The following is a 194014-nucleotide window of genomic DNA, read 5'->3' as shown; positions in this document are numbered from 1 at the left end:
CAATTCCATTAGGATATTTCGGTGGATTGGGAGCAGCTTCAAAAAATGGAATCTTATTTAAAGGTGCTTCATTTTTAGATGCAATGACCAAGATAAATACTTTGGTAATGGACAAAACAGGAACCGTTACCAAAGGTGTTTTTAAAATCAAAGAAGTAAAAGCAATTGGTTGGAATGAAACCGAATTTATGCAATACTTAATGGCGATGGAAGAACAATCCACGCATCCAATTGCTAAAGCCATTTTAGAGTACAAAGCTGAAGGTGAAGATTTTGAAGCACAAGACGTTTCTGAAGTTGCAGGTAAAGGTTTAAAAGGCATTGTAAATGGTAAAACAGTTTTAGTAGGTAATAAAGCCTTAATGACTGCGAATAATATTAATGTTCCAACGGAAACGGAATCTATTGTAGAATCGATAGTGTTGGTAGCAATCGATAATCAATTTGCAGGTTTTGTAGTAATAGCAGATGAATTAAAGGAAGATGCAAAAGAAACAATTACTAATTTACATAAAGTAGGCATTAAAAATATTATGATGCTTTCCGGTGATAAAGATTCCATTACGCAACAAGTCGCTAAAGAGTTGAACATCGAAAATGCTAAAGGTGGTTTGCTACCAGAAGATAAATTAAACGAAGTTGAAATTTTAAAGAAAAATCCTGAAAACAAAGTAGCTTTTATAGGTGATGGTATTAATGACGCACCAGTTTTAGCAGCAAGTAACGTTGGTATTGCAATGGGTGGTTTAGGGAGCGATGTAGCTATTGAAACAGCAGATGTTATCATTCAAACAGACCAACCTTCAAAAGTAGTAAGAGCCATTAAAATAAGTCGTTCTACACGTAAAATTGTTTGGCAGAATATCATTTTAGCATTTGGTGTTAAAGTTATTGTCTTAATTTTAGGAGCAGGTGGTTTAGCTACAATGTGGGAAGCAGTTTTTGCAGATGTAGGAGTAGCATTATTAGCAATTTTAAATGCAGTTAGATTACAACGAATGAGTTGGGATTAAGCAGATTAATCAATTAAACTTCTGTTAAACAAAATCAATAGTTGTTAAAATTTCGTAACTTCGCAATCAATATGAAGCAGATTTTCCATAAAATAATGTCTTTAGCAATGACTTTTGTAGTGTTATTCTCTACAATGTCATTTACTGTGAATATGCATTATTGTGGAGATACTTTAGTAGAATCTGCTATCTTTCAAAAAGCCAAAGGTTGCGGAATGGAAATGGAAAAGCCTTCAACCGAAGAATGTTCTATTACCAAGAAAAATTGTTGTGATGATAAACAATTAGCAATTGAAGGTCAAGACGAATTACAATTGCAAGTTGACAAAATCACGTTTGAGCAACAAGTATTCATCGCTTCATTTGTTTATACTTACATTAACCTTTTTGAAGGTTTAGACAGTAATGTATCTACCTACGAAGAATACAAACCACCACTCGTCATAAGGCAACTCTACAAGATTGACGAGACATACTTAATTTGATTTTTAAACAATAGACTCTTTTATCCTATGACTGCAATGTCGTAAGGATAATTTACTGTATTCGGTGTTTTTACAACACTATTGTCTAATTGTTTAAAATCAATCATATGCTAAATAAAAGCATCAAATTTTTAATAGAAAACAAACTCGTTGCAGTTTTACTACTTGTCCTTTTTATTGGATGGGGAACTGTTAATGCACCTTTTAATTGGGATACAGGATTTTTGCCAAGTAACCCTGTAGCAGTAGATGCTATTCCCGATATAGGTGAAAATCAACAAATCGTATTTACCAAGTGGGATGGTCGTTCCCCACAAGATATAGAAGACCAAATAACCTATCCATTAACCACATCATTATTGGGTATTCCTGGAGTGAAAACCATTCGTAGTTCCTCTATGTTTGGGTTTTCAAGCATCTATATCATTTTTGAAGAGGATATAGAATTTTACTGGAGCAGAAGTCGTATTCTCGAAAAACTTAATTCCTTACCAAGTGGTTTATTGCCCGAAGGTGTTAATCCTGCTTTGGGTCCAGATGCTACAGGATTAGGACAAATATTTTGGTACACGCTTGAAGGTCGTGACAAAAACGGAAATGTAACTGGTGGTTGGGATTTGCAAGAGTTACGCAGTATTCAGGATTACTATGTAAAGTATGCGTTGTCCTCTGCAAGTGGTGTTTCAGAGGTTGCTTCTATTGGTGGCTATGTTCAGGAGTATCAAGTAGACGTAAATCCAGAACTAATGCGTCAGTATAATATTGGATTGCATCACGTTGTAAAAGCGGTTAAGGAAAGTAATAAGGATATTGGTGCACAGACTTTGGAAATTAACCAAGCCGAATATTTAGTTCGTGGTTTGGGGTATGTAAAATCCATTGCAGATATTGAAAATGCTGTAGTTGATTCTGAAAATTTCACTTCAATAAAAATTAAAGACATTGGAAAAGTTTCATTAGGTCCAGCAACAAGACGAGGTTTATTGGATAAAGAAGGTGCTGAAGTTGTTGGTGCTGTTGTGGTGGCTCGTTATGGAGCAAACCCAATGGAAGTCATTAATAACGTAAAGGAAAAAATTAATGAATTAAGTGCAGGATTACCTTCAAAAGTTTTGGCAGATGGAAGAACATCACAAGTTACCATAGTGCCTTTTTATGACAGAACAGAATTGATACAAGAAACTTTAGGTACACTCAATGAAGCCTTAACTCTTGAAATATTGATTACCATTTTGGTTATAATCATTATGGTGTTTAATCTTCGAGCTTCTGTCTTGATTTCAGGATTATTACCAGTTGCAGTCTTAATGGTATTTATTGCGATGAAACTCTTTGGCGTCGATGCTAATATTGTCGCATTATCTGGTATTGCAATTGCTATCGGAACAATGGTCGATGTTGGTGTTATACTATCAGAAAATATCATTCGGCATTTAGATGAAGATGATGGAACACAATCCATTAATACAGTAGTTTACAACGCAACAGCCGAAGTTTCTGGTGCAATCGTAACCGCAGTAATGACTACAATTATAAGTTTCATTCCTGTATTTACAATGATTGGCGCTGAAGGTAAATTGTTCAGACCATTAGCATTCACAAAAACCTTTGCATTAACAGCTTCAATAATTGTAGCATTGTTTTTAATTCCACCTTTTGCAGCGTTTTTATTCAGAAAGAAAAGCATAAAAACGCATTTTAAATATGCTTTAAATGGCGTTTTAATAGTATTAGGGATAATAGCAATAATCTATGGTTATTGGTTAGGATTAATATTGATAGCTTTTGGTATCACAGCATTGTTAAGTACTCAAAATAAAATAACAGAAAAACAATCCAACTTAATTAATATCATAATATGTACAACTGCAATAGTATTTCTGTTAGCCGAATATTGGAGACCGTTAGGCGTTGATAAAAGTATCTTCTGGAATCTCATTTTTGTGAGTGTTATTTGCTTTGGTTTATTAGGTATTTTCTCATTATTTATCAAATATTACACACGTATTTTAAGGTGGTGTTTAGATAATAAGTTATTGTTTTTATCTGCACCAACTGTTATTGTAATTGCAGGTTTTTTCATTATGAAAAATACAGGTAAAGAGTTTATGCCATCATTAAATGAAGGCTCATTTCTACTAATGCCAACCTCGATGCCTCATTCTGGCGTAGAAGAAAACAAACGTGTTTTACAGCAATTAGATATGGCAGTAGCCAGTATTCCAGAGATTGAAACCGTAGTTGGTAAGGCAGGAAGAACAGAATCAGCTTTAGACCCAGCACCACTTTCAATGTATGAAAATATCATTCAGTACAAACCAGAATATATGCTGAATGAAAACGGACAACGCCAACGCTATAAAGTGAATGATGATGGCTTTTTTGAATTGAAGGATGGTCGTTTCATTGCAAATCCTAATAATTCCGAAAACGTCATTTTTAGCACTATAAAAAGGTCTCAATTAATTGAAGATGATGATGGCGAGTACTATCGTAATTGGCGACCAGAAATACAGTCACCAGACGATATTTGGAATGAAATCGTAAGAGTTACAAAGTTACCAGGTGTTACATCTGCACCAAAACTACAACCTATTGAAACCCGATTAGTAATGCTTCAAACAGGAATGCGAGCACCAATGGGAATTAAAGTTAAAGGTCAAGACTTAAAGCAAATAGAAGCGTTTGGAGTGCAATTAGAAAACATTATCAAGGAAGCTGAAGGTGTTAAAAAAGAAGCTGTTTTTGCAGACCGTATTGTTGGTAAACCCTATTTGTTAATTGATATTGATAGAGAGAAAATTGCACGTTATGGCATTTCTATACAAGATGTTCAAGATGTATTAAAAGTAGCAGTTGGTGGTATGGTATTAACTCAAACGGTTGAGGGTCGAGAGCGATATGGTGTTCGAGTGCGATACCCAAGAGAATTACGAGCAAACCCAACCGACTTAAAACAGATTTATGTGCCAGTAGAAAAAGGAAGTCCTGTGCCATTAAGCGAATTGGCAACTATAAGATACGAACAAGGTCCACAAGTCATTAAAAGTGAAGATACTTTTTTAGTAGGCTATGTCTTGTTTGATAAAATGGATGGTTTTGCAGAAGTCAATGTCGTAGAAAATGCACAAGCACTAATCCAAGAAAAGATAGATTCTGGTGAATTGATAGTTCCAAAAGGAATCAACTATGCATTCACAGGAACGTATGAAAATCAGTTACGCGCAGAAAAAACCTTGTCGGTTGTTGTACCGTTAGCATTAGCCATCATTTTTTTAATTCTGTATTTCCAATTCCGTTCTGTAGGGACATCACTAATGGTATTCACAGGTATCGCAGTAGCGTTTGCAGGTGGTTTTATAATGATTTGGCTCTATGGTCAAGGTTGGTTTTTAAACTTCAATTTCTTTGGTGAAAACCTACGCGATTTATTCCAAATGCACCCAATCAATTTAAGTGTTGCAGTTTGGGTTGGGTTTATTGCACTCTTCGGTATAGCAACCGATGATGGTGTAGTAATGGCAACTTATTTAACCCAAACATTCGATAGAAACACACCAGATAATAAAAAGGAAATTAGAGCATCAGTTGTTGAAGCAGGTGAAAAACGAATCAGACCGTGTTTAATGACTACAGCTACTACAATTTTGGCATTATTACCAGTATTAACCTCTACAGGACGAGGAAGCGATATAATGATACCTATGGCAATACCAAGTTTTGGTGGAATGCTTATAGCCTTAATAACCTTATTTGTAGTTCCAGTATTATATAGCTGGAAAGCCGAATTTCAACTTAAAAGAACTGTAAAATGAAAAAGATAAAATCACACATAAAAACAGTCTTTATTCTTTGTTCGTTATTCTTTGTTCTCATTGGAAATGCACAACAATTAGAAACACTTATAGATGAAGCCTTAACAAACAATCCAGAAATTCAAAAGTTTGAGTTACAATACAAAAGAGCTTCTGAAAAAGTAAACGAAGTCAATACCATTCCTAATACCGAATTTGGTGTTGGTTACTTTGTAAGTGAACCGGAAACCAGAACAGGTGCACAACGCTTTAAAGTATCTGCTAAACAAATGTTACCGTGGTTCGGAACCATTACATCGAGAGAAAATTATGTGAGTTCATTGGCAGATGCTAAATACGAGGACATTGTTATCGCAAAGCGAAAACTAATTGCTTCGGTATCACAATCCTATTATAATCTATACGCCAATAAAGCAAAGCAAGAGGTCTTAACAGAAAACATCAAACTATTAGAAACTTATGAGACGTTGGCATTAACTTCTGTTGAGGTTGGTAAAGCATCCGCAGTAGATGTGTTGCGTTTGCAAATGCGTCAAAACGAAATGCAACAACTAAAAGACGTATTGCAACAACAATTTTTAGCAGAACAAACTAACTTCAATAATCTATTGAATAGAGATAATGATGTTACCGTGAATGTGGTAGATAGTTTAATGATACCTTCTGAAGACTTTGATATTACTTCTGAAAATTTAGCATTACATCCTGAATTACTGAAATATGATAAACTCTATCAATCCATAGAGCAATCAGAATTATTAAATCAAAAAGAAAGCAGTCCAATGATTGGTTTTGGATTAGATTATATCAATGTTTCCGAAAGACCAAATATGGATTTCAGCGATAACGGAAAGGATATTGTAATGCCAATGGTTTCGGTATCTATCCCAATTTTCAATAAAAAATATAAATCGCAAACCAAACAAAATGATTTGCAACAGCAAGAAATAACAGCTCAAAAACAGGAACGTTTAAATTCTTTGGAAACGCTTTTAGATAAAGCGATTAACGAACGCATTTCTGCAAGAATAAGTTATGCTACCCAAACCAAAAACCTAAAGCAAGCTAAAGATGCAGAAGACATTTTAATCAAAAGCTACGAAACAGGAACGATTGATTTTAATGATGTTTTGGATATTCAAGAGTTGCAGCTAAAGTTTCAAATGAACCAAATAGAATCTGTGAAGACCTACTATGTGCAAAGTACAATCATTAATTATTTAACACAGCAATAATGAAACACACATATCACATACACGGAATGACTTGCAACGGTTGTCGCAGTCACGTTGAAGAAACGCTCTCTAAAATAGAAGGTGTTTCAAAAGCAACAGTCGATTTAGATAAGGCAGAAGCTACCATCGAAATGGAATCGCATATTCCCATAGAAACTTTTCAAGAAGCCTTAAAAAAGGATGGTGACAGATACAGTATTCATAAACAAGGTGAACAACATCAGCATTCAAATGATAAAAAGAAAGAGCAACCCAAAGGAAAAGGCACAGGCACATTTTATTGTCCTATGCATTGCGAAGGCGATAAAACTTATGATGAACCAGGCGATTGTCCTGTTTGCGGAATGGATTTGGTGGAAGAACAAAATCTATCAGCAACTTCAAAGGAACAATGGACGTGTCCTATGCATCCAGAAATTGTCAAAGACGAAGCAGGTTCGTGTCCTATTTGTGGGATGGATTTAGTGCCAATGGAAGCAGATAGTTCAGCAGAAGAAAAAACGTATAAGAAGCTATTAAAGAAATTTTGGATAGCATCTGTATTCACATTACCTATTTTCTTAATTGCTATGAGCGAAATGCTTAATAACAATCCATTGTATAATATAATGGAACAGAAAAATTGGAATTGGATTCAATTTGCACTATCCATTCCAGTTGTTTTTTATGCTACTTGGATGTTCTTTGAGCGTGCTTATAAAAGCATAAAAACGTGGAATCTCAATATGTTTACACTTATTGGAATCGGTGCAGGTGTGGCTTGGTTATTTAGTGTATTTGGGATGTTGTTTCCAGATGTATTTCCTGAACAATTTAAAACTGAATCAGGTGCAGTTCACGTCTATTTTGAAGCAGCAACAGTTATTCTAACGTTAGTGCTTTTAGGTCAGTTGTTAGAAGCTCGTGCGCATAGTAAAACCAATTCGGCAGTAAAAGAGTTACTAAAGTTAGCACCTAATAAAGCCATAAAAATAGTAGATGGTGAAGAAATTGAAGTCAGTATTGACGAGATAGAACTTAATGATATTCTAAAAGTGAAACCAGGAGATAAAATTCCTGTAGATGGTGTGATAACTGAAGGCGAAACAACTATTGATGAATCTATGATTACAGGCGAACCTATTCCTGTAAACAAATCTCAAGAAGATAAAGTAAGTAGCGGAACCATTAATGGGAATCAATCCTTTTTAATGAAAGCAGAAAAGGTAGGAAGTGACACTTTATTATCACAAATCATTCATATGGTTAATGATGCCAGTAGAAGTCGTGCACCTATTCAAAATTTAGCAGATAAAGTTTCAGGCTATTTTGTGCCAGTTGTAGTTCTTATTTCTATTATCACATTTATTGTATGGTCTATTTGGGGACCAGAACCAGTTTATGTGTATGCGTTTGTCAATGCAATTGCAGTACTAATCATTGCTTGTCCTTGTGCTTTAGGTTTAGCAACACCAATGTCTGTAATGGTTGGTGTGGGTAAAGGTGCTCAAAATGGTGTATTGATTAAAAATGCTGAAGCTCTTGAAAAAATGGATAAGGTAAATACGCTTATCGTTGACAAGACAGGAACAATTACCGAAGGAAAACCAACAGTTGAAACCGTTGGTGCTTTTAATGATGCTTTAAGCGAAAAAGAAGTGTTACAGTACATCGTGTCATTAAATACCAATAGCGAACATCCTTTAGCAGAAGCGACAGTTAAATATGGCAAAGAACACAACGCAGAAATTTTAAAGTCCGAAGATTTTAGTGCTGTTACAGGAAAAGGTGTTGAAGCTAAAATTGATGGAAAAAATGTAGCATTAGGTAATCCTAAAATGATGGAATATGCCAAAGCAGATATTACCTCTAAAATGAAAGACGAAGCTAAATCTTACCAAAAACAAGGCAAAACAGTTTCTTATTTGTCAATAGATGAAACCGTAGTTGGATATGTAGTTATAGGCGATAAGATAAAAGAAACAAGTGCTAAAGCCATTAAATCACTTCAAGATAAAGGGATAGATGTAATAATGCTAACAGGTGATAATCACGATACAGCACAAGCAGTAGCATCAGAACTAAATCTTGCAGATTTTAAAGCCAGTATGCTACCAGAAGACAAACTCAAAGAAGTAGAGAAACTACAAAAAAATGGAAAAGTAGTTGCTATGGCAGGTGATGGAATTAATGATGCACCAGCATTGGCAAAAAGTGATGTAGGTATTGCAATGGGAACAGGAACAGATGTAGCGATAGAAAGTGCTATGATAACTTTAGTAAAAGGCGATTTACACGGTATTGTAAAAGCAAAAAATTTGAGTAATGCTGTAATGAAGAACATTAAGCAAAACCTATTTTTTGCACTTATCTACAACACTTTAGGTGTACCTATTGCAGCAGGTGTGTTGTTTCCATTCTTCGGAATACTACTCTCGCCAATGATAGCAGCTTTAGCAATGAGTTTTAGCTCTGTTTCGGTAATAGGTAACGCATTACGATTAAGAACAAAAAACATTTAATTATATGCAGAAAACAGTTTTCAAAATATCAAAAATGGATTGTCCTTCTGAAGAAAATCTAATCAAAATGAAACTTTCTGATATAGATGGTATCAAACAACTTGATTTTAATTTAGAAGAAAGAATCTTAACACTATATCATAATTCAAATGTAAATGAAATTGGTAATGCCTTAAAAGAATTAAAATTAAATGAAAGTTTAATCAGTTCAGAAGATACCGACACAATTATTACTGAATCTACAAGGAGTCAATCCAAACTGTTGTGGACAGTTCTAATCATCAATTTTGCATTTTTTATTATTGAAATGAGTACAGGACTTATTTCAAAATCAATGGGATTAGTTGCTGATAGTTTAGATATGTTGGCAGATTCATTTGTTTATGGATTGAGTTTAATAGCGGTTGGTGGTACAGTTTTAAAAAAGAAACGTATTGCAAAATATGCAGGCTATTTTCAGATAACACTTGCAATTATCGGAATCGTTGAGGTAATACGTCGGTTTTTAGGCTATGAATCGCTACCTGTATTTTCAACAATGATTATCGTTTCAGTATTTGCTTTGATTGCAAATGGCATTTGCTTGTACCTCTTACAAAAATCTAAAAGTCAAGAAGCACATATGCGTGCCAGTATGATTTTTACCTCTAATGATATTATAATAAATCTTGGCGTAATTACAGCAGGCGTTTTAGTCAATTGGCTGCATTCTGGTATTCCAGATTTAATTATAGGAATCATTGTATTTGGATTGGTGATACAAGGTGCATTCAGGATATTAAAATTAAGTAAGTAAAAAGTTTAACTATAAAATCAAAAAATATGGAAAATTCAAAAGAACACTCAAACAAAGGAAATTACAAAACCTTCTTTATAATGTTGGCTTGCTCATTTGTAGCAATGTACATCACAATGTACTTAAACACCTATTCCATAGACCACGTATGGTTTAGTTTAACACGATTCTATATGACGTGTTTAGGAATTTCAACAATGGCAGTAATAATGTGGTTTTTTATGCGAAAAATGTATAATGATAAAAAGAAGAATATCGCCATACTTGCAGGTAGTTTTATTCTGTTTGTAGGTGCATTAGGGTTGGTAAGAACACAAGCACCAATTATTGGTGATGTCCTTTGGATGAAAGCAATGATACCGCATCATTCTATCGCTATTTTAACAAGTGAAAGAGCAGATATTCAAGACCCAGAAGTTAAGAAATTAGCAGAAGACATTATAAAAGCACAACGTAAAGAAATAGAAGAAATGAAAGCAATGATAAAACGATTAGAGAATGAAAAATAATAAAATAGTCATATATATTGGCATACTCGTAGTAGGTGTGTTATTGGGTTGGTTGCTTTTTGGTGGCTCATCAAATGAAGAAATAGACCATAATCACGATGCGGTTGCAGCAACCAATCAAATGTGGACGTGTTCTATGCATCCACAGATTATGCAACCAGAGCCAGGCGACTGCCCCATTTGTGGTATGGATTTAATTCCTGCGGAAAGCGGAAGTGATGGCTTAATGGCAGACCAATTTAAACTAACAGAAAATGCGATGGCATTAGCCAATATTCAAACAACTGTTGTAGGCAAGGGAAATGTTGAAGGCAACACCATAAAGTTATCTGGTAAAATTGCTGAAAACGAAGAAGCCAATGCAGTACAGGTAAGTTATTTCGCTGGAAGAATTGAACGTTTGAATGTGAGTTTTACAGGTGAAGAAGTTCGTAAAGGTCAATTATTGGCAACCATTTATTCGCCAGAACTCTATGCAGCACAACAAGAATTAATTACAGCAGCATCTTTAAAAGAATCACAACCTGCTTTATACAAAGCAGTCCGTAATAAATTGAAATTATGGAAGCTCTCTGAAAATCAAATCAATCAGATTGAAGAAACAGGAAAAGTGAAAGAAAACTTTCCTGTTTATGCAACCTTTTCGGGTACTGTTACTGAAAAATTAGTAGAGCAAGGCGATTACATTAAACAAGGTCAACCCTTATTAAAAATTGCCAATCTCAACACAGTTTGGGGAAATTTTGATGTGTATGAAAATCAGATTGACCGCTTTAAAAAAGGACAGGAAGTGATGATAACAACCAATGCTTATCCTAATAAAGAGTTTAAAGGTAAAGTAGATTTCATTGACCCAGTTTTAAACACGAAAACAAGAACTGTAACCTTACGTGTTGTTTTAAGCAATAAGGACGATGTATTTAAACCAGGAATGTTTGTAACCGCAAATATTGAAGGCAGTACAGCTAAAAATGATGAAGTATTATCAATTCCTGCATCTTCTGTATTATGGACAGGTGAACGTTCTGTGGTGTACCTTAAAACAAATCCAGACCAACCTATTTTTGAAATGCGTGAAATTAAATTAGGCAATCAAATTGGTAATGAATATGAAGTTGTAGAAGGATTATTTGTTGGAAATGAAATAGTGACTAACGGTACATTTACGGTTGATGCAGCAGCACAATTACAAGGGAAAAAGTCTATGATGAATAAAGATGGTGGTAAAGTAATGACTGGACACGAAGGTCATTTAGGTATGGATAACAATGCATCTAACAAAGAAAGTGACCACACTAATATGAATGAGCGTTTGGAAGTATCAGCGAAATTTCAAGAGCAGTTAAAAGCTGTTTTCAATGCGTATATCAATTTAAAAGATGCTTTAGTAAAAGAAGATTCAAAAAGTACTTCAACAAGCACAAAAACTTTATTAAATGAATTGAACAAAGTAGATATGAAATTGTTGTCAGATAATAAGGCGCATAACCATTGGATGTCATTAGAAGGCGAAATAAAATCTTCTGCAACTTCAATTTCTGAAACGTCCGATATAGAATCACAAAGAGACCATTTTAAACATTTATCATCACATCTAATCAATGCTGTACAACTATTTGGTGTCAATGAAAAGGTTTATGTGGAATTTTGTCCAATGGCAGATAACAATAATGGTGCATATTGGTTGAGCAAAGAAGAAAAAGTAATCAACCCATATTTTGGTGAAGCAATGCTAACCTGTGGAGAAGTAAAACAAGTAATAGAATAATAACAATTAAATTTTTAAACAATGAAAAAAGTAATTTTAAGTGTAGCTGTAATAGCAGCATTAGGTTTAACAAGTTGTAAAAACGAAACCAAAAAAGAAACAGAAACCACAACTACTGAAATGTCTAAAGATATGGCAATGACAGACCTGTCTTTTGGTGTAAGAGGAAATTGCGGAATGTGTAAAAACACTATCGAAAAAGCAGCTAACGGTGTTGAAGGTGTAGCAAGTGCTAATTGGGATGTCGATAAGAAGAAGATTGATGTGTCTTTTGATGATACAAAAACCGATGCAATGGCAATCCATAAAGCAATCGCAGCTTCAGGATATGATACCGAAAAAGTAGCAGGTGATGAAGAAGCATATGATGGTTTACCAGGTTGTTGTAAATACGACCACGAAATGATGATGAATCAATCTGGTGAAGAAAAAAGTGATGACCATTCAAATCACGACCATTAAACAAAAATGAAAGAGTCTTTTTCGGAAGGCTCTTTTTTTATTCCCCACAACCCAAAACCCAGTTTTTTCGTACCTCAAAATCCTCTGTCTTTTGTGTTGTTCCGCGCGCCAATGCATAATTGGTTTTATGTCATAATACTTGTAGCCAACGCTATAATGGCACATTGCTTGTTTTATTTAAACGTCGTTATTTTATAAAATTGGTACAATAAAAAAGCAAAGAGCCATTGCCAACGCTCAAACAATTATTACGCCACAAAACCAATCCCAAGCTATGTTACATAATAGAAGTTATAGGAGCAAAAATCCTTTCAATGGTTGCCTACGGCGTTTTATTATATTTTCGTCGCTATAACTGCTATTATGTAAAATATCCGCTATTCCAACGCTCACATCCGAACTTCTAACTACATTTTCAACAAACATTAAACAGTCGAACATTCAAAAGGGTAACGTTAATTTATTATAATATTCGTTATCTCATTCAACTGCACAAAACCATCGTTAAGTCCAAGTATTCCTTACCTCAAGTCTTTGTTTGTTTCATTTCGTTAACAAATATTAATGTCCACTTTTCCCCACCACCCAAGAAATAGGATATAAAAAAATAGGTTTAGAATATGTAGTAATACGCCATAGCACATTACTTTTTATCGTGCCTCAAAAAAGCAATAAGCTATTGTCTAAAAGTCCTGTATAAGTAGCTTGTTTAAATGCTGTTTTATCAAACAACTATTTAAAACGCTACATATACAAACGCTTCATCCAACGCTCAAATACGAACTGAAACCTATTTTTTTAAGTGTTAATTCCCCAGAAAAGTTAAAAGTAAATTGAATCAAGTTTAAACCGATTTGAAATATTAAAATAAAAAAAAATGGCAAATATATGTGGCTACCTCTGCCAACCGCACAAGGCTATAAAGGTCAAGCCCTACGGGTTTTGAATAAAACTTTTTTTCAATACCCTTTTTCTTTTGATTTAGACATTCAACTCAAAAAACTTTTATCCAAAAACCTTGACAGCCTTACCCACGCGACAACAACTATGGCTATCTTTTTTCTTTTCAAAAAAAATAATGGCGCGAAGCGTAGCGAAGCAATTTTAAATTGGATAGCTATGTCAACTTTTGAACTAAAAACACACCAAGTCGGAAAGACTTACTCGAACCCTCATTTTTTCATTCTAAACAAAGGTCTAAACAGCGGAAAACCACTCTTAAAATCCTGTGCTAACTGTTTCGTTGTCACTACTACAACAGAAGAGGTAAAACACACACTTTTTCACTTATCTATGATGTTGCAAATAGGCGGTTTTTACGCTTACTATTTAAAAGGTAGTGTTATTCCGTTTATTTCAATAGATGATTGTAGGAACACTTTGAAAAACAGCTACAGCTCATTGTTTTATGATGCAATTCAGTTGCAAAAACATATTAATATTGTGTCAGCAATTAATAAAAAGGAAAAGGAGCTTCATAAAATTATTTCAAAAATGGCAGATTTGAAAGTATCATATATCCAAAGTTTATTTTCTAAAATGCAAAAAGAAGCAATCTAAAGCAACAAAATCCATATCAAAAGAATAGCATAAAACTTGCCATATATTTCAGCGGAAGGTACAACTTCGTGTTAAGTCCGTACCAAGTCCGAAGAAAATTATGTTTCATTTAAATTATTTATGTTATGGGTAAAATTGCTCAAGGTATTTTAGGAGGTCTTTCAGGTAAGGTTGGTAACGTTATCGGTGGAAGCTGGAAAGGAATTGATTACATTAGAATTAAGCCTTCAAGTGTAGCCAATCCAAGAACTGTTGGTCAAGTAAACCAAAGAACCAAGTTTACTGCCACTTTAGAATTTTTACAGGCTGTAAAGCCTTTTATTAAGTTAGGATATAAAGGGTTAGCTGTTAAGAAAACAGAATTTAATGCTGCAATGTCGTATGTATTGAATAATGCTATTACAGGTACTGAACCTAACTTTGTTGTTGACTATCCGAACGCTTTAGTAAGTCGAGGAGGTTTATCTGGTGTGCTAAACCCAACGACTGATTTAGCAACTGCTGGAGAAGTAACGTTTGGTTGGGATGATAACTCTGCTGAAGGTAACGCAAATGCTACTGACAAGGCGATGTTATTGGTTTACAATCCTTCAAAAAAGGAATCCATTTCTTTACTTGATGGAGCAGACAGAACAGTAGGTTCTCAAATTATTCCAATCCCAACAACTTATGCAGGAGATACAGTAGAGCTATTTATGGCTTTTATTTCTGCTGATGGTAGTCAAGTATCAAACAGTATTTATTTAGGCTCTGGTACAGCTAATTAATGCTTGGTGTTTTTATTTGGAAACCGCTCTAATCGAGCGGTTTTTTTTATGCTATATTTGTTGCTCTATTTATTAATAGTTGTTACTAATCTTCTCTTATTATCCATTTTTTGTATGCTATTTGTTGCCCAAATACAATAGCACCAATGAATACAAGGGTAGTTAAATATTGTATCGGTAAATAGTAAGTGTACATCTAAATTTTAATAATTAACCATACATTTTGTATATTGTCATATGCAAAACTGTATTTTAAGATGTTTGGTTATTAACAAGCAAAGCCTTATTACTATTGGTTTTTTGTTTGCTTCTTTTGTGCTTAAGTCTCAAAACTTACCACCTATACAATATTTTTCACCTAAGCAATACAACGCATCAAATCAAAATTGGGATATATCTCAATCTTCAGATAAATATATTTATGTAGCTAATTCCAAAGGATTATTAGAGTTTAATGGTGCTAATTGGAATTTATACAATTCACCTAACGAAACTGTAATTAGATCTGTACATGTTTTAGGAGACAAAATATATACAGGTTGTTATATGGAGTTTGGGTATTGGCAAAAAACACAAATAGGAGATTTGCAATACACCTCTTTATCTTCAAAAATTAAAAAGAAACTATTAGAAGATGAACAGTTTTGGAATATTGAAAGTTTAGGTAATTGGCTTTTGTTTCAATCCTTAGACAGGATTTATATTTATAATACATTAGATAAAACTTTCAATATTATAGATTCTGAAGAGTCTATATTAAAAATGTTTAAAGTTAAAAATGCTATTTATTTTCAGGATAAAACAAAAGGATTATTTGCTTTTGAGAATAGTAAACCTAAATTAATTTCTAATGCTCCAGAAATTATAAATGATATTGTAGTAGGTTTTTTTCCTATTGAAGAACATTTTATAGTAATCACCCAGAATAAAGGTATTTATCAATTAAAAGGTAATCAAATAACAAAATTTTCTGATGTTTTAGATTCATTTTCTGTTTACAGTAGTTTAATGCTTAATGACAATAGTATTATTGTAGGTACAATATCTAACGGAATTATTCAATTAAATACAAATGGAGAAATAGTAAATACAATTAAACAAGAAAACGGATTGGGTAATAACACAATTTTGTCTGTATTTGAAGATGTAGACAAAAATTTGTGGTTAGGAATGGACAATGGTGTAAGTTGTATAAATATTGATTCTCCTTTCTTAATTTTTAATGATAATAAAGGAGGTTTAGGTACTGTTTATACTTCTGTAGTATATAGAAATAGACTATATCTAGGAACAAATCAAGGATTATTTTACAAAGATGAAAAAAGTCATGATTTAACATTTGTAGAAAATACAAAAGGTCAAGTTTGGTGTTTAAAAGTAATTGATAATCAATTGTTTTGCGGACATAACAGAGGTACTTTTATAATTGAAGATAATATAGCAAAACGCATTGCAGATATTGATGGTACTTGGGATATTTTAACTGTAAAAGACAATCCAAACCTACTATTACAAGGTAATTATAATGGATTAAATGTTCTTGAAAATCAAAACGGAAAATGGGTTTTTAGAAACAAAATTAATGGATTTAATAACTCGTCAAGGTTTTTGGTTTTTATCAATAATAATCAAGTTTTGGTAAACCATGAGTATAAAGGCGTATTTAAAATTGATATCAAAAAGGACTTTAGTTCAATATCAAAAGTTCAAAAATTAAATTTTTTAGGTAATGGTTTGTTTTCTTCAGTAGCAAAACATAATAATAAGATTTACTATGCATCAAAAAAAGGTGTTTTTGTATCAGATCAAGAAAATTTTAATCTAAAAAAGGATACCATTCTTTCAAATCTATTTAAAAAGCAAGGTTATGCATCAGGTAAACTTGTTTCAGATTCAAAAACAAACACGTTATGGATCTTTACACAAAAAGGTATAAATTATATTAAACCTGGTAAATTAAGTAATGAGCCTGATATTACATTTATTCCTTTATCTAATACATTAAGAGACAATATTTCGGGTTACGAAAGTGTTTCTAGCATATCTGCTAGCAAATTTATTTTAGGAACCTCAAGAGGTTATAAAATACTTGATATATCAAAATTTGAAGCTAGAGCTTACACTGTTCATATAAATGAAATTAAACTGAATCCTCTTTCAGGTCAAACAAAACTTATAAACATATCAGAAAACGGTCTATTTAAGAACAAACAAAACAATTTAGAGTTTAGTTACAGTATAGCAGAATATGATAAGTATTTAGAAGCTGAATATGCTACCAAACTTGAAGGGTTTTACGAAAATTGGAGTGATTGGAGTAATCAATCAAATGTGTCTTATAAAAATTTACCACCAGGAGATTACATATTTAAAGTAAAAGCAAGAGTAGGAGATAAAAATGTAGAAGACGCTGTTGTATATAGTTTTACTATTGAAAAACCATGGTATTTATCTTCTTCTATGATTGTTGTGTACTTTATTTTAGGAATTATTATAGTCCTGTTAGTCAACTATTTTTACAAATTATATTATAAAAAACAAAAAGCAAAACTACTTCTAAAGACACAGCGAGAGCTAGAATTAAAAGATTTAGAAAATAAGCAACATTTAATGAAACTCAATAACGAAAAGCTTAAAAATGAAATTGAAAGTAAAAATAGAGAGTTAGCTGTATCTACAATGAGTCTAATAAAAAAGAACGAATTTTTAAATACTATAAAAAAAGAATTATCAGAAAAAGTTGAAGACTCAAATCTAAAACCTGTTATTAAAATAATTGATAAAAACATAAATAACAAGGATGATTGGAAACTTTTTGAAGAAGCTTTTAATAATGCAGACAAAGATTTCTTAAAAAAGATAAAATCTATACATCCAAAACTTACCTCTAACGATTTAAGACTTTGCGCATATTTACGTCTTAATTTATCATCAAAAGAAATAGCACCTCTATTAAACATCTCTCCAAGAAGTGTAGAGGTTAAACGATATCGTTTGCGTAAAAAGATGGATTTACCTCATAAAACTAATTTAACCGACTATATATTAGAGTTGTAAAAACACTACAAGTGTTAAAATAACCTATACAAAACCACTACAAAGGTAATTTTTTATTAAACAGTTTTCTTTTCTTAAAAAAAACATAATACATCATAACATCAATAAATCACTGTGTTTTTACGTGTTTTATGATGTTTTTTTTGCGATGTATGTTTTTTGTAGCGCTAAATATTAAGAATTTGTTAATTAAAGCGATTAATTTTGAGAAAAGCTCAAACTAAATAAAAATGAAAAAAATATTTTTATCGGTTTTACTCTCAATTTTTGCTATAAGTATCTATGCCCAAGAGTATACCATTTCAGGAGTTGTAACCAGCCAACAAGATGGATTACCACTTCCCACAGTTAGTGTTATTATAAAAAACACAACAAAAGGTACAGTTACCGATTTTGATGGTAACTATACAATTAGTAATGTCCAAAAAGGAGAGACATTAGTGTTTTCTTACATAGGATTTGAAACTAAAGAAGTTGTTGTTAATAATTCTAATGCTATTAATGTAGCACTAAAAGAAAATGTTGAGTCACTATCAGAGGTTGTTGTAATTGGATACGGATCTCTTAAAAAACGTGAAGTAACAGGAGCAGTATCAACAGTAGGTTCTGAAGTCTTAGAAGAAATTAAACCTATTAAAGTAGAACAAGCACTACAAGGTACAGTTTCTGGTGTTAACGTAACCCAACAAGGTGGAGCACCAGGTGCAGGTTTGGATATTAGAATTAGAGGTATTTCTACAAACGGAGCAAACGGTCCTTTAGTTATTATTGATGGTTACCAAGGAAATTTGGATATTTTAAACCCAAATGATATTGAAACTATTACAGTTTTAAAAGATGCTCAGGCTGCTATCTACGGTACAATTGGAGCAAATGGAGTTGTTTTAATTACAACTAAACAAGGTAGAAAAAACTCAGCTCCAAAAGTTTCTATTAATTCTTATACTGGTTTTCAAGAAACCACAAGAAAGTTACCATTACTTAATGCTACAGAATACGCTTTACTTTTAAATGAAAGTTATGCTGCAGGCGGACAGGCTATACCTTTTCCTAATGTTGTAGGTTTAGGTACAGGTACAGATTGGCAAGAAGAAGTATTTAATGAATCAGTACCAATTATTAATCATGATTTTAATGTTTCTGGAGGTTCAGAAAAAATAACATATTCATTTAGTGGTTCTCATTTATATCAACAAGGTATTATAGGACCTAAAAAAACAGATTTTAGACGTAATACAGCAAGATTGTCTTTAGGAGCAGATCTTTCAGATAAAATTAAAGTTAATGCTAATGTTATTTATACTTACTTAGATAGAGATGCAATCAATGACAGCGGTTTAGGGTCTGTATTATTCAACGCAATTAATGCACCTGCTACTTTATCTCCATATCAAACAAATGGTGATTTTTCTCTAGTACCAAATACACCAGGTTTAGGTATCGAGATTATAAATCCATTGGCTCAAATAGATAACACATTTAATGATTATGATTTAAAAAAATTAAACGGTACAGTATCTTTAGATTATGACATTCATAAAAAAGTAAAGTTAACTAGTAGAATTGGTTTTAATACAAGTAACAGCGAAGGTAAGTCTTTTGCTAAAGAGATTGATTATGGAGGTAAAGTCTTTGATGTACAAAGAAGTAGCGTGTCGCAAAATGCAATCAATGATAATAACTACTCACTAGATATTTTTGGAACCTATAACGATGTCTTTGCAGATAACCATAAAGTAACATTAACATTAGGGACTACTATCTTTAAAGAATTTGGTAATGGTCTTTTCGCAACTGGTTTTGATATACCTAACAACGATTGGGCATTTGCTGATATAGCGTTAGCTGAAGGAACAAGCGATGAAGGTGTTAGAGACGTTGGTTCTTATGCTTATGATGAAAGAAGACTATCTTACTTTGGTAGGCTACAATATGACTATAAGGGTAAATATTTATTCTCAGCAATGCTTAGAAGAGACTCATCAACAAAGTTTGGACCAAATAACAGAACAGCATATTTTCCTTCTGTAACTGCAGGTTGGGTAATTTCTGATGAAGGGTTTATGGATAATACAAACTTTATAGACTTTTTAAAGCTAAGAGCTAGTTATGGTGTGTTAGGAAACGACCAAATAGGAAACAACGGTTACACAAGTCTATTAGAAGGAGAAGCAACTTATATTTTTGATGGATCTTTAGTAAATGGTCAAGCAATAGGTGTTTTGTCTAATCCAGATTTACAATGGGAAGAAGCTAAAAAACTAGATATTGGATTAGATTTAAAATTTTTAGGAGAAAAACTAAATGTTACAGCAGACTATTTTATAAACAAAAGAGATAACCTGTTAATTCAAAATATAGCAACTTCAGGTATAACAGGTATAGCAGCTCCAGGTGCTGGATCACCAACGGTTAATGCAGGTGAAGTAGAAAACAGAGGTTTTGAATTAGCATTAGGATATAGTGATAAGTTATCAGACAATTTTAAATTTAATGTAAATTACAATTTAACAACATTAAAGAATACTGTATTAGAAGTTAATAATAGTACAGGATATCTTGAAGGTGGAGCTTTTGGTGTTGGTCAACCAGCACCATCAAGAATGGAAGTAGGTTTACCAATTGGATATTTTTATGGTTTTCAAACAAATGGAATTTTCCAAAACCAAGCAGAAGTAAACGCGCATCCATCTCAATCTGCTTTAGGTGCAGAAGCAGCTCCAGGAGATATTAGATTTGTTGATGTAAATGGTGATGGAGTAATTGATTTTGATGATAGGACAAACTTAGGAGACCCAATACCAGACGTAACAATGGGACTAAATTTAAGTTTAGATTATAAAAACTTCGATTTTAAAATGTACACGTTTGCTTCTATAGGAAACGATATGGTAAGAAACTACGAAAGAACTTTATCTGATGTTAATAGACTTAATTATGTGTTAGATAGATGGACAGGAGAAGGAACAAGTAATACAGTACCAAGAGTAACTACAGCAGCAACTAGTAACAATGTGTTTTCAGATTATTTTGTAGAAGATGCATCTTTTGTTAGAATTCAAAACATTCAATTAGGTTACAGTTTACCAAGCAAAGTATTAGACAAATTAGGTATGACTAAAATAAGACTTTACACAGCTGTAAATAATCTTTACACATTTACTAAATATAAAGGATATGACCCAGGAGCTTCAAACGGAGCACCAATTGGCGGAGGTATAGATTACGGTTTTTATCCTATACCTAGAACTTACATTCTTGGTTTAAATCTTAACTTTTAAAAAAAAGAATTATGAAAAATTATAAAAATATACTTTACGCTTTTACTGTATTAGTAGGCTTCGCTGCTTGTTCAGATGACTTTGTAGAGCGTGAGCCAGTTTACTCAATTGGATCAGAAAATTATTTTAATTCAGAAACAGATTATTATAATGCTTTAGTAGGCGCATACGATTTATTACAATCTACCTACGTAAATGTCATGTTAGGAGAAATAGCTTCTAATAATACACTTTGTGGCGGAGAAAGCGCTACAGATGTTATTGGTTTTCAGCAAATAGATGACATGACACATACACCTGTTAATAGTAACTTAAAAAATATTTGGGATTGGATGTTTGCAGGTGTTAATAGAGCAAATTACATTTTAGAATTTCAAGATAAAACAGACTTTGAAGGAAAAGAGGTTATTATTGCCGAAACACGTTTTTTAAGAGCTTATTATTATTTTGAATTAGTAAAATGGTTTGGTCCAGTGCCTTTAAAAGAAACAAGATTTGAACTAGGAGACGAAACTTCAATACCAAGATCTCCAGTGTCAGATGTATATGGTTTAATAGAATCAGATTTACAATATGCAATAAATAATTTAGAGTACACAGCACCACAAATAGGACGTGTAACTAAAGGTGCAGCACAAGCATTATTAGGTAAAGCTTATTTGTATCAAGATAAATTTTCAGATGCAGCTAATGTGTTAGATAATTTAATTCAATTTGGTCCTTACGATTTGGTTGACGATTACAATACAATTTTTGAAAATGCAGGAGAAAATGGTGTAGAATCTGTTTTTGAAGTTCAATATACAGATGCAGAAGGAGCAGGATTTGGATGTCTTCAATGTAGTGAAGGTAACGTAGCTGTTGGTTTTAACGGAATCCGTAACTACGATGGTCCAGTGTTTGATTCTGGTTTTAGCTTTAATGTGCCTACACAAGATGTAGTTGACGAGTTTGAAGCAGGAGACTTAAGAAAAGATGTGGCTATTTTAGATATCGAAGCTTGGGCAAATACTACTGGCGCAACTTACGGTACAGGATATGAACACACAGGTTATTTTAATAGAAAATATATTGCTAGACAAGGAGATGCAAATCTTGGTGATCAAAATCTTACTAACCCAAATAATTATAGAGCTATTCGTTTTGCAGATGTGCTTTTAATGGCTGCAGAAGCTTTTAATAGAAGCGGAATTGACGATACAAAAGCACAATTATATTTAAACAGAGTCAGAGAACGTGCTTTTGGGGATACATCTCACAATGTAACAGTAACAGGTACAGCTCTAACAGATGCAATTTATCATGAAAGACGTGTAGAATTAGTAGGAGAAGGACATCATTTCTTTGATCTAGTTCGTACAGGAAGAGGAAACCAAATTCCAGGTTTCACTTCTAATAAAAATGAATTATTTCCAATACCAATTGAAGAAATTCAATTTTCAAATGGTAATTGGCAACAAAACCCAGGTTATTAATTAAAAAATTAGAAAAATGAAAAATTTTAAGTACATCCTTACATCTTTTTTGGCTGTTTTGTTAGTGTTTACATGTGCTAATGAAGATGATGATACAAACTATGTAAATCAAATAGAAGCACCAAAAAATGTTTCGGCATTAATAACCGTAACACAAGATAATACAGGCTTGGTAACAATTACACCATTAGGTGAAGGTGTAGTAAGTTTTAAAGTAAACTATGGTGACGGTTCTGAGTTGTCAGAAGATTTAAATCCAGGCGAAAGTACACAGCATACATATGAAGAAGGCGTGTATAACGCTATTATTGTCGCTACAGGATTAAACGGAAAAACAACATCCGTAACACAAGAAGTAGTTGTGTCTTTTCAAGCACCACAAAATTTAGTAGTTACTATAGAAAATGATGCAACAATATCTAAGCAAGTAAACATTAATGCAAACGCAGATTTTGCATTATCTTACGAGGTTAATTTTGGTGATGGTAGTGATCCTATTATGACTAATTTTGAAGAGCCTTACAGTTATCAGTACACAGATGCAGGTATTTATACTATTATAGTAACAGCTTTTAGTGCAGCTATTGAAACTACTGTTTACACGGAAGAATTTGAAGTAACAGCTATACTTCAACCCTTAAATGCAGCTCCTTCGCAACCAGCAAGAGCAGATGCAGATGTCATTTCAATTTATTCTGGATATTACACAGACATTTCTGGTACAGATTATTATCCTAATTGGGGACAAGCAACAACTTTTAACGAGTTAGATATCAATGGAGATGCAACTATTCAATATAGTAACTTAAACTATCAAGGTATACAATATGGAGAAACTGTAGATGCTTCAGCAATGGAATATTTACATATAGATGTATGGACAACAGATGCACCAAATATTCAAGTATTTCCTATAAGTATCGCTACAGGAGAGCAACAAGTAACTTTAGACTTAGTAGCAGACCAATGGAATAGTTTTGATATTCCTATATCAGATTTTACTTCTCAAGGCTTATCAATGAACGATATTCATCAGTTTAAATTTGTAGGGTCTGGTACTGTATTTATAGACAATTTATATTATTATCGTGCACCAACAGTTCAAAACACATTAGAAGGAACTTGGAAAATGGTAGAAGAAGCAGGCGTATTAGGTGTAGGACCAGCAGTAGGAGATACAAGCTGGTGGAATTGTGATGCTACTTGTGTTACAGATCGTGCATGTTATTATGATGATACTTATGTATTTAATCCAGACGGAACATTTAATAATGTTTTAGGTGCTCAAACTTGGGTTGAAGGCTGGCAAGGTGGAAGCGATGCTTGTGGTACTCCAGTAGCACCATATGATGGGTCAGCTTCTGCAACTTACACATACGATAGTGCAGCAGGAACTGTAACGTTAAATGGTACAGGTGCCTATATAGGTTTAGCTAAAGCAAATAATGCTGGTGAATTACCAAACGTAGCAGTACCAAGTTCAATAACTTATAATGTAACGTTTTTAGACGCTAATACAATTAGTGTTTATGTAGAATCTGGCGCTGGTGTATTCTGGCAATATAAATTAGAAAGAGTTGGAGCAACTTCATCACCAATTGAAGGAACTTGGAAGATGGCAGAAGAAGCTGGCGCATTAGGAGTTGGACCAGCAGTAGGAGATACAAGTTGGTGGAATTGTGATGATGCTTGTGTAACAGAAAGAGCATGTTATTACGACGATACATATGTGTTTAATTCTGACGGAAGTTTTAGTAATGTATTAGGAACAGACACTTGGGTTGAAGGTTGGCAAGGTGGTAGCGATGCTTGTGGTACACCAGTAGCTCCTTATGATGGTTCTGCGTCTGCAACTTACACTTATGATAGCGCAGCAGGAACCGTGACTGTTAACGGTACAGGTGCTTACATCGGTTTAGCTAAAGCAAATAATGCAGGAGAATTGCCAAATGTTGCTGTGCCAACTTCAATTACTTACAATGTAACATTTGTTGATGCAAATACAATGACTGTTTATGTAGAAGCTGGTGCTGGAGTTTTCTGGCAATATAAGCTTGTTAAAATTTAAAAATTACTATGATGAAAAATCTAAAAATAAATCTATTATTCATTCTAGCGTTATCACTTTTCACCTTTAGTTGTCAAGAAGATGATGCGGAATTTGGAGAAATAACTGCACCAACTAATTTACAAATTAGTGCCGAAATTATTGGCGTAGATGCAAATAACCCTAACGGTGATGGAAGTGGTATGGTAATATTAACTGCAACAGCAGATAATGCTATTACCTATAATTTTGAATTTGGAGACGGACAAAATGGTGTTTTCCCATCAGGAGTAGCAAATCATCGATTTAGTTTAGTAGGTTTAAATTCTTATAACGTTGTTGTAAGTGCAATAGGAAGAGGAGGAAACGCAACAACAGGAACCATAACTATTGATGTGTTTAGCTCTTTTGACGATTTAGAAGCTAAACAATTACTATCAGGAGGAGCTGGTAGTTCTAAAATATGGTATTGGGCAGCAGCAGAAACAGCTCATTTAGGTGTTGGACCTGCTAATGGCTCAATCGGTGAAGGATATTGGTATCCGCAATGGTATGCAGCACAACCTTTTGAAAAAGCTGGTTCTGGCGAAAGTAGTTGTATTTATGAAGATCAATTAGTTTTTTCTTTAGATACAAACGAGCAATTAACATATCAACTTAATAACAACGGACAAACTTACTTTAATGGTGCTTATGAGTCTGTTGTTGGAGGAAGTGCAGGTTATGACTTTTGTTATGACTTTGATACATCAGGAACAAGTATAGTTTCACTTGCGCCAACTTCTGTAGATTGGAGTACTGTACCAGACCCAGATTTTACATCTAGAGGAACAGTAATGAACTTTTCTAACGACAATTTTATGGGGTACTATGTAGGGGCATCTAGTTATGAAATTATCGAGTTAACATCGTCTTTATTAAAAGTTAGATGTATAGATTCTCAAAATCCAGATTTAGCATGGTATCATACCTTTACAACGCAAGAACCAACACAAGGATTTACTTCAGATTATAATACACTTGCTTGGCAAGACGAATTTGATGTAGATGGTGCTCCAGACCCAACAAAATGGACTTATGATTTAGGAACAGGTGTAGACGGATGGGGAAATCAAGAAGCTCAATCTTACACAAACAACTCTGAAAATGTTGAGGTTTCTAACGGAAACTTAATAATAACAGCAATTAATACAGGTTCTGGTTACACATCTGCAAGAATTAAATCAGAAAATCTGTATGAGTTTACTTACGGAAGAGTGGAAGTAAGAGCAAAATTACCAACTGGTGGCGGAACTTGGCCTGCAATTTGGATGCTTGGTGCTAATTATGATACCAATGCTTGGCCAGCTTGTGGAGAAATAGATATTATGGAACATGTAGGGAATGATCAAAATACAATTCACGGATCTTTGCATTATCCAGAAGCTTTTGCAGGTAATGCAGACACAGGATCTACTACAGTAGACACAGCTAGTACAGAGTTTCATAATTATACAGTAGAATGGTCTCCGACAGCAATAAAATTTGTTGTAGATGATGTAGTGTATCATACCTATGCTAATACAGGATCTTCGCCATTTAATAGTGATTTCTTCTTAATTTTAAATGTAGCTATGGGCGGAACTTTTGGAGGCGATATTGATCCAGCCTTTACACAAAGCTCTATGGAAATTGATTATGTAAGAGTATACGAATAGAAAATGAATTATAATATATTAAACGCACTATTGATTTGTGTTATTTTCTTTACATCTTGTAAAAACAACGAGAGTAACCTGTCAGTAAACGATATAAAAACCTCTAAAACGCTTTCTATTGAAGATAAGGTTGAAGCTTTGCTTTCTAAAATGACTTTAGAAGAAAAAATTGGCCAAATGAATCAATATAATGGGTTTTGGGATGTAACAGGACCAGCGCCTTCAGATGGAGAAGCCGAAATAAAATATGAGCATCTTCGTAAAGGTTATGTAGGTTCAATGATTAACGTAAAAGGCGTTAAAGATGTCAGAGCTGTTCAAAAAATAGCAGTTGAAGAATCTAGATTAGGTATTCCTTTAATTATAGGTTTTGATGTTATTCATGGGTTTAAAACTACAAGTCCAATCCCTTTAGCAGAAGCAGCAAGCTGGGATTTAGAAGCTATAAAAAGCTCTGCTGAAGTTGCCGCTAAAGAAGCTGCAGCATCAGGTATTAATTGGACGTTTGCTCCAATGGTAGATATATCTAGAGATGCACGTTGGGGACGTGTTATGGAAGGCGCAGGAGAAGATCCGTTTTTAGGTTCAAAAATCGGGGTAGCTAGAGTACAAGGTTTCCAAGGAGAAGATTTATCATCACCATTAACCATAGCAGCTTGCGCTAAACATTTTGCAGGTTATGGATTTGCAGAGTCTGGTAAAGACTATAATACTGTAGATGTAGGTACTTCAACTTTAAATAATATTATTTTACCTCCTTTTAAGGCAGCTTCAGATGCAGGAGTTAGAACATTTATGAATTCTTTTAACGAGTTAAACGGAATTCCAGCAACAGGAAACAAAATGTTACAAAGAGACATCTTAAAAGAAAAATGGAATTTTGATGGTTTTGTAGTTTCAGATTGGGGATCAATAGCAGAAATGATTGCACATGGGTACGCTAAAGACGGAAAAGAAGCTGCAAAATATGCTGCAAACGCTGGCTCAGATATGGATATGGAATCGTATTTATACGTAGAACATTTAGCTGCTTTAGTTAAAGAAGGTGAGGTAGATGAAGCCTTAATTGACGATGCAGTAAGACGTATTCTAAAAGTTAAATTTGAATTAGGATTATTTGATGATCCTTATAAATATTGTAATGAAGATAGAGAAAAAGAAATTATAGGTAGCGAAGCTATTAATAACACCGTTTTAGATGTTGCAAAAAAATCTATAGTTCTTTTAAAAAATCAAAATCAGTTATTACCGTTAAAAAAAGAAGGTCAAAAAATAGCTGTTATTGGTGCTTTAGCAGACGATAAAACAAGTCCTTTAGGAAACTGGAGATTAGCTGCAGAAGAAGGTTCTGCTATCTCACTTTTAGAAGGTTTAAAAAACTATACAGGTAATATAATTACATACGCTAAAGGCGCAGATGTAATTATAGAAAACACATCATTTGCCAAAGAAGTAAAAATTAATGAAGATGATACTTCTGGTTTTGCAGAAGCTTTAGCTTTAGCAAAATCTTCGGATGTTGTAATTATGGTTTTAGGAGAACACGGTATGCAATCTGGTGAAGGTAGAAGTAGAGCAAACCTTAGTCTTCCAGGCGTTCAACAGCAACTTTTAGAAGCTGTTTACAAAGTAAATAAAAACATAGTTTTAGTATTACATAACGGTAGACCATTAGCAATAGATTGGGCAGATCAAAATATACCTTCAATTTTAGAAGTATGGCAATTAGGTAGTCAAAGTGGTAATGCAATAGCGCAAGTCCTATTTGGTGATTATAATCCAAGTGGTAAATTACCAATGACGTTTCCTAAAAACGTCAATCAAGTCCCTATTTATTATAATTATAAAAGTACAGGAAGACCAAACATGCCAGCACCAGATGAGGTATTTTGGTCGCATTATTCAGATCAAACCAACCAACCGCTTTATCCATTTGGTTTTGGTTTAAGTTATACGACGTTTAAATATGATAATTTAAAAGTAGAAAATACTTTTAGTGAAAATAAAACGGTTAAAGTTTCTGTTGAAATCACCAATACAGGTAATTACAAAGGAAAAGAAGTAACTCAATTGTATATAAGAGACTTATTTGCAAGTGTAACAAGACCTATAAGAGAGTTAAAAGGTTTTGAAATGATCGAATTAGAACCAAATCAAACAAAAACTGTAACTTTTACTTTAACAGAAAATGAACTTGGGTTCTATGATAATTTAGGTGAATTTATTGTTGAAAAAGGAGATTTCAAAGTATTTGTTGGAGGAGATTCTTCAGCAAAATTATCATCAGAATTTAAAATTTAAATGAAACATTTATTAATTATAATTAGTCTAGTAACAATATTTTCTTGTGAAAAAAAGGAGCAAGAAAATATTGTTTTTTTTGAAGACTTTAATACTGAAAATCTTAACGAAACTCATTGGAATTACGAGTTAGGTAATGGTTGTCCAAACCTTTGTGGTTGGGGAAATAATGAAAGACAATATTACACGAAAGAAAATGTATCTATAAAAGATGGTAATTTAGTAATTACAGCTACAAAAGATTCAACTAAATATTATTCTGGAAGAATAACGACTAAAGATAAAGTAGAATTTACATACGGTACTGTAGAGGTAAAAGCAAAATTACCTCTTGGACATGGTTTATGGCCAGCAATCTGGATGCTAGGATCAGATATTGAAGAAGTTGGTTGGCCTGCTTGTGGCGAAATTGACATAATGGAGTATGTTGGTAAAACACCTCATCAGATCCATACAACCTTACATACACCATCTAGTTTTGGTCAATCTATAAATACTAATGTAGAAACTTTAGAGAATATTGAAGAAGGTTTTCATGTCTATAAAACAAATTGGAGCAAAGATGCTATTCAATTTTATATAGACAATCAGTTGGTGTATACTTTTTCACCTGAAGAAAAAAATGAAAAGAATTATCCTTTTAATAAACCATTTTTTGTTATTCTAAATATGGCTATTGGAGGTAGTTTTGGTGGACCAGATGTGGATGATTCAATTTTCCCTCAACAATTTATTATAGACTATATAAAGATTTATCAATAATTAAAATTTACCTGAATAACTAACTATAATAAAAAAGGTGCAAATATTTTTTTGCACCTTTTTTATTTAAAATTCCTTTACTGTTTATTCAACTCTAAGTAAACCAGTTTCATCTTCAATTTTTATTTGCTTTCCTTTTGTACTAATTAATCCTTGTTTTTTAAATTGAGATAAGATTCTAATAGCACTTTCTGTAGCAGTACCAACAATACTGGCATAATCTTCTCTAGATAAGGTTAAAACCAAAAAACCATTTTCATCACTCCCAAATTTTTGATGAATGTAAACAAGCGTATTAGCAAGACGTTGCTTTACCGTTTTTTGTGCCATGTCTACAAGCTGATCATCAGAGTTTTTTAAATCTTTGGCCATATTTTTTAATACGTCCATAGAAAAATTAGGGTTTTTCTGTAAATCTTGGATAATTTCACTTTTAGGAACAAAGCAAACTTGCATATCATTTACAGCAGTTGCAGTAAGGTTAGATGGTTCTCCACTAACTAAAGAGCGTTGACCAATCATTCCGCCTTTTAGCGCAAGTTTTACAACTTGATCTTTACCATTTTCACTTAACTTAGTTAATTTACAAACTCCATCTCTTATACAGTAAATACCATTTAAAGAATCACCTTCTTCAAAAATGTTATCTCCTTTTTTAACGATTTGAGTTGTTTTACATGCAGAAACACGCATTAACTCTTCTTTTGTTAAGGCCTTTAAACTATTAAATTGCCTAACAATACATTGTTCACATTTGCTCATACCTAAAAGACTAATGTTCCAAAATTATACATAATATGACAAATATCATAAAATATCTTCAGCTTAATTGTAACCTTTGTTACAGGTATAAAAGAGCAAATTATGGATGCAAAAGTATGTTATCATTGTGGTGATACATGTGCAGATACCAAAATAACAAAAGATGAAAAAGTGTTTTGTTGTAATGGTTGTAAAACGGTTTACGAAATCCTTTCGGAAAGCGATTTGACATGTTATTATGACCTTCAAGCTTCGCCAGGAGCTGTTCCTAAAGAGATAGAAGGTAAGTACGATTTTCTTTCTCAAGAAAAAATTATTGAAAAATTAGTAGAGTTTGATGATGGTAAAACACAAATTGTTACGCTTTACATTCCGCATATACATTGTAGTTCTTGTATTTGGATTTTAGAAAATTTAAACAAATTAAATCCTGCTATTTCTCAATCTCAAGTCAATTTTGGAAAAAAAACTGTACGAGCAACGTATAATACAGAAACGTTTAGCTTAAAAGAATTAGTATTACTTCTTAGCTCTGTAGGTTACGAGCCATACATTAGTTTAGACGATTATAAAACAGGAAAAGAAAACGTTAATCGAAGCTTAATATACAAGCTTGGTGTTGCTGGTTTTGCATTTGGCAATGTCATGTTTTTGTCTTTTCCGGAGTATTTTGAGGTAGATGAGTATTGGCTAGAAAAATACAAACATCTCTTTAGATGGTTAATGTTTGCGTATTCGTTACCTGTAGTGTTTTATGCTGCACAAGATTATTTTATTTCGGCGTATAAAGCTATTAAAACCAGAATTTTAAACATTGACATACCAATTGCTTTAGGTGCAATAGTATTGTTTTTAAGAAGTACAATAGAAATTATTTTCAACTACGGATCAGGATTTTTTGACAGCTTAACAGGGTTGATATTTTTCTTGTTACTTGGTAAATTCTTTCAGCAAAAAACCTATTCATTTTTATCTTTTGAGCGCGATTATAAATCGTACTTCCCAATTGCAGTTACAAAAATTATTAATAATGAAGAAGTGCCAGTTCAAGTCTATGATATAGAAAAAGGAGACCGATTATTAATAAGAAATCAAGAGTTAATTCCCGTAGACGGAATTTTAATTAACGGAAGCGCAAAAATTGATTACAGTTTTGTAACTGGCGAATCTGAACCAGTTAAAAAAGCGTCTGGAGATAAATTATTTGCTGGAGGAAAGCAGACTTCGGGCGTTATAGAAATGGAGGCCATAAAGTCCGTAGAGCAAAGTTATTTAACACAATTATGGAGTAACGATGTGTTTAATAAAAATAAAGAAGATGGTTTTACAACGCTAACAAACGCTATAAGTAAGCGTTTTACAATCATTATTTTAAGTATAGCTTTTATAGCAACTGCATATTGGCTTTATGTAGACTCTTCTAAAGCGATGAATGTGTTTACTGCTGTTTTAATCATTGCTTGTCCTTGTGCTATAGCGTTATCGGCTCCATTTACCTTCGGAAACTTGTTGCGTATTTTTGGTAAGAAAAAGTTCTATTTAAAAAACGCTTCTGTAATAGAACAATTATCGCACATAAACACGATAATTTTTGATAAAACAGGAACCATTACTTCAAACAAAAAAAGTGAAGCAAAATATGAAGGTTTGCCACTTACCACAGAAGAAGAAACTTTATTAAAAAATACCTTAAGAGGATCTAATCATCCTTTAAGTAGAAGTCTTTATGATATTTTAGACGAACATAATATTATTACTTTAGATACTTATAAAGAACATTTAGGACAAGGTATAGAAGCATCCCATGCTTCAAAAAATATAAAAATAGGCTCTGCAAAATTTGTTGGTTATCAAGCAGAAACAGAGGTTTTAAATACAGCTGTTCACGTAAGCTCTAATAGTATTTATAAAGGAAAATTCACCTTCTATAATAGCTATCGTAAAGGGTTGTCCAAGTTATTTAATAAGCTAAAAAAGAATTACGATTTAGCCATTCTTTCAGGAGATAATGAAGGAGAAATGGAAAACCTTAAAAAACTATTGCCATCAAAAACCAAGCTGCTTTTTAATCAAAAACCAGACGATAAGTTAGAATACATAAAATACCATCAAACTGAAGGCGCAAAAGTACTTATGGTTGGTGACGGACTGAATGATGCAGGAGCATTAGCACAAAGTGATGTTGGTGTAGTGATTTCAGAAAATATAAATGTGTTTTCTCCAGCTTGCGATGCCATATTAGATGCTTCTAAGTTTAATCATTTATATAGTTATATCAAGGCTTCAAAAAGTGCATTAAAAATTATAAAATGGAGCTTTTTGCTGTCATTCTTTTACAATGTTATAGGATTATATTTTGCTGTTACAGGACAATTAGCGCCAGTAATTGCAGCAATATTGATGCCTTTAAGTTCTATAAGTATTGTGATTTTCACAACAATAGCTACAAACTGGATTGGACGAAAACTAAAATAATTTTAAACATGATAAATATCATCTTTTAAACAAGACTTCTAAAGTAATTTTGAAACATAACTTCTAATTAGGTATGAGTGTTATATATATATTATTAACGGTAAGCATTATTGTAGCTGTAATTTTCTTTGTAGCCTTTATTATGGCTGTAAGGAACGGGCAATTTGACGATGGTTATACACCATCTGTAAGAATGCTTTTTGAAGACGAACTTATAAAATCAAACAAAACAATAACTAAAAACAACAAAGACTAATCACAATTATTATGGAAATGCAACAATTTTATTACGATAACAAGATTGTTAAAAAGTTTCTCTATGCAACAATGCTCTGGGGAGTAGTTGGTATGCTAGTGGGACTAATTTTAGCTTTCATGTTTTTATTCCCAAATATGACAGATGGGATTTCATGGTTAAGTTTTGGTCGTTTAAGACCATTACATACCAATGCTGTTATCTTCGCATTTGTGGGTAACGCAATTTTTGCAGGTGTTTATTACTCTACGCAAAGATTATTAAAAGCCAGAATGTTTAGCGATTTACTAAGCAACATAAACTTTTGGGGATGGCAGTTAATTATTGTCGGTGCTGCAATTACTTTGCCTTTAGGGTTTTCAACATCAAAAGAATATGCCGAGTTAGAATGGCCTTTTGATATTGCAATAGCGCTTATATGGGTTGCATTTGGAGTTAACTTAATTGGTACTATGTTAAAACGTCGTCAACGTCACTTATACGTTGCAATTTGGTTTTACATAGCAACGTTTGTTACTGTTGCAGTATTACATATATTTAATAGTTTAGAATTACCTGTTAGTGCATTTAAGAGTTATTCAGTTTATGCAGGTGTACAAGATGCATTGGTACAATGGTGGTATGGTCATAATGCGGTAGCATTTTTCTTAACAACACCATTTTTAGGTTTAATGTACTACTTTGTACCAAAAGCAGCCAATAGACCTGTGTATTCTTATAGATTATCAATTATACATTTCTGGTCTTTAATATTTATTTATATATGGGCTGGTCCACACCATTTATTATATACCGCTTTACCAGAATGGGCTCAAAGTTTAGGAACAACATTCTCTGTAATGTTATTAATGCCTTCTTGGGGAGGAATGATTAATGGATTATTAACACTTCGTGGTGCTTGGGATAAAGTTCGTGTAGATCCAGTGCTTAAATTTATGGTAGTTGCAATTACGGGTTACGGTATGGCTACATTTGAAGGACCAATGCTTTCTCTTAAAAATGTAAATGCAATTGCTCACTTTACAGATTGGATTATTGCTCACGTTCACGTTGGTGCTTTAGCATGGAATGGTTTCTTAACCTTTGGTATGATTTATTATTTAGTACCAAAGTTATTTAAAACTAAATTACATTCGGTAGGATTAGCCAATTTACATTTCTGGATTGGTACCTTAGGTATTATAATGTATGCGTTACCAATGTATGTTGCTGGATTTACTCAAGCTAGTATGTGGAAACAATTTAATCCAGATGGTACGTTAGTGTATGGTAACTTCTTAGAAACTGTTTCGGAAATTATCCCAATGTACTGGATGCGTGCAATAGGAGGTACATTATACCTTACAGGAATGTTAATCTTAGTATACAACATTGTTGTTACTATTGCTAAAGGTAGTAAAGTAGAAGACGAACTTGCTGAAGCAGCAGCATTGCAACGTGTATCTAAAAAACGTGTAGCTGGAGAAGGTTGGCATACTTGGTTAGAACGTAAACCAATTAGATTAACTATTTATGCTACTATCGCAATTCTAATTGGTGGTATTATTCAAATTGTACCGACAATAATGGTAAAATCTAATGTTCCAACTATTAGTAGTGTAGAGCCTTATACACCGTTAGAATTAGAAGGTAGAGACATTTATATACGTGAAGGTTGTGTAGGTTGCCACTCTCAAATGGTACGCCCATTTAGAAGTGAAGTTGAGCGTTACGGAGAGTACAGTAAAGCAGGAGAATTTGTTTACGATCACCCATTTCTTTGGGGAAGTAAGCGTACAGGTCCAGATTTACATAGATTAGGTGGAAAGTATAATGATAACTGGCACTTCAACCATATGTATGATCCACAAAGTACATCATCAGGATCAATCATGCCAGCCTATAAATGGTTAATTGATAATGAGCTTGATAAATCTCAAACCGAAGCTAAAATGCGTGCAATGGTATCTTTAGGTGTACCTTACACGGACGAAGATATTGCAAATGCTCAAGCTCAAATGACTGAACAAGGTACTCAAATAGAGAAAAACCTTTACAGCGATCCAGATTTTGCTTCTGCTTACGAAGCAAGTAAGAAAAATGCTGGTGCAGACTTTGTAGAAATGAAAAACAGAGAGATTGTTGCTTTAATAGCATACTTACAACGTTTGGGTACAGATATTAAAGTAGAACAAACAGAAGAAACAACAGCTCAAAACTAATACGTCATGTTGAAATTTGTAAAAAATCATTTAGAGACAATAGCAGGTGTAGAGATATACCCAATATTATCACTTCTTATATTCTTTGGATTTTTTGTAGTTCTTTTTTGGTGGGTAATCACCGCCAAAAAAGACTACATCTCTAAAGTAAGTAATATACCATTAGAATTAGACAACCAAAACGAATCAGAATCATGAGAAATTTATTCCCATCATATGTAAGAGTTCCTGTAATATTCTTCACAATATTCGGATTAATCGAGTATTTCGTGGATTCAGGAGACGAGCCAGCTTTTTTAAAGTATCCTGTTATCATGCTGTTCTTACTTTTAATTTTATTAGTACTTATAGCAATAGAAGGAATAGTAGGTTCTATAGAAAACGTGCTTTTCCAAAGTTTAGATGAAGCTGGTAAAGAACGTTACTTAGCTAGTAAAACAAAAACGCCTCAATTTAAAGCCTTAAATAACATTTACGATAAATTAAAAGGTAAACAAAAACCAATTGAGGAAGAACATGAAATTATCCTAGACCACAATTACGATGGTATTAAAGAGTTAGATAATAACTTACCACCATGGTGGGTATGGTCATTCTATATTTCAATTGTATTTGCAGCAGTTTACTTAGTAAGATTTCATGTTATTGGAACAGCAGATTTTGCAGCAGAAGAATTAGAAAAAGAATATGCACAAGCTAAAATTGAAATAGAAGAGTATAAGAAAACAGCTAAAAATTTAGTCGATGTTAATACGGTAACGTTATTAACAGATGCTGCCGATTTAAAAGCTGGTCAATCAATCTTTAATGCTAACTGTGTAGCTTGTCACATGGCAGATGGTGGAGGAGGAATTGGTCCAAACCTAACAGATAACTACTGGATTTTAGGAGGTGGAATTAAAAATGTATTCCACACCATTTCAGAAGGTGGACGATCTGGAAAAGGAATGATTTCTTGGAAAAACGATTTAAAACCAATAGAAATGGCGCAAGTAGCTAGTTATGTATTGTCTTTAGAAGGTACAACACCAGCAAATCCAAAAGAACCAGAAGGAGATATTTGGAAACCAGAAGGCGTTGATAATGTAGAAGTGCCAGAAGAAGTTATAGAAACAGAAGTTATTGAAGTAGAAACATCTACTCCAGCAGAAAATAACGATTAATAATAAGTTAAAATGGAAGCTCCAAACAACGAGAGTTTTAGAGACTCGATTGCAACAATAAACGAAGAAGGAAAACGCGCATGGATTTTTCCTAAAAAACCAAGCGGTAAGTTTTATGATTACAGAAAGTACGTAAGTTACTTTTTGCTAGCCTTCTTATTTGCAGCACCGTTTATAAAAATAAATGGTAATCAGTTTTTAATGTTCAATGTTTTGGAGCGTCGTTTTAATATTTTCGGCTTTCCGTTTTGGCCTCAAGATTTTCACCTGTTTGTAATCTCAATGATTATAGGTGTAATTTTTATTACTCTATTTACTGTAGCTTTTGGTCGTATTTTTTGTGGTTGGATTTGTCCGCAAACCATTTTTATGGAAATGGTTTTTAGACGTATAGAATATTGGATTGATGGTGATAGAGGAAAACAATTAAGACTTAAAAAATCTGGATGGACTAGCGAAAAAATAAGAAAAAGAGTTCTTAAACACACTATTTTTGTAATTATTTCATTTTTAATTGCTAATATCTTTTTAGCTTATTTAATTGGTAGTGATAAGCTTTTAGGATATATCAAAGAAGGTCCGCTTGAGCATTTAGGTACATTAATTCCGTTACTAATATTTACAGGTATTTTCTACTTTGTTTTCTCTTGGTTTAGAGAGCAAGTATGTATCATTGCTTGTCCTTACGGTCGTTTACAAGGTGTGCTTTTAGACACTAAATCTATTGTTGTAGCCTATGACCATAAACGTGGAGAAGGTGAAAATGGACGCAAAAAATGGCGTAAGGATGAAGACAGAGAAGCTTTAGGACATGGAGATTGTATTGATTGTTTTCAATGTGTACATGTTTGTCCTACAGGTATTGATATTAGAAACGGTACACAATTAGAATGTGTTAACTGTACAGCTTGTATTGACGAGTGTGATACAATAATGGAAAAAGTTGGCTTACCAACAGGACTTATTAGGTATGCAAGCGAAGCTAATATTGAAGACAAAGAGCCATTTAAGCTTACAGCAAGGCTTAAAGGTTACATTGTAGTATTAACAGTTTTAATAGGTGTTTTAATTGCGATGCTTCAATTAAGAAACGAACTTGAAGCACGCGTATTAAGGTTACCAGGACAATTATACGAGCATAAAGAAAACAATATTATAAGTAACGTATTTACCTATAAATTGGTAAATAAAACAACAGAGCCAGTTGAAGACGTTAGCTTTAAATTAAAAGGTTATAAAGGTACTGTAAAACTAGTATCTACAGAAAATACAGTAACAGTGCCTAAACAAGGTCTAGAAGAAGGAACTTTATTTATAGAGCTTGACCAAAGTTTATTAAAAGGTGATAAGACCGAATTAACTATTGAAATTTATAGCAAAGACAAATTAATAGAAACAACTAAGGTTAACTTTTTAGGTCCTAGAAGTTTCTAAAATATAAACATTGAAAGAATAAATAAATAATGGCAAGTACACCTTGCATTAAGGATTGAGGTATTGTTGGAGCGCCTTGTAAAGCGCGACTACCGAAAGCCTGACCTGAAGCTTGCGTAAGGTAATGCCATAAAAATATTAGAGATATGAAACTTAATTGGGGAACCGGAATTGTAATTGCATTTATTGGCTTTATTAGCTTTATAATGTACTTTGTTATCAATATGAATACTGACAAGAAGTTAGATCATGATTTAGTTACAGAAGATTACTATAAACAAGAATTAAAATATCAAAACGATATAGATAAAGAAAAAAATGCCAAAACACTGTCTGCTAACTTGAAGTGGCAAAAAACAGAAAAAGGCATGCTAATCAGTTTTCCTGAAAATTTAGAGCCAAGTAATATTTCAGGTAAAGTGTTCCTATATAGACCATCTAATAAACAATTGGACTTTGAAACCACAATTTCTCTGTCTAACCACAATTTGCTCATACCTGACAAACGTTTGTTAGATGGTCGTTGGAACATTAAAATAGATTGGAATTACAAAGGTAACAACTACCTTTATAAAGAAGAAATTTTATATTAAAATGCTACTTACGGCTATCATATTTGGTTTATTAGGAAGCTTTCACTGCGTAGGAATGTGCGGTCCTATTGCCTTTATGTTGCCTGTTGATAGGAGTAATTCTTTTAAAAAAATATCTCAAATTACAGCTTATCACATTGGTCGTTTACTAGCTTATAGTATTATTGGTTTAATCTTCGGTTTAATTGGTAAAAGTTTATATATTTTTGGTTTACAGCAACGACTTTCTATCATTATTGGCGTTTTAATGATAGTTGTTGTTGTGTTTCCGTATAAAAAAATAGGACAAAACTTTGTAGTAAAACCTATTTACAAAGCGGTAGCTTTTGTAAAAAAACAAATGGGTGAAGCTTTAAAAAAGAAAACCGCAGATACTTTTTTAACCATTGGTTTTTTAAACGGGTTTTTACCTTGCGGATTAGTTTATATGGCAGTTTTTGGAGCAATAGCAACTGGTACATCTTGGCAAGGTAGTTTATATATGTTCTTTTTTGGATTAGGCACAATACCCTTAATGACTAGCGCTATTTATTTAGGTAAATTTTTAAATGTACAAGCCAAACAACGCATCCAAAAGGCAATACCTGTTTTTGTTGTGATTATTGGTGCGCTATTTATTTTAAGAGGTTTAGGTCTTGGTATTCCTTATATTTCTCCAGCTCCTGTTGTAGAAATGGTAGAAGGCGCTATTAATTGTCACTAATTTCTTCTTATCTTTATTTTTTGAATTTCATGCTGAATTGAAATCTCAAAACCAATCTATTTTATATGAAAAACATTCTGTTACTTACCGATTTTTCTGAAACTTCAAAAAACGCTATTCATTATGCTTTACAGTTATTTGAAAATAAAGAAACAACTTTTCATTTAGTTTACGTGCATAAAGCGTCTGCATTTACGTCTGCAGATCTAATGACAAGTAGCACAGATAATTTGTATGCAAGTATCGTAAAGTCGCCACAAGAAGATTTAGAAGACCTTGTAAACAGTTTAAAAACGTCATATAAAAACGATAAGCATACTATAAACTCTCATGTAGATTACGATGTGTTTACAGATGCAATCAATCAGTTAATACAGCTTCAAAATATAGACCTAATCGTTATGGGAACTAACGGTGTGACAGGTGCAGATGAGGTTGTTTTTGGTAGTCATACACTTAATGTAATTAGAAAAGTTGAATGTCCAACGCTAGTCATTCCAAAGGATTTTAAATTTGAAACACCTAACGAAGTTTTAATTCCTTTAGACGAAAAAGATCATTTAAATAAATCACGATTAAGCTTAATTTCTAGTCTTTTATATAATAAAGAAACTAAATTTCATGTTCTTAGAGTTATAGAAACTGAAAATGATAGCTTTAAAGAGGCAGATGTTGAGGTTTTAAATTCAAACTTTTCTGAAGAAAACTATAGCTATTTCAATATTACTAATGTGCCATTACACTATATTGTAGATACTTATGTGCAAACAAACACTATAGATTTTGAAGTATTTATTATACAGCAAACTACTTTTTTTGAAAGATTATTTAAAGGATCACCAATTACAAAACATAGTAAAGTAGCAAAAGTACCTTTGTTTATTCTTCACGATTAAAACCAAAGACTTACAAAACTAGAGATACCGATAATTAAGATTAGGATTAAAACAAAATTTCTAAATTGATCTTGAGATATTTTATTAAGTATTTTTTTACCAATATAAGTTCCAATAACGCTAATTACAAGTAAAATAGGGATGAGGTATAATATGTCTTTTTGTATGTAACCATTATTGTAATACACAACACTTCTGCTTAAATCTACTCCTAAATCTATAATTGCAGAAGTAGCAATAAATTTTTCTTTATTCATTTTAAACGCAGAAAGTGTTATGCCTCTTATTGCTCCGCCTGTACCTAATAAACCTGCGCTAAAACCAGATAAAACACCTCCTAAAATGGCGTTTTTGTTGGATGCTTTAATTATTAATTCTTTAAAAATTAAAAAGATAAGACTAAGTACAATTAAAAATCCGCCTAAAAAATAGGTAAGTATTTTGGTGTTAAAAAACTGACTTACGTAAGCACCGATAATTACAAAAATTACTGCAGGTATACCTAAGTATAGGATAACTTGTTTGTCAATTCCTTTTTTAAAGAATGCTATTTTAACTACATTACTAGATAAATGAAACAAGGCTGTAAGACCCAAAACAGTTTGAAAATCTAAAAAGAAGTTAGCAATTGGTACAAAAAATACTGACGAGCCAAAACCACCAACAGTGCCTAAAATTTCGGCAAGTAAGACTAAGAGTAAAAAGACACCAAAATATTTAGATAACATACTATTTTGGTGTTGGTATTATAGCTTCTTCTTCTAAAACTAAGATAAGTAGTTTTATATAATCTTCTATACTATCATTTATGTTTTTAGGATCTACAATATCTATATAACCTTTCCAGATTAATGTACGTTCTTTACTAGGACATAAACAATATATGCTAGTTTCGGCATTATAAACATTGTAATTTTCATAATATGAAGGATTATAAAACTGGTCTTGATATTTTAAAAAGTCGTCTTTAAAGTTGTGTTTGTATGTATGTGTTTTATAATACTCTTCAGAATATTTAATCTTATTTTTTACACCAACTATTCTAGAAAAAATTACTGTATCGTAATTAAGTTTGATTAACGAGTCTTCAATTTTATTTATTTCTGTTTCAGTATGCTTTTTATTTAAATAATCGGTAGTTAAAATGTTTTGACTTTTGTCTACTTTGAGATCTTTTAATTGTAGTTGTGTTTGAAAATGAGATTCAAATAAATGTCTAGCTTCATCATCTTTAGTCATACCAATAACTAGTATTTTTTTTGGATTATAGGTTTCAAAATCTGGGTTTTTCCAATAATCTTTTAGCTGCGTCGTGTTTTCGCAACTTAACAGAAGTATTAAAATTATATTTAAAAAAAGTAGTCTCATTATTTTATTTGATAAGATTTTTCATTTTATCTGTTTTCATTAAATCTTTAATTAAGCTAAAAATTTCAAATTTCACAGCTTTATAATCATGAAAAAACTCACTTATTTTAGAGGTAAATTCTCTGTGTTCTTTTTTGTATTTATATTCTTCTTCAAGCTCATCAATACCGTTTACGATAATTTCAAGTTCTTGTTCGTGTTTAATTAAGTTATTAATTAGTTTTTCATTACCACGTTTGGTTCTGTATAATGCTGTTGTTGCAGTTTGAGCACGCTCTAAATCGTTATTGCTTATAATTTTTTGGGTATAATTTGTAATTAATTCTTCTAAAAATAATTGTTCATCTTTAATAAAATTAAGATCTGATAGCCAATTTTTTGACATTTCGTGCATGCGCTCTGCGCTAAACCATTCTACTAGTTTTCCTTTATTAGTTTTCATTTTATATTGTTTAAGGGTTAATAATTATTTTTTTAAGATACTTTTATATGCTTTAAATAAAAATGATAATTATCATGTATTTAAGAGGTTATAAATCGATTTCTAAGCTTTCATAAAGAGATGGAATATGTGTATTCCAACCCATTTGATCTTTGATTTTTAACCTTAAATTATCGATAGAAGCTGCTTCACCATGAATTAAAAATATTTTTTTTGGTGTGTTTTCAATAGCGCTTAGCCAGTTTAATATTTCAGATTGATCTGCATGTGCTGATAGACTGTCTATACTGTATACTTTTGCATTGACTTTATGGTATTTTCCGAAAAATTTCACTTCATGAGCACCATCTTTTATAAGTCTTCCTCTGGTACCTTCGGCTTGATAACCAGCTAATAATATACTTGTTGTATTGATGTCTATGAGTTGTTTTAAATAGGTAAGTACGCGACCGCCAGTAACCATACCGCTACCAGCAATGATAATTTTAGATCTAGGATCGTCAATGGTTTTCCAGGTATCTGCATATGATGTAATAATATTGATATGTCTACACATAGCATGATAGTCTTGTTCTGATAGTTTATGCCACTTAGGGAAAAGTTTAAAAACTTCTAAAACATTATTGCCCATTGGACTATCTACAAAAATAGGGATATTAGGTATTTTGTTTTTTTGATATAATTTAAACAGAATATACATAAGTGTTTGTAATCTTTCTACCGCAAAACTAGGGATGATTAGATTACCTTTTTTATGGATTACTTCTGTAATGATAGTGGTTAATAGGATTTCTATATTTTCTTTACTGTGTAATTTGTTTCCGTAGGTGCTTTCTAAAAATATATAATCTGCTTCTTTTGGTCTTTTGGGTTCTTTAAGAAGATAATCATTTGTACGACCAATGTCTCCAGAAAAGACAAAACGTCTACCTTCAATATCAATTTCTATAAAAGTAGCACCTATAATATGTCCGTTGTAATTAAATTTAAACGAAATATGATTATTTATTTTAATCCATTTGGCTTCTGTTTGGACTTCAAATTTAGAAATGGTGTTTTCTACGTCTTTTATAGTATAAAAAGGTAAAGCAGGATGATGTTTAGTAAATTGTTCTTTGTTGGCTTTTTTAGCTTCTTCTTCATGTATTTTAGCACTGTCTTTTAAAATAATTTCGGCTATAGCTAAGGTCGGTGCAGTACCAATAATTGTACCTGTAAAACCTTGTTTGATTAGTCTTGGTAAATAGCCAACATGATCTAAATGTCCATGTGTAAGTAATACTGTATCTATGGATTTGACATTAATGGGTAAATCATTCCAGTTGGTTTGGCGTAATTCTTTTAATCCCTGAAAAACGCCGCAATCTATCATTATAGAAGTATCATAAGCTTCGATTAAAAACTTTGATCCAGTGACGGTTTTTGCTCCTCCTAAAAACGTTATTTTGGCTGTATTGGACATTTGTTAAGAATTACATAATAAGTTAAATTCGTTTAAAATTCTTTTTTTTCGGGTAGTAGAAACACCTAAATGGTCTAAATAGAAATAATCATTTAGTAAGTCTTTACTAAGTACTATATCTCTATTTAATAAAAATTGTTTTTCTCTTTTTGTTAGTAAAGTAGAAACTGTTATTGGATATAACTTATACTTATCTATACGTTGTTTAAGACTATTATTGTGAGGGTAATCCCAACTAAGTAATTTTAAACCTACACAATTACCAAAAATTTTAGCGTCTTCTGTAAACCTAGTATTAGTAACGACCCAACCTTCTGATAAAGTAGAAGTTTTATTTTGATTATCATTCCATTTATCTTGAACATCTTTGTATCTAGAGAATATATATAACGGAATTTTGACATTACAATTTAATCCTTGCTCACCATGAAATTTGCATTCTACTAATAGGGTTTTGTTATTTTTTGAGGCAAGAATATCTATTTCATGAGAGACGCAAATACCAGAAACTACATCGCCAACACTAGTGTTATATTGCTCTGCATTGAAAATTGCAGCAACAAAGCGCTCAAAAGGAAAGCCTGTTGGACCAAGTTCGTAGATTGCTTTTTTTAATTTGTATTTGGAGGCAATATGACTTTGTTTAGATTTTAAAAGCGCAAATGCACGATTATATATTTCTTTTGTACTTATACCTTGATAGATTTCATCTCTAACTTTATCTGCAATTTGGTTAGTTAAATTAGTATCTGCTCCACTTTTTTTTAATGAATGTTTAAGTTTATCTATTGAAAAACTTACTTTTTTACCAGACGATTTTGTGACATCAAAACTCTTGTTTTTCATTGTTTAAGATGTTTTTTTATTTGGAATAACTAAAAATGGTATTTGAGGATTAAAACCAATTTTATTAATCACAGGCTCATTTAGAATTTTTTCAAAAATGCTATGTTTGTAATTGACCATTACTAATAAATCGATATCTAAATCTTTTATAAAAGTATTTATTACTTCTGTTTTTTTGTCAAAGTTTGGTACACTATGATAATGTGTTTTAAAGCCTTGTAAGCTTGACTTAAGTACCGATAAATTATAATCTTGTATACTAGATAATGGTTTATTAGTTTCTATATGCATTATTCTTAAAACAGCGTTATTGTTGTAAGCTAGATCATTTAATATAGTTAACTCTTCTGTAGTGTAAAAACGGTTTAAATCTGTCGAAAAAGCAATTTGTTTTATAGGGTTATAGTCATAATCTTCTGGCAAAATCATAACTGGGCAAGATAAATGAGTTTTTACAACATTAACACTATTAGTACCAAACAAACTATTTAACATACTGTTTATCCCTTTAGTACTCATTATGACTAAGTCAACAGAGATTTTTTTTGTAATTTCTTCTATTGCATTTGTTAAAGGCTGAAATTTTATAATAGTTTTAAACTCATGATTAGCATTATGATCACTATTTTCAATTTGTTCTTTAAATTGATTTAGTTGATCGTTACCCAATTTCATTATGTTTTCTATATAAACTTCATTTAATGTAGAAAGTATTTCTGGATTTAAAACTTCTGTATGTAAAAGATGAAATGTGCATAAATCATATTTATAAAGTTTTACAGCGTATACTAATCCAGCCCAAGAGTTATCTGAAAAATCTACAGGAATTAAAATATGTTTCATAGTCTTAAGTTTTTGATTTACTTAAAGTTAGTTTAAATTTTCATAATAAAATATGATAACTGTTAGGAAATAAAAAAGCCAGCTAAAAAGCTGGCTTTTTAAAATTATTTTAAATTTACTTACTTGATTTTAAAAGTTATAACAGGCAAAGACGCGTGGTTAGCAATATCTTCTGAAATACTTCCAGATAAGAAATGTGTAAACCCTGTACGACCATGTGTAGCTATAGCAATAGCATCTGCGCCAGATACATTAGCAAAGTTTAAAACACCTTTTTCTACGGTGTAATCTGCTACATATTTTACGTTATCTAATTGACTTAAGTCGCCATCTGCTTTAGTTAAAAAGTCTGCTACTGTCTGTTCTATTTCTTGAGAACTGTTAAAATTGTCACCTGGTGTATTTACATATAGCAAGTGTAGTTTAGAACCTAAAGTTTTAAATAGCTTAGTAGCATTTAAATAAGGTGTAACACTTTTTTCTGTAAAATCTGAAGCAAATACTACATTATCAAAACTTAAAGTAGTCGGTTTGTTTTTTATTACAAGTACAGGGATATCTGCATGTCTAACTACTTTTTCTGTGTTGGATCCAACAAATATTTCTTTTAAGCCACTACTACCATGAGATCCCATAACAATCATATCTGCATTTTGCTCTTTAGCAACATCATTTACTTCGCTAAATACTTTAAAATGTTTAACTATTGGTGTTACGTTAATACCTTCTAAAAAGTCTTGCTCTAAAAATTCATTAAACTTTTTTTCTGCTAGTTTTATAAAGAAAACAGTTTCGTCTTGTAAAGCTGTTTCTCCTTTAGTTAATATAGTTTCAGAGATTTCTAACATGTGCAATGCTAAGATTTCTGCATTATATTTTTTTGCTAGTATTGATGCAGCTTCTAAAGCATAATTAGAATGTTCTGAGAAATCTACTGGTACAATTATTTTTTTCATTTTTTTGTTGATTTTAAGAGTTATATAAAGTTATTAATTTTTTAAGGTTTTAAAGTTTTTTTTTATGATTTAAGCTTTAATTAACATGCTTAAATTGTCATAGAAAAAAGTTGTGTTTCTGGTTTATTTCTTTGTAGTAACAAATCAAAAGCCATACATATGTTTCTTATAAATGGTTTGCCTTTTTCTGTAACAAAAATTTGATTTAGTTTTATGTTTACTAATCCATCTTGTTGCATTTCTTGTAATTTGATTAGTATTTCTGGTATTTCTTCAAAATACAAACCATTTGACATCCAACTTGTTTTAAAATGACACATTAAATTTAAAATATGTTGTCTTATTATTAGGTCTTCTGTAGTTAAAATATGACCTCTAAATACAGGTATTATATTATCGTTTATAAGTTGATAATAATCTTCAATATTTTTAACATTTTGTGCAAAAGCATACCAGCTATCACTTATAGAAGATACACCTAAACCAATCATAACTTTAGTTTTTGATGCTGTGTAGCCCATAAAGTTACGATGCATGGTTTCGTTTTTACTAGCTTTATACAAACTGTCTGTTTTTAGTGCAAAATGATCCATACCTATATCGTAATAACCTGCATCTGCTAGTAGTTTTTTACCTAATTGATATTGGTTTTGTTTACTATCTGCTTTTGGCAAATCACTGTCTTTAAAACCACGTTGTCCATTCCCTTTTATCCATGGGACATGGGCATAGCTGTAAAAAGCAATTCGGTCTGGTAGTAACGCTTTTGTTTTTTTTATAGTTGCTTCTACATGTGCTTCTGTTTGAAAAGGTAAACCAAAAATTATATCATGTCCAATAGAGGTGTAACCAATTTCTCTAGCTTGTTCTGTAACACGTTTTACGTTTTCAAAAGGTTGAATGCGGTGTATTGCCTTTTGTACTATTGGGTTGTAATCTTGTACACCAAAACTAACACGTCTAAACCCTAAATTATATAAGGTTTGTAAATGTTCTTTTGTGGTATTATTTGGATGACCTTCAAAGCTAAATTCATATTCATTAGCGAGTTCTGCTTTAGCTTTAAGACCATTAATTAAAAGGGTTAAATTTTCTGTCGAAAAGAATGTTGGTGTCCCGCCACCTAAGTGAAGCTCTTTGATAATTGGTTTATCATCAAACAACTCGCAATATAAATTCCATTCTTTTAAAACAGCTTCAATATAAGGAGTTTCAACTTCATGACGTTTAGTTATACGTTTGTTACAACCACAAAAAGTACATAAACTTTCGCAAAAAGGGAGATGGATATAAAGACTTATACCTTCTTCTTGATTACTTTCATTAAAAGCTTTTATAAGGTTTTCTTTCCATTTATTAGAAGAAAACGTTTCTGTATTCCAATATGGTACCGTTGGATAACTTGTATATCTAGGTCCGGCTACATTGTATTTATTAACTAAAGAAAAGCACATAACTAATTTTTTATAATTCAAAATTAGTGTGCAAAAACTATTTAAAACATGACATTGGTCATAACACTATAAATTAAATAAGTGTCTTAACCTTTTGATAAGGTATTTGTTTAAAAGAAGAAATTACTAAATCTGCTTGACTATAATCTTGATTTTTTGAGTGTAAACTGTCATATCCAATACAATAACTACCTGCAGATTTTGCTGCTTTTATACCGTTTGTAGAGTCTTCTATAACAATACAGTGTTCTTGTTTAAAACCGGCTAATTGAGCTGCTTTTTCAAAAATTTCTGGATGTGGCTTAGATGCTTTTAATGTAGCGCCACTAATTTTTGCTTTAAAATACTGGTCTAATTCAAATCTTGTAAACACCTTGTTAATTGTACTATTTGAAGCTGAAGAAGCTAAAACTAAAGTTAAACCATTATTAAAATAATCAACAATAATATCAAGTACACCATCTAATAGCTGTAAACTTTCGTCTGTTTCAAATAAACCATTAAAGTGACTACGCTTGCACAATTCTAAATCTTTAGGATTAGCTTTTAAATTAAAATGATTAACAAGTTTGGTACAAACATTTCTTGTAGATTGACCAGTAAAACTTTCGTATAAATTTTTAGTTACATCAATTTTATAATCTTCAAACATTTTGTGATAGGCTTTATTGTGTAAAGGTTCTGTATCTACAATTACACCATCCATATCAAATAACACAGCTTTTAACATAAACAAGATTAAATTTTAGCAAACTTAAACTTAATATTATTTAAAATACATAACTTTACGTAGAAAAATTATTCTAAAATGATAGAAGAGCTTAAGCAGCATTATGGCTATTTATTTGAAGATGAATTGCTTCAAGAAATAAACAATGTTGGTACTTATAGAGATATTCCAGAAGGACTTAAATTGATAGAAATAGGAGACTACATAAAAACTATGCCACTATTAATTAGCGGAGCCATTAAGATTTTAAGAGAAGATAAAGAAGGAGATGAGCTTATTCTTTACTTTATAGAACAAGGTGATACTTGTGCAATGACATTGTCCTGTTGTTTAGGAGATTCTAAAAGTGAAATAAGAGCAATAGCCGAAACAGATGCAAGGTTAATAATGGTGCCAGTTCAAAAAATGGAAGAGTGGCTAGGCAAGTATAAATCATGGCGTAATTTTGTGTTGCAAAGCTACCAAAACAGAATGACCGAGCTTTTAGAAGCTATAGATACTATTGCTTTTTTAAAAATGGACGAAAGACTATTTAAGTACCTTAAAGATAAAGCAATGGTAAATCATAACGATGTGATACATGTTACACATCAAGAAATAGCTTCAGACTTGCATACATCAAGGGTTGTAATATCAAGACTACTTAAAGCTTTAGAAATAAATGGTCGCATAGAGCTACACAGAAATAATATTAAAGTACTAGACTTATAACCCTGTAACAAATGTTACAAAAAAACAAGCTAATCATTATTAGTTTTGAGTACTAACTCTTAACTATGGAAATACAATATATACTTGGATACATAGGCGCATTACTAATAGGTCTTGTTTTAGGCTTAATTGGTGGTGGCGGATCAATACTTACAGTTCCTATACTAGTTTATCTTTTAGGGATTAATCCAATTACAGCTACAGCTTATTCTTTATTTGTGGTTGGTAGTTCTGCTCTAGTTGGAGCTTTAAAAAACATTCAAAAAAAATTAGTAGACTTTAAAACAGCAATTGTTTTTGCAGTTCCTGCATTTACAGCAGTATTTTTAACACGTAAGTATTTAGTACCAGCAATACCAGAACAATTTTATAAAATAAACAATTTTATAATCACAAAAGATATTGCAATAATGTTACTATTTGCAGTATTAATGCTTTTAGCTTCAATATCTATGTTAAAAAGTAAAAAAGAAGTTATAGAAGAAGATGTAAGCCTTAATTTTGTAGTTTTCTTTTTTCAAGCGGCATTTATAGGTGTTCTAACAGGATTAGTTGGTGCTGGTGGCGGATTTTTAATCATACCAACATTAATGTTTTTTGCTAGAATGTCTATAAAAAATGCTGTAGCAACATCACTATTAATTATAGCTATTAACTCGTTAATAGGATTTATTGGAGATGTTCAAAATATAGAAATAGATTGGTTGTTTTTATTAAGTTTTACATCCATCTCTATTATTGGTATATTTATCGGCACGTATCTTTCAAAATTTATTGAAGGCGCAAAACTTAAAAAAGGATTTGGATGGTTTGTACTCGTCATGGGGATATATATAATCTTCAAAGAGTTAACTAAATGATAATTGTAACTTTTGTTACATCTATATAATTACAAATCAATTAATTTTATAACCCATTAATAATCAATTTTTAAAATTGAATTAGAACATAAAATAACATGAAAGTAGAACAAATTTATACTGGTTGTTTAGCTCACGCAGCGTATTACATAGAAAACAATGGTGAAGTAGCAATAATAGATCCGCTTCGCGAAGTTCAGCCATATATTAATAGAGCAAAATTAGACGATGCAAAAATCAAGTATGTTTTTGAAACGCATTTTCACGCAGATTTTGTTTCTGGTCATTTAGATTTAAAAGAAAAAACAGGAGCAAGTATTGTATTTGGACCAACAGCAAAACCAAATTACGAAGCAATAGTAGCAGAAGACGGACAAATCTTTGAAGTTGGTAACTACAAGATAAAAGTTATTCATACACCAGGTCATACAATGGAAAGTACCACATATCTTTTAATAGATGAAAACGGTAAAGAACACGGTATTGTTACTGGCGATACGTTATTTATTGGTGATGTAGGTCGTCCAGATTTGGCGCAAAAAGTGGCAGAAGATTTAACTCAAGAAAAATTAGCAGGTTATCTATATGATTCTTTACGTAACAAAATTATGCCATTAAGTGACGATTTAATAGTGTATCCAAATCACGGTGCAGGATCGGCATGTGGTAAAAACATGAGTAAAGAAACTACAGATACTTTAGGAAATCAAAAAAAGGTCAACTATGCTTTAAGAGCAGATATGACCAAAGAAGAATTTATAGAAGAAGTTCTTGACGGATTATCAGAGCCACCAGGATATTTTCCTCAAAATGTAATGATGAATATTACAGGTTACGAAAGTTTTGATAACGTTATCACTAAATCTAATAAACCGTTATCACCAGAAGCTTTTGAAGCTGCAGCAAATGAAACAGAAGCTATTATTTTAGATGTACGTCATCAATCAGAATTTGTAAAAGGACATATACCACGTTCAATTTTTATTGGTATAGATGGTGGATTTGCTCCTTGGGTTGGTGCTTTAATTGTAGACGTAAGTCAGCCAATACTCTTAGTAGCTCCAGAAGGAAGAGAAGAAGAAGTGGTAACACGTTTATCTCGCGTTGGTTTTGATAATGTAATAGGTTATTTAGATGGTAGTTTTCAATCCTGGAAAAATTCTGGTAAAGAGTATGATACTATAACTTCAATTTCAGCAGAAGAATTCGCTAACCGTTTTGAAGATAATAAAGACGTTGTATTTGATGTAAGAAAAAATGGAGAGTTTACTGCCGAACATGTTGACGGAGCAAAAAGTACACCATTGGATTACATAAATAATTACTTACAAGAATTTCCTGATAATAAAACATTTTATGTGCATTGTGCAGGAGGATATAGATCTGTAATAGCAGCTTCTATTTTAAAAAGTAGAGGCATCCACAACTTAATAGATGTTGGTGGTGGTTACGGTGCTATCAAAAAAACAGATATACCAGTAACAGACTATGTTTGTCCATCAACATTAAAGTAGTTTTAAGTTTTTTAGTTAGTTAAAAGTGTGTGTTACAAATCTGTAACACACACTTTTTTTTGTAACAAAGGTTACCAACAATAGTAACAAATTGACGTAATTTTATAGAAATTTTTATAGATGAAATACATACTCATTATGTCAATATTCTCATTTTTATTCGGAAATAATTCAGTACAAGATAAACCAATAAAAGTATTATCTCCAAAAGAATTTAAAGCCGAAATCCAAGATAAAGACGTGCAATTAATAGATGTACGTACACCTGCTGAATTTGAAGTAGGACACATTGAAGGCGCTAAAAATATAGACTTTTTTTCGGGGAAATTTAATGTAGAATTTGACAAATTAGACAAAGAAAAACCAGTTTACATTTATTGTAAAAGCGGAAATAGAAGCAGACAAACCGCTAACAAATTAGCAGAAAGAGGTTTTAAAGAAATCTACGATTTGCAAGGCGGAATTTTAAATTATAAATAAAATAAATATGAAAACATCAATAATAGTTCAAAACCTAAAATGTGGTGGTTGTGCAAATACCATTTCGACTAAATTATCAGAAATTGAAACAATTTCAAATATTCAAGTCGATGTAGAAGAAAGTAAAGTCACTTTTAATGTCTCAAACTCAGAAGATGCAATAGAGGTTAAACAAAAGCTAAAAAGTTTAGGTTATCCATCAATAGAAGACGAAAACGGATTAGTATCTAAAGCTAAATCTTTCGTCAGTTGCGCAACTGGTAAATTATCAAAATAAACATGAAACAGTTACTTATAATTTCAGTTTTAGCAATCACTTTTTTTAGCTGTAAAGATTCAGAAAAGAAACATCACTCTGCATTAGATTTACAATTACAAGCTAACAATCATCCTGGTAAAAAGCTAATGGAAAAACATTGCTACGTTTGTCATAGTCCAACTGCTAGTCATGATGACAGAATTGCGCCACCAATGGTTGCAATTAAAAAACATTACATAGATGAAGATACATCAAAAGAAAAATTTGTCGCAGAAATAAATGCTTTTATAAAAAACCCAACTAAAGAAAATGCAAAACTCTATGGTGCTGTAAAACGCTTTGGAGTTATGCCAAAACAATCTTTCCCAGAAGAAGATATTAAGCAAATTGCAGAATATATGTTTGATTTTGATATTGAGCAACCAGAATGGTTTGAAGATCATTTTAAAGAAGAACAAGGTAAGCATAAAGGTAAAGGCATGGGTAACGAAAAAGGTAAAGGAAAGGGTAAAGGAAAGAGTAAAGTAATGCACAAACAACAAGCAGAAGTTAACTATCAAAATTTGCCTTACGGCGAACGTGGTTTAAAATATGCATTAACCACAAAAGCAGTTTTAGGAAAAAACTTGATGGGAACCATCCAAAAAAAAGGAACTTTAGAAGCGTTAGCATTTTGTAATGAGCAAGCTTATCCGTTAACAGATAGTATGAGTGTTGTACACAATGCTAACATTAAAAGAGTTTCTGATAAACCAAGAAATCCTAATAATAAAGCAAACGCAATAGAGCTTGATTATATCAATATCTTTAAAAAACAGTTGGCAAATCAAGAAGAGATTAGTCCAATTGTAAAAGAAGATACAGATCAAGTACACGTGTATTATCCAATCGTTACAAATAGTATGTGTTTACAATGTCATGGTAAACCTAACGAAAATATTAAGCCTGAAATAATAAAAAAGTTAACTTTGTTATATCCAGAAGACCAAGCTACAGGTTATACAACGGACCAAGTTAGAGGTATTTGGAGTATTAGTTTTGATAATTAAAACATTTAGGTATGAGTAAGTTTTCAGATATTATCAATCAAGATAAACCTGTTTTGATAGATTTTTTTGCAGAATGGTGCGGACCATGTAAAATGATGAGTCCTATTTTAAAAGAAGTAAAAGACAATTTAAAAGAGCGTATTTCTATAATAAAAATTGATGTAGATAAAAATCAAGCATTAGCCGCAAAATATCAGGTTAGAGGCGTACCTACACTTATGATTTTTAAAAACGGAAAACAAGTTTGGCGCCAATCTGGTGTGCTTCAAAAAAATGAAATTATTAACATTATCACTAATTTAGATTGATGGATTTATCTGAAAAATATTGGGATACGCGTTATAAAATTGATGATATAGGTTGGGACTTAGGACAAGTTTCACCACCATTAAAAGCTTATTTTGATCAGTTAGAAGATAAAAACTTAAAGATTTTAATACCTGGCGGCGGTAATAGTTATGAAGCTGAATATTTACACAATCAAGGTTTTACAAATGTTTTTGTGGTAGATGTATCTAAAACTGCTTTAGAAAATTTTTCAAAAAGAGTGCCTAACTTCCCAAAAAAACACTTAATACAAAAAAACTTTTTCGATATAGATACAACTTTTGATCTTATTGTAGAACAAACTTTTTTCTGTGCAATAAATCCTAATTTAAGAGCAGCCTATGCAGCAAAAGCTTATGACTTGCTAAACCCAAAAGGTAAAGTTGTAGGATTATTATTTGATGCACCATTAAATACGGATAAACCACCATTTGGAGGTTGTAAAGAAGAGTACATTAATTACTTCAAACCGTATTTTAAAATTACCATTATGGAAAATGCTCACAACTCAATAAAACCAAGAGCTGGTAGAGAATTATTTTTTAGAATAGATAAAATAGAAAAAGAAACTACAGTTTTTTAGTTTTTGATAAAAAACTACGCTTAATATTGTTAAAACGCTATTATTTTGTTTGTTGTGTAACAAAAGTTACAATTTTTGTCTTAAAACACTATTATTTTTATCAAGATTGAAAACTAACAAACTCACTTAATAAAAATAATAATGAAATCTCACTATCAAATTCTAGTAATTGGTGGCGGAACAGGAGGAATCATGACTGCAGCCAATTTACTATCCAAAAATAAATCGTTAGATATAGGTATAATCGAGCCAGCAGATTGGCATTATTATCAACCAGCTTGGACATTAGTTGGAGCAGGTACATATGATTTTGATAAAACAAAACGTCATATGTCATCTGTTATGCCAAATGGGGTAGATTGGATAAAAGATTACGCTACAATTTTTAAACCAGAAGAAAATACTGTTGAAACTAAAGAAAATGGAGCTATAACATATGATTTTTTAATTGTATCTCCTGGTTTAGTTATGGATACCTCTTTAATAGAAGGTCTAACAGAATCTTTGGGTAAAGGTGTAGTTTGTAGTAATTATACAGATCCAAAACATACTTGGGATGTAATTAAGAATTTTAAAGGAGGTAATGCGGTGTTCACACAGCCAACAACCCCAATTAAATGCGGTGGAGCACCTCAAAAAATCGCTTATTTAGCAGCAGATTATTTCAAGAAAAACGGATTGAAAAATAAAACTAATGTTGTATTTGCAACACCTGGTTCTGTTATTTTTGGTGTAAAAGAAATTAGAGAAAACTTAATGCAAGTGATTAGTAGATATGGTATTCATTTTAAACCATTTTATGCGCCAATTAAAATTGATGGCGAAAATCAAATTGTTACCTTTAAAGGTGTTGGAACTGGCGAAAATAAATGTGTGATAAATGAAGATAATGAACTAAGAGAAATCATGTCCGGAGAGTCTATTATAGAAATGCCTTTTGATATGCTTCACCTTGCGCCACCACAAACAGCACCAAAATTTGTTAAAGAGTCTCCTTTAGTTAATGAAGCTGGTTGGTTAGATGTAGATAAACACACTTTGCAACATAATACATACGCTAATATTTTTGGTTTAGGTGATGTTGCTGCGTTACCTACAGCAAAAACAGGAGCTGCGATACGTAAGCAAGTACCTGTAGTTACAGATAATATTTTACAATTAATAGCACATAGCAAAAAAGGAAATAAATCATACAACGGTTATTCATCTTGCCCATTAGTAACAGGATATGGCAAAATGATTTTAGCCGAGTTTGATTACGATAATAACTTTATTCCAGACCCAAAACTTAAACAAATGCTTGTTTTTAATAGCGAAAAAGAGCATTGGCGACTTTGGATGTTAAAAAAATATGGATTACCGTATTTATATTGGAACAAAATGATGAAGGGAAAAGAAGTGTAAATATCATCATCTTAATTAATAGCGTAAAGCATCTGATAATTTCAGATGCTTTTTTAGTTTTAATGACAAATGTCATATTTCATTATGTAAATCGGTTATACCTTTACATTGTAATAATTAAAGACTAAACTAATCAATTATGGTATCTCAAAATATATCTCTTTATAGCTGGAGTAACGGTGTAATAATGATTGTTATTTTTGGTATTGTTTGTTTAACACTTATAGGTTTTGCTATAAAGTTTATGAGTGGAGAAAGTAAAAAGGATGATACTAAAGAGTAGCTTTTTTATTTAAATTTGGTTAAAGAGTGCAAGTAATTGCACTCTTTTTTTATAAAGTTCTGTTAAAAAACCAGCTTTTGTAACAAATGTTTCAAATAGAATTAATCTATTGTTTTATTTTTATATAATAGAATTTAAATATTGAAATATAATATATTATGGAAACAAACACAGAAGCAAACCAAATTAATCCAATGCCAAGAATAGGCGACCAAGCACCAGATTTTGAAGCAGTAACTACTAAAGGAAAAATTAAATTTTCTGATTTTGCAAAAGATAAATGGGTAGTAATGTTTTCTCATCCAGCAGATTTTACACCGGTTTGTACAACAGAAATGAGCGGATTTGCAATAAGAAAACCAGAATTTGATGCACTTAACACAGAGCTTATTGGTTTAAGTATAGATAGTATACACGCACATTTAGGTTGGGTACAAAACGTAAGAGAAAATACAGGTGTATATTTTGATTTTCCTATTATCGCAGATATTGATATGAAAGTATCTAAGCTTTACGGAATGTTACAACCTAACGAAAGTGAAACAGCAGCTGTACGTGCGGTTTTCTTTATAGATCCAAGTAAAAAAATACGTCTTGTAATGTATTACCCATTAAATGTTGGTCGTAATATGGACGAAATTTTAAGAGCTTTAGAAGCACTTCAAACGTCGGATAAATACAAAGTAGCGATGCCTTTAGATTGGAAAAAAGGTGATAAAGTAATTGTTGGACCACCAAAAACTTTAGACGAGTTAAATGAAAGAATCAACGACGACTCTCTTGAAAAAGTAGACTGGTATTTAGCAAAGAAAAACCTATAAAAAACTCTTAAAATATCGGTCTTTTCATCAAGTTAAGACCGATTTTTTTTATCTTAATTTCAACTAAAGCAAAACTAAACAAAATGAATATTACTCAATTTGAAGACAAGCCATTAGCGCATTATTCTTATGCAATAATTAGCGATAATAAAATGGCTATTGTAGATCCTTCCAGAGACCCAAAGCCTTACTATAAATTAGCTGAAAAAGAAAAAGCTAAAATCGTTGCGGTTTTCGAGACGCATCCGCATGCAGATTTTGTAAGTAGTCATTTTCAAATACATAAAGAAACTGGCGCAACTATTTTTGTAAGTAAATTAGTTGGTGCTAATTATCCGCACAAAACTTTTGATAATGGCGATGTTTTTAACTTAGGAAGCGTTCAGTTTTCTGCAATAAACACACCTGGTCACTCACCAGATAGTATCACAATTATTGCAAAAAATAACGCAGATTATGCCATGTTTTCTGGTGATACGTTATTTATTGGTGATGTTGGTCGTCCAGATTTACGCGAAAAAGCTGGAAATATGAAAGCTAAACGCGAAGAATTAGCCAAAAGCATGTACCAAACCATGCAAACAAAATTTAACGATTTACCAGACAATACCATTGTTTATCCCGCACATGGCGCAGGATCGCTTTGCGGTAAAAATATGAGTAAAGATGCATCAAGTACTTTAGGTCGAGAACGTGAAGAAAATTGGGCATTTAAAAATTTATCTGAAGTTGATTTTGTCAATCACATTTTAAAAGATCAACCATTTATTCCTTCATATTTTGGATATAACGTAGATATAAATAAAGTGGGCGCAAAAGATTATGAAAAGGCAATTTCAGAAGCAAACTTTCAATTTAAAGCAGATAGTTTTGAAGACAACGCCTTAATTATTGATGTTAGAAATGAAGCCGATTTCAAAAAAAATCATCTAAAAGGTAGCATAAATATTATGGCAAAAACCGAAAATGATAAGTTTGAAACTTGGTTGGGATCTATCGTCAAACCAAAAGAAGCATTTTATGTGGTTTTAAATTCAGTTGAAGATAAAGATGAAATACTACATCGTATAGCCAAAATTGGTTATGAAAATCAGTTAAAAGGAATACTTACTTTAGATGATTCATCTTTTGAAAGTACAGAAAAAATAGATTTATCAGACTTCAAAAATAATCCAAATCAATACACAATTATTGACATAAGAAATAAAAGTGAAGTAGAAGAAGGTAAGTTTTTTGATAACGCTATATCAATTCCTTTAAACGAATTAAGAGATTCTGAAAATCAAATACCAACAGACAAACCAATAGTTGTACATTGTGCTGGTGGATACCGTAGCGCAGCAGGAAGCAGTATTATTTCTAACTTAAAAAATGACGCTAAGGTTTATGATTTAAGTGATGCTGTTTCGGAGTTTAAATAGCATGTAGATATATTTAAAAGTATTAAAAACCAGTTGAAATTTATGTGTTTTAACTGGTTTTTTATTTATAAATGTTAAAGTTTAAAATATGTAATATTTGTTACTTATAGCCAACAATCTGTATCGTATTTTTGTTATAAACTTACAATTATGGATGTAGAAATCTTAGCCCGAATTCAATTTGCCTTCACTGTTGCTTTTCATTACATCTATCCGCCATTAAGCATTGGTATTGGATTAATCATGGTTATTTTTGAAGGTTTATATCTTAAAACCGGTAAAAAAGAGTACGAAATTTTAACTCGTTTTTGGTTAAAGATTTTCGCCATAACCTTTGGTATTGGTGTAGCAACCGGAATCATAATGGAGTTTGAATTTGGTACCAACTGGTCTGTATATTCCAAATATGTTGGTGATATTTTTGGAAGTGCTTTAGCTGCAGAAGGATTATTTGCTTTTGGACTAGAAAGTACCTTTTTAGGCATCTTAATTTTTGGATGGAATCGTGTATCGCCTAAAGTTCACTTTATATCAACAATAGGCGTGTTTTTAGGATCAATGTTTTCGGCAGTTTGGATTGTTGTAGCCAACAGTTGGCAGCAAACACCAGCAGGTTATCATATTGTAGGCGAAGGATTAAATGCTAGAGCAGAAGTAACCGATTTTTGGGCAATGGTTTTTAATCCATCTAGTGTAGATCGTATAATTCACGTTTGGCAAGGCGCATTTTTAGCAGGCGCATTTATGATTTTAAGTGTGCATGCGTATTATTTATTAAAAGGCAGATATGTTGAAATTTCTAAAAAAGCCTTTAAAATAGCATTATCTGTAGCTACAATAATTTCGTTAACACAATTAGTGTCAGGTCATAGTTCAGCAGATGGTGTTGCAGTAAATCAACCTGCAAAATTAGCAGCTATGGAAGGTCATTACGAGCAATCTGCTGCAGCCGATTTATATTTGTTTGGTTGGGTTGATCAAGCTTCAAAAACTGTTACAGGTATTGGTATTCCTGGCGGATTATCATTTTTAGTGCATCAAGATTTTAACGAACCTATTGCAGGTTTAAATGCGTTTCCTGAAGATGAAATTCCAACTCAAGTTAATGCTGTTTTTCAATTTTATCATATTATGATTTCTATAGGTATGTTTTTTATAGGATTAACATTATATGCTAGTTATTTATGGTGGCGTGGTAAATTGTTTGATAAAAAGTGGCTACTTAAAATATTTGCATTTTCGGTATTACTACCTCAAATAGCCAATCAAGCCGGTTGGTTTGCTGCCGAAATGGGACGACAACCTTGGGTTGTTTATGGTCATTTAAAAACAAGCCAAGCATTTTCTCAAGAGGTATCTGCAAATCAAATTTTATTCTCGTTAATTTTATTTTTTGTAGTGTACGCCATTTTATTTTTATTGTTTTTATACTCTTTAAATAAGAAGATAAAGCATGGACCATATGAAGAATCTGAAAATCCAGACGAATTTTTAAAATACACTTAATAGAAGATTATGGAAACATTTTTAGGTATAGATTATCCAACATTATGGTATTTAGTAGTAGGACTTTTATTTTCTGGTTATGCTATTTTAGAAGGTTTTGATTACGGTGCTGGCGCATGGCATTTGTTTTTAAGAAAAGATATAAGTAGGCGTATTGCCATAAATGCAATTGGTCCACTTTGGGATGCCAACCAAGTATGGTTAATTATTGGTGGCGGCGCATTGTTTGCAGGTTTTCCTGTAATGTATGCAACAATGTTATCGGCAATGTATATTCCGTTTATGTTGTTTTTAATGCTATTGGTATTACGTTCTGCTGCTATAAAATTTAGAAGTGCTGAAGAAATGAAATGGTGGCGAAAAACATGGGACATCATTTACTTTACATCAAACACATTAATTGCTTTTTTACTTGGCGTTGTTTTAGGAAACGTATTGCAAGGTTTTGAATTACACGAAAACTTTGTTTATAAAGGCGGCATTTTCTTTTCGTTTTTAAACCCATATTCATTAATGGTTGGGTTTACAACTTTATCCATTTTTATGACGCAAGGTGCTATTTTTCTTCTTCTAAAAACAGAAGGAAAACTACATGATAGATTATCTTTTTTGCTTAAAAGAGGAATGGTGTTCTTCATTGTCAGTTTTGTAGTTACATCTTTTTACACGTTAACGTATCTTCACGGTGTAACCGATAAATTTAAAGAACAACCTATATTTTTCGCATTACCAATTTTAGCATTTTTAGCAGTAGCCAATGTGCCAAGATTAGTATCTAAAAAGAAATACTTTTATGCATTAGTATTTTCGTCATTAATCATGGCATTTTTATTAATGTTAGTAGCTTTTCAATTGTATCCAGTGTTGTTGCCTTCAACTATAAATCCAGAATATAGTGTAACTATTTACAATGCAGCATCATCACAAAAATCATTAGGCATTATGCTTACTATTGTACTAATAGGTGCGCCACTTTTAGCATTTTATTTCTTGTTTTTATACAAAACTTTTAATGGAAAAGTCGAGCTAGACGATACTAGTTATTAACCCTAAGATTATGTAACATAGGTTACTGTGTAATTAGTTTTAAAATGCAACCTTTACATAGAGATTAAAAAGTAAAATACTTCAACTTTTCAATCTAAAAACTAATTCTTAATCTTAGTAAAATGTCAAAAATAGTCATTTTAGGAGCCGGAATTTCTGGTCATGTTGCAGCATCACATTTAAGACGAAAGCTGTCAAAAGATCACGAAGTTGTCGTAGTCTCTCCTAATAGTAATTACCAATGGATTCCGTCCAATATTTGGGTCGGAATTGGTAGAATGAAATCCAAAAAAATCTTATTCCCATTAGCGCCATTATACAAAAAGAAAGGCATTGGGTATAAGCAAGCCAAAGCGGTAACCTTTCATCCAGAAGGAGATAAAACAGAGCAGAAACCTTATGTTTTAGCCGAATATGTTACAGGTGAAAAGAAAGGAACTCGAGAAAAAGTTACTTACGATTACTTGATAAATGCAACAGGACCAAAGCTAAATTTTGAAGCAACAGAAGGCTTGATTCCAGGTGAAAATAAAACCTATTCCGTTTGTACTTATACGCATGCAGATCATGCTTGGCATGGTTTAAATGAAGTGATTCAGCAAATGAAAAACGGAAAAAAAGCCAAAATTTTAATAGGTACTGGTCACGCCAAATCGACGTGTCAAGGTGCTGCATTTGAATATATTTTGAATGTAGAACAAGAGTTACGTAGACATAAAGTACGTGATATGGCTGAAATTACTTGGATATCTAATGAATATCTATTAGGAGATTTTGGTATGGACGGTATGTTAATGAGTTACGGAAGCATGACGATGAAGTCTAATGAGATGATAGAAATGATTTTTGAAGATCGAGATATAAAATGGATTACAGGAGCAGGCGTAAATAAAATTGAAGATGGCATAGCGCACTACGAAAATTTAGATGGCGAATACAAAACCGAAACTTATGATTTTGCAATGTTAATTCCAGCATTTTCAGGTCACGGTTTTAAAGCTTACGATAAAAATGATAACGACATTACAGACAAGCTATTTAAAGGCTTTATGATTGTAGATGCTGATTATACACCAAAACCTTATGAGCAATGGAGTGTGCAAGATTGGCCAGAAACGTATCAAAACCCAAGCTATAAAAATATTTTTGCACCAGGTATTGCTTTTGCTCCGCCACATACAATTTCTAAACCAAGAAAAAGTAAAAATGGAACTGATATATTTCCTGCTCCACCAAGAACAGGTATGCCATCAGGTATTACAGCAAAATTAGTAGCAGATAACATTATTGATAGTATTAAATCCGGTAAAGAATCTTTACATCATAAAGGGTCAATGGGAAATATGGGAGCAGCATGTATAGCTTCTGCTGGTTATGGTATGACTCAAGGAAGTGGTGTAAGTATTACCACATACCCAATTGTACCAGATTATAATAAATATCCAAAAACACAAGGTAGAAAACTAGGGAAAACCTTTGGAGATATAGGTTTAGCAGGACATTGGTTAAAATTAGCCTTACACTACGCCTTTATTTACAAAGCAAAAATGCGACCATTTTGGTGGTTGATTCCTGAATAAAAAAATTAAGATTATGACACAAAGAATATCAAAATATCAGCGTTTTAAAATGATGAATCCTATTATACAATTTTTTAAATTCATCTATTTAAGTATTAAAATAATGATTGTTGTTGCTGGCGGACATGGCGGCACAAGAAAAGTAAACTGACGTGGTTGTCAGTGATTTTGGTTGGTTTTTAATTGAAAAAGGGCATTTTTAAAATGCCCTTTTTCTATATGATTTAACAATCAAAATTGCGTCAGTTCACGTGATTTTTAGTGTTTGCTTAGTGTAGTCGAAGCAGAACTAAAAAATTGTATCAAGAACTTTTAATAAATAAACTGAAGAGTTTTTATTAAAATTGATACTGCACAAAAGCAGAAAAGTTACGTCCTGGTTCTGTAATAGGTGTTCTTCCAAAATCAGCTTGATTAGTAAAACTAAAGTTTAAGTGGTTATTATAGGCTTCATCAAAAATATTTAATGCTGCAACACCTAATGTTAAATTTTTAAGTGGTTTTACACCTAATTTTACATCTAAAGTTTCATAACCAGCTGTTGTAGTTTCTCCAAAACTTTCTGCAATATTCTCTTGTTTGCTTGTGACGTTATATTGCACTTTTGCCCAATATTTTTCACGATCTAAGCCTAAAGAAAACGTGCTATTTAATGGCGGTGTAAGTGGTAAAGATTCACTTAAATCATTGTTTTTTGCATACACGTAAGCCAATTCAGTTTTAAAATAAAAATCATTTAAAAAGTTAACTTTCGCCATAGCTTCAAAACCAGTTTTATAAGCGTTATCTAAATTTCTAAATACTTTTACTTCTTGTGGCATTGCAGTTGGCATATACTTGCGTGTAATTGTTGGATCTACAACCGCTACGATATAATTTTCGAATTTAGAATAGTAAAAACTAGCCGCGTAATTAAAGTTGTTTTTATTGTTTTTTCCTTTAAAACCAATTTCAAATTGATTGTTAACTTCTGGTTTTAAATTTGGGTTTCCTAAATATTCATAAGGATCTTGACCAACAGTAAAATGATTAATATAACGCTCTATCATATTAGCACTTCGTACACCACGACCATAAGCAGCTTCTAACGTAAAATTATCTGTAACTAATCGCTTGATAGAGACTGTTCCGCTTACGTTGTTATCTGTTTTTTCTTCTAAATCGTAACGCGCAGCAAAGTCGTCTTCTGGATCTTGGATATCACTTTTTATTAAGTCATAACGCATACCAGCAGTCAGTACTGTTGTTGGGTTAATTGCCCATTTTGCTTCTGTAAATACACCATAATCGTTAATGTAAGAATCTTGCCAAACCTTGTCGTTAAACACCATTGGCATAGCAAGTGGCATACCCATCATGTTTAACTTTATGGTTCTGGTTCTTCCACCATCTCTAGCAATAGACAAAGCGTCCAAACCACTAAAAATTGTCAGTTTTTTTGCTGGTTGCCAGTTTAATTCTAATTTTCCGCCAATGGTTGTAGATTCAACAGAAGATTCTGCCGCCATGCGTACAAAAGAAGGTCTGTCAAAATTTGTCATTAAATGATCTACGTAGCTGTAATACGCTTTCGCGGAAAAGCTTTTAACAGTTTCACCTAAATCAGAAATTTTATAATCTAAAGACAGGATACTACTATCATCATATTCGGTATCCATCATTAGCGCAGCATGTTGTACATCACGACCAAAAGATTGACGCCAATGCGCTTGTAAACGTTGATTGTCTGTAAAATTATAACCTAACTTTATACCATAATCGGTGCTTCTAAAAGACGATGGAATTTCAACACCATTGCCATCTTCATAGCTTCCAAAATCTCTATAACCAACATTACCTACAATGTCATATTTGTTTTCAATATATTGTAATTGAAGCATGTTTACCATCGAGTTTCCGTTGGTTTCATATCCAGCTGATGCTTTACCATGAAAGCCTTTATCTAAATAATTTGGTTTTTGAGTGACTAAGTTTACAATACCGCCAAATGTTGCGCCATAACGTACGGTGTACGGACCTTTAATAATTTCAATTTTTGAAATTTCTTCAGGAATCACATGTGTTGTTATTGGATCCATACGGTTTGGGCAAGCGTGCATTGCTTTAGTTCCGCCATCATATTGCACGTTTAATTGCTCGTATTGGCTAGCTCTAAAACTTGGGTCTATTGCGTAATTACCTCTTTTAATAACAGAAAAACCGTTAATATCATTAAATAAATCGGCTACGTTTTTAGGTTGAACAATAGTTTCATCATAATTATTAGTAACAATAGTATGTATCGGGTCTGTTTTTAAATTTCCGGTTATAATAACTTCGTTTAAAGTTGTTACTTTTTGTGTAGTTGTATCTTTTACTTTAGGGTTTGTTTGAGCAATAGATACGGTTGTGATTAGCGCACATAATAATGCACTATAAAATGTTTTCATCGTATATTTTTATTTGAAAATTTGTAATAAGTCTGTGGTTTTAATACTGAAAAACAGTATTAAAGCTAAAATAATGGTATGTAGACTTAAACTTGAGGTGGATGAAAACAAGACGATTTATAACTAAAGTTATAAAGGTTAAGGTAGGTAAAGTTTTCCCTTTTTAAACTATAAAAGTTTGTTTGTAATTTATAATCTGTAATGTCTTGTTTAAATAGAAGTAACTCTTCAAAATTTATAATTTTAACAGGCTCATTTTCGTCACCAGTCGTTTGAGCTACTTTTTTTAAATGACACTTTCCGTTACATTGTAATTCTGGTTTGTCTTTATTCTCGCAAAGCTCTTCAATAAAACCAATAGGATCTAATTCGTAGTATATAAAAGTAAAAGACACTCTTAGCATATTAAATATAATAAGAGCGTTTAAACTAACCGCAAAAATGAAAATCCATTTTTTCATATCGCAAAGATAAATTGTAGATATTAATTTAAATGTGACAAAAGTCACATTAGGCTATCATTTTATCTAGGTAACATATGTTACTGACATGGGTGTTTTCTAAACGTACATTTGTATCAGTAAAAATTGAAAAATGAAACACATAATTAACTTATCAATCCTATCAGTATTTATATGGTCTGCCTCAATACAAGCACAAGAGGTAAAACCAATAAGTAAAAGTGAAGTTTTGACTCAAGTTTCAGAAAACAATACATCTATAAAAATTTCTGAAGAAGAATTTAACCAAGCTAAAGCAGATTATAGACAGACCAATGCTATTTTTTTGCCAAATATTACAGCTAGTCACACAGGTATTTCTACAACAAATCCTTTAATGGCTTTTGGTTCAAAATTAAATCAAGAAATTTTAACAAGCAATGATTTTAATCCAGCATTGTTAAACGATCCAGAAACAACACAAAACTTTGCAACTAAGCTAGAAGTACAACAACCATTAATTAATGTAGATGGAATATTTCAGCGTAAAGCAGCCAAATCTAAAATGGAAGCTATGTCATTAAAAACACAGCGTACAGAAGATTACATTGCTTTTGAAGTAGATAAAGCCTACATGCAATTACAATTAGCATACAAAGCTGTTGATGTTTTAGAAAAAGCATTAGAAGCCGCAAATGCAAATAAAAAATTAGCAGATAATAGTTACGAGCAAGGTTATTTACAACGTGCCGATGTACTTAATGTAGAAGTGCGTGTTACAGAAGTAAAAAACCAATTACAACAAGCCAAAAGCAACGTGCAAAATGCGTCTAATTATTTATCGTTTTTAATGAATGACGACACATTTATAACCTACAAACCTAGCGATACACTAACACCTTATGTGCGTACCATGGAATTGAAAACGTTTACTGAAAACCGTAGCGATATCAAAGCAATGCAGTTGGCAAGTAAAGCTTATGAAGCTATGAGTAAAGCAGATAAAATGGCGTTTTTACCACGTTTAAACGCTTTTGGAAGTTACGAAATGTATGATGATAAAATCTTTCAAGCAGATGCCAACGGATACATTGTTGGTGCGCAATTAAGTTGGGATATTTTTCAAGGATCAAAGCGTTTTGGAAAAGCTCAAAAAAGTAGAGCTGAGTTTGAAAAATCGAAGCTTGAATACAATCAATATGTATCAAAAAGTAAGTTAGAATTAAATAAAGCTAAAAGAATGCTTATTGATGCCGAAAATAAATTAAACCTATCAAAATTAGCTTTAGACCAATCTGAAGAATCACTTCGTATTCGTACCAATCGTTTTAAAGAAGGTTTAGAAAAAACATCAGATTTATTGATGGCAGAAACCCAATATGCACAAAAACAATTAGAATATTACCAAACCATTTTTGAATACAATTACGCTTTAGCGTACGTCAATTTTTTAACTAAAGAATAACCTCTCGACTGCGCTCGAGGAGACAAATTTTGTCAGGTCGAGCGCAGTCGAGACCTAAATATAAAACTCAATTAAAATGAAAAAACTATATACCATCTTATCTCTTTCAACCGCAATACTAATAGCAAGTTGTGGTAACGAAGACAAAAAAGTAGTTGCAGATAACTTACCAGCTATTCCTGTAAAAGTAGCACAGGTTAGCGACAATAATGACAGTCCATTTTTAGCGGTAAGCGGAAAAATCCAAGCCGAAAACAGTGCTAATTTAAGTACCAGAATGATGGGTTATGTCAATAACGTACCTGTAAATGTTGGCGATAAAGTAAGCAAAGGACAATTGTTAGTAGCAATTAATAATGCCGATTTGCAAGCGCAAAAAGCACAAATAAACGCAAATATCACAAAAGCTACAGCAGCATTTAATAACGCTAAAAAAGATTACGAGCGTTTTAAGTCGCTATTTGCTCAAAACAGTGCCTCTCAAAAAGAAATGGATGATATGACAGCCAATTACGAGATGGCAAAAGCAGGTCTTGAAGCTGCAAAACAAATGAAAAACGAAATTAACGCACAATTTGCTTACACTAATATTACTGCACCTTTTAGCGGAGTTATTACAAGCAAAAATGTAAAGAAAGGCGATATGGCAAATCCAGGTCAGCCTTTAATTTCAATAGAAGCACCAGGTGATTTTGAAGTGGTTGCAATGGTACCAGAAACCGAAATTTCAGACATAAAAAAAGATACAAAAGTAAGTGTAAATGTAAAATCTATTAACCAAACTATTTCTGGAAAAGTAACCGAAGTCAGTACATCTGCAGCACAAACCGGCGGACAATATTTAGTGAAGATAACCTTAGATAAAACCGATGCAAAAATTCTATCAGGAATGTTCACAACGGTACAATTTCCTGTAGAAAGAAAAGCAGAAACTTCAATGGTTTTAATACCAAAAGAAGCTATTGTAAACAACGGTCAGTTAAGCGGCGTTTATACAGTAAGCCAAAGTAATACAGCTATTTTGCGTTGGTTGCGTTTAGGTAGAACGTTTGGAAATGAAGTAGAAGTATTATCTGGTTTAAACGCCAATGAAAGTTATATTGTTTCAGCTGAAGGAAAGTTGTATAACGGAGCGAAAATTAGTGTGCAGTAATTCAGTTTGCAGTAGGCAGTAAATAGTACTGAATTTTAAATTAATAACAACATTGAATTAACAGTTCAAAGTCGCGTTAGGGATAGAAGCGGCATTCTTTTTACGTCAGTTCGAGTGAATTTGTGTCACATTGAGCGCAGTCGAAATGAAACAAATTTGTATCGAGAACAAGTAAAAAGATATAGCGAATAGCCCGTTAAAACGCCCAAAAAATAAGAAATCAAAATGAAAGAAGGTTTAGCAGGAAAAATTGCCAAAGTCTTTATGACATCGAAGCTTACAGTGCTTTTAATGATTGTTTTTATGGTCATTGGTGTGTACAGCTCGTTTTTAATTCCTCGTGAAGAAGAGCCACAAATTGATGTGCCTATGGCAGATATTTTTGTGGGTTATCCTGGTGCAAGTCCAACCGAGGTTGAATCTAGAGTTATTAAGCCTTTAGAGCAATTAATTTCGAATATAAAAGGTGTGGAATATGTGTATTCTACATCTATGAAAGAACAAGGAATGGTCATCGTTCAGTTTTATGTGGGCGAAGATATCGAGCGTTCTTTTGTGAAACTTTACAACGAAATCAATAAGCATATGGATGAAATGCCTGAAGGCGTAACGTTTCCATTAGTGAAAACACGTGCTATTGATGATGTACCGATGTTGGGTTTAACGTTGTGGAGTGAGACTTATGACGATTTCCAATTAGGGCAAATGGCTCAAGAATTAGAAGCCGAAATTAAGAAAGTAAATGATGTTGCAATTACACACAAAATAGGTGGAAGAGAACGTCAAATACGTGTCGTTTTAGATAAAGATAAATTAGCAAGTGCTGGCTTAGATTTTTTATCGGTTTCTGAAATGATTAAAGCCAACAATGCGCAACTAAATAGCGGCACTTTTGATATAAATGATACCGAATTTGTTGTAAACACAGGCAAGTTTTTAGAATCGATGACTGATGTTGAAAATCTAGTTGTTGGTGTTCAGCAAAATCAGCCCATCTATTTAAAGCAAGTGGCGAAAATTGTTGATGGTCCTGAAGTGCCTCAAAATTACGTTAGTCTTGGTTTTGGTCAAGCTAGCGAAAAAGCAAGTGATTACAAATCAGAATATCCAGCAGTAACTATTTCGGTAGCAAAACGTAAAGGAGCAGACGCAATGAAAATTGCAGATGTCATCATTGATAAAGTAGAGCATTTACGCAAAACCTTGATTCCTGATGATGTACACGTAGAAATCACCAGAAACTATGGTGAAACGGCGTCTCACAAAGTATCAGAATTACTATTACACCTTATAGGTTCTATCATCGCAGTAACATTTGTTGTGATGTTGGCTATGGGTTGGCGTGGTGGATTGGTCGTGTTTTTATCGGTGCCAATTACATTCGCATTAACGTTGTTAAGCTACTACATGCTGGATTATACCCTTAACCGAATTACCTTATTTGCTTTAGTATTTGTAACAGGTATTGTGGTAGACGATTCCATTATCATTGCCGAAAATATGCATAGGCATTTTAAAATGAAACGCCTGCCATTTAAACAAGCGGCATTATATGCTATTAATGAAGTTGGTAACCCAACTATTTTGGCAACATTCACTGTAATTGCATCGGTATTACCTATGGCGTTTGTGTCTGGATTAATGGGACCATATATGGCGCCAATGCCAATAGGTGCGTCTATTGCGATGATATTATCATTATTTGTAGCCTTAACAATTACACCATATTTAGGTTATATTTTCTTGCGTGAAAAAGATAAAAATACTTCGACAAGCTCAGCAACCGAAGAAGAAAAACCTAAAAAACCATTAGAAGACACATTAATTTATAAGTTCTACGAAAAATTTGAACGTCCTTTAATTGAAAGTTCTTCAAAACGTTGGTTGTTTTTAGGATTGACTTTCATCTTGTTGATGGGTACGATGGTGATGTTTTTTACAAATTCGGTAGTTGTAAAAATGTTACCGTTTGATAACAAAAATGAATTTCAGGTAGTAATTGATATGCCAGAAGGGACAACCTTAGAGCGAACTGCGGTTGTAGCTCAAGAAATTTCGCAATACTTATCAACGCGACCAGAAGTGGTTAATTATCAAAATTATATTGGTACTTCTGCGCCAATTACTTTTAACGGTTTAGTACGTCACTACGATTTACGCGGTGGAAGCAATATGGCAGATATACAAGTGAATTTGATTGATAAAGGCGAACGTAGTGCTCAATCTCACGATATTGCAAAATTATTACGTCCTGAAATTCAAAAGATAGCTTCAAAATATAATGCGAATGTTAAGGTTGTTGAAGTACCACCAGGACCACCAGTATTATCAACTTTAGTGGCTGAAATTTACGGTCCTGATTATGATAAGCAAATGGAGATTGCTAACGAAGTTCAAAATATTTTGAATAATACAGAAGACGTTGTTGACGTCGATTGGATGGTAGAAGCTGATCAAAAAGAATTTCAATTCACTATAGACAAAGAAAAAGCAATGCTTTACGGTGTAGCACCAAAACAGATTGCGTACACGATGAATATGGCATTATCCAACAGACCGTTAACCGTTTTGTATGATGAAGATGCTGTAAATCAAATCGGTTTAGTTTTGGCTTTAGATGAAAAGGAAAAGTCAACTATTCAAGACATTTCACAACTAAAAGTGAAATCGCAACAAGGTAATCTAGTTCCGATTGTAGACTTGGTTGATATTACTGAAACTACAAGTGCTAAAAGCATTTACCGTAAAAACCAAAAGCGTGTGGTGTATGTGTTAGCAGATATGGCTGGTAAATTAGAAAGTCCTGCGTATGTTATTTTAGGAATGGAAGAGAAGCTAAAAGCGATTAATTTACCACAAGGCTATGAGATTAATGAAATGTATTTTGGACAGCCAGAATTTGAAGATGATTACACCGTAAAATGGGATGGCGAATGGCAAATTACCTTGGAAGTATTTAGGGATTTAGGAATAGCTTTTTTAGGTGCAATTGCTTTAATCTACATCTTAATTGTAGGTTGGTTCCAAAACTTTAAAGCACCAATAGTAATGATGGTTGCCATACCATTATCGATGATTGGAATTATTCTAGGTCATTGGTTGATGGGCGCATTTTTCACCGCAACATCATTTATTGGTATGATTGCGTTAGCGGGAATTATGGTACGTAATTCGGTATTACTCATCGATTTTATCAATCTGAGGTTAGAAGAAGGCGTGCCACTAAAACAAGCTGCAATAGAAGCAGGAGCAGTGCGTACAACACCAATTTTATTAACAGCAGGAACAGTAGTCATAGGTGCATTTGTTATCCTATTTGACCCAATCTTTCAAGGATTAGCTATTTCGTTAATGGGTGGAACTATCGTTTCGACTGTATTAACCTTATTGGTTGTGCCTTTAGTGTATTATATGATAGAACGTAAAAACCATAAATAAAAAGCTGATCGAGCACAATTAAGTGTCATGAGAGTTTAAAAAAAAATCTTAGTTGTGCTCATTTGGCCAGTAAAGTTGAGAGATATGAAATTAGTATTAGTAACCGCAGTAGAAGAGTTTCATAAAGATGTAATTAAACTTTTTAAAAAAGCAGGTATTGAAAATTTTAGCGAATCTGATATAGATGGTTATAAAAACAACCATGCTTTAATTATGTCTACCAATTGGTTTGGAGCAGAAAATGCAAGTAATGAGTCTACAATGTTTTTCTCATTTACAGAAGACATGTTTATTGATATCCTTTTTGATTTAATAAAGGAATTCAATAGCAATTTAGAAACCAACAATCCTGTTAAAGCGATTGTTGTACCCATAGAAAGAGCAATTTAAATTCAAATAAATAATAGTTATGTTAAACAGGTATATAAGAGCAATAGCAGGAATTTTTGTTATAATAAGCGTATTATTAGGTATGTACGTTAATCAAAATTGGTTGTGGTTTACAGTGTTTGTAGGCGCTAATTTATTTCAGTCTGCAATCACTAAATGGTGTTTGATGGAAGATATTTTAACTAAAGTGTTTAAAATCAAAAACTAAAAAAATCTCTAACAGTTAAAAGAGATTTTAATTTCCATAAATTAAATTATAGCATGTATTTTTGCACAAAATTGATTTATGGAATTTTTTTTACAACCATGGTCTTGGTTGCTCTCAGGTTTTTTAATAGCACTAATTATGTTTTTTCTTTTAATAATGGGAAAAACTTTTGGTATGTCTTCTAATTTACGCACTTTCTGTGCCATTTGTGGTGGCGGTAAGTTTAGTCAATTATTCAATTTTAATTGGAGAGAACAAAGCTGGAACCTATTAGTTGTTTTAGGAGCAATTTTAGGAGGATTTGTAGCTAAGAATTTTATGACTGATGGTACGATGCCGCAAATTAGTAACGCTACAAAAGAAGGTTTAACACAAATAGGCTTTTCTGAAGATAACGATTATCTACCCAAAGAATTGTTTTCTGCAGAAGCCTTACAAGAGCCAAAAACAATTATTATTTTAATTGTTGGCGGATTGCTTATAGGTTTTGGTACACGTTATGCAGGCGGATGTACTTCAGGTCATGCTATAACAGGTTTAAGTAACCTTCAAAGACCTTCATTATTAGCTGTAATAGGATTCTTTATTGGAGGATTAATTATGGTACATTTATTATTTCCTTTAATTTTTTAGTACAATGAAAAAAGTATTCATCTATTTAGTAGTCGGTTTCTTTTTTGGAATAATTATGTACAAATCTGAAGCAGCATCGTGGTTTAGAATATATGAAATGTTTCGATTTGAATCTTTTCATATGTATGGTATTATTGGTACAGCATTATTTTTTGGAATTATCTTTATCCAACTTATAAAAAGAAAAAAAATCAAGTCTATTGATGGTAGTCCAATAGTTATTCCTGATAAAGAAAAATCAATATATCGTTATCTGTTAGGCGGTATTATATTTGGATTAGGTTGGGCTTTAGTAGGAGCATGTCCTGGGCCAATGTTTACATTAGTAGGAGCTGGTTTTTTACCAATATTAATAGTTATTGGATCTGCAGTTATAGGAACGTTTATTTATGGAGTTTTAAAAGATAAACTTCCTCATTAACAATAATTTAATTAATAAGTTCTTAAAATTTTGTAACTTTTTTGATAAATGTGCGTCATATAAGTATCAATCAAAAAAGTATTATCATGCAAGAGAATAAACAATTAATAGTATTAACACATTTAAGTCAGTTAATTACTTTAGTAATAGGTTTTGGTAGTTTGTTGCTACCTTTAATTATTTGGTTAACTCAAAGAGATAGAGTTTATGAGTTAGACCAACATGGTAAAAATATAGTTAATTTTCAACTAAGTTTATTAGTGTATTTTATTATATGTATTCCCTTAATTTTACTATTAGGTCTAGGTATCTTAGGTTTTATAGTTTTAGGTTTGATATCTATTATTTTTCCTGTGATAAATGCGATCAAAGCTAGTCACGGAGAAACTCCAAAATATCCTTTATCTTTTAATTTTATTAGTTAGTTAGTTTTAGATAAAGTTAAAAACGCAACCATAACCAAGGTTGCGTTTTTTGTTTAGAAAAAAAACGACTGCTTACAGAAAAAACAAAGCTTGATTAGCTAATTAAATATTAAGTTTGCTAATTATAAGCTATGCAATTAATATTTAGATACATAATATTTGTTTTTATTATTGGTTTTGGAAGCGTTGCTCATGCTCAAAATCCAGTAATACAACATATGTCTAAAGTCTCAAATCTTCCAGATGTTGAGTTTTATGATATAGCAGAAGATAGCCAAAACTACATTTGGCTTGCTGCAAACAAAGGTTTATACCGTTACAACGGAAAAAGTTACAAACACTTTAGTCATCCTCAACAAAGAGGAAATTCTCTTTTTCAATTAAAATTTGATGCTAAAAATCAACTTTGGTGCAACAATATTTATGGGCAATTATTTTATGTTGAAAACGATAGTTTAAAACTATTTTATGACGCTAGTAAGTTGGTAAATGGACAATTAGCAAATTTTGAAATATTAGAAAACAGCATACGTTTATTCACTGTTATTGGCATTTTTGATATTGATAAAAGCACCAAACAAGTTACCGAAGTATTTAAAGGTATGTGTATTACCAATGCTAAAGATGGTAACAATAACTACACATTTATAATTAATCTTGAAGGCGATTTAGAGCGTCATCGATTATACAAATTCGATAATAATACAATAACAAAAATACTTGAAATCACAAGTAGAAATCGTATACAATCACCAAGAATTTTCGCCTTTAAAAACACTGTTTTTTTTACACACAAAAATTCTGATGGAAACATCATTTATAAAATAGATAAAATAAAAAACACATCAAAAAAAGTAGTAACGCCTGCTAGATTAAAAAATGAAACCATTTATAATGTTTTGAATATTGAAAATAACTATTGGTTTTTAACCAGTTCTGGCGTGTTTGTTTATGGTTTTGAAAATGAAATTTTCACGTTTAAAGAACAACTTTTTAAAACAGAATCTATTACCGATGTTCAAGTAGATTTTAATAAAAACTACTGGTTTACAACTTTAGATAATGGTGTGTTTGTATCACCTAACTTAAATATTCGTCGTGTTGAATTATCAAATTTAGACTCTAAAATCACAGCTTCTGTTGCGTTACAAAACAATCAATTTGTCTTAGGAACCAATGATGGTAAATTACTGTTTTACAATCATAATCAGTTAATAAAAACACTGCAATTACCAGGAAAAAAAATCATTGGTAAACTATTTTATGATGCTAAAAGCGAACAATTAATAGTAAGTATTAATGCTTCAGAATCGTTTGTAGTTAATCTTAAAAATGACAAAATTTTAGATGTAAATAACCGATTTTCAGTTGCTAAAACCTTTTCTAAAATAGATGATAATACCTTGTTTTATGGTAATTATCGCCAAGGTATTGTGTATAAAAATCCGTTTAATCATCCTGAACAACAAATCCTAAAGGAAAGTCGTGTAAAAGCTTCGGAGGTTTCTAATAATCATTTATTTGTATCGTACATAGACGGACTTTACAAATACAATACGAAAACATTTAATGCAGAAGAAATCTTTTTCAATTCTAAAAGTTTACTGGTTAATACATTAACAAAAACTAACGGGACAGTTTGGGTTGCAACCCAACATAACGGATTATTAAAATACGAAAACAATACGCTAAAACCTTCAGGAATTAACCTTCCTGAAAATCTTCAAATTAATGCCATTAATGCTGATGGTTTAGTGCTTTGGATTTCAACCGATGTTGGATTATTTCAATATCATACAAAAACACATCAGCTTAAATCGTTAAGTGCGCAAGATGGTTTAAATACAGCGATTAATGATTTTTTAATACTTCAAAATCAAATTATTGTAAGCTTGCCTAAAGCATTTTATGTGCTACCAAAATCAGACGCATTGTTTAAAGCTTTTAAAACAGCCAAGGTTAGGATAGAAGCTGTAAAGATTAACGACCGCGATACATTAGTTGCAACTAACTACAAACTGCCGCATCATTTAAATAAAATTGATATTTCGTTTAACTCAAACGGATTTCAATCTAACCAACACGTAAGCTACCAATACCGCGTTAAACAAATAGACACTAGTTGGCAAAACATACCGCTAAACACACATTTTGTTACTTTTAATAGTTTGTCTAGTGGCACCTATACTTTTGAATTAAAAGCCCAAAATTTAAGTGCACAACAAGCTGTTTTTGCAACACCAATAACCTTTGTAATTGCTAAACCATTCTGGGAAACCTATTGGTTTTATGGTTTAGTTGTAACAGCAATAATAGGTTTAGTTTGGCTCTATTTTAGATGGCGATTACAGCAAAAAGAAGCACAGCGTATTGCTGAAGTTGATAAAATTTTAATCGATAAAAAAATAACGAATTTAAGGTTGGAAAATCTGCGTTCGCAAATGAATCCGCATTTCATTTTCAATGCCTTAAATTCTATTCAAGATTATATCATTTCAAACGAAAAGGAATTGGCAAGCTCGTATTTAGTAAAGTTTAGCCGATTAATCCGCATGTATTTAGATTACAGTCAGCAAAACGAAATTACTTTAGAAGAAGAATTAAACGCTTTAAAACTGTATTTAGAATTAGAAAAAGTGCGTTTTGAAGATGAATTGGAATACAAGATTTCGGTTGATAATCAATTGAAAACAAAACAGATAAAAGTACCGTCGTTATTCATTCAACCGTATGTTGAAAATGCTTTAAAACACGGATTGTTACACAAATTAAACGACCGAAAATTACATATTGAAGCGAAAATTATTCAGCAAAATAAATTAGAAATTACCGTTGAAGATAACGGAATTGGTCGCGTACAATCGGAAAAATTAAAACGACCAAACCAACAGCACAAACCTTTTGCAACTAAAGCTAATGAAGAACGTGTGCACCTATATAAGAACAAATTAAAACGTGATATAACCATAACTACCAACGATTTGTATTACGAAAAAGACGTTGCTGCAGGTACAAAAGTGGTTATCACGATGCCAATACATTAAGATATGAAAGCGATAATTATAGACGACGAAAAACGCGCTAGACATTTACTATCCAACTTGCTAACCGAACATTGCGCAAGTATTACTAGCATTGAAGAAGCGCAAGATTTAGCATCTGGTGTAGATTTGATTAAAACCAGTAAACCAGACGTTGTTTTTTTAGATATTGAAATGCCAAATCAGTCTGGATTAGATATTTTAGAATATTTCCCAAACCAGATAGATTTTAAAATCATTTTCGTAACAGCATACAACCAATATGCAATTGAAGCTTTCAAATTATCGGCTGTAGATTATCTATTAAAACCAGTAGATACAAATGAGTTAAAAGAAGCAGTAACAAAAGCTGAAGAAGCCATAAAAGCCAACAATTTAAACGACCAGTTAAACAAGTTACGCGACTCGTTAAAGCAACTATCCATGGACAAAATTGCTTTAGAAATTCCTAAAGGCATCATGTTCGCATCGCATAATGATATCGTCTATTTTGAAGCCGATGGTATGTACACTAACGTACAACTTATGGATGGTAAACAAAAAACCATTTGTAAACCTTTAAAGCATTTTGTTGAGCAATTAGAACGCAACGCAATGTTTTTTAAATGTCATCGTTCCTATTTAATCAACTTAAAATATGTTGATGAATTGGTTAAAGATGATGGCGATTATTTATTAATGAACAATCAAAAACGCATCCCAATTTCAAAATCTAAACGCGATCAGTTTCTTGAAGTGATTAAGGAAACCTTTATGTGATTGATTTGAAGGTTTTAAAATTCCTTCAGAAAAAAAATCATCATTTTCAGAAAAAACCAAATTAAGAATAGTGCATAAGTGCTTTATTTTGAAGTCCACTAAACACAATTCTTATGAAAAAAATAGTTCTATTATTCGTTTTGGCATTATGCTACAACGTTTCGCATGCGCAATTTGGAAAAATGCTTAAAAAGAAAGCCAAAGCAGCAGTAGAGAAGAAGTTAGATAAAAAAGAAAGTAGCAATTCGTCTTCAAAATCTGAAAACGCTTCAGGAATGGTTGGCAGTTCTTCAACCGAAAATTCATCTAAGACAGAATATACCGATGAAGAATTTAAAGCAGAATTAGCCAAAAAATATCCAAACGACCAGGCAAAGCAAGATTTATACTATCAAAAATATCTTGAGAAAAAGCAACAAGAAGCAGATGCTAATAAGCCTAAATCTGCAAATTCAGTAAGTGATGAGTTTTTATACATGTCTTACCCATTTGCAATGACAAAAGGCATGAGCGCAGTTGGTGTAGATCGTGTAAAAATAAGACGCCAAATGACAGATATGGGTGATAATGTAGATTTATTGCCTGCACAAGATCCAGATTATGCATGGTTACGCTTTTTAACAACACCAGAACTAGTAGCCATGTCACCAGAAGGTTATATTGGTTACGAGTTGGTTTCAGGAATGTTTACAACCAAAGTAGGTGCAGATAGATCACAAACTTTAGAGCTTGGTACAGGAATGCCAATTTTAGTAAGAGGTATGCTAATTGCAGACGATGTATTTGTAATTTACGCAGCTTCGCACCAAGGTGGACATGCATTTAACGTACCATCATATATGCACGAAAAAGATATTACTATTTTAAACGTAATAGGTAAAGGCGATCAACAATTTCATTTAGAGTGGTTAGAAAAAGCGAAGCCAATTGTAAAGGAGTTTGAAGCAACGTTAAAAGCAAATTATGATGCTGCTGCAAAATCAACCATGGATGCTATAAAAATGCCAAAAGCAGGTAGCATGAATAGTAATGCGTCATTAGTGAGTTTTGCTAAAGAAAATGTATCTAAAACCATTGCCAAAGATGGTGCAAAACTTCTAAAGTTAAATATAGAATCTAACGACTGGAGTATTGTAAAAAACAAATACACAGGTCGTATTTTATACCGTTGGATTAAAGGTGCATTCACAGAAAAAAACAAAAATAACGACTGCTATTTACAAGGTTTTTTAATCAAGCAACAATACAATGGTAGTGGTTATGGTAGCTCACAATTTGGTGGTATTATTCACGGACAAATGCCATACGGACAAAAAATGAATTGCGAATAATTAATATACACTAATAACCATAGTTTTTAAAGTCTGCTTATTTAAGCAGGCTTTTTTTATAATATTTAGTGTAAGAATAATCTTCATAAATCATTCAGAAAGAAATTAGACCTATTCAGAAAAAAGCACATTGAAAACCTTTAAAAGTGAAGTTATTTTGTTGTTGAATATTAATCTCAACTACAATGAAAAAAACTTTACTCTTATTAACCTTTTTAGTGTTTGGTTTTACGCAAGCACAAACCATAATTTATGTAGATGTTGATGCAACAGGTGCAAATAACGGAAGCAGTTGGGCAAATGCCTACACAAGTCTTCATAGTGCTTTAGGAATCCAAACCATAACAGGTGCTCAAATTTGGATAGCAGAAGGAACTTACATGCCTGTTAATAAAAACACACCAATGCTAAACCAGTACGGAGTTAGTATTTATGGTGGTTTTGTGGGTACTGAAACGTCTCTTTCGCAACGTAGCACAGATCCTTGGGCACATCCTGTTTATTTAACAGGAGATTTAGCGCTAGATGATGCTAATGAATTACCTAGTGCAACATCTGCAAATAAAACAGATAATGCACCAATTATTCTTAAAGTAGAGCCTAATTCAGCAAGTAAAACTCAAGAAATTACTCTAGACCGATTGCATTTTGTTAATGCTTATGGTGGTAGTGCATTGTATAGCCATCCATCATCTTCAAATGAAGTGCAAAGAAAAATTACAGTGCAAAATTGTAGATTTTCAAGAAATTATGCTTCAACAAGACCAGCAATTGATATTTGGTCTAATGAAACTGTAAATGATTATCCTTTTGAATTATTTAATAGTATACTAGATGAAAATGTATCTAATTCAGGATATGCATTTGAATATCGTATCACAAATTATATAAATCTTGAGCATGATATTTTTATTGCTAATAATATGTTTATAGGTAACAAAGTAGAAAGTGCTAATGCTTCAGGTAGTGTTGCACGTTTTATAAGCGCAACAGGTGGTTCAACAAGACTAACGGTGTTTTTTCAAAATAACACGTTAGCTTTAAATGAAGAAGGTAGCAATGTAACATCTGATGTAGCTAGCCCAATACGTTTTGAGACACTTGGTTCAGCAGAAACGATAGGAAGATGGAGTAATAATTTGTATTACAGTAACTATGGTACATCAGACTACATAGGAACCCAAGATACAAGTTCTTCAACTATAGCACTTGGTTATGCCAATGCATCAGAGTTTACACCTGTAATAGGTTCGGCTAATTTACTATCTAATTACACTTTATCAGAGAGTCCTTTTGTTGATATTTTCTCTGGAAATTTTATACCTGTTTCAGCTTATAGAGATAATGGAGAAAGTTCTATCCCAGGATATTATAGCAATGTTAATCCTACGACCGATTGTTTTATGAATCCTAGAAAAAATGCAGATTCATCGATAGGTTTAGGAGCCATTCAATATACAGATACAGCTATGCTAACAGGTCCAGGAAACATAGCGCCTTTATCATTACCAGAACCACCAACAGTTATATACGTTGACGCAAGTGCTACTGGAGCTAATGATGGTACAAGTTGGACTAATGCTTATACTTCTTTAGATGACGCTAATATACCTACTTTAGGTAGTGGATCTAAAATATTTGTAAAATCAGGGACTTATAAATTAACATCTGGTGAAATTAGTATTAATTCAGAAATAGAGATTTATGGTGGTTTTAACGGAACAGAAACTTCTGAAACAGATAGAGATTTATCTATTGTAAATACAAGTAATGCAACTATAATTTCTGGTGATATATTAGATGATGATATTTCTGGTGATTTTACGCAAAACAAATCAGATAATTCATCAAGTTTATTCAATTTAGCAGCTAATAATGTAATTATTGATGGTTTTGTTTTAAGTAACTTTTATACAACATCGGGTAGCCCAATTGTAAAAGTAGCCACTAACGTTTCAAATTTTGAATTATCTAATACGCTAATTAATAATAATTATAGCAACAGTATTTTATTTGATTGGAGAACTTTTTCAGGTACTGTATCAATCAATAATGTTGCCATTACAGATAACCAAACTAATAATGGTCTTATACTACTACAACATAACGATACCAACTCAAGTACTTTAGAATCCAATTGGTCTAATGTGTTGGTTGCTAATAATACTTATAACGCAGATTGGGGAGCAATTTGGTTTAGAAGAGGAACTTTAAATAATGATGGCAGACTATTTAAAAGTTCGTTAACCAATGTGTCTATTATAGATAATGTTAATAACCACGCATCTACCCAACAAGTTATTAATGTTAGTAGTGGAAGTGGTTGGGGAGTTTTTGAATTTAGAAACAGTCTTTTCTGGCAAAACAAATATAATGGAGGTCAATTAAGTACAGTAGATATTGAAAACAGTAAAACTGCTGAAGGAGATATCCAAACAGTTAGGGTATATAATACTATTGCTATGGTTGGTAGCGGTGTAACTTCTGGAACTTTTGATAATTCAAATATCACACTTTTAGACCCAACGACTGATAACTTAAATTTAGATGCCGAATACAAACCAACATCAGCTTCAAACTATATTGTAGATCAAGGAGATAACACATACTACGATATAGCTTTATTTGGTGATTTAGATTTATCAGGTAACACAAGAGTTTTTAACACTACGATAGATTTAGGAGCTTACGAGTACAATTCTACATTAAGTGTTGATGATATTTCTTTAGATGGAAACACAGTAAAGTTATATCCAAATCCAGCAACAGACGTTGTAAATATTAAGACTAATCAAACTATTGAAAACGTTTCTGTATTTAATGTAAATGGTCAAAAAGTACTTGAAATAGATAATCAATCTCAAATTAATATTTCTAATTTACCAACAGGAATGTACTTTTTAAACATAAATACTAACCAATCAAACCAAACAATAAAAATCTTAAAACAGTAATTTTTAAAATGAAAAAATTAAACAAACTTGTAATATTATTTTGTTTTGCTTTAACTGTCTTAAATTGTTCTTCAGACGACGATAACAATACAGAAGAACCTCAAAACACAAATGTTATTACTTTAAATAATGAAACTTATGTTGTTAGTTCTGTTATCGTAGAGCCTGCATCAGGCAATAGTACTTTTGTAAGTTTTATCAATAAAAATGAAACGGAGTTTTTAGATGCTATAAATAATGGGACTCAACTTGATAATGTTAATGTATTTAATATACGCATTAGTCAAAGTCCATTAGTAGAACAAACATATAGTTTTTCTGATATGTCTAATTTTCAATTTGAAGAAAACGCTCAAATTATTGATGGAGAACTAGAAGATGGTGATATATTATTAGATAGAAATAATTCTAATACTAATTTAAACGCATCGACAGGTAGTTTAACATTAGAAGTATACACTACAGATCAAATTGAAATTAGTTTTCAGTTTACAAGAAATGATGGTGTAATAGTTAACGGAACTTATAAGGGAGATTATCTTTACTATGATTAACATTTAACCTTCAAGTTAAATATAAAACGCAACCTTTATAGGTTGCGTTTTTTTATTTTATAAAATTTTATTGTTTAATAAACTCTAATACTGATAAATCATTAATTATTAGGTTACCATTTTCTGTAAAGGAGTAATTAGAAATAATTGTATGGCTATCAAAAATTAAAGTAATCTTGTTGTTAGAAACAGACCAATCAAAACTAATTGCTGTAGATACAATACCTTCTGCTGTTGTATGCTTATCTGCTGTGTAGCCAAAATCGTTCTCTTCAAAATGTATACTATGCTCATAAGTGTTATCGTAATCACTTCTTAACCATTTGCCAATCAAAATATTATTGTCGGTAGTTGTATTATCATCATCATTACTGCATGACCATAAAGTAAAACATAATAAAACTAATAATAGTCTATTAAAATACATCATTTGTTCTTGGATTAATTGCTTAGTAAAACACTTTGATAATTAGGGAAGCCTTTTACTGTTTCAAAAGTAAAAAATATCAAACGATTTTAAATAAAAAAAGCCACAACATTTAAGTTGCGGCTTTTTTTTAATTTATGTAGTTAGGTTTAGCTATTTAGCATTACCGGCATTACTAACATGGTTACAAATTCGCCTTCTTCAAGATCGTCTACTGGTGTTAAAATACCAGCTCTGTTAGGCATACTTAATTCTAATTGAACGTCTGCAGAACTTAAATTGTTTAGCATTTCTGTTAAGAAACGTGAATTAAAACCAATTTGCATATCATCTCCTTGGTAATCACATGTTAAACGTTCTTCTGCTTTGTTAGAATAATCTATATCTTCTGCAGAAATATTAAGTTCGGCACCAGCAATTTTAAGTCTTATTTGGTGTGTTGTTTTATTAGAGAAAATACTAACACGACGTACCGAGTTTAAAAACTGTGTACGATCTATAGTTAATTTGTTAGGATTTTCTTTTGGTATAACTGCTTCGTAGTTTGGATATTTACCATCAATTAAACGACAGATTAATACGGTATTTTCAAAAGTGAATTTAGCATTAGAGTCGTTGTACTCAATAGTTACTTCATCTTCATTAGCTCCTAAAATTCCTTTTAATAAGTTTAAAGGTTTTTTAGGCATAATAAACTCGGCTACTTGAGAAGCTTTAACATCTTCTCTTGAATATTTTACAAGTTTATGAGCATCTGTAGCTACAAAGGTTAATCCTTCTGTAGAGAATTGAAAAAATACACCACTCATTACCGGACGTAAATCGTCATTACCAGCAGCAAAAATAGTTTTGTTTATTGCAGTAGCTAATACATGAGCCGGCATTGCAGTAGAGCTAGGGTCTTCTAGGCTAACTGCTTTAGGGAATTCGTTTCCGTCTGCGTAAGCTAATGCATATTTACCATGATTAGAGCTAATTTCAACAGTGTTGTTTTCTTCTACAACAAACGTTAAAGGTTGCTCAGGGAAAGTTTTTAAAGTATCTAATAATAAACGTGCAGGGATAGCAACGCTTCCTTCGTTATCACTTTCTACGTCTAATACAGCAGACATGGTTGTTTCTAAATCACTTGCAGAAACGGTTAGTTTTGATTGCTGTAATTCAAATAAAAAATTATCTAAAATTGGAAGTGTATTGGAGTTGTTTATTACACCACCTAAAACCTGTAATTGCTTTAGTAAATAGGTACTTGATACAATAAATTTCATCTATTTATATATTCGTTAAAATCGGTTAATTGTTGTATTACAAATATATTGTTAATGTGTTTAATTAGGAAACAAACTTATTAACACTTATTTGGCGTATTTTTTCTTACGGAAGTAGTTAAAACTAAAACCAAAAATACCTAACAACACCAATGGTAATAAGATGTTTAAGAGTTGCCATTTGGTTTTTTCTTCTGTGATTTTTTCTGAATTTAAAAACGCAACAGCAATTTCTTTTGATCGAATGTTTATAAGTCCGTTATCGTCAAGCAGATAATTAGCAGCGTTTACTAAAAATTCTTTATTACCAAAAAACTGATTTAATTTAGAATCATATCCTAATTCTTTAGGTCCATTTCTATCAATTTCATTTTTAATCACATCACCATCAGAAATTACAATCATTTTAGTTGGCACACTTTCGTTTTTTACATCTTTTAAATCGAAAGGTTTTACACGGTTATTATATACCGAAGTAAATTTACCTTCTAATAATACGGCTAGATTTTGAGAGCCTTTATTAAATGATGCAGGATCTTGTTGATTATTAACTTCATCTAGACTAATCTCACGCGGTGTACCTTCTAATTTTGAAAGTGGTGCGCTTTGTAGTAAAACCGTCTTTTTAACGGTCTTTAAATTGTTTTTTAAGGTGTCTATTGGACTAGCAAAATCAAACTTTATGTAGTTTAAGTTGTTTACCACTGGATGTGTACTAATACCTTGTGCTAGTGGTGAATACGTCCAAGGGAAACGTTCTGCTCTGGTATTGCTGCCTTCACCAGATAATAATACGATAGGTGCAGAGTACATAGAGCTAACTAATACAGGATTAATCCTAACGCCGTATTTAAAGAAAAAGTCGGTTAAATTTAAGTCTCTAGCTAAAGCTACATTTTTACCAAAGTCGTTATACAAACTGTCTTTATCCATAGCAACTTGGTCTATTAGCCAAAGACTTTTTCCGCCATTCATAGTATATTGATCCAATACAAATTTTTCTTCTTCTGTAAAGGCTTCGGTTGGTTTTGCAGCAATAATTAAATCGAAATCTTGTAAACTCTTTAATGTTTTTTCTGGATTATTGCTAACGCTATCTAAAGTAAAAGGCGCTATAAAATAATAATCACGAAGTGTTTTGACATAATCTGCAATGTTTAGATTATCCATTTCGTTATTACCTTTTAAAACTGCAATTTTACGACGTTTAGGATTGACTAATTTACTAATACCATCTGCAAAAGCATATTCTAAATGCTGTACAGAATTGGTAACTAATTGCTGTTGTGTTTCGCCAATTTTATTTTTTACTAACGGAATTTTTACTGTAACCTCATCATAACTAGCTAATGCCCAGGGAAAAATAACTTCTTGACTTTGTTTACCGTTTTCTTGAACATTTAACTGCATTGGTGTTAAACCACGTGCATTAAGTTGTTTGATGGCTTGATCACGTGTGTCTTCGTCTTCGGTAGGATTTATAAACTTAAATGAAATATTGTCGTTGTAAGCTCTAAACTCTTCTAACAATTGTTTGGTTTCACTTTGCAAACGTCTAAATTCTGATGGAAAATCTTCACCTTCTAAAAAGACATCAATTACGATAGGAGTTTCGGCTTTTTTTATAATATCCAAAGTAGCTTCATTTAGCGTATAACGCTGATCTGTAGTTAAATCGAAACGCTTGTAAACCTTAGTGCTAATAAGGTTTATAGCAACAATAGCTACAATAACTATGATGATATGTTTAAGTGACTTATTCAAATTTTTTCTCAAGTTGATAGTTTCTTATAGATTGTAAAGTATCGTTTTTAAAGACAAATTCTAAACACTCTTGATCTTTAGTAAACGCACCAGGTTTAAAACCTAAATTATAGTTCCATTTGTCTTTAGAGTTTGCTTTAATGGCATCGTCCCAACCATACCATTCTGCTTTTCCTAATTTAGATTTAATTTCGGCTTTGGTTTCTCCTATAAAAGTAGTATCGTTTAAAATATCGCTCATCATCTCAAAGCGTTGTGCAGGATAGTCTTCCCAATCCTCAGCATTAAAATATTTTTCATGATGATAACTACTAAATATATTTACCATAGGATATAACAAGTAAAAATAGGCAAAAGGTGTAATAACAATAGCTATTAAAAAGCTTAGCCACTTTTTATTTCCGATGGTTTTTACAAATAGCCAAACCAAAACAAAAGTTACAATAAACGATATAACTAAAGGAACGGTAATTATCATGCTTTTTGACGATTTATTATTTGTGTTGTAAAAAAGACAAACAATGCAGTAATACTTAAAAAGTATATGATATCTCTAGTGTCTAAAACACCACGACTCATGCTTTTAAAATGTGCAGACATGCCTAAATTATCTATAAAATTACTTGAAGTAAAATCTGCAATACCTTCAAAACCTATATAAAAGAAAAAGCATAAAAATACAGCAATAATAAAAGCTACAATTTGATTGTCTGAAAGGGTAGAGGCAAACACACCAATAGCAGTATATGCAGCAACTAAAAATAACAATCCAAAATAAGACCCTAAAGTGCTACCAACATCTAAATTACCTTCTGGATTACCTAATTGATAAACTGTATATACATAAAGTAGAGTTGGTATTAGTGCTATGATAATTAATAAAAAGGCACCAAAATATTTACCTAAAACAAGCTGTAATGTGCTAATAGGTTTGGTTAATAATAACTCTAAAGTACCTTGTTTATTCTCGTCACTAAAGCTACGCATGGTTACCGCAGGAATTAAGAAAATTAATATCCAAGGTGATAACAAGAAAAACGAAGATAGATCTGCAAAACCATTATCTAAGATGTTAAATTCGCCTTTAAACAACCATAAAAACAGTCCGTTAAGTAATAGGAAAATTGCTATAACTAAATAGCCTATTGGTGAGGCAAAAAACGAGTTAATTTCTTTTTTTAGAATGGCTAGCATTTATTGATGTTAAGTGTTTAAAGATTTAATTATACAATACTTTAATGTGTAAAGTTAAAAGTTTTATTATTAAAACTCTATTTATCAACCAAAGAAAACAGTTAGTGTAATAAAGCAATCTTATCTACACTCCATGCTTCAGGTTTTGCGTTAAACAAAGGTTTTGTTTTTGCCCAAACACCTTTAAATAATTCAGAATTTCGATAATGTTCTAAATCTTCTTCTGTATTCCAATAACTATACGTAAAAAAGATATTGCTATTGTGTTTATCTTGATATAATTCTAGTAGTTGACAACCTTCAAAAGCTCTGATTTTATGTTTTACTGTTTCAAAATTAGCTTTAAAAACGTCTATATTTTCTTCAGCAAAACTCAATTTTACAATTCTAACAAACATTTTTTGCGATTATTTTTTAAAGTTAATAGTTACAGTATCTCTTAATCCTAGTCCCATTAATGTGCTTGCGCCACCAACAGTATTTGTGTTGCTTTTGTAAATTGCAATTTCTAAAAAGTTTGAGCTATTAAAGACAACAAGACCGCGTCCTTCATCGTGACGCTGAGCTTCGGGGATTTCAAAATTTACTATATCACTATATTTGTTATGTATAGTTTTAAATTTATGGCTTCTAGCAGAAATTTCAAAAGCTCTACCTTTTTGTAGTTGTTCAAAAAACGATTTTCTAATATTAGTAACTACATTTCCGTAATTGTCTATATAGATTATGCTGCCTATTATCTGTGTTTTTTCGTCATTAACATAAGGCACTAAATTTTTTATTGGTTTAATGCTATTAATAGCTTTACCTATAACTTCTAGAGTTCCTCCTCGTGCAATATGGCACGCTACTTTTACAAACACATCTAAAACCGGAAAACTAGTTTCTATTTTATCATGTATATTTATTTCAACAATTTTTTTAGGGACAATAACATTTGCAATCATGCTCATAATCCCGTTATTAGCACAAATAAAAAAATGATCATCAAGCTCTACAGCAATATGTTTGTTTTCTGGGTTTAATTCAGAGTCAATTCCTATAACATGAATGGTCCCTTTAGGAAAACTACTGTACGCATTTTGAATAATGTAAGCAGCTTCAGAGATATTAAAAGGAGATACAGAATGAGAGATATCAACAATTCTAACATCTGGTAACTCACTATAAATAGCGCCTTTAATTGCGCCAGCAAAGTGATCTTTCTCTCCAAAATCGGTTGTTAAAGTGATGATAGCCATTAATTTTGTTGATATTTTTTTAATATACAACACGCAAAAATTGCGTAAGTTTGTTTAGTAGCATTTATGCCAACAAAACTAATAAAATTGTACAGATTAATTTAAAATTTAAACGCTTTTGAACGAAATAATTATTGAACTTGAAGAGATTTCTCCAAAAGAATTTTTTGGAACTGGAAACGAACACATTACTACATTAAAAAAATATTTCCCAAAACTTAAAATTGTAGCTAGAGGAAATAAAATTAAAGCTTACGGTGATGAAGATCTACTAGAAGAGTTTGATAGGCGTTTAAATATGTTATTTGAGCATTTTGGTAAGTACAATAAGTTAGATGAAAATATTATAGAACGCGTCTTGACTAGCCAAAGTAAAGAAGACTATACAACATCAGAACATAGCGGAGAAACCATAGTACACGGTGCAAATGGTAAAATTATCAAAGCGCAAACAGCTAACCAACGTCGTATGGTAGAGTTAATGCGTAAAAATGATATGGTTTTTGCTATTGGTCCTGCAGGAACAGGTAAAACATATACTGGTGTTGCTTTAGCGGTGCAAGCTTTAAAAAATAAAGAAGTTAAGCGTATCATTTTAACAAGACCAGCGGTAGAAGCAGGAGAAAATCTAGGTTTTTTACCAGGCGATTTAAAAGAGAAATTAGATCCGTATATGCAACCGTTATACGACGCTTTACGCGATATGATTCCTGCCGAAAAACTAGCCAATTATATAGAAACAGGCATAATTCAAATAGCACCACTAGCCTTTATGCGTGGTCGTACATTGGATCATGCATTTGTTATTTTAGACGAAGGTCAAAATACAACACACGCACAAATGAAAATGTTTTTAACCCGTATGGGTAAAAACGCTAAGTTTTTATTAACTGGTGATCCTGGACAAATAGATTTACCACGACGCACTATTTCTGGATTAAAAGAAGCATTGTTAATTCTTAAAAATGTAGAAGGCGTTGGTATGGTGTTTTTAGATGATAAAGATGTAATTAGACATAAACTTGTAAAAAAGATTATTGCAGCTTACAAAAATATTGAAAATAGAGAGTAGGCATTAGTTAGCAGTTATCTGTTGGCAGTTTGTGATAATTATTAAAAAGAAATCAAAAAAATAAAATAACTTTGCGCTTTTCTATTGAAATTTCAGTGTTTATCAGTTATAAATAGACGTTTATAATTTGTGACAATTAATGAATTCGTGTCAAAATAATACAATCCATAAACCCATAATCGTAATTCGTAAATCAAAATGAGTAACACCATTATAAAATCTAACTTTAATTTTCCTGGTCAAAAAAGTGTCTACAAAGGAAAAGTAAGAGAAGTTTACAATATTAACGACGACAAATTAGTCATGATTGCAACAGATAGGCTAAGTGCTTTTGACGTTGTTATGCCAAAAGGTATCCCGTACAAAGGACAAATCTTAAATCAAATTGCGACAAGTATGATGAAAGCAACCGAAGATTTAGTCCCAAATTGGTTAACCGCAACACCAGATCCAAATGTTGCTGTTGGTCATTTATGCGAACCTTTTAAAGTAGAAATGGTAATACGTGGTTATTTATCGGGTCACGCTGCACGCGAATATAAAGCTGGTAAACGCACACTTTGCGGTGTTGCTATGCCAGAAGGAATGAAAGAAAACGATAAATTTCCAGAACCTATCATTACACCTGCTACAAAAGCAGAAATGGGTGATCATGATGAAGACATCTCACGAGAAGATATTTTAAAACGAGGTATTGTTAGCGAAGCAGATTACACGATTTTAGAAGATTACACACGCAAATTATTTGCTAGAGGAACTGAAATTGCTGCAAAACGCGGATTAATTTTGGTAGATACTAAATACGAATTTGGTAAAACTAAAGACGGTAAGATAGTCTTGATAGACGAGATACATACGCCAGACTCTTCTCGTTATTTTTATGCCGATGGTTACCAAGAGCGTCAAGATAATAACGAAGCCCAAAAACAACTGTCTAAAGAGTTTGTACGCCAATGGTTAATTGCTAATAATTTTCAAGGGTTAGAAGGACAAACCGTACCAGAAATGAGTGACGATTACATACAAACTGTATCAGACCGTTACATAGAGTTATACGAGAACATTATGGGCGAAACTTTTGTAAAAGCAGACGTCTCTAACATAGAAAGTAGGATAGAAGCTAATGTGTTAGATTATTTAAACGCTTAGATTTTTAAATAAAATATATCAATAAAAAAAAGCTCACGTTTTGTGAGCTTTTTTTTGGAGTTTCGTTTAATTGTGTTGTATAATCTGTTTTACTTAATTATACATTGTTAGTAAGCAAGATTACTTTTTTATAAATTTAACAGCATTTTTGTTGTCAAGTTTTAAAAAATATATTCCGTTGGAAAAGTCTTTAATGTCAATTTGTTCATTTTCTTTTATAATTCCGTTTTTTACTTTAGCTCCATTAATATTATAAATAGAAAATGAAGTTTCTTCTTTATTTTTCTCATGTCCCAAAATTTGAATATAATTAGAAGAAGGGTTTGGGTAAACTGCTATTTTAGTGTCATTAATTTTGGTATCATTAAGAGATAAAGCAGGATCAATTATATATAAAACGATATCTTTAGGAAGGCTACCAGAATAAGTTTGAATTTGAGTTTTATTTGTCCCGTCTAAATTAAATCGATCTAGTAAATCACCATTAGTAGATAATAAATACATATGATTGTTTTTTGTATCTAGTTCAATATCAATATATAATAAAGAAGCACCAGCTGTATATGTTGATAAAACAGTTTTTGAATTTCCTAATAAGTCTGTTGTGAAAATTTCGGCTGCAGTATTGTCTCTACTGATATGATAAATTTTGTTGTTTTCTACATCTAAAGCAAAATCTGTTGGGTATTGTGTGCCTCCAGTATAATTATAAACAACTGTACTATTATTACCATTAAGGTCATATCTAATAATATTATCACCATTAGTATCTAAAATGTAAATATAATTATTAATAAGATCTAGTTCTATACCGTTTAATAGGTTTGTGGCAGAAGGTGTGTATGTTATTAGTGAATTTTTGTTTGTTCCGTCAAGATTGGTTGTAAAAACTTCTCCATTAACAACGTGGTATATTTTTTGGTTAATCAAATCTAATTCAATGTCTCTTGGTACAGTAGTATAAGAATAAATTAATGTATTATTAGTACCATTTAAATTATACTGTCTCAAGTTTTTACCATTTTGGTCTAATACAAACATATGGCTATTGTCTACATCAAGTTCTATATCATGTGCTAAAGATGTAGAACTAGGTGAATAAGAAGTTAATAGATTTTTAGAAGTGCCGTCTAATTTTGTAGTAAATACACCTTCACCAGAGTCTACATGGTATATTAAATCGATTAAATCAGATTGCGCAGTAACTGCATTTGAAATTAGAAAAATTGTTGTAACTAAAAGGTAGATTTGTTTCATATATTAATATTTAGGGATTACTGTTTAAAGGTTATAATATTTTATATCTATACTATTAATAAAGTATATAATCTCTATGATTCTTTTAATGTAATTTAGATATTATTAGCAAGATTGACTATTTAAAAATAAAATCGTTTAATGCTGCAATAATAGGTTTAAATGTGATTTTATACAAGTGTTTTTTTATAAATGTTATTTATATAATGTTTTCTTATAGTTTACATAATCCAATTGTTTTTTTATAAGCAGTTTACTTTAATTAAGTTTATGTGTTTAATAATAATATGATATATATTTAGTAATGTCACATTTATTTTTTAACAATAAACAAACCTGCTTTACCATCAGTAAACTTGTATTATCAAGAGTATTTAGTTAAAACGTTAGCAACTTTTATTAAATCACTTTCATTAATTTCTGTCTCAGGAGCTAAAGGAAATGTTTGTTTACCAGGTCTGCTTATAAATGCTGCACGCCAACCAGCCCATAAAGCACCAGCTACGTCCCAACCATGAGCTGCTATTAGCATACTATCTTCAGGTTTAATATTCATCTTTTTAGAAGCCCAATGATAAGTTTTAGTAAAAGGTTTAAACTTACCAACAGATTCTATACTTAACAAATCATCAAAATAATGAGTTAAACCAGCATTTTCAATTTTAATTTTAAGGCTATTGTTATCTGAGTTAGTTAAAGCTACTAACTTAAAACCATCTTCTTTTAATAATGTTAAGCCATCTTCTACATCTTTGTAAGGTGGTAGGTTTTGTAATGCGTTTGTAACAATGTTATTAGCTTTTTCTAAAGATATTTTTATACCATTATTTGCAGCAATCATTTGTAAAGATGCAGCGCCAATTTGTCCAAAGCATTTGTATTGATTACTAGATGAAACTACTAAAGAGTAGTGTAAAAGCGTTGTAAACCATAAAGACAATAAATAATCCTGATGGTTTAAAACGGTTTTAATTTTTTGTTTTAAAGGACTTAAGTCTAATAGTGTTTCGTTAACATCAAAAAATAAAACTTTTGGTTTGTTAGGTTTAACATTCATTTTAATAGGTTTAATCAACTTATTAGTCTATTTTTTTAATTTTTTAAATCTAAGAATTGTTACATCGTCTAGCATTAAGTTAAGTTTTCCGTTTCCGTCAAAACGATATCGATTAACTTTTTCCATCATATTTAAAAAAATCTTTTCTCCTTGACCGCAATACATCATAGTGCTTGGTCCAGGCTCACTAAAATATATAGCGTTATCTTTAATTGTGTAGTTTGCAGAATACCCATTACAGCTATTGTTGCCTTGTACTTTATGTTTGTCTTTATTAAATGTTATTGTCGGTTTTTTATTTGGATATAAACGTTGAAAAGCGATTTTTGTTCCAGAGATATACTCTAATTCCCAACTGGTTTTATATAATTCTGCATTTTTAGTTGTTGCGCAAGAGGTAATTATTAAAACTATGATAGAGGTTAATATTGTATATGTTTTTTTCATTATTAGTTATTTTATTAATGTGTTATTGATTATAAATTTCAAATTAAATAAAACAACTACTATACCAATTAAAATAACTATTAAAGTTATGTTATAAAAAACATAAAGAGATTTTGTGTTAAAAAAATAACCCTTCTAAAATCTTTTCAGAAGGGTTAAAATTATTAATTAATATCTGATTTTATTTTTTTGACCATGCAAACTTTTTAAAAGCATCATCTACTGGTGTATTTGCAATATGATTTGTATAGTTGCTTATTGTTTTTTGAGATAAACCTAATATGATATCTAAAACATGTTTTTCTTCATATCCTGCTGCATAAAAAGCATCTAAATCTTCTTGAGATACATTACCACGGTTTCTAACAATTGATAATGTCAATGTACGTAAAGCTTCTAATTTAGAATCTTCTAAAGGTGTTTCGTTTCTTAGAGCTTCTGTAATTTTTTCGTCTACTTTCATCATATTGGCTATACCAGTATGTGCAGGTACACAATAATGGCAAGCATGTTCTACATTAATGGTTTGCCATACTACTGTTAATTCTTCTTCATTAAATGAAGATTCTGAAAATAACTCGTGTAATATTTGATAGGCTTCTAATAGTTTTGGAGAACTAGCTAACACACCATGTAAACCAGGAATCATTCCGTATGCTTTTTGAGATTTTTCTAATAATGGTTTTGATGCTTCTGGTGCACTTTCAATGTTCTGAATTTTTAAAGTTGTCATTTTTTTTATTGTTTAAATGTTAATTAATTCTAAACGTTCGTTTAGTTATTGTTTAAAAAAAAACTTTTACAAGTTTTTAAAAATCATATCTATATAATCTTCAATTTCTTCTTTAGTATTAACTCTAGATGCTGCTGCTAAACCATGTTTAGCTAACAACAGGTAATTTGTTTGTTTTGTAACTAGTTTTTTAGATTTGTTAGTATCCATTTCTATTTTTTGTCTAAAAATAGATTTTAACTGATTCATAAAGTTTGTCATTTGCTCATTAATACATTTATCTTCTTTGCTAGAAAATTCGTTATATGTATTTGTTACAAAGCAACCTTTAGGTTGGTCGGTTTTAAAATTAGAACTTACAGAATCATAAAAAAATTGTTTAATATCTTCAATACCTTTATTTCCTGCTTTAAGTTTATCAATATTATGTTTTACTTGTTTTTTGTAGTGTTTTAAACATTCTAAAAATAAACCGTGTTTACTTTCAAAACTAGAGTAAATAGAAAATTTATTTATACCCATTGCTTTTTCTAGCATTTGCATAGAAGTAGATTCATAGCCATTCTGCCAAAAAACATTTAAGGCTTTTTCTACAACGTCTTCTTCATTATATGTTTTACTTCTAGGCATAAATTAATTTCTTTTACAAAACTAACCAATTGTTTAGTTATAATAAAATAATTAACTAATCATTAGTCTTTTTTAATAATTTATTAGCAAAAGTTAAAAGGTTAGTATAGATAAACTTATTGGTTTTGGCGTAGTGGAAAGAAATAAAGCAAACAACAACCATAAATAAAATAGCGCCAATAATAGCTTGTGTTGGTGTTAGAGATTTATAAAAAAAATGCTTTAAACCAATACCAGTAAAGCTGCCATAAATAACAATAAAATGAATGACATAAATAGACAAGGTTTTTTGTCCAATTTTAGTGATAACGGCTTGCTTTAAATACCGCTCAAAGGTGTAAAATAGCCCAAAAATAACCAATACATTACCTAATCTAGTAAACAGATAATTATAGTTAGCGCTATCATCAAAAAGTTGTATACCAGTAATTTGAGTTAAAAAGGTTAAAAAAGGTGAAGACCAAAAAAGTAATATAAACCCAACGACTAAAAAACCGGTGATTTTAAATTGTTTGTATCGGTATTTGTGACCAAATTTATGAAACAAAACAGCTATAAAAGCGCCAAAACAAACATAACCAAACCATGGTATCATAGTAAATACAGAACCGTTTTCTTTAGTGATGTAATTGGCTAAAAATTTAGGAACACCTTCAATGTGTAGCGTACGATACAATGGTTCGGTTACAAAAATGATATTACCAATAATTAACATTAAAAGCGCAAAAACAGTTTCTTTTTTTAAGGTAATCAGGTAAAGACCAATAATTAAAATTAAAGACAGTCCAATACATTGTAAGACATCAATAACAATAAAGTACATATTAATTTCGCCTTTAAATAAGCTTAAAAACGAAAACCGTAACGCATACCCAATACCAATCAATAATAAACCTCTATTAAACCCTTTTTTTATACGGTATTTATCCTCATTTTTAGCTTTTGCACGCAATAGCAAAAAGACAAATACTAAACCCGTTATGGTAAAAAAAGTTGGAGCTGTAATGCCTCTAAAATATTCCCAAATAGTATATGCTATGTTGGTTTTATCTCTGTAAACTGGGTTTAAAAGTGTATCAATAAAATGACCTTGTAGCATCATCAAAATAGCAAATGCACGTACAGCATCTAAGAAAAAAAGACGGGTTGGTTTCAAAATGGTCATTAGTTATTAGGTTACAAATATATACTATATTTACTTTTTCAAAACAGTTAGTATGTATAAACAGATTAATACTTGGGTAGAAGCGTTTTCTTCTGCAGTATGGGGATTTCCTTTATTAATTCTATTAACAGGTGGCGGATTATACCTTTTAATTCTATCCAGGTTTTTACCTTTTAGATATTTTAAACACGCAATAGATGTACTAAAAGGAAAGTATGATAACGAGTTAGATGAAGGTGATATTACTCATTTTCAAGCCTTAACTACCGCGTTGTCTTCTACTATTGGTATGGGAAATATCGCTGGTGTAGCTGTTGCTATTGCTGTTGGTGGACCAGGAGCTGTGTTTTGGATGTGGATTAGTGCCATTATTGGTATGTCTACAAAATTTTTTACTTCAAGTTTGGCTATCATGTTTAGAGGAAAAGATAGTGAAGGAAAAACACAAGGCGGACCAATGTATTTTATTGTTGAAGGTTTGGGTAAATCTTGGAAACCTTTAGCGGTATTTTTTAGTCTTTGCGGATTAATTGGTGCATTGCCGGTTTTTAATGTCAATCAACTAACACAAGCTATTAACGATATTGTACTGATACCTAACGGATTTGAGGTTAATTTTACTTCAAATTTAATCATCGGTTTAGTTTTAGTAGCAATTACATCTGTGGTTATTTTAGGTGGTTTAAATAGAATTAGTAAAGTCACTTCAAAATTAGTACCTAGCATGGTCATACTATATTTTGTGTTAGTATTCTTTATCTTAATTGTTAATATAGAAAGTGTTCCTTATTACTTCAAGCTTATATTTACAGATGCTTTTACAGCAAGTTTTATTAAAGAAGATGCGTTATTTGGAGGTGTTGTTGGTACATTAATTATTTTAGGAATAAGACGAGGCGCATTTAGTAACGAAGCTGGTATTGGTACAGCCCCATTAGCTCATGGTGCTGCTAAAACTAATCAACCTGTGCGTGAAGGTTTAGTAGCTATGATGGGACCAGCAATTGATACGTTGGTAGTATGTACATTAACAGCTCTTGCTATTCTTGTTACTGGTGTTTGGAAAACAACAGACGCAAACGGTGTTAGTTTAACTGCATCGGCTTTTAGTAATGCTATGCCTATTTATGGTAAATATTTACTTATGGCTTGTATTGCTGTATTTAGTATTTCGTCCTTGTTTTCTTATGCGTATTACGGCGGTAAATGTTTATCGTTTTTAATAGGAGCAAAGCATCAACACTACTATAATTATTTTTATATTTTAAGTATAATTATTGGTGCAACGACATCATTAAGCTTAATGATTAATTTAATTGACGGTGTATTTGCATTAATGGCAATACCAACGATGACAGCAACACTATTATTGGCACCAAAAGTGATGAAAGAAGTAAAGCGTTACGTGAAAACAATACAGTAAATTATTGACTAACAAACTTTTTAAACTGTGCAGGTGTCATCATTTCCATTTTTTTAAACTGCCTATTAAAATAACTAGTATTATTAAATCCAGCTTTAAAGGCAATTTCAGATATTCTTAGGTCTTTAGATGCTTTAATTAGTTTTTTAGAAAATTTTATTTTTTCAGAATTAATATAATCAATAGGAGAGATACCTAAGGTGTTTTTAAACTTTTTATGAAAGTGAGACGTACTCATACAAGCCTTTTTAGCAAGTAAATCTACGGTAATATCTTTATTGGTTAAGTTTTGTTTAATGTAGTTAATTACCATACCAATTCTGGTGTCATTAAACATGTTTTGATCGCTTAATAACAAGGTTTTAGCTTTAGTTTGTAATAGCCTAACAATCAATTCTTGTAGCATTAAATCTAATAATACATCTTTAGAAGTATTATTGTTATTAGTAAAAGTATAAACTAAACGGTTAATTAAATGATTAACCTCGTTATTATTGGTTAAGTGATTTGTGTTTTTGTCAATAGACCAATTATTGTTTTCATTTTCAATACTTACGTGATGATTAAATTTATCAACAACTTCGGTAATTTTTGTACTATCAATACCTAAGGCTAAGCATTGCGTAGGATCATTTTCTTTTGCTAAAGGAAAATCAATCACCATTTCTTTATTTGTAGGCATAACAACAGATTCACCTGGATAAAAATCAAAAGACGGCATGCCTTCAATATGCATTACTTTTTTACCTGTTAGCATGCTAGCTATTATAGGAAAATCAAAAGTCAAAGACACTTGCTCTGCATATTGATGAGTTTCATAAATATTCAACTCTGCAAACTCTGCATTGTAAGTCGTTCTGTTTTCTACAAGCGTAGTTAATTTTCTATGTTTTCTATGCTGACTTAATAAATGACTCATACCCAATGATACAAAAATGTATTTTAAAAAATACTTAATAATAGGATTGTGCAACAATATAATAAATATGTTCAATAATTTGAGAATATAACAAAATAACTTTACAAAAATTAATAATTATTCATTTTAATAAGATGAAAACTATCAATGTTACATTGTTAATAAATAATGATTGAAAACTAAATAATAACTAATAATCTAAATTAATAACTATGAGTTACTCTAAACCAAAATTTAAAGCATCCTATGACAATTTTATAAACGGAAAGTTTGTAGCACCTATTGGAGGTGAGTATTTTGAAAATACATCACCAATAGATAAATCTTTAATTGCAAAATACCCAAGATCTCAAAAAGAAGATGTAGAACTTGCTTTAGATGCAGCCAATGCAGCAAAAGAAGCTTGGGGTAATACTTCGGCAACAGAACGCGCAACACTTTTAAATAAAGTAGCAGATATTATTGAAGAAAACTTAGAAGAATTTGCTTTAGTAGAAACTTGTGATAACGGTAAGCCAATCCGTGAAACGTTAAATGCAGATGTGCCACTTTCTGTAGATCATTGGAGGTATTTTGCATCGTGTATTCGTGCAGAAGAAGGTAGTGCAACAGAGTTAGATCAAAACACTTTATCCATGAATATTAAAGAGCCACTTGGTGTCGTTGGACAAATTATTCCATGGAACTTTCCATTATTAATGTTGTCTTGGAAGTTACCACCAGCTTTAGCAACAGGTAACTGTGTAGTATTAAAACCAGCAGAACAAACGCCATCTTCAGCAACCTTATTAATGGAAAAGATTGCAGATGTGTTTCCTCCAGGAGTCATTAATGTGGTACATGGTTTTGGACCAGAAGCAGGTAAACCTTTGGCATCGAGCTCTCGTGTAGACAAAGTTGCTTTTACAGGCGAAACGACAACAGGACAGTTAATCATGCAATATGCATCTAAAAATTTAAATCCAGTAACCATGGAGCTTGGCGGTAAGTCTCCAAACATTTTCTTTAATTCGGTTATGGATCATGATGATGCTTTTTTAGATAAAGCTATAGAAGGCGCAGTATTGTTCGCTTTTAACCAAGGTGAAGTATGTACTTGTCCATCTCGTATTTTAGTACAAGAAGATATTTACGATAAGTTTATGGAGCGTGTTGTGGCGCGTACTAAAGCAATTGTACAAACTAGTCCTTACAGTACAGATTGTATGGTTGGTGCGCAAGCCTCTAATGATCAATATGAAAAAATTCAATCTTATATAAAAATAGGAAAAGAAGAAGGAGCTAAAGTTCTTTGTGGTGGTGACGCTAATAAAGAAGGCGATTTAGGCAACGGATTCTTTATCCAACCAACCATTCTTGAAGGTCATAATAAAATGAGAGTCTTCCAAGAAGAAATTTTTGGACCAGTAGTTTGCGTAACCAAATTTAAAGACGAAGCTGAAGCTTTAGAGATTGCTAACGATACACTTTACGGTTTAGGTGCAGGCGTTTGGACCAGAGATGCACACCAACTATATCAAATACCACGAGCTATAAAAGCAGGTCGTGTTTGGGTAAACTGTTACCATTCTTATCCAGCACATGCGCCATTTGGTGGTTATAAAAAGTCTGGTTTTGGTAGAGAAAACCATCAAATGATGATGAGTCACTACCGCCAAACTAAAAACATGCTAATCTCTTATGATAAGAATAAGTTAGGTTTCTTTTAATAGATAGAATATAATAGCAGATAAAGGCTGGGTTAAATTAATTCAGCCTTTTTTATTAAATTTATAATAATGCAACGATTAGACATAACAGAACAAGCAAAAACAATAGTTAGGCAGCTAAAAGAAAAACATGGCGATTTAATTTTTCATCAAAGTGGCGGATGTTGTGATGGATCTGCACCAATGATTTTTGAAAAAGATGATATGTATTTAGATGAAAGTGATATTCATCTTGGAGATATTGAAGGCGTTCCTTTTTATATGAATCAAGATCAATTTCAATATTGGAAACATACACATTTAACTATCGATATCACCGAAGGAAGAGGTGCAAGTTTTTCTTTAGAGATTCCTTTAGGGATCCGTTTTATTATTCACTCTAGATTATTAACAGAAGAAGAAGATACTTACTTTAATCATAAATAATCATACAAGCTACAAGTTAAAAACAAAACCCTATAATACCGTATTATAGGGTTTTGTTTTATTGTTAATTATAAGCTTAAAAAAATATAAATTTTATATGTTTTTGGTTTTAAAAATATGTATTTGATAAATAATTAAGTTTTTGAATCATTTTTTATTGCTAAATTAATATATTTATGCTAAAATAATATATATGAAAATTGATTTGTGTCCAAATTGTGGTTCTGATCACTATATTAAAAGTGGAATTGTAAATGATAGACAACGCTATAAGTGTAAAAAATGTAACTATTTTTTTTCGGTAAATAAGATAGGTAAGAAGATTGACGACTATTACGTAAACAAGTCACTACAACTATACTTAGAAGGATTAACCTATAGAGAAATAGAGCGTATTCTTGGCGTGTCTCATGTAAGTATAATGAATTGGGTAAAAAAATATAATATTAAAAGACCTTATAATTCTAATTATCATCCAACTTATAAAATATTAAACGCCACAGAATTAGGTAATTATTTTCAAAAAACAGAAAATATTAAAGGAGCAGGAGTTGTTGTAACAGAGCTAGGAGACAAATTTATGCTAATAAAATGGGAGCGTTTTAAAGATTAGTATATATAATTAACAGATTTATATATTAATTTTTTGTTAACACATTCTTTTTTAGAGTTTAGTAGTGCACACAAAACCAATATTTAATTATTCACTAACTAACTCTTTAAAATTATGAGAAAACAAACATTCTTATTTTTAATAGCAGCAGTATTGCTTTTTCCTTTTTTAGGAAATGGTCAAGAAGCAGAAAAAAAAGAAGTAGACCATTCTTACAAACCACTAAAAGTAAATCTTAATGAAGATGGTAGTAAATACATAAGGTTTATTACTTGGCATCAATTATGGCTTGAAGCTAGAAGCGATCAAAAAGGAATACGACACTCTATTAGAAGGTCTAGATTATTAGCTTACGCACAAATCTCACCAAGATTTTTAATCTTAACTCACTTTGGACTTAATAGTTTAAGTGCAGACAATTTAACCGCAAATCCAAATTCACAAACAGCAAATAATAGAAGTTTATTGTTTTTACATGATGCTTGGGCAGAGTTTGCTATAGAGCCAGGAAAACTTCATGTTGGTTCTGGTTTACATTATTGGAATGGCATTTCAAGGTTATCAAATCAAAGTACATTAAACATGATGACTTTAGATAATCCTGGAGCAGGAAACTCTGATGTAAGGTTATTTCCATGGAATAATATTACAACAAGTGATCAGTTTGCACGTCATTTAGGGATTTATGCTAAAGGTTCTTTAGGTAAGTTCAGCTATCGTATAGCAGCAAATAATGCAAGAACAAACGTAGGAGTTTTAGGCGCTACACCAACTTACCAAGTCGATAATACTATAGGAGATGGTGTTTGGAATTACGCAGGATATTTTAAGTATGACATCTTTGATAAAGAATCAGATAAATTGCCTTATTTAGTTGGTACTTATTTAGGTAAGAAAAAAGTATTAAGTATTGGTGCTGGTTTCTTCCATCATCCAGACGCATTAGCGGTAAACGATTTAAATAATAGAGAATCTGTAACACACTTTGCTGTAGATGCATTTTACGATGCACCGTTAAACGAAAACTTAGCAATTAGCGCTTTAGGTGCTTATTACAATTATAATTATGGTGATACCGACGGATTTAATACTGGTGGTTTAGTCCCATCTTCAGGAACAGTTGTTCATGGTCAATTAGGACTTTTATTTAGAAAACATAATGTAATGCCATATATAACTTACAATACATCAAATATGGATTTTACGCCAAATAATAGTGATGAGTTAGGTTTAGGACTTAACTATTTTATAAACGGTCATTTTGCTAAAATAACTGCAGAATATACTACAGGTACCAAAGGAGCAACAGGAGCAGAGTCTACTAATATCTTTAGACTACAAACGCACATTTTTCTATAAACAACTAATTAAAACTAAAGAACATTATGTCTGATAAACAACAACACGCAACAGCGTACTGGAAAGAAAACTTAAAGTATTTAATCATACTGCTTTCTGTTTGGTTTATAGTGTCTTACGGATGCGGAATCCTTTTTAAAGATGCTTTAAATGAAATAAGACTTGGCGGATTTAAACTAGGGTTCTGGTTTGCACAACAAGGATCTATTTATGTATTCGTAATTCTAATTTTCGTTTACGTAAGATTGATGAATAAATTAGATAAAAAATACGGTTTCGACGAGTAAGCCTTAACTAAACTAAAAACAAAAAACATTATGAGTGTACAAGTATGGACATGGTTATTAGTAGGGCTATCTTTTGCTCTATATTTCGGAATTGCAATTTGGGCTAGAGCAGGCTCAACAAAAGAATTTTACGTTGCTGGTGGTGGTGTTTCACCTTTAGCAAATGGTATGGCTACAGCAGCAGATTGGATGAGTGCCGCTTCTTTTATTAGTATGGCGGGTATTATTTCGTTTGCTGGTTATGATGGTTCAGTCTATTTAATGGGTTGGACTGGAGGATATGTGCTATTAGCGTTGCTCTTAGCGCCTTATCTGCGCAAGTTTGGTAAGTTTACTGTACCAGATTTTATTGGTGATAGATATTATTCTAACACTGCACGTACTGTAGCTGTAATATGTGCCTTAATTGTTTCATTTACATACGTTGCAGGACAAATGCGTGGTGTAGGTATTGTATTTTCACAATTCTTACAAGTAGATATTAATTTAGGTGTAATTATTGGTATGGCTGTGGTTTTAGTATTCTCTTTATTAGGAGGAATGAAAGGAATCACATATACGCAAGTAGCACAGTATTGTGTATTAATCTTTGCGTTTATGGTACCAGCGTTTTTCATCTCTATGCAAATGACAGGAAACATCATACCTCAAATAGGAATGGGAGGAACTGTTGAAGGCGGTGAATTTTTACTTGACAAATTAGATGCATTACATACGCAACTTGGTTTTAACGAATATACTAGCGGAACTAAAAGTACTTGGGATGTATTTGCTATTACTTTAGCTTTAATGACTGGTACAGCAGGATTACCACACGTAATTGTACGTTTCTTTACCGTGCCTAAAGTTAAAGATGCACGTAAATCTGCAGGATACGCATTATTATTAATTGCTATTCTTTATACAACTGCACCTGCAATCTCAGTATTTTCTAGAACTAACTTAATCGAAACAGTAAGTAATAAAGAATACTCTGAAATTCCTGAATGGTTTAAAAATTGGGAAGATACAGGATTAATAGCATGGTCAGATAAAAATGGCGATGGAAAAATTCAATATGTAGCTGGCAACGCTTTAGATGGTAAAAAACCTGTATATACCGAAGAAAGAGGGCAATATGGACAACGTATGGTAGCTAATGTAAGTGATGCCTCTAACGAGCTATATGTAGATAGAGATATTATGGTATTAGCAAATCCTGAAATTGCAAACCTACCAAACTGGGTAATTGGTTTAGTAGCAGCTGGTGGATTAGCAGCAGCTTTATCTACAGCAGCAGGTTTACTATTAGTAATTTCTACGTCAGTATCTCACGATTTAATTAAAAAGCAATTAAAACCAGATATCTCTGACAAAGGCGAATTAACTTGGGCACGTGTATCTATTTTTGTAGCTATATTAATTGCTGGTTACTTTGGTATTAATCCTCCAGGGTTTGTGGCAGCTGTCGTCGCACTAGCATTTGGTCTAGCAGCAGCGTCATTCTTTCCGGCGATTATCTTAGGTATTTTTGATAAGCGTATGAATAGCAAAGGTGCTATTTCAGGAATGGTTGTAGGTATCGTAATTATGTTATTCTATATGATGAAATTTAAATTAAACATGTTTGGTGGTGGTACTGCAGAAGACTGGTGGTTTGGGACATCTCCAGAAGGGTTTGGTACTGTAGCAATGCTAATAAACGTAGTAGTTTCGGTAGTAGTATCAAGGTTAACACCTGCACCGCCTCAAGATGTACAAGATATGGTGGAAAACATTCGTATTCCATCGGGAGCAGGTGAAGCTTCTTCACATTAAAACATTGTTCTTTATCTTAAAATAATTAAGAGCATATTTTAATTTAGTTAGTTAAAATCAGCATTACAAACTGTAATGCTGATTTTTAATTATATTAGTATTCTATTTAAATATTTATATGAAAAAACGCCACGAGCAAAAACTAATCGTCCTCTCCATAGCATTATTTTTAATGCTTAATATACCTTTTGTACTTATTTTTAATATTAATGGACATGTGTTTGGCGTGCCTTATTTTTATGTGTTTATATTTTCTACTTGGTTACTTTCAGGAGTAATTTCGTTTATAGTTTTAAAACGTCATTATGAGTAATTATGCGTTAGTAGTTATAATTGTATTGTATTTAGCAGTGTTGTTTTACATTGCTTTTATTGCTGAAAAAAAACGACAAAGCAAATGGGTTAACAACCCTTATGTCTATACGTTATCTTTAGCTGTTTATTGTTCTGCATGGACCTATTATGGTAGCGTTGGTATTGCTGCAAATTCTGGTATTAATTTTTTAACTATTTATTTAGGACCTGTTATTGCTGCGCCTTTATGGATTACGGTATTGCGCAAAATTATTCGTATTTCTAAGCAACATAAAATTTCGTCTATAGCAGATTTCATTTCTGTACGTTATGGTAATAATAGGTTTTTAGGCGCTTTAGTAACAGGTATTTGCTTAATTGGTACCTTACCTTACATTTCTTTACAACTTAAAGCAGTATCTGAGACTTTTGAAATAATGTCTGATGATACAAGCTATATTTCTACGTCAATAATAGACGACTCTACGTTTTATGTCGCCTTGCTATTAGCCATTTTTGCTGCTTTTTTTGGGACACAAAACACCGATGCATCCGAAAAACATAAAGGGATTATTGCTTCGGTAGCTTTTGAGTCTATTATAAAACTCTTATTCTTTTTAATTATTGGTGTATATGTTACGTTTCACCTGTTTAATGGCACTACAGATATTTACAATAAAATATCCAAAATAGACAATTTAATACCGCTAACCACTATAGATAGCTTAGAAGAAGGTTTTAATTGGCTTTTTACTATGGGATTGTCTTTTATGGCTATATTCTTGTTACCAAGACAATTTCAAGTTGCAGTACTAGAAAATAATAGAGAAAAACACCTTAAACATGCTATCTGGATGTTTCCGTTATATTTATTACTGTTTAATGTATTTGTAATCTTTATTGCTTGGGCAGGAAAATTAAGTTTTGGTAATACTCAAAATGCCGAATATTACACACTGTTCTTGCCATTAGAGCAAGGTCATTCGTTTTTAGCAACCCTTGTTTTTTTAGGTGGTTTTTCAGCAGTAATTTCAATGGTTATTGTATCTACTTTAGCATTATCAACAATGGTTAGTAATAACTTAATTATACCTTATGGGTTTTTAGATAAATTCATTAAAAATCAACCTGAACGAAATTCTAAATACATTAAAAATATAAGACGCATATCAATATTCTCCATAATAATTGTAGCGTATTTTTTTTATATATCGTTTTCTAAAGAGCTTTCCTTATATTCTATAGGGTTAATATCCTTTACTATTATAGCACAATTAGCACCGTCATTTTTTATTGGTTTATATTGGAATCGTGGTTCTGCAAGAGCAGCTATTATAGGTATGGTTGTTGGGACTTTAACAGTATTGTATACCTTGGTGTTACCCTTCACTTTAGATGCTTTTGTAGGTAAAGATTCTTTTACTCGGTTGGGGCTTTTTGGTGTAGAAGCATTGAAGCCTTATGCCTTATTTGGATTAGACTTTTTAAGTCCACCTGCACATGCATTTTTTTGGAGCATAACTTTTAATGTTATGTTTTACTTAGTATTTTCATTAATCTATAAAGGAAATTATAGAGAACGTAATTATGCCGAGATGTATGTAGATAGTAAAAACTTTACAACCTTACAAGACAGCGCTTTAGTATGGAAAGGAGAAGCGTACGTTAATGATATAAAAAATGTATTAATTCGTTTTTTAGGAGAATATAGAGCCAACCGTGCTTTAAATATCTTTTTTACTAAATATAAACTACCTCAAGACACACAGTTAGCAGATGCTAGATTAATTAATTTTTCAGAAAAACTACTAACCGGTAGCATTGGTGCTGCTTCAGCTAAAATATTAATAGCAAGTGTCGTCAAAGAAGAACAAATTAGTTTGGTAGAAGTGCTTAAAATTTTAGAGGAGTCTAAAGAAAATATTGTAAACAATAAAATGTTGCTAGAGCAATCTCAAGAGTTATCTCAGTTATCATCACAATTAAAACAAGCTAATAACGAGCTTATAGTAAAAGATAGACAAAAGGACGAATTTTTAGACACTGTAGCACACGAGCTTAAAACACCAATAACAGGTATACGTGCAGCAACCGAGCTATTAATGGATGAAGACGATGATATGCCTAAAGAGATAAAACAACAGTTCTTAAAAAATATACTTCAGGATTCAGATCGTCTAGGACGCTTAATTAATAACATTTTAGATTTTGAAAAACTAGAAACCGGACGTCTAAATCTAGATATTAATCGTAACGACATATGTAGTACTATAACAAAAGCAATATCTAGTTTAAACCATATTGCAGCAAAAAAAGAAATACGTATAATTAATAAAAACAAAAGCCAACTGTATTTAGAGTATGATGAAGACCGCATCCTACAAGTACTTACAAACCTATTATCTAATGCGTTAAAATTTTGTGCTCCTAAAACAGGAGAAATAGTTGTAGATTACTCGGTTTTTAAGCAACATATAGAAGTCTCTGTAAGTGATAATGGTAAAGGGATACCAGAAGAAGATCATGATTATATCTTTGATAAATTTTATCAATCTCAACACCAAAACACAATAAAACCACAAGGAAGCGGATTAGGTTTGGCTATTACAAAACAAATCATAGAAAAACATCACGGAAAAATCTGGGCTAAAAAAGGGTTAAAAAATGGCGCAAGTCTTGTTTTTACGCTACCTTTTAAGTAAATTGTACAACATTTTTATATGAAGAAGAAGATTTTAATTGTAGATGATGAGCCTAACATTGTAATGTCTTTAGAGTATACCTTTAAAAAACAAGACTTTGAAGTGTATATAGCAAGAGACGGAAGTGAAGCGTTAGAGATATTAAAAACCCAAACGCCAGACGTTATATTGTTAGACATAATGATGCCTAATGTAGATGGTTACCAAACATTGTCATACATAAAATCAGATAAAAATTTAAAAGATATAAAAGTGGTTTTTTTAACCGCTAAAAATAAAGCGTCAGATATAGAAAAAGGACTAAATTTAGGTGCAGATAAGTATTTAACCAAACCCTTTTCAGTAAAAAAAATAGTTTCAGAAATTATGGAACTTGTCGCTTAAAAACATAAAAGTTAGTCTTAATATGACTAATTAAATATTGGTTTTGTGTGCAAACAAGCAAGTATTTAATTAAAATATAAAGACAATGAAACTTCGTATCAATCCACTAGCATCAGATATAATAATATGTATCTACGTTGTTGCTACGTTATACCTTAGATTTAAATGGCAAAGCCAAACTATTGTAACACCAATGTTATCTATTGTAGTTGGTTTATCTTTTGTAGCTATAATTTGGGCTTTAATTAAGCTTAAAGTACTTAACCCTAATTGGTTCGGTCTTTTTAACTCTAAAAAAGCTTAGTTATGCCGTATCAAGATTTCTATAAAAAAAGTATTAAATATCCAGAACAATTCTGGAAAGAACAAGCGCAACAATTAGACTGGTATAAACAACCAAATACCATCTTGTCTAAAGACCAACATGACTATTTTCAATGGTTTGAAGACGGTCAACTTAACTTAAGCTATTTATGTATAGACAAACATATAAAAGATGGTTATGGTAATCAAAATGCAATAATTTATGACTCGCCAGTTACCAATACCAAACAGCATATAACCTATAATCAATTACACAAAGAAGTCTCTAAACTTGCTGGCGGATTACTAAGTTTAGGACTAAAAAAAGGCGATACCTGTATTATTTACATGCCTATGATACCGCAAGCCTTATATGCTATGCTAGCATGTGTAAGGATAGGAGTCATACATTCGGTAGTATTTGGTGGTTTTGCGCCGCATGAGTTAGCCATTCGTATTGACGATTGCAAACCAAAAGCTGTTATTACCGCTTCAAATGGAATCGAAATACAACGCATCATTCCATATAAACCTTATGTAGACAATGCTATTGCACAAGCTAAAAACAAACCAGAATATGTTGTTGTGTTTGATAGAAATCAAGATGTAGATATTCCTAAAAAAAGTTATGATGTAGACTATAAAACTTTAGTAGAAACATCCTCTGCAGTAGATGCTATACCTTTACCAGCAACACATCCTTCTTATATTTTATATACTTCCGGCACAACAGGAAAACCAAAAGGCATCATTAGAGATACTGGAGGCTATGCTACTGCGTTAAAATTCTCAATGAAAAACGTATATGGTGTCAATGAAGATGATGTCTATTGGGCAGCTAGTGATGTAGGTTGGGTTGTAGGTCATAGTTTTATTGTGTACGGACCGTTATTAAACCGAAACACAACTATTCTCTTTGAAGGTAAGCCTATAAAAACACCAGACGCTTCAACCTTTTGGCGTGTTATTAGCGAGCATAATGTAAAAGTCATGTTTACAGCACCAACAGCCATTAGAGCGATAAAAAAAGAAGATCCCGAAGGGCAATTGATTAAAAACTATGATTTATCCTGTCTAAAATATCAATTCTTAGCTGGCGAGCGTTGCGACGTAGCAACTTTAACTTGGACCCAAGAAAAACTACAAGTTCCGGTAATAGATCATTGGTGGCAAACAGAAAGCGGTTGGCCAATGCTAGCAAATATGGTTGGTGTACAGTTACAAGAAATAAGACCAGGATCGGCAAGCTTTCCGGTAAGTGGTTATGATATTCAAATTTTAAATGAAGAAGGTCACGAAGTAGAAGCAGGTGTAGAAGGTTATGTTGCTGCCAAATTACCATTACCTCCAGGAACATTAATGAATTTATGGGGAAACACAGAACGTTTTAAATCAGGATATTTAAACAAATTTTCAGGGTATTATTTTTCTGGCGATGGTGGTTATAAAGATGAAGATGGCTACATATTTATAACAGGTAGAGTAGACGATATTATAAACGTTGCTGGTCACAGATTATCTACTGCCGAAATGGAAGAAATTGTAGCCTCTCATAAATCTGTAGCCGAATGTGCTGTATTTGGAGTGCATTGCGATATAAAAGGACAAAAACCTCTAGGCTTAGTAGTTTTAAAGTCAGATAACACAAATGATAATGATACCATTCAAAATGAAATTATCAAAGATGTGCGTCATGAGATTGGCGCAGTCGCTTCATTTAAAGACGTATTGGTAGTTAACCGATTACCAAAAACTAGAAGCGGTAAAATTCTTCGTAAATTGTTACGAAATATCGCAGACGAACAACAATATAACATTCCATCAACCATTGATGATGTTACAATTATAGACGAAATAAAAACAATTTATCAAACCCATCATATTGGGATACATTAAATCTCAATGAAATGTACTTTGGCTAATCGCAAAACATTGGTCATTGAGCATAATGAAAGAGAGAGCAAGAGATAAAATATAAATAAATAAAATGTCTGGTCGAGCGTAGTCGAGACCTATTAAATTAAAACAAAACTAAAATAACATATATCAATTATGAGTAATTATCATATCAAACACTTAGAAGAATACTATCAAGTCTACCGAAAATCAGTCAGAAACCCTGAGGTGTTTTGGGAAGAAATAGCAGAAGAACATTTTTTATGGCGAAAAAAATGGGACAATGTTTTAAGTTGGGATTTTTCCAAACCAGAAGTAAAATGGTTTGAAGGCGCACAACTAAACATTACCGAAAACTGTATAGACAGACATTTATACACAAGAGGAGATAAAACCGCTATTATTTTTGAACCTAACGACCCTAAAGAAAAAGCAGAACATATCACATACCGCCAATTACACGACCGTGTGTGTCGTATGGCAAATGTATTAAAAGATAAAGGCATTGGTAAAGGCGATCGCGTGTGTATTTATTTGCCAATGATTCCAGAATTAGCCATTTCTGTATTAGCATGTGCACGTATTGGTGCGATACATTCAGTAGTTTTTGCTGGGTTTTCTTCTACAGCATTAGCAACGCGTATCAACGACTCAGAATGTAAAATGGTTATTACCAGTGACGGATCGTATCGTGGTGCAAAAACCATAGACTTAAAAGGCATTGTAGATGAAGCGTTAGAAGATTGTAATTCCATAGAAAGCGTTTTGGTAGCAAAACGAATTAATAGTGATATTAACATGAAAGACGGTCGTGACCATTGGTTACAACCTTTATTAGACGACGCTTATCACGATTGTGTGCCAGAAATTATGAATGCAGAAGATCCGTTATTCATCTTATATACTTCAGGTTCCACAGGAAAACCAAAAGGCATGGTACATACTACAGCTGGATATATGGTCTATACAGCTTACACGTTTAAAAACGTGTTTCAATATCGCGAAAAAGATGTGTATTGGTGTACAGCAGATATAGGTTGGATTACAGGGCATAGTTACATTGTTTACGGACCATTATGTAATGGTGCTACAACCGTAATGTTTGAAGGTGTACCAAGTTATCCAGACTTTGGTCGTTTTTGGGATATTGTAGAAAAGCATAAGGTTAATCAATTCTATACAGCACCAACAGCTATTCGTGCATTAGCAAAAGAAGGTGTAGACCACTTAGAAAAACACGATTTATCATCTTTAAAAGTATTAGGAACCGTTGGCGAACCAATTAATGAAGAAGCTTGGCATTGGTATGATGATAACGTAGGAAAGAAAAAAGCACCAATTGTAGATACATGGTGGCAAACCGAAACTGGAGGAATTATGATTACACCAATAGCATTTGCAACACCAACAAAACCAACCTATGCAACGTTGCCTTTTATCGGGATTCAACCAGCATTAATGGATGAACACGGACAAGAAATTAAAGGCAATCAAGTAGATGGTCGCTTGTGTATAAAATTCCCTTGGCCAAGTATGGCGCGTACTATTTGGGGCAACCATCAACGTTATAAAGACACGTATTTCTCAGCATACGATAATAAATATTTTACTGGTGATGGCGCGTTAAGAGATGAAGTAGGGTATTACCGTATTACAGGTCGTGTAGATGATGTTATTATTGTTTCTGGTCATAACCTTGGTACTGCACCAATAGAAGATGCTATAAACGAACATCCAGCAGTAGCTGAGTCTGCAATTGTAGGTTTCCCTCATGATATAAAAGGAAATGCGTTATACGGTTACGTGACATTAAAAGAAACAGGCGAAGGACGTGATCATAATAACTTACGTAAAGAGATTAACCAATTAATCACTGAGCAAATAGGACCAATTGCTAAGTTAGATAAAATTCAGTTTACAAATGGATTACCAAAAACACGAAGCGGAAAAATTATGCGTCGTATTTTACGTAAAATAGCAAGTAAAGACACTGGTAATTTAGGTGATACTAGTACATTACTAAATCCAGAAGTCGTACAAGAAATTATGGATAATGCTTTATAATATAGACTTTATAAGAGTGATCTTTAAAAAATTAATTTTTTAACCTAAACAAACCTTAGTTATCATTTATTTGATTTTTTAAGTGTAAAACACCTTCAATTTTGGAGGTGTTTTTTGTTATTACTAGCATCGTCAAGTCATTATAAATATCCCATTGTCATTGCGAGCGCAGCGAAGCAATCTCTTTTTAATGACTATTAATTAATGACTAACTAACCAAGACATAAATTACCCTTAAACCAGAAAAAAAATTCTATAGTCACTTCGATCGTAGAGAGAAGTCGCATAAAAAAAGACCGTTTATTTAAACGGTCTTTTACAATTTTATCTTAGAAGATAAATATGTTTTTTTTGATTAAAAGATTACTTCTACGTTAACCGCATTTAATCCTTTTTTTCCTTGTTCAGTATTAAACTGTACTTTGTCATCTTCTTTAATATCATCTCTTAAACCAGAGTTGTGAACAAAAATGTCTTCTCCTGTTTCTGATGATTTAATAAATCCGAATCCTTTTAAATTGTTGAAAAATTTTACTGTGCCTTCTTGCATCGTTACTTAATTTTAAATTACTAATAATGTGTTTACAATAAAGAACGTCCTAGTTAAGAAAAGCATACTAAAGATTAATAATTAGATTGCATAAACAATCTATTAACTTAAAAACACTATTGAAAAGTAATTGAAAAATAAAATTGGAAAGAAGAGAAAAACTCGTAAAACTAATTGTACTATATACTACCTTAAACCTCTATAGGTATCTTTTATTGAGTTGCAAACATAGACTATTTAATTAACACCACCTAATTAATTGATACAAAAGAAAATAATAATAGTTTGATAATATGTTTGAGATACTATAATCGATATACAAAGCACGGTTTTATTTTCATTGCCAGCATTATCCTATTGTCATTGCGAGCGCAGCGAAGCAATCTCTTTTTAACGATTAATGACTAACTAAGACACAAATTTCACTAATTACTACTAATCCATTACAAATTTTAACCTACCACGTCACTTCGAGTGATACACGACGTAAGAAGTGTATTGTATCGAGAAGTCACATTAGTTGTATAGAATGTAGTGTTTGTTTTTTTTTGAAGCACATGAACAATACTTCGACAGGCTAAGTATGACAACCTATTGTCCAATCTATAGTCTTACTTAAGGATTGTCATTACAAACATCCCATTGTCATTGTAAGTAACCTATAGTCATTGCGAGGACGCAGGACGAAGCAATCTCAATGTTTATTGCTAATTGAGAATAATGCACAAAAAAAGCCTAAAACACCGCTAGAACTCCGTTTTTAGGCTAAATTTTATAAGGTCTTGAGTGTTTCTTACTCACTCGTCATTGTATATACAAAGTAAATACTTAACAAATGTATGTAAAATAAATGTAGATTTTTGTAAAAAATCATTAAATTTTTAGGAGTCAATACTTTAGCTAGCTGTTATTTAAACCAACTTAAATTTATCTTTATTTTTTATTGAACAGGGTTTCAAATTATTAAAAAGTTGGTATATTTAAACTCTCCCAACTTTGATATAGTAGATTGATAATTGAATTCAATTAAATGACAAAACACATTTCAGAATCTGATACTAGAGCTAATTTTATAGATCCAAAATTGGCAAAAAGTCAATGGGAAGCTATCCATATAATTAGAGAGTATTGCTTTACAGGTGGTAGGAAGTTGATAGGTAATAAACGCGGTAAGCGCTTGTTCTTAGACTATCTTCTTAATTTTAATAATACCAATTTAGCTATTATTGAAGCTAAAAAGCTTGGTGACCATCCAACCAAAGGTTTACAACAGGCTTTAGATTATGCTGACAAACTAAAAATAAACTTTGTTTACGCTACTAATGGTAAGCAAATTTATGAGTTTGACAAAAGAACAGGTAAGGGAGATTATATTAACCAATTTCCAACACCTCAAGAACTTTATAATAAAGTTTACGGTAAACAGAATGCGTTAAAACAAAAACTACAAAATATTCCATTTTTATTGATAGGTAATTTCGGACCAAGATATTACCAAGAGATTGCCGTAAATAAAGTCATGGAGAATATTGCAGATGGAAAGGATCGTATTTTGCTAACTTTATTAACAATAAGCAATTAACAATAATTAATGAATAATGAGATTACTTTGCTACGCTCGCAATGACAGACTAATTGTCACTGCGATGAGGTACGAAGAAGCAGTCTAGTTGGACAATTAGACAATAATCAATAATCAATAAGATTGCTTCGCTGTGCGCGCAATGACGTTACAGTTGTCATTACGAGGACGCAGGACGAAGTAATCTATTTTAATCAATGAGTAATTAACAATTAGCAATACAAAAAGAGATTGCTTCGCTACGCTCACGATGACATGGGATGCTAGTAATGACATGAGATGCTCATAATAACAATAGGACGCTCGCAATGACATAAGAATAAAATAATGAAACCCGGCTTTACTTACATAATGACCAACAAAACTTACACGACTTTATACGTTGGTGTTACCAGTAATATTGTAAAAAGAGTACAACAGCATAAGGATAAAGTAAATATGAAATCTTTTACTGCACGTTATAATTTAAACAAGTTGGTTTATGTTGAAGCGTTTCAAAGTATAGGTGATGCCATAGCTAGAGAAAAGCAACTTAAAGCGGGTAGTAGAGCTAAGAAGATAGCTTTACTAGTAGCGACTAATCCTGATTATACTGATTTGTTTGATAGGGCTAAGGAAGTGTATGGTGATATGTGAGTATGAGTTAGATTGCTTCGCTGCGCTCGCAATGACATTGGATACTCGTAATGACATTGGATGCTCGTAATCACATTAGAATGCTATAAATAACTATATTCTAATACCTCCTCAATACATCCCTTAGTGTTAGTCTTTTATTTTTCGCTTTAAGTAAGGCGCAGAGTTTTAAAAATAGAATAGCGGTTAAATAGGCATCACCAGATGCAGTATGCCGATCGTGCATGGTAATATTAAATTTGTTGCACAAATCGTCTAAACTGTAATGCTTATCCGTTTTAATATATTTGGTTTTGCGGTATAAAGTGCCGGTATCTACCGTTTTATTTTTTAGTTTAGGCAAGCCTAAGCGTTTTAAAGCTTCATTAATCATTGCAACATCAAAGTGTACGTGATGCGCTACAAGAATAGCTCCTTCAATGTGTTTTAAAAACTGTTTGATAGCTTCCTTTTCTTCTATTTTATGAAGAGATCCTTCTTTTAAAATACCATGGATTTCAACAGTTTTTGTATTAAAATGTTCTTGTTTGATGTAGCACTCTAGTTGGTCTGCAACATCAATTTGAAAGTTTATGATGGTTACTGTACCTATTGATAATAATCGATCCTGTTTAGGATTTAAACCTGTGGTTTCGGTATCAAAAACCACAAAGCGTGTATCTTCTAGGCTGTATTTTTTATGAAAGCTATTGGCATAGCTATTCCAAAATTCGGGATATGTTTTTGATTTAAACCAACGCATAATTACATCATTTGCGATAATTTAAAACGGACTTGCACCAAGGTTTGTATGTCTTTTACAGGTTTAAAGCAGCCTTTTAATTTTAAACGATCTGATTTACTTAGACTTTTTACATCTACAAATTGACCTGAATCTTTATGTTTTAAACCTTGATTTGCTCTAAATCGTAGCAAAATTTTAAAAGCATTAATGCAGGCATCATATAAATCTGCATTTTGAGGCTCAAACTCTTGTAGCTTTTTGTAACGTGCAATAGTACTATTAAAGTCTTTAACGTGATGCGACAGTATTAGTAACCTAGCGGCGTCTACTAGTGGCATTATCGCTCTTTTTTTAATGTCAAACTGGTCTTTATGCTCGCCAGAATCTTCTACTAAAAATTGTCTGAAAAAACTTAATGGTGGCGGATTTTTAAGTGCATTTAAAGCTAAAAAATTAAGGAAGATTTCATATTGCTCTATAGATTTAAAAATACTATTAGACATTTTATGCACTAGTTTTTTGTTACCATAAACTAGGTTGTAATCAAAAAAGATATTGCAGAGTAAAATCTTTTCTTGTGTTGGTTGTGTAATCCAGTTATTAAATTTTGCTTTCCATTCGGTTAACGTTAAACACCAGTCTGGGTTACGTGCCATCATATTGGCAGGACAATAGTCAAAACCAATATGATGTAATTGGTCATTTATAGTATTAGCTAATTTTAAAAAGTAGGCTCTAGCCGTTTCAATATCAGACTCATGTAAATTTTTATCACTAAAAACTAAAGCGTTGTCTTGATCGGTCATTAATAGTTGTTCTTTACGACCTTGACTGCCTATGGCTAACCAAGCAAATTTGGCTGGTGGTTTTTGGTTAAGCTGAATAATACTTAACTCTATAACCTGTTTGGTTACCGCATCATTTATTGCAGAAATAATATTAGCGGTAAACACCATAGGTAAACTTTGGTCTAAATAATTTTTAAGTAGTGTTTGTGCTTTTTCTCTAATATACTTTAAACTTTCTGCAGTTTTTGCGCGTTTAATTTCTTTAATTAATACGGCTGGGTTATTACCATGAACAACAATAATATCATGCTCTGATAACATGCCTATAATTTTAGACTGATCAGTACCGTCTTCGGTAATGCATAAGTGGGAAATTTGATGTTTTAAGGTAGCTATTTGAGCTTCGGCAACCGTGATTGTTGGTGGAAATGATAATACAGGCGAAGACATAATTGTTGTTACAGGCTCGTCTATATGATGAATACCGGTAGCAATTTGATTACGTAAGTCTTTATCGGTAATTATACCTATAGGTTTTTGATTTTTAGTAATTACAATAGAACCTACATTGTGCTCTTTCATGATTAAAGATGCTGCCTTAATACTAGTTTCTGGAGTACAACATATCGGGTTTTTAGAATATATAGCAGATTGTGCTTCTGTAAAACCTGAAGCATCAGGTTTTAAAAACTCAAGGTGACCTAATAAAGTACCTTTATCGTCTTTTGCGTATGGGTTACGCGTATTAGTTGCAAAGCTAGCCATGATAAATTGGTTAGCTTTTGGATTACTAATAATAATGTCTTGCAATAGGGTAGAAGAGATACTGTAAACGATACTTTCTTCTATAGCTTTAGCATCTAAAAAATATTGATCTTTACGTATTAAGGCACGTAAGCCAAAAATATCGCCTTCATCACATTGATCTACTAATTTGTTTTCATGATATACACCAATTGCACCGTTTTTTACCACGTAAAATTCATCTTTAATACTAGTTCCTTGTTTAAAAACAAAATGATTAGGCTCTACATATAATACTTTAACTTGAGAAGATATAGTTATTAATTGCTCATATGTTAACGCATTAAAAGGAGGAAAACCTTTAAGAAAATCTAGTATACGTTCAGCAATTGTGTTTTTATTCATCTTACTAATTTAGAGAAAAAATAAATGCTGAATGTTGTATTTGGTTTATAATGTGCTAATTATATATAGCTTGCTAATGACTATTGAGATTCCTTCAGTCCTTCCTAAATTTAACTAAGTACTTCGATAATACTTAGACAGGCTCAGTATGACAAGCTCAGTGTGATACTCAGTGAAGAACTAAGTAAACTTCGGAATGACATATGAGTTGTTATTACGAGGACGAATGGACGAAGCAATCTCAATACTATTAATTACTTAATAACCGTCTTCTGGTACGCTAGTTAAAGTCTTTAAATAAGCAATAATAGCTTGTTGCTCTTCTGTGGTTAGGTTAAGCTCATCAAAAGGTAAGGTTTGATGAGGTAAATCAAAACCTAGTCCGCCACCACCACCACGATTATAAAAATCCATAACTTGTTCTAAACTATCATAAACACCGTTATGCATATAAGGTGCTGTTAATGATACATTACGCACGGTTGGTGTTTTAAACATCCCTTTGTGTAAGTTTTCTTTATACTTAAAATAAAAGCCTAAATCGTCATCATTTTCTTTATTTGCAGCAGTTTTAGGAACACCAATAACTTCTTTTTCTGTTTCTGAAAAAAATGGAGGTACAGTACCATTAGTTAAAGGCATAAAATGGCAGGTAGCACATAATGCTTTTCCCATAAATAGATTGTAACCTAAGCGTTCTTGATCTGTAAAATCATTAATTTCTCCTCTAATATTTTGATCAAATCTAGAGTTAAAACTATTTAAAGTTGAAATGTAAGATGAAAGTGCTTTTATAACTTCAGTATTTTTCTTCGGAATTTTTCCATATGCAGCTTTAAATGCTTTTATGTAAGAGGAATCTTTAAGTATATCTTCTGAAAACTGATGCACATTGGTATTAAATTCCTTTTCGTTTAAAAACACAGAAGCTATTTGTTCTATCATCGTTTCTGAGCGTCCATCCCAAAAAAAACTACGCTGAAAAGCACTATTAATTAAGGTTGGTGTATTACGATTTAAAGGTTTACCATTGTTATCAAGACTAGTTGTCAATCCGTCTGCATATCCTTTGTTTGGTGAATGACAAGTTACGCAAGCCATATTATGATTAGCCGATAGGTTAGGATCAAAAAATAACTTTTTACCTAAGTTAATTTGAGCTTTAGAAGGATTACGATTATTAACAGCAGTAAAATGATTAAGATTAAAACTGTTATTTTCAAAAAAAGTAGGAGCATCAAAATTGAAAGGATCTGTAGTTGTTGGTTCCCAAATATCTGCAGTTTTACGAATATTTACCCATTGCGTAGTAATAGGATTAAGGTAATCTCTTGTAAAAGTAAAACGATCAAATGTATCAAAATTGGTGTTGTTTTCAACGTACTGTATTGCGTTTTTGATGTTGTTTTTAAATTGTTGATCTAAAAGTGCATCTTTTTTTATAATACTAGGTTGAAGGGTAAACTCATACACCTTATATAAGCTATTTAAAGATGTTGCTGTTTCTTTAACGCCTAGATGACTAACAGGTGTATCAAAACCAGAAATAGCTAAACTAATTAGTCTAAATAACTGCTGATGTGTAGCTCTAAAAAAGCGTTGAGGTGTAAGTTGACGTTTGGTCATATCGCCTTTTAAAACTAGCATTAATCCTTGTGTGATTTTAATTTCTTGATTAAAGTCTTTGTCTTTAATGTCTTGTTCGTATACACTTTCTTCAATTTTTTGAAGACCGATAGGATATAATATTTTACCAGTGTCTTCTTTATAAACAGGTAAAGCAGGACCGTTGGTACGATGACCAACTTCTGGATTAAGGTAAGACGCAAAAGGTTCGGCAATTTTAAAAGCTTCTCTTGCTTTAGCAAAATAGTATTTAGATTTTGTACCATTAACACCAGCTTGTTTTAAGCTGTCAAGATAGTTTATGGCTTTATCCATATGTTGGATGTAATACGTTTGAGCTTTTTGCCATGTAATAACATCTACAGTTTTCATTGCTGTATTTGCGCTATTGCTTTTCTGTTTACAAGCAATAAAAAGTAGAGTAGTGGTAAGAATTGAAAGTTGAATAAGTGTTTTCATCTAAAATGATATAAATAATAAAAATGAATCTTCACAAGACGTGAAGATTCATTTAGGATTAAAATAAAGAGATAGTTTATCTTGGTAATCCTTTTAACAACACAATTTGTCCACCTTGGTTATGTGGTAAGTTATTAGATACAAAATCACTGCTTTTCCAGTAATGTGGTTGTAGATTAAGTATAAATGTATCTGGTTCTCCTATTTTATCAGAGATGTCAATTAATGCACCAAATTCACCAGAAAATGCATCGCTTCCGTTAGGTTCTAAATTAGCTTCAATTTTTAAATCTAATACAGCTAATGGGTTGCTACCATTTAAATCTGTTTGGTAGATTCTTGCAGCATGGTTACGGCTAAAAGAGTTTGGATCTTCTTGAATATATACATAGTTTTCTGTAACACAAATGTTATCAGGACTTTGTAGGGTTGCTAAGTTTCCATCCATATTGTTAGTATCTGTATTACCGCTAACAATTTGTGTTAATTGACCTTGTAAAGGGTTGTCTGCATCTAATTGTAATTTATAAACGGTTCCCCAATCGTTGTAAGTTCCTTGTCCTGGACCACGACCTGTAACAGCAAAGTATACGTTACGTCCGTTATCATCACTTCCTTTTTGGTAATCTACATCTTCTACACGCATAAATTGAGAGGCGAATACGTTAGAGCAAGCCGTTTCCATTTCGTTTTTAGTTAAGCTAGCACCGTTAACAATTTCTACAAACTCTACATCGTAAGTCATACCAAAATCTAAGTCACCTTCGTTATATACAGTGTTAGCAGCTACGTCTTGTACGCCACCAGATCCGTTAGAAATTTGCTTGAATCTTAAAACGTAAATTTTACCATTATCTAAATCTGCATCACCATTTTCTGATAAGTACATAGTTACTTGACCTTCAGATCCGCTAGAGTCATCATCACCACCAATAATTACTGTTTTACCAGCGTAAGCATTTTGAGGTAATGGTACAGCATTTTCCCAAGAAAATTCACCTAAAGCATCTAATCCAAAATCTGCAGTAGGCGTAGGAGTTTCTATCCAAGGGTCAATACCTTTCACGTCATAAGAAATACTTTCTGAAGCCGATAGGAATAAATCTTGAGATCCACCATGTACAGCTGCTTCCCACATAGTACCAGAACATTGTCTTGCATAATCTGCAACACCAGCGTTAAGTAACCATTCACCTTGTATAGGATTCATGTATTGATCAAAACGAATTCTAGATACACTATAATCATCTTCTGCATTAACAACATAAATATATTCGTCTCCATCTTTTAAAAATCCAGCACCATCTTGTGCGCCAACTAAACGGAAACCGTTAGATAATACGTCTGTAGAGCTAATTAAAGAGTAAGCATTTACGTTACTAAAATTAGGGTTAATATTTACTAACGGGTTTAAAGAAGATTTGTTAGAAAAAATGGTTTCTGTAGGCGTAAAGTCTTGACCATCTTGTCCGTCTTGACCGTTTAATCCATCTTCGCCATCACATGCCAAGAAAGAGCTTCCAACAGCAGCTACTAAGCTAAATTGTAAAAATAGTTGTTTAAATGTGTTCATTTTAAGGTTGTTTAAAATTTGATTTTGAACAAAACTACTCTGACATTATTCTTTATAAGTTAACTTAAATTAATGCTTAGATTAATTAAATTTTACGCTAATGTTACTAAGTTAAGTAATTGTAAAAACGGTTTTAAGTCGCTTGTTTTTAGATGCTTAAAACTGAATTATGACTTTTTGTAGTTAACCTACTTTTAAAGATGATTTAAGTTTAAGATAACTTAAGCCATTAAAAAATAGAGTGAATTTGCAGAAAAAACAATGGACTTATTTTTAATTGCTTTTGGCGCATTATTCTCTATTATTAATCCTTTAGGGACTGTACCTGTTTTTGTGGGATTAACGCAAGAACACGCTAAAAAAGAACGAGCTAAAATTGCGTTTTGGACTGCTTTAGATGTATTAATTATTCTGTTTTTATCCTTTTTTGCAGGACAATATATATTATCGTTTTTTGGTATTACATTAAATGCACTAAAAATAGCAGGTGGTTTAATTATAACCTCTTCAGGTTTTGCTTTGTTAACAGGTAAATTTAGAGAGCATAAAGGTATGAAGCGCAAACGTGTACAAGAAGATATACATAATAGAGACGCTATTAGCTTAACACCTTTAGCAATACCAATGTTAGCAGGACCAGGAACAATATCTTTATTGATAACCTACAATCAAGAGTATACATTAACTAAGGACGTTTTTATAATCCTATCTGCGGTACTACTTGTTACCATAGCTATATATTTAATACTTAAAAGCGCGCATTTTATAGTAAAGTTCTTAGGCGCATCTGGTATTAACGCTCTATCAAGAATTATTGGTTTTATTGTTATATCAATAGGTGTGCAGTATATAATTTCTTCAGTAGAAAATATTGTTATAAATCTATTAAGCTAATTTTCTTTGTGTACTATATTTTAGTACATAAAAGGTTATTAACGATAGTAACCCAAATACAGAAAACCCTATAAATAACGGAAGTACAGATGTGTGTACAAAACTACCAATGTAGTTAGCAATTGGTACCGCCATAACTGTAGATATAAACCCGTTAATTGCTGCACCAATACCGGCAATATGCCCTAAAGGCTCCATTGCTAAAGAACGGTAATTACCAAAAATAAACCCAACAGCAAAAAACTGAATTAAGAAAAAAGAAATTAAAACTCCGATACTTGGGTTGTTTCCAGATATGAATAAAATGACATATAAAATTGAGATTAAAAAGTAGGCAACAGTAGCATAAAATGCAATGTTACGCGACCCAAAACGCATAACCAATCTACTATTAGTAAAGGTAGATAATCCAATAGACAACGCAGTACTAGCAAAAAAGTAAGGAAACAATTCGCCTAAATTATACTGATCTTGGTAAATCTGTTGTGAAGTGCTTAAATACACCATAAAAGATCCAGTAATAAAACCAGAGGTCAAAGTAAAAGCTACTGCTTCTTTGTGTTTAAAAAACTCCTTTGTGCCAGTAATAAAAATGCTAGGAGAAAATTTAATACGTTTACTTTTATCTAATGTTTCTGGTTGACGTTTCCAAAACCATAACATAACAACAGATCCAAATATAAGATTAGCATTAAAAATAGCACGCCAATCAAACCATTCTAAAAGTATTTGACCAAAAGTAGGCGCTATAACAGGTACCAGAATAAAAAACATAACAATTACAGATAGCAGTTTTGCCATAAAATCTCCACTAAAAGAGTCTCTAACCATAGCAATAGATATTGTCCTTGGCGCAGACAACCCAACACCTTGTAATACTCTAGCAAACAACATCATTTCGAAGTTTTTTGTAGTAACACAGATAATACTAGAAATAATAAAAATAAAAAAGCCTATGTAAACAATAGGCTTACGACCGTAACTATCAGACAACGGTCCAAATATTAACTGCCCAAAACCAATTCCTAAAAATATCATGGTAATTAACCATTGTGTACTATTAGGATCAGTAATATTTAAATCTTCGGCAATGTTAGGTAAAGCAGGTAATAATGCATCTATGGTTAATGCAACAATAGACATTAAAGATGCCATTAATGCTACAAATTCATTCTTAAAAGCAGGGTTAGAGTTTTGCATCTTGCAAAATTAGCTAATGCTTAAAAGGTGTCATATTTTATAATGATAATAGAATGTTAATTTTTAAAAAATAAGCTAAGCAAAACAGCGTAAATTATTTCAACTTCAAAAGTTAAAAATGATCTACTTAGCGTTTTATTACCCTTAAAATTTGCCGATAAAAACTTCGGTTTTTAAGTTTTTTTCACAAAAAATTAACAGTGAATTTTTATCATTTCAGCAATAGTAAGGGATAACCAATTGTTGATAATTATGTGGAAAAACTAAATGGTATTTTTTGAATACGCTCGAAATAAAATCGCAATTTTATAATCCTTTTAAGACACAAAAAAAATCAATTACCATCATGCAAATTAATCACATTATCAAGAGGGATTTTACGACTGTACCTTTTCAGCTTAGTAAGATTACCAATGCGATTCTAAAAGCGATGACCGCTTTAGAACACGGGAGTTTAGAAGATGCAGAGCGTGTATCTCAACTAGTAGAAACTAGCCTTTTAAAGCATAAAGAGAATGATCCAAATTACATTCCTACGGTAGAAACTGTTCAAGATGCAGTAGAAAATGCTTTAATGGAAAGTCATTTTTTAGATGTAGCAAAAGCCTACATATTATATAGAGATGAACAAGCCAGAAAGCGTAAGACAAATATCTTTGAAAAACGTATCAATCTTAAGCCATATGAGTATCCACAATTATACGAATATGTTCCAGCGATAAGACATTCATATTGGATACATACAGAGTTTAACTTTACAAGCGATATTCAGGATTTTAAAGCAGGATTGAATGAAGTAGAGCGTAGTGCGATTAAAAATACAATGTTGGCTATTTCTCAAATAGAAGTTGCAGTAAAATCGTTTTGGGGAGATATTTATCACCGTATGCCAAAACCAGAGATTGGATCTGTAGGCGCAACATTTGCAGAAAGTGAAGTAAGACATCATGATGCATACTCACATTTATTAGAAATTTTAGGATTAAACAATGAGTTTAAAACCCTAAAGAAAAAACCTGTGATTATGAAACGTGTGCAGTATCTTGAAACTGCACTTAAAAACGCAAAAAGTGAAGATAACCAAGAGTATGCAGAGTCTATCTTGTTATTCTCATTGTTTATAGAACACGTGTCTCTATTCTCACAGTTCTTAATTATCATGGCGTTTAACAAGCATAAAAACGTATTAAAAGGAATATCTAACGTGGTAGAAGCAACTTCTAAAGAAGAGCAAATACACGGAGATTTTGGAATTGATATTATAAAAATTATAAAAGACGAAAATCCAGAATGGTTTGATGCAGCATACGAGCAAATGATAAAAGATATGTGTCTTGAGTCTTTTGAGTCTGAAAGCAAAATAGTAGACTGGATTTTTGAAAAAGGAGAAATTGACTTTTTACCAAAAGCAGTGGTTAATGAGTTTATAAAAAACAGATTTAACAACTCCTTAGAAAGCATAGGTATTGATAAAATATTTGAAGTAGACGAAAAACTACTAGCAGAAACAGAATGGTTTGACGATGAAATTATCGGAACCAAACATGGCGACTTTTTTGTAAAGCGCTCTATAAACTATAGTAAAAGAACCCAAAGTATAACCAGTGATGACCTTTTTTAAATGATAGAACAAAATAAAAACCAGACCCAGGAAGCTCCAAACCAAGAAAAACAAACGGAAGCTAACCCATTAATTGATGCAAGAAAAAAGTCGTTAAACCAAATAAAAACTTCTGGAACAGGAGGATTTAAGTGGTTAACAGATCATAGTAGACAGTTTTTAGCAGCAGGCTACTTAACTGAAGGCGTAAGCGCAGAACAGCGTATAAGAGAAATAGCAGATAGAGCAGAACAAATTTTACAAATACCAGGTTATTCTGATAAGTTTTATAACTACATGTCAGAAGGATACTTTTCTTTAGCATCACCAGTATGGTCAAACTTTGGAAAAGAAAGAGGTTTACCAATTAGCTGTTTTGGATCGCATGTAGATGATGATATGGGTAACATACTTTACTCACAATCAGAAGTAGGAATGATGTCAAAATTAGGAGGTGGTACCTCTGGCTACTTTGGAAAAATAAGACATCGTGGATCTGAAGTAAAAAACAATGGTTATGCTTCTGGAGCAGTACATATCATGCAGTTATTTGAATCTATGGTAGATGTTGTTAGTCAAGGGTCAGTAAGACGTGGACGTTTTTCGCCATACTTACCAATAGAGCATCCAGATATTAATGAGTTCTTAGAAATTGGTACAGAAGGTAACCCAATACAAGAGTTAACACATGGTGTAACTGTTACCAACCAATGGATGCAAGAAATGATAGATGGTGATGTAGACAAGCGTAGCACATGGGCAAAAGTATTACAACGTAGAGGTGAAATGGGTTATCCTTACATTTTCTTTACAGATAATGCTAATAACAATGCAGCAGATGTTTACCAAGACAAAAAGTTACCAATCTATGCAAGTAACTTATGTACAGAAATTATGTTACCATCAAATGACGACTGGTCTTTTGTATGTGTATTATCTTCTGTAAATGTATTACACTATGATAAATGGAAAGATACAGATGCAGTAGAAACTATGGTATACTTCTTAGATGCAGTTATTACTGAATTTGTTGAAAAATTAGAAGTATACAGAGACTCTCCTAATCGTGATGATAGACAAACCTTTATGTTTATGGAGCGCGCCTACAACTTTGCTAAAGAAAACCGTTCTTTAGGTTTAGGTGTATTAGGATGGCACTCGTTATTACAATCTAAGATGTTACCATTTAACAGTCAAGAAGCTTTTAGTTTAAACAGTGAGATCTTTAAAGTGATTAAAGAAAAATCTTACAAAGCTTCAGAAGAGTTAGCAGAAAAATTTGGAGAACCAAAAGTATTAAAAGGTTACGGAAGACGTAATGCAACCTTAAATGCGGTAGCACCAACAACATCTTCTGCATTTATCTTAGGTCAAGTATCACAAGGTATTGAGCCAATTTGGTCAAATATTTATGTAAAAGATATCGCTAAGATTAAAACCACAATTAAAAACTCTTATTTAGAAGATTTATTAGAATCTAAAGGTAAAAATACAACCGAAGTATGGAGAAGTATTAGAGATAACGACGGATCTGTACAGCATTTAGATTTCTTATCAGAATTAGAAAAAGATGTTTTTAAAACTTATTCTGAAATAGATCAAATGGATATTATTTATCAAGCAGCAAACCGTCAAAATCATATTGATCAAGGACAGTCTGTAAATATCATTATTCATCCAGATATGCCAGTAAAAGAGATTAATAAAATACATGTTACAGCATGGAAATTAGGATTAAAATCGCTTTACTACCAGCATAGTATGAATGCTGCACAAAAATTTAAACAAAAGAAAGATTGTGCTAGCTGTGAAGCTTAGTCTATCAATTTAAAATTAAGTGTTAAAAAATACCGATGTTATCATCGGTATTTTTTATTTAACGTGTTGGTTTTAAAAGTAAAAATCTTTAGTAAATTGTGTTTCCAAAATTAACTAATGCCATTATAATTTAATAATCATCACTTTATTTTCAATATTATTTTAATGCTTAAAAAAAGACTAAAAAGTAATACTATATATATTCTATTCTTTTTCTGTTTGACTAATATTATAGCTCAAGTAGACAATAAAGATTATTTAAAATATATAGACTCTGCACAAACATATATCGGTACAAATCCTAAATTATCAAGCCAGTTTTTAGATTCAATAAAACAGCCTTTAAATCAGAATATTAAAGAAAATTTAGCAGAATATTATAAACTTCGAGGCATTATTAGTGATGAGTTAAACAATCAAACCCTTATATATCACAATTTTAGATTTGCTTTAAAATTTGCAAAGATCGAAAAGAATTATGAGGTAGCAGGGATGAGTAGCTTAGAGCTATTTTATAATCTATATCGCATTAAAAAAGATACTGTTAAAGCAAAAGCATATTTAGAAGAAGCAAAAAAATACTACCAACTAGATAATAATAAATATGGGTTAGCAGAGGTAACACAAATGTTGGCTTATATAGAGTTTAATAAAGGAAACTATCTAAAAAGTAATGATATTTTATTAAAAGAATTAGACTATTATAAGAGTTTAAAAGAAGACAAATATTATCAGTTGTATGCATTATTTATGCTTACTTCAAATTATATTAATTTAAATAAAATCCCTGAAGCTTACAGTTCTTTCAATCAATTAAAAACATTAAAAAATGATACTACTATAATAAAATCGTTTTATAATGGACATATTGTTACTCTATATCAAGATTTTGCTCAATTCTATCTTTACAAAAAAAATCTAGATTCTGTAGCTACATACTTAAGTAAAGCTGAGTCATTACGATTAGATATGAATGATAGTGATATACGTAACTATTTTAAATTAAAATATGATTATTATAATACTTTAAATCAAGTAACCAATCGTGATGCATATCAAGATTCTTTACGCTTATTTAAAGACTATCAGTTAAAAAAGGAATTAGATGCAAGTATTAAAATAAATGACGAGTTTATAAAAACACAGACTGAATTAGAATCTCAAACTGAAATTAAAAAAAAGAAAAATTACATTATTGTGTTATTAACTTTAATGCTTGTGGGATTAGTTGGTTTTGTAATAGTAAAATTTAAAAAGATAAAAGAAAAAATTTTAGCACATAACAAGAGTGATGAAGAACTTTCATTATTAACAAACAATCATGAAAAGTTAAAGCTAAAAGTTAGTGGTTTAAATGAATATATAACAGAATTAAAAAAAGAGATAAAATTAATTTCTTCGATTAATAATGAAGAGACTCAAAAAGAAAAAATAAAAGAACTGTATAAAAACATACATTTAAACTCATCGACATTTTTGTCAAAAGAAGAAAATTACCTTGAACTTTTAAATGAAACAAATGTTCAGTTTTTTTCAAAAATGAAGCAATTACATCCAAATTTAAACGAATCAGAAATTGTTATCTGTTATTATATTTATGTAGGTTTTAAAAATAAAGAAATTGCAGGCTTTTTAAATACATCAACAAGAGCTATAGAAAGTAAACGCTATAGAATTAGTAAAAAAATAGATTTAAAAAATAAACAAATAGTTCTTTTAGATTATTTAAATAAAACTTTTAAAACATCTCAAAATCAACCAATTTAAACTGTTTTTTTCAACTGCGTAGTTAGTGAGTAGTCAAAAATTTTACTAACATTTATTAAGTAAAGATATTTGGCATGCTAATATAAATTTACTTTGCATGAAAAAAATCTACAATCTTACTTTTTTACTTTTTACAGTATTGATGTTTTCTCAATCAAAAGCAACAAAGGACGTTAATTGGACTAAAATGAATAATAACCAAGACGCTACCTTTTATCAAATTCAAGAAGATTTTTATAACTACTGGAGTGGTAAAACACCAGAAAGAGGAAAAGGTTATAAACCTTTTAAACGTTGGGAAGATTATATGGCTCCAAGGGTATACCCTACAGGAGATATAACATTACCAACAACAACTTATGATAATTACATGACATGGTTATTAAGAAGATCTAACAATTCAGAAAGATCTTTTTCATCAACATCATCATTAGTTACCAGCAATTGGACTCAGTTAGGACCAATAGGTCCAGCAGATGGACCATTACCATACACAGGTACAGGAGCAGGACGTGTTAATTTTTTACGTTTTGACCCAAATAATTCTAATATAATGTATGTCGGAGCACCAGATGGTGGTTTATGGAAGTCTACAGATGGAGGATCCTCTTGGACAACTAATACAGACTTTTTAACAATTATAGGTTGTTCAGATTTAGCGATAGATCCAACAAATTCTCAAATAATGTATTTAGCAACAGGAGATCTTGAGGGTAATAGGAATAGTATAGGAATTTTAAAATCTACAGATGGAGGTAATACTTGGAATACTACAAGTCTAGTTATTGATGCTGCAAACGGATGGAAGCTATCTAAATTATTAATAGACCCAAACAATCCATCAAGAATGATAGTAGCTAGTAATGTAGGAGCATGGATTACAACAGATGGTTGGAATACTAATACATTTACAGATATTGATGGAAGTTTTCCAGATTTAAAGGATATGGAGTTTAAACCAGGTTTGCTAAACGCAAATACTATTTACGCAGCAGGAACAAAATTTTTTAAATCTACAAATTTTGGAAATACTTGGACAGAAATAACTAATGGTTTACCTACCTCTAATATTTCTCGTATAGCATTAGCAGTAACACCCGGAGATGATAGCTATGTTTATGCACTTATAGGAGAATCTACTAACCAATCTTATATGGGTACTTACCAATCTACAGACAGTGGTAATTCATTTACTACTATGTCTACATCACCAAACTTATTAGGATATGAAGCAGATGGATCTGACTCTGGCGGTCAAGCTTTTTTTGATTTATCAATAGTCGCTTCTCCTACACAACCTAATAACATCACAATAGGTGGTGTAAACCACTGGAGATCATTTGATGGTGGTACTACTTGGGAAAATGTATCTGTATGGGATTCAGGAGAAATTCATGCAGATGTGCACGAAATAACCTATCACCCTAGTAGTTCTTCTACAATGTATTCTTGTAATGATGGTGGAATATTTAAATCTACAGATAATGGTAATCAATGGACAGATATTAGTGGTAACTTGGCTATTGGTCAAGTAGTAAAACTAGGGTTGTCTAGTAATTTTGAAACTCAAATAGTAGCCGGAGAACAAGATAACGGAACTATTCTTAACACATCCGTTATCAATGACTGGTATGGCATAAATGGAGGAGATGGAGGTGAATGTTTTATTGATTATACAAATGATAATTTAATATATGTTCAATATGTAGAAGGTAAATATAGTCGGATTGATTATAGTACTATCCCAGAAACTAAAGATGATATTCAAACAGGATTACCTAATGGAATTGATTTTTATAGTCCATTTAAAATGGATCCAGTAAATCATCTAAAATTATATTCAGGAGGAACGCCAACATTATATACTTCTACTAATCAAGGAGATAACTGGAGCGCTTTGGGTACACCTTCAGGATCAGGAAGTATTAAAGAGTTTGTCGTAGCACCAAGTAATCCATCAATAATATACACGGTACAATTTGATGCAATTTCTAAATCAACAGATTCTGGTCATACTTTTACAGATGTTTCTGGATCTTTACCAACTTCTGTTGCTTTATCTAACATTACAGTGTCTAATACAGATCCTAATAAAGTATGGGTGACTTACTCTGGTTATGAAGATGGAACCAAAGTTTTTAGGTCAATAGATGGCGGACAAACTTGGTCTAATATTTCTGCAGGTTTACCAAATGTACCTATGAATACTTTAGTATACAGAAATAATAGTACAACAGACGAAATTTATGTTGGAGGAGATGTTGGTGTTTATATTACAAATAATGATGCAACGTCTTGGCAACCATATATGACTAATTTACCTCACGCTTCAGTTAGAGACTTAGAAATATTTTATCCAACAAATAAATTAAGAGCAGGAACATACGGTAGAGGCGTTTGGGAAACTGATCTAAATTCAGAAACTTTAGGAATTCAAAATTTTGTCGATGTTAATAAAGATAACTCAGTAAAGATCTTTAGTAATTCTAATGAAGATTTGCAGATAAGTTCTAACGTTAATATTGTTAGTATAGTAATTTTTGATGTATTAGGTAAAAAGGTTTATGAAGAAGAATATATAAATTCAATGATATTTACAGTAAATGCTATTAGAAAAAATCAGAATGTATATTTTGTTAAAACAACACTTTCGGACAAATCAATAGCAATTAACAAAATTGTGTTTTAATTTGTCTTAACCCTTAAGTAAGATTAAATAGCCTTATATCATTTTAAATAATGTTATTTTATAAAGAGACTTTAATTGTGTGTGTGAGTAGGGAAAATACGTTAAAGTCAAAGCCACGCAGATTATGCGTGGCTTATTTTTTTATTATAATGGAATATTACCGTGTTTTCTATTAGGTAATACTTCTTCTTTGTCTTCCAACATGGTAAACGCTTTAATTAATTTACGTCTGGTATCTTTTGGTAAAATCACTTCGTCTATAAATCCGCGTTCTGCAGCTTTATAAGGATTAGCAAATAAATCTGCATATTCTGCTTCTTTTTCTAACAGTTTTTCTTCAGGATTATCGGCTGCTTTAATTTCTTTTCTAAAGATAATTTCACTAGCACCTTTTGCACCCATTACAGCAATTTCGGCACTTGGCCAAGCGTAATTTAAATCGGCACCAATATGCTTAGAATTCATTACATCATAAGCGCCACCATAAGCTTTACGCGTAATAACAGTTACTTTTGGCACAGTTGCTTCACTTAATGCATACAGTAATTTTGCACCATGTACAATAATTGCATTCCATTCTTGATCGGTGCCAGGTAAGAAACCAGGGACATCTACTAATACTAATAACGGAATATTAAAGGCGTCACAAAAACGAGTAAAACGTGCTGCTTTACGCGAACTATCTACATCTAAAACTCCTGCTAAAAATAAAGGTTGATTGGCTACAATACCAACGCTTTTTCCACCAATACGAGCAAAACCAACAATGATATTTTCGGCAAAATCTTTATGAATTTCAAAAAAGGAATCTTCATCAATAATACCGTTAATTACCTCATGCATATCGTAAGGTTTACTAGCATGGTCTGGTATAATACTCATTAATTGCTCGCGAGTTTCTTCACCTAAATCATAAGGAAGATCTTTAGGTTTTTCTAAATTACTTTGTGGTAAGTAACTAAGTAATTGTTTAACATCTTCTAAACATTCAATATCATTTGAAGATGTGGTATGTGCTACACCAGATTTTGTACTGTGTGTACTTGCGCCACCTAATTCTTCACTAGTAACGGTTTCGTTTGTAACCGTTTTTACAACGTTTGGACCTGTTACAAACATGTAACTTGTATCTTCTACCATCATGGTAAAGTCGGTCATTGCAGGAGAGTATACTGCACCTCCAGCACATGGTCCCATAATTGCAGAAATTTGCGGAATAACACCAGAAGCTTTTACATTACGGTGAAAAATATCTGCATAACCACCAAGCGATCTAACACCTTCTTGGATACGTGCACCACCAGAATCGTTAAGACCGATAAATGGTGCACCAACCTTAAGTGCCATATCCATGATTTTACAAATCTTTTCGGCATGTGTTTCTGATAGCGCACCACCAAAAACAGTAAAGTCTTGTGCAAATACATAGACAAGACGTCCATCTATTGTACCGTAACCTGTTACGACACCATCACCATAAAACTTTTGGTTTTGCATGTCAAAGTCTACCGTACGATGTGTGACTAAAGCACCAATTTCTTCAAAAGAACCTTCGTCCATTAAGTATTCGATACGTTCTCTAGCGGTTAGTTTTTTCTTTTCGTGTTGTTTATCTATTCTTACTTGTCCGCCTCCTAATTTGGCAAGTCCAAGTTTTTCGTTTAATTCTTTTATTTTAGATTCCATAATTGAAATTTTATCTTTTTTTGTCATTCTGCGCTACGACGCAGCGTCTATTTTAAATTATTGGATACCACATCTTATTTTGACTGTGCTCAGCACAAGCGTGCAAAATGACATAAAACTCATATTAATTAGTTGGTACTCTTAATTGTTTTTGATCTTCTAAATACTGTTTTACAGCAATTAAAGCGGCTATTTTAGCTTCTTTTTCTGTTTGTTGCTGTAAGGCTTCTGGCGAATAGTATTTTTTTACGAAGTGTGTATCAAAGTTTCCAGAGGTAAACGCTTCATGTTGACAAACAAATGCACCAAAAGGTAAAGTGGTTTCTATCCCTTTTACTTTATATTCTGAAATAGCTTTAAGCATTATTTGTATGGCTTCTTCACGTGTTTTACCATAAGTAATTAATTTGGCTAACATTGGGTCATAATAAATAGGAATGTCCATACCTTCTTCAAAACCGTTATCTACACGAATACCATCACCAATAGGAATTTGATATTGCTCTAAGTGACCAACGCTAGGTAAGAAGTCGTTTAAAGGATCTTCAGCATATACACGAAGCTCTAAAGCGTGACCATTTATTTTTAAATCTTCTTGCTTGATAGGAAGCACTTCACCACGAGCAACTTGTATTTGAAGTTCAACTAAATCTACACCAGCAATAATTTCGCTTACAGGATGTTCTACCTGTAATCTGGTATTCATCTCTAAGAAATAAAAATTATGTTGATCATCTAATAAAAATTCGACTGTTCCAGCACCAACATAATCACAAGCTTTTGCTACTTTAATAGCTGCTTGTCCCATTTTTTCTCTTAATTCTGGAGTAAGTACAGCACTTGGCGCTTCTTCTACAACTTTTTGATGACGACGTTGAATACTACATTCGCGTTCAAAAAGATGAATAACATTACCGTGTGTATCTGCCATTACTTGAATTTCGATGTGTCTTGGTGATGCTACATATTTTTCTATAAAAACAGAGCCATCACCAAATGCATTAACTGCTTCACTAATGGCGCGATTCATTTGAGATTCAAAATCGGCTTCTTTTTCAACTATACGCATACCTTTACCGCCGCCACCAGCAGATGCTTTAATTAGAATAGGAAAACCAATACCTTGCGCTATTTTTTTAGCTTCAGGAATATCTGTAATAGCCTGATCTGTACCAGGTACCATTGGGATATCGTAGGCTTTAACAGCATCTTTTGCTGCTAATTTGCTACCCATTACTTTAATGGCATATGATTTTGGACCAATAAATGTTACGTTGTTAGCTTCGCAAATCTCTGCAAAGTCTGCATTTTCACTTAAAAATCCATAACCAGGATGTATTCCGTCTACGTTAAGTTGTTTTGCAACTTCTATAATTTTTTCGCCTAATAAATAAGATTGGTTAGAAGGAGCTTCACCAATTAAAACTGCTTCATCAGCAAATTTTACATGAGGCGCATTACGATCTGCAGTAGAGTAGACTGCAACTGTTTTAATACCCATTTTTTGGGCAGTTTTCATGACTCTTATTGCGATTTCGCCACGGTTGGCGACTAATATTTTTTTCATTTTATTCAAATTCAATTAATAATTCGCCTTTATCTACAGTAGTACCTTTTCCGCCAGATACAGATTTTATAATACCTTCACGAGGCGATAGGATACTGTTTTCCATTTTCATGGCTTCAAGGATTAAAAGTGGTGTGTCTACTGAAACTTCGTCACCAGGTTTTACCATGACGTCTAAAATAAGACCAGGCATTGGCGCTTTAATTTCGTTTACTTTTTTAGAAGTACCAATTTCAAAACCTAAAGATTTTATTAATTGATCTAAATCGTTTTCGATATTTACCGTGTAATTATTATTGTTGATGTTAACGGTATAGGTTTTTTTATTGAAGTTAGATGCTAAAATTTCAGCTTTATAAGATGTGTTGTTGTCAAGGATATGGTAAGATTGATTGCTAACCTTAACGCTATCTAATGCTGAAATATCTTGGGAAGTTACCTCAAACTCGGAGTTGTTATTAACTTTAACTTTGTAGGATATATTCATTGTTTTATTTGTATTTAATTACTTGTAAAGATACTGATAAATACATTTTTTATCCCAAGTTATAAAGTATTATTTGCTAAAAAGACATAGTTGTTAGTTTTTAAAAAATGATCCTTTTTGATGACGTTTTATAGCTTTTCTAGACAAGAATAGACCTAAGGCTAGAGATATAAATGCTCCAACCCAAATACCAGGTATAAAATTTATAAATAAAAAGAAATCGTAAGCACCATGAAAAACAATAGCTAACAACAAACCACAAAGGTTTAGAAAAAGCTTATTAGGTTTAAATTTTGCCATACCCATAAAATATCCCATTAAAATACCAAATGTAGCGTGAGCAGGTACAGCTGTAAATGCCCTTAATAGTGCAGTGCTAGCACCGTGTTGCAGTACATACATTATGTTTTCGGTTGCTGCAAATCCCATAGAAACCATAACGGCGTAGACTATGCCATCAAAAGGCTCGTTAAATTCTTTATGACGCTGAGCAAATAACAATACAATTAAGTATTTACTTAACTCTTCGGAGAAGCCAACAACAAAAAAGGCTTGTTTAAACTGCTCCCAAACACTTAACTTATCTTCTAAAGGTAAGAAGCTATTGAAAAATATGTAAAATATTGTGGTAATAATTACACTAACAATAGCACCTAGTAAAAATGAAATTACCAGTAATTTAGTTGGTTCTTTTTCGTATTTATCTTTAAAATAAATATATGCCACTATAGTTGCAATTGGTGCTAGTGCCATAATGATAAGTTGGATAACAGTCATTTAATTTATTTTTTTGGTTATAGCTTCTAAAACTTTAATATAATACTCATAATTACTAGATACAAAATGTCCGTTTTTATCGCTATTATCTAATAAGTCTTTAAATTTAGAAATGCTTACCAATTTTAAAGCTTCAACTTCTTCTTTTTGAGGCGTTAATTTCGATAAGTCAACGTTTAATTTTGCTATAAATGTATGATGGAATTCGTTGTCAATTATCCCGTTTGGATAGGTTTGAAAACAAGGAAATACACCAATTTTTTCTAAATAATCTTCTTGTATTTTAAGCCCAATTTCTTCTTTAATTTCTCTAATGGCTCCGCTTTCAATAGTTTCACCTGCATCAATATGTCCGGCAACACTAACGTCCCAAAGTAACGGACAAATAGCTTTACTAGCAGCACGTTGCTGTAGTAAAATTTCTCCTTTAGAAGTATATAACCAAATGTGTACGGTATTATGATACCAACCTTTTGTATGTATTTCGGTTTTTGTAGCAGATTCACCTGTTGGTTTACCTGATTTGGTGACTATGTCTATGTATTCTTCCATTAAAAAAAGATTCCCACTTTCGTGGGAATTTTATTTATTCAAAATAACTAAACGTTTCTCCGTCTTCAATTTTAAGTAACGTTTCGTAAATTAACTTGATTACGTTTTCTACATCATTTTTATGTACCATTTCTACAGTAGTATGCATGTAACGAAGCGGTAAAGAAATTAATGCTGAAGCAACGCCACCATTACTATAAGCAAAAGCATCGGTATCTGTACCAGTAGCTCTACTTAAGGCACTACGTTGGAATGGGATTTTTTTAGCTTCGGCAGTATCTGTAATTAAATCTCGTAATTTTTGTTGTACCGCTGGTGCATAAGCCACAACAGGACCAAGTCCAATTTCTAAATGACCTTCTTTTTTACGATCTATCATTGGTGTTGTTGTATCGTGCGTAACATCTGTAACGATAGCAACATTTGGTTTAATGGTTTCTGTAATCATTTGTGCACCACGAAGTCCAATTTCTTCTTGCACAGAGTTAGTAATGTATAAACCAAATGGTAATTCTTTCTTGTTTTCTTTAAGTAAACGCGCTACTTCTGCAATCATAAATCCGCCCATACGGTTATCTAATGCGCGGCAAACAAATTTATCACCATTTAAAATATGGAACTCGTCTGGATAAGTAATTACACAGCCAACATGCACACCCATTTTTAAGACTTCTTCTTTGTCTTTTGCACCTATATCTATGGTAATGTTGTCTGGTTTTGGCGCTTCTTCTTTAGATTTATCACGTGTATGTATTGCAGGCCAACCAAACACACCTTTTACGATACCGTTTTTGGTGTGGATATTTACAATTTTACTTGGTGCTATTTGATGGTCGCTACCACCGTTTCTAATCACATATATTAATCCGTTGTCAGAAATATAATTAACATACCAAGAAATTTCGTCTGCATGCCCTTCTATAACAACTTTGTATTTAGCGTCTGGATTAATAACACCAACTGCAGTACCGTAAGTATCCGTGATAAATTCATCTACATAAGGTTTTAGATAATCCATCCATAACTTTTGTCCGTCCCATTCGTAACCTGTAGGCGCTGCATTATTTAAATATTTTTCTAAAAAGTCCATCGACTTTTTATTAAGTATCGATTTTTTTGCCATTTTTAATTTAATTTTTGTCTAAAATAACAATATTCACAGTTATTTAATAGTTAGTGAAGTGTTAATTATTAATTTTGTATTAACATCTAAATCTGGAATGGTTTTAGCAGTATTGTTACTATGAAAAAATCACTTTTTTTAAGTCTTTTATTTCCTTTTTGTCTTTTTGCTCAAGAAGAAGAGGAGATAGTTAATGATACTACAGATGTTGAATTTATAATTATTAAAGGCGACTCTATACCGCAAAAATCTATTTATTTAGATGAAATACTTTTATTACCTAGTTTGCATTTTAACAGTAAAGAAGAAAAATATAAGTACTATATTTTAAGACGAAAAACACTTAAAGTTTACCCTTACGCTAAATTGGCTGCAGAACGATTAGAAACCTTAACAGCGCGTTTACAAACACTAGATAAAAAGGGGCAAAAACGTCGTTATGCAAGAAAAGTACAAAAATATATAGAAGAAGAATTTTCTGAAGAGCTAAAAAAACTAACACGTACCGAAGGTCAAATTTTAGTCAAATTAATACACCGACAAACGGGTCAAACTACTTTTGATTTAATAAAAGAATTACGTAGTGGTTGGAGAGCTTTTTGGTTTAATACAACAGCAAGCATGTTTGATATCTCTTTAAAACGCGAATTTGATCCAATAACAGTTAAAGAAGATTTTTATATAGAAGATATTTTAATAAGAGCTAAACAACAAGGTTTGTTAGAACTACGTGCGCCATCTGTAGAGTTTGATTATTTTGAACTAAGCGATAAATGGGCAGATAAAAAACCAGCATCAATAGAAAATTAATGAGGAAACAAACACCTTTTGAAGAAAAACTTAACGCTTTAACACATGCAATTGGTGCTGTTTTTGGTATTGTAGCATTAGTTTTATTGATCATTTTTGAAACTAAAAAAACAGAGTTTAGTTTATTTAGTGTTGTTGTTTATGGTATTTCAATAATTATATTGTTTACAGCGTCTACAATGTACCATAGTTTTACAGACGAGAAAAAGAAACACTACTTCAGGATAGTTGACCACATTAGTATTTATTTATTAATAGCAGGAACTTATACACCAGTTTTACTTATTACATTAGAGCAGAGTAAAGGTTGGTTGCTATTTTATATTGTATGGGCTATTGCCGGATTTGGTGTGATTTTAAAATTATTTTTCACAGGTAAATTTGAAGCCTTTTCAACCATTTTATATTTAGTTATGGGTTGGCTTATTGTATTTGATTTTTCAACTTTAAATAGTCTGATGCCTGCAAACGGAATAGTATTATTAATGGCTGGCGGATTAGCTTATACCGTTGGTATTGTTTTTTATGCTATAGAAAAAATACCCTACAATCATGTAATATGGCACCTTTTTGTATTGGCTGGTGCTATTTGTCACTTCTTTATGGTATTGTTTTTTGTGGTTTAAAAACAACGATTTACAATATGTAAACCGTTGTTTTCATTATAATGAAACTATTTGTTTTTTATAGAATATTCCCAGAAAGCACCGCTAATATCTGTTAGTTTGATAGTGTAGTTTCCTTTAGGAAGTTCAGTAAAAATATCATCTTTAAAAGTCAATTTAGCTTTGGCGCCTAACGGTAGGATAAGGCTATGTTTGCCAGGTTTGACTTTGGCTATGTAGTAATTAGAAATGTTTTTATCATTTAGTTGTGATAAGGCATTTTGGTCTAGTTGATATATTTTTTGGTTTTGATTATCTAATAGTTCTAACTTAATAATCCAAGCGCCATAAACATCAACACCTTCAGTTCTAAATACATCAAAACTAATTGTATTATGGTTAAATAATCCTTCTGCAATTTCAACTTTCGGTTTTATAGATTTATTATGAAGTGTTCCCCATAATCCACCATGAAAGATTTGATTGGTAGCTAATGTTAAACCAAAAATAAATATAGATCCAATTAAAACAACTTTAGAGAAGTTATTATTTTTAATAGGAATGTTACCAGACCCTAGCCAATTAAACCATTTCTTTTTAGTAAAAGATATATTCTTATTTAATAAATAATTGTCTAATGCATATTTACCACCGCCAGTTAGAAATAGAACAAAACCTGTAGCAATACCTAAAATACCTATTTGCCATTCGTCTAAACATGTTGTACCAATCCAACCTGATGCTAAAAGAATACCTAAAGCTAAACTAAAGACACCAATACTCATCAATCTTGTAAATAGACCAAACATGATAAATAATCCAACAATACCTTCAATTATGGTAAATACAACCATATTTATCCATAGTGCATCTGGATTTTCAACTAGATATTTAATAATAGGTTTTATGCCCAACGCATGTGGTAAAAAGTGATTAAATTTTACACCAATATATCCAGCTAATTCTGGATCCAGTTTTTCGGCTAATACAGTTCGTCTCCAAAATGCAGAAAAGTAGGTCCAACCTACAACAAGTCGTAATGCTAAAGCCATTAGCCCAGCATCATTTTTTAAATTTATTTTATTCATTTTTATTATCAGTAAGTTATTATTTATGATTCACGATCTAACGTGTTTTGTGTCATAAACAATTACAGATAATCTTTAAAATTTTGGTATAAAATATAAAGAGGAAGCGGAGCAGTAGAAGTAGTTTGCGCTGCTTGCAGTTTTGTGTCTACAGTTATATTTTCAACTAATGCGAAGTTATAGTTTAATACATCAGGAAATATTGCTATCTGTTTCGAATTACTTTTAGATGTTGAAAGTTTTATAACGTTAACCACTAAGTTGTCACAACTGTAACTGCTAAAAGTAGATTTGTTTTTGTTAGAAACTTCAGTTTGTGGTAAACCAAGTTCTGCTTGAAAAAAATTACGAACCTTACACGGCGATACTAATAATAAAAAAGCAAGGCTAACTACAGATAACCATGATATTATTTTATTAGTTGCGCTTATTTTCATATCGTAAAAGTACTAATAAGGTTTTGTGCCGCTTATTAAACTTTTCTTAATATTAGGTTTTTGATTAAAATTAACCTTCAATAATATCCTTATACTCTAAAAAGAAGGCTTCAAAACGACTCATAATGTCATTAAAAAACACCATAACTTCCTGCCATGTGTTTTTGTTATGGATAGATACTTTATGCCCTAAAGGGACATAGACACGAGAGATTTCTTTTCCGTTTTCTAAAAAAAACTCTTCTTCATATATGGCTTCAGGTAAAAACTCATCTTTTAAAATAGATTGAAGCGCTACCAGTTTTTCCCAATATTTAATACGATGTTCTAAGCTATCTTCAAGATCTAATGCCACTAAAGCTTTTTTGTTATCAAAATGAAATTTAAAGCTAACACCTTTAAGTTTGGTGTTGTATAAAATCCATTTTCTTGGAAAAGACTTCCCAAAACTTGTCCAAAATTCTTGTTTTAATTGCCTTGATTCTTCTTTAGAAAACATAGTTATAATTAATTTTTAGACAAAATAAGCAATAATAATTGCTAAAACAATGGTACTTAATTTAACGATATTAAATTTATGTCCTTCATTACTTTCAAATAAAATTGTGGTACTAATGTGTAAAAAGATACCAATAACTAACGCTGAAATTTCATAAAAATAAGTGGTGAAAAACTCAAAATTTTCTGATAAAAATGTACCTAATGGCGTCATAATAGCAAACAAACCTAAAAACAAAAAGATTTTTGGTTTACTTATTTTAGAGCTAATAAAAAACGAACTTAAAATGATAGCAACGGGTAATTTATGAATAATAACACCGTATAATAATTGCTCGTGCGCATGGATAGGAATACCTTCTAAAAAACTATGCAAACTCAAGCTAATAAATAACAACCAAGGAAAATTTACTCTATCTTTATGTATGTGTACATGTCCGTGTTCTGCACCTTTAGAGAAAATTTCTAAAACAATTTGTAGCAAAATACCAGCCATAATAAATAAACCAATAGGCTTATTATGGTTATGATGGTATACTTCTGGTAAAAAGTTAAAAACGGTAATAGATAATAAAAAAGCACCACTAAAAGCTAATAATAACTTGAGGTTAGTCGATTTTTTAGGTTTAAAAATTAATACAATTAAAAACCCTAAAACAACACTTAATATGGGTAAAATAATATTTAACATAAAGAAGACTTAGCTGTCGTGTTTAGATTATTTAAAAATCATGATTAATCTTTCAGAGTTTTTAGCATCAAATTTATTTAGCTTATAATCTCCAAATACGTCTAATAAATATACACCAGCTTTTTCAAATAATTTTTCAAAATCATTAAGAGTAAAGGCTTTTACACGTTCTTGAAAGTGGTAATCTTCATCTTCAAAAGTAAAAGAAATATCTTTAACAATGTAACCGTTTTCAACACGACGTTCTTGTAAAAAATCAATGCCATCAACAGTTTTAGTATTTTTTTTAACCAAATTGTCAATAACGTAGTTGCTATTCATAAAATCAATAACACCAAAACCAGATTCGTTTAAATTAGCTTTAATAGCTTTTATGGTCGATAGGTTGTCAATTTCATTTTCAAAATAACCAAAACTTGTAAATAGATTAAACACAGCATCAAAAGTTTCGCCGTAAGGCTTACACATATTATGTACATCAAAATGTAAAGTTTCATTTTCAAACTGTTTGGCAAATGCAATACTATTTTCAGATAAATCTGCACCAATAACATTGTAGCCAAGCGTATTTAAAAAGATACTATGTCTGCCTTTACCACAAGCTAAATCTAACACCTTTGCTTGCTCTGGTAAATTTAGATAGTTGGTTAAATTGGTCATAAAAGTTTCCGCTTCGGCATAATCGCGGTCTTTATAAAGTATATGATAAAATGGAGTGTCAAACCAAGAGGCATACCATTTTTTAGTACTATTTGTCATAAAATTAATTTAGGGGTTTAAACTTTCGCTTAAGCTACAGTTTATCAGGCTTTCGCAACTCGCTCTTTTCAAGGAGCTCAAACAAATTGCTCAATCCTTAACCCATTTATCAACAAAGGTTATGTTTCCGGCAAAAATACTCTATTTTTGCAAAGTATTAGACGTTTATAATGGAAGAAAATTTCAACATGGTAGCCAAAACCTTATTTGGTTTTGAAGATTTATTGGTAAAAGAATTAAAACAACTTGGCGCACAAGATGTTAAAGCAGGTGTACGTAACGTATCTTTTGTTGGTGATAAAGGCTTTATGTATAAAGCCAACTTGGGTTTACGTACAGCTATAAAAATCTTAAAACCAATAAAAACGTTTAGAGTATCTAATGAAGACGATTTATACAAACAAGTGTATAATATTAAGTGGGAAAAATACTTAAAAGCTACAGGTAGTTTAGCAATAGATGCTACAGTACATTCTAAACATTTTACACACTCAAAATTTATTGCTTTAAAAACAAAAGATGCTATTGTAGACCGTTTTAGAGATAATGGCGGTGTTAGACCAAATGTAGATTTACGTTTTCCTGATTTAAAAATTAATGTGCACATAGATCGATCTGTTTGCACAATTTCTTTAGATAGTTCTGGTGAGTCTTTACACAGACGTGGTTATAAATTAGCAACTAATATTGCGCCTATAAATGAAGTTTTAGCAGCAGGTTTAATTATGTTATCTGGTTGGGATGGACAAAGTGATTTTATGGATCCAATGTGTGGTAGTGGTACTATGTTAGCCGAAGCAGCTATGATAGCTTGTAATATTCCACCAAATTTAATGCGAAAAGAATTTGCTTTTGAACGTTGGGAAGATTGGGATGTAGAGTTATTTGAAAAAATAGAAGAGTCTTTATTAAAAAAGACTAGAGATTTTCATTATAAAATTATTGGTTACGATAAGTCACCAAGTGCAGTGCATAAAGCCAAAGAAAATATTAAAAATGCACATTTAGATGAGTTTATATCTATAAAACACGAAGACTTTTTTAAAACACAACGACCAGGAGAAGCACAAAAATTGCATATGGTTTTTAATCCTCCTTATGGAGAGCGTTTGGATATACAAATGGAGCAGTTTTACAAGCAAATAGGAGATACCTTAAAACAAAATTATCCAAATACAGATGCTTGGTTTATTACTTCTAATTTAGAGGCTTTAAAATATGTAGGTTTACGACCTTCTAGAAAAATTAAATTATTTAACGCAAAACTAGAGTCTAGATTAGTTAAATATGAAATTTATGCAGGAAGCAAAAAAGCTAAGTTTAATTAGTAGTATCTTCTTCGGTATTTTCAGGTAATTCTTTAGTCTTCTTTTTCTTTGTGTTAGCCTTTTTAAATAAAGGAATCATGTAAGAAATAGTATACCCATAACCAACACCAATACTATTAGAATCATAAGTCTTATAAAAACCTGGTACATATAAATTTTGCATGTTTTCAGGTTCATCTTGACTTATCATACTTTTTAATTGTCCGTTAATACCAATGTATAAATTGTTTAATACTTCGGCTTTAATACCTAATTGAAGTTCTACCCAAATAGCAGATAAACCACTAAATTTTACGCTTTCGTTGGATGAGTTTTGTTCTCCCCAATATTGATTTGTGTTATACACTGTGTAATTATTTCTGGTTTGGCTAAATGTGCTAGCTCCAACTCTAAAACCAGCATAAATCATATTATTCATTCCGTACCAGTTATCGTACATATTATAATCTGCACCAGCTTTAAAATAACTACCGGAAGCAGTTACACTTAGATAATCGTTAGTAGTTGTTTTTTCTTCATTACCTATTTCTCCTGCTAGATACCAGCTTTTTGTTAATCGGTAATCCCCAACAATTTCAAATCCTTTATACTCATCATCTACAGCAGATCTAATTAACTTTCCTGCATCCAGACCAATACGCAAACCGTATTCTAGCTTGTTTGTATTTTCTGTTGGTATTTGTATTGTGTCTTGAGCGTTAGAAGACCAAACGCTACAAACAAGACTAATGAGAAAAAGTGTAGTGTGTAATTGTTTCATCTTCAATTATTAAATTATCGTTTTGTGGTATTGTTTGAAAAATCCATTGACTATCAGTACCTTGATCTATAGTTACATTTGTATTAACAAAAATTGTTTTGTAGCCACAAGCTCTAGATACATAAACATCACTTCTTGAATAGTCAATTGTGACTAGATCTTGGTTTCCTGTAAAGAAATCGTCAGATAAATCATCAGGTGTACCATTGTTATCTATTTCAAAATCACTAATTAATATAAAGTAAGTTTGATCGTTAGTTGTTCTTAAGGGTAAAAATACTTGGTTAGTATCTTCTCCTGTGGCGCTTCTTAGATTTGATCCTTCTGGAACAATTGTATCTAAAGGAAACACGCTTGGATCTTCAATACCTAAAACAACTAAATTAAATACATTTTTAGAATTTTCTAAAATGCTATTGTCTACAAAGTCAACAATCATATTTGGTGTTGTAGGAGAACTTTCTGGACATAAATCGTCACGTTCGCAAGTGGTTAAAAGCGGTAACACCAAAAATAGCGTTAATAATTTTTTCATAATTTATTTTTCAAAAAGTACAACCGTTTCTATGTGTGATGTATGCGGAAACTGGTCGACTAGACTTATCTTTTTTAGTTTAAAACCTGCATTGATCAAGGTTTCTGTATCTCTTGCTTGTGTTGCAGGATTACAAGATACATAAACCATGCGTTTTGCATTTAAATTTATGATTTTATTTAAGGTTTTTGGTGCAATGCCAGAACGAGCAGGATCTAATATTATTGTCTGTATTTTGTTTTGGTATTGTGGATATTTGCTTAAAAATTTACCAACATCTTCAGCATAAAACTCAAGACCTTCAATATTATTTCTTTTAGCATTTAGTTTAGCATCTTCTATTGCCGAAGCTACAATATCTACACCAATTATTTTAGTATTATTACTTTTTGAAGCAATAATTTGACCAATAGTACCAGTACCACAAAATAGATCTAAAACTACAGAGTTATCTACAGCGTCTTTATCTTCTAAAGCATAATCGACTACTTTTTGATATAATTTTTCGGCAGATTTTGGATTGGTTTGAAAGAAGCTTTTCATGCTAATTTCAAAGTTTAAGCCAAGTAATTCTTCAACTATTTTGTCTTCGCCATGGATAAGTGCAATACTACCTGATGTTGCTATTGTACGATCGCCTTGTTCATCATTTATAGTATGTAAAAGTCCGGCAACTCTATCATTAAATAGTGATACTAAAAAATTAGCAAATGCATCTAAATCAAATTGATCTAATCCATCAGAAGTGGTAACCAAATTAAATAATAGTTGATTAGTTTTATAAGATTTTCTAACCACTAAGTATCTGAAAAAACCTTCACGCTTTGGAGCATGCCAAGGAGCTAAATGTGTAGCTTCGCAATAATCTTTAATTTTTATTAAGTTGTCTTCTAATTCTTTATCAAAAAGACCGCTATCTTTATCAAGATTATCACCTATCCACCATGTACCACGACGTTTAAAACCAAGAGTAAACTCGTCTACGTCTGTGTTTTTATTATGATCGTATCCAATTGCAGAAAAGCTATATTCCATTTTATTACGATAATGAAATAGGTTAGGAGACGCCACAAACTCATCAAAATAGTCTTCAATTTCAGGTACTTTTCCAATTTTTTTAAACAAATCCATTGTACTGGTGTACTTGTATTGGTGTTGTTTTTCGATTGGTAAATTAATGTATGGCGCACCAGAAATTTCGTGATAGTTTAATTGAACTTCATCTGGAGATTTTTGCAGCACATCAATCAACTTACATTCGGCATATTTCTTTTTAGATTTTACCACACGCGCTTTAACCTTTTGACCAGGTAAAGTGTTAGGTACAAAAAGTACAAAGTTTCCTAATTCGTTATTTATACGGGCAATTCCTTTGCCTCCAAACGCGTAGTCTACGATATCTAAATCGATAAGCTGACCACGTTTTACAAATTTATTTCGATCTCTTCTAGACATGCTGCAAAAGTAAGCAAAGCAATTTCGATTTTGGAAATTAGAATTATGATTTTTTAACTTTTTTAGATTGAACACCAGAATATCGTTAAATCCAACTAAAAATGTTTTTAAAGGCTAGTAATATTTATTATTTTGCAACTTCTAGGGATGATTTCTTTCCCACGCTGAATTTTCGAGACTTTTCGAAAGGATAAAGGTAGATAAGGAATGGTTATTTTTTTCACTTTAAAAATTTATAAAAATGGCTGTTTTAGACCAATTAACGTCGCAAGAAGCGATGGATTTAGAAAACAAGTATGGAGCGCATAATTATCATCCATTACCAGTAGTATTAAGTAAAGGCGAAGGTGTTTACGTTTGGGATGTAGAAGGTAAGAAATATTACGATTTTTTATCGGCTTACTCTGCTGTAAACCAAGGACATTGTCACCCAAAAATTGTAGGAGCAATGACCGAGCAAGCAAAAAACTTAACCTTAACCTCAAGAGCATTTTATAATGACATGTTAGGTCGTTATGAAAAATATGCGACTGAGTATTTTGGTTTTGATAAGCTATTACCAATGAATACAGGAGCTGAAGCTGTAGAAACTGCTTTAAAAATCTGTAGAAAATGGGCTTACGAAGTTAAAAACATCGATGAAAATGAAGCTGAAATAATTGTTTGTAAAAACAACTTTCATGGACGTACAACAACGATCATTTCATTTTCAAACGATCCTGTAGCACGTAAAAATTTTGGTCCATATACCAATGGATTTATTAAAATTGATTACGATAATTTAGAGCAATTAGAAGATGCTTTAAAAAATAACAAAAACGTAGCAGGGTTTTTAGTAGAACCAATACAAGGAGAAGCTGGTGTGTATGTACCAAGCGAAGATTACCTGTCAAAAGCAAAAGCACTTTGCGAAAAATACAATGTATTATTTATTGCAGACGAAGTACAAACAGGTATTGCTCGTACAGGAAGATTATTAGCAACTTGTGGTAACTGTACCTGTGAGGATAAAAATTGTTCTGGCACACCAGAAGTAAAACCAGATGTTTTAATCTTAGGTAAAGCGTTAAGTGGTGGCGCTTATCCAGTAAGTGCTGTTTTAGCAAATGATAATGTGATGAACGTGATTAGACCTGGTAACCACGGAAGTACTTTTGGAGGTAATCCAGTTGCAGCAGCTGTAGCTATAGCAGCTTTAGAAGTTGTAAAAGAAGAAGACTTAGCACAGAAAGCTTTTGATTTAGGTGAATTATTTAGAGCAGAAATCAATAAATATATAGAAACTAGCAACATTGTTAATTTAGTAAGAGGAAAAGGTTTACTAAACGCAATAGTTATTAATGATGATGAAGACAGTGATACCGCTTGGAATATTTGTTTAGCATTACGTGATAATGGCTTACTAGCAAAACCAACACATGGAAACATAATTAGGTTTGCACCGCCATTAGTAATGACTAAAGAACAATTATTAGATTGTGTATCTATCATTACAAAAACTTTAGAAGCTTTTGAAAAATAAAAGCTTTATTTCCATAAAAAAGGCGACCAATTTGGTCGCCTTTTTATTTTATAAGAATATGTAATTATTGAGCAGCTTGTTGTGCTTCATACTGCTCCATTGTTTGTCTAAATTGTTCTTGTATCTCGTCCCATCCAACAGTATAAATTCTGTAAATTGTAACTAATAAATAAATAACGTTAATAATAGTTATTATTAAAGCTACCGTTTTAGCTGTTTTCATTTGGTTATATTCTTTAGGACCTGCTTCGTAATTTTCAGGGTTTAACTGTGCATTTTTTAAAGAGTTATTAGCTACTAAAAATCCTGAACCAGATAGGATAAAACCTAATCCGCCAAAACAGCAGCATAATAAACCGACAATTGAAAGTACATAAACTAAGGTTGGGTTGAGTCTTTTTTTCATTTTAAGTGTGGTTAATTAAATTATATATAAAGTTAGTTAAAATTAAAATAATACTAATAATAGCTAATATAGAAATGATTTTTGTTGAATATTTAAATTTATAGAAAACAGATACTAATATAACTATACCAAGAAGAGATAGCGTGTAGATTGCAGGATACATCAAAAATCCATCCACCAATTTACCTTGAGATACTAAAGTGACAGATCTTTGTATACCACAACCAGGACATTCAAATCCCAAGACTTGCTTATTCATACAAGGCAGCATGTAGTTATTTAAATCTTCCATTTTACTATTTAAAATTTAAATTTAGTAAAATAAAAAAGGCTTTTACAATTTGTAAAAGCCTTTTTAAATAAAAATTTTATGTCTATCTACTTTTTATTAGCTACAATAACCTTTTTAGTTGTTGTATTACTGTTAGAAAGTGTAGTTTGTACTAAATATACTCCGTCACTTAAGTTTTTAGTAGAGTAGCTTAAACGTTCGTTGTTGTTTTTTACAATTTTGTTAAAGATAATTTTACCAGAAACATCGTATAGTTTAATGTTTTCTATATCAAGTTTTTTAGGGTTTAAAACGACTAATTCAGATGTATTGTTGTTTTGAATCACGTTAAAGTTGTTCTCTGCAAACTCATCTGTAGATAACGTATTAGCTTCTACAAAAACAACTTCAAATCTATCAGTATAATTACCAGCAGGTAAGTTAATTTCAAAGTTTTGAGACTGTAAGTTTACATAAGTATCATTTACTTTATCATGTATGTAAATAGGTTGATTGTTATCAAAATTTTGAACATCAAATAATCTAAATCTAATTAATTGTTGATTATTAAGATTTAAAACTACAGGAATAGCTAAATTTAAATCATAAGCATTAGCTTGAGTTACTAATTTTTTACTGTTTTGAGTCCAATACGCATCAGAGTTTAACGTACTGTACATATTACTTTCTAAACCATAATCCTCGTTTGGTGTTGCAGTATGATGAAAGTTTTGTAATAATTGGCGTGTATAGGTTTCGTTAAAATCTATATTTAATCTAAAACGTTTGTAATCTGAAGGTAAAACATCAGATCCGTTAGTTGTAGATTGACCATTTTGATTAGTAGCAGACTCATTCTGTTGTGCTGTTCTAAAAAATTCACTGTCAGCACCAGATTCTCTGTAATAAGTACGATGGCTATCAGAAATTAATAAATTACCATTAGCGCTACCTTTAACCATAAACCCTTGTCCAATAGGTATATATCTATATACTTCTTTACCTGATGTAGAAGGTGATCCAATAGTATTTACGGTACCATCTCCATTGTAAGTTTTAAATGTGGCAGGTGTAAATGACCTAACATCTCCAGCAACATTTATAGTAAACGATGCATAACCACCTGAATAAGATGTCAAATTATGAGATGCAATAGATTGGTCTTGCTCCCAAAAGTATAAAGAGGCAGAATCTAAAAAACCAGTATTGGCAGGATCATGTATAAACGCTACTGCATCTAAAGCAGAAGGGTAAGGGTTACCAATTAAAGTTTCTTGACCAGTAAGAACAGCAACACTTATTTCACCTTCGTTAGGTTTTCCTCTAAAGTCATATTGTTGGTTACCTGCATCTGTTCCTTTCATAGTAAAACCATAACCAGCATCTACTGTACCAGATTCTCCAACAAAAATCCAATCAGCATAATCAGTACCTGGATTATATTTCCAAATCCAATAATCTTCTATATTTAAAGGAGAACTTGTTCCGTTATATCCTGTTGTACTGTAACCAGCAAGATTACTGTTAGTTAGATCCGCAACGTCGTAAATGTTTTTGTTAGGTGTGAACGCTCTGTTACCAGTACTGTTTGCATCAACGTTTCCTACAGGAGAAGCCCAATAATTGTAGGCATATTGATTTACAGTACCTTCTTGATAGACACTAAGTTTACCAACACCGGAGTTACCAGTGTTACCAGACCCTTGTAATAATTGTGCTTCGTTTCTTAAATAGAACGTTGAGTTTGCTTCTGTAAGATTAACATCATCTTCTACATAAACTTCGATATCTGAAGCAAAAATGAAAGCATCATTTCTAACCGTTAATTGTGCTAAAGACAATTGACAGAATGTAAATGATAAAAAAGTTAAATAAAATAATTTCATAGTAATTTAAATTTGGCACACACAAAATTACTAAAAACAACTCTGGTTGAGCATTTTAGTCGGTCAATTAAAGCTATTTTTAGACGAAATACGAGTTTTTTAGGTTTAATGCATAAAATGACTATTTGATAAACATCTTTTAATACTAGTTTCTTTATTTAAATCTTTTATTTTTGTTTTAAGTTATATTAAAATGAATAAAAATTACCTTTTTATAATTATCGGAGGCGCTATTTCTTTCTATGCAAATGCTACGGAAAAACAAAACGTATTTTTATTAGTGATAGGTATTGTAATTTTAATGTTTGGTATCTATAAGCTACAAGCAACAATACCAAGTAGAAAGAAAAATGAAACTTATATAAAATCTGAAAAAATAGACGAAGAAGAATAGTAATGCTAAAAATTGGCGATAAAGTAGATGTTTTAGATGATGTACTTTCTGGTACTATAGTTGCTATTAATGGCAACATGGTTACTATTGAAACTAATGAAGGTTTTGATCTTGATTTTAAAGCTAATGAATTAGTTAAAATAGGTTCAAAATCTATAAATCAAGATGCTTTTAAATTAGCTAGTGTTAATGAGATTTTAAAAGAAAAAACTGAAAAGAAACGACACAACAACACACAAAAAATAAAGCCTAAGCAACGTTATCAACCAAAACTTGAAGTTGACTTGCACTTACACAAATTAATTGATAACGAACGAGGAATGAGTAGCTATGATAAGTTAAACCTTCAACTAGATACTGCAAGGCGACAATTAGAATTTGCTATAAAAAAACGAATTCAAAAAGTCGTGTTTATTCACGGAGTTGGTGAAGGCGTTTTAAAAATGGAGTTAGAAACTCTTTTTAGTCGTTATGATAATATTAAATACTACGATGCTGACTACAAGAAATATGGTCTAGGTGCAACAGAAGTTTATATTTATCAAAACAGCTAATTACAATTCTGGTTGTAATGTTCTACTAGTACTTAAATCTACATCTGTAGCTTGGGTTAAAGTCCCAAAATCATAGGTTTGATATTGAAAAGAGCCAAAGTCAATATTGTAGGCTGTCATAGTAATAGTAAACGTATCGTAAACCGTATGTTGTCTGTATGATGTTGCTAGTAAAGTATCAGAGACTTCGTCATTTAAATAATCAGGACCAGCGTTTGGATCTGTTATATCGTTTGTTGGGTTATTGTCTTGCGTCGTAGCGTTTTCTTCATTAATGGTTAACACACCATCATCATCATCATCATTATCTCTGTAATTAGGTATACCGTCTCCGTCTGTGTCTAACGCATTTGCATCTAGGTCTGCTAAGGTCATACCGTCTTCAAAAGTAACACCTTCACTAACAGTTAAAACATTATCTCCATCATCGTCAACATCCATATAGTTTGGTATACCATCACCATCTGTATCGTCGTCATTTAAATCTCCATTTCCATTTAAATCTTCTAAATACGCAGGGATACCATCGTTATCATCTTCGGCTAATGCAACAAAAAATGTAAAATCGCCACTAGAAGAGTAATCTTCGGTTATTTGTATGTTATCAGGTGGTACATCGTTACAAAAAATTCCATCTGTAGAAGATGCGTAACTTCTATATCTAAACGTACGGTTTCCTCCAACATCAGCTTGAGTATATTCTGTATTAGCTAATTGTAGTCTGTTTGGATTGTCAGGATGTTCAACAACTTCAATTAAGTCGTTCATAACAAAATCGCTACTAGTAATTTGTAGTGATAGGCTTTGGCTAGTATTAGTTTTAAAAATAACTAAATCACCACAAGCTTCAAAAGTTTCATCAAACTCTAATTCGCTAGTAATTATATCTCCATCATCACAGTTAAATAAAGATAAACAAAGTATAGATAAAGCAACTATTTTGCGCATAATTTCAATTTTAAAAAACAAAAATAACAGAATTACCAAACTAATAACGTAACCATTAACAATTAATTTTATTTAAAGTATTTTTGCACATAATTAAAGTGAATTTTAGATGAAATCTGTTTACCTAGATAATGCCGCTACGACTGCAATTTTACCAGAAGTTGTCAATATAATGACAGAAGTTTTAACAAACACCTTTGGTAACCCATCTTCTACACATAATTATGGTCGCAATGCTAAAGCAATTGTAGAACAAGCAAGAAAAACAATAGCAAAGCAATTAAATGTGTCTTCTTCTGAAATTATTTTTACTTCTGGTGGTACCGAAGCTGATAATTTAATACTTCAAAGTGCGGTTAAAGATTTAGGTGTAAAAACTATAATTACTACAAAAATCGAACATCATGCTGTTTTAAATACAATTATTTATTTAAGTGAACATTATGATGTAGAAATAATCTATTTAGATCTAGATGAAAGCGGGCAAATTAATTACAATCAGTTAGTTGAGTTTTTAAATAGCAAAGACAATGTTTTAGTTAGTCTAATGCATGTTAATAACGAAATTGGTAATATTTTAGATATTAAAAAGGTTGCTAATTTATGTCAAGAAAATAAAGCATTATTCCATAGTGATACGGTACAATCTATAGGACATTACAATTTAGATTTACAAGACATAAAAGTAGATTTTGCGGCAGTAAGTGCGCATAAATTTCATGGACCAAAAGGTGTTGGTTTTGCTTTTATTAGAAAAAACTCAGGATTACATCCGATTATTTTTGGAGGCGAACAGGAGCGAGGACATCGTGCTGGTACAGAAGCCTTGCATAATATAGCAGGATTAGAAACAGCTTTTAAAATAGCTTATCAAAATCTTGAAGTAGATAAAGCATACATAACAAATCTTAAAAGCTATTGTTTAAAACAATTAAAAAAAGAAATTCCTTCGGTAAAGTTTAATGGGCTTAGCGATACTATAGAAAATAGCGCTTACACAATAATAAACATGCGCTTACCAGAAATTTCGAAAAATGCAACAATGATACAGTTTCATTTAGATTTAAAAGGAATAGCTTGTTCGCGTGGTAGCGCCTGTCAAAGCGGAAGCACAAAAAATAGTCACGTTTTAGAAGAAATATTAGCTAAAGAAGCGTTAAAAAAAGCATCATTACGTGTCTCTTTTAGTAAATTTAACACCAAAGAAGATGTTGATTATCTGGTTAATGTCTTAAAAGAATTATTTTAATATATTTAAAAAGGATTGCTTCATTATTCTACATTTATACATGGATCCTCTAAGGAATGGGTCACTTTTGTTCACGGAGCAGGAGGAAGCAGCTCTATTTGGTTTAAGCAAATACGGTCTTTTAGCAAAGAGTTTAATGTGTTAATCTTAGATTTAAGAGGTCATGGAAATAGTAAACCGAAGTTAAAAGATACGTTTAACTCTAAGTATACGTTTGATAACATTACAAATGATATTGTAGAAGTTTTAAACCATGCACAAATTAACACATCTCATTTTGTGGGTATTTCTTTAGGTACCATTTTAATAAGAAATTTAGCCGAAAAGCATCCTCATAGAGTAAAAAGCATGATTATGGGTGGCGCTATAATGAAATTAAATACGAGATCTCAGTTTTTAATTCGTCTAGGTAATTTTTTTAAAAGTGTTGTGCCTTACCTATATCTATACAAGTTTTTTGCATTTATTATTATGCCAAGAAAAAACCATAAATCTTCAAGGCTATTGTTTGTTAATGAAGCTAAAAAGTTATGCCAAAAAGAATTTATTAGATGGTTTAAGTTAACTTCAGAAATTAATCCATTGTTGCGTTTCTTTAGAGCCAAAGACACAAAAACACCAACACTTTATGTAATGGGTGAAGAAGACCACTTATTTTTACCTTCGATTAGAAACTTAGTATTAAATCAATCTCATTCATCTTTATTTATAGTTGAAAATTGTGGACATGTTGTTAATGTAGAACAACCAGAAGTCTTTAACGCTATTACAATTCAATATATCAAAAATAAAATATAGGCTATAAAATATTTGCTAAGTAAAAAATATTAGGTAGCAGATTGTTCAATGTTTGATAATTAGAAAATTTACAAATTAATAATTAAAGATTTTTCTTACATATACCATTTAATATTCTTGTGGTTTTGTTAAAATATTAATAAAAACCAGTATTTATAGGTGTTTGTAAGGATAATATGACAATTTTTTTTCTTTAAAAAAAGTAGTGTTTTGTAATTTTGTAGCCCCTAAATTTTAATAAATCTACAGCTATGAGAAAAAAATTACTTTTTTTTATTTTTCTATTAACTTCTTTCTTTAATTATGCTCAGGTTGGAATAAATACATCATCTCCAGATCCATCATCTGTGTTAGATATTGTATCTACAACATCAGGAATGTTAGCGCCAAGAATGACTACAGTACAGCGTGACGCTATAGCTAGTCCTGCTAATGGATTATTAGTTTATGATACAGATTTAGGATTATTCTATTTTTATGATAATTCTTCTTGGAAACCTTTGTCTTCCTCACAACGTGATAATTACAAATTAATTAAAAGTGAAGCAGATTTAGCTGCCGAATTAGTTGCTGGTGGTGGCACATCTTATCTTTTAGACTCAAACACATATTACGAAATTAATGGACTTATAACGTTGTCTCATCCAATAGAGCTAAATAACGCCTATGTAGCAGGAGAAGATACTAATAATGATATTTTATTAAGGACTACAGGAAATATATTTGAAGGAGATACAGGTGGATCTGTTAGAAACTTAACTTTACAAGCTACTGCAGGTTCAGTTTTTAATTTATCTGAAATAACAAATACCCAAAATTTAATTTTTAGAGATGCTGTAATAGTTAGTTCTGCTTCTGTTGGTAGTATTTCAGGATTTAATTTAGTCTTTTTTAGTATTGTACAATATGTTGGTAATACTACAGGTATAGTTTTTACAAATATAAATCAATTACTTCTTAATTCTGAAGGTTGGGATAGGAGTAATTCAGGTACTTATCAAACCTTTGTTGGTAATTTTGAAGTTATAGCTAAGCAAGGTGGGTTTAGTGAAGTTGTAGGTGCTACAGCAGCAATAGATGTGCTAGGTATAACATCTTTAACAGGAGGAGGCACATTAAGAACTGTAGACTTTTTTGGAGGCGGTAATTATATAAATGGACCAGGAACTTATACTAATTACAATTTTAATACCGATTGGGATGTTGATTGTGCAGGAATACCAGTAGAAAAAGATGCAGTTGCAGCTGGTAATTTTTATTATAATGATGTAAATCCTTCTCCAACTGGTTTTACACAAACAATTAATAATAACACAGCAGTAGAAATACAAGGTACAGGTCTTTTTTTAACGACTAACTTATTTAGGTTTGCTGCATCAGGAGGTAACAATAGATTGACTTATGAGGGATTAAAAAATCGCCAATTTCAAATAAATGCAAGTTTATCCATTAGAGTGACAGGAACATCAGGTGATTTTTATGCTTTTTATATCGCAAAAAATGGAGGTATATTAACTGAGTCTAGAGCTATTGTATATGTTGATAATAGTAATACAATACAAAATATAGCTTTAAATGAGAATATTGATTTAAGTACTAATGATTATATAGAGTTATTCGTACAAAGATTAACTGGTTCAGGAAATGATAATTTAGTTGTATTTGCTGAAAATTTAAGTATAAACTAAAACCTCATAGTTGTTCTTACATTAAACACTCTTGGTGTTAAATAGTTGGGGATAGCATATTGACGTTTACTGTACACATCTCTAACCCATGTGTTGGTAATAGAGTTTTGCACGTTAAAAACGTTAAATATTTCAAAGCCAAAAGACAATTCTTTAAACGGTTTTTTCCAACCACTATCAAATTGTTTGTCTTTATCAACTAATACAAATTGTAATCCGACATCTGCACGTTTGTAGTCTGGTAAGCGGTTTTGGTATACGTAAGGATCTGCATAACTTGGTGATCCGCCAGGTAAACCTGTATTGTATACTAAATTTAAGTACATTTTCATACTAGGTATGTTTGGTACATAATCTTGAAATAACGCAGCAAACTTTAGTCGTTGATCTGTTGGTCTAGGTATGTAGCCTCTATCATTAATGTTTTCTTCGGTTTTTAAATATCCAAAACTAAACCAACTTTCGGTACCTGGAACAAACTCACCATTTAAACGTAAATCTAATCCATATGCAAAAGCTTCTGCATTATTATTTGCTCTGTATCTTATTCTAACATTTTCTAGTGTGTAAGGATTAACATCTGTTAGTTTTTTGTAATAAGCTTCACTAGTTAATTTAAAAGGTCTATCCCATAATTTAAAGCTATAATCATTCCCAACAACTAAATGAACCGATTTTTGTGCTTTAACATCTGTATTAACAACACCAAATCGATCACGTAATTCTCTGTAAAATGGTGGTTGGTAATATAATCCTCCACTTATTCTAAACAGCATATCTTTATCCCAGTTAGGTTTTATGGCGAATTGCGCACGCGGAGAAATAACAGATTGACTAACAGACTGATTGGTTAATACATCATCTACGGTCCAACTATGACTTCTTACACCAGCATTGTACCAAACATCATGTTCGCCAATTTTACTACGTAAGCTCCATTGTACGTATGCTTGCAAACGATTTATAACTGTACTATTAGTAGCTCTTACATTTTGATAAGCTTCTAAAGGACCTTGGTAAGGCTCATAAGGTTGCTCGTTAAACGCATCAGAACTTGGTGGATTAATAGAAAAGCCTGCAGAATCTATGACTTCCCATTCTATTAAACGGTCTCTAATATCTTCATTTGTATATTTAATTGAAAACTTAAATTCGTTTTCATTTTTAGTGTAAGTTCCTTTTGCTTCTATGGTAGAAATTAACGCATCTAAATCGTTACGACCATGATTAAGTTGGCTTCCAATACCTTCTGCAAATTCGACTTCACCAAAATTATCGTCACCAATATTACTGTTTACTTCACCTAAAGCATATTGTGCTAATATGTCAAAATACTCTTCTTCAGTAGTGTGGTAAGTAGAGGTGACAAGGCTTAAGTCTAAATCGTCATTTACTTTATAATTAGCGCTTAAAGCACCAAATAGTGTTTGGTATTGATCTTTTTCTTGTCCTTCGTACCTTACTACTAATGCTAATGGGTTATCTAATGTACCAAAGTTGGTTTGACGCGTAAGTGGTATGTAGTTGTATTTATTTAATGATGCATTACCTAAAAAACTAAGTTCAAATTTATCAGTAAATCTATAAGTAAAATAACTTTGAAGGTCAGCAAAAGTTGGGTTGAAGTTAGTTTCTGTTTCTTGTGCGTCTACCAATAAACTATTATCGCGGTATCTTATACCAACAATACCTGTAAATTTTGAGTCATTACTTGCAGTTTCAACCGCTAAGCTACCACCTAGAAGACTTAAATTTGCTGCTACACCAAATTCGGTTGGCTTTTTATAAGTAATATCTAAAACTGAAGACAACTTATCGCCATATTTCGCTTGAAATCCACCAGCAGAAAACTCGATATTACTAACTAAATCAGAATTAACAAAACTTAAACCTTCTTGTTGTCCAGATCTAATTAAAAACGGACGATACACTTCAATACCATTAACATAAATAAGGTTTTCGTCATAGTTTCCACCACGTACCGAGTATTGTGTGCTTAACTCGTTGTTACTACTTACGCCAGGTAAGGTTTTTAAAAGATTTTCTACACCAGCTTGTGCACCAGGAATTTTAATTAATGCATCTGGAGCTATTGTAATAATACCTTCTACATCTTTTCGTTTTTTACCATTTAAGACAACTGTAGATATTTGTACAGCATCTTGTTTCATTACAGGATTAAATTCAAAAATCTCACCCTTTTTTAGATTAAATGTAGCTTCTACATTTTTAAATGATACATGAGAAAATACGACGGTAACATCTGTATTAGCAGGGATTTTTAAAGAGAAAAAACCATTACTGTTAGTTTGTGTTCCTAAATCTCCACTTTTAATATTTACAGCATCTATGGGTTGATTAAATTCATCTAAAATCACACCATTTATTGTGGCTGTTTGCGCTAAAGCAACAATTGGTAGTAAGACAAAAAGAAGCTTTAAGGTTAGTTTTAGTTTTTTCAAAGGTCTAAAAATTTATTTTCGATGGAAAGTTGCTTCAAATGTAGTGCTATTTCCAACATTATCTGTTACAATAACTTTTAAATTGTTATTAGTCTCTTTAACGACGTTATCTTTAAAATCGTGTACAAGCATATTGGTTTTATAGTCATACTCCATTAAAATCCATTTTCCATTAACGGTTGCTCTATAGTTAGAAATACCACTTTGCTTATCTTCAATTTTAAGTTTTAAAAATCGATATTTACTCATCCATTTACCATCAGTAAAATTTACAGGTTTTATAGTAGGCGCAACTGTATCTCTTGCTAAACAATATGTTCCTAAGTTTTTAGTCCTAGTGTATAAAACGTTGTCTTTTTGTTTTGTAGAAGAGTAGCTTGAAAAGTTATTCCATCCAACTAATCTGGCAATATAAACTTGTTTTAAATCTTCGGGAGAATAACCTGTAATGTCATAATTTATTGTAAAGTACTTATTAGCAGCTCTGTTTTTATCGTGTACTTTTACAGTATCAGAATGTACTTGAAAGTCCATAAAAAAACTGTCGTAAAATGTTTCTTTAGGAATATTAACGCTAATTTTATCCTTTTCTAAAATCACATTTTCTTCTCTGTTAATATAATATTGAGAGGTGAAGTTTGTTGCAGTTTCTGAAACTGGAGTTGTGTCTCCATTAATATTTAAGTCAATAATTGTGGTGTTACCTTCAAAATCTTCAACTTTAATTTTGTACAAAGACGCTATAGAATCGTAAACCATAACATAACCATCATCTACTAAATTATCATACATACTTAACGGGTTATTAGTATCTAAAAATAGTTTTTGAAGGCGTTCTTTTTTTTCAGAATAATGAGGATAATCGATTAAACGGTTAAGATGCTTCGTTTCATCAAAAGAAAAACGCTTAAAATTAATAGTAAAATTAGGCATACCATTTAAGGCAGTTTCAATTTTGTAAACACCATTTTTATTTGCGGCTAGGTCTTGTCTGTCTATAGTATTTATTGCAAAACCAATTTTACCGTAAGCTTTTATATCTTCAACTTTATAATCGCCATTTTGAAGCGGAATTAGTCGTAGTTTTTGTTTTAAATTTGAATTATTAACATGTGATAGTTCGTTTATAGGGTAGGCGTAAATACTTTTTACTATCGGTTTTTTAGTGTCTTTAACTTTTATACCAAAAAGTAATGGGTTTATTGGGCGTTCTTGATTATCTCTAATTTCATAATGTAAATGTGGTCCGCCAGAGCTACCGGTATTACCAGAAAAAGCAATGATTTCTCCTTTGGTTAAAATGAGTTCGTTGTTTGAAGGAAAAACTTCAACCTCAAAAGATTCTTGTTCGTATTGTTTCTTTTTTATAAAGCTTTCAATTTTATCAGAAAAGCGTTGTAAGTGTGCATACACAGTTGTGTAACCGTTGGGATGAGTAATATAAAGTGCCTTACCATATCCAAAATGAGCAATTTTAACTCTGCTAACATATCCGCTTGCTGCAGCATAGACTTTTAAACCTTCACGCTGTTTTGTTTTAATATCTAATCCAGAATGAAAATGATTGCTTCTAAGTTCTCCAAACGTACCAGCTAAAATAGTTTCGCCATCCAAAGGTGAAGCAAAATAATCTTGCGGGTACATATTTTGAGCATTGATAAAACTTGAAAAAAATAAAAAGAGAAATGTTATAAATCGCATAAAATACATGTTACTGCTAAAATAGAAATAAGGTTTTAATTAGCAAACAAAAATCAATAACTAGACCAACCATTTGATTTTTAAATACTTTTTTTAAAAATAAAATTTTATGAAAAAACAATTGTATAATCCTACGGTTTGATTAACTTTGTAAGATAAGTATAGGTATTAGCAGAATGAGTAAAATTGAAGACATTGTTGATAATCTAGAGCAAAAAATTAGCAAAGTCTTGAAGAGACAGCAAGTTTTAAAAGCAGAAAATGCTAAGCTAAAAGAAGCATTGCAACAATCTCAATCAGTGTTAAAAGCCAAAGACCTAGAATTAGATAATTGGCAAGAAAAATATAATACACTTAAAATGGCTAACACCATACTTGGCAGTGACAATGATAAACGAGAAACTAAGCTCAAGATAAATGCATTAATTAGAGAAATTGACCATTGTATAAGTCAATTATCTAGTTAAAATATTAAGATTAATGGCAGACACACTAAAAATAAAGTTATCTATAGCAAATAGAGTGTATCCATTAACAATTGCACCAAGCCAAGAAGAAGGCTTAAGACTAGCTGCAAAAAAAATTGAAGCTATGATAAAGCAATTTGAGCAAAGCTATTCTGTTAGAGATAAGCAAGATGTATTGGCAATGTGCGCATTACAATTTGCTAGTCAAGTAGAGCAGAGCATATTAGATAAAGAGTACGTGTCAGAACATGTAGAAGAAAAGTTAAAAGCTTTAAACAATATGTTAGACACACATTTAAGTTTATAAAGTAAAACGTTCATAACACATAAAATAATAGGTTACTGCCTACATTGATTATCTTTTTGAGAAACTCAACGTTAATTCTTTAAAAAGGGTGAGTTTAAGCTGTAAAAGCATGCTGCTAATACTACGTATTTGGGCAGATCCTTGATCAGTTTGTTAGCCCTAAACTTGTTTTTAAGGAGTTTTTTTCAAAACAAAATTAATGTAGGCTTTTTTTATATATAATTAATCAACAATGGATAATACAATTTTAATAATTGCTGGTATTGCAATTGGAGCCTTAATAGGTTTTATTATTGCAAAAATGCTAGAACGAAGTAATGCATCAAAGCTAATTAAAAGTGCAAAAAAATCTGCAGCAGCTATTGTAAAAGAAGCAAATGCAGAAGGAGAAAGCATTAAAAAAGATAAAATTTTACAAGCTAAAGAAAAGTTTTTAGAGCTAAAGGCAGAGCATGAAAAAGTAATCATGAGCAGAGACAAGAAAATGTCTGATGCCGAAAAACGTATTAGAGATAAAGAATCTCAAGTATCAAGTGAGTTATCAAAAACTAAAAAACTTAACGCTCAAATCGAAGAAAAATCTAATGATTTTGATCATCGTTTAGAAGTTTTAGAAAAGAAACAATCGGAGCTTGATAGACTACATAAAAGTCAAGTAGAACAATTAGAAGTCATCTCTAGTTTATCTGCAGACGAAGCAAAGCAACAGTTAGTAGAGTCTTTAAAAGGCGAAGCTAAAAGCGATGCTATGGCTTATATCCAAGATAAAATGGAAGAAGCTAAATTAACAGCTCAACAAGAAGCCAAAAAGATCATCATTAATACTATACAACGTATTGGTACAGAAGAAGCAGTAGATAACTGTGTATCTGTATTTAATATAGAAAGTGATGACGTTAAAGGACGTATTATTGGTCGTGAAGGAAGAAATATTAGAGCAATAGAGGCAGCTACTGGAGTAGAAATTATAGTAGATGATACACCAGAAGCAATTATACTTTCTTGTTTTGACTCTGTAAGACGTGAAGTTGCACGTTTATCTTTACATAAACTAGTTACAGACGGACGTATACATCCAGCACGTATTGAAGAAGTTGTTAAAAAGACACAAAAACAAATAGAGCAGGAGATTATAGAAGTTGGAAAGCGTACTGTTATAGACTTAGGTATTCATGGATTACATCCAGAATTAATTAAAATGGTTGGACGTATGAAATATCGTTCTTCTTACGGTCAAAACTTATTACAACACTCACGTGAAGTTGCTAAACTTTGTGGTGTAATGGCTGCAGAGTTAGGATTAAACCCTAAATTAGCTAAAAGAGCAGGTTTATTACATGATATAGGAAAAGTGCCAGATGCAGAAGCAGATATGGAAACACCTCATGCTATATTAGGTATGCAATGGGCAGAAAAATTTGGAGAAAAACCAGATGTATGTAATGCTATTGGTGCTCACCATGACGAAATAGAGATGAAATCTTTATTATCACCAATTATTCAAGTTTGTGATGCTATATCTGGAGCCAGACCTGGAGCAAGACGACAAGTGTTAGATAGCTACATCCAAAGATTAAAAGATCTTGAAGAAATTGCTTTTGGTTTTAATGGCGTTAAAAAAGCTTATGCAATACAAGCAGGTAGAGAGCTACGTGTTATCGTAGAAAGCGAAAAAGTGAGCGACCAAAACGCAGCAGATTTATCATTTAATATTTCTCAAAAAATACAAACAGATATGACTTATCCTGGTCAAGTTAAAGTAACTGTTATTAGAGAAACTAGAGCAATTAATATTGCTAAATAAAAAATAATCTAATAATTAATAGATATAAAAAAAATCCAGCTTAATGCTGGATTTTTTGATTTGGTAAGTTTAGCATAAAAGTTGTACCTACATTAATTTTACTTTTTACATCTATAGTGCCTCCAAAGGTTTCTAGTTGGTTTTTAACTAAATATAATCCAACTCCTTCTGCTTCTGGATTGTTATGAAAAGTCTTATATAACCCAAATAGATCTTTTTCAAATTTATCTAAATCTATCCCAATACCATTATCTTTTACTGTTAGATTAGTATAATCATCTAAACATTCAGCAGAAATTAAAATTTCAGGATTTCTATCAGGATGTTTATATTTTATTGCATTAGTTACTAAATTTTGAATGATACTATATAGGTAAGACTTATTGAAATTGACTGTACATTTATCAGAAATATCTACTTTAATATTAGCTTGCTTTTCGGCAATTAAGTATTCTAAATCTTTTAAAACATTATTGACCTTTGTAACTAACTTAATGTCTTCTGTGGTTTCTTCTGGTTGTGATTGTATTGAAACGATTTCACTTAAATCATTAATAGTTTTTGTTAATGATTTTGATAGGGTTTTCATGTAACCTAACATTTCTGTTTTTTCTTTTACATCTTCAGCTTCATCATAAAGCTCTAGTAAACTTTCAAAATTTCCAGCATGTTGTTTTAGGTTGTGGGTAACAATGTGAGCAAAGTTTTGAAGTTTGCTATTTTTTTTAGCTATTAAATCTAGTGTTTCTTTAATTTTCTGTTCATTATCAGCATAATCTGTAATGTCTACATGGGTACCAATAACTCTAGTAGCTTCTCCTAAACTATTTTTTTCTATATATTGACCGCGATCTAAAACCCATCTGTAAGTACCATCTTTATGAAGCACACGATGTTTGTTTTCGTAATCAGGAAGTAAACCGTTAAGATGATCTTGAAAGTCTTTAAAATATTGCTCTCTGTCTTCTGGATGAACACGATCATTCCAATCGTTTACATTAAAGCCAAAAGAATCATCATCTTCAAATCCTATTATAGCTTTTGAAGGTTTAGAAAAGAAAACTTTGTTTTCTTTTGCATCAAAATCCCAAATACCAACTTTTGAAATCTCTAAGGCTAATTGCCATTTTACATCTTCAATATGTTGGTTATTAGATTGTTTTAACTTAAGTTCTTTTAATAACTGTGACATACAGGTTGTACTGTTGTGTTAAATTTAAGACTAAGTTAGTGTAAGGGATTCTGAACAAATATATTCAACATATGTTGAAATTCAAAAAATAATCGATAAAGTACAACTTTACTTTCTTGGATGAAAATTGTTAATTACTTCTGTTAATTGACTTCTGTCTATATGTGTGTATATTTCGGTAGTTGTTATACTTTCATGACCAAGCATTAATTGTATAGCTCTTAAATCTGCTCCGTTTTCTAATAAATGTGTAGCAAAACTATGTCTGAAAGTATGAGGAGATATTGTTTTATTTAGTTTTATTGTTTTTGCTAAATTTTTAATAATTGTAAAAATCATAGCTCTTGTAAGCTGTTTACCTCTTCGGTTTAAAAATAATATGTCAGAATGCTCTGGATTGATGTTTAAGTGGTTTCTAATTTCGTTTTTATAAATGTCAATATATTTTTGAGTATGTTCCATTATAGGTACAAAACGTTGTTTGTCTCCTTTACCTGTAACTTTTATAAACCCTTCATTAAAAAATAAATCAGATATTTTTAGGTTTATTAGCTCGCTAACTCTTAATCCACAACCGTAAAGTGTTTCTAAAATAGCTTTATTGCGTGTGCCTTGCGGATGACTTAAATCTATAGCGGCAATTAGTTTGTTAATATCATTTAAGGATAAGGTGTCGGGTATTTTTCTTCCTATTTTAGGCGCTTCTATGTGGTCTATAGGATTGTCATCTCTGTAATTTTCAAAAACTAAATAATTAAAAAAACCTTTTAAACCAGAAATTAATCTAGACTGTGATCTAGGATTAAGTTGTTTTGCAGTTTGATATACAAACTCTTTAATAGTTTCTTTTGAAATATTTACAGGACTATCACCACTATTATTTTCTTTTAAAAATACTATTAGTTTTTCAACATCTAAGAGATAACTATTTATAGTGTTATCTGATAAACCACGTTCTATTTTAAGATATGTAGAAAAATCTGTTTTAGCTTGTGTCCAATTCATTATGTAAAAATAAGTATAATAATAATATATACTTTATTTGTTTGTTGTATTGAAGAAATGTTAAAAACTTTGTTAATTAATTGTGTAATGTTTAAAAAACTATAGAAAAAAATTAATAGATTAGTATTATTAATCAAATTATTAAATCATTAATTATGAAAAAATTATTTTTTTTAGCTGCTTTTGCAGTATTCGGATTATCAACGATGAATGCACAAGATGATACGTCATCTCAAACATCAAAAGGTAAATGGCTAATAGAAGCTAACACAGGTAATGCTATGTTAGGTAATACAGGTTTTTATTTATCTACCTCAGACGGAGTAACATCTTATAACATTGGTCTTGATGGAGGTTATTTTATTATGGATGATCTTGCTTTAAAAGCAGGTTTAGGTTACGGAGGTATATCTGCAGATGCTGGAGATACTTCAACCTTTTCATATAGACTAGGAGGTAAGTATTACATTAATAGTATGATACCTGTAACTTTAGATTTGACAGGAGCTTCTATTGAAGACGCAGAAGAAAACCCAATGTGGTTAGGTATTGGTGCTGGTTATGCATGGTTTTTAGGGAACAATGTTTCAATAGAACCAGGATTACGTTATAATCATTCTTTAAATGAAGATTTTACTGACGAAGGTGTTTTTCAATTTAATGTTGGATTTGCATTACACTTCTAATTTATTAGATATTAACAACTTAAAAACCGAAGCAATTGCTTCGGTTTTTTTATTTATATAACCAAGTATATTTTGACATTTTTTTAAATTAAAATCATAACTAATTAACTATTAGCTTTGTAGGAAAATTAATAAGTTTTTAACTATTTTTTTCTTGTTAGATAGGTTGAACTAGTATAGTTTTGCCGCCTCAAATCAATAAATGAAAATTTAAATTATGAAAAAATTATTATTCGCAGCTGCATTAGTAGCATTTGGATTTACAGCTAACGCTCAAGAAGAACAAACTTTCGGATTTGCAGAAGGTGATGTTATTGTAGAAGGAAACTTAGGTTTTAATTCAGAAAATGATAAGAATACAGAAATCGAAACTTCTGCATTTGAGTTTAACCCAAAAGTTGGTTACTTTTTATCTGATGACTTAGCTGTTGGTGTTCAATTAATGTTAGATACAGACAAAGAAACTGATGGAATGGCAGATACTGAAACTAAAACAACTACTTTTGGTGCAGGTGTATTTGCTCGTTACTATTTCTTAGATTTAGGAAAGCGTTTTAAAACTTATGGTGAGTTTGGTGTAGGTTTTGATTCTGCTAAAACAGAAGTAGAAGTTCCTGGTGTTGATGTTGATGATTTCAAAACTAACGGAATTGGAGCTGGTTTAGGTTTAGGTTTAAACTACTTCGTAAAAGAAAATATTGCAATTAACTTTGCTTTAACTGATGTTTTATCTTTTAGATCTGATAAAGCAGATGTTGATGGTGCAGAAGCAGTAACTTCTTTTAACGGTAACTTAAACGTATTTAATAACTTCTTCCAAACTGCTCAGTTTGGTTTAACTTGGAAGTTCTAATTATAAGAAATTATAATAAACAAAATATTAAACCGAAGCTTAATGCTTCGGTTTTTTTATGCGCTTATTTTTGTATTTTTACTTTATGAAAAAACTAATTATCATTAATGGACCTAATTTAAACTTATTAGGTAAAAGAGAACCTAATGTTTATGGTAACTTATCTTTTACAGAGTTTTTAGATACAATTAAAAATAAGTATTCTAATGTCTCTTTAGAACATTTTCAGTCTAATGTAGAAGGAGAGATTATTAATAAAATACAAGACGTAGGTTTTGACTATGATGGTATTATTTTAAATGCAGCAGCTTACACACATACTTCTGTTGGTATTGGCGATGCAGTAAAAGCCATACAAACTCCAGTTGTAGAAGTGCATATTTCTAACACATTTGGAAGAGAAGAGTTTAGACATCACTCTTTTATTTCGCCTAATGCTAAAGGTGTTATTTTAGGGTTTGGTTTGCAAAGTTATGAACTAGCAATACAAAGTTTTCTTTAGTATGTTTTAACGCATTTTTAGTAAAATTTCTAAACAAATATTAAATATTTAAAGCAAATCTACTCTCTATATTAAAAACAGTTAAAAGCGATGCTTTTGCTGTTAAACCATGTTAATAAAGCATCTGAATAATTAAGGTCTTCGTAATTTCATTGTATAAACCAAAAAAAATGAATACAATGAAAAAATTAATTTTAAGTACTGTCGTATTATTATCTAGCTTAACTTTTATGAATGCGCAGTCAGATTCAAAAGCTGTTCAATTAGGTGTAAAAGGAGGCGTTAACTCTTCTACAATTAGCGGAGATGATGTTGGTGATTTATCGTCAAGAACAAGTTTTAATGCTGGTTTAGTAGCCGAAATTCCTATTTCTGAAAGAGTTTCTTTTCAACCAGAGGTTTTTTATTCAGGTCAAGGATTTGATATTCAAGAAATAGATCAAGATAATGTTTTTGACACCGATGATAATATAGAATATCAATTAGATTATGTTCAAGTACCTTTATTATTAAAAGTTTATTTAGTAGAAGGATTATCTGTAGAAGCCGGACCGCAATTTGGTTTTAAGGTAAACGAAGAAATTGATTATCAACCAAACGATAACGCAGGAGATATAGATATTGAAGATAGTAATGTAAAAGACTTTGATACTAGTGTTGCTTTAGGTGCTGCATATAAGTTTAATAATGGCTTTTTTATAAGCGGTCGTTATAACTTTGGTGTCACAGATATATTTGAAGACGGTACTGTTTTTGAAAACGTAGATGCTAAAAACGAGGTATGGCAATTTGGTGTAGGATTTATGTTTTAATACATTATCAATCATATTAAATAAAAAAGGTTCCAGAAATTCTGGAACCTTTTTTATTAAAAATAGTTTTTCAATTTTATAAGTGAATCACTTCATCATAAGCATCTGCAACAGCTTCCATAACCGCTTCACTCATTGTTGGGTGAGGATGTACTGCTTTTAATACTTCATGTCCTGTAGTTTCTAACTTTCTACCTAAAACAGCTTCTGCAATCATATCCGTTACGCCAGCACCAATCATATGGCAACCTAACCATTCTCCATATTTAGCGTCAAAGATAACTTTTACAAAACCTTCTTTGTTTCCTCCAGCACTTGCTTTACCAGATGCAGAAAAAGGGAATTTTCCTACTTTAATGTCAATACCTTTATCTTTAGCTTGTTGTTCTGTCAAACCAACACTAGCTATTTCTGGAGAACAATAAGTACAACCTGGTATATTACCATAGTCTAATTTTTCTACATGTTGTCCAGCAATTTTTTCTACACATAATATACCTTCGGCAGATGCAACGTGTGCTAATGCTTGACCAGGAGTTACATCTCCAATAGCGTAGTAACCAGGTATGTTTGTTTGGTAATAATCATTAACTAATATTTTGTCTCTATCTACAGCAATACCAACATCTTCTAAACCAATATTTTCAATGTTAGTTTTAATACCAACAGCACTTAATACTACATCTGCTTCTATAACTTCTTCTCCTTTTTTAGTTTTAACTTTAGCTTTAACACCATCACCAGATGTGTCTACGCTTACAACTTCAGAAGAAGTTTTAATTTTAATACCGTTTTTCTTAAAAGAACGTTCTAATTGTTTAGATACTTCTTCATCTTCAACCGGTACAATTCTATCCATATATTCTACAATAGTCACTTCTGTACCCATTGAGTTGTATACGTAAGCAAACTCAACACCAATAGCTCCAGAACCTACAACTATCATTTTTTTAGGTTGCTTTTTTAGTGTCATAGCTTCTCTGTAACCTATTACTTTTTCACCATCTTGAGGTAAATTTGGTAACTCACGACTACGAGCACCAGTTGCTATTACAATATGGTCTGCGCTATATTCTTTTCCGTCAACTTCAACTTTTTTACCAGGTTTAAGTTTTCCAAAGCCATTAATAACGTCAATTTTATTTTTTTTCATTAAAAATTTAACACCGTTACTCATGCCTTCAGCAACACCACGACTACGTTTAACAACTGCATCAAAATCAGCTTCAGCTTCTTTTACCTTTAATCCATAATCTTCTGCATGCTTTAAGTATTCAAACACTTGCGCGCTTTTAATTAATGCTTTAGTTGGGATACATCCCCAATTTAAACATACACCACCTAAGCTTTCTTTTTCTACTACTGCAGTTTTAAAACCTAATTGAGAGGCTCTAATTGCTGTAACGTATCCACCTGGTCCACTTCCAAGAACTATAATATCGTATTTACTCATTATAAAAAGTTTTGTCGTTTTTTAGAAGCTACGAATTTACGAAATCGTATTTGAATAAAGAATTTTACAACCTCAAAAATTATAACTTTTACTACCTTTGTAATAAGTTTATATCTATGAATATTCCAAAATCTAGTTTTCCGCGAGTTGTAATTATTGGAGGCGGATTTGCTGGTGTAGCATTAGCAAAGAAATTATCTAAAAAAGAATTACAAGTTGTGTTGTTAGACAAACATAACTATCACAATTTTCAACCACTTCTTTATCAGGTGTCTACAGGAGGATTAGAACCTGATTCTATTGCGTACCCAATAAGAAAAATATTAAAAGATTTTCCAAACTTTTATTTTAGGTTAGCAGATGTCTCAGAAATTGATACTGAAAAATGTAAAGTAATTAGCAATATTGGAAGTTTAAAATTTGATTATCTAGTAGTTGCCTCAGGCTCTAAAACTAACTTCTTCGGAAATAAATCTATTGAAGATAATAGTATGGAAATGAAAACCATACCTCAATCTTTAAACTTAAGAAGCTTAATTCTTGAAAATTTTGAAGACGCACTATTAACTTCAAATTTACATGAAAGAAATGCTTTAATGAATTTTGTAATTGTAGGAGCTGGACCAACAGGTGTAGAGCTTGCAGGTGCTTTAGCAGAAATTAAAAAAGGGATTTTACCTAAAGATTATCCAGATTTAGATACCAGAACTGTACAGATTAATTTAGTACAATCAGGAGATAGAATATTAAAAGAAATGAGCGAAAAGGCTTCTAAAAAAGCAGAAGATTTTCTTGAAGATTTAGGTGTTCATGTTTGGAAAAACGTTAGAGTTACTGGTTATGATGGTAATGTGGTTACTACAAACAGTGATTTAACTTTTGAAGCAGAAACGGTTATTTGGGCTGCAGGAGTTAAAGGTGCTGCAATTAATGGTATTGATGGAGAAGAATTATTGTCTAAAAGTAATAGAATACAGGTTAACGAGTTTAATCAAGTAAAAGGTTTTAATAATATTTTTGCTATTGGAGATGTAGCCCAAATGACAACAGATCAAACACCTTATGGGCATCCAATGATGGCGCAACCAGCCATACAACAAGGTAAACACTTAGGTGAAAATTTATTACGTTTAATAGAAAACAAGCCTCTAAAACCTTTTAAGTATAAAGATAAAGGAAGTATGGCAACTGTTGGTCGTAACAAAGCAGTTGTTGATTTACCAAAATTTAAATTCCAAGGTGTTTTTGCTTGGTTTGTTTGGATGTTTGTTCACCTATTTTTCTTAATAGGTTTTAGAAACCGACTTGTTGTATTTATAAATTGGGTTTATAATTATGTTAGGTTTGACCGTGAAGCACGTTTAATCATAAGACCTTACAAGAATAAGTTTAAACCGTAAAATTTAGATTAATTTTCAGGGACAAAGTCTAACGCTACACCATTAATACAATGTCTTTTTCCAGTAGTATCTTTAGGTCCATCATTAAAAACATGACCTAAGTGACCACCACAAGTCGCGCAATGTTCTTCGGTTCTTGCATATCCTAAGTCATAATCAGTGCTAAAGGCAACATTACCTTTAATTTCTTGATCAAAACTTGGCCAACCTGTACCAGAATCAAATTTGTTTTCACTTTTAAATAAAGGTGTATTACAAGCAGCACAATGAAATGTACCTGATCTGTATTCATTATTTAAAGGACTTGAAAACGCACGTTCTGTTCCGGCTTCTCTTAAAACATAGTATTCCATATCTGTAAGTTCTGCTTTCCATTGCGAGTCAGTTTTACTTACCGAAAAAGATTCTTTTTCGTCTTTGTCTTGACCTTTAGATTTACAACTAAACATTAAGGTAACAACAAGTAATAGAGCTATTTTTTTCATAATCATAGTTTTTTATTAAAGATAAGTCGTTTAAATTAATAAGACATTACAAAGCTTCATTTTAGCAGATTTTTATGACTTTTAATCGAAAACATTAAGACTATACTAACATAGCTTAAAGTGATTTTTGTGAAAGATTTTGTACATTAGATTGAATTTAAAATTTCAACTATGAAAATTAACAAAATAATTGCTTCACTTACATTTTTAGTATTAATGGCAGTTTCTTGTGCTACAAATCCTTTTACAGGAAAAAAAACATTAGCATTAATACCAAATTCTCAATTGTTTCCTACTTCTTTTGCTCAGTATAATCAAGTACTTTCTGAAGGTAAAGTTGTTACAGGAACACAACAGTCTGAAATGATTAAACGTGTAGGACAGCGTATTGCTGTTGCTGCAGAACGTTGGTTAAATGCTAACGGAAAACCAGGATATTTAAATGATTATAAATGGGAATATAATTTAATACAAGAAGATGTGGTTAATGCTTGGTGTATGCCAGGAGGTAAAATTGCATTTTATACAGGAATTTTACCAGTTGCAGAAAATGAAACAGCTATAGCAGTAATTATGGGTCACGAAGTGGCGCACGCATTAGCAAATCACGGTCAACAACGTATGAGTGCTGGGATGTTACAACAAGTAGGAGCTGTTGCAGGTAATGTTGCTATAAAAGATGAACAAACAAGAAATGCTTTTAACCAATATTATGGAGTAGGATCTCAAGTAGGATTAATGCTACCTTTTAGTAGAAGTCATGAAACTGAAGCAGACCGTATAGGGTTATATTTAACAGCAATAGCTGGTTATAATCCAGAGGAAGGAGCAGAGTTATGGAAGCGTATGGCACAAGCGAGTGGAGGACAAGCACCACCAGAAATATTAAGTACGCATCCAGCTAATGAATCAAGAATAGATAATTTAACAGCATTAGCGCCTCAAGCAAAAGCTGAAGCTAAAAAATTTGGTGTGTCTAGTTTTAGACCTTTAGGAAAATACTAATTGAGAATAAAAATATTTTAATTACTTTCGGAGCTGTTCTTATTAAGAACAGCTTTTTTTTTTAAGCATAACCTAACTAAAAATCAAATGGAAAACCTTCAAAAAGGAAGTAAAAAACTACTTAATGCTTGGGCATTTTATGATTGGGCAAATTCGGTTTATACTTTAACAATAGCTTCATCTATATTTCCAATATTTTATTCGGCATTATTTATAAATCAAACCCACAAAGTTGTAAATGCTTTTGGATTTGAGTTTAAAAGCACTGCATTAATTACTTTTATTACAGCTTTTACTTTTTTGGTTGTTGCTTTTACGTCTCCAATTTTATCTGGAATAGCAGATTATGTTGGTAATAAAAAAAACTTTCTTAAGTTTTTCTGCTATGTAGGTGGATTAGGCTGTATAGGATTATATTTTTTTAGTTTAGATCATATTTACATTAGTCTTCTGTTCTATTTTATGGGATTAATTGGTTATTGGGGAAGTTTGGTGTTTTATAATTCTTATTTACCAGATATTGCTTTTCCTGAACAACAAGATAGCATAAGTGCTAAAGGATTTAGTTTAGGTTATATAGGTAGTGTTATATTGCTGATAATCAATTTAATAATGGTTATGACTGCAGAAGATGGTCAAAAAATGGATATGATGCGCTATTCTTTTGTCATGGTTGGAATCTGGTGGATTGGTTTTAGTCAGTATAGCTTTTATTGGTTACCAAAAGGAACATCTAAAGGTCATAAAGTAACCAAAGAAGTTGTTTTAGACGGATTTAACGAGTTGAAAGTGGTCTGGAAAGCGTTACAAGAGAATATTTTACTAAAAAAATATTTGCAATCCTTTTTTGTGTTTAGTATGGCTGTGCAAACCATTATGTTGGTTGCTGTTTATTTTGGAGAAGAAGAAATTAATTGGGGAAGTGATGATGCTAAAACTATGGGGTTAATAGTTAGTATTTTAATAATACAGCTTATAGCTATTGTTGGCGCTGTGCTAACATCTAAAGCATCATCAAAATTCGGGAACATAAAAACATTAATTGCTATTAATTTTATATGGATGAGTTTGTGTTTTTATGCTTATTTTATGGAAACACCAGTACAATTTTACATTGCAGCGAGTTGTGTAGGATTTGTTATGGGTGGTATACAAAGTTTAGCTAGGTCTACATACTCTAAGTTTTTACCAGAAACAAAAGATACAACGTCCTATTTTAGCTTTTTTGACGTTGCAGAAAAAATAGGTATCGTTATAGGAATGATTATTTATGGGACAATAGATCAGATTACAGGAAGTATGCGTAATTCAATTTTATTCTTATTTATATTCTTTTTAATAGGTATTATATTACTTTTTAGGGTGTTAAAACAACAAAAACTAGAATAATTTTTTATGTTTGTATAACAATCAACTAATTTTTATAATGAAAAAATCACTTTTACCTTTCCTGTCACTATTTATTTTATTGTCTGCTTTTACTTGTGAAAATGAATCTTTGGATTATGACCAAGAGTCTATTGATAGTATAAATAATAGTAATAACAGTTCTAATAATACAGATTTAGTAGGAACTTGGGACCTTGTTAGTTTTGATGTAGATATGCTAAATTCTGCTACTCTTCCTTCCGGAGATATGATAACAGAAATATTAGTAAGTTCTACTTCAACAGATTATCAGGTTACTTTTACTAATACAGAATTTTCTACAACAGGTAGTTATAGTTATGATACATTTATTGAGGCTGGAGGAATTTCTCAACAAGATAATCTAACATTAACAGATGTTACAGGATCAGGATCTTACACAACAGACGGTAATGAGATTACTACGGAAGGTGCATTTTTTGATTTTTCATTTGAAGGTGTAGATCAATCTGCTTTTGAGGACAATCAAACTAGTAACTATAGTATTAGCGCAGATGGGCAAACGCTAACATTTTCTCAAAATCAAACAACATTACAATCTGCTAACGGATTTGAAACAGAAATAGATATTGTAGCAGAATCTATTTGGCAAAAAATAAATTAGTAATATATAAGAAGTATAAAAAAGCCACTATTTAAATAGTGGCTTTTTTATTTATACTAACTATAGTTTTTAATTGCTAATATCGCCTGAACCAGTTACTTTTTTTGAAACTTTTTCTGGATTGCCTTTATATTCTATATCTCCAGATCCTGTGACTCTTGCTTCAATCTCTTTATTGGCAACAACAACGATATCTCCAGATCCTGTTACTTTAGCTTCTGTGTAATTTGCGCTTAAATTTCCTCCATCAAAATCTCCAGATCCTGTTACAGACACTTCTAATTTTTCTGTTGTTCCCGATAGGTTAATATCTCCAGAACCAGTTACAACTACTTCGGTGTCATTTGCATTGATATCTAATGTAATATCTCCAGAACCAGAAAGACGTGTTTCAAAATTACTTGATTTTATTGTAGTATTACAAGTAACATCTCCAGAACCAGATAGTGTTACTTTGTTAATATCTGTAAAAGGGATAGTAATTTTTATTCCTTTATTGCTAGTAGGCTTAAGGTTAATGTTGTTTTTTATTTTTATTATTAAGCTGTTTCCTTCAGATTCTGTAATAATATAATCTAATAAATTGCTTTCTCCTTCTAGGGTTATTTTACCTTCTTTACCTTTAACTAATTCAAAATCCATCCAACCTGCTAATTTTACGTTGTCATAGCTAGATGTTGTTCTGGTAATGGTAGTAACATCTCCGTTACCTCTTACTTTTTTGTTTCCCCATTGGGCACATGCAGTGTTAATACTAACTAGTGCTATTGCTAATATTAATGTGATTTTTAAAGATTTCATTGTATATGGTTTTATGATTAATGTTATTATTTATTATCGAAAGATACGCTTCCGTAGTCTGATTTTATAGTAATTAAATTACCAGAATTTTTAGTGTTTTTATAACCTTTATAGTATTTGCTAGTAGAGCGTTCGTTTTTCATATTAAATTCAAAATCATTATCGCCATTTAAACCTCCGTAATCTAAGTCAATTTCAAAATCAAAATTGTAATTGCTATCTATACCTATTTTGATGCCTACGTAATCTGAATCTATAAATACATTCCCTGCATTTTTAGTCATTTTACCAATTTTTATTGAACCGTAATCGGCTTCGATATTCACATTTTTATAAACATCACCTAAAACAACGGTTAAATAGTCGCCGTTTCCTGAAAAGTTATTGATGTTGTTAACGCGTAAACTTCCGTAATCACAGTTGTAAGTTACATTTTCTGCAATTTCAACAACAGAATTTGTATAATCTGCAACAATATCTAAGTTTTTAGCTTTAGCAACAGTAAATCCGCTATAATCTGCGTTTATTTTTCCGCTTTCGATATATTCGAAATAAGAATTGTTTGTATAGTCAAAAGAGATATTATTATTGTCTGCTAAAAGCTCTTTTGTGGTAATTTTACCGTAATCACAATTTATATTGGCGTGACCTTGTAATGTACCAAGAAGGATGCTTCCGTAGTCATTATTTAAATCGACATTATTAGTAATAGGTAGTTTTACTAGGTAGTTAATTTGAATGTTAACATTGTTGCTGTTGCCCCAATTCCACCAAGATTTGCTTTTAGATTTACCAATTTGTGTTTCTGCAGAGACGTAGTTTGAAGTCGCAGAAAAATTTACATCAATATCATCTAATTTATCTTGTACTTTGTCCTCGTCATTACCGTTAGTAGTGATGGTGATTTCAAAAACAATTCGGTTTTCGTTCCAAGTAACAACATCAAGGTTGCCATAACGATTATCTATTTTTAACGTAGCGTCTTTAGAAACGTTATATTCTTTTTTTATAGTTTTTTTCTTGGTGTGTTTACCTCTCCAATCATTATCATTATTAGCAAAAATAGCTGCAGGTAAGAGTAGCAGTAATGTTAGTTTATATAGTAGTTTCATAGTTATTTTGTTTAAGTTCTTTTTGGTCTTCAATATATTGTAATGTTGTTTTTAAAATGTCTATTCTGTTTTGAAAGTTGGTGATCATAGCATAGATAACTAATTGATCTTCGCCACTTTCTTGTAAGCTAATTTTAAGGTTGTCGTATTCTTTTTCTAGTTCGTTTAGACGTTTTAAGGCGTCGTTAATAATAGTTTTAGTTTCTTGGGTTTGTTCTGCTTTTAGTTTGTTAACTTCAAAAGCAATAGCATTGGTAAAAAACTGTTGTGTTTCTGCCATTTCTGGTGATACGCTAGCTAAATCTTTAGGTTGTTCTTTAGCTTGCACACCAAAACTTATAGAAATAATTAGTGCAATAGAAGCTGCTACAGCTAATAAAGGTTTCCAGTACGATTTAGAGTCTTTTTGCACAATAGTTTTGGTGTTTTCTAATGCATTTAATTTTTCTAAAAAACGTGCTTCATGACCGTTATTTGGTGTGTCTACATCAAATTGTCCCTCTAAGTTTTTAAATAAATGTTCTAAATTATCTTTACTCATAACAATTAATTTAATTGTTCTAATTTTTTTCTTAAACTGTCTTTAGCTCTAGATATCATAGTTCTGCAATTAGCGTAACTAATATTCATTACGTCTCCAATTTCTTCATAATCGTAACCTTCAATTAAATTAAGGGTTAAGACCACTTTGTAATTAGATTTTAAAAGATTTAAAGCTTCTAATACTTGTTGCACTTTTATGTTTGTTATTTCAACAGTTGTATCAATACCTTGATGGTCTTCAACTTTATAAAGCACATCATCTAAAGCGACATCGTGTTGCTTATTATTTTTATTATAAGCTTGTATGCTGTTATTAATCACAATACGCTTTAACCAGCCACCAAAGGTCTTTTTATCTTTTAAACTATCTAATTTTGAAAATGCCGTGATAAATGATTCTTGCATAATATCTTCAGCTTCAAAACTGTCATTTACAATTCTGTACGATGTGTTATATAAACCTTTGTAATACCTGTTGTAAAGCTCTATTTGGGCTTTTTGGTTACCAGATACACAAAGCATAACAAGTTGTTCAGTATTATGATTAGTTAGTGTCAAAAATGTGATGGTTTATTATAAAGAGTTAATTTAATAATCATTGTTACACTTTCTTTAAAAATTTTTCAAAATTCTTTTCAATTTTAAAGTTTCAACTTTTTAAAAGGAATAAAGAAGTGGCACGTTAATTGAAATTTATATAATGTTATTGTATTCTAATTTAACATTAATAGCTAGTATATCAATGTTTTATAGGATTTGAATAATTCAATTTAAAACTATAAAAGTCGAAACCATTACTTTTTAATGACATTTTGACTTAAAACATACTTATGAAGAAATCTAATTTTATATCACTTGACAGTTTGTCATTACAAGATTTTGATGAAAACTCAGAATTAATTCCATTAATGACTCCTGAAGACGAAGAAAAAATTAATAAAGAAGAATTACCAGAAAGTTTACCAATACTTTCTTTGCGTAATACAGTACTTTTTCCAGGTGTCGTTATTCCTATTACAGCAGGAAGAGACAAGTCTATCAAACTTATAAACGACGCTAATAAAGGCGGAAAAGTGATAGGTGTTGTGGCACAAAAAGACGAAGATGTAGAAGACCCAAAAGCTACCGATATTCATCAAACAGGTACTGTTGCTCGTATTTTAAAAGTGCTTAAAATGCCTGATGGGAATACAACCGTGATTATTCAAGGTAAAAAGCGTTTTGCGATAGATCAAGTCTTAACAGAAGATCCTTATATTAAAGCAACGGTTAAAGAAGTATCACAAGCTACACCAGCTGTTAAAAATGAAGAATTTAATGCAATTATTGAAAGCATTAAGGATTTAGCAGTTCAAATTATAAAGGATAGTCCAAATATTCCTACTGAAGCAACTTTTGCTATAAAAAATATAGAAAGCGAATCGTTTTTAATCAATTTTGTGTCTTCAAATATGAATTTATCTGTTGAAGAAAAGCAAAAACTATTAGAGATAAACGATTTAAAAGATCGCGCTTTAGAGACATTACGTTATATGAATATCGAGCTTCAAAAACTAGAGTTAAAAAACGATATTCAATCAAAAGTACAAAGCGATTTAAATCAGCAACAGCGTGAATACTTCTTAAATCAGCAATTAAAAACCATTCAAGAAGAACTTGGTGGCGGAAATGCTGAAGAAATAGAAGAAATGAAAACTCGTGCCAAATCTAAAAACTGGGACGAGAAAGTAGCAAAGCATTTTGAAAAAGAATTATCAAAAATGCAACGCATGAATCCACAAGTTGCCGAGTATTCTATTCAACGTAACTACTTAGATTTATTTTTAGATTTACCGTGGAACGAGTTTAGTAAAGATAAATTCGATTTAAAACGCGCACAAAAAATATTAGATCGTGACCATTATGGCTTAGACGATGTTAAAAAACGAATTATAGAGCATCTAGCAGTTTTAAAACTACGTAATGATATGAAGTCGCCAATCATCTGTCTTTACGGTCCTCCAGGAGTTGGTAAAACATCTTTAGGAAGATCTATTGCAGAAGCTTTAGGTAGAGAATACGTGCGTATGAGTTTAGGAGGATTACGTGACGAGGCAGAAATCAGAGGTCACCGTAAAACTTATATTGGTGCAATGCCAGGTCGTATTATTCAAAGTCTTAAAAAAGCAGGAACATCAAATCCTGTATTTGTTTTAGACGAAATTGATAAACTATCAAATTCGCATCAAGGCGATCCATCTTCAGCATTATTAGAAGTGTTAGATCCAGAACAAAATAGCGAGTTTCATGATAACTTCTTAGAAATGGGTTACGACCTATCAAAAGTAATGTTTATTGCCACTTCAAATAGTTTAAATACTATCCAACCAGCATTAAGAGACCGTATGGAAATTATTAATGTTACAGGTTATACTATCGAAGAAAAAGTTGAAATAGCAAAACGTCACTTGCTACCTAAGCAGTTAAAAGAACACGGTTTAACTGATAAAGATTTAAAAATTGGTAAGCCGCAATTAGAAAAAATTGTTGAAGGTTACACACGCGAATCTGGTGTACGTGGTCTAGAAAAACAAATAGCAAAAATGGTGCGTCACGCAGCAAAAAATATTGCTATGGAAGAAGAGTATAATATTAAGGTAACTAATGAAGATGTTATAGATGTACTAGGCGGACCAAAATTAGAACGTGATAAATATGAAAACAATAACGTTGCTGGTGTAGTTACTGGATTAGCGTGGACACGAGTTGGTGGTGATATATTATTTATAGAATCTATCTTATCTAAAGGAAAAGGCGCTATGACAATTACTGGTAACCTTGGTAAAGTCATGAAAGAATCGGCAACAATTGCTATGGAATATATTAAAGCAAATGCTGAAACTTTAGGAATAAGTACGGATGTATTCAATAATTATAATGTTCATATTCATGTTCCTGAAGGCGCAACTCCAAAAGACGGACCAAGCGCAGGTGTTACTATGTTAACATCTTTAGTGTCTTTATTTACTCAAAAGAAAGTAAAAAAGAGTATTGCAATGACGGGAGAAATTACACTTAGAGGAAAAGTGTTACCAGTTGGAGGGATAAAAGAAAAAATCTTAGCAGCAAAACGTGCTAGAATTAAAGAGATTTTATTATGCGAAGATAACAGACGAGATATAGAAGAAATTAAACCTGAATATCTAAAAGGGCTTACATTTCATTATGTAACAGACATGAAAGACGTAATAGACATTGCAATAACAAATCAAAAAGTTAAAAACGCAAAAAAATTATAATTTTAAATTTTAAAAAAAGCTACCATAAACAGGTAGCTTTTTTTATTGTTATAATATTTAAAATCTCTAATAGATATTTTTAAATAAAATAAGCTAAAAAATAAATTATCTATAACTACGTTTTAAAAGAGATTTATTTACTTTGCAACCTTATGTTTAAAAAAGTTGTCCTGTTTACTGCTTGCCTTTTTAGCACGTATTGCTTTTCGCAATTAGGTGGACAATCTACTTACCAATTTTTAAATTTAATTGCATCACCACGTCAAGCTGCTCTTGGAGGTAAAGTGTTAACTAATGTAGATTACGATGTAACACAAGCACTTTATAATCCGTCTACTATTAATGTGAATATGGATAATCAATTTGCACTTAATTACAGTAGTTATTTAGGCGGTATTAATTATGGTACAGCAGCATACGCTTACACATGGGATAGGCGTACGCAAACTTTTCATGCAGGTGTAACATATATTAATTATGGAGATTTTGATGGTTATGATGAGCAAGGTAATCCTACAGGAACCTTTACAGGTAGCGAAGCCGCATTATCTTTAGGTTATGCTTTACAAATAGGGTATAGTGATTTTTATTTTGGAGGAAATTTAAAATTTATAACGTCTCGTTTAGAACAATATAATTCATTTGGTATAGCTACAGATTTAGGCTTACTTTATATAAATGAAGATTTAGAATTTCAAGCAACACTTGTAGTAAGAAATTTAGGAACACAAATTACGACCTACGCAGGTTTACAAGAGTCTTTACCATTAGAAGTAAATATTGGCTTAAGTCAAACGTTAGAAAACATCCCGTTACGTTGGCATCTTACTTTTGAAAATCTTCAAGAGTGGCCAATCGGTGTTTCTAATCCAGCAAGAGCAACCACAGATTTAGAAGGTAATCAAACGCAAGAAAATGTAGGCTTTTTTAATAATGTGCTAAGACACACAATTATTGGTGCAGAGTTATTTCCTGATAAAGGTTTTAATATTCGTTTAGGATATAATTTTAGAAGAGCAGAAGAGCTTCGTGTTGTTGATCAGCGTAACTTTTCTGGTTTATCTGCTGGTTTTGCAGTAAAAATTAACAAGCTTCGTTTTAGTTATACACATGCTAAATATACAGCAGCTACAGATGCAAACTTTTTTGGTTTGCATATTGACTTACAGTAGTGTTTAATTGTCTTCTTTTTTTGGATTATACATTACAATTATTTGTATTACGATAGCAAGAAATATTAATAAGTAAATTTCTATTTGTGTAAATAATTCAACCGAATCTATAGCTTTTTTACTAATTGACATTTGTTTACTTCCTTCTAAAAGTTGAATTTTAGATAGATCATCTAAATTCTTCTTAATCTTAGCTATTTGTTTAAACATGTCTTCTTTGCTAGAAAAGTTAGAAGTAACATATTTAGATTCTGTATTATTTAGTTGATGTAAGTTTTCTTTAAGATTACTAAAAGTTTTACTTTCTTCTTTAGTAAGTTTGGTAGCTTCAAATTTAGAAATAAGGTTCTCTATATTTTTATTTTCTTCTTTATTAGAAACTTTAAAAAAAGTAGAATCTGATAATGCAACTGCAACTTCTTTTTTATGTATAGAATTTGAAAACTCTAAAATTAGGTTTTTAGCAACAAGTCTATCTTCGTAAATAGACACTACAGAGTCTTTTACGCGCACAAAGTTGTTTCTGTCAATAAGATTTGTGGTTACGATTAAAACAAAAACCATTAAAATACCAAGGGTCCATTTTATTTTATTGAAAAAAGTCATAAGTTTTAATATTTAAGGATAAATATAATTCAAATTAAGGAAGTGCGTATTATTTCCTATTCAGTTTAACAATTATGCAAAGATGCTTAAATAAAGTATAATCTTTTTTAATCAATTTTAATCCCTATTTTTGAAGCCTAAAAGTTAAAACGTGCAAAAAATAACAATCGCTATAGACGGATTTTCTTCAACAGGAAAAAGTACAGTAGCAAAACAATTGGCAAAACACTTAGGTTATATATATGTAGACTCTGGCGCTATGTACAGAGCTGTAACGTTGTATACTATGCAAAATGGATGGATTGACAAAGATCATTTTGATGTTGTCGCTTTAGTATCAAACTTAAGTAACGTAGAAATTAGTTTTAAATTTAATCCAAATCTAGGTTTTGCAGAAGTATTTTTAAATGGAAAAAATGTTGAAAAACAAATACGTACACTTGAAGTATCAAGCTATGTAAGTAAAGTAGCAGCAATACCAGAAGTACGTTACCAATTAGTAAAACAACAACATCAAATGGGTAAAGATAAAGGTGTTGTTATGGATGGTCGTGATATTGGAACCGTAGTTTTTCCTAACGCAGAGCTAAAATTGTTTATGACCGCATCTGCCGAAACTAGAGCACAAAGACGTTATGACGAATTAATAGAAAGAGGAGATGATATAACGTACGAAGATGTGCTTAAAAATGTTAGAGAGCGTGATTATATAGACTCTAACCGTGAAAATTCTCCTTTAGTAAAAGCAGAAGATGCTATAGAAATAGATAATTCTAACTTAACTTTAGAAGAACAATTTAAAAAGATTCTAAACCTAGTGGAAGAAACTTTAAATAAATAAGATATCCTTTTAAATAAAAAAGCGAACCTTTTGGTTCGCTTTTTTATTCTCAATTTATAATTTTATAAATTAGGAATTTTAAGTTCTTGATCAGGATGTATCACATCAGGATTATTTAAAATATCCTTATTAGCTTCAAAAATCGCTGTGTATTTTCCAGCATTCCCGTAATAATGCTTTGCAATTTTACCTAATGTGTCACCACTTTTTACAGTATGTTTTGCATAAATACTTTCATCTGCAACAGTAATATTAGCCTTAATATCTGTTGGGGCTTCTTCACCAGAAACAGCTTTAATTTCGTCCCAAATTAAGTTTTTTTCGTATTGCGTATTAGCAGTACCTTTTACTTTTAAAATTCCGTCTTCAACCCAAACATCTCCGTTTTGGATATTTAACTTTTCTCCTAAATCTAATACACTTTGATATTTTTCTTTAACTGCCATATAAATAGTTTTAATTGTTAATTCTTAAATAAAGATATGAAATATAACAATAGTTCTTTTAAACAAAAGGTTAAGTAAATTTACAGTATCGACTAAGTGTTTAAAATCACCGATTAAAAACATTGTTTTATTATTGTTTACACAAATTTAAAGTGTGTTGATAATCAGTTAATTAATTTTTAAAAAAATTAGGCAAAATGGCTAAAATGTAGTATTTTTGCACTCCTTTTAGCGAGAATTGGATTTTTAAAAGGAAATTAAGAAAAATAAATTTAACGCTTCTGTTGGTATATCGCTTAATTAATCCAAAATATCACAGAATACAAACACAGTGTTTTCTTTCCGCGAAAGCGAGAAAAAAACATTGCAATTTTAATTAAATGGCTGAAAAAGCACAAGACGCAAAGGTTGAAGCAACTGAAGCAAAACAAAACAACGCTCCAGAAGTATCTGAAGCACAAAAAAACCCTGAAAAATTCTTAAAAGAGTTTAACTGGCACAATTACCAAGAAGGTATTGATGAAGTTGAAGATTCTCAATTAAAAGAATTTGAAAAATTAGTATCAGAAAACTTTGTTGACACATTAGATGACGAAGTAGTAGAAGGTGAAGTAGTACACATTACAGATCGTGATGCTATTATTGACATTAACGCTAAGTCAGAAGGTGTTATTTCTTTAAACGAGTTTAGATACAACCCAAATTTAGCAGTAGGAGACAAGGTAGAAGTATTAATTGATGTTCGTGAAGACGCAACAGGACAATTAGTATTATCTCACCGTAAAGCTCGTGTAATTAAAGCTTGGGATAGAGTAAACAAAGCTCACGAAACTGGCGAAATCGTAAACGGTTTTGTTAAATGTCGTACTAAAGGAGGTATGATTGTAGATGTTTTTGGTATCGAAGCATTCTTACCAGGTTCTCAAATTGATGTTAAGCCAATTAGAGATTACGATCAGTACGTAAATAAAACAATGGAATTTAAAGTGGTAAAAATTAACCACGAATTTAAAAACGTTGTTGTTTCTCATAAAGCGCTTATCGAAGCAGATATCGAAGAGCAAAAGAAAGAAATTATTGGTCAATTAGAAAAAGGTCAAGTATTAGAAGGTGTTGTTAAAAACATCACATCTTACGGTGTATTTATCGACCTTGGTGGTGTAGATGGATTAATCCATATTACAGACTTATCATGGTCTCGTATTAACCATCCAAACGAAATCGTTGAGTTAGACCAAAAATTAAACGTTGTAATCTTAGACTTTGATGAAGATAAGTCAAGAATCCAATTAGGTCTTAAGCAATTATCTAAACATCCTTGGGATGCATTAGGAGAAGAAGTTGCTGTAGGTGACAAAGTAAAAGGTAAAGTAGTTGTAATCGCAGATTACGGTGCATTTATCGAAGTTGCAGAAGGTGTAGAAGGTTTAGTACACGTATCTGAAATGTCATGGTCTACACACTTACGTTCTGCTAACGATTTTGTTAACGTTGGTGACGAAGTAGAAGCAGTAATCTTAACATTAGATAGAGAAGACCGTAAAATGTCTCTTGGTATTAAGCAATTAACACCAGATCCATGGACAGATATTACAACAAAGTATCCTGTAGGTTCTAGACATACTGGTACTGTACGTAACTTTACTAACTTTGGAGTATTTGTAGAGTTAGAAGAAGGTATTGACGGATTAATTTATATCTCAGATTTATCTTGGACTAAGAAAATCAAACATCCATCTGAGTTTTGTAACGTAGGTGATAAGTTAGATGTAGTTGTATTAGAATTAGATGTTGAAGGACGTAAATTATCTTTAGGTCACAAACAAACTACAGAAAACCCTTGGGACAAATACGAATCTGAATTTGCTTTAGGTACTACTCATACTGCAGAAATTGCAGACGTAGTAGATAAAGGAGCTACAATTGAGTTTAACGAAGATATCGTTGCATTTGTACCATCTCGTCACATGGAAAAAGAAGACGGAAAAATGCTTAAGAAAGGTGACACTGCTGAATTTAAAATTATTGAATTTAATAAAGAATTTAAGCGTGTTGTAGCATCTCATACTGCTGTATTTAAAGAAGAAGAGATTGCTAACGTAAAAGCTGCTTCTAAAAAAGCAGAAGCTCAAGCTGCAGAAGCAAAACCAACTTTAGGTGATGCTAACGAAGCGTTACAAGCATTAAAAGATAAAATGGACGGTAAGTAATCTTACTTAATTTTTATATAATTAAAAGCCTCTCAATTTTTGAGAGGCTTTTTTATTTCGATTATTTACACTTATATATTATGATTTTTTTAGTAACTACTTTAAAACACCTTTTTTGTTATTGTAAACAAATGATTATCAGTTATGTAGTGTTTTTCTTGTTAAAAATGTAGGTGTATTCTTCAATACATTAAAAAGTGTTAAAAAAATACGTTATTCGTCTAAATTTGTTGATTTTGTTATGGTATTTTTTGTAATTTAAATGTAATAGTAAATTATTATTAAAATTATAATGTGCGCACAATTATGGTTTAAATAATAAGCTATCAATTAACTTTTCTTAGTTATAAGATAGCTTTTAATTAATTAACCCTAATTTTTACATTATGAAGAATATTTTACACTTAGTAACAATTCTATTTGTTACAACGCTTATTGGTCAAAACGGAGATACTATAAATGATGCAATTCCTATTGATGGAACTATGGCAAGTATTGATATCTTAAACTACAACTCAGCTTCAAATTCAGGATTAGCTCCAGCTTGTATATCTGCAGATGATGTTTTTTATAAACATACAGTTAATGTAGGTGATAATAAAATGACAATTGGTATGGCAAGTGCAGGCTTAGCTGTTATTACTGATGTTGAATATCAGATATTTAAAGCTCCTCAAGGAGATATTGGTCAGTTACAAGAGTTAGATTGTAATGCATATACGGTATTTGTATTAGTTGGCGGTAGTTTTCAATTTGTAATTGATGATACTGGTACATCTAATACCTATTATTTAAGAGTTTATAAAAACTCAGATTCCGGTATTAATTTATCAAGTTTATTAGGAGGTACTAGTATAACAATGAAGAGTGAATTTGATGCTACTTTAAGTACAGATACTAAAGAATTTGAAGACACTAAAATAGTAACTAAAGAAAATAAATTAGAAATTTTAGGAAACAAGAGTTTTACATCTTCAACAATTTACGCTTTAACCGGTCAAGAAATATATAAAGAAGATAATACAGAAGATATAGATATTGTAGATATTTCTCAATTAAACACAGGAATTTACGTATTAGTTTTAGAAAACGAAAACACATCTATAACACATAAGTTTATTAAGAGGTAGCAACATTTCTTAATGATTAGTAAAGGAGTTTTAGAAATAAAACTCCTTTTTCTATGTAAAAACAAAAACACCTTTTAACTTATCATATTTTACTTTACCTTTGTTAACCAAACCCGTTTGGAAAACACTATGAGTCAAAGAGTGCTACTTAATGCAACCGAAATAAACATCATTCTTCACAGATTGGCTTGTCAACTTATCGAAAATCATAACGACTTTTTAGATACTGTTTTAATAGGAATTCAGCCTAGAGGAAAGTTTTTAGCAAATAGATTAGCTGAAATTTTAACCAAAGAATATAAAGTTAAAAATCTTCAATTAGGGCATTTAGATATTACGTTTTATAGAGATGATTTTAGAAGAAGTGATAAACCTTTAGAAGCAAATAAGACAGAAATCAACTTTGTAGTAGAAGACAAAAAAGTAGTCTTTATTGACGATGTATTATATACAGGACGCAGTATTCGTGCTGCATTAACAGCAATACAAAGTTTTGGAAGACCTACAGAAATAGAGTTGTTAACACTTATAGACAGACGTTTTAGTAGACATTTACCAATACAACCAGATTATAGAGGAAGACAAGTAGATGCCATTAACAATGAAAAAGTTAAAGTGCATTGGAAAGAAAACGAAGAAGAAGACACAGTATATCTTATAAATAACTAAACTATGAGCGAATTAAGTGTTAATCACTTACTAGGTATTAAATATCTTAAAGAAGAAGATATAGAGCTTATTTTTAAAACAGCAGATCATTTTAAAGAGGTTATTAATAGACCCATTAAAAAAGTACCTTCGCTAAGAGATATAACTATAGCTAATCTTTTTTTTGAAAATTCAACACGTACAAAACTGTCTTTTGAATTAGCAGAAAAAAGACTATCTGCAGATGTCATTAACTTTTCAGCTGGACAATCTTCAGTAAAAAAAGGAGAAACCTTAATAGATACAGTAAATAATATCCTATCTATGAAAGTAGATATGGTAGTAATGCGTCATCCTAATCCTGGTGCAGGTGTTTTTTTATCAAAACATGTAGACGCAGCAATTGTAAATGCAGGAGATGGAGCACATGAGCACCCAACACAAGCGCTTTTAGATTCGTATTCTATTAGAGAAAGATTAGGTAGTGTAAAAGGAAAAAATGTAGTTATTGTAGGAGATATTTTGCATAGTCGTGTGGCTTTATCAAATATTTTTGCTTTAAAACTTCAAGGCGCAAATGTTATGGTTTGTGGACCTAAAACATTATTGCCAAAACATATTGATAAGTTAGGAGTAAAGGTAGAAACCAACCTTCGTAAAGCTTTAAATTGGTGTGACGTAGCAAATATGTTACGTGTACAAAACGAGCGTATGGATATTAGCTATTTTCCTTCTACAAGAGAATATACCCAACAGTTTGGAGTTAATAAGGGGCTATTAGACAGTTTAGATAAAGAAATAACAATCATGCATCCAGGACCAATAAATCGTGGTGTAGAGATTACTAGTGATGTTGCAGACTCAAAACAAGCCATAATTTTAGACCAAGTCCAAAACGGTGTAGCTGTAAGAATGGCTGTAATCTATCTTTTAGCTTCAAAAATTAAAAACTAAGTTATGATTATAGATCAAAATGAAAACATAACAACCATAACCCAAGAAAATGCTTCGGTTATAGAATTGGTAAAAAAAATAGAGGCTCTTTATCCAAAATTTAAAAACAATAACATCATTGTTAATTTAAATACAATAAAACCTATTCCTTTAGAACAAATTATAGAGTTTTTAAGAGTTTCTAATCAACATCGTGCAGCAAAACATTCTTTTGTAATTGTAAATGAAGGTATAGATGTAGATAAAACTCCAGAAGAAATAGTAATAGTGCCAACACTTCAAGAAGCACACGATATTATTGAAATGGAAGAAATGGAGCGCGATCTAGGATTTTAAATTCAACTTATGAAGTTAAATATTTTAGGATGTTATAGCGCAACACCACGTACTTTTACAAATCCTACATCACAAGTTTTAGAAATTAAAAATCATTTATTTTTAATTGATTGCGGAGAAGGAACACAAGTACAATTGCGTAAACATAAAATAAAATTTAACCGCATAAAGCATATCTTTATTTCTCATCTACACGGCGATCATTTTTTTGGCTTAGTAGGATTAATATCTACATTTAGATTATTAGGTCGTGAGGCAGATTTACATATTCACGCACCAAAAGGATTAAAAGAAGTCATTGTATTACAAATGAAGTTAGCCCAGTCTTGGACTAATTATAATTTATACTTTCATGAGCTAACTTCAACATCATCAGAACTTATTTTTGAAGACGAAAAAGTAGAAGTACATACAATACCATTGGACCATCGCATATATACCAACGGTTTTTTATTTAAAGAAAAAATAGGAGAACGCAAGTTGGATATGAATGCAGTGCTTAATGAAGATATTGACGTAGCATATTATCGTAAATTAAAACAAGGTGCAGATGTACCAAATAAAAAAGGAGAAATAGTAAAAAACCAAACGGTAACTTTACCAGCACCACAACCAAAAAGTTATGCATTTTGTAGTGATACAGCTTATAACGAAGCTTTAGTGCCAATTATAAAAAACGTTAAAGCACTTTATCATGAATCTACTTTTTTAGAAAAACATGCAAAGCTAGCAGCTCCAACAAAGCACAGTACAGCTGTACAAGCCGCAACAATAGCCAAATTAGCCAATGTAGAGCAGTTGATATTAGGACATTATTCAACTAGATATGATAATCTACAAGATTTTAAAATAGAAGCTCAGACTATTTTTAACAATGTAGAATTAGCTGAAGATGGAAAAGTTTTCGAATTTTAGTTGAAATAGAAATTACCGCACTAACATTTCAATTTTAAATCTTGTAAATTTACATTCAAATTAAATTTATGGAAAAAGATTTAAGCAATTACCGAAAGTCCTACGAAAAGGGCGAATTACTCCTAAAAGACACACCAGAAAACCCTTTAGAACTTTTCAGAACTTGGTTTAATGAAGTAGACCAACATTTTCCGCAAGATGAAACTAATGCTATGACAGTATCTACTATTGGTTTAGACGGTTACCCAAAAAATAGGGTAGTACTTCTTAAAAAATTTACTTACGAAGGTTTTATATTTTACACCAATTATCAAAGCGAAAAAGGAAAAGCAATAGCGAATAACCCTAATATTTGTTTATCTTTTTTTTGGCATGGAGCCGAAAGACAAATAATTATTAAAGGTAAAGCAGAAAAGATTGCTCCTAATTTAAGTGATGGTTATTTTGAATCTCGTCCAAAAGGAAGTCAACTTGGTGCTTTAGCTTCAAATCAAAGTGAAGTTGTAGAAAGTAGAGATGTGTTAGAAAATAAGTTAAAAGCTTTAGAATTAGCATATAAAGGCAAAGAAGTAGAACGACCAGAATTTTGGGGTGGTTATATTGTTAAACCAATTTCTATTGAGTTTTGGCAAGGTAGGCCTAATAGGTTACATGATAGAATTTTATATACGTTAGAAGAAAATTACGATTGGGTTAAGAAAAGATTATCTCCTTAAAATATCGTTTAAATGCATAGTATTGATATTAATAATCGATAAAGTGTATTAAAAGACGTTAAAAAACATGTAGTTAATCGATTTTAACATTTCTTTAACATAATTAGAAATGAACTGTTCATATTTTAGAGGTACCCAAATTATTTATCCCTAAAATTATGAAACTAGCACTTAACCTACTTACTGTTTTTTTCTTTGCTATAACACTATCTTCTTGTAGCACAGATACTTTAGATGATGACCAAAATGTAGCTAAAAGTAATGACATTGTAATACCTGAAGCTAAAACTATTGAAATAGAGATTTTAGAGCTAATTAACCAACACAGAATAAGTATTGGTTTAAACGAATTAAAAAGTATAGACATAATTAAGGGTCAAGCGTATTCGCATACAGATTATATGATTGATATTGATGAAGTAAATCATGACTATTTTCATAGCAGAAAAGCTTACTTACAAGCAAATGCAGATGCCCAGTCTGTATCAGAGAATGTTGCATATGGATATTCTAGTGCAAATTCTGTAGTAAATGCTTGGTTAAACAGTGAAGGTCATAGACAAACTATAGAAGGAGATTTTAGTCATTTTGAGATATCTGCAGAAAAAAATGCAAATGACAAGTGGTATTTTACAAACATTTTTATAAAAAAATAATAAAGGATAATAGCTAAAAAAAAGCCTTCCAATTTGGAAGGCTTTTTTTATTTATAATTATTTGTTATAATAAATTTTGATCGTCTGTTTTCTTCATGTTCTTCATCTGTACATTTAACTCCGTTTTTGCAACGATTTAATATTTGAGATTCTCCATAACCAATAGCGCTTTGTATTCGGTCTTTTGCTATGCCTCTAGAAAATAAATAATCTCTAGTAGACTTAGCTCTTCTATCAGATAATTTCATATTATAACTATCATTACCACGACTATCTGTATGAGATTCGATTTTAATAACCATTTTTGGATGTTCTCTCATAACAGCAACTATGTTTTCTAACTCATAAGCAGCATCTGGTCTAATATTAGATTTGTCAAAGTCAAAAAATATCGGGTTAATTACAATTTCATTATCAATAATAAGTGGTTTTAATGATAAATCAATTTCAGTTTCTTCTTGATTAATTGCAGATGTTTCAAACTCAATATTATCAGGTCTGTAGATTGGTTTTTCAGCTAAAATTGTATAAGTTTTCTCGCAATCTATTTTAAACTCGTAATAACCATCTTCTTTAGTTTGATATCTTTCTAATATTTTACCATCTATGTTAATTAAAGAGACTGTAGCTTTTGACAATAATTCATTAGTTAATTCATCTCTAATTAAACCTTTTACGATTTGTTCACATTTTAATTTACCAAACGCATAAATATCATCTCCACCTTGTCCTCCTTCTCTGTTAGAAGAAAAATAACCTGTATTTGTTTCTGTATCTATAAAGTAACAAAAGTCATCAAAAGAACTATTAAAAGGAGCTCCTAAATTTTTGACTTCAATATCAGTATTGGTTTTTAAAATATTAGATTCAAAAATATCTAAAAGACCTAGGTTAATATTAGCATCACTAGAAAAGTATAGAGTTGAGTCTTTTGCAACAAAAGGGAATTTTTCGTTTCCTTCTGTGTTAATTTTTGGTCCTAAATTAATAGGTTCTCCAAATGTACCATCATCATTTATAGCTACTTTATACAAATCTGTTTGACCATACCCACTATCCATGTTTGATGAAAATATTAATGTCTTATTGTCTGGAGTAAGGGTAGGAGCTGTAAAGTCAAAGTTTTCATTATTAAATGGTAATTCTTCAATATTTGTCCAGGTATTATCAACTTTAGTTGCTTTATAAAGTTTTAAATTTGAGGATCCACTTTTATTATATCGTCTTTTTTCCTTTTTATTTACATTATTTCTGGTAAAATACATTGTATTACCATCATTTGTAATGGTAACAAGACCTTCGTGATCATTTTTAGTATTGATTTCAGAATTTAATTTCGCAGCATTACTAAATACTTTTTTATTGTTTTCTATAGTAATTTCAGATTCAAAAATATTTAAATAAGGTTCATTATTAAGTTCGTATAATTCTTTTTCATTTGTAATAGAATCTTTAACCCAAGTAGAGTAGAAGTATAATTTATTATCTTTTTCGAAGCTACCAAAATCTGAATATTTTGTATTTAGAGGTAAATTTTCAATTTCTACATAAACCTTTTCTGTGCTTGATAATTCTGAATATGTATCTAGATTAAATTTTTCTATATCTTTTATTCGTCTATCTTTTTTATTGTTCTTGTTAAAAATTTTGACAAATTCAATAGCTTCTTCATATTTCTTTTGAGCTCTTAAAGTTTGAATGTATTTATATACATAATCAGAGTTAATGTTTGGATATTTATCAATCGCTTTTTTATACCAAAAAGCAGCTTCTTTTACTTTACTAATGTTAAAGTAGCAGTCTCCTAGTCTTGACAAAATATGTTCTGTACTGTCTTCTTTTTTTAAAGCTTCTTTGTATAACTCTGCAGCATTATCATAATTAAAGTCTCTAAAAAAATTATCTGCAACTTTTGTTTGTGCTATTGATAATTGACAAACAAAAAATAATATTAAGTATGTAAAATTTAATTTCATCTTTAGAAATATCTTGGAGATTTAACACGTTTTGTTGGTTTAAACACCTCAAACATCAACAATATTTCGTGTGTACCACCAGTGTAAGGTCTTAAATCTGTTATATAATGTTCATAAGCGTATCCAATTCTCATTTGTGGCGAAATTTGGAAATCTGCTAATCCTCCGATTGTTGACGTATCTTGATTATATCTATAACTTCCACCAATCCAAAACGTTTCATTAAATAGTAAGTGAGCACTTAAGTCAAAAGTTATTGGAGCACCATTTGTAAATTTAACTACTGTAGAAGGCTTTAGTTTAGTGTTTTCACCTAAATCAAATACGTATCCTCCAGTAAAATAATATCCAACACGTTCTAACGCTATGTAATCTACATTAGGATCTAAAGCAGACTCGTTATAATTTGTATTAATAATTCTAGGAGCAGAAAGACCCAAATACCAACGATTTTGATGTAAATATGCGCCTACACCAAAGTTAGGATTCCAACGGTTTGTAAAATTGCTAAAAAATGGATCTTGAGATACACTTTGATCATCCAAAAATCCTGCTCTATCTAAGCTATAGTGTATAAAACCAGCGCTTAAACCTAATGCTAATTTAGTTTTTTCAGATACTTGAATTGTATAAGAAAAAGCTCCATTTACGTACACAAAATTTTCATAACCTAATTCATCATTTATAGCTGTAGCACCTAGTCCAATTTTTTCATTTTTTAAAGGCGAATGTATTGATACAGTTGAAGTAGTAGGAGCTCCTTCAAGACCAACCCATTGACTTCTATGTAGACCAACAATACTTAGTGTTTCTCTACTGCCTGCATATGCAGGATTTATGGAAATTGTATTAAACATGTATTGAGTAAATTGAGGTAATTGTTGAGCAGTTATCTCTAAACAACCTAAAAAGAACAATACAATTATTCCATATTTTGAAAATTTTTTCATTAATAGCATTTTTATTTAGTACCTAAATATATTGGACCAGCAATTGGGTCTAAACCACTTTCTTTAAGTACTACTACATAGTAATAAGTACCATTTGGCAATCTTCCTGCAGATCCAATTGAAGATGAAGGTGAAACTCCGCTCCAGTCATTTTGGTAATTATCAGATTCATAAACCACATCACCAAATCTGTTAAATAGTTTTACTTCTACAACAAAACCGCAATCAGAAGCTCCTGTAACATTAAATGTTTCGTTATAACCATCTCCATTTGGTGTTACAGCTTTAGATATTTTGATTCTGTCTAAGCTTCCACAAGGTAATACCACACAGTCTTCATTAATATTAACAGTTAATCTAAATGTTTTTAAGCATCCATTATCAATTGTTGTATAAGTAAAGACATAGTCACCTAAATCTACATCTAAAGGATCAAATATTCCATTTGCAATTGAAATTCCATCTGTTTCAACATTCCATTCCATATCAGTATCATATCCAAGAGGTAGTTCATTGTATAGATCAATTTCACCATCTTCATAACATCTTGAAATAAATGATTCTTCTATAAAGTTTTCAGTAATGACGTTAATATTATGAGTAATTACTGTACTGTTGTTACATTCATCTGTTGCAGTCCAGATCCAAGTAATAGTGTACATTTCTTCCTCACCAGTGTATGTTGAAGTTTCTTCAAAAGTAAATTCAATATCTTGTTCAGAACAGTTGTCTTCAAAAATTAACTCAGGAACTTCTGGAATGTTAGAACAAACAACATCTGAAGGTAAATCTAATTGACTTACTAGTATTGGACCAACTGTATCTTCGATAGTTAACGTTGCTGAAGTAGAAGCTATGTTTCCACAATCATCCGCTACTGTATAGTTAACCGTGATAGTACCACCAAGTCCACAAGTACTCACAAAGTTATTAAAGTCGAAGTCAGACGTTACAGTATAACTCGCATCCGCATCACAACTATCCGTAGGACACGTTTGTAAAGCAGCGATATTAGCCGCATTCCAATCAGATGCTAAAGTACTGTTGTTAGCGCCATCGCATTCAATAGTTTCATCAGTCACATCCGAACAAAGTGCTAAGTCTGGCGCAGTCGTATCTTCAATAGTTAATGTTGCTGAAGTAGAGGCTATGTTTCCACAATCATCCGCTACTGTATAGTTTACAGTAATAGTACCACCAAGACCACAAGTACTAACAAAGTTATTAAAGTCGAAATCAGACGTTACCGTATAGTTAGCATCCGCATCACAACTATCCGTAGGACACGTTTGTAAAGCAGCGATATTAGCCGCATTCCAATCAGATGCTAAAGTACTGTTATTAGCGCCATCACATTCAATAGTTTCATCTGAAACATCTGAACATAACGCTAAGTCTGGCGCAGTTGTATCTTCAATAGTTAACGTTGCTGAAGTAGAAGCTATGTT

General features: G+C 31.6%; 173 protein-coding genes, 1 other RNA gene and 1 pseudogene. 110 read left to right on the top strand and 65 right to left on the bottom strand.

Features of this window, described 5'->3' with window-relative positions; translation table 11 throughout:
• From ACEQT4_RS01090 to ACEQT4_RS01005, 18 genes are all read left to right on the top strand, one after another.
• Window positions 1-1013 (top strand): HAD-IC family P-type ATPase (locus ACEQT4_RS01090; RefSeq protein WP_370225607.1); only part of this gene is annotated, 1013 nt, incomplete at its 5' end.
• A gap of 71 nt (window positions 1014-1084) precedes the next feature.
• A complete protein-coding gene (locus ACEQT4_RS01085; RefSeq protein WP_036122971.1) occupies window positions 1085-1498 on the top strand; it encodes a hypothetical protein in 414 nt (137 codons plus the stop codon).
• A gap of 107 nt (window positions 1499-1605) precedes the next feature.
• Entirely contained in the window at window positions 1606-5313 is a 3708-nt protein-coding gene (locus ACEQT4_RS01080; protein WP_191099762.1) for an efflux RND transporter permease subunit, read from the top strand.
• A complete protein-coding gene (locus tag ACEQT4_RS01075; RefSeq protein ID WP_191099763.1) occupies window positions 5310-6548 on the top strand; it encodes a TolC family protein in 1239 nt (412 codons plus the stop codon). The genes ACEQT4_RS01080 and ACEQT4_RS01075 overlap by 4 nt, the downstream gene beginning before the upstream one ends.
• Entirely contained in the window at window positions 6548-9049 is a 2502-nt protein-coding gene (locus tag ACEQT4_RS01070) for a heavy metal translocating P-type ATPase (protein WP_191099764.1), read from the top strand. Before ACEQT4_RS01075 ends, ACEQT4_RS01070 begins: the two co-directional genes overlap by 1 nt.
• Before the next feature lie 4 nt (window positions 9050-9053).
• A complete protein-coding gene (locus ACEQT4_RS01065; protein ID WP_105045948.1) occupies window positions 9054-9845 on the top strand; it encodes a cation transporter in 792 nt (263 codons plus the stop codon).
• A gap of 26 nt (window positions 9846-9871) precedes the next feature.
• A complete protein-coding gene (locus ACEQT4_RS01060) occupies window positions 9872-10354 on the top strand; it encodes a DUF305 domain-containing protein (protein WP_178984908.1) in 483 nt (160 codons plus the stop codon).
• Window positions 10344-12122: an efflux RND transporter periplasmic adaptor subunit gene (locus ACEQT4_RS01055; protein WP_370225606.1), complete on the top strand. Its 1779-nt coding sequence runs from the start codon at window positions 10344-10346 to the stop codon at window positions 12120-12122. Before ACEQT4_RS01060 ends, ACEQT4_RS01055 begins: the two co-directional genes overlap by 11 nt.
• Window positions 12123-12143: 21 nt before the next feature.
• A complete protein-coding gene (locus ACEQT4_RS01050) occupies window positions 12144-12584 on the top strand; it encodes a heavy-metal-associated domain-containing protein (RefSeq protein WP_138434447.1) in 441 nt (146 codons plus the stop codon).
• 888 nt (window positions 12585-13472) lie between these two features.
• Window positions 13473-14144 (top strand): hypothetical protein, encoded by a 672-nt coding sequence (locus ACEQT4_RS01045; RefSeq protein ID WP_236630971.1) that lies wholly within the window; start codon window positions 13473-13475, stop codon window positions 14142-14144.
• Between the two features lie 125 nt (window positions 14145-14269).
• Window positions 14270-14911: a DUF6266 family protein gene (locus tag ACEQT4_RS01040; RefSeq protein WP_013622785.1), complete on the top strand. Its 642-nt coding sequence runs from the start codon at window positions 14270-14272 to the stop codon at window positions 14909-14911.
• Between the two features lie 237 nt (window positions 14912-15148).
• Window positions 15149-17968: a triple tyrosine motif-containing protein gene (locus ACEQT4_RS01035; protein ID WP_370225605.1), complete on the top strand. Its 2820-nt coding sequence runs from the start codon at window positions 15149-15151 to the stop codon at window positions 17966-17968.
• 230 nt (window positions 17969-18198) lie between these two features.
• A complete protein-coding gene (locus ACEQT4_RS01030) occupies window positions 18199-21249 on the top strand; it encodes a SusC/RagA family TonB-linked outer membrane protein (RefSeq protein WP_370225604.1) in 3051 nt (1016 codons plus the stop codon).
• 11 nt (window positions 21250-21260) lie between these two features.
• On the top strand, window positions 21261-22724 hold the full coding sequence (locus tag ACEQT4_RS01025; protein ID WP_370225603.1) for a RagB/SusD family nutrient uptake outer membrane protein: 1464 nt from the start codon (window positions 21261-21263) through the stop codon (window positions 22722-22724).
• Window positions 22725-22740: 16 nt separating this feature from the next.
• Window positions 22741-24792 carry a hypothetical protein gene (locus ACEQT4_RS01020; RefSeq protein WP_370225602.1) on the top strand — a complete coding sequence of 684 codons (2052 nt, stop codon included), beginning with the start codon at window positions 22741-22743 and terminating at the stop codon, window positions 24790-24792.
• An 11-nt stretch (window positions 24793-24803) separates the two neighbouring features.
• Window positions 24804-26468, top strand: a complete 1665-nt coding sequence (locus ACEQT4_RS01015) for a glycoside hydrolase family 16 protein (RefSeq protein WP_370225601.1) — start codon at window positions 24804-24806, stop codon at window positions 26466-26468.
• A gap of 3 nt (window positions 26469-26471) precedes the next feature.
• Window positions 26472-28769, top strand: a complete 2298-nt coding sequence (gene bglX, locus ACEQT4_RS01010; protein WP_370225599.1) for a beta-glucosidase BglX — start codon at window positions 26472-26474, stop codon at window positions 28767-28769.
• Window positions 28770-29531, top strand: coding sequence for a family 16 glycosylhydrolase (locus ACEQT4_RS01005; protein WP_370225598.1), 762 nt, complete (start codon window positions 28770-28772; stop codon window positions 29529-29531). It abuts the gene before it with no gap.
• Between the two features lie 84 nt (window positions 29532-29615).
• Here ACEQT4_RS01005 and ACEQT4_RS01000 read toward each other — a convergent pair whose 3' ends face one another.
• Entirely contained in the window at window positions 29616-30293 is a 678-nt protein-coding gene (locus tag ACEQT4_RS01000) for a Crp/Fnr family transcriptional regulator (protein WP_336127089.1), read from the bottom strand.
• A gap of 102 nt (window positions 30294-30395) precedes the next feature.
• Between ACEQT4_RS01000 and ACEQT4_RS00995 the strand changes: the two genes are divergently transcribed.
• The 9 genes from ACEQT4_RS00995 to ACEQT4_RS00955 all read left to right on the top strand — a co-directional run bounded on the left by ACEQT4_RS00995 (window position 30396) and on the right by ACEQT4_RS00955 (window position 40014).
• Window positions 30396-32768, top strand: a complete 2373-nt coding sequence (locus ACEQT4_RS00995) for a heavy metal translocating P-type ATPase (RefSeq protein ID WP_370225597.1) — start codon at window positions 30396-30398, stop codon at window positions 32766-32768.
• A gap of 73 nt (window positions 32769-32841) precedes the next feature.
• Complete coding sequence (ccoS, locus tag ACEQT4_RS00990; RefSeq protein WP_336127087.1) at window positions 32842-33024, top strand: cbb3-type cytochrome oxidase assembly protein CcoS; 183 nt, start codon at window positions 32842-32844, stop codon at window positions 33022-33024.
• Window positions 33025-33035: 11 nt separating this feature from the next.
• Window positions 33036-35225 (top strand): cytochrome-c oxidase, cbb3-type subunit I, encoded by a 2190-nt coding sequence (gene ccoN / locus ACEQT4_RS00985; RefSeq protein WP_304145295.1) that lies wholly within the window; start codon window positions 33036-33038, stop codon window positions 35223-35225.
• 6 nt (window positions 35226-35231) lie between these two features.
• Complete coding sequence (locus ACEQT4_RS00980; protein WP_027879818.1) at window positions 35232-35423, top strand: cytochrome c oxidase subunit IV; 192 nt, start codon at window positions 35232-35234, stop codon at window positions 35421-35423.
• On the top strand, window positions 35420-36388 hold the full coding sequence (locus ACEQT4_RS00975; RefSeq protein ID WP_106678554.1) for a cbb3-type cytochrome c oxidase N-terminal domain-containing protein: 969 nt from the start codon (window positions 35420-35422) through the stop codon (window positions 36386-36388). Before ACEQT4_RS00980 ends, ACEQT4_RS00975 begins: the two co-directional genes overlap by 4 nt.
• 12 nt (window positions 36389-36400) lie before the next feature.
• Window positions 36401-37822, top strand: coding sequence for a cytochrome c oxidase accessory protein CcoG (gene ccoG / locus ACEQT4_RS00970; protein ID WP_370225595.1), 1422 nt, complete (start codon window positions 36401-36403; stop codon window positions 37820-37822).
• A gap of 146 nt (window positions 37823-37968) precedes the next feature.
• Window positions 37969-38415 carry a FixH family protein gene (locus ACEQT4_RS00965; RefSeq protein ID WP_370225594.1) on the top strand — a complete coding sequence of 149 codons (447 nt, stop codon included), beginning with the start codon at window positions 37969-37971 and terminating at the stop codon, window positions 38413-38415.
• 1 nt (window position 38416) lies between these two features.
• Window positions 38417-39118 carry a sulfite exporter TauE/SafE family protein gene (locus ACEQT4_RS00960; RefSeq protein WP_027879822.1) on the top strand — a complete coding sequence of 234 codons (702 nt, stop codon included), beginning with the start codon at window positions 38417-38419 and terminating at the stop codon, window positions 39116-39118.
• 65 nt (window positions 39119-39183) lie between these two features.
• Window positions 39184-40014, top strand: coding sequence for a universal stress protein (locus ACEQT4_RS00955; protein WP_370225592.1), 831 nt, complete (start codon window positions 39184-39186; stop codon window positions 40012-40014).
• Here the strand turns inward: ACEQT4_RS00955 and ACEQT4_RS00950 are convergent.
• From ACEQT4_RS00950 to ACEQT4_RS00910, 9 genes are all read right to left on the bottom strand, one after another.
• A complete protein-coding gene (locus tag ACEQT4_RS00950; protein WP_370225591.1) occupies window positions 40011-40742 on the bottom strand; it encodes a sulfite exporter TauE/SafE family protein in 732 nt (243 codons plus the stop codon). The genes ACEQT4_RS00955 and ACEQT4_RS00950 overlap by 4 nt on opposite strands.
• A gap of 1 nt (window position 40743) precedes the next feature.
• Window positions 40744-41382, bottom strand: coding sequence for a hypothetical protein (locus ACEQT4_RS00945; RefSeq protein WP_370225590.1), 639 nt, complete (start codon window positions 41380-41382; stop codon window positions 40744-40746).
• A gap of 4 nt (window positions 41383-41386) precedes the next feature.
• Window positions 41387-41824, bottom strand: a complete 438-nt coding sequence (locus ACEQT4_RS00940; protein WP_370225588.1) for a hypothetical protein — start codon at window positions 41822-41824, stop codon at window positions 41387-41389.
• A gap of 88 nt (window positions 41825-41912) precedes the next feature.
• A complete protein-coding gene (locus tag ACEQT4_RS00935) occupies window positions 41913-43286 on the bottom strand; it encodes an MBL fold metallo-hydrolase RNA specificity domain-containing protein (protein WP_370225587.1) in 1374 nt (457 codons plus the stop codon).
• A 3-nt stretch (window positions 43287-43289) separates the two neighbouring features.
• Window positions 43290-44132 carry an ATP cone domain-containing protein gene (locus ACEQT4_RS00930; protein WP_370225586.1) on the bottom strand — a complete coding sequence of 281 codons (843 nt, stop codon included), beginning with the start codon at window positions 44130-44132 and terminating at the stop codon, window positions 43290-43292.
• Window positions 44133-44135: 3 nt separating this feature from the next.
• Window positions 44136-44975, bottom strand: a complete 840-nt coding sequence (locus tag ACEQT4_RS00925; protein WP_370225585.1) for a universal stress protein — start codon at window positions 44973-44975, stop codon at window positions 44136-44138.
• A 119-nt stretch (window positions 44976-45094) separates the two neighbouring features.
• The gene (locus ACEQT4_RS00920; protein ID WP_370225583.1) at window positions 45095-45931 is read right to left on the bottom strand and encodes a universal stress protein; all 837 of its coding nucleotides are present in this window, start codon (window positions 45929-45931) and stop codon (window positions 45095-45097) included.
• Between the two features lie 89 nt (window positions 45932-46020).
• The gene (hemN, locus tag ACEQT4_RS00915) at window positions 46021-47385 is read right to left on the bottom strand and encodes an oxygen-independent coproporphyrinogen III oxidase (RefSeq protein WP_370225582.1); all 1365 of its coding nucleotides are present in this window, start codon (window positions 47383-47385) and stop codon (window positions 46021-46023) included.
• 73 nt (window positions 47386-47458) lie between these two features.
• On the bottom strand, window positions 47459-48115 hold the full coding sequence (locus ACEQT4_RS00910) for an HAD family phosphatase (RefSeq protein ID WP_027879831.1): 657 nt from the start codon (window positions 48113-48115) through the stop codon (window positions 47459-47461).
• 78 nt (window positions 48116-48193) lie between these two features.
• Between ACEQT4_RS00910 and ACEQT4_RS00905 the strand changes: the two genes are divergently transcribed.
• From ACEQT4_RS00905 to ACEQT4_RS00830, 16 genes are all read left to right on the top strand, one after another.
• Entirely contained in the window at window positions 48194-48826 is a 633-nt protein-coding gene (locus ACEQT4_RS00905; protein ID WP_370225581.1) for a Crp/Fnr family transcriptional regulator, read from the top strand.
• A 65-nt stretch (window positions 48827-48891) separates the two neighbouring features.
• Window positions 48892-49686, top strand: coding sequence for a sulfite exporter TauE/SafE family protein (locus ACEQT4_RS00900; RefSeq protein WP_027879833.1), 795 nt, complete (start codon window positions 48892-48894; stop codon window positions 49684-49686).
• 98 nt (window positions 49687-49784) lie between these two features.
• Window positions 49785-51200, top strand: a complete 1416-nt coding sequence (locus ACEQT4_RS00895) for a rhodanese-like domain-containing protein (protein WP_370225579.1) — start codon at window positions 49785-49787, stop codon at window positions 51198-51200.
• Between the two features lie 120 nt (window positions 51201-51320).
• A complete protein-coding gene (locus ACEQT4_RS00890) occupies window positions 51321-51680 on the top strand; it encodes a rhodanese-like domain-containing protein (protein ID WP_370225578.1) in 360 nt (119 codons plus the stop codon).
• 7 nt (window positions 51681-51687) lie between these two features.
• Window positions 51688-51957: a heavy-metal-associated domain-containing protein gene (locus tag ACEQT4_RS00885; protein ID WP_370225577.1), complete on the top strand. Its 270-nt coding sequence runs from the start codon at window positions 51688-51690 to the stop codon at window positions 51955-51957.
• 2 nt (window positions 51958-51959) lie between these two features.
• The gene (locus ACEQT4_RS00880; RefSeq protein WP_370225576.1) at window positions 51960-52988 is read left to right on the top strand and encodes a DUF3365 domain-containing protein; all 1029 of its coding nucleotides are present in this window, start codon (window positions 51960-51962) and stop codon (window positions 52986-52988) included.
• A gap of 11 nt (window positions 52989-52999) precedes the next feature.
• Window positions 53000-53296, top strand: coding sequence for a thioredoxin (trxA, locus tag ACEQT4_RS00875; protein ID WP_106678517.1), 297 nt, complete (start codon window positions 53000-53002; stop codon window positions 53294-53296).
• Window positions 53296-53898 (top strand): methyltransferase domain-containing protein, encoded by a 603-nt coding sequence (locus ACEQT4_RS00870; RefSeq protein ID WP_370225574.1) that lies wholly within the window; start codon window positions 53296-53298, stop codon window positions 53896-53898. The genes trxA and ACEQT4_RS00870 overlap by 1 nt, the downstream gene beginning before the upstream one ends.
• Window positions 53899-54039: 141 nt before the next feature.
• Window positions 54040-55302, top strand: a complete 1263-nt coding sequence (locus ACEQT4_RS00865; RefSeq protein WP_370225573.1) for an FAD/NAD(P)-binding oxidoreductase — start codon at window positions 54040-54042, stop codon at window positions 55300-55302.
• Window positions 55303-55441: 139 nt separating this feature from the next.
• On the top strand, window positions 55442-55585 hold the full coding sequence (locus ACEQT4_RS00860; RefSeq protein WP_169558270.1) for a hypothetical protein: 144 nt from the start codon (window positions 55442-55444) through the stop codon (window positions 55583-55585).
• A 158-nt stretch (window positions 55586-55743) separates the two neighbouring features.
• Window positions 55744-56406 (top strand): peroxiredoxin, encoded by a 663-nt coding sequence (locus ACEQT4_RS00855; RefSeq protein ID WP_370225572.1) that lies wholly within the window; start codon window positions 55744-55746, stop codon window positions 56404-56406.
• 83 nt (window positions 56407-56489) lie between these two features.
• Entirely contained in the window at window positions 56490-57827 is a 1338-nt protein-coding gene (locus tag ACEQT4_RS00850) for a rhodanese-like domain-containing protein (RefSeq protein ID WP_370225571.1), read from the top strand.
• 150 nt (window positions 57828-57977) lie between these two features.
• Window positions 57978-59333: a cytochrome ubiquinol oxidase subunit I gene (locus ACEQT4_RS00845; protein ID WP_370225569.1), complete on the top strand. Its 1356-nt coding sequence runs from the start codon at window positions 57978-57980 to the stop codon at window positions 59331-59333.
• 9 nt (window positions 59334-59342) lie between these two features.
• Entirely contained in the window at window positions 59343-60380 is a 1038-nt protein-coding gene (gene cydB / locus ACEQT4_RS00840; RefSeq protein WP_370225568.1) for a cytochrome d ubiquinol oxidase subunit II, read from the top strand.
• A 122-nt stretch (window positions 60381-60502) separates the two neighbouring features.
• The gene (locus tag ACEQT4_RS00835) at window positions 60503-61960 is read left to right on the top strand and encodes an NAD(P)/FAD-dependent oxidoreductase (protein WP_370225567.1); all 1458 of its coding nucleotides are present in this window, start codon (window positions 60503-60505) and stop codon (window positions 61958-61960) included.
• 13 nt (window positions 61961-61973) lie between these two features.
• Window positions 61974-62111: a hypothetical protein gene (locus ACEQT4_RS00830; protein WP_165353716.1), complete on the top strand. Its 138-nt coding sequence runs from the start codon at window positions 61974-61976 to the stop codon at window positions 62109-62111.
• 187 nt (window positions 62112-62298) lie between these two features.
• Here the strand turns inward: ACEQT4_RS00830 and ACEQT4_RS00825 are convergent, their stop codons facing one another.
• Together ACEQT4_RS00825 and ACEQT4_RS00820 are read right to left on the bottom strand one after the other, a co-directional pair.
• Entirely contained in the window at window positions 62299-64389 is a 2091-nt protein-coding gene (locus ACEQT4_RS00825) for a TonB-dependent receptor domain-containing protein (protein WP_370225566.1), read from the bottom strand.
• Window positions 64390-64475: 86 nt separating this feature from the next.
• Window positions 64476-64850, bottom strand: a complete 375-nt coding sequence (locus ACEQT4_RS00820; RefSeq protein WP_370225564.1) for a hypothetical protein — start codon at window positions 64848-64850, stop codon at window positions 64476-64478.
• 133 nt (window positions 64851-64983) lie between these two features.
• Here ACEQT4_RS00820 and ACEQT4_RS00815 point away from each other — a divergent pair, with 133 nt between their 5' ends.
• From ACEQT4_RS00815 to ACEQT4_RS00755, 13 genes are all read left to right on the top strand, one after another.
• A complete protein-coding gene (locus ACEQT4_RS00815; protein ID WP_370225563.1) occupies window positions 64984-66294 on the top strand; it encodes a TolC family protein in 1311 nt (436 codons plus the stop codon).
• Between the two features lie 76 nt (window positions 66295-66370).
• Window positions 66371-67447, top strand: coding sequence for an efflux RND transporter periplasmic adaptor subunit (locus tag ACEQT4_RS00810; RefSeq protein ID WP_370225562.1), 1077 nt, complete (start codon window positions 66371-66373; stop codon window positions 67445-67447).
• Window positions 67448-67672: 225 nt separating this feature from the next.
• Window positions 67673-70885, top strand: a complete 3213-nt coding sequence (locus ACEQT4_RS00805; protein WP_370225560.1) for an efflux RND transporter permease subunit — start codon at window positions 67673-67675, stop codon at window positions 70883-70885.
• A gap of 84 nt (window positions 70886-70969) precedes the next feature.
• Entirely contained in the window at window positions 70970-71275 is a 306-nt protein-coding gene (locus ACEQT4_RS00800) for a hypothetical protein (protein WP_370225559.1), read from the top strand.
• Window positions 71276-71294: 19 nt separating this feature from the next.
• Window positions 71295-71483, top strand: coding sequence for a DUF2892 domain-containing protein (locus ACEQT4_RS00795; protein ID WP_027879860.1), 189 nt, complete (start codon window positions 71295-71297; stop codon window positions 71481-71483).
• Between the two features lie 78 nt (window positions 71484-71561).
• Entirely contained in the window at window positions 71562-72116 is a 555-nt protein-coding gene (locus ACEQT4_RS00790; protein ID WP_370225558.1) for a YeeE/YedE family protein, read from the top strand.
• A gap of 4 nt (window positions 72117-72120) precedes the next feature.
• A complete protein-coding gene (locus ACEQT4_RS00785; RefSeq protein WP_027879862.1) occupies window positions 72121-72537 on the top strand; it encodes a DUF6691 family protein in 417 nt (138 codons plus the stop codon).
• Window positions 72538-72623: 86 nt separating this feature from the next.
• Window positions 72624-72962 carry a DUF4870 domain-containing protein gene (locus tag ACEQT4_RS00780; protein ID WP_027879863.1) on the top strand — a complete coding sequence of 113 codons (339 nt, stop codon included), beginning with the start codon at window positions 72624-72626 and terminating at the stop codon, window positions 72960-72962.
• 131 nt (window positions 72963-73093) lie between these two features.
• Window positions 73094-76006, top strand: coding sequence for a sensor histidine kinase (locus tag ACEQT4_RS00775; protein ID WP_370225557.1), 2913 nt, complete (start codon window positions 73094-73096; stop codon window positions 76004-76006).
• A 3-nt stretch (window positions 76007-76009) separates the two neighbouring features.
• Window positions 76010-76762, top strand: a complete 753-nt coding sequence (locus ACEQT4_RS00770; protein WP_370225555.1) for a LytR/AlgR family response regulator transcription factor — start codon at window positions 76010-76012, stop codon at window positions 76760-76762.
• 113 nt (window positions 76763-76875) lie between these two features.
• Window positions 76876-78093 carry a hypothetical protein gene (locus tag ACEQT4_RS00765; RefSeq protein WP_370225554.1) on the top strand — a complete coding sequence of 406 codons (1218 nt, stop codon included), beginning with the start codon at window positions 76876-76878 and terminating at the stop codon, window positions 78091-78093.
• A gap of 185 nt (window positions 78094-78278) precedes the next feature.
• Entirely contained in the window at window positions 78279-81047 is a 2769-nt protein-coding gene (locus tag ACEQT4_RS00760) for a T9SS type A sorting domain-containing protein (RefSeq protein ID WP_370225553.1), read from the top strand.
• An 8-nt stretch (window positions 81048-81055) separates the two neighbouring features.
• Window positions 81056-81601: a hypothetical protein gene (locus ACEQT4_RS00755; RefSeq protein ID WP_370225551.1), complete on the top strand. Its 546-nt coding sequence runs from the start codon at window positions 81056-81058 to the stop codon at window positions 81599-81601.
• 67 nt (window positions 81602-81668) lie between these two features.
• Here ACEQT4_RS00755 and ACEQT4_RS00750 read toward each other — a convergent pair whose 3' ends face one another.
• The 7 genes from ACEQT4_RS00750 to ACEQT4_RS00720 form a co-directional block, all read right to left on the bottom strand.
• Window positions 81669-82031, bottom strand: coding sequence for a hypothetical protein (locus tag ACEQT4_RS00750; RefSeq protein ID WP_370225550.1), 363 nt, complete (start codon window positions 82029-82031; stop codon window positions 81669-81671).
• Window positions 82032-82177: 146 nt separating this feature from the next.
• The gene (gene dnaN, locus ACEQT4_RS00745) at window positions 82178-83296 is read right to left on the bottom strand and encodes a DNA polymerase III subunit beta (RefSeq protein ID WP_027879870.1); all 1119 of its coding nucleotides are present in this window, start codon (window positions 83294-83296) and stop codon (window positions 82178-82180) included.
• An 87-nt stretch (window positions 83297-83383) separates the two neighbouring features.
• Window positions 83384-85060, bottom strand: a complete 1677-nt coding sequence (gldG, locus tag ACEQT4_RS00740; protein WP_370225549.1) for a gliding motility-associated ABC transporter substrate-binding protein GldG — start codon at window positions 85058-85060, stop codon at window positions 83384-83386.
• Complete coding sequence (locus tag ACEQT4_RS00735; protein ID WP_027879872.1) at window positions 85053-85538, bottom strand: hypothetical protein; 486 nt, start codon at window positions 85536-85538, stop codon at window positions 85053-85055. Before ACEQT4_RS00735 ends, gldG begins: the two co-directional genes overlap by 8 nt.
• A complete protein-coding gene (gene gldF / locus ACEQT4_RS00730; protein WP_370225547.1) occupies window positions 85535-86254 on the bottom strand; it encodes a gliding motility-associated ABC transporter permease subunit GldF in 720 nt (239 codons plus the stop codon). Before gldF ends, ACEQT4_RS00735 begins: the two co-directional genes overlap by 4 nt.
• Window positions 86255-86355: 101 nt before the next feature.
• The gene (locus ACEQT4_RS00725; protein ID WP_027879874.1) at window positions 86356-86652 is read right to left on the bottom strand and encodes a putative quinol monooxygenase; all 297 of its coding nucleotides are present in this window, start codon (window positions 86650-86652) and stop codon (window positions 86356-86358) included.
• Between the two features lie 9 nt (window positions 86653-86661).
• A complete protein-coding gene (locus ACEQT4_RS00720) occupies window positions 86662-87495 on the bottom strand; it encodes an S-adenosyl-l-methionine hydroxide adenosyltransferase family protein (protein ID WP_027879875.1) in 834 nt (277 codons plus the stop codon).
• Window positions 87496-87613: 118 nt separating this feature from the next.
• Here ACEQT4_RS00720 and ACEQT4_RS00715 point away from each other — a divergent pair, with 118 nt between their 5' ends.
• Window positions 87614-88567, top strand: a complete 954-nt coding sequence (locus ACEQT4_RS00715; RefSeq protein ID WP_027879876.1) for a PhoH family protein — start codon at window positions 87614-87616, stop codon at window positions 88565-88567.
• 198 nt (window positions 88568-88765) lie between these two features.
• Window positions 88766-89716: a phosphoribosylaminoimidazolesuccinocarboxamide synthase gene (locus ACEQT4_RS00710; protein WP_027879877.1), complete on the top strand. Its 951-nt coding sequence runs from the start codon at window positions 88766-88768 to the stop codon at window positions 89714-89716.
• Between the two features lie 120 nt (window positions 89717-89836).
• Here the strand turns inward: ACEQT4_RS00710 and ACEQT4_RS00705 are convergent, their stop codons facing one another.
• The 6 genes from ACEQT4_RS00705 to ACEQT4_RS00680 all read right to left on the bottom strand — a co-directional run bounded on the left by ACEQT4_RS00705 (window position 89837) and on the right by ACEQT4_RS00680 (window position 95005).
• On the bottom strand, window positions 89837-90973 hold the full coding sequence (locus ACEQT4_RS00705) for a T9SS type A sorting domain-containing protein (protein WP_370225546.1): 1137 nt from the start codon (window positions 90971-90973) through the stop codon (window positions 89837-89839).
• A 364-nt stretch (window positions 90974-91337) separates the two neighbouring features.
• A complete protein-coding gene (locus ACEQT4_RS00700) occupies window positions 91338-92030 on the bottom strand; it encodes a haloacid dehalogenase type II (RefSeq protein ID WP_370225544.1) in 693 nt (230 codons plus the stop codon).
• 27 nt (window positions 92031-92057) lie between these two features.
• Window positions 92058-92477, bottom strand: a complete 420-nt coding sequence (locus ACEQT4_RS00695) for an META domain-containing protein (RefSeq protein ID WP_370225543.1) — start codon at window positions 92475-92477, stop codon at window positions 92058-92060.
• Window positions 92478-92658: 181 nt separating this feature from the next.
• Window positions 92659-93210: a carboxymuconolactone decarboxylase family protein gene (locus tag ACEQT4_RS00690; protein ID WP_027879880.1), complete on the bottom strand. Its 552-nt coding sequence runs from the start codon at window positions 93208-93210 to the stop codon at window positions 92659-92661.
• Window positions 93211-93276: 66 nt separating this feature from the next.
• A complete protein-coding gene (locus tag ACEQT4_RS00685; protein ID WP_370225541.1) occupies window positions 93277-93840 on the bottom strand; it encodes a TetR/AcrR family transcriptional regulator in 564 nt (187 codons plus the stop codon).
• A 55-nt stretch (window positions 93841-93895) separates the two neighbouring features.
• Window positions 93896-95005 carry a heparan-alpha-glucosaminide N-acetyltransferase domain-containing protein gene (locus tag ACEQT4_RS00680; RefSeq protein ID WP_370225540.1) on the bottom strand — a complete coding sequence of 370 codons (1110 nt, stop codon included), beginning with the start codon at window positions 95003-95005 and terminating at the stop codon, window positions 93896-93898.
• Between the two features lie 52 nt (window positions 95006-95057).
• Between ACEQT4_RS00680 and ACEQT4_RS00675 the strand changes: the two genes are divergently transcribed.
• Window positions 95058-96428: an alanine/glycine:cation symporter family protein gene (locus ACEQT4_RS00675; RefSeq protein WP_370225539.1), complete on the top strand. Its 1371-nt coding sequence runs from the start codon at window positions 95058-95060 to the stop codon at window positions 96426-96428.
• Between the two features lies 1 nt (window position 96429).
• Here the strand turns inward: ACEQT4_RS00675 and ACEQT4_RS00670 are convergent, their stop codons facing one another.
• Window positions 96430-97347 (bottom strand): AraC family transcriptional regulator, encoded by a 918-nt coding sequence (locus ACEQT4_RS00670; RefSeq protein WP_370225538.1) that lies wholly within the window; start codon window positions 97345-97347, stop codon window positions 96430-96432.
• A gap of 212 nt (window positions 97348-97559) precedes the next feature.
• Between ACEQT4_RS00670 and ACEQT4_RS00665 the strand changes: the two genes are divergently transcribed.
• From ACEQT4_RS00665 to acs, 12 genes are all read left to right on the top strand, one after another.
• Entirely contained in the window at window positions 97560-99056 is a 1497-nt protein-coding gene (locus ACEQT4_RS00665) for an aldehyde dehydrogenase family protein (protein WP_370225537.1), read from the top strand.
• A gap of 69 nt (window positions 99057-99125) precedes the next feature.
• Window positions 99126-99482 (top strand): DUF779 domain-containing protein, encoded by a 357-nt coding sequence (locus tag ACEQT4_RS00660; RefSeq protein ID WP_223076579.1) that lies wholly within the window; start codon window positions 99126-99128, stop codon window positions 99480-99482.
• A 193-nt stretch (window positions 99483-99675) separates the two neighbouring features.
• Window positions 99676-100095 (top strand): helix-turn-helix domain-containing protein, encoded by a 420-nt coding sequence (locus ACEQT4_RS00655; protein ID WP_223076580.1) that lies wholly within the window; start codon window positions 99676-99678, stop codon window positions 100093-100095.
• Window positions 100096-100209: 114 nt separating this feature from the next.
• Window positions 100210-101454: a hypothetical protein gene (locus ACEQT4_RS00650; protein WP_027879888.1), complete on the top strand. Its 1245-nt coding sequence runs from the start codon at window positions 100210-100212 to the stop codon at window positions 101452-101454.
• A gap of 26 nt (window positions 101455-101480) precedes the next feature.
• Entirely contained in the window at window positions 101481-101741 is a 261-nt protein-coding gene (locus tag ACEQT4_RS00645; RefSeq protein ID WP_027879889.1) for a DUF4212 domain-containing protein, read from the top strand.
• 30 nt (window positions 101742-101771) lie between these two features.
• Window positions 101772-103538, top strand: a complete 1767-nt coding sequence (locus ACEQT4_RS00640; RefSeq protein WP_370225535.1) for a sodium:solute symporter family protein — start codon at window positions 101772-101774, stop codon at window positions 103536-103538.
• A gap of 118 nt (window positions 103539-103656) precedes the next feature.
• Complete coding sequence (locus ACEQT4_RS00635; protein WP_370225534.1) at window positions 103657-103851, top strand: hypothetical protein; 195 nt, start codon at window positions 103657-103659, stop codon at window positions 103849-103851.
• Window positions 103844-106534, top strand: coding sequence for an ATP-binding protein (locus ACEQT4_RS00630; protein WP_370225533.1), 2691 nt, complete (start codon window positions 103844-103846; stop codon window positions 106532-106534). The genes ACEQT4_RS00635 and ACEQT4_RS00630 overlap by 8 nt, the downstream gene beginning before the upstream one ends.
• 18 nt (window positions 106535-106552) lie before the next feature.
• Window positions 106553-106918 carry a response regulator transcription factor gene (locus ACEQT4_RS00625; RefSeq protein WP_027879892.1) on the top strand — a complete coding sequence of 122 codons (366 nt, stop codon included), beginning with the start codon at window positions 106553-106555 and terminating at the stop codon, window positions 106916-106918.
• An 85-nt stretch (window positions 106919-107003) separates the two neighbouring features.
• Window positions 107004-107222, top strand: a complete 219-nt coding sequence (locus ACEQT4_RS00620; RefSeq protein ID WP_027879893.1) for a hypothetical protein — start codon at window positions 107004-107006, stop codon at window positions 107220-107222.
• Window positions 107223-107224: 2 nt separating this feature from the next.
• Window positions 107225-109117, top strand: a complete 1893-nt coding sequence (locus ACEQT4_RS00615; protein WP_370225531.1) for an acetate--CoA ligase — start codon at window positions 107225-107227, stop codon at window positions 109115-109117.
• A gap of 156 nt (window positions 109118-109273) precedes the next feature.
• Complete coding sequence (acs, locus tag ACEQT4_RS00610) at window positions 109274-111181, top strand: acetate--CoA ligase (protein ID WP_370225530.1); 1908 nt, start codon at window positions 109274-109276, stop codon at window positions 111179-111181.
• Window positions 111182-111536: 355 nt separating this feature from the next.
• Here the strand turns inward: acs and ACEQT4_RS00605 are convergent, their stop codons facing one another.
• Entirely contained in the window at window positions 111537-111731 is a 195-nt protein-coding gene (locus ACEQT4_RS00605) for a cold-shock protein (protein ID WP_027879896.1), read from the bottom strand.
• A gap of 1030 nt (window positions 111732-112761) precedes the next feature.
• Here ACEQT4_RS00605 and ACEQT4_RS00600 point away from each other — a divergent pair.
• Window positions 112762-113301: pseudogene (locus tag ACEQT4_RS00600) on the top strand (type I restriction endonuclease subunit R); the annotation flags it as partial.
• A 339-nt stretch (window positions 113302-113640) separates the two neighbouring features.
• Window positions 113641-113949, top strand: a complete 309-nt coding sequence (locus tag ACEQT4_RS00595) for a GIY-YIG nuclease family protein (RefSeq protein ID WP_370225529.1) — start codon at window positions 113641-113643, stop codon at window positions 113947-113949.
• Window positions 113950-114049: 100 nt separating this feature from the next.
• On the opposite strand, the gene ACEQT4_RS00590 is transcribed toward ACEQT4_RS00595, so the two are convergent.
• The 4 genes from ACEQT4_RS00590 to ACEQT4_RS00575 form a co-directional block, all read right to left on the bottom strand.
• Complete coding sequence (locus ACEQT4_RS00590; protein ID WP_370225527.1) at window positions 114050-114691, bottom strand: PolC-type DNA polymerase III; 642 nt, start codon at window positions 114689-114691, stop codon at window positions 114050-114052.
• 2 nt (window positions 114692-114693) lie between these two features.
• Window positions 114694-116610: a DUF294 nucleotidyltransferase-like domain-containing protein gene (locus ACEQT4_RS00585; RefSeq protein WP_370225526.1), complete on the bottom strand. Its 1917-nt coding sequence runs from the start codon at window positions 116608-116610 to the stop codon at window positions 114694-114696.
• A 258-nt stretch (window positions 116611-116868) separates the two neighbouring features.
• Complete coding sequence (locus tag ACEQT4_RS00580) at window positions 116869-118695, bottom strand: cytochrome-c peroxidase (protein ID WP_370225525.1); 1827 nt, start codon at window positions 118693-118695, stop codon at window positions 116869-116871.
• Between the two features lie 76 nt (window positions 118696-118771).
• Window positions 118772-120268 (bottom strand): hypothetical protein, encoded by a 1497-nt coding sequence (locus ACEQT4_RS00575; protein WP_370225524.1) that lies wholly within the window; start codon window positions 120266-120268, stop codon window positions 118772-118774.
• 261 nt (window positions 120269-120529) lie between these two features.
• On the opposite strand from ACEQT4_RS00575, the gene ACEQT4_RS00570 reads away from it, so the two are divergent.
• Window positions 120530-121162, top strand: a complete 633-nt coding sequence (locus ACEQT4_RS00570) for a MarC family NAAT transporter (RefSeq protein ID WP_370225522.1) — start codon at window positions 120530-120532, stop codon at window positions 121160-121162.
• Here ACEQT4_RS00570 and ACEQT4_RS00565 read toward each other — a convergent pair.
• Window positions 121154-122362: a multidrug effflux MFS transporter gene (locus tag ACEQT4_RS00565; RefSeq protein ID WP_106678419.1), complete on the bottom strand. Its 1209-nt coding sequence runs from the start codon at window positions 122360-122362 to the stop codon at window positions 121154-121156. The two genes, ACEQT4_RS00570 and ACEQT4_RS00565, sit on opposite strands and share 9 nt — an antisense overlap.
• 346 nt (window positions 122363-122708) lie before the next feature.
• Here ACEQT4_RS00565 and ACEQT4_RS00560 point away from each other — a divergent pair, with 346 nt between their 5' ends.
• The 4 genes from ACEQT4_RS00560 (at window position 122709) to ACEQT4_RS00545 (ending at window position 130236) form a co-directional block, all read left to right on the top strand.
• The gene (locus ACEQT4_RS00560; protein WP_027879903.1) at window positions 122709-123983 is read left to right on the top strand and encodes a ribonucleotide-diphosphate reductase subunit beta; all 1275 of its coding nucleotides are present in this window, start codon (window positions 122709-122711) and stop codon (window positions 123981-123983) included.
• On the top strand, window positions 123984-125780 hold the full coding sequence (locus tag ACEQT4_RS00555; protein ID WP_027879904.1) for a ribonucleoside-diphosphate reductase subunit alpha: 1797 nt from the start codon (window positions 123984-123986) through the stop codon (window positions 125778-125780).
• A 165-nt stretch (window positions 125781-125945) separates the two neighbouring features.
• Complete coding sequence (locus ACEQT4_RS00550) at window positions 125946-127547, top strand: helix-turn-helix transcriptional regulator (RefSeq protein ID WP_370225521.1); 1602 nt, start codon at window positions 125946-125948, stop codon at window positions 127545-127547.
• A 97-nt stretch (window positions 127548-127644) separates the two neighbouring features.
• On the top strand, window positions 127645-130236 hold the full coding sequence (locus ACEQT4_RS00545; RefSeq protein WP_370225519.1) for a hypothetical protein: 2592 nt from the start codon (window positions 127645-127647) through the stop codon (window positions 130234-130236).
• 144 nt (window positions 130237-130380) lie between these two features.
• On the opposite strand, the gene ACEQT4_RS00540 is transcribed toward ACEQT4_RS00545, so the two are convergent.
• From ACEQT4_RS00540 to ACEQT4_RS00515, 6 genes are all read right to left on the bottom strand, one after another.
• The gene (locus ACEQT4_RS00540; protein ID WP_370225518.1) at window positions 130381-131922 is read right to left on the bottom strand and encodes an acyl-CoA carboxylase subunit beta; all 1542 of its coding nucleotides are present in this window, start codon (window positions 131920-131922) and stop codon (window positions 130381-130383) included.
• Between the two features lie 124 nt (window positions 131923-132046).
• The gene (accC, locus tag ACEQT4_RS00535) at window positions 132047-133489 is read right to left on the bottom strand and encodes an acetyl-CoA carboxylase biotin carboxylase subunit (RefSeq protein ID WP_370225517.1); all 1443 of its coding nucleotides are present in this window, start codon (window positions 133487-133489) and stop codon (window positions 132047-132049) included.
• Window position 133490: 1 nt separating this feature from the next.
• Window positions 133491-133976, bottom strand: a complete 486-nt coding sequence (locus ACEQT4_RS00530; RefSeq protein ID WP_370225516.1) for an acetyl-CoA carboxylase biotin carboxyl carrier protein subunit — start codon at window positions 133974-133976, stop codon at window positions 133491-133493.
• A 93-nt stretch (window positions 133977-134069) separates the two neighbouring features.
• Window positions 134070-134753: a PrsW family intramembrane metalloprotease gene (locus ACEQT4_RS00525; protein WP_370225514.1), complete on the bottom strand. Its 684-nt coding sequence runs from the start codon at window positions 134751-134753 to the stop codon at window positions 134070-134072.
• On the bottom strand, window positions 134754-135305 hold the full coding sequence (locus ACEQT4_RS00520) for an NUDIX domain-containing protein (protein ID WP_370225512.1): 552 nt from the start codon (window positions 135303-135305) through the stop codon (window positions 134754-134756).
• Between the two features lie 34 nt (window positions 135306-135339).
• Window positions 135340-136428 carry a M42 family metallopeptidase gene (locus ACEQT4_RS00515; RefSeq protein ID WP_370225510.1) on the bottom strand — a complete coding sequence of 363 codons (1089 nt, stop codon included), beginning with the start codon at window positions 136426-136428 and terminating at the stop codon, window positions 135340-135342.
• A 120-nt stretch (window positions 136429-136548) separates the two neighbouring features.
• Between ACEQT4_RS00515 and ACEQT4_RS00510 the strand changes: the two genes are divergently transcribed.
• Window positions 136549-137238, top strand: a complete 690-nt coding sequence (locus ACEQT4_RS00510) for a DUF4294 domain-containing protein (protein WP_370225509.1) — start codon at window positions 136549-136551, stop codon at window positions 137236-137238.
• Entirely contained in the window at window positions 137238-137864 is a 627-nt protein-coding gene (locus tag ACEQT4_RS00505) for a hemolysin III family protein (RefSeq protein ID WP_027879914.1), read from the top strand. Before ACEQT4_RS00510 ends, ACEQT4_RS00505 begins: the two co-directional genes overlap by 1 nt.
• Window positions 137865-137911: 47 nt before the next feature.
• Here the strand turns inward: ACEQT4_RS00505 and ACEQT4_RS00500 are convergent, their stop codons facing one another.
• The 5 genes from ACEQT4_RS00500 to ACEQT4_RS00480 all read right to left on the bottom strand — a co-directional run bounded on the left by ACEQT4_RS00500 (window position 137912) and on the right by ACEQT4_RS00480 (window position 141316).
• Window positions 137912-138931 carry a TQO small subunit DoxD gene (locus tag ACEQT4_RS00500; RefSeq protein ID WP_370225507.1) on the bottom strand — a complete coding sequence of 340 codons (1020 nt, stop codon included), beginning with the start codon at window positions 138929-138931 and terminating at the stop codon, window positions 137912-137914.
• A 62-nt stretch (window positions 138932-138993) separates the two neighbouring features.
• Complete coding sequence (locus ACEQT4_RS00495; protein ID WP_027879916.1) at window positions 138994-139368, bottom strand: hypothetical protein; 375 nt, start codon at window positions 139366-139368, stop codon at window positions 138994-138996.
• Window positions 139369-139438: 70 nt separating this feature from the next.
• Window positions 139439-139867, bottom strand: coding sequence for a DUF4268 domain-containing protein (locus ACEQT4_RS00490; RefSeq protein ID WP_027879917.1), 429 nt, complete (start codon window positions 139865-139867; stop codon window positions 139439-139441).
• Between the two features lie 15 nt (window positions 139868-139882).
• Window positions 139883-140557 (bottom strand): ZIP family metal transporter, encoded by a 675-nt coding sequence (locus ACEQT4_RS00485; protein ID WP_370225505.1) that lies wholly within the window; start codon window positions 140555-140557, stop codon window positions 139883-139885.
• A gap of 27 nt (window positions 140558-140584) precedes the next feature.
• The gene (locus ACEQT4_RS00480) at window positions 140585-141316 is read right to left on the bottom strand and encodes a class I SAM-dependent methyltransferase (protein ID WP_370225504.1); all 732 of its coding nucleotides are present in this window, start codon (window positions 141314-141316) and stop codon (window positions 140585-140587) included.
• 170 nt (window positions 141317-141486) lie between these two features.
• Here ACEQT4_RS00480 and ACEQT4_RS00475 point away from each other — a divergent pair, with 170 nt between their 5' ends.
• The gene (locus ACEQT4_RS00475; protein ID WP_370225502.1) at window positions 141487-142644 is read left to right on the top strand and encodes a class I SAM-dependent RNA methyltransferase; all 1158 of its coding nucleotides are present in this window, start codon (window positions 141487-141489) and stop codon (window positions 142642-142644) included.
• Here the strand turns inward: ACEQT4_RS00475 and ACEQT4_RS00470 are convergent.
• From ACEQT4_RS00470 to rlmD, 3 genes are read right to left on the bottom strand one after another with little or no spacing between them, the layout of a single operon-like run.
• The gene (locus ACEQT4_RS00470) at window positions 142637-143404 is read right to left on the bottom strand and encodes a DUF6048 family protein (RefSeq protein ID WP_370225500.1); all 768 of its coding nucleotides are present in this window, start codon (window positions 143402-143404) and stop codon (window positions 142637-142639) included. The two genes, ACEQT4_RS00475 and ACEQT4_RS00470, sit on opposite strands and share 8 nt — an antisense overlap.
• Window positions 143370-143939, bottom strand: coding sequence for a DUF6452 family protein (locus tag ACEQT4_RS00465; protein ID WP_370225499.1), 570 nt, complete (start codon window positions 143937-143939; stop codon window positions 143370-143372). The genes ACEQT4_RS00470 and ACEQT4_RS00465 overlap by 35 nt, the downstream gene beginning before the upstream one ends.
• A gap of 3 nt (window positions 143940-143942) precedes the next feature.
• Window positions 143943-145394 (bottom strand): 23S rRNA (uracil(1939)-C(5))-methyltransferase RlmD, encoded by a 1452-nt coding sequence (rlmD, locus tag ACEQT4_RS00460; protein ID WP_370225498.1) that lies wholly within the window; start codon window positions 145392-145394, stop codon window positions 143943-143945.
• A gap of 241 nt (window positions 145395-145635) precedes the next feature.
• On the opposite strand from rlmD, the gene rocD reads away from it, so the two are divergent.
• Entirely contained in the window at window positions 145636-146916 is a 1281-nt protein-coding gene (gene rocD / locus ACEQT4_RS00455) for an ornithine--oxo-acid transaminase (protein ID WP_106678394.1), read from the top strand.
• Between the two features lie 64 nt (window positions 146917-146980).
• On the opposite strand, the gene ACEQT4_RS00450 is transcribed toward rocD, so the two are convergent.
• The 3 genes from ACEQT4_RS00450 to ACEQT4_RS00440 form a co-directional block, all read right to left on the bottom strand.
• A complete protein-coding gene (locus tag ACEQT4_RS00450; protein ID WP_027879925.1) occupies window positions 146981-147322 on the bottom strand; it encodes a CCC motif membrane protein in 342 nt (113 codons plus the stop codon).
• A 1-nt stretch (window position 147323) separates the two neighbouring features.
• Window positions 147324-147614, bottom strand: a complete 291-nt coding sequence (locus ACEQT4_RS00445) for a DUF2752 domain-containing protein (protein WP_370225496.1) — start codon at window positions 147612-147614, stop codon at window positions 147324-147326.
• An 86-nt stretch (window positions 147615-147700) separates the two neighbouring features.
• A complete protein-coding gene (locus ACEQT4_RS00440; RefSeq protein ID WP_370225494.1) occupies window positions 147701-149479 on the bottom strand; it encodes a T9SS type A sorting domain-containing protein in 1779 nt (592 codons plus the stop codon).
• 193 nt (window positions 149480-149672) lie between these two features.
• On the opposite strand from ACEQT4_RS00440, the gene ACEQT4_RS00435 reads away from it, so the two are divergent.
• Both ACEQT4_RS00435 and ACEQT4_RS00430 read left to right on the top strand, forming a co-directional pair.
• Window positions 149673-149873 carry a hypothetical protein gene (locus ACEQT4_RS00435; protein WP_027879928.1) on the top strand — a complete coding sequence of 67 codons (201 nt, stop codon included), beginning with the start codon at window positions 149673-149675 and terminating at the stop codon, window positions 149871-149873.
• Window positions 149874-149875: 2 nt separating this feature from the next.
• A complete protein-coding gene (locus ACEQT4_RS00430) occupies window positions 149876-150427 on the top strand; it encodes a Smr/MutS family protein (protein WP_036227257.1) in 552 nt (183 codons plus the stop codon).
• Here the strand turns inward: ACEQT4_RS00430 and ACEQT4_RS00425 are convergent, their stop codons facing one another.
• A complete protein-coding gene (locus ACEQT4_RS00425; protein ID WP_370225492.1) occupies window positions 150428-151375 on the bottom strand; it encodes a hypothetical protein in 948 nt (315 codons plus the stop codon).
• 109 nt (window positions 151376-151484) lie between these two features.
• Here ACEQT4_RS00425 and ACEQT4_RS00420 point away from each other — a divergent pair, with 109 nt between their 5' ends.
• From ACEQT4_RS00420 to ACEQT4_RS00410, 3 genes are all read left to right on the top strand, one after another.
• Window positions 151485-152624 (top strand): cysteine desulfurase family protein, encoded by a 1140-nt coding sequence (locus ACEQT4_RS00420; RefSeq protein ID WP_370225490.1) that lies wholly within the window; start codon window positions 151485-151487, stop codon window positions 152622-152624.
• 15 nt (window positions 152625-152639) lie between these two features.
• A complete protein-coding gene (locus tag ACEQT4_RS00415) occupies window positions 152640-153422 on the top strand; it encodes an alpha/beta fold hydrolase (protein ID WP_370225488.1) in 783 nt (260 codons plus the stop codon).
• Between the two features lie 251 nt (window positions 153423-153673).
• Complete coding sequence (locus tag ACEQT4_RS00410; protein ID WP_370225487.1) at window positions 153674-155110, top strand: hypothetical protein; 1437 nt, start codon at window positions 153674-153676, stop codon at window positions 155108-155110.
• On the opposite strand, the gene ACEQT4_RS00405 is transcribed toward ACEQT4_RS00410, so the two are convergent.
• Together ACEQT4_RS00405 and ACEQT4_RS00400 are read right to left on the bottom strand one after the other, a co-directional pair.
• On the bottom strand, window positions 155107-157572 hold the full coding sequence (locus ACEQT4_RS00405) for a carboxypeptidase-like regulatory domain-containing protein (protein ID WP_370225486.1): 2466 nt from the start codon (window positions 157570-157572) through the stop codon (window positions 155107-155109). The two genes, ACEQT4_RS00410 and ACEQT4_RS00405, sit on opposite strands and share 4 nt — an antisense overlap.
• A 12-nt stretch (window positions 157573-157584) precedes the next feature.
• Entirely contained in the window at window positions 157585-159216 is a 1632-nt protein-coding gene (locus tag ACEQT4_RS00400) for a M23 family metallopeptidase (protein ID WP_370225485.1), read from the bottom strand.
• A 233-nt stretch (window positions 159217-159449) separates the two neighbouring features.
• On the opposite strand from ACEQT4_RS00400, the gene ACEQT4_RS00395 reads away from it, so the two are divergent.
• The 4 genes from ACEQT4_RS00395 to rny all read left to right on the top strand — a co-directional run bounded on the left by ACEQT4_RS00395 (window position 159450) and on the right by rny (window position 161851).
• The gene (locus ACEQT4_RS00395; RefSeq protein ID WP_027879936.1) at window positions 159450-159740 is read left to right on the top strand and encodes a hypothetical protein; all 291 of its coding nucleotides are present in this window, start codon (window positions 159450-159452) and stop codon (window positions 159738-159740) included.
• Window positions 159741-159753: 13 nt separating this feature from the next.
• Window positions 159754-160047: a cell division protein ZapA gene (locus ACEQT4_RS00390; protein WP_027879937.1), complete on the top strand. Its 294-nt coding sequence runs from the start codon at window positions 159754-159756 to the stop codon at window positions 160045-160047.
• A gap of 63 nt (window positions 160048-160110) precedes the next feature.
• A non-coding RNA gene (ssrS, locus tag ACEQT4_RS00385) (6S RNA) lies at window positions 160111-160229 on the top strand.
• Window positions 160230-160279: 50 nt separating this feature from the next.
• Window positions 160280-161851, top strand: a complete 1572-nt coding sequence (gene rny, locus ACEQT4_RS00380) for a ribonuclease Y (protein WP_370225483.1) — start codon at window positions 160280-160282, stop codon at window positions 161849-161851.
• Between the two features lie 40 nt (window positions 161852-161891).
• Here rny and ACEQT4_RS00375 read toward each other — a convergent pair whose 3' ends face one another.
• Both ACEQT4_RS00375 and xerD read right to left on the bottom strand, forming a co-directional pair.
• On the bottom strand, window positions 161892-163043 hold the full coding sequence (locus ACEQT4_RS00375; RefSeq protein WP_370225482.1) for an ATP-binding protein: 1152 nt from the start codon (window positions 163041-163043) through the stop codon (window positions 161892-161894).
• Between the two features lie 108 nt (window positions 163044-163151).
• Entirely contained in the window at window positions 163152-164048 is an 897-nt protein-coding gene (gene xerD / locus ACEQT4_RS00370; protein ID WP_370225481.1) for a site-specific tyrosine recombinase XerD, read from the bottom strand.
• Window positions 164049-164203: 155 nt separating this feature from the next.
• Between xerD and ACEQT4_RS00365 the strand changes: the two genes are divergently transcribed.
• From ACEQT4_RS00365 to ACEQT4_RS00350, 4 genes are all read left to right on the top strand, one after another.
• On the top strand, window positions 164204-164734 hold the full coding sequence (locus ACEQT4_RS00365) for a hypothetical protein (protein ID WP_027879941.1): 531 nt from the start codon (window positions 164204-164206) through the stop codon (window positions 164732-164734).
• A gap of 217 nt (window positions 164735-164951) precedes the next feature.
• Window positions 164952-165587: an outer membrane beta-barrel protein gene (locus ACEQT4_RS00360; RefSeq protein ID WP_027879942.1), complete on the top strand. Its 636-nt coding sequence runs from the start codon at window positions 164952-164954 to the stop codon at window positions 165585-165587.
• An 85-nt stretch (window positions 165588-165672) separates the two neighbouring features.
• A complete protein-coding gene (gene aroQ, locus ACEQT4_RS00355) occupies window positions 165673-166089 on the top strand; it encodes a type II 3-dehydroquinate dehydratase (RefSeq protein WP_027879943.1) in 417 nt (138 codons plus the stop codon).
• A 179-nt stretch (window positions 166090-166268) separates the two neighbouring features.
• Entirely contained in the window at window positions 166269-166901 is a 633-nt protein-coding gene (locus ACEQT4_RS00350; RefSeq protein ID WP_370225479.1) for a porin family protein, read from the top strand.
• 76 nt (window positions 166902-166977) lie between these two features.
• Here the strand turns inward: ACEQT4_RS00350 and lpdA are convergent, their stop codons facing one another.
• Complete coding sequence (gene lpdA, locus ACEQT4_RS00345) at window positions 166978-168354, bottom strand: dihydrolipoyl dehydrogenase (RefSeq protein WP_370225477.1); 1377 nt, start codon at window positions 168352-168354, stop codon at window positions 166978-166980.
• 116 nt (window positions 168355-168470) lie between these two features.
• Here lpdA and ACEQT4_RS00340 point away from each other — a divergent pair, with 116 nt between their 5' ends.
• Window positions 168471-169754 carry an NAD(P)/FAD-dependent oxidoreductase gene (locus ACEQT4_RS00340; protein ID WP_370225476.1) on the top strand — a complete coding sequence of 428 codons (1284 nt, stop codon included), beginning with the start codon at window positions 168471-168473 and terminating at the stop codon, window positions 169752-169754.
• An 8-nt stretch (window positions 169755-169762) separates the two neighbouring features.
• On the opposite strand, the gene msrB is transcribed toward ACEQT4_RS00340, so the two are convergent.
• Window positions 169763-170239: a peptide-methionine (R)-S-oxide reductase MsrB gene (gene msrB / locus ACEQT4_RS00335; protein WP_370225475.1), complete on the bottom strand. Its 477-nt coding sequence runs from the start codon at window positions 170237-170239 to the stop codon at window positions 169763-169765.
• A 171-nt stretch (window positions 170240-170410) separates the two neighbouring features.
• On the opposite strand from msrB, the gene ACEQT4_RS00330 reads away from it, so the two are divergent.
• The 3 genes from ACEQT4_RS00330 (at window position 170411) to ACEQT4_RS00320 (ending at window position 173276) form a co-directional block, all read left to right on the top strand.
• A complete protein-coding gene (locus ACEQT4_RS00330) occupies window positions 170411-171244 on the top strand; it encodes a M48 family metallopeptidase (protein ID WP_027879948.1) in 834 nt (277 codons plus the stop codon).
• Window positions 171245-171331: 87 nt separating this feature from the next.
• Window positions 171332-172633, top strand: a complete 1302-nt coding sequence (locus tag ACEQT4_RS00325) for an MFS transporter (RefSeq protein WP_370225474.1) — start codon at window positions 171332-171334, stop codon at window positions 172631-172633.
• Between the two features lie 37 nt (window positions 172634-172670).
• Window positions 172671-173276 carry a hypothetical protein gene (locus ACEQT4_RS00320; protein ID WP_370225472.1) on the top strand — a complete coding sequence of 202 codons (606 nt, stop codon included), beginning with the start codon at window positions 172671-172673 and terminating at the stop codon, window positions 173274-173276.
• Window positions 173277-173345: 69 nt separating this feature from the next.
• On the opposite strand, the gene ACEQT4_RS00315 is transcribed toward ACEQT4_RS00320, so the two are convergent.
• From ACEQT4_RS00315 to ACEQT4_RS00300, 4 genes are read right to left on the bottom strand one after another with little or no spacing between them, the layout of a single operon-like run.
• A complete protein-coding gene (locus ACEQT4_RS00315; RefSeq protein ID WP_370225471.1) occupies window positions 173346-174077 on the bottom strand; it encodes a head GIN domain-containing protein in 732 nt (243 codons plus the stop codon).
• Window positions 174078-174103: 26 nt separating this feature from the next.
• Window positions 174104-175189, bottom strand: coding sequence for a hypothetical protein (locus ACEQT4_RS00310; RefSeq protein ID WP_370225470.1), 1086 nt, complete (start codon window positions 175187-175189; stop codon window positions 174104-174106).
• Window positions 175173-175730, bottom strand: coding sequence for a hypothetical protein (locus ACEQT4_RS00305; RefSeq protein WP_370225469.1), 558 nt, complete (start codon window positions 175728-175730; stop codon window positions 175173-175175). The genes ACEQT4_RS00310 and ACEQT4_RS00305 overlap by 17 nt, the downstream gene beginning before the upstream one ends.
• Before the next feature lie 5 nt (window positions 175731-175735).
• Window positions 175736-176290, bottom strand: coding sequence for an RNA polymerase sigma factor (locus ACEQT4_RS00300; RefSeq protein WP_370225468.1), 555 nt, complete (start codon window positions 176288-176290; stop codon window positions 175736-175738).
• Window positions 176291-176562: 272 nt separating this feature from the next.
• Between ACEQT4_RS00300 and lon the strand changes: the two genes are divergently transcribed.
• Together lon and porQ are read left to right on the top strand one after the other, a co-directional pair.
• On the top strand, window positions 176563-179010 hold the full coding sequence (gene lon, locus ACEQT4_RS00295) for an endopeptidase La (protein ID WP_370225467.1): 2448 nt from the start codon (window positions 176563-176565) through the stop codon (window positions 179008-179010).
• 152 nt (window positions 179011-179162) lie between these two features.
• Complete coding sequence (gene porQ / locus ACEQT4_RS00290; protein ID WP_370225466.1) at window positions 179163-180182, top strand: type IX secretion system protein PorQ; 1020 nt, start codon at window positions 179163-179165, stop codon at window positions 180180-180182.
• 3 nt (window positions 180183-180185) lie between these two features.
• Here the strand turns inward: porQ and ACEQT4_RS00285 are convergent, their stop codons facing one another.
• Window positions 180186-180788, bottom strand: coding sequence for an MCP four helix bundle domain-containing protein (locus ACEQT4_RS00285; RefSeq protein WP_370225465.1), 603 nt, complete (start codon window positions 180786-180788; stop codon window positions 180186-180188).
• Window positions 180789-180939: 151 nt separating this feature from the next.
• On the opposite strand from ACEQT4_RS00285, the gene cmk reads away from it, so the two are divergent.
• Entirely contained in the window at window positions 180940-181629 is a 690-nt protein-coding gene (cmk, locus tag ACEQT4_RS00280) for a (d)CMP kinase (RefSeq protein ID WP_370225463.1), read from the top strand.
• A 62-nt stretch (window positions 181630-181691) separates the two neighbouring features.
• Here cmk and ACEQT4_RS00275 read toward each other — a convergent pair whose 3' ends face one another.
• The gene (locus tag ACEQT4_RS00275; protein ID WP_336129168.1) at window positions 181692-182075 is read right to left on the bottom strand and encodes a LysM peptidoglycan-binding domain-containing protein; all 384 of its coding nucleotides are present in this window, start codon (window positions 182073-182075) and stop codon (window positions 181692-181694) included.
• Between the two features lie 380 nt (window positions 182076-182455).
• Between ACEQT4_RS00275 and rpsA the strand changes: the two genes are divergently transcribed.
• From rpsA to ACEQT4_RS00235, 8 genes are all read left to right on the top strand, one after another.
• Window positions 182456-184285 carry a 30S ribosomal protein S1 gene (gene rpsA, locus ACEQT4_RS00270; protein ID WP_370225462.1) on the top strand — a complete coding sequence of 610 codons (1830 nt, stop codon included), beginning with the start codon at window positions 182456-182458 and terminating at the stop codon, window positions 184283-184285.
• A gap of 386 nt (window positions 184286-184671) precedes the next feature.
• Window positions 184672-185415: a T9SS type A sorting domain-containing protein gene (locus ACEQT4_RS00265; RefSeq protein ID WP_370225461.1), complete on the top strand. Its 744-nt coding sequence runs from the start codon at window positions 184672-184674 to the stop codon at window positions 185413-185415.
• Window positions 185416-185544: 129 nt separating this feature from the next.
• Window positions 185545-186084: a bifunctional pyr operon transcriptional regulator/uracil phosphoribosyltransferase PyrR gene (gene pyrR, locus ACEQT4_RS00260; protein WP_027879961.1), complete on the top strand. Its 540-nt coding sequence runs from the start codon at window positions 185545-185547 to the stop codon at window positions 186082-186084.
• 3 nt (window positions 186085-186087) lie between these two features.
• Entirely contained in the window at window positions 186088-187017 is a 930-nt protein-coding gene (locus ACEQT4_RS00255; RefSeq protein ID WP_370225459.1) for an aspartate carbamoyltransferase catalytic subunit, read from the top strand.
• A 3-nt stretch (window positions 187018-187020) separates the two neighbouring features.
• On the top strand, window positions 187021-187353 hold the full coding sequence (locus tag ACEQT4_RS00250) for a ribonuclease Z (protein ID WP_106678333.1): 333 nt from the start codon (window positions 187021-187023) through the stop codon (window positions 187351-187353).
• A 9-nt stretch (window positions 187354-187362) separates the two neighbouring features.
• On the top strand, window positions 187363-188268 hold the full coding sequence (locus tag ACEQT4_RS00245; RefSeq protein WP_370225458.1) for a ribonuclease Z: 906 nt from the start codon (window positions 187363-187365) through the stop codon (window positions 188266-188268).
• A 68-nt stretch (window positions 188269-188336) separates the two neighbouring features.
• Window positions 188337-188984 (top strand): pyridoxamine 5'-phosphate oxidase, encoded by a 648-nt coding sequence (gene pdxH / locus ACEQT4_RS00240; RefSeq protein WP_370225457.1) that lies wholly within the window; start codon window positions 188337-188339, stop codon window positions 188982-188984.
• A gap of 158 nt (window positions 188985-189142) precedes the next feature.
• The gene (locus ACEQT4_RS00235) at window positions 189143-189640 is read left to right on the top strand and encodes a CAP domain-containing protein (RefSeq protein ID WP_370225455.1); all 498 of its coding nucleotides are present in this window, start codon (window positions 189143-189145) and stop codon (window positions 189638-189640) included.
• A 47-nt stretch (window positions 189641-189687) separates the two neighbouring features.
• On the opposite strand, the gene ACEQT4_RS00230 is transcribed toward ACEQT4_RS00235, so the two are convergent.
• From ACEQT4_RS00230 to ACEQT4_RS00220, 3 genes are all read right to left on the bottom strand, one after another.
• Window positions 189688-191616 carry an OmpA family protein gene (locus ACEQT4_RS00230; RefSeq protein ID WP_036227266.1) on the bottom strand — a complete coding sequence of 643 codons (1929 nt, stop codon included), beginning with the start codon at window positions 191614-191616 and terminating at the stop codon, window positions 189688-189690.
• 2 nt (window positions 191617-191618) lie between these two features.
• Window positions 191619-192566 (bottom strand): type IX secretion system membrane protein PorP/SprF, encoded by a 948-nt coding sequence (locus ACEQT4_RS00225; RefSeq protein ID WP_370225454.1) that lies wholly within the window; start codon window positions 192564-192566, stop codon window positions 191619-191621.
• 11 nt (window positions 192567-192577) lie between these two features.
• Window positions 192578-194014: gliding motility-associated C-terminal domain-containing protein (locus tag ACEQT4_RS00220; protein WP_370225453.1), on the bottom strand; the 1437-nt coding region annotated here is incomplete at its 5' end.

Source organism: Mesoflavibacter sp. (assembly GCF_964226795.1).
Classification (GTDB): Bacteria; Bacteroidota; Bacteroidia; order Flavobacteriales; family Flavobacteriaceae; genus Mesoflavibacter; species Mesoflavibacter zeaxanthinifaciens.
This window is presented reverse-complemented; position numbering and strand designations above follow the sequence as displayed.

Coding starts and splice junctions, on each gene's coding strand:
- ACEQT4_RS01085 (WP_036122971.1), top strand. CDS start 1,085: ATGAAGCAGATTTTCCATAAAATAATGTCTTTAGCAATGACTTTTGTA.
- ACEQT4_RS01080 (WP_191099762.1), top strand. CDS start 1,606: ATGCTAAATAAAAGCATCAAATTTTTAATAGAAAACAAACTCGTTGCA.
- ACEQT4_RS01075 (WP_191099763.1), top strand. CDS start 5,310: ATGAAAAAGATAAAATCACACATAAAAACAGTCTTTATTCTTTGTTCG.
- ACEQT4_RS01070 (WP_191099764.1), top strand. CDS start 6,548: ATGAAACACACATATCACATACACGGAATGACTTGCAACGGTTGTCGC.
- ACEQT4_RS01065 (WP_105045948.1), top strand. CDS start 9,054: ATGCAGAAAACAGTTTTCAAAATATCAAAAATGGATTGTCCTTCTGAA.
- ACEQT4_RS01060 (WP_178984908.1), top strand. CDS start 9,872: ATGGAAAATTCAAAAGAACACTCAAACAAAGGAAATTACAAAACCTTC.
- ACEQT4_RS01055 (WP_370225606.1), top strand. CDS start 10,344: ATGAAAAATAATAAAATAGTCATATATATTGGCATACTCGTAGTAGGT.
- ACEQT4_RS01050 (WP_138434447.1), top strand. CDS start 12,144: ATGAAAAAAGTAATTTTAAGTGTAGCTGTAATAGCAGCATTAGGTTTA.
- ACEQT4_RS01045 (WP_236630971.1), top strand. CDS start 13,473: ATGTGGCTACCTCTGCCAACCGCACAAGGCTATAAAGGTCAAGCCCTA.
- ACEQT4_RS01040 (WP_013622785.1), top strand. CDS start 14,270: ATGGGTAAAATTGCTCAAGGTATTTTAGGAGGTCTTTCAGGTAAGGTT.
- ACEQT4_RS01035 (WP_370225605.1), top strand. CDS start 15,149: ATGCAAAACTGTATTTTAAGATGTTTGGTTATTAACAAGCAAAGCCTT.
- ACEQT4_RS01030 (WP_370225604.1), top strand. CDS start 18,199: ATGAAAAAAATATTTTTATCGGTTTTACTCTCAATTTTTGCTATAAGT.
- ACEQT4_RS01025 (WP_370225603.1), top strand. CDS start 21,261: ATGAAAAATTATAAAAATATACTTTACGCTTTTACTGTATTAGTAGGC.
- ACEQT4_RS01020 (WP_370225602.1), top strand. CDS start 22,741: ATGAAAAATTTTAAGTACATCCTTACATCTTTTTTGGCTGTTTTGTTA.
- ACEQT4_RS01015 (WP_370225601.1), top strand. CDS start 24,804: ATGAAAAATCTAAAAATAAATCTATTATTCATTCTAGCGTTATCACTT.
- bglX (WP_370225599.1), top strand. CDS start 26,472: ATGAATTATAATATATTAAACGCACTATTGATTTGTGTTATTTTCTTT.
- ACEQT4_RS01005 (WP_370225598.1), top strand. CDS start 28,770: ATGAAACATTTATTAATTATAATTAGTCTAGTAACAATATTTTCTTGT.
- ACEQT4_RS01000 (WP_336127089.1), bottom strand. CDS start 30,293: ATGAGCAAATGTGAACAATGTATTGTTAGGCAATTTAATAGTTTAAAG.
- ACEQT4_RS00995 (WP_370225597.1), top strand. CDS start 30,396: ATGGATGCAAAAGTATGTTATCATTGTGGTGATACATGTGCAGATACC.
- ccoS (WP_336127087.1), top strand. CDS start 32,842: ATGAGTGTTATATATATATTATTAACGGTAAGCATTATTGTAGCTGTA.
- ccoN (WP_304145295.1), top strand. CDS start 33,036: ATGGAAATGCAACAATTTTATTACGATAACAAGATTGTTAAAAAGTTT.
- ACEQT4_RS00980 (WP_027879818.1), top strand. CDS start 35,232: ATGTTGAAATTTGTAAAAAATCATTTAGAGACAATAGCAGGTGTAGAG.
- ACEQT4_RS00975 (WP_106678554.1), top strand. CDS start 35,420: ATGAGAAATTTATTCCCATCATATGTAAGAGTTCCTGTAATATTCTTC.
- ccoG (WP_370225595.1), top strand. CDS start 36,401: ATGGAAGCTCCAAACAACGAGAGTTTTAGAGACTCGATTGCAACAATA.
- ACEQT4_RS00965 (WP_370225594.1), top strand. CDS start 37,969: ATGAAACTTAATTGGGGAACCGGAATTGTAATTGCATTTATTGGCTTT.
- ACEQT4_RS00960 (WP_027879822.1), top strand. CDS start 38,417: ATGCTACTTACGGCTATCATATTTGGTTTATTAGGAAGCTTTCACTGC.
- ACEQT4_RS00955 (WP_370225592.1), top strand. CDS start 39,184: ATGAAAAACATTCTGTTACTTACCGATTTTTCTGAAACTTCAAAAAAC.
- ACEQT4_RS00950 (WP_370225591.1), bottom strand. CDS start 40,742: ATGTTATCTAAATATTTTGGTGTCTTTTTACTCTTAGTCTTACTTGCC.
- ACEQT4_RS00945 (WP_370225590.1), bottom strand. CDS start 41,382: ATGAGACTACTTTTTTTAAATATAATTTTAATACTTCTGTTAAGTTGC.
- ACEQT4_RS00940 (WP_370225588.1), bottom strand. CDS start 41,824: ATGAAAACTAATAAAGGAAAACTAGTAGAATGGTTTAGCGCAGAGCGC.
- ACEQT4_RS00935 (WP_370225587.1), bottom strand. CDS start 43,286: ATGTCCAATACAGCCAAAATAACGTTTTTAGGAGGAGCAAAAACCGTC.
- ACEQT4_RS00930 (WP_370225586.1), bottom strand. CDS start 44,132: ATGAAAAACAAGAGTTTTGATGTCACAAAATCGTCTGGTAAAAAAGTA.
- ACEQT4_RS00925 (WP_370225585.1), bottom strand. CDS start 44,975: ATGAAACATATTTTAATTCCTGTAGATTTTTCAGATAACTCTTGGGCT.
- ACEQT4_RS00920 (WP_370225583.1), bottom strand. CDS start 45,931: ATGAAAAAAATAATTGTACCAGTAGATTTCTCAGAACATTCTAATTAT.
- hemN (WP_370225582.1), bottom strand. CDS start 47,385: ATGTGCTTTTCTTTAGTTAATAAATACAATGTAGCCGGACCTAGATAT.
- ACEQT4_RS00910 (WP_027879831.1), bottom strand. CDS start 48,115: ATGTTAAAAGCTGTGTTATTTGATATGGATGGTGTAATTGTAGATACA.
- ACEQT4_RS00905 (WP_370225581.1), top strand. CDS start 48,194: ATGATAGAAGAGCTTAAGCAGCATTATGGCTATTTATTTGAAGATGAA.
- ACEQT4_RS00900 (WP_027879833.1), top strand. CDS start 48,892: ATGGAAATACAATATATACTTGGATACATAGGCGCATTACTAATAGGT.
- ACEQT4_RS00895 (WP_370225579.1), top strand. CDS start 49,785: ATGAAAGTAGAACAAATTTATACTGGTTGTTTAGCTCACGCAGCGTAT.
- ACEQT4_RS00890 (WP_370225578.1), top strand. CDS start 51,321: ATGAAATACATACTCATTATGTCAATATTCTCATTTTTATTCGGAAAT.
- ACEQT4_RS00885 (WP_370225577.1), top strand. CDS start 51,688: ATGAAAACATCAATAATAGTTCAAAACCTAAAATGTGGTGGTTGTGCA.
- ACEQT4_RS00880 (WP_370225576.1), top strand. CDS start 51,960: ATGAAACAGTTACTTATAATTTCAGTTTTAGCAATCACTTTTTTTAGC.
- trxA (WP_106678517.1), top strand. CDS start 53,000: ATGAGTAAGTTTTCAGATATTATCAATCAAGATAAACCTGTTTTGATA.
- ACEQT4_RS00870 (WP_370225574.1), top strand. CDS start 53,296: ATGGATTTATCTGAAAAATATTGGGATACGCGTTATAAAATTGATGAT.
- ACEQT4_RS00865 (WP_370225573.1), top strand. CDS start 54,040: ATGAAATCTCACTATCAAATTCTAGTAATTGGTGGCGGAACAGGAGGA.
- ACEQT4_RS00860 (WP_169558270.1), top strand. CDS start 55,442: ATGGTATCTCAAAATATATCTCTTTATAGCTGGAGTAACGGTGTAATA.
- ACEQT4_RS00855 (WP_370225572.1), top strand. CDS start 55,744: ATGGAAACAAACACAGAAGCAAACCAAATTAATCCAATGCCAAGAATA.
- ACEQT4_RS00850 (WP_370225571.1), top strand. CDS start 56,490: ATGAATATTACTCAATTTGAAGACAAGCCATTAGCGCATTATTCTTAT.
- ACEQT4_RS00845 (WP_370225569.1), top strand. CDS start 57,978: ATGGATGTAGAAATCTTAGCCCGAATTCAATTTGCCTTCACTGTTGCT.
- cydB (WP_370225568.1), top strand. CDS start 59,343: ATGGAAACATTTTTAGGTATAGATTATCCAACATTATGGTATTTAGTA.
- ACEQT4_RS00835 (WP_370225567.1), top strand. CDS start 60,503: ATGTCAAAAATAGTCATTTTAGGAGCCGGAATTTCTGGTCATGTTGCA.
- ACEQT4_RS00830 (WP_165353716.1), top strand. CDS start 61,974: ATGACACAAAGAATATCAAAATATCAGCGTTTTAAAATGATGAATCCT.
- ACEQT4_RS00825 (WP_370225566.1), bottom strand. CDS start 64,389: ATGAAAACATTTTATAGTGCATTATTATGTGCGCTAATCACAACCGTA.
- ACEQT4_RS00820 (WP_370225564.1), bottom strand. CDS start 64,850: ATGAAAAAATGGATTTTCATTTTTGCGGTTAGTTTAAACGCTCTTATT.
- ACEQT4_RS00815 (WP_370225563.1), top strand. CDS start 64,984: ATGAAACACATAATTAACTTATCAATCCTATCAGTATTTATATGGTCT.
- ACEQT4_RS00810 (WP_370225562.1), top strand. CDS start 66,371: ATGAAAAAACTATATACCATCTTATCTCTTTCAACCGCAATACTAATA.
- ACEQT4_RS00805 (WP_370225560.1), top strand. CDS start 67,673: ATGAAAGAAGGTTTAGCAGGAAAAATTGCCAAAGTCTTTATGACATCG.
- ACEQT4_RS00800 (WP_370225559.1), top strand. CDS start 70,970: ATGAAATTAGTATTAGTAACCGCAGTAGAAGAGTTTCATAAAGATGTA.
- ACEQT4_RS00795 (WP_027879860.1), top strand. CDS start 71,295: ATGTTAAACAGGTATATAAGAGCAATAGCAGGAATTTTTGTTATAATA.
- ACEQT4_RS00790 (WP_370225558.1), top strand. CDS start 71,562: ATGGAATTTTTTTTACAACCATGGTCTTGGTTGCTCTCAGGTTTTTTA.
- ACEQT4_RS00785 (WP_027879862.1), top strand. CDS start 72,121: ATGAAAAAAGTATTCATCTATTTAGTAGTCGGTTTCTTTTTTGGAATA.
- ACEQT4_RS00780 (WP_027879863.1), top strand. CDS start 72,624: ATGCAAGAGAATAAACAATTAATAGTATTAACACATTTAAGTCAGTTA.
- ACEQT4_RS00775 (WP_370225557.1), top strand. CDS start 73,094: ATGCAATTAATATTTAGATACATAATATTTGTTTTTATTATTGGTTTT.
- ACEQT4_RS00770 (WP_370225555.1), top strand. CDS start 76,010: ATGAAAGCGATAATTATAGACGACGAAAAACGCGCTAGACATTTACTA.
- ACEQT4_RS00765 (WP_370225554.1), top strand. CDS start 76,876: ATGAAAAAAATAGTTCTATTATTCGTTTTGGCATTATGCTACAACGTT.
- ACEQT4_RS00760 (WP_370225553.1), top strand. CDS start 78,279: ATGAAAAAAACTTTACTCTTATTAACCTTTTTAGTGTTTGGTTTTACG.
- ACEQT4_RS00755 (WP_370225551.1), top strand. CDS start 81,056: ATGAAAAAATTAAACAAACTTGTAATATTATTTTGTTTTGCTTTAACT.
- ACEQT4_RS00750 (WP_370225550.1), bottom strand. CDS start 82,031: ATGATGTATTTTAATAGACTATTATTAGTTTTATTATGTTTTACTTTA.
- dnaN (WP_027879870.1), bottom strand. CDS start 83,296: ATGAAATTTATTGTATCAAGTACCTATTTACTAAAGCAATTACAGGTT.
- ACEQT4_RS00735 (WP_027879872.1), bottom strand. CDS start 85,538: ATGATAATTACCGTTCCTTTAGTTATATCGTTTATTGTAACTTTTGTT.
- gldF (WP_370225547.1), bottom strand. CDS start 86,254: ATGCTAGCCATTCTAAAAAAAGAAATTAACTCGTTTTTTGCCTCACCA.
- ACEQT4_RS00725 (WP_027879874.1), bottom strand. CDS start 86,652: ATGTTTGTTAGAATTGTAAAATTGAGTTTTGCTGAAGAAAATATAGAC.
- ACEQT4_RS00720 (WP_027879875.1), bottom strand. CDS start 87,495: ATGGCTATCATCACTTTAACAACCGATTTTGGAGAGAAAGATCACTTT.
- ACEQT4_RS00710 (WP_027879877.1), top strand. CDS start 88,766: ATGAGTAACACCATTATAAAATCTAACTTTAATTTTCCTGGTCAAAAA.
- ACEQT4_RS00705 (WP_370225546.1), bottom strand. CDS start 90,973: ATGAAACAAATCTACCTTTTAGTTACAACAATTTTTCTAATTTCAAAT.
- ACEQT4_RS00700 (WP_370225544.1), bottom strand. CDS start 92,030: ATGAATGTTAAACCTAACAAACCAAAAGTTTTATTTTTTGATGTTAAC.
- ACEQT4_RS00695 (WP_370225543.1), bottom strand. CDS start 92,477: ATGAAAAAAACATATACAATATTAACCTCTATCATAGTTTTAATAATT.
- ACEQT4_RS00690 (WP_027879880.1), bottom strand. CDS start 93,210: ATGACAACTTTAAAAATTCAGAACATTGAAAGTGCACCAGAAGCATCA.
- ACEQT4_RS00685 (WP_370225541.1), bottom strand. CDS start 93,840: ATGCCTAGAAGTAAAACATATAATGAAGAAGACGTTGTAGAAAAAGCC.
- ACEQT4_RS00680 (WP_370225540.1), bottom strand. CDS start 95,005: ATGACCATTTTGAAACCAACCCGTCTTTTTTTCTTAGATGCTGTACGT.
- ACEQT4_RS00675 (WP_370225539.1), top strand. CDS start 95,058: ATGTATAAACAGATTAATACTTGGGTAGAAGCGTTTTCTTCTGCAGTA.
- ACEQT4_RS00670 (WP_370225538.1), bottom strand. CDS start 97,347: ATGAGTCATTTATTAAGTCAGCATAGAAAACATAGAAAATTAACTACG.
- ACEQT4_RS00665 (WP_370225537.1), top strand. CDS start 97,560: ATGAGTTACTCTAAACCAAAATTTAAAGCATCCTATGACAATTTTATA.
- ACEQT4_RS00660 (WP_223076579.1), top strand. CDS start 99,126: ATGCAACGATTAGACATAACAGAACAAGCAAAAACAATAGTTAGGCAG.
- ACEQT4_RS00655 (WP_223076580.1), top strand. CDS start 99,676: ATGAAAATTGATTTGTGTCCAAATTGTGGTTCTGATCACTATATTAAA.
- ACEQT4_RS00650 (WP_027879888.1), top strand. CDS start 100,210: ATGAGAAAACAAACATTCTTATTTTTAATAGCAGCAGTATTGCTTTTT.
- ACEQT4_RS00645 (WP_027879889.1), top strand. CDS start 101,481: ATGTCTGATAAACAACAACACGCAACAGCGTACTGGAAAGAAAACTTA.
- ACEQT4_RS00640 (WP_370225535.1), top strand. CDS start 101,772: ATGAGTGTACAAGTATGGACATGGTTATTAGTAGGGCTATCTTTTGCT.
- ACEQT4_RS00635 (WP_370225534.1), top strand. CDS start 103,657: ATGAAAAAACGCCACGAGCAAAAACTAATCGTCCTCTCCATAGCATTA.
- ACEQT4_RS00630 (WP_370225533.1), top strand. CDS start 103,844: ATGAGTAATTATGCGTTAGTAGTTATAATTGTATTGTATTTAGCAGTG.
- ACEQT4_RS00625 (WP_027879892.1), top strand. CDS start 106,553: ATGAAGAAGAAGATTTTAATTGTAGATGATGAGCCTAACATTGTAATG.
- ACEQT4_RS00620 (WP_027879893.1), top strand. CDS start 107,004: ATGAAACTTCGTATCAATCCACTAGCATCAGATATAATAATATGTATC.
- ACEQT4_RS00615 (WP_370225531.1), top strand. CDS start 107,225: ATGCCGTATCAAGATTTCTATAAAAAAAGTATTAAATATCCAGAACAA.
- acs (WP_370225530.1), top strand. CDS start 109,274: ATGAGTAATTATCATATCAAACACTTAGAAGAATACTATCAAGTCTAC.
- ACEQT4_RS00605 (WP_027879896.1), bottom strand. CDS start 111,731: ATGCAAGAAGGCACAGTAAAATTTTTCAACAATTTAAAAGGATTCGGA.
- ACEQT4_RS00595 (WP_370225529.1), top strand. CDS start 113,641: ATGAAACCCGGCTTTACTTACATAATGACCAACAAAACTTACACGACT.
- ACEQT4_RS00590 (WP_370225527.1), bottom strand. CDS start 114,691: ATGCGTTGGTTTAAATCAAAAACATATCCCGAATTTTGGAATAGCTAT.
- ACEQT4_RS00585 (WP_370225526.1), bottom strand. CDS start 116,610: ATGAATAAAAACACAATTGCTGAACGTATACTAGATTTTCTTAAAGGT.
- ACEQT4_RS00580 (WP_370225525.1), bottom strand. CDS start 118,695: ATGAAAACACTTATTCAACTTTCAATTCTTACCACTACTCTACTTTTT.
- ACEQT4_RS00575 (WP_370225524.1), bottom strand. CDS start 120,268: ATGAACACATTTAAACAACTATTTTTACAATTTAGCTTAGTAGCTGCT.
- ACEQT4_RS00570 (WP_370225522.1), top strand. CDS start 120,530: ATGGACTTATTTTTAATTGCTTTTGGCGCATTATTCTCTATTATTAAT.
- ACEQT4_RS00565 (WP_106678419.1), bottom strand. CDS start 122,362: ATGCAAAACTCTAACCCTGCTTTTAAGAATGAATTTGTAGCATTAATG.
- ACEQT4_RS00560 (WP_027879903.1), top strand. CDS start 122,709: ATGCAAATTAATCACATTATCAAGAGGGATTTTACGACTGTACCTTTT.
- ACEQT4_RS00555 (WP_027879904.1), top strand. CDS start 123,984: ATGATAGAACAAAATAAAAACCAGACCCAGGAAGCTCCAAACCAAGAA.
- ACEQT4_RS00550 (WP_370225521.1), top strand. CDS start 125,946: ATGCTTAAAAAAAGACTAAAAAGTAATACTATATATATTCTATTCTTT.
- ACEQT4_RS00545 (WP_370225519.1), top strand. CDS start 127,645: ATGAAAAAAATCTACAATCTTACTTTTTTACTTTTTACAGTATTGATG.
- ACEQT4_RS00540 (WP_370225518.1), bottom strand. CDS start 131,922: ATGGAATCTAAAATAAAAGAATTAAACGAAAAACTTGGACTTGCCAAA.
- accC (WP_370225517.1), bottom strand. CDS start 133,489: ATGAAAAAAATATTAGTCGCCAACCGTGGCGAAATCGCAATAAGAGTC.
- ACEQT4_RS00530 (WP_370225516.1), bottom strand. CDS start 133,976: ATGAATATATCCTACAAAGTTAAAGTTAATAACAACTCCGAGTTTGAG.
- ACEQT4_RS00525 (WP_370225514.1), bottom strand. CDS start 134,753: ATGACTGTTATCCAACTTATCATTATGGCACTAGCACCAATTGCAACT.
- ACEQT4_RS00520 (WP_370225512.1), bottom strand. CDS start 135,305: ATGGAAGAATACATAGACATAGTCACCAAATCAGGTAAACCAACAGGT.
- ACEQT4_RS00515 (WP_370225510.1), bottom strand. CDS start 136,428: ATGGCAAAAAAATCGATACTTAATAAAAAGTCGATGGACTTTTTAGAA.
- ACEQT4_RS00510 (WP_370225509.1), top strand. CDS start 136,549: ATGAAAAAATCACTTTTTTTAAGTCTTTTATTTCCTTTTTGTCTTTTT.
- ACEQT4_RS00505 (WP_027879914.1), top strand. CDS start 137,238: ATGAGGAAACAAACACCTTTTGAAGAAAAACTTAACGCTTTAACACAT.
- ACEQT4_RS00500 (WP_370225507.1), bottom strand. CDS start 138,931: ATGAATAAAATAAATTTAAAAAATGATGCTGGGCTAATGGCTTTAGCA.
- ACEQT4_RS00495 (WP_027879916.1), bottom strand. CDS start 139,368: ATGAAAATAAGCGCAACTAATAAAATAATATCATGGTTATCTGTAGTT.
- ACEQT4_RS00490 (WP_027879917.1), bottom strand. CDS start 139,867: ATGTTTTCTAAAGAAGAATCAAGGCAATTAAAACAAGAATTTTGGACA.
- ACEQT4_RS00485 (WP_370225505.1), bottom strand. CDS start 140,557: ATGTTAAATATTATTTTACCCATATTAAGTGTTGTTTTAGGGTTTTTA.
- ACEQT4_RS00480 (WP_370225504.1), bottom strand. CDS start 141,316: ATGACAAATAGTACTAAAAAATGGTATGCCTCTTGGTTTGACACTCCA.
- ACEQT4_RS00475 (WP_370225502.1), top strand. CDS start 141,487: ATGGAAGAAAATTTCAACATGGTAGCCAAAACCTTATTTGGTTTTGAA.
- ACEQT4_RS00470 (WP_370225500.1), bottom strand. CDS start 143,404: ATGAAACAATTACACACTACACTTTTTCTCATTAGTCTTGTTTGTAGC.
- ACEQT4_RS00465 (WP_370225499.1), bottom strand. CDS start 143,939: ATGAAAAAATTATTAACGCTATTTTTGGTGTTACCGCTTTTAACCACT.
- rlmD (WP_370225498.1), bottom strand. CDS start 145,394: ATGTCTAGAAGAGATCGAAATAAATTTGTAAAACGTGGTCAGCTTATC.
- rocD (WP_106678394.1), top strand. CDS start 145,636: ATGGCTGTTTTAGACCAATTAACGTCGCAAGAAGCGATGGATTTAGAA.
- ACEQT4_RS00450 (WP_027879925.1), bottom strand. CDS start 147,322: ATGAAAAAAAGACTCAACCCAACCTTAGTTTATGTACTTTCAATTGTC.
- ACEQT4_RS00445 (WP_370225496.1), bottom strand. CDS start 147,614: ATGGAAGATTTAAATAACTACATGCTGCCTTGTATGAATAAGCAAGTC.
- ACEQT4_RS00440 (WP_370225494.1), bottom strand. CDS start 149,479: ATGAAATTATTTTATTTAACTTTTTTATCATTTACATTCTGTCAATTG.
- ACEQT4_RS00435 (WP_027879928.1), top strand. CDS start 149,673: ATGAATAAAAATTACCTTTTTATAATTATCGGAGGCGCTATTTCTTTC.
- ACEQT4_RS00430 (WP_036227257.1), top strand. CDS start 149,876: ATGCTAAAAATTGGCGATAAAGTAGATGTTTTAGATGATGTACTTTCT.
- ACEQT4_RS00425 (WP_370225492.1), bottom strand. CDS start 151,375: ATGCGCAAAATAGTTGCTTTATCTATACTTTGTTTATCTTTATTTAAC.
- ACEQT4_RS00420 (WP_370225490.1), top strand. CDS start 151,485: ATGAAATCTGTTTACCTAGATAATGCCGCTACGACTGCAATTTTACCA.
- ACEQT4_RS00410 (WP_370225487.1), top strand. CDS start 153,674: ATGAGAAAAAAATTACTTTTTTTTATTTTTCTATTAACTTCTTTCTTT.
- ACEQT4_RS00400 (WP_370225485.1), bottom strand. CDS start 159,216: ATGTACCCGCAAGATTATTTTGCTTCACCTTTGGATGGCGAAACTATT.
- ACEQT4_RS00395 (WP_027879936.1), top strand. CDS start 159,450: ATGAGTAAAATTGAAGACATTGTTGATAATCTAGAGCAAAAAATTAGC.
- ACEQT4_RS00390 (WP_027879937.1), top strand. CDS start 159,754: ATGGCAGACACACTAAAAATAAAGTTATCTATAGCAAATAGAGTGTAT.
- rny (WP_370225483.1), top strand. CDS start 160,280: ATGGATAATACAATTTTAATAATTGCTGGTATTGCAATTGGAGCCTTA.
- ACEQT4_RS00375 (WP_370225482.1), bottom strand. CDS start 163,043: ATGTCACAGTTATTAAAAGAACTTAAGTTAAAACAATCTAATAACCAA.
- xerD (WP_370225481.1), bottom strand. CDS start 164,048: ATGAATTGGACACAAGCTAAAACAGATTTTTCTACATATCTTAAAATA.
- ACEQT4_RS00365 (WP_027879941.1), top strand. CDS start 164,204: ATGAAAAAATTATTTTTTTTAGCTGCTTTTGCAGTATTCGGATTATCA.
- ACEQT4_RS00360 (WP_027879942.1), top strand. CDS start 164,952: ATGAAAAAATTATTATTCGCAGCTGCATTAGTAGCATTTGGATTTACA.
- aroQ (WP_027879943.1), top strand. CDS start 165,673: ATGAAAAAACTAATTATCATTAATGGACCTAATTTAAACTTATTAGGT.
- ACEQT4_RS00350 (WP_370225479.1), top strand. CDS start 166,269: ATGAAAAAATTAATTTTAAGTACTGTCGTATTATTATCTAGCTTAACT.
- lpdA (WP_370225477.1), bottom strand. CDS start 168,354: ATGAGTAAATACGATATTATAGTTCTTGGAAGTGGACCAGGTGGATAC.
- ACEQT4_RS00340 (WP_370225476.1), top strand. CDS start 168,471: ATGAATATTCCAAAATCTAGTTTTCCGCGAGTTGTAATTATTGGAGGC.
- msrB (WP_370225475.1), bottom strand. CDS start 170,239: ATGAAAAAAATAGCTCTATTACTTGTTGTTACCTTAATGTTTAGTTGT.
- ACEQT4_RS00330 (WP_027879948.1), top strand. CDS start 170,411: ATGAAAATTAACAAAATAATTGCTTCACTTACATTTTTAGTATTAATG.
- ACEQT4_RS00325 (WP_370225474.1), top strand. CDS start 171,332: ATGGAAAACCTTCAAAAAGGAAGTAAAAAACTACTTAATGCTTGGGCA.
- ACEQT4_RS00320 (WP_370225472.1), top strand. CDS start 172,671: ATGAAAAAATCACTTTTACCTTTCCTGTCACTATTTATTTTATTGTCT.
- ACEQT4_RS00315 (WP_370225471.1), bottom strand. CDS start 174,077: ATGAAATCTTTAAAAATCACATTAATATTAGCAATAGCACTAGTTAGT.
- ACEQT4_RS00310 (WP_370225470.1), bottom strand. CDS start 175,189: ATGAAACTACTATATAAACTAACATTACTGCTACTCTTACCTGCAGCT.
- ACEQT4_RS00305 (WP_370225469.1), bottom strand. CDS start 175,730: ATGAGTAAAGATAATTTAGAACATTTATTTAAAAACTTAGAGGGACAA.
- lon (WP_370225467.1), top strand. CDS start 176,563: ATGAAGAAATCTAATTTTATATCACTTGACAGTTTGTCATTACAAGAT.
- porQ (WP_370225466.1), top strand. CDS start 179,163: ATGTTTAAAAAAGTTGTCCTGTTTACTGCTTGCCTTTTTAGCACGTAT.
- ACEQT4_RS00285 (WP_370225465.1), bottom strand. CDS start 180,788: ATGACTTTTTTCAATAAAATAAAATGGACCCTTGGTATTTTAATGGTT.
- ACEQT4_RS00275 (WP_336129168.1), bottom strand. CDS start 182,075: ATGGCAGTTAAAGAAAAATATCAAAGTGTATTAGATTTAGGAGAAAAG.
- rpsA (WP_370225462.1), top strand. CDS start 182,456: ATGGCTGAAAAAGCACAAGACGCAAAGGTTGAAGCAACTGAAGCAAAA.
- ACEQT4_RS00265 (WP_370225461.1), top strand. CDS start 184,672: ATGAAGAATATTTTACACTTAGTAACAATTCTATTTGTTACAACGCTT.
- pyrR (WP_027879961.1), top strand. CDS start 185,545: ATGAGTCAAAGAGTGCTACTTAATGCAACCGAAATAAACATCATTCTT.
- ACEQT4_RS00255 (WP_370225459.1), top strand. CDS start 186,088: ATGAGCGAATTAAGTGTTAATCACTTACTAGGTATTAAATATCTTAAA.
- ACEQT4_RS00250 (WP_106678333.1), top strand. CDS start 187,021: ATGATTATAGATCAAAATGAAAACATAACAACCATAACCCAAGAAAAT.
- ACEQT4_RS00245 (WP_370225458.1), top strand. CDS start 187,363: ATGAAGTTAAATATTTTAGGATGTTATAGCGCAACACCACGTACTTTT.
- pdxH (WP_370225457.1), top strand. CDS start 188,337: ATGGAAAAAGATTTAAGCAATTACCGAAAGTCCTACGAAAAGGGCGAA.
- ACEQT4_RS00235 (WP_370225455.1), top strand. CDS start 189,143: ATGAAACTAGCACTTAACCTACTTACTGTTTTTTTCTTTGCTATAACA.
- ACEQT4_RS00230 (WP_036227266.1), bottom strand. CDS start 191,616: ATGAAATTAAATTTTACATACTTAATATTATTTTTTGTTTGTCAATTA.
- ACEQT4_RS00225 (WP_370225454.1), bottom strand. CDS start 192,566: ATGAAAAAATTTTCAAAATATGGAATAATTGTATTGTTCTTTTTAGGT.